This is a genomic window from Micromonospora sp. WMMD987 (assembly GCF_029581435.1).
GTDB lineage: Bacteria > Actinomycetota > Actinomycetes > Mycobacteriales > Micromonosporaceae > Micromonospora > Micromonospora rifamycinica.
Map to the genome: position 1 here is coordinate 6,435,008 of NZ_CP120861.1, position 230,686 is coordinate 6,665,693.

The 230,686-nt window shown below is 73.5% G+C and carries 197 protein-coding genes, 2 tRNA genes, 4 pseudogenes and 1 riboswitch (2 of these 204 cut by a window edge); of the genes and pseudogenes, 88 read left to right on the forward strand and 115 right to left on the reverse strand.

Features of this window, described 5'->3' with window-relative positions:
- A protein-coding gene (locus tag O7612_RS27445; RefSeq protein WP_282268656.1) for a DUF2993 domain-containing protein crosses the window boundary here: on the reverse strand, window positions 1-128 show its beginning. Its footprint begins 652 nt before the window's first position; 128 of the gene's 780 nt are visible here — the first part of the coding sequence; it begins with the start codon at window positions 126-128; the stop codon falls past the left edge of the window.
- Window positions 129-307: 179 nt separating this feature from the next.
- Complete coding sequence (locus tag O7612_RS27450) at window positions 308-1,345, reverse strand: hypothetical protein (protein WP_282268658.1); 1,038 nt, start codon at window positions 1,343-1,345, stop codon at window positions 308-310.
- A 261-nt stretch (window positions 1,346-1,606) separates the two neighbouring features.
- On the opposite strand from O7612_RS27450, the gene O7612_RS27455 reads away from it, so the two are divergent.
- The 7 genes from O7612_RS27455 to pstB all read left to right on the forward strand — a co-directional run bounded on the left by O7612_RS27455 (window position 1,607) and on the right by pstB (window position 8,813).
- On the forward strand, window positions 1,607-2,323 hold the full coding sequence (locus O7612_RS27455; protein ID WP_282268660.1) for a response regulator transcription factor: 717 nt from the start codon (window positions 1,607-1,609) through the stop codon (window positions 2,321-2,323).
- Window positions 2,324-2,525: 202 nt separating this feature from the next.
- On the forward strand, window positions 2,526-3,395 hold the full coding sequence (locus O7612_RS27460; RefSeq protein ID WP_282268662.1) for a polysaccharide deacetylase family protein: 870 nt from the start codon (window positions 2,526-2,528) through the stop codon (window positions 3,393-3,395).
- 24 nt (window positions 3,396-3,419) lie between these two features.
- A complete protein-coding gene (mshD, locus tag O7612_RS27465; RefSeq protein ID WP_282268665.1) occupies window positions 3,420-4,343 on the forward strand; it encodes a mycothiol synthase in 924 nt (307 codons plus the stop codon).
- Between the two features lie 352 nt (window positions 4,344-4,695).
- Window positions 4,696-5,799, forward strand: coding sequence for a phosphate ABC transporter substrate-binding protein PstS (pstS, locus tag O7612_RS27470; protein WP_282268667.1), 1,104 nt, complete (start codon window positions 4,696-4,698; stop codon window positions 5,797-5,799).
- Window positions 5,800-5,842: 43 nt separating this feature from the next.
- Window positions 5,843-6,934 (forward strand): phosphate ABC transporter permease subunit PstC, encoded by a 1,092-nt coding sequence (gene pstC / locus O7612_RS27475; RefSeq protein ID WP_282268668.1) that lies wholly within the window; start codon window positions 5,843-5,845, stop codon window positions 6,932-6,934.
- Window positions 6,931-8,019 carry a phosphate ABC transporter permease PstA gene (pstA, locus tag O7612_RS27480; RefSeq protein WP_282268670.1) on the forward strand — a complete coding sequence of 363 codons (1,089 nt, stop codon included), beginning with the start codon at window positions 6,931-6,933 and terminating at the stop codon, window positions 8,017-8,019. The genes pstC and pstA overlap by 4 nt, the downstream gene beginning before the upstream one ends.
- Window positions 8,020-8,036: 17 nt before the next feature.
- Window positions 8,037-8,813 (forward strand): phosphate ABC transporter ATP-binding protein PstB, encoded by a 777-nt coding sequence (gene pstB / locus O7612_RS27485; protein ID WP_282268672.1) that lies wholly within the window; start codon window positions 8,037-8,039, stop codon window positions 8,811-8,813.
- 81 nt (window positions 8,814-8,894) lie between these two features.
- On the opposite strand, the gene O7612_RS27490 is transcribed toward pstB, so the two are convergent.
- Complete coding sequence (locus O7612_RS27490; RefSeq protein ID WP_282268674.1) at window positions 8,895-9,728, reverse strand: NUDIX domain-containing protein; 834 nt, start codon at window positions 9,726-9,728, stop codon at window positions 8,895-8,897.
- Window positions 9,729-9,903: 175 nt separating this feature from the next.
- On the opposite strand from O7612_RS27490, the gene O7612_RS27495 reads away from it, so the two are divergent.
- Window positions 9,904-10,872 (forward strand): Gfo/Idh/MocA family oxidoreductase, encoded by a 969-nt coding sequence (locus tag O7612_RS27495; protein ID WP_282268676.1) that lies wholly within the window; start codon window positions 9,904-9,906, stop codon window positions 10,870-10,872.
- Window positions 10,873-11,058: 186 nt separating this feature from the next.
- Here the strand turns inward: O7612_RS27495 and O7612_RS27500 are convergent, their stop codons facing one another.
- From O7612_RS27500 to O7612_RS27510, 3 genes are all read right to left on the reverse strand, one after another.
- Entirely contained in the window at window positions 11,059-12,063 is a 1,005-nt protein-coding gene (locus tag O7612_RS27500; protein ID WP_282268678.1) for an inorganic phosphate transporter, read from the reverse strand.
- A gap of 4 nt (window positions 12,064-12,067) precedes the next feature.
- Window positions 12,068-12,694: a DUF47 family protein gene (locus tag O7612_RS27505; RefSeq protein ID WP_067311399.1), complete on the reverse strand. Its 627-nt coding sequence runs from the start codon at window positions 12,692-12,694 to the stop codon at window positions 12,068-12,070.
- 146 nt (window positions 12,695-12,840) lie between these two features.
- Window positions 12,841-13,809, reverse strand: coding sequence for a PPK2 family polyphosphate kinase (locus O7612_RS27510; RefSeq protein ID WP_282268679.1), 969 nt, complete (start codon window positions 13,807-13,809; stop codon window positions 12,841-12,843).
- Between the two features lie 250 nt (window positions 13,810-14,059).
- On the opposite strand from O7612_RS27510, the gene sigJ reads away from it, so the two are divergent.
- Window positions 14,060-15,034, forward strand: a complete 975-nt coding sequence (gene sigJ, locus O7612_RS27515; RefSeq protein WP_282268680.1) for an RNA polymerase sigma factor SigJ — start codon at window positions 14,060-14,062, stop codon at window positions 15,032-15,034.
- Between the two features lie 27 nt (window positions 15,035-15,061).
- On the opposite strand, the gene O7612_RS27520 is transcribed toward sigJ, so the two are convergent.
- Window positions 15,062-15,568 carry a DUF402 domain-containing protein gene (locus O7612_RS27520; protein WP_282268682.1) on the reverse strand — a complete coding sequence of 169 codons (507 nt, stop codon included), beginning with the start codon at window positions 15,566-15,568 and terminating at the stop codon, window positions 15,062-15,064.
- A gap of 139 nt (window positions 15,569-15,707) precedes the next feature.
- Here O7612_RS27520 and O7612_RS27525 point away from each other — a divergent pair, with 139 nt between their 5' ends.
- Window positions 15,708-17,912: an ATP-dependent DNA helicase gene (locus tag O7612_RS27525; RefSeq protein WP_282268683.1), complete on the forward strand. Its 2,205-nt coding sequence runs from the start codon at window positions 15,708-15,710 to the stop codon at window positions 17,910-17,912.
- Between the two features lie 85 nt (window positions 17,913-17,997).
- Here O7612_RS27525 and O7612_RS27530 read toward each other — a convergent pair whose 3' ends face one another.
- Window positions 17,998-19,347 carry an AI-2E family transporter gene (locus O7612_RS27530; protein WP_348774313.1) on the reverse strand — a complete coding sequence of 450 codons (1,350 nt, stop codon included), beginning with the start codon at window positions 19,345-19,347 and terminating at the stop codon, window positions 17,998-18,000.
- Between the two features lie 110 nt (window positions 19,348-19,457).
- Here O7612_RS27530 and O7612_RS27535 point away from each other — a divergent pair, with 110 nt between their 5' ends.
- Together O7612_RS27535 and O7612_RS27540 are read left to right on the forward strand one after the other, a co-directional pair.
- A complete protein-coding gene (locus O7612_RS27535) occupies window positions 19,458-19,805 on the forward strand; it encodes a co-chaperone GroES (protein WP_067305245.1) in 348 nt (115 codons plus the stop codon).
- Window positions 19,806-20,037: 232 nt separating this feature from the next.
- Window positions 20,038-20,205 carry a hypothetical protein gene (locus O7612_RS27540; protein ID WP_282268688.1) on the forward strand — a complete coding sequence of 56 codons (168 nt, stop codon included), beginning with the start codon at window positions 20,038-20,040 and terminating at the stop codon, window positions 20,203-20,205.
- 134 nt (window positions 20,206-20,339) lie between these two features.
- Here the strand turns inward: O7612_RS27540 and O7612_RS27545 are convergent.
- Window positions 20,340-21,801, reverse strand: a pseudogene (locus O7612_RS27545) (PrsW family intramembrane metalloprotease); the annotation flags it as partial.
- 113 nt (window positions 21,802-21,914) lie between these two features.
- Entirely contained in the window at window positions 21,915-23,084 is a 1,170-nt protein-coding gene (locus O7612_RS27550) for an FUSC family protein (RefSeq protein WP_282274074.1), read from the reverse strand.
- Window positions 23,085-23,238: 154 nt separating this feature from the next.
- Here O7612_RS27550 and O7612_RS27555 point away from each other — a divergent pair, with 154 nt between their 5' ends.
- Window positions 23,239-23,880 carry a metal-dependent phosphohydrolase gene (locus O7612_RS27555; RefSeq protein ID WP_282268690.1) on the forward strand — a complete coding sequence of 214 codons (642 nt, stop codon included), beginning with the start codon at window positions 23,239-23,241 and terminating at the stop codon, window positions 23,878-23,880.
- A 41-nt stretch (window positions 23,881-23,921) separates the two neighbouring features.
- Here O7612_RS27555 and O7612_RS27560 read toward each other — a convergent pair whose 3' ends face one another.
- Window positions 23,922-24,206 (reverse strand): DUF4031 domain-containing protein, encoded by a 285-nt coding sequence (locus O7612_RS27560; RefSeq protein WP_067305251.1) that lies wholly within the window; start codon window positions 24,204-24,206, stop codon window positions 23,922-23,924.
- A 35-nt stretch (window positions 24,207-24,241) separates the two neighbouring features.
- Between O7612_RS27560 and O7612_RS27565 the strand changes: the two genes are divergently transcribed.
- A complete protein-coding gene (locus O7612_RS27565) occupies window positions 24,242-25,642 on the forward strand; it encodes an FAD-linked oxidase C-terminal domain-containing protein (protein ID WP_282268694.1) in 1,401 nt (466 codons plus the stop codon).
- 65 nt (window positions 25,643-25,707) lie between these two features.
- On the opposite strand, the gene O7612_RS27570 is transcribed toward O7612_RS27565, so the two are convergent.
- Together O7612_RS27570 and O7612_RS27575 are read right to left on the reverse strand one after the other, a co-directional pair.
- Complete coding sequence (locus O7612_RS27570) at window positions 25,708-26,214, reverse strand: hypothetical protein (protein WP_282268696.1); 507 nt, start codon at window positions 26,212-26,214, stop codon at window positions 25,708-25,710.
- Window positions 26,215-26,384: 170 nt separating this feature from the next.
- Entirely contained in the window at window positions 26,385-28,211 is a 1,827-nt protein-coding gene (locus O7612_RS27575; RefSeq protein WP_282274075.1) for a glycerol-3-phosphate dehydrogenase/oxidase, read from the reverse strand.
- A 209-nt stretch (window positions 28,212-28,420) separates the two neighbouring features.
- On the opposite strand from O7612_RS27575, the gene O7612_RS27580 reads away from it, so the two are divergent.
- A complete protein-coding gene (locus tag O7612_RS27580; RefSeq protein WP_282268698.1) occupies window positions 28,421-30,991 on the forward strand; it encodes a S8 family serine peptidase in 2,571 nt (856 codons plus the stop codon).
- A gap of 255 nt (window positions 30,992-31,246) precedes the next feature.
- Here O7612_RS27580 and groL read toward each other — a convergent pair whose 3' ends face one another.
- The 3 genes from groL to O7612_RS27595 form a co-directional block, all read right to left on the reverse strand.
- Window positions 31,247-32,869, reverse strand: coding sequence for a chaperonin GroEL (gene groL, locus O7612_RS27585; RefSeq protein WP_067305265.1), 1,623 nt, complete (start codon window positions 32,867-32,869; stop codon window positions 31,247-31,249).
- 278 nt (window positions 32,870-33,147) lie between these two features.
- Window positions 33,148-34,350, reverse strand: coding sequence for a hypothetical protein (locus tag O7612_RS27590; RefSeq protein ID WP_282268701.1), 1,203 nt, complete (start codon window positions 34,348-34,350; stop codon window positions 33,148-33,150).
- 149 nt (window positions 34,351-34,499) lie between these two features.
- Entirely contained in the window at window positions 34,500-34,703 is a 204-nt protein-coding gene (locus tag O7612_RS27595) for a cold-shock protein (RefSeq protein WP_067305333.1), read from the reverse strand.
- A 224-nt stretch (window positions 34,704-34,927) separates the two neighbouring features.
- Between O7612_RS27595 and O7612_RS27600 the strand changes: the two genes are divergently transcribed.
- Window positions 34,928-35,458, forward strand: a complete 531-nt coding sequence (locus tag O7612_RS27600) for a GNAT family N-acetyltransferase (protein ID WP_282268703.1) — start codon at window positions 34,928-34,930, stop codon at window positions 35,456-35,458.
- 118 nt (window positions 35,459-35,576) lie between these two features.
- Here the strand turns inward: O7612_RS27600 and paaN are convergent, their stop codons facing one another.
- Window positions 35,577-37,250 (reverse strand): phenylacetic acid degradation protein PaaN, encoded by a 1,674-nt coding sequence (gene paaN, locus O7612_RS27605; RefSeq protein ID WP_282268705.1) that lies wholly within the window; start codon window positions 37,248-37,250, stop codon window positions 35,577-35,579.
- Between the two features lie 293 nt (window positions 37,251-37,543).
- Window positions 37,544-38,830, reverse strand: a complete 1,287-nt coding sequence (gene thrC / locus O7612_RS27610; protein ID WP_282268707.1) for a threonine synthase — start codon at window positions 38,828-38,830, stop codon at window positions 37,544-37,546.
- A 9-nt stretch (window positions 38,831-38,839) separates the two neighbouring features.
- A riboswitch (SAM riboswitch) is annotated at window positions 38,840-38,975 on the reverse strand.
- 299 nt (window positions 38,976-39,274) lie between these two features.
- On the opposite strand from thrC, the gene O7612_RS27615 reads away from it, so the two are divergent.
- Window positions 39,275-39,991 carry a hypothetical protein gene (locus O7612_RS27615; RefSeq protein ID WP_282268710.1) on the forward strand — a complete coding sequence of 239 codons (717 nt, stop codon included), beginning with the start codon at window positions 39,275-39,277 and terminating at the stop codon, window positions 39,989-39,991.
- Between the two features lie 117 nt (window positions 39,992-40,108).
- Here the strand turns inward: O7612_RS27615 and O7612_RS27620 are convergent, their stop codons facing one another.
- A complete protein-coding gene (locus O7612_RS27620) occupies window positions 40,109-40,564 on the reverse strand; it encodes a DoxX family protein (protein WP_282268712.1) in 456 nt (151 codons plus the stop codon).
- Window positions 40,565-41,794: 1,230 nt separating this feature from the next.
- Here O7612_RS27620 and O7612_RS27625 point away from each other — a divergent pair.
- Complete coding sequence (locus O7612_RS27625; RefSeq protein WP_282268713.1) at window positions 41,795-43,555, forward strand: hypothetical protein; 1,761 nt, start codon at window positions 41,795-41,797, stop codon at window positions 43,553-43,555.
- Between the two features lie 173 nt (window positions 43,556-43,728).
- Here the strand turns inward: O7612_RS27625 and O7612_RS27630 are convergent, their stop codons facing one another.
- The 4 genes from O7612_RS27630 to O7612_RS27645 all read right to left on the reverse strand — a co-directional run bounded on the left by O7612_RS27630 (window position 43,729) and on the right by O7612_RS27645 (window position 47,366).
- The gene (locus O7612_RS27630; RefSeq protein WP_282274076.1) at window positions 43,729-44,904 is read right to left on the reverse strand and encodes an ABC transporter permease; all 1,176 of its coding nucleotides are present in this window, start codon (window positions 44,902-44,904) and stop codon (window positions 43,729-43,731) included.
- A gap of 74 nt (window positions 44,905-44,978) precedes the next feature.
- Window positions 44,979-45,665: an ABC transporter ATP-binding protein gene (locus tag O7612_RS27635; RefSeq protein ID WP_282274077.1), complete on the reverse strand. Its 687-nt coding sequence runs from the start codon at window positions 45,663-45,665 to the stop codon at window positions 44,979-44,981.
- Between the two features lie 28 nt (window positions 45,666-45,693).
- Window positions 45,694-46,827, reverse strand: coding sequence for a peptidoglycan-binding domain-containing protein (locus O7612_RS27640; protein WP_282268715.1), 1,134 nt, complete (start codon window positions 46,825-46,827; stop codon window positions 45,694-45,696).
- Window positions 46,824-47,366: a hypothetical protein gene (locus O7612_RS27645; protein WP_282268717.1), complete on the reverse strand. Its 543-nt coding sequence runs from the start codon at window positions 47,364-47,366 to the stop codon at window positions 46,824-46,826. Before O7612_RS27645 ends, O7612_RS27640 begins: the two co-directional genes overlap by 4 nt.
- A 124-nt stretch (window positions 47,367-47,490) precedes the next feature.
- Between O7612_RS27645 and O7612_RS27650 the strand changes: the two genes are divergently transcribed.
- On the forward strand, window positions 47,491-48,147 hold the full coding sequence (locus O7612_RS27650) for a response regulator transcription factor (protein ID WP_282268718.1): 657 nt from the start codon (window positions 47,491-47,493) through the stop codon (window positions 48,145-48,147).
- On the forward strand, window positions 48,144-49,316 hold the full coding sequence (locus O7612_RS27655; protein ID WP_282268720.1) for a HAMP domain-containing sensor histidine kinase: 1,173 nt from the start codon (window positions 48,144-48,146) through the stop codon (window positions 49,314-49,316). The genes O7612_RS27650 and O7612_RS27655 overlap by 4 nt, the downstream gene beginning before the upstream one ends.
- A gap of 136 nt (window positions 49,317-49,452) precedes the next feature.
- Here the strand turns inward: O7612_RS27655 and O7612_RS27660 are convergent, their stop codons facing one another.
- A complete protein-coding gene (locus O7612_RS27660) occupies window positions 49,453-50,424 on the reverse strand; it encodes an ABC transporter permease subunit (RefSeq protein ID WP_282268722.1) in 972 nt (323 codons plus the stop codon).
- Entirely contained in the window at window positions 50,424-53,294 is a 2,871-nt protein-coding gene (locus tag O7612_RS27665) for an alpha/beta fold hydrolase (protein ID WP_282268724.1), read from the reverse strand. The genes O7612_RS27660 and O7612_RS27665 overlap by 1 nt, the downstream gene beginning before the upstream one ends.
- 369 nt (window positions 53,295-53,663) lie before the next feature.
- Here O7612_RS27665 and O7612_RS27670 point away from each other — a divergent pair, with 369 nt between their 5' ends.
- From O7612_RS27670 to O7612_RS27700, 7 genes are read left to right on the forward strand one after another with little or no spacing between them, the layout of a single operon-like run.
- On the forward strand, window positions 53,664-54,851 hold the full coding sequence (locus O7612_RS27670; RefSeq protein WP_282268726.1) for a hypothetical protein: 1,188 nt from the start codon (window positions 53,664-53,666) through the stop codon (window positions 54,849-54,851).
- The gene (locus O7612_RS27675; RefSeq protein ID WP_282268728.1) at window positions 54,838-57,624 is read left to right on the forward strand and encodes a nitrate- and nitrite sensing domain-containing protein; all 2,787 of its coding nucleotides are present in this window, start codon (window positions 54,838-54,840) and stop codon (window positions 57,622-57,624) included. The genes O7612_RS27670 and O7612_RS27675 overlap by 14 nt, the downstream gene beginning before the upstream one ends.
- Window positions 57,621-58,091 carry a roadblock/LC7 domain-containing protein gene (locus tag O7612_RS27680; RefSeq protein WP_067305308.1) on the forward strand — a complete coding sequence of 157 codons (471 nt, stop codon included), beginning with the start codon at window positions 57,621-57,623 and terminating at the stop codon, window positions 58,089-58,091. The genes O7612_RS27675 and O7612_RS27680 overlap by 4 nt, the downstream gene beginning before the upstream one ends.
- Window positions 58,088-58,552, forward strand: coding sequence for a DUF742 domain-containing protein (locus tag O7612_RS27685; protein ID WP_282268730.1), 465 nt, complete (start codon window positions 58,088-58,090; stop codon window positions 58,550-58,552). The genes O7612_RS27680 and O7612_RS27685 overlap by 4 nt, the downstream gene beginning before the upstream one ends.
- A complete protein-coding gene (locus O7612_RS27690; protein WP_282268732.1) occupies window positions 58,530-59,291 on the forward strand; it encodes an ATP/GTP-binding protein in 762 nt (253 codons plus the stop codon). The genes O7612_RS27685 and O7612_RS27690 overlap by 23 nt, the downstream gene beginning before the upstream one ends.
- A 44-nt stretch (window positions 59,292-59,335) precedes the next feature.
- Window positions 59,336-59,830 carry a hypothetical protein gene (locus tag O7612_RS27695; RefSeq protein ID WP_282268733.1) on the forward strand — a complete coding sequence of 165 codons (495 nt, stop codon included), beginning with the start codon at window positions 59,336-59,338 and terminating at the stop codon, window positions 59,828-59,830.
- A gap of 36 nt (window positions 59,831-59,866) precedes the next feature.
- Complete coding sequence (locus O7612_RS27700) at window positions 59,867-62,227, forward strand: AAA family ATPase (protein ID WP_282268734.1); 2,361 nt, start codon at window positions 59,867-59,869, stop codon at window positions 62,225-62,227.
- A gap of 430 nt (window positions 62,228-62,657) precedes the next feature.
- Here O7612_RS27700 and O7612_RS27705 read toward each other — a convergent pair whose 3' ends face one another.
- From O7612_RS27705 to O7612_RS27725, 5 genes are all read right to left on the reverse strand, one after another.
- Window positions 62,658-63,170, reverse strand: coding sequence for a GNAT family N-acetyltransferase (locus O7612_RS27705; protein ID WP_282268736.1), 513 nt, complete (start codon window positions 63,168-63,170; stop codon window positions 62,658-62,660).
- A 278-nt stretch (window positions 63,171-63,448) separates the two neighbouring features.
- Window positions 63,449-63,937 (reverse strand): DUF3263 domain-containing protein, encoded by a 489-nt coding sequence (locus O7612_RS27710; protein ID WP_282268737.1) that lies wholly within the window; start codon window positions 63,935-63,937, stop codon window positions 63,449-63,451.
- A gap of 173 nt (window positions 63,938-64,110) precedes the next feature.
- On the reverse strand, window positions 64,111-65,124 hold the full coding sequence (locus O7612_RS27715) for an ABC transporter permease subunit (RefSeq protein WP_282268738.1): 1,014 nt from the start codon (window positions 65,122-65,124) through the stop codon (window positions 64,111-64,113).
- Complete coding sequence (locus O7612_RS27720; RefSeq protein WP_282268739.1) at window positions 65,121-66,131, reverse strand: ATP-binding cassette domain-containing protein; 1,011 nt, start codon at window positions 66,129-66,131, stop codon at window positions 65,121-65,123. The genes O7612_RS27715 and O7612_RS27720 overlap by 4 nt, the downstream gene beginning before the upstream one ends.
- Before the next feature lie 118 nt (window positions 66,132-66,249).
- The gene (locus tag O7612_RS27725; RefSeq protein ID WP_282268740.1) at window positions 66,250-67,035 is read right to left on the reverse strand and encodes a DeoR/GlpR family DNA-binding transcription regulator; all 786 of its coding nucleotides are present in this window, start codon (window positions 67,033-67,035) and stop codon (window positions 66,250-66,252) included.
- Window positions 67,036-67,235: 200 nt separating this feature from the next.
- Between O7612_RS27725 and O7612_RS27730 the strand changes: the two genes are divergently transcribed.
- From O7612_RS27730 to nagA, 3 genes are read left to right on the forward strand one after another with little or no spacing between them, the layout of a single operon-like run.
- The gene (locus O7612_RS27730; protein WP_282268741.1) at window positions 67,236-68,165 is read left to right on the forward strand and encodes a sugar isomerase; all 930 of its coding nucleotides are present in this window, start codon (window positions 67,236-67,238) and stop codon (window positions 68,163-68,165) included.
- Entirely contained in the window at window positions 68,162-69,115 is a 954-nt protein-coding gene (locus O7612_RS27735) for an ROK family protein (RefSeq protein WP_282268743.1), read from the forward strand. Before O7612_RS27730 ends, O7612_RS27735 begins: the two co-directional genes overlap by 4 nt.
- Window positions 69,112-70,221, forward strand: a complete 1,110-nt coding sequence (nagA, locus tag O7612_RS27740) for an N-acetylglucosamine-6-phosphate deacetylase (RefSeq protein WP_282268745.1) — start codon at window positions 69,112-69,114, stop codon at window positions 70,219-70,221. Before O7612_RS27735 ends, nagA begins: the two co-directional genes overlap by 4 nt.
- A gap of 136 nt (window positions 70,222-70,357) precedes the next feature.
- Here the strand turns inward: nagA and O7612_RS27745 are convergent, their stop codons facing one another.
- Window positions 70,358-71,566: a DUF4032 domain-containing protein gene (locus O7612_RS27745; protein WP_067304856.1), complete on the reverse strand. Its 1,209-nt coding sequence runs from the start codon at window positions 71,564-71,566 to the stop codon at window positions 70,358-70,360.
- 202 nt (window positions 71,567-71,768) lie between these two features.
- Here O7612_RS27745 and O7612_RS27750 point away from each other — a divergent pair, with 202 nt between their 5' ends.
- Together O7612_RS27750 and O7612_RS27755 are read left to right on the forward strand one after the other, a co-directional pair.
- On the forward strand, window positions 71,769-72,539 hold the full coding sequence (locus O7612_RS27750; RefSeq protein ID WP_282268751.1) for a phosphatase PAP2 family protein: 771 nt from the start codon (window positions 71,769-71,771) through the stop codon (window positions 72,537-72,539).
- A 136-nt stretch (window positions 72,540-72,675) separates the two neighbouring features.
- Window positions 72,676-73,191, forward strand: coding sequence for a peptidoglycan-binding domain-containing protein (locus tag O7612_RS27755; protein ID WP_282268753.1), 516 nt, complete (start codon window positions 72,676-72,678; stop codon window positions 73,189-73,191).
- Between the two features lie 82 nt (window positions 73,192-73,273).
- On the opposite strand, the gene O7612_RS27760 is transcribed toward O7612_RS27755, so the two are convergent.
- Entirely contained in the window at window positions 73,274-75,070 is a 1,797-nt protein-coding gene (locus O7612_RS27760; protein WP_282268755.1) for an NAD-binding protein, read from the reverse strand.
- Between the two features lie 144 nt (window positions 75,071-75,214).
- Here O7612_RS27760 and O7612_RS27765 point away from each other — a divergent pair, with 144 nt between their 5' ends.
- Window positions 75,215-75,721, forward strand: coding sequence for an MSMEG_6728 family protein (locus O7612_RS27765; RefSeq protein ID WP_282274078.1), 507 nt, complete (start codon window positions 75,215-75,217; stop codon window positions 75,719-75,721).
- Between the two features lie 58 nt (window positions 75,722-75,779).
- A complete protein-coding gene (locus O7612_RS27770) occupies window positions 75,780-77,306 on the forward strand; it encodes an FAD-dependent oxidoreductase (protein WP_282268757.1) in 1,527 nt (508 codons plus the stop codon).
- A gap of 161 nt (window positions 77,307-77,467) precedes the next feature.
- On the opposite strand, the gene adhE is transcribed toward O7612_RS27770, so the two are convergent.
- Window positions 77,468-80,041: a bifunctional acetaldehyde-CoA/alcohol dehydrogenase gene (gene adhE, locus O7612_RS27775; RefSeq protein ID WP_282268758.1), complete on the reverse strand. Its 2,574-nt coding sequence runs from the start codon at window positions 80,039-80,041 to the stop codon at window positions 77,468-77,470.
- Between the two features lie 221 nt (window positions 80,042-80,262).
- Here adhE and O7612_RS27780 point away from each other — a divergent pair, with 221 nt between their 5' ends.
- Window positions 80,263-81,228 carry a hypothetical protein gene (locus tag O7612_RS27780; protein ID WP_282268760.1) on the forward strand — a complete coding sequence of 322 codons (966 nt, stop codon included), beginning with the start codon at window positions 80,263-80,265 and terminating at the stop codon, window positions 81,226-81,228.
- Between the two features lie 397 nt (window positions 81,229-81,625).
- Here the strand turns inward: O7612_RS27780 and O7612_RS27785 are convergent, their stop codons facing one another.
- Window positions 81,626-82,393, reverse strand: a complete 768-nt coding sequence (locus tag O7612_RS27785; protein ID WP_282268761.1) for an enoyl-CoA hydratase/isomerase family protein — start codon at window positions 82,391-82,393, stop codon at window positions 81,626-81,628.
- Window positions 82,394-82,510: 117 nt separating this feature from the next.
- The gene (locus tag O7612_RS27790) at window positions 82,511-84,898 is read right to left on the reverse strand and encodes a M4 family metallopeptidase (protein ID WP_282268763.1); all 2,388 of its coding nucleotides are present in this window, start codon (window positions 84,896-84,898) and stop codon (window positions 82,511-82,513) included.
- Between the two features lie 168 nt (window positions 84,899-85,066).
- Here O7612_RS27790 and O7612_RS27795 point away from each other — a divergent pair, with 168 nt between their 5' ends.
- Window positions 85,067-85,624 (forward strand): hypothetical protein, encoded by a 558-nt coding sequence (locus tag O7612_RS27795; RefSeq protein ID WP_282268765.1) that lies wholly within the window; start codon window positions 85,067-85,069, stop codon window positions 85,622-85,624.
- Window positions 85,625-85,812: 188 nt separating this feature from the next.
- Window positions 85,813-86,409 carry a hypothetical protein gene (locus tag O7612_RS27800; RefSeq protein WP_282268767.1) on the forward strand — a complete coding sequence of 199 codons (597 nt, stop codon included), beginning with the start codon at window positions 85,813-85,815 and terminating at the stop codon, window positions 86,407-86,409.
- A gap of 18 nt (window positions 86,410-86,427) precedes the next feature.
- Here O7612_RS27800 and O7612_RS27805 read toward each other — a convergent pair whose 3' ends face one another.
- The 5 genes from O7612_RS27805 to O7612_RS27825 all read right to left on the reverse strand — a co-directional run bounded on the left by O7612_RS27805 (window position 86,428) and on the right by O7612_RS27825 (window position 89,192).
- Window positions 86,428-86,850 carry an ASCH domain-containing protein gene (locus O7612_RS27805; RefSeq protein WP_282268769.1) on the reverse strand — a complete coding sequence of 141 codons (423 nt, stop codon included), beginning with the start codon at window positions 86,848-86,850 and terminating at the stop codon, window positions 86,428-86,430.
- Window positions 86,851-86,904: 54 nt separating this feature from the next.
- Window positions 86,905-87,324 carry a VOC family protein gene (locus tag O7612_RS27810; RefSeq protein ID WP_282268771.1) on the reverse strand — a complete coding sequence of 140 codons (420 nt, stop codon included), beginning with the start codon at window positions 87,322-87,324 and terminating at the stop codon, window positions 86,905-86,907.
- Window positions 87,325-87,359: 35 nt separating this feature from the next.
- Entirely contained in the window at window positions 87,360-87,764 is a 405-nt protein-coding gene (locus O7612_RS27815) for an AraC family transcriptional regulator (RefSeq protein ID WP_282268772.1), read from the reverse strand.
- A 104-nt stretch (window positions 87,765-87,868) separates the two neighbouring features.
- On the reverse strand, window positions 87,869-88,933 hold the full coding sequence (locus O7612_RS27820) for a hypothetical protein (protein ID WP_282268775.1): 1,065 nt from the start codon (window positions 88,931-88,933) through the stop codon (window positions 87,869-87,871).
- A 182-nt stretch (window positions 88,934-89,115) separates the two neighbouring features.
- Window positions 89,116-89,192: transfer RNA gene (locus O7612_RS27825), tRNA-Thr, on the reverse strand.
- A gap of 364 nt (window positions 89,193-89,556) precedes the next feature.
- On the opposite strand from O7612_RS27825, the gene ugpC reads away from it, so the two are divergent.
- Window positions 89,557-90,648: a sn-glycerol-3-phosphate ABC transporter ATP-binding protein UgpC gene (gene ugpC / locus O7612_RS27830; RefSeq protein WP_282268776.1), complete on the forward strand. Its 1,092-nt coding sequence runs from the start codon at window positions 89,557-89,559 to the stop codon at window positions 90,646-90,648.
- 75 nt (window positions 90,649-90,723) lie between these two features.
- Here the strand turns inward: ugpC and rlmB are convergent, their stop codons facing one another.
- Both rlmB and cysS read right to left on the reverse strand, forming a co-directional pair.
- On the reverse strand, window positions 90,724-91,869 hold the full coding sequence (rlmB, locus tag O7612_RS27835) for a 23S rRNA (guanosine(2251)-2'-O)-methyltransferase RlmB (RefSeq protein ID WP_282268777.1): 1,146 nt from the start codon (window positions 91,867-91,869) through the stop codon (window positions 90,724-90,726).
- Window positions 91,869-93,284, reverse strand: a complete 1,416-nt coding sequence (cysS, locus tag O7612_RS27840; RefSeq protein WP_282268778.1) for a cysteine--tRNA ligase — start codon at window positions 93,282-93,284, stop codon at window positions 91,869-91,871. The genes rlmB and cysS overlap by 1 nt, the downstream gene beginning before the upstream one ends.
- A 63-nt stretch (window positions 93,285-93,347) precedes the next feature.
- On the opposite strand from cysS, the gene O7612_RS27845 reads away from it, so the two are divergent.
- Together O7612_RS27845 and O7612_RS27850 are read left to right on the forward strand one after the other, a co-directional pair.
- Window positions 93,348-94,013: a helix-turn-helix domain-containing protein gene (locus tag O7612_RS27845; RefSeq protein ID WP_282268779.1), complete on the forward strand. Its 666-nt coding sequence runs from the start codon at window positions 93,348-93,350 to the stop codon at window positions 94,011-94,013.
- A 188-nt stretch (window positions 94,014-94,201) separates the two neighbouring features.
- The gene (locus O7612_RS27850; protein ID WP_282267338.1) at window positions 94,202-95,587 is read left to right on the forward strand and encodes a hypothetical protein; all 1,386 of its coding nucleotides are present in this window, start codon (window positions 94,202-94,204) and stop codon (window positions 95,585-95,587) included.
- Between the two features lie 173 nt (window positions 95,588-95,760).
- Here O7612_RS27850 and O7612_RS27855 read toward each other — a convergent pair whose 3' ends face one another.
- The 3 genes from O7612_RS27855 to O7612_RS27865 all read right to left on the reverse strand — a co-directional run bounded on the left by O7612_RS27855 (window position 95,761) and on the right by O7612_RS27865 (window position 99,237).
- Window positions 95,761-97,452: a S8 family serine peptidase gene (locus tag O7612_RS27855; protein WP_067304880.1), complete on the reverse strand. Its 1,692-nt coding sequence runs from the start codon at window positions 97,450-97,452 to the stop codon at window positions 95,761-95,763.
- Between the two features lie 89 nt (window positions 97,453-97,541).
- The gene (locus O7612_RS27860) at window positions 97,542-98,231 is read right to left on the reverse strand and encodes an HAD family hydrolase (protein ID WP_282268783.1); all 690 of its coding nucleotides are present in this window, start codon (window positions 98,229-98,231) and stop codon (window positions 97,542-97,544) included.
- A gap of 13 nt (window positions 98,232-98,244) precedes the next feature.
- On the reverse strand, window positions 98,245-99,237 hold the full coding sequence (locus O7612_RS27865) for an EamA family transporter (protein ID WP_282268785.1): 993 nt from the start codon (window positions 99,235-99,237) through the stop codon (window positions 98,245-98,247).
- A 61-nt stretch (window positions 99,238-99,298) separates the two neighbouring features.
- On the opposite strand from O7612_RS27865, the gene O7612_RS27870 reads away from it, so the two are divergent.
- Window positions 99,299-99,859, forward strand: coding sequence for a CGNR zinc finger domain-containing protein (locus O7612_RS27870; protein WP_282268786.1), 561 nt, complete (start codon window positions 99,299-99,301; stop codon window positions 99,857-99,859).
- A 730-nt stretch (window positions 99,860-100,589) separates the two neighbouring features.
- Window positions 100,590-100,871: a hypothetical protein gene (locus O7612_RS27875; RefSeq protein ID WP_282274079.1), complete on the forward strand. Its 282-nt coding sequence runs from the start codon at window positions 100,590-100,592 to the stop codon at window positions 100,869-100,871.
- An 83-nt stretch (window positions 100,872-100,954) separates the two neighbouring features.
- Here the strand turns inward: O7612_RS27875 and O7612_RS27880 are convergent, their stop codons facing one another.
- From O7612_RS27880 to O7612_RS27900, 5 genes are all read right to left on the reverse strand, one after another.
- Window positions 100,955-102,364, reverse strand: coding sequence for a class II fumarate hydratase (locus tag O7612_RS27880; RefSeq protein ID WP_282268788.1), 1,410 nt, complete (start codon window positions 102,362-102,364; stop codon window positions 100,955-100,957).
- Between the two features lie 282 nt (window positions 102,365-102,646).
- Complete coding sequence (locus O7612_RS27885; protein ID WP_282268790.1) at window positions 102,647-103,186, reverse strand: GNAT family N-acetyltransferase; 540 nt, start codon at window positions 103,184-103,186, stop codon at window positions 102,647-102,649.
- Window positions 103,187-103,223: 37 nt separating this feature from the next.
- The gene (locus O7612_RS27890; RefSeq protein WP_282268792.1) at window positions 103,224-104,891 is read right to left on the reverse strand and encodes a fumarate hydratase; all 1,668 of its coding nucleotides are present in this window, start codon (window positions 104,889-104,891) and stop codon (window positions 103,224-103,226) included.
- A gap of 67 nt (window positions 104,892-104,958) precedes the next feature.
- Entirely contained in the window at window positions 104,959-106,371 is a 1,413-nt protein-coding gene (locus tag O7612_RS27895; RefSeq protein WP_282274080.1) for a PQQ-binding-like beta-propeller repeat protein, read from the reverse strand.
- A 204-nt stretch (window positions 106,372-106,575) separates the two neighbouring features.
- Entirely contained in the window at window positions 106,576-107,064 is a 489-nt protein-coding gene (locus tag O7612_RS27900) for an Lrp/AsnC family transcriptional regulator (protein ID WP_282268794.1), read from the reverse strand.
- Between the two features lie 139 nt (window positions 107,065-107,203).
- Between O7612_RS27900 and hppD the strand changes: the two genes are divergently transcribed.
- Genes hppD through hisC form a run of 4 tightly spaced genes read left to right on the forward strand, consistent with a single transcriptional unit; the run spans window position 107,204 to window position 111,330 of the window.
- Window positions 107,204-108,409: a 4-hydroxyphenylpyruvate dioxygenase gene (gene hppD, locus O7612_RS27905; RefSeq protein WP_282268796.1), complete on the forward strand. Its 1,206-nt coding sequence runs from the start codon at window positions 107,204-107,206 to the stop codon at window positions 108,407-108,409.
- 11 nt (window positions 108,410-108,420) lie between these two features.
- Window positions 108,421-109,149 carry an RDD family protein gene (locus tag O7612_RS27910; RefSeq protein WP_282268797.1) on the forward strand — a complete coding sequence of 243 codons (729 nt, stop codon included), beginning with the start codon at window positions 108,421-108,423 and terminating at the stop codon, window positions 109,147-109,149.
- Window positions 109,150-109,189: 40 nt separating this feature from the next.
- Window positions 109,190-110,230: an RDD family protein gene (locus tag O7612_RS27915; RefSeq protein ID WP_282268799.1), complete on the forward strand. Its 1,041-nt coding sequence runs from the start codon at window positions 109,190-109,192 to the stop codon at window positions 110,228-110,230.
- Window positions 110,227-111,330 (forward strand): histidinol-phosphate transaminase, encoded by a 1,104-nt coding sequence (hisC, locus tag O7612_RS27920; RefSeq protein WP_282268801.1) that lies wholly within the window; start codon window positions 110,227-110,229, stop codon window positions 111,328-111,330. Before O7612_RS27915 ends, hisC begins: the two co-directional genes overlap by 4 nt.
- Before the next feature lie 118 nt (window positions 111,331-111,448).
- Here hisC and O7612_RS27925 read toward each other — a convergent pair whose 3' ends face one another.
- The 5 genes from O7612_RS27925 to O7612_RS27945 form a co-directional block, all read right to left on the reverse strand.
- Window positions 111,449-112,696 carry a PQQ-binding-like beta-propeller repeat protein gene (locus O7612_RS27925; RefSeq protein ID WP_282268803.1) on the reverse strand — a complete coding sequence of 416 codons (1,248 nt, stop codon included), beginning with the start codon at window positions 112,694-112,696 and terminating at the stop codon, window positions 111,449-111,451.
- Between the two features lie 161 nt (window positions 112,697-112,857).
- Window positions 112,858-113,340 (reverse strand): SRPBCC family protein, encoded by a 483-nt coding sequence (locus O7612_RS27930; RefSeq protein ID WP_282268804.1) that lies wholly within the window; start codon window positions 113,338-113,340, stop codon window positions 112,858-112,860.
- 108 nt (window positions 113,341-113,448) lie between these two features.
- Complete coding sequence (locus O7612_RS27935; protein ID WP_282268806.1) at window positions 113,449-113,658, reverse strand: DUF397 domain-containing protein; 210 nt, start codon at window positions 113,656-113,658, stop codon at window positions 113,449-113,451.
- A gap of 163 nt (window positions 113,659-113,821) precedes the next feature.
- Window positions 113,822-115,018, reverse strand: coding sequence for a fumarylacetoacetase (gene fahA / locus O7612_RS27940; RefSeq protein ID WP_282268808.1), 1,197 nt, complete (start codon window positions 115,016-115,018; stop codon window positions 113,822-113,824).
- Window positions 115,015-115,872: a hypothetical protein gene (locus O7612_RS27945; RefSeq protein WP_282268810.1), complete on the reverse strand. Its 858-nt coding sequence runs from the start codon at window positions 115,870-115,872 to the stop codon at window positions 115,015-115,017. Before O7612_RS27945 ends, fahA begins: the two co-directional genes overlap by 4 nt.
- A gap of 95 nt (window positions 115,873-115,967) precedes the next feature.
- Between O7612_RS27945 and O7612_RS27950 the strand changes: the two genes are divergently transcribed.
- The gene (locus O7612_RS27950) at window positions 115,968-117,152 is read left to right on the forward strand and encodes a cupin domain-containing protein (protein WP_282268812.1); all 1,185 of its coding nucleotides are present in this window, start codon (window positions 115,968-115,970) and stop codon (window positions 117,150-117,152) included.
- Between the two features lie 59 nt (window positions 117,153-117,211).
- On the opposite strand, the gene O7612_RS29525 is transcribed toward O7612_RS27950, so the two are convergent.
- From O7612_RS29525 to O7612_RS27970, 4 genes are read right to left on the reverse strand one after another with little or no spacing between them, the layout of a single operon-like run.
- Window positions 117,212-118,561, reverse strand: coding sequence for a tetratricopeptide repeat protein (locus O7612_RS29525; RefSeq protein ID WP_348774254.1), 1,350 nt, complete (start codon window positions 118,559-118,561; stop codon window positions 117,212-117,214).
- Window positions 118,562-118,568: 7 nt separating this feature from the next.
- The gene (gene ispF, locus O7612_RS27960) at window positions 118,569-119,051 is read right to left on the reverse strand and encodes a 2-C-methyl-D-erythritol 2,4-cyclodiphosphate synthase (RefSeq protein WP_282268813.1); all 483 of its coding nucleotides are present in this window, start codon (window positions 119,049-119,051) and stop codon (window positions 118,569-118,571) included.
- Window positions 119,052-119,067: 16 nt separating this feature from the next.
- Complete coding sequence (ispD, locus tag O7612_RS27965) at window positions 119,068-119,763, reverse strand: 2-C-methyl-D-erythritol 4-phosphate cytidylyltransferase (protein WP_282268815.1); 696 nt, start codon at window positions 119,761-119,763, stop codon at window positions 119,068-119,070.
- A 54-nt stretch (window positions 119,764-119,817) separates the two neighbouring features.
- Window positions 119,818-120,303: a CarD family transcriptional regulator gene (locus tag O7612_RS27970; protein WP_013288937.1), complete on the reverse strand. Its 486-nt coding sequence runs from the start codon at window positions 120,301-120,303 to the stop codon at window positions 119,818-119,820.
- A gap of 327 nt (window positions 120,304-120,630) precedes the next feature.
- On the opposite strand from O7612_RS27970, the gene O7612_RS27975 reads away from it, so the two are divergent.
- Complete coding sequence (locus tag O7612_RS27975; protein ID WP_282268817.1) at window positions 120,631-121,359, forward strand: hypothetical protein; 729 nt, start codon at window positions 120,631-120,633, stop codon at window positions 121,357-121,359.
- Between the two features lie 26 nt (window positions 121,360-121,385).
- Here the strand turns inward: O7612_RS27975 and O7612_RS27980 are convergent, their stop codons facing one another.
- From O7612_RS27980 to O7612_RS27995, 4 genes are all read right to left on the reverse strand, one after another.
- Complete coding sequence (locus tag O7612_RS27980; protein WP_282268819.1) at window positions 121,386-121,949, reverse strand: hypothetical protein; 564 nt, start codon at window positions 121,947-121,949, stop codon at window positions 121,386-121,388.
- Between the two features lie 197 nt (window positions 121,950-122,146).
- Entirely contained in the window at window positions 122,147-123,208 is a 1,062-nt protein-coding gene (locus O7612_RS27985) for a type III polyketide synthase (RefSeq protein ID WP_282268821.1), read from the reverse strand.
- A 58-nt stretch (window positions 123,209-123,266) separates the two neighbouring features.
- Entirely contained in the window at window positions 123,267-124,433 is a 1,167-nt protein-coding gene (locus O7612_RS27990) for an acyl-CoA dehydrogenase family protein (protein WP_282268825.1), read from the reverse strand.
- Between the two features lie 44 nt (window positions 124,434-124,477).
- Window positions 124,478-125,302: a methyltransferase domain-containing protein gene (locus tag O7612_RS27995; RefSeq protein WP_282268827.1), complete on the reverse strand. Its 825-nt coding sequence runs from the start codon at window positions 125,300-125,302 to the stop codon at window positions 124,478-124,480.
- Window positions 125,303-125,348: 46 nt separating this feature from the next.
- On the opposite strand from O7612_RS27995, the gene O7612_RS28000 reads away from it, so the two are divergent.
- The 4 genes from O7612_RS28000 (at window position 125,349) to disA (ending at window position 130,034) form a co-directional block, all read left to right on the forward strand.
- Window positions 125,349-126,188, forward strand: a complete 840-nt coding sequence (locus tag O7612_RS28000; protein ID WP_282268829.1) for a UbiA family prenyltransferase — start codon at window positions 125,349-125,351, stop codon at window positions 126,186-126,188.
- Between the two features lie 147 nt (window positions 126,189-126,335).
- Window positions 126,336-127,169: a hypothetical protein gene (locus tag O7612_RS28005; RefSeq protein ID WP_282268830.1), complete on the forward strand. Its 834-nt coding sequence runs from the start codon at window positions 126,336-126,338 to the stop codon at window positions 127,167-127,169.
- 89 nt (window positions 127,170-127,258) lie between these two features.
- Window positions 127,259-128,710, forward strand: coding sequence for a DNA repair protein RadA (radA, locus tag O7612_RS28010; RefSeq protein ID WP_282268832.1), 1,452 nt, complete (start codon window positions 127,259-127,261; stop codon window positions 128,708-128,710).
- Between the two features lie 142 nt (window positions 128,711-128,852).
- The gene (disA, locus tag O7612_RS28015; protein ID WP_067302160.1) at window positions 128,853-130,034 is read left to right on the forward strand and encodes a DNA integrity scanning diadenylate cyclase DisA; all 1,182 of its coding nucleotides are present in this window, start codon (window positions 128,853-128,855) and stop codon (window positions 130,032-130,034) included.
- A 35-nt stretch (window positions 130,035-130,069) separates the two neighbouring features.
- On the opposite strand, the gene O7612_RS28020 is transcribed toward disA, so the two are convergent.
- The 3 genes from O7612_RS28020 to O7612_RS28030 all read right to left on the reverse strand — a co-directional run bounded on the left by O7612_RS28020 (window position 130,070) and on the right by O7612_RS28030 (window position 132,255).
- Window positions 130,070-130,789, reverse strand: coding sequence for a hypothetical protein (locus O7612_RS28020; protein WP_282268836.1), 720 nt, complete (start codon window positions 130,787-130,789; stop codon window positions 130,070-130,072).
- A 274-nt stretch (window positions 130,790-131,063) separates the two neighbouring features.
- Entirely contained in the window at window positions 131,064-131,627 is a 564-nt protein-coding gene (locus tag O7612_RS28025) for a peptide deformylase (RefSeq protein ID WP_282268838.1), read from the reverse strand.
- Window positions 131,628-131,742: 115 nt separating this feature from the next.
- On the reverse strand, window positions 131,743-132,255 hold the full coding sequence (locus tag O7612_RS28030; RefSeq protein WP_282268840.1) for an ACT domain-containing protein: 513 nt from the start codon (window positions 132,253-132,255) through the stop codon (window positions 131,743-131,745).
- Window positions 132,256-132,351: 96 nt separating this feature from the next.
- Between O7612_RS28030 and O7612_RS28035 the strand changes: the two genes are divergently transcribed.
- Window positions 132,352-133,257, forward strand: coding sequence for an A/G-specific adenine glycosylase (locus O7612_RS28035; RefSeq protein ID WP_282268841.1), 906 nt, complete (start codon window positions 132,352-132,354; stop codon window positions 133,255-133,257).
- Between the two features lie 168 nt (window positions 133,258-133,425).
- Here O7612_RS28035 and O7612_RS28040 read toward each other — a convergent pair whose 3' ends face one another.
- The 10 genes from O7612_RS28040 to O7612_RS28085 form a co-directional block, all read right to left on the reverse strand.
- The gene (locus tag O7612_RS28040; RefSeq protein WP_067302176.1) at window positions 133,426-135,951 is read right to left on the reverse strand and encodes an ATP-dependent Clp protease ATP-binding subunit; all 2,526 of its coding nucleotides are present in this window, start codon (window positions 135,949-135,951) and stop codon (window positions 133,426-133,428) included.
- A gap of 394 nt (window positions 135,952-136,345) precedes the next feature.
- The gene (locus tag O7612_RS28045) at window positions 136,346-136,690 is read right to left on the reverse strand and encodes an Lsr2 family protein (protein WP_168222573.1); all 345 of its coding nucleotides are present in this window, start codon (window positions 136,688-136,690) and stop codon (window positions 136,346-136,348) included.
- A 111-nt stretch (window positions 136,691-136,801) separates the two neighbouring features.
- Window positions 136,802-138,310, reverse strand: a complete 1,509-nt coding sequence (gene lysS, locus O7612_RS28050) for a lysine--tRNA ligase (protein WP_282268845.1) — start codon at window positions 138,308-138,310, stop codon at window positions 136,802-136,804.
- A gap of 151 nt (window positions 138,311-138,461) precedes the next feature.
- Complete coding sequence (locus O7612_RS28055; protein ID WP_067302186.1) at window positions 138,462-139,220, reverse strand: type III pantothenate kinase; 759 nt, start codon at window positions 139,218-139,220, stop codon at window positions 138,462-138,464.
- Between the two features lie 41 nt (window positions 139,221-139,261).
- On the reverse strand, window positions 139,262-140,158 hold the full coding sequence (gene nadC, locus O7612_RS28060) for a carboxylating nicotinate-nucleotide diphosphorylase (protein ID WP_282268846.1): 897 nt from the start codon (window positions 140,156-140,158) through the stop codon (window positions 139,262-139,264).
- Window positions 140,159-140,271: 113 nt separating this feature from the next.
- On the reverse strand, window positions 140,272-141,969 hold the full coding sequence (locus tag O7612_RS28065) for an L-aspartate oxidase (protein WP_282268847.1): 1,698 nt from the start codon (window positions 141,967-141,969) through the stop codon (window positions 140,272-140,274).
- A 73-nt stretch (window positions 141,970-142,042) separates the two neighbouring features.
- Window positions 142,043-142,927: a septum formation family protein gene (locus O7612_RS28070; RefSeq protein WP_282268849.1), complete on the reverse strand. Its 885-nt coding sequence runs from the start codon at window positions 142,925-142,927 to the stop codon at window positions 142,043-142,045.
- A gap of 118 nt (window positions 142,928-143,045) precedes the next feature.
- Window positions 143,046-143,471, reverse strand: a complete 426-nt coding sequence (panD, locus tag O7612_RS28075) for an aspartate 1-decarboxylase (RefSeq protein WP_282268851.1) — start codon at window positions 143,469-143,471, stop codon at window positions 143,046-143,048.
- 31 nt (window positions 143,472-143,502) lie between these two features.
- Entirely contained in the window at window positions 143,503-144,348 is an 846-nt protein-coding gene (gene panC / locus O7612_RS28080) for a pantoate--beta-alanine ligase (RefSeq protein ID WP_282268853.1), read from the reverse strand.
- A gap of 162 nt (window positions 144,349-144,510) precedes the next feature.
- On the reverse strand, window positions 144,511-145,488 hold the full coding sequence (locus O7612_RS28085) for a Rossmann-like and DUF2520 domain-containing protein (RefSeq protein ID WP_282268855.1): 978 nt from the start codon (window positions 145,486-145,488) through the stop codon (window positions 144,511-144,513).
- Window positions 145,489-145,716: 228 nt separating this feature from the next.
- Between O7612_RS28085 and O7612_RS28090 the strand changes: the two genes are divergently transcribed.
- Complete coding sequence (locus tag O7612_RS28090) at window positions 145,717-146,793, forward strand: SAM-dependent methyltransferase (RefSeq protein WP_282274081.1); 1,077 nt, start codon at window positions 145,717-145,719, stop codon at window positions 146,791-146,793.
- A complete protein-coding gene (locus O7612_RS28095; RefSeq protein WP_282268857.1) occupies window positions 146,790-147,959 on the forward strand; it encodes an NADH-quinone oxidoreductase subunit D in 1,170 nt (389 codons plus the stop codon). Before O7612_RS28090 ends, O7612_RS28095 begins: the two co-directional genes overlap by 4 nt.
- Before the next feature lie 41 nt (window positions 147,960-148,000).
- Here O7612_RS28095 and O7612_RS28100 read toward each other — a convergent pair whose 3' ends face one another.
- From O7612_RS28100 to O7612_RS28115, 4 genes are all read right to left on the reverse strand, one after another.
- On the reverse strand, window positions 148,001-149,983 hold the full coding sequence (locus O7612_RS28100; protein ID WP_282268859.1) for a hypothetical protein: 1,983 nt from the start codon (window positions 149,981-149,983) through the stop codon (window positions 148,001-148,003).
- A gap of 200 nt (window positions 149,984-150,183) precedes the next feature.
- A complete protein-coding gene (locus O7612_RS28105) occupies window positions 150,184-151,188 on the reverse strand; it encodes a glycine betaine ABC transporter substrate-binding protein (RefSeq protein WP_282268861.1) in 1,005 nt (334 codons plus the stop codon).
- A gap of 152 nt (window positions 151,189-151,340) precedes the next feature.
- Window positions 151,341-152,063: an ABC transporter permease subunit gene (locus tag O7612_RS28110; RefSeq protein ID WP_282268863.1), complete on the reverse strand. Its 723-nt coding sequence runs from the start codon at window positions 152,061-152,063 to the stop codon at window positions 151,341-151,343.
- A gap of 28 nt (window positions 152,064-152,091) precedes the next feature.
- Entirely contained in the window at window positions 152,092-152,778 is a 687-nt protein-coding gene (locus tag O7612_RS28115; protein ID WP_282268864.1) for an ABC transporter permease, read from the reverse strand.
- 2 nt (window positions 152,779-152,780) lie between these two features.
- On the opposite strand from O7612_RS28115, the gene O7612_RS28120 reads away from it, so the two are divergent.
- Entirely contained in the window at window positions 152,781-153,776 is a 996-nt protein-coding gene (locus tag O7612_RS28120) for an ATP-binding cassette domain-containing protein (RefSeq protein WP_282268865.1), read from the forward strand.
- A 133-nt stretch (window positions 153,777-153,909) separates the two neighbouring features.
- Here the strand turns inward: O7612_RS28120 and O7612_RS28125 are convergent, their stop codons facing one another.
- From O7612_RS28125 to folP, 7 genes and pseudogenes are all read right to left on the reverse strand, one after another.
- A complete protein-coding gene (locus O7612_RS28125) occupies window positions 153,910-154,410 on the reverse strand; it encodes a hypothetical protein (protein WP_282268866.1) in 501 nt (166 codons plus the stop codon).
- Between the two features lie 65 nt (window positions 154,411-154,475).
- The gene (locus tag O7612_RS28130; protein ID WP_088643875.1) at window positions 154,476-154,781 is read right to left on the reverse strand and encodes a hypothetical protein; all 306 of its coding nucleotides are present in this window, start codon (window positions 154,779-154,781) and stop codon (window positions 154,476-154,478) included.
- Window positions 154,782-154,874: 93 nt separating this feature from the next.
- Window positions 154,875-156,089, reverse strand: coding sequence for an ABC transporter permease (locus tag O7612_RS28135; RefSeq protein ID WP_282268867.1), 1,215 nt, complete (start codon window positions 156,087-156,089; stop codon window positions 154,875-154,877).
- A 101-nt stretch (window positions 156,090-156,190) separates the two neighbouring features.
- Entirely contained in the window at window positions 156,191-156,712 is a 522-nt protein-coding gene (locus tag O7612_RS28140) for a DUF3180 domain-containing protein (RefSeq protein WP_282268868.1), read from the reverse strand.
- Window positions 156,713-156,731: 19 nt separating this feature from the next.
- Entirely contained in the window at window positions 156,732-157,259 is a 528-nt protein-coding gene (folK, locus tag O7612_RS28145; RefSeq protein ID WP_282268869.1) for a 2-amino-4-hydroxy-6-hydroxymethyldihydropteridine diphosphokinase, read from the reverse strand.
- Entirely contained in the window at window positions 157,256-157,615 is a 360-nt protein-coding gene (gene folB / locus O7612_RS28150; RefSeq protein ID WP_282268871.1) for a dihydroneopterin aldolase, read from the reverse strand. The genes folK and folB overlap by 4 nt, the downstream gene beginning before the upstream one ends.
- Before the next feature lie 218 nt (window positions 157,616-157,833).
- Window positions 157,834-158,688: pseudogene (folP, locus tag O7612_RS28155) on the reverse strand (dihydropteroate synthase); the annotation flags it as partial.
- A gap of 356 nt (window positions 158,689-159,044) precedes the next feature.
- Here folP and O7612_RS28160 point away from each other — a divergent pair.
- From O7612_RS28160 to O7612_RS28190, 7 genes are read left to right on the forward strand one after another with little or no spacing between them, the layout of a single operon-like run.
- Window positions 159,045-159,359: a hypothetical protein gene (locus tag O7612_RS28160; RefSeq protein ID WP_067302242.1), complete on the forward strand. Its 315-nt coding sequence runs from the start codon at window positions 159,045-159,047 to the stop codon at window positions 159,357-159,359.
- Between the two features lie 13 nt (window positions 159,360-159,372).
- Window positions 159,373-159,735 carry a hypothetical protein gene (locus O7612_RS28165; RefSeq protein WP_067302246.1) on the forward strand — a complete coding sequence of 121 codons (363 nt, stop codon included), beginning with the start codon at window positions 159,373-159,375 and terminating at the stop codon, window positions 159,733-159,735.
- Between the two features lie 49 nt (window positions 159,736-159,784).
- Entirely contained in the window at window positions 159,785-163,627 is a 3,843-nt protein-coding gene (locus tag O7612_RS28170; RefSeq protein ID WP_282268874.1) for an ATP-binding protein, read from the forward strand.
- Window position 163,628: 1 nt separating this feature from the next.
- Window positions 163,629-165,587: an MFS transporter gene (locus tag O7612_RS28175; RefSeq protein ID WP_282268875.1), complete on the forward strand. Its 1,959-nt coding sequence runs from the start codon at window positions 163,629-163,631 to the stop codon at window positions 165,585-165,587.
- Complete coding sequence (locus tag O7612_RS28180) at window positions 165,584-166,141, forward strand: hypothetical protein (protein WP_282268877.1); 558 nt, start codon at window positions 165,584-165,586, stop codon at window positions 166,139-166,141. The genes O7612_RS28175 and O7612_RS28180 overlap by 4 nt, the downstream gene beginning before the upstream one ends.
- Window positions 166,138-167,316: a M23 family metallopeptidase gene (locus tag O7612_RS28185; protein WP_282268879.1), complete on the forward strand. Its 1,179-nt coding sequence runs from the start codon at window positions 166,138-166,140 to the stop codon at window positions 167,314-167,316. The genes O7612_RS28180 and O7612_RS28185 overlap by 4 nt, the downstream gene beginning before the upstream one ends.
- Before the next feature lie 13 nt (window positions 167,317-167,329).
- The gene (locus O7612_RS28190) at window positions 167,330-167,935 is read left to right on the forward strand and encodes a hypothetical protein (RefSeq protein ID WP_282268881.1); all 606 of its coding nucleotides are present in this window, start codon (window positions 167,330-167,332) and stop codon (window positions 167,933-167,935) included.
- Between the two features lie 4 nt (window positions 167,936-167,939).
- Here the strand turns inward: O7612_RS28190 and O7612_RS28195 are convergent, their stop codons facing one another.
- Window positions 167,940-168,500, reverse strand: a complete 561-nt coding sequence (locus tag O7612_RS28195; protein WP_282274082.1) for a hypothetical protein — start codon at window positions 168,498-168,500, stop codon at window positions 167,940-167,942.
- 203 nt (window positions 168,501-168,703) lie between these two features.
- On the opposite strand from O7612_RS28195, the gene O7612_RS28200 reads away from it, so the two are divergent.
- Both O7612_RS28200 and O7612_RS28205 read left to right on the forward strand, forming a co-directional pair.
- Window positions 168,704-171,553, forward strand: coding sequence for an FtsK/SpoIIIE domain-containing protein (locus O7612_RS28200; protein WP_282268883.1), 2,850 nt, complete (start codon window positions 168,704-168,706; stop codon window positions 171,551-171,553).
- 238 nt (window positions 171,554-171,791) lie between these two features.
- Window positions 171,792-172,496 carry a hypothetical protein gene (locus tag O7612_RS28205; RefSeq protein WP_282268885.1) on the forward strand — a complete coding sequence of 235 codons (705 nt, stop codon included), beginning with the start codon at window positions 171,792-171,794 and terminating at the stop codon, window positions 172,494-172,496.
- Window positions 172,497-172,539: 43 nt separating this feature from the next.
- Here the strand turns inward: O7612_RS28205 and folE are convergent, their stop codons facing one another.
- The 4 genes from folE to O7612_RS28225 form a co-directional block, all read right to left on the reverse strand.
- Window positions 172,540-173,202 carry a GTP cyclohydrolase I FolE gene (folE, locus tag O7612_RS28210; protein WP_067302263.1) on the reverse strand — a complete coding sequence of 221 codons (663 nt, stop codon included), beginning with the start codon at window positions 173,200-173,202 and terminating at the stop codon, window positions 172,540-172,542.
- A gap of 35 nt (window positions 173,203-173,237) precedes the next feature.
- Entirely contained in the window at window positions 173,238-175,244 is a 2,007-nt protein-coding gene (gene ftsH, locus O7612_RS28215; protein ID WP_282268886.1) for an ATP-dependent zinc metalloprotease FtsH, read from the reverse strand.
- Window positions 175,245-175,751: 507 nt separating this feature from the next.
- Window positions 175,752-176,327 carry a hypoxanthine phosphoribosyltransferase gene (gene hpt / locus O7612_RS28220; protein ID WP_067302270.1) on the reverse strand — a complete coding sequence of 192 codons (576 nt, stop codon included), beginning with the start codon at window positions 176,325-176,327 and terminating at the stop codon, window positions 175,752-175,754.
- 100 nt (window positions 176,328-176,427) lie between these two features.
- Window positions 176,428-176,577: a hypothetical protein gene (locus O7612_RS28225; protein ID WP_157517444.1), complete on the reverse strand. Its 150-nt coding sequence runs from the start codon at window positions 176,575-176,577 to the stop codon at window positions 176,428-176,430.
- A gap of 138 nt (window positions 176,578-176,715) precedes the next feature.
- Between O7612_RS28225 and O7612_RS28230 the strand changes: the two genes are divergently transcribed.
- Window positions 176,716-177,678 carry a helix-turn-helix domain-containing protein gene (locus O7612_RS28230; protein ID WP_282268890.1) on the forward strand — a complete coding sequence of 321 codons (963 nt, stop codon included), beginning with the start codon at window positions 176,716-176,718 and terminating at the stop codon, window positions 177,676-177,678.
- 28 nt (window positions 177,679-177,706) lie between these two features.
- Here O7612_RS28230 and O7612_RS28235 read toward each other — a convergent pair whose 3' ends face one another.
- From O7612_RS28235 to dacB, 4 genes are all read right to left on the reverse strand, one after another.
- A complete protein-coding gene (locus O7612_RS28235) occupies window positions 177,707-179,335 on the reverse strand; it encodes a gamma-glutamyltransferase family protein (protein WP_282268891.1) in 1,629 nt (542 codons plus the stop codon).
- 136 nt (window positions 179,336-179,471) lie between these two features.
- Complete coding sequence (gene tilS, locus O7612_RS28240; RefSeq protein ID WP_282268892.1) at window positions 179,472-180,605, reverse strand: tRNA lysidine(34) synthetase TilS; 1,134 nt, start codon at window positions 180,603-180,605, stop codon at window positions 179,472-179,474.
- 36 nt (window positions 180,606-180,641) lie between these two features.
- Complete coding sequence (locus tag O7612_RS28245) at window positions 180,642-181,709, reverse strand: zinc-dependent metalloprotease (RefSeq protein WP_282268893.1); 1,068 nt, start codon at window positions 181,707-181,709, stop codon at window positions 180,642-180,644.
- Between the two features lie 130 nt (window positions 181,710-181,839).
- Complete coding sequence (gene dacB / locus O7612_RS28250; RefSeq protein WP_282274083.1) at window positions 181,840-183,267, reverse strand: D-alanyl-D-alanine carboxypeptidase/D-alanyl-D-alanine-endopeptidase; 1,428 nt, start codon at window positions 183,265-183,267, stop codon at window positions 181,840-181,842.
- Between the two features lie 525 nt (window positions 183,268-183,792).
- Here dacB and O7612_RS28255 point away from each other — a divergent pair.
- The gene (locus O7612_RS28255) at window positions 183,793-184,299 is read left to right on the forward strand and encodes an inorganic diphosphatase (protein WP_067306541.1); all 507 of its coding nucleotides are present in this window, start codon (window positions 183,793-183,795) and stop codon (window positions 184,297-184,299) included.
- 91 nt (window positions 184,300-184,390) lie between these two features.
- On the opposite strand, the gene eccD is transcribed toward O7612_RS28255, so the two are convergent.
- Window positions 184,391-185,791 carry a type VII secretion integral membrane protein EccD gene (gene eccD / locus O7612_RS28260; RefSeq protein ID WP_282268894.1) on the reverse strand — a complete coding sequence of 467 codons (1,401 nt, stop codon included), beginning with the start codon at window positions 185,789-185,791 and terminating at the stop codon, window positions 184,391-184,393.
- A 103-nt stretch (window positions 185,792-185,894) separates the two neighbouring features.
- On the opposite strand from eccD, the gene eccCa reads away from it, so the two are divergent.
- The 4 genes from eccCa (at window position 185,895) to O7612_RS28280 (ending at window position 193,010) form a co-directional block, all read left to right on the forward strand.
- Complete coding sequence (eccCa, locus tag O7612_RS28265; RefSeq protein ID WP_282268895.1) at window positions 185,895-189,863, forward strand: type VII secretion protein EccCa; 3,969 nt, start codon at window positions 185,895-185,897, stop codon at window positions 189,861-189,863.
- A gap of 75 nt (window positions 189,864-189,938) precedes the next feature.
- Window positions 189,939-191,363, forward strand: coding sequence for a type VII secretion-associated serine protease mycosin (gene mycP, locus O7612_RS28270; protein WP_282268896.1), 1,425 nt, complete (start codon window positions 189,939-189,941; stop codon window positions 191,361-191,363).
- A gap of 41 nt (window positions 191,364-191,404) precedes the next feature.
- Window positions 191,405-192,193, forward strand: a complete 789-nt coding sequence (locus O7612_RS28275) for a phosphatase PAP2 family protein (RefSeq protein WP_282268898.1) — start codon at window positions 191,405-191,407, stop codon at window positions 192,191-192,193.
- 88 nt (window positions 192,194-192,281) lie between these two features.
- On the forward strand, window positions 192,282-193,010 hold the full coding sequence (locus O7612_RS28280; protein WP_282268900.1) for a phosphatase PAP2 family protein: 729 nt from the start codon (window positions 192,282-192,284) through the stop codon (window positions 193,008-193,010).
- A gap of 54 nt (window positions 193,011-193,064) precedes the next feature.
- Here O7612_RS28280 and O7612_RS28285 read toward each other — a convergent pair whose 3' ends face one another.
- The 6 genes from O7612_RS28285 to O7612_RS28310 form a co-directional block, all read right to left on the reverse strand.
- Entirely contained in the window at window positions 193,065-194,243 is a 1,179-nt protein-coding gene (locus O7612_RS28285; RefSeq protein ID WP_282268903.1) for a MarP family serine protease, read from the reverse strand.
- Between the two features lie 58 nt (window positions 194,244-194,301).
- Window positions 194,302-195,000, reverse strand: coding sequence for a CoA pyrophosphatase (locus O7612_RS28290; protein WP_282268905.1), 699 nt, complete (start codon window positions 194,998-195,000; stop codon window positions 194,302-194,304).
- A 109-nt stretch (window positions 195,001-195,109) separates the two neighbouring features.
- Window positions 195,110-195,772: a TlpA disulfide reductase family protein gene (locus O7612_RS28295; RefSeq protein WP_282268907.1), complete on the reverse strand. Its 663-nt coding sequence runs from the start codon at window positions 195,770-195,772 to the stop codon at window positions 195,110-195,112.
- Window positions 195,769-196,557 carry an endonuclease III gene (gene nth, locus O7612_RS28300; RefSeq protein WP_282268909.1) on the reverse strand — a complete coding sequence of 263 codons (789 nt, stop codon included), beginning with the start codon at window positions 196,555-196,557 and terminating at the stop codon, window positions 195,769-195,771. The genes O7612_RS28295 and nth overlap by 4 nt, the downstream gene beginning before the upstream one ends.
- Window positions 196,558-196,609: 52 nt before the next feature.
- The gene (locus O7612_RS28305; protein WP_282268911.1) at window positions 196,610-197,764 is read right to left on the reverse strand and encodes a CapA family protein; all 1,155 of its coding nucleotides are present in this window, start codon (window positions 197,762-197,764) and stop codon (window positions 196,610-196,612) included.
- Between the two features lie 56 nt (window positions 197,765-197,820).
- Window positions 197,821-198,612 (reverse strand): adenosylcobinamide amidohydrolase, encoded by a 792-nt coding sequence (locus tag O7612_RS28310; RefSeq protein ID WP_282268913.1) that lies wholly within the window; start codon window positions 198,610-198,612, stop codon window positions 197,821-197,823.
- 220 nt (window positions 198,613-198,832) lie between these two features.
- Between O7612_RS28310 and O7612_RS28315 the strand changes: the two genes are divergently transcribed.
- The 9 genes and pseudogenes from O7612_RS28315 (at window position 198,833) to O7612_RS28355 (ending at window position 209,317) form a co-directional block, all read left to right on the forward strand.
- The gene (locus O7612_RS28315) at window positions 198,833-199,510 is read left to right on the forward strand and encodes a Crp/Fnr family transcriptional regulator (protein WP_067306583.1); all 678 of its coding nucleotides are present in this window, start codon (window positions 198,833-198,835) and stop codon (window positions 199,508-199,510) included.
- Window positions 199,511-199,693: 183 nt separating this feature from the next.
- Window positions 199,694-200,437, forward strand: a complete 744-nt coding sequence (locus O7612_RS28320) for a metallophosphoesterase family protein (RefSeq protein ID WP_282268915.1) — start codon at window positions 199,694-199,696, stop codon at window positions 200,435-200,437.
- 144 nt (window positions 200,438-200,581) lie between these two features.
- Window positions 200,582-201,145 (forward strand): annotated as a pseudogene (locus O7612_RS28325) (TetR/AcrR family transcriptional regulator); the annotation flags it as partial.
- Between the two features lie 178 nt (window positions 201,146-201,323).
- Complete coding sequence (locus O7612_RS28330; protein WP_282268917.1) at window positions 201,324-201,638, forward strand: maleylpyruvate isomerase N-terminal domain-containing protein; 315 nt, start codon at window positions 201,324-201,326, stop codon at window positions 201,636-201,638.
- Window positions 201,635-203,356 carry an acyclic terpene utilization AtuA family protein gene (locus tag O7612_RS28335; RefSeq protein ID WP_282268919.1) on the forward strand — a complete coding sequence of 574 codons (1,722 nt, stop codon included), beginning with the start codon at window positions 201,635-201,637 and terminating at the stop codon, window positions 203,354-203,356. The genes O7612_RS28330 and O7612_RS28335 overlap by 4 nt, the downstream gene beginning before the upstream one ends.
- On the forward strand, window positions 203,353-204,549 hold the full coding sequence (locus O7612_RS28340; protein ID WP_282268921.1) for an acyl-CoA dehydrogenase family protein: 1,197 nt from the start codon (window positions 203,353-203,355) through the stop codon (window positions 204,547-204,549). The genes O7612_RS28335 and O7612_RS28340 overlap by 4 nt, the downstream gene beginning before the upstream one ends.
- On the forward strand, window positions 204,546-206,147 hold the full coding sequence (locus O7612_RS28345) for a carboxyl transferase domain-containing protein (RefSeq protein WP_282268922.1): 1,602 nt from the start codon (window positions 204,546-204,548) through the stop codon (window positions 206,145-206,147). Before O7612_RS28340 ends, O7612_RS28345 begins: the two co-directional genes overlap by 4 nt.
- Window positions 206,148-206,174: 27 nt before the next feature.
- Entirely contained in the window at window positions 206,175-208,157 is a 1,983-nt protein-coding gene (locus O7612_RS28350) for a biotin carboxylase N-terminal domain-containing protein (protein WP_282274084.1), read from the forward strand.
- Window positions 208,154-209,317, forward strand: coding sequence for an acyl-CoA dehydrogenase family protein (locus O7612_RS28355; protein WP_282268923.1), 1,164 nt, complete (start codon window positions 208,154-208,156; stop codon window positions 209,315-209,317). The genes O7612_RS28350 and O7612_RS28355 overlap by 4 nt, the downstream gene beginning before the upstream one ends.
- A gap of 8 nt (window positions 209,318-209,325) precedes the next feature.
- Here the strand turns inward: O7612_RS28355 and O7612_RS28360 are convergent, their stop codons facing one another.
- Together O7612_RS28360 and O7612_RS28365 are read right to left on the reverse strand one after the other, a co-directional pair.
- Window positions 209,326-210,366 (reverse strand): hypothetical protein, encoded by a 1,041-nt coding sequence (locus tag O7612_RS28360; RefSeq protein ID WP_282268924.1) that lies wholly within the window; start codon window positions 210,364-210,366, stop codon window positions 209,326-209,328.
- A complete protein-coding gene (locus O7612_RS28365) occupies window positions 210,363-211,304 on the reverse strand; it encodes a transporter substrate-binding domain-containing protein (protein WP_282268925.1) in 942 nt (313 codons plus the stop codon). Before O7612_RS28365 ends, O7612_RS28360 begins: the two co-directional genes overlap by 4 nt.
- A 179-nt stretch (window positions 211,305-211,483) precedes the next feature.
- Between O7612_RS28365 and O7612_RS28370 the strand changes: the two genes are divergently transcribed.
- Window positions 211,484-211,810: a hypothetical protein gene (locus tag O7612_RS28370; protein WP_282268926.1), complete on the forward strand. Its 327-nt coding sequence runs from the start codon at window positions 211,484-211,486 to the stop codon at window positions 211,808-211,810.
- On the opposite strand, the gene O7612_RS28375 is transcribed toward O7612_RS28370, so the two are convergent.
- The 7 genes and pseudogenes from O7612_RS28375 to O7612_RS28405 all read right to left on the reverse strand — a co-directional run bounded on the left by O7612_RS28375 (window position 211,797) and on the right by O7612_RS28405 (window position 219,979).
- Window positions 211,797-213,356: a serine/threonine-protein kinase gene (locus O7612_RS28375; protein WP_282268928.1), complete on the reverse strand. Its 1,560-nt coding sequence runs from the start codon at window positions 213,354-213,356 to the stop codon at window positions 211,797-211,799. The two genes, O7612_RS28370 and O7612_RS28375, sit on opposite strands and share 14 nt — an antisense overlap.
- A gap of 168 nt (window positions 213,357-213,524) precedes the next feature.
- A pseudogene (locus tag O7612_RS28380) lies at window positions 213,525-213,929 on the reverse strand (hypothetical protein); the annotation flags it as partial.
- A 191-nt stretch (window positions 213,930-214,120) separates the two neighbouring features.
- Window positions 214,121-217,696 (reverse strand): adenylate/guanylate cyclase domain-containing protein, encoded by a 3,576-nt coding sequence (locus O7612_RS28385; protein WP_282268932.1) that lies wholly within the window; start codon window positions 217,694-217,696, stop codon window positions 214,121-214,123.
- Entirely contained in the window at window positions 217,693-218,490 is a 798-nt protein-coding gene (locus tag O7612_RS28390; protein ID WP_282268934.1) for an MBL fold metallo-hydrolase, read from the reverse strand. Before O7612_RS28390 ends, O7612_RS28385 begins: the two co-directional genes overlap by 4 nt.
- Window positions 218,491-218,823: 333 nt before the next feature.
- On the reverse strand, window positions 218,824-219,285 hold the full coding sequence (locus tag O7612_RS28395) for a RidA family protein (RefSeq protein WP_067308201.1): 462 nt from the start codon (window positions 219,283-219,285) through the stop codon (window positions 218,824-218,826).
- Between the two features lie 10 nt (window positions 219,286-219,295).
- Window positions 219,296-219,451 (reverse strand): hypothetical protein, encoded by a 156-nt coding sequence (locus O7612_RS28400; protein ID WP_088959894.1) that lies wholly within the window; start codon window positions 219,449-219,451, stop codon window positions 219,296-219,298.
- Between the two features lie 57 nt (window positions 219,452-219,508).
- Window positions 219,509-219,979, reverse strand: coding sequence for a hypothetical protein (locus O7612_RS28405; RefSeq protein WP_067308198.1), 471 nt, complete (start codon window positions 219,977-219,979; stop codon window positions 219,509-219,511).
- A 327-nt stretch (window positions 219,980-220,306) separates the two neighbouring features.
- On the opposite strand from O7612_RS28405, the gene O7612_RS28410 reads away from it, so the two are divergent.
- The 3 genes from O7612_RS28410 to O7612_RS28420 are packed head-to-tail and all read left to right on the forward strand — an operon-like array spanning window position 220,307 to window position 223,098.
- Window positions 220,307-220,891, forward strand: coding sequence for a hypothetical protein (locus O7612_RS28410; RefSeq protein WP_282268947.1), 585 nt, complete (start codon window positions 220,307-220,309; stop codon window positions 220,889-220,891).
- Window positions 220,892-220,917: 26 nt separating this feature from the next.
- The gene (locus O7612_RS28415) at window positions 220,918-221,895 is read left to right on the forward strand and encodes an ArsA-related P-loop ATPase (RefSeq protein WP_282268949.1); all 978 of its coding nucleotides are present in this window, start codon (window positions 220,918-220,920) and stop codon (window positions 221,893-221,895) included.
- Window positions 221,896-221,949: 54 nt separating this feature from the next.
- Entirely contained in the window at window positions 221,950-223,098 is a 1,149-nt protein-coding gene (locus tag O7612_RS28420) for an ArsA-related P-loop ATPase (protein ID WP_282268951.1), read from the forward strand.
- Between the two features lie 39 nt (window positions 223,099-223,137).
- Here O7612_RS28420 and O7612_RS28425 read toward each other — a convergent pair whose 3' ends face one another.
- Window positions 223,138-223,458, reverse strand: a complete 321-nt coding sequence (locus O7612_RS28425; protein ID WP_089004137.1) for a WhiB family transcriptional regulator — start codon at window positions 223,456-223,458, stop codon at window positions 223,138-223,140.
- Between the two features lie 401 nt (window positions 223,459-223,859).
- Between O7612_RS28425 and O7612_RS28430 the strand changes: the two genes are divergently transcribed.
- The gene (locus tag O7612_RS28430; protein WP_282268956.1) at window positions 223,860-226,271 is read left to right on the forward strand and encodes a transglycosylase domain-containing protein; all 2,412 of its coding nucleotides are present in this window, start codon (window positions 223,860-223,862) and stop codon (window positions 226,269-226,271) included.
- Window positions 226,272-226,493: 222 nt separating this feature from the next.
- On the opposite strand, the gene O7612_RS28435 is transcribed toward O7612_RS28430, so the two are convergent.
- A complete protein-coding gene (locus O7612_RS28435; RefSeq protein WP_282268958.1) occupies window positions 226,494-226,949 on the reverse strand; it encodes a GatB/YqeY domain-containing protein in 456 nt (151 codons plus the stop codon).
- 25 nt (window positions 226,950-226,974) lie between these two features.
- Here O7612_RS28435 and O7612_RS28440 point away from each other — a divergent pair, with 25 nt between their 5' ends.
- Window positions 226,975-227,868 (forward strand): metallophosphoesterase, encoded by an 894-nt coding sequence (locus O7612_RS28440; RefSeq protein WP_282268960.1) that lies wholly within the window; start codon window positions 226,975-226,977, stop codon window positions 227,866-227,868.
- Window positions 227,869-228,130: 262 nt separating this feature from the next.
- Window positions 228,131-228,204: transfer RNA gene (locus tag O7612_RS28445), tRNA-Pro, on the forward strand.
- A 135-nt stretch (window positions 228,205-228,339) separates the two neighbouring features.
- Here the strand turns inward: O7612_RS28445 and O7612_RS28450 are convergent.
- The gene (locus O7612_RS28450; protein WP_282268962.1) at window positions 228,340-229,566 is read right to left on the reverse strand and encodes a hypothetical protein; all 1,227 of its coding nucleotides are present in this window, start codon (window positions 229,564-229,566) and stop codon (window positions 228,340-228,342) included.
- Window positions 229,567-230,120: 554 nt separating this feature from the next.
- On the opposite strand from O7612_RS28450, the gene O7612_RS28455 reads away from it, so the two are divergent.
- Window positions 230,121-230,686: the 5' end (the start) of an ionic transporter y4hA gene (locus O7612_RS28455; RefSeq protein WP_282268964.1), read on the forward strand. The gene runs 625 nt beyond the window's last position; 566 of the gene's 1,191 nt are visible here — the first part of the coding sequence; it begins with the start codon at window positions 230,121-230,123; its stop codon lies beyond the right edge, outside the window.

The window sequence follows — 230,686 nt, forward strand, 5'->3', positions numbered from 1 at the left end:
TCGGCCAGGCCGGTCGCCACCCGGTCGGCCACCACCAGCAGCCCGCCCAGGATCAGCACCAGGACGACCAGTACGACGAGCCACCTGCGCCCGTGCCGCCGGGGCCGCTCCTCGTACGTCTGCGCCACACCCGTCTCCGTCCGTCGTCGCCGTCGCGGTCCGCGACGTACCTGCATCGCCGTCGCGGTCCGCGACCGTACCCGTCATCGATGCCGCCGTCGCGGCGCACCGCTACTACCCGAGCGCCGCCGCGCCCAACCGCCGTCGGCCGGCGCGGGACGGATCGCCGTCCGGCGCGCGGGGCGGATCAGAGGAAGAGCACACACATCGCGTACGCCGCCGGAGCGGACAGGGCGAACCCGCCCAGCGGACCCTGCATGTGCCGGGCGATCCACATGGTGGGTGGCTCACCGGCCATCAGCCGGCCCGCCTCGGCGTAGCCGACGGCGAGGTCGGCCAGGACGGCGGTGGCCGCGGCGACCAGCCCGATCACCGCGGCGCTGGTCGGGGTGAAGCCGACCAGGTAGCTGCCGAGCAGGGCGCTGGTGAGCGTACCGGCCATCGCGCCGACGACCACCCCGGCGGCGCCCCGGGGCACCTGCGGCGCCAGCCTGGGCCAGGCCAGCACGGCGTCGGTGAGCCGGGCCACGGTCAGCGCGACGCCGGTGGCGACCAGGCAGACGGTGATCGCCTGGGTGCCGGCCGGAATCCGGCTCAGCGTGATCAGGGTGGCGAACGCCACCACGCCGACCACGATCAGCAGCGTGGTGCCGAGCGAATCGGTCACCCGGACCCGGTCCACCCGGCGGACGAGCTGACCGACCACGCCGAGCAGGAAACCGCCCAGCGCCACGAAGCCGAGCGGGGCCAGGCCGGCGACGTCGGTCTGCACGGCGGCGACGTCGGCCGCCGCGGCGACCGCGACGCTGGTCAGCGCCACCATCAGCAGGGCGGGCGGGCGCATGGCCATCGTCCAGGCCAGCACGAAGAAGAGCTGGACCGCGAAGACGATCAGGGCGAACGGCAGCCGGTGCCCGGGACCGGCGGTCTGCGCGCCGAGCACCAGGCCGACGCCGAGCAGCGCGGCGAAGCCGGCGATGGTCAGCGAGAGCGGCCGGCGGACCTCGACCGGCTCGATCGGCTCCTCGTCCGGTTCGACGTCGTCGTCCTCGGTGCGACGCGGTGCCCCGCCCTTGCGGAACCGGCGCGGGCCGCGCTCACGTCGGCTCCCGGCGTCGTCGTCCGGGGCCGGGCGCGGCCCGGGTGCGGGACCGCTGGCCGGGCCGTCGGGGGCGTCGTCGGCCCACGGGTCACGGCCGGTCTCGGGCGAGGTGGAGGGAAACACGCCCCGATCGTGCCAGACCGGCGCGCTCCGGCGGGGATCACGTCGGCTCCGGTTTCCACCACGTTAAAACCTGAGCGGTGATCACGGGCAGATCCGACAAACAGGAAAGGACGCCGAGGTGACAGCCGGGCGATCGGTTACGCTCAAGCCGTTACCCGCCCGTCAGCGACGCCGGGACCCACGCAAGTTCTCAGCGCCCCGCCCACGGCCGGGGCCGCTGGTCGCGTGCGGCCGTAGAGCCGCCGGGACGGAGGTGATCGTGTGGAGCTCCTGCTGCTGGTGACCGCGCGTGCAGGTGAGCCCTCGGCGGTGCTGCCGGCACTCGACCTGTTGCCACACTCGGTGCGTACCGCGCCGCGTGACGTCCGCACCCTGGTGTCCGGGCCCAGCCCGGACGCGGTGCTGGTCGACGCCCGTTCGGAGCTGAGCGAGGCCAGGGCCACCTGTCGGATGCTGCACGCCACCGGCCTGGGCGTGCCGCTGGTGGCGGTGGTCACCGAGGCCGGCCTGATCGCCCTCAACGCCGACTGGGGCGTCGACGACGTGATCCTGGCCGGCGCGGGCCCGGCCGAGGTGGAGGCCCGGCTGCGGCTCGCGGTGGGCCGGCTGACCAACGCCACCTCCGGGGCCGGCGGCTCGATCCGGGCCGGCGAGCTGAACATCGACCCGGACACCTACGCGGCGAAGCTCAAGGGTCGGCCGCTCGATCTCACCTACAAGGAGTTCGAGCTGCTGAAGTTCCTCGCCCAGCACCCGGGCCGGGTGTTCACCCGGGACCAGTTGCTCCGCGAGGTCTGGGGCTACGACTACTTCGGCGGCACCCGCACGGTCGACGTGCACGTGCGGCGGCTGCGCGCGAAGCTCGGCTCGGAGTACGAGTCGATGATCGGCACGGTCCGCCAGGTGGGCTACAAGTTCGTGGTCCCGCCGACGTCCCGGTCCCTGCCGGAATCCGAGCACGCGCCGCTGCCGGTCTGACCCCCGCACCGGCCCGCCTCACCCGGCGTCCGGTCGCATCACCGCACCAATACAGGGCTATTTCCGATACGCCCCTTTTGCACCTGTTGACGGTTCTATTCTTAGTGCCGGAATCAGCAGGAGTGAAAGGGGCGACGGTGCGTGCACTGACCACGGGGGCGACGAGAGGGCCGTCCCGCGATCCGGACCGGTGGCGGCGCTGATGCGCGCCCGGTCGACCGGCGGGACCATCGGGACCGTCGGCGTCGTCACCCTGGTGCTGGCCGCCCTGCTCGGGTCCGCGTACGCCCTCGGTCGCAGCATGCTCCCCGACCAGTCCCGGCCCCCCGGCCGGACGTCGGCCCAGGTCGACGGCACCCAGTACGCCGAGCAACCCGCCGAGCCGGCCGCCCCACCCGCCGGCCCGGACGGCGTGGGCACCCCCGGAACCGACCCGGACGCCCCGCAGCCGGCCGGCGGCGGCGACGGACCGTTCGGCAGCCACGCCAGCACCGGCTCCGGCGAGGTCGCGCTGACCTTCGACGACGGGCCGGACCCGACGTACACGCCGCAGGTGCTCGACATCCTCCGCGAGTACGGCGTCAAGGCGACGTTCTGCGTGGTCGGCGAGAACGCCCAGGACCACCCGGACCTGGTACAGGCGATCGTGGCCGACGGACACACCCTCTGCAACCACTCGTGGCACCACGACGTGCTGCTCGGCAAGCGCTCCCCCGCCCTGATCCGGGCCGACCTGATCCGGACCAACGAGGCCATCCACGCCGCCGTGCCGGACGCCCGGATCAGCTACTTCCGGCAGCCCGGCGGGGCCTGGACGTACCCGGTGGTGTCGGTCGCCGAGGGGCTGGGGATGACCCCGCTGCACTGGACCGTCGACCCCAACGACTGGCAGCTCCCCGGGGCCGCCAGGATCACCGCGACGGTCACCGCGGACACCGGACCCGGTGCGATCGTGCTCATGCACGACGCCGGTGGCGACCGGCAGGGCACGGTGGCCGCCCTCCGCCGGATGCTGCCCGACCTGACCAGCCGCTTCCGGCTGGCGGCCCTACCGGTCAACGGGGCCAACTGAGCCGGGGCCGACTACGGTGGCGGGATGAGCAGCGCCGAGCCGACGACCGACCGGGTGGCCAGCACCGACCGACTCACCCCGGCCGAGGTGGCCGAGGTGCTGGCCCTGGCCCGGTCGGCGGGCGACACCGACGGCGCCGACCCGTTCGACGAGCACACCCTGCTGCGGTTACCCGACCCGCAGGCCCCGGCCGTGCACCTGACCGCCCACGCCGCCGACGGCACCCTGACCGGGTACGCCCACCTGGACACCACCGACCCGGCCTCGGGGGTGGGGGTGGAACTGGTGGTCCGACCCGGTTTCCGACGGCGGGGCACCGGGCGGGCGCTGGCCCGGGGCGTCCTCTCGGCGGCCACCGGCCCGGTGCGGGCCTGGGCGCACGGCGACCACCCGTCCGCCGCGGCGCTCGCGGTCGACCTCGGCCTCACCCGGGCCCGGGTGCTCTGGCAGTTCCGCCGGTCGCTGGCCGAGCCGGTGCCGGCCCCCCGCCTGCCCGCCGGGGTGACGCTGCGCTCCTTCCGCCCCGGCGCGGACGACGCCGCCTGGCTCGCGCTCAACGCCCGTGCCTTCGCCACGCACCCCGAGCAGGGCCGGTGGACCACCGACGACCTGCGGGCCCGGCTGGCCGAGCCGTGGTTCGACCCGGACGGTTTCCTGCTCGCCGTCGACCCGGCCGACCGGCTGCTCGGCTTCCACTGGACCAAGGTGCACGAGCGGCCCGGCTCGGCCCGGACCGGTGAGGTCTACGTGGTGGGGGTGGACCCGGCCGCGCACGGCGGCGGCCTGGGCCGGGCGCTCACCACCGCCGGGCTGGCCTACCTGCGGGACCGGCGGGGGCTGGACCGGGTGATGCTCTACGTCGACGAGTCGAACACCGCCGCCGTGGCGCTCTACGAACGGCTCGGCTTCGCCCGCTGGTGCGGGCACGTCAACTACCACCGGGACTGACGCCCCCGTACGCCGCCCCGGCCGGCGACCGGCCGGGGCCGTGACCGGCCGGGGATGTGAACGGCCGGGGACGTGAGCGGCGCAGTCTCCGTGCGGTAACGGTGGGGACACGCACGGATAACGGCCGACCGGATATGTCGCATCAATGCGGATACCAGGACGGCAGTTCACCTAACGGACAACCCTCCCTCAGGCAGCGGTCACCTGCCCGGCCGGGGCTGTTCATGCTCCGTTCACTTCTGACCGGCAAACCGTCTACCTGGCACTTCTAGCTTTCGAGTCAGCCGGTCAGCGCCGGCACTCGGGCCCCATCCGGGCGACCTGAGCAAAGACGTGAAGGGAAACCCCTCAGGTGAAGCTCCAGCGGCACGGCGCCATTGCCTGCCTCGCTCTTACCGCGGTCCTCGGCCTCAGCGCCTGCGGCTCGGACAACAACGAGCCGGCCAGCGCCTCCGCCTCCGGTTCGGCCAGCGCGGCGGACTGCGGCAAGGGCACCCTGAACGCGCAGGGCTCCTCCGCGCAGAAGAACGCCATGGCTGAGTGGATCAAGGCCTACCAGCAGAAGTGCGCCGGCACCACGATCAACTACGAGTCCTCCGGCTCCGGCGCGGGCATCCAGGCGTTCATCGCCGGGACCGCCGACTTCGCCGGCTCCGACTCCGCCCTCAAGCCGGAGGAGCAGCCGCAGGCCGACGCCAAGTGCACCGGTGGCGCGGCGCTCAACCTGCCGATGGTGATCGGCCCGGTCGCGGTCGTCTACAACGTCGGTGGTCTGGACAACCTCCAGCTCAAGCCGGCCACCCTGGCGCAGATCTTCGCCGGCAAGGTCACCAAGTGGAACGACCCGGCCATCAAGGCCGACAACCCGGACGCCACGCTGCCGGCCACCACGATCCAGACGGTGCACCGCTCCGACGAGTCCGGCACCACCGACAACTTCACCAAGTACCTGTCCAAGACCGCCGCGACGGACTGGACCTTCGGCAACAACAAGGCGTGGAAGGCCCCGGGCGGGCTCGGCGCCCCCAAGTCCGACGGCGTCGCCGCCAAGGTCAAGAGCACCGAGGGCACGATCAGCTACGTCGAGTGGTCGTACGCCGAGAACTCCGGCCTCAAGAAGGCCAAGGTGCAGAACGGCGCCGGCGAGTACACCGAGCTGACCGCCGAGTCGGCCGGCAAGACCATCGCCGGGGCCAAGATCGAGGGCCAGGGCGACGACCTCAAGATGTCGATCGACTACGCCACCAAGGAGGCCGGCGCCTACCCGATCGTCCTGGTGACCTACGAGATCGTGTGCAGCAAGGGCCTCGCCGCCGACAAGCTGCCGCTGGTCAAGGGCCTGCTGGGCCACGCCGCCAGCGCCGAGGGCCAGGCCGAGCTGGTGGAGCTGGGCTACGCCCCGCTGCCCGACTCGGTCCGGACCAAGGTCGAGGCCGCGGTCAAGAACCTCGGCTGACCCGTCCCGAGCGACAACCCCTCAAGTCGAAGCGAGCGAGCAGATGGGTGAAACCCCTCACCGCTCGGCACACGCCGGCACCGGCGGGCAACCCGTGACCCAGGGTCACGAGCGGTCCGCCGGTGCCTCGGCGCGTGTTGCCGAGGCACCAGTCAGCACCCGTACCCCCGACGACGACCACGGTCTGGGCGGAGGCGGCGGACTGCCCCGGGCGCAGGCGTTCGGCGCGGAACGGGCCTTCCGCGGCGTGACCCTGGCCGCCGGCGTCACCGTGCTGGTCATCATCGCGGCCATCGCGGTCTTCCTGATCGCCAAGGCCGTCCCGGCGCTACGGGCCAACAGCGCGAACTTCTGGACCTTCGAGGGCTGGTTCCCCAACGACGACCCGCCCACGTTCGGTATCGGCGCGCTCGCCTTCGGCACCGTGCTCACCGCCCTGCTGGCGCTGCTGATCGCGGTGCCGGTGGCGCTGGGTATCGCCCTCTACCTGTCCCACTACGCGCCGCGTCGGCTCGGCACCGGGCTGGGCTTCGTGATCGACCTGCTGGCCGCCGTGCCCAGCGTGGTGTTCGGCCTGTGGGGCCGGGACTACCTTGTCGGCCCGGTCGCCGACCTGTCCGCCTGGCTGAACCGGTACTTCGGCTGGATCCCGATCTTCGGCGACGGCCCGTACGGCAACTCGATCCTGCTCGGCTCGCTCGTCCTGGCGATCATGGTGCTGCCGATCATCACCTCGCTCTCCCGCGAGGTGTTCCTCCAGACCCCGACCGCCAACGAGGAGGCCGCCCTCGCCCTGGGGGCCACCCGCTGGGAGATGCTGCGCACGGCGGTCCTGCCGTACGGCCGGCCGGGCATCATCGCCGCCGTCATGCTCGGCCTCGGCCGGGCGCTCGGCGAGACCATCGCGCTCGCGCTGACCCTCGGCTCGACGTACGCCATCTCGTTCAACATCCTGGCCAACGGCGGTAACAGCATCGCCGCGAACATCGCCAACCGGTTCGCCGAGGCCAACGAGACCGGCCGGGGCGCGCTCATCGCCTCCGGCCTGGTCCTCTTCGCGATCACGCTGATCGTCAACATCACCGCGCGGGCGATCATCTACCGCCGCCGCGAGTTCACGGAGTCGGCCGCATGACCACCACGCTCACCCCCCGTCGTTCCCGCCCGCCGGCCCAGCCGGACAGCCTGCGCGCCCGGCGGCTGCCCGGGTACGCCGTCCCCGCCCTGGCGGTGCTCGCCCTGCTGGTCGCCGTCGGCCTCGTCTACGGCCTCGACCTCGGCGGCCCGGTCCTGGTCGTGGTGCTCGGCGCGCTGCTCTACCTGGCCGGCCTGTTCGCCGCCGCGAACGCGGTGGAGGGCCGCCGGTCGGCCCGCAACCGGGTCTGGAGCGCCCTGATCCACTCCGCCCTGGTGCTGGCCGTGCTGCCGCTGGCGTCGGTGGTCTGGACCCTGCTCAGCAAGGGCACCGCCCGCCTCGACGGCGACTTCTTCGGCAGCTCGATGAACAACATCGGGGCGCGGGACGCCAACGGCGGCGCCTACCACGCCATCGTCGGCACCCTGGAGCAGGTCGGCATCGCCACCGCGATCACCGTCCCGCTCGGCGTGCTCTGCGCGATCTACATCGTCGAGTACGGCCGGGGCCGGTTCGCCTTCACCATCCGGTTCTTCGTCGACGTGATGACCGGCATCCCGTCCATCGTCACCGGCCTGTTCGTGCTGGCCTTCTGGGTGCTGATCGTGTCGCCGTGGTTCAACGACGGCCGCCCCGGCTTCTCCGGTTTCGCCGCCGCGCTGGCGTTGGCCGTGCTGATGCTGCCGACGGTGGTCCGCTCCACCGAGGAGATGCTGCGGCTGGTCCCCGCGCCGCTGCGCGAGGGGGCGTACGCCCTGGGCGTGCCGAAGTGGAAGACCATCCTGCGGGTGGTGCTGCCCACCGCCCTGCCCGGCATCGTCACCGGCATCATGCTCTCCATCGCGCGGGCCGCCGGGGAGACCGCCCCGGTGCTGCTCGTCGCCGGCGGCGGCGCGGCGATCAACTTCAACCCGTTCGAGAACAACCAGTCGTCGCTGGCCCTCTTCGTCTACCAGCAGGCCGGCGAGGCGTCGAAGTACTCGCCGGCACGGGCCTGGACCGCGGCGCTGACCCTGGTCGTCCTCGTGCTCGTCCTGACCGTCGCCGCGAAGCTGCTGGCCCGCCGTAACCGGCTCGGCCGATGAACCCCGGAGGTACCACCATGGCCAAGCGCATCGACGCCACCGACGTGACCGCCTACTACGGCGGTTTCAAGGCGATCGAGAAGATCAACCTGACGGTCGAGCCGAAGACGGTCACCGCCCTGATCGGCCCGTCCGGCTGCGGCAAGTCGACCTTCCTGCGGTCGATCAACCGGATGCACGAGGTGCTGCCGGGTGCCCGGGTCGAGGGCAGCCTGACCATCGACGGCCAGGACGTCTACCACCGGGACGTCGACGTGACCGCCGTCCGCCGCATGATCGGCATGGTGTTCCAGCGGCCCAACCCGTTCCCCACCATGAGCATCTTCGACAACGTGGTGGCCGGGCTGCGGCTCAACGGGGTCCGGAAGAAGTCCATCCTGGACGAGGCGGCCGAGAGGGCGCTCCGCTCGGCGAACCTGTGGGACGAGGTCAAGGACCGGCTCGGCAAGCCCGGCGCGGGCCTGTCCGGCGGCCAGCAGCAGCGGCTGTGCATCGCCCGGACCATCGCCGTCGAGCCGCAGGTGGTGCTGATGGACGAGCCCTGCTCGGCCCTGGACCCGATCTCGACGCTGGCCATCGAGGACCTGATGTTCCAGCTCAAGGACAAGTTCACCATCATCATCGTCACCCACAACATGCAGCAGGCGGCCCGGGTCTCCGACCGCACCGCCTTCTTCTCGATCGAGAAGACCGGCGACCCCGGCCGGCTCATCGAGTACGACAACACCCAGAAGATCTTCAGCAACCCGGGCCAGAAGAAGACCGAGGACTACATCACCGGCCGCTTCGGCTGAGCCCCGCCCCCACGCCCCGACCCACCGGTCACCGGGCCGCCCGCCCAGGCCCCGCCGGGGTGCCGGGGTGGGCGGGCGCCGTCAGGTGAGGGTGAAGTGGGGGGTGCCGTCCTCGGGGAGGTGCAGGCGGGGGATCACCGGCGTGCTGGCGTCCCGGCCAGCCGCGGCGCGGGCCACCCCCGCCAGGTCACCGGCGGCGGCCACCTCGGCCAGCGTGACCAGGGTCGGCGGGAGCATGGTCAGCTCACCGGCCCGCGCCCGGGTCAGCGCGTCCGCCGGGCGGATCCACAGGGTGTGGTCGGCCTCGCCGGAGACGTCCCGGGTCCGCTGCCCCTCGGGCAGCAGGGCCACGAAGAAGTACGTGTCGAAGCGCCGCGGCTCGAACTCCGGGGTGATCCACCGGCTCCACGGCAGCAGCAGGTCGGAGCGGAGGGTGAGCTTCCGCTCGGCGAGCAGCCCGGCGAAGCCCCGCCGGTGCGCCTCCAGCTCCTGCCGGGCGGCCTCCCAGTCGTCGCCGCTGACGTCCCCCACCACCGCGTCGCCGCCGGGACCGGCCAGCAGCACCCCGGCCTCCTCGAAGACCTCCCGCGCGGCGGCACACACCACCGCCCGGGCGTCCCGCGGCGCGACCCCCAGCCGGTCCGCCCAGGCCGCCGGGTCGGGACCGGCCCAGTCCAGGTGCGCCTGCGAGTCCGACGGGTCGACGCCGCCACCGGGGAAGGCGTACATCCCGCCGAAGGCCATCGCGGCGACCCGGCGGACGACGTACACCTCGAAGTCGGTGCCGGCCGGGCGGAGCAGCAGCACGGTGGCCGCGACCCGGGGGGACGCCGGGACGCCGCCCTCGGCGTGGAACCGACGGGCGTGCTCGACCAGGGCCGGCGGGGCGGGGAAGCCGGGACCGTCGATCGTCATGCGCCGAGCCTAGTCCCGCCGCAGTGCCCGCCCGCCGCAGTGGCCCGGCCGGAGGGCACCGGTCCGGCACCGCTCGGGCCAGCCGGCCGGCGGGCAGCAGGCGACGAGCGACGACGGGCTGCCGGCGGCGGGCAGCCCCGGCAGCGGGCGGCAGGCGGCGGGTTAGCGTGGACGCATGACACGTTGGGGGATCTTGTCCACCGGTAACATCGCCGCCCGGTTCGCCGAGGATCTACGCCTGGTGCCGGGGGCCGAGCTGGTCGCGGTCGGCTCGCGGACGACGGAGAGCGCCGAACGGTTCGCCGCCCGGTACGGGGCCACCCGCTCCCACGGCTCGTGGGCCGAGCTGGCCGCCGACGACGAGCTGGACGCCATCTACGTGGCGACCCCGCACGCCGCCCACCACGAGGCCGCCCGGATCTGCCTGGAGGCCGGTCGGGCGGTGCTGCTGGAGAAGCCGTTCACCCTCGACCTGGCCACCAGCACCGAGTTGATCGAGCTGGCCCGGTCCCGGGGGCTGTTCCTGATGGAGGCCATGTGGATGCGGACCAACCCGCTGGTCCTTCGCCTGGTCGAGCTGGTCCGGGCGGGCGCGATCGGCGAGGTGACCAGCGTCCGGGCCGACTTCGGGGTGGCCGGGCCGTTCCCGCCGGAGCACCGGATGCGCAATCCGGCCCTCGGCGGCGGCGCGCTGCTGGACCTGGGCATCTACCCGGTCAGCCTGGCCCACCTGCTGCTCGGCGTCCCGCAGCACGTGCGGGCCTGGGCCAGGCTCAGCCCGGAGGGGGTGGACGAGAACACCGGCATCGTCCTCGGGTACGACTCGGGGGCGGTCGCCACGCTGAGCTGCGGGATGGTGGGGGCGACCCCGATGACCGCCGCGATCACCGGCAGCACCGGTCGGATCGAGCTGCCCGAGCCGTTCATCCGTCCCGGCTCGGCGGTGCTGCACCGGGCCGGGGCCGAGCCCGAGACGCTCACCGGCGACCCGGCCGGCGGCGGGTACCAGTACGAGGCCGCCGAGGTGCAGCGCTGCCTGGCCGCCGGGCTGACCGAGAGCCCCCTGGTGCCGCACGCGGTGACCCTGGAGGTGATGGCCCTGCTGGACGGCATCCGGGCGCTGATCGGCGTCGACTACTCCTGAGCTGCTGGAAGGGCACCGCGGTGCCCGTGAGCTGCCGGGCGGGCACCGCGGTGCCCGTGAGCTGCTGGAAGGGCACCGCGGTGCCCGTGAGCTGCCGGGCGGGCACCGCGGTGCCCGTGAGCTGCTGGAAGGGCACCGCGGTGCCCGCGCGAGGCGGGTTACCGCGGTGCCCTTCCCCGGCACGGCTCAGAACAGCGGGCGGACCACCAGGTAGGTCAGGCAGGCGATCAGCGCGGCGGCCGGGAAGGTGATGATCCAGGCGAGCACGATGTTGCCGGCCACGTTCCAGCGGACCGCGGAGAGCCGCTTGGTGGCGCCCACCCCCATGATCGCCGAGGTGATCGTGTGGGTGGTGGAGATCGGGGCCTTCAGCACCAGCGCGTTGAAGTAGAGCACCGCGCTGGCCACCGTCTCGGCGGCGAAGCCCTCCGGCGGACCCAGGTCGATGATCTTGCGGCCGAGGGTCCGGATGATCCGCCAACCACCGGCGTACGTGCCGAGCGCCAGCATGGTCGCCGAGGTCCAGAAGACCCAGCCCGGGATGTGCGTCTTGTCGTCCTGGAAGCCACCGGTGTAGAGGGCCAGCACCACGATGCCCATGGTCTTGGCGGCGTCCTGCATGCCGTGGCCGACCGACATGGCCGCCGCCGAGGCGGTCTGCGCCCAGCGGAAGCCCCGGTTGAGCTTGCCCGGCTGCCCCTTGCGGAACGCCCACAGGATGGCCAGCATCAGCAGGTAGCCGAGGGTGAGGCCGATGATCGGCGAGAGCACCATCGGCAGGATGACCTTCTCGCCGATGGTCACCCACTGGACGACACCGCCGGTGGAGAGCAGGGTCGCCCCGACCAGCCCGCCGAACAGGGCGTGCGAGGACGACGACGGCAGGCCGAAGTACCAGGTGATCAGGTTCCAGGCGATCGCGCCGAGCACCCCGGCGAAGACCACCCCGAGACTGCCCACGCCGGTGGGAAGGGTGACCAGGCCGTCGCCGACGGTCTTGGCCACGCCGGCGCCGAAGTGCGCGCCGACGAAGTTGCCCACCGCGGCGAGCCCGAGGGCGAACCGGGGTGTCAGGGCGCGGGTCGAGACGCTTGTCGCGATCGCGTTGGCGGCGTCGTGGAAGCCGTTGGTGTAGTCGAACGCCAGGGCCACCGCGATCACCGCCAGCACGGCGATGAGTTCGGGACTCACAGGATCAGGACTCCTTGACCGCGATGGTCTCGACCGTGTTCGCCACGTGCTCGAAGGCGTCGCAGGCGGCCTCCAACTCGTCGGCGACCTCCTTCATCTTCAGCACGGTCAGCGCGTCGTACTCGCCCGAGAAGAGCCGGACCAGCAGCATCCGGTACGCCTGGTCGCCGTCGTTCTCCAGCCGGTTGCACTCGATCCAGTAGTCCTCCAGGTCCTTCATCGACTTCAGCCGGGGCATCGCCTCGGCGGTCAGCTTGGCCTGGAGGTCGAGCACGTTGACCAGCTCGTGCAGTTCGCGCGGCAGCGACGGGAGCTTGGTGAGGCCGTACAGGTAGAGCAGGTTGCCGACCGCCTCCAGGTGGTCCATCACGTCGTCGAGCAGCGAGCCCAACCGGTAGATGTCCTCCCGGTCGAACGGCGTGATGAAGGTGGAGTTGATCTTCTTGTAGAGATCGTGGGTGATCTGGTCGCTGTCGTGCTCGACCTCGGTCAGCCGTTCGCTGACCGACTGCACGTCGACGCCGGGCAGGGCCAGCTCGTTCAGCAGCTCGGTGCCCTTCACCAGATTCTGCGCGGCCCTGGTGAAGAGCTCGTAGAAAGCGCCCTCGGTAGGACGGAAGGAAAACTTCACAGCACGGACCTCGTCGTGTCGGTGGAAGGGTGGCCGCCGCCCCAGGGGGCGCCCGCTGAAGCATGCTAGGTACCCCACCGGGGCGGGTCGTCGCCGGCCTACCCCCGGTCAGACCCGATTCACCGCTCGTTCACCTGCCGTTCACCTCAGCCACCCCCGCTGCCACTCGCCAACCGCTGGAGCTCCCGTTCCACGTCGAAACCGGCAGCCGGATACCCCAGATCAAGACCCTCGAACGTCTCCCGCAGCAGGTGCGCCACCGCCCAGTCCCGGTACCACTTGCGGTCCGCCGGCACCACGAACCAGGGCGCGGCGTCCGTGTCGCACCGCCCCAGCGCCTCCGCGTACGCCGCCTGGTAGTCGTCCCACCGCGCCCGGGAGTCGAGATCGCTCGGCTGGTACTTCCAGTGCTTCGTCGGGTCGGTCAGCCGCTGCGCCAACCGCCGCGCCTGCTCGTCCCGGGAGATGTGCAGCATCACCTTCACCACGGTCACGCCCCCGTCGACCAGCTCCCGCTCGAAGGCGTTGATCTGGTCGTACCGGGACCGCCAGGTGCGCTCCGGCACCAGGGCGTCGACCCGGGCCACCAGCACGTCCTCGTAGTGCGAACGGTTGAAGACGCCGACGTAGCCCGGCGGGGGCAACGCCCGGCGGATCCGCCACAGGAAGTCGTGCCGCAACTCCTGCCGGGTCGGCGGGCCGAACGACCGGATGTGCAGGCCGAGCGGGTTCATCGCCCCGGCCACCCGCTTGACGGTGCCGTCCTTGCCCCCGCAGTCCATCGCCTGGAGCACCAGCAGCACCCGCCCCGGCCGCCCCCGGCCCAGCCGCGCCCCGCCCCGGCTCGGGGTCGAGGCGGGCGCGGCGGGCGCACCGGCCGCCGCCATGGCGAAGAGCATCTCCTGCTGCCGGCCCAGCCCGGCACCGATCAGCTCGACCTGCCGCCGGGCCCAGACCTTGCGTCCCCTGCCGTCACCCGCCGCCGGCAGGCCCGGAGTGGACCGCGGATCGACCGCGCCGAGGTCGACCGGTCCACCGTCCGACGACACCCGCAACAACTGCCGCACCGACCCACCAGCGGGTACGACGATCTCCGTCTCCTCGTCTGCACGCATCCCCCGATCCTCGCCCACCCCCGCACCCCCCGCCTCCCGGGCACCGGTTCCGCATACCCGACCACCGGCCGGGTCGGGCCGCGCCGGCCGCGGTGCCGGACCGGGAGCGGTGCCGGACCGGCACGCCGGGGGGATTCCCGGCACCGGCCGGGGCGGGCCGGAACCCGGCTGTCACGTTTCGGGGCGCCCCGACGTCCGGTGGGCGGGGAGGATCCTGTTCCGTCGGGGTCCGGTCGAACGGGGAGGGATCGTGGTGACGGTGGACCTGGTGGCGGAGTTCGAAGCCGAACGCGGACGGTTGACCGCGCTGGCCCACCGGATGCTGGGCAGCCGCAGCGAGGCGGAGGACGCCGTCCAGGAGACCTGGCTGCGGTACGCCGGGGCGCTCGCCGACCCGCGGAGCCGGGCCGAGATCCGGCACCTGGGCGGCTGGCTCACCACCACCTGCGCCCGGATCTGCCTCGACGTGCTGCGCTCGGCCCGGGTCCGCCGGGAGACGTACCCGGGTCAGTGGCTGCCCGAGCCGGTGGTCACACCGTGGAGCGCCGGCGGGCCGGAGCCGGACGGCTTCGCCCCCGACCCGGCCGACCGGGCGGTCCGGCGCGACCGGCTCGGCACCGCCCTGCTGGTCGTCCTGGAACGGCTCAGCCCCGAGCAGCGGGTCGCCTTCGTCCTGCACGACGTCTTCGCGGTGCCGTTCGCCCGGGTCGCCGAGGTGCTGGCGAGCACCCCCGAGGCGGCCCGCCAGCTCGCCTCCCGGGCCCGCCGGGCGGTCACCGCCACCGACGCGCCCCGGCACACCGCCGGCCCGGCCGAGCAGCGCGAGGTGCTCGCCGCGTTCGCCGCCGCGACCGAGTCGGGCGACCTGGACGCGCTGGTCCGGATACTCGCCCCGGACGTGGTGCTGATCGGCGACGGCGGGGGGCACTTTCCGGCGGCCCGCCGACCGGTCGTCGGGGCCGACCCGGTGGCCCGGTTCCTGCTCGGTCTCTTCACCCGGGCCGGCCGCTACGGTCAGCGGCTCCGGGCCGAGCCGGTGCTGGTGGACGGGGTGCTCGGGCTGTACCTGGAGACGGTCACGCCCGACGGCCGCCCGCTACGGATGGTCACCGGCTTCGCCGTACACGACGGCCGGATCAGCGGCCTGTTCAACCAGCTCAACCCGGACAAGCTGCACCGGCTGCCCGCCCTCGACCCGGCCGCCACCTGGCCGCCACGCTGGTGACCCCGGCCGCGCCCCACCCGGACCGGGTCAGACCACCAGGGCCAGCCACTTGCGGTACGTCGAGGCGAACGGTTCGGTGCCGTCGCCGAGCGCGGTGAGCAGCCGGGTCGCCGCCGCCCGGGCCTGCGCCACCGCCTCGTCCGGATAGCCGAACCGCACCCGGTGCTCGGCGAACTCGTCCTCGTCGCGCAACTCCACCAGGCCGGTGGCCCGGCGACGCACCACGTCCAGGTCGAGATCGATCAGGTGGACCGTGTCGTCGCCCTCCCAGCGGGCCGGGGTGGTGATGTCGCAGTAGACCTCGCTGGTCCTCGGCGGTGGGTTGAACATGCCCGTCCACCAGGCCTGGTGCGGCACCAGCAGGACGAAGGGGATCTGCTCCACCGAGGGCCGGCCGTGGTAGACCGACTCGGTGCCGGCGGTCACCCCGAGCCACACCCCGAGGTCGTCCTCGGTCAGCCGGCGGGCCGGGTAGTCACGGTGGGCGCTGCCGTCGTACTTGCGGTAGATCACGCGGACCGTGTCGCTCGGCATGAGTCGCACACTAGCCGATTCCGCCCACCCGTCGCCGCAGGGAGGTGACCGGTCAGCAGTGGCGACAATCCGCACGGTGACCGCGCCACGCGGGGGCAGCGGCGGGTGGCGTGTCGGCGGCGACGGGTACCGTCGCACGGTGACTGCGTCCCGTACCGCCGCCGGCCCCAGCACCCCCCCGGCCCGCTCCGGACGGCGGCGCGGCGGCCGCCCGAGCGGCACCGAACTGCTCGCGGCGGCGGTCGGCGCGGTGCCCGGCGGCGCGGCCCGGCCGGGCCAGCAGCAGATGACCGAGGCGATCGAGCGCAGCGTGGCCGCCCGGGAGCACCTGCTGGTGCAGGCCGGCACCGGCACCGGCAAGTCGCTGGCCTACCTGGCCCCGGCACTGACCGTGGACGGCCCGGTGGTGGTCTCCACCGCCACCCTGGCGTTGCAGTCCCAGCTCGTCGAGCACGACCTGCCCCGGCTCGCCGACGCGGTCGAGCCGCTGCTCGGCCGCCGCCCCACCTTCGCCGTGCTCAAGGGCCGGCACCACTACCTGTGCCTGGCCCGGTTGGACAACTCCACCGAGGACGAACCGGAGGACACCCTCTTCGACGCCCCCGCCGGCCGGCCCGGAGGCGGGACGAAGTGGCTCGGCGAGGCCGGTCGGATGGGCAAGCAGATCCAGCGGCTGCGCGACTGGGCCGAGAAGACCGACACCGGCGACCGGGACGAGCTGGACCCGGGCGTCGACGACCAGGCGTGGCGGCTGGCCTCGATGCCGGCCCGGGAGTGCGTGGGCGCGTCGCGCTGCCCGTTCGGCCAGGAGTGTTTCGCCGAGGCCTCCCGCGCCCGCGCCCGGGAGGCCGACATCGTGGTCACCAACCACAGCCTGCTCGCGGTGGACATGCTGGCCGGTCGGCACATCGTCCCGCCGCACAAGCTGCTGATCGTCGACGAGGCGCACGAGCTGGCCGACCGGGTCTCCTCGGCGGCCCAGGCCGAGCTGGTGCCGGAGCTGATCGACCGGTCCGCCCGCCGCGCCCGGCCGTTGCTGCGGCCGGACGTCGCCGACCGGCTCACCGAGGCCGGCGACGCGCTCGCCGTCGGGCTGGCCGAGGCCCCGGCCGGCCGGCTCACCGGCGGCCTGCCCGGCCCGTTGCGGGAGGCCTGCACCCTGCTCGACGCGGCCACCCGGGCCGCCCTCGACGCGATCGGCGACGTCAAGGCCGACGACCCGGACCCGGTCCGCAAGCAGCAGGCCAAGTCGGTGCTCGACGAGCTGTCGACCACCGCGCAGCGGCTGCTGGAGGAGGCCGACCACGACGTGGCCTGGGTGGAGAAGCCGGACAACGGCAGCCGGCGGGCGCTGGTGGTCGCGCCGCTGTCGGTCGCCGGCACCCTCGCCACCCACCTGTACGACGAGCGCACGGTGGTCGCCACCTCGGCGACGCTGGCGCTGGGCGGCCGGTTCGACACGGTGGCGCGGGCGCTCGGGCTGGACGCGCCGCCGCCCGCCCCGCCGTCCCCGGCCGCCGCCGCGCTGGCCACCGCCGCCGCCGGCCGGTCCACCGGGGTGCCCGGCGACGGGGCGACAGCCGGCACCACCGCCCCCGACCCGGGTGCCGGCGGGGTGGCCGCCACCCCGGGCAGCCGACCCGCCACCGGCGTGGTGCCGGCCACCTCGGGGCCGGGCTGGTCGTCGCTGGACGTCGGCTCACCCTTCGACTACGCCCGCCAGGGCATCCTGTACGTCGCCGCGCACCTGCCCCGGCCCAGCGTCTCCGGCCTGCCCGAGGCGGCCGGCGAGGAGCTGCTGCGGCTGGTCGGCGCGCTCGGTGGCCGTACCCTCGGGCTGTTCTCCTCCCGGCGGGCCGCGCAGCAGGCCGCCGAGCTGCTCCGGGCGCGCACCGACCTGCCGGTGCTGCTCCAGGGCGAGGAGGCGTTGCCATTGCTGGTGCGCCGGTTCCGGGAGGAGCGGTCGAGCTGCCTGTTCGGGGTGATGTCGCTCTGGCAGGGGGTGGACGTGCCCGGCGACTCGTGCCAGCTCGTGGTGATCGACAGGTTGCCCTTCCCGCGCCCCGACGAGCCACTGGCGGCGGCCCGCGCGGCGGCGGTGGACGCGGGCGGCGGCTCCGGCTTCTCGGCGGTCAGCGTGCCGATCGCGGCGGTCCGGCTGGCCCAGGGGGTGGGCCGGCTGATCCGGGCCACCGGTGACCGGGGGGTGGTGGCGGTGCTCGACTCGCGGCTGGAGACGGCGCGCGGCTACGGGCCGTTCCTGCGCCGTTCGCTGCCCCCGTTCTGGTACACCACCCGCCCCGAGGTGGCCCAGGGCGCGTTGGAGCGTCTGGCCAAGGCGTGACCTGTCCGGAAGCCGCCCGCCCCCGAGGGGGAACGGGCGGCTTCCGGGTGTCGTGGGGTGACCGGGCGGGCCGGTCCTGCCGTGGTCAGGGGGCTTGGGAGGCGACCACCACGGCGTCCGGTGGGGTGTCCGGCACGCTGCGGGCCGACAGCCGGCGGACGGCGGTGTTGAGCACCGCGATCAGCGGCACCGCGACCAGCGCGCCGGTGATGCCGGCGAGCACCACGCCGGCCGCGATCCCGATGATCACCGCCAGCGGGTGGATGGCCACCGCCCGACCCATGATCAACGGTTGCAGCAGGTGCCCCTCGACCTGCTGCACCCCGATCACCACGCCGAGGATGATCAGGGCGGTCACCGGGCCGCTGTCGACCAGCGCCACCAGCACCGCCACCACCCCGGAGAGGAACGCGCCGACGATCGGGATGAACGCGCCGAGGAAGACCAGCGCGGCCAGCGGAAAGGCGAACGGGATGTCGAAGACGACCAGGAAGATGCCGATCCCCACCGCGTCGATGAACGCCACCAGCACGGTCGCCCGGACGTAGGCGCCGAGCGTCGCCCAGGACGCACGGCCGGCGTCGTCGACCTTCCACCGGGCGGCGACCGGCAGCAGGCGGACCAGGAAACGCCAGATCCGGTTGCCGTCGCGCAGGAAGAAGAAGGTGGCGAAGAGCACCAGGACCGCGCCGGTCAGCACCTCGGCCAGGGTGGCGGCGGTGGCGAGCGCCCCGCTGGTGAACTTCTCGGTGTTGCCGTTGATCCAGCCCTGCGCCTCTTCGATGTAGCGGTTGAGCTGGCTGTCGGACAGGTGCAGCGGGCCGGTCTTGAGCCAGTCCTGGATCTGCCGCACGCCCTGCGACGACTTCGCGCTCAGCTCCGGCACCCCCTGGATGAACTCGTTGACCACCAGGGTCAGCGTGCCGAAGACCGCGACCAGGCCGCCGACCATCACCACGCCCGTCGCCAGCGACCGGGGGAACCGCACCCGCAGCAGCCAACCCACCGCCGGGGCGAGCAGCGCGGAGAGCAGCAGCGCCACCGCCAGCGGGATGATCACGATGCTGATCGTCCCGACGATCCGGAGCAACGCCCAGGTGACCACACCGATCACGATCAGCCGCCACGACCACGCGGCGGCGATCCGCAGGGCGTGCGGCACGTCCGCGTCGTCCCGGCTGGAGGTGGAGTTGTGCATGGCCGCCGGCGGCTCCACACCGACCACCGTCGCCGACGGCGCCGCCGCCGGGCCGGGTGACGCCGGCGTGGCCACGCCGGCCCCCTCCGGGGCGTCGGCCGGATCGGCACGCCCCGCCCGGACCGACTCCCGTCCGGACTCGTACGCGCGGCGGAGCCGGCCGCGTACCCGCTCGAAGCGGCTCAAGCGCACCTCCTGAGAACGACACCGGGCCGCCCACGACGACGGTCCGGACAGGGTACGTCCATGTGCCCGCCACCGTAGGGCAGTTCCGCCACACAGTGCCCCGGGCAGCACCGGCTCAACCACCGGGTGGACGCCCCCGGGCCACACGGTAGCGTCGTGGCGTGACCGTCGACCCGAACCTCGACACCGGCCTGCCGATCCGCCTACTGCACGACCGGGTGCTGGTGAAGGTGGACGGCAGCGAGGGCGAACGCCGTTCCACCGCAGGCATCGTCATCCCCGCCACCGCCGCCGTCGGCAAACGGCTGGCCTGGGCCACCGCCGTGGGGGTGGGGCCACACGTCCGCGCCGTCGTGGCCGGCGACCGGGTGCTCTTCGACCCCGACGACCGTTCCGAGGTCGAACTGCACGGCCGGGGGTACGTCCTGCTGCGCGAACGGGACGTGCACGCCGTCGCCGCCGAGCGGGTGGAGCACGAGCCCACCGGCAACACCGGCCTCTACCTGTAGCCCCGCCGGCTCCACCGCGTCCGGCCGGCTCCCTCCCGCATCCCGCGCACGCGGCCGAGCGGCTGCTCTGCGCGCACGCGGCCGACCGGCCGTTCCCCACGCACCCGCTCGGCCGGCCGCTCTCCGCGCACGCGGCCGACCGGCTGCCCGGCCCGTCCGCGTACCCGGCTTTCCGGTTTGCCCCGCTTCCCGGCGGGAAGCCAGGGGCGTCCGGACGCCCTGGGGAGGGACGATGCCGATTCTCGTGAAGAAGGTGCTGCTCTGGGGCAGCGTCGCCTTCCTGATCTACTTCATGGCGTTCCGCCCGGACGGGGCGGCGCAGCTGTTCAAGGGGATCGGGGCGGCCCTGATGGCGATGGCCCAGGGCCTCGGCGACTTCCTCACCACCCTGATGAGCTGACCCGGGCGGGCACCCGGGCGCACCGCCACCGGGCACGCCGCGCCACCGGCCGGCGGTCGGTGCCGGCCGGGCGATCCCGGGGCGGCCGGGCGATCCCGGGGCGGCCGGGCGATCCCGGGGCGGCCGGGCGACGGTCAGTACGGGCCGGGCGGCCACGGGGCGGCGGGGCGGTGGCCGTACCAGCCGGGCGGACCGTAGCCGACCGGGGCCGGCGGGGGCGGTGGGGCCAGCACCACCGGGATCGGCACCACCGGGGAGTCCGGGGCCTCGACGACGCGCTGCGTGCCGTCCGGGAACCGCAGGTGGTAGCGCTGCCCGTCCCAGACCCCCACCGGCGTCTGCGGATCCCGGCCGACGAAGAACGACCGGTAGGCCGCGATCGTCTCCAGCAACTGCCGTTCCTCCCGCAGCGTGCGGTCCCGCTCGGCGGGCTTACGGTCCAGGCCACGCCGCATCCCGTCACGCAGCAACGCCAACCGGGTGGCGGCGAACTGGTAGCCGCGCATCGCCCGCAACCCGGCGTCCCCACCGACCCGCCGTGCCCAGGTCCGGGCGGCGTGCCGGCGGCCCAGGCTGCCCAGGGCGGCCACCTCGGGCGGGCTCAACCAGCCCGCCCGCACGTAGTCGGGCAGGGTGCGCTCGGTGAGCCGCCCCTCCCAGGCCCGCAACCAGACCGCGAAGCCGACCATGCCGAAGAAGATCGGCACCATCACCGCGACCATGCCGTAGAAGAAGATCACCGCCTGGCCGGTGGCCTGCACCAGCGTCGGGATCAGGTTCCAGGTGCCGTGCAGCATCATCGCCAGCAGCAGGCCGGCGACCGGGGCGAACACCCGGACCCGCCGGTCGGCGGTCCGGGCGGCGATGCCCAGCCCCACCCCGGTCATCGAGGTGAACAACGGGTGGGCGAAGCCGAAGAAGAGGATCCGCGAGATGAAGATGACGATCACGTTGCGGACACCGGTCGCCGGCCCCCACTGGTCGACACCCGAGGCGTACCCGAGGCCGCCCAGGTAGAGGATGTTCTCCACCATGGCGAACCCGACCGCGGAGAGCCCGCAGTAGACCAGGCCGTCGGTGATCCCGGACCACTCCCGGCGACGGAAGATCAGCAGCAGGATCGGGCCGAGCGCCTTGGTCAGCTCCTCGATGAACGGGGCCACCAGCACCCCGGTCAGCGACGACGAGACCCCCCAGTCCTTGAACAGGGCGGCGAAGCTGTTGTTGACGGTCAGCGAGGCGGCGGTCGAGACGAACGCGCCCCAGGCGAAACAGAAGATCAGGTACTTCAGCGGCTCGGGCTCGTACCGGTCGAGCCAGAGGAAGCAGGCGACCAGGACCGGCACCGGCAGGATCGCCGCGGTCACCCCCACCAGCAGCGCGTCCAGGCCCAGGTTGGAGCCGAGCGTGTAGAGCATGTAGACCGCGCAGGCCGCGATGAGCAACACCACCCCGGCCAGTGCCAGGACCCGCCGCCAGCCGACGCGGCGCGGCGGCATCCCGGGCGCGGCGGCCTCCGGCGAGGGTACGGCGGGCGCGGGCGGCGGGGTGTCGGCCATGCGGATCAGCGTAGTCATCCCCGGCCCGTTCGGCCGGGCTCTCCCACCTGCGGGCCGCACCGTCGGATCAGCGGCCCCGACCGGACCGGGCCAGACGCCGGACCGGGCCAGATCGGGCCAGCCCAGACCCCGGGCCGGGCCGGCGGAGGGTCAGCCGACCGGCGGCGGGTTCGGGGCCTTCGGGGCGGGCTCCGGGCCGGCCGGTCCCCCGTCCGGTACACCCTGCCCGCCGAAGGCCTGCCGGATCAGCCGGTTGGCCTCCTCCTGGTCGATGCCGGAGGCCACCAGCAGGTCGCTCGCGGTGGTCCGCACCTGGGCCACCACCACGCTGCCGGAGAACCCGACCCCCTGGTCGTACGCCCGACCCGCCTCGCTGACCGCGCGCAGGGACCGTTCCCGGGCCTTCTCCGGGTCCTCCCCGGCGGCGAACTCGTGCCGCAACAGGCGAACCGCCTCGGCCAGGTGGGCCACCGCGTCCGGCATCGGCTCCGGCACCGCCTCCCCGTCCTCGATCATCGTGACCGACCGCCGGATCAGGGTGCCGCTGTTGCGCATCGCCCGGTCGATCGGGTCGGCCGCCTCGGCGTAGTGGGTCAGTTCGCTGCGCCGGTGCCACCGGGCCGGGGAGAGTGTGCTGGTCTCCTTCGCCCCCTCGATCGCCTCGGCCAGGGTGGCCATCTCCTCCTTGTTCTCCCGGAGCCGGTCCAACGCCCGCTGGGCGGCGGCCCGGTCCCGCTCGCGCAGCGCCTGGGCACAGGCGTCGAGCTGACCGGCGAGCAGGTCCAACGCCGGCCGGGCCGCCCGGTTGACCACCCGGAGCGGGTTGAGCGGCAACAGGATCGCCGTGACCAGCAGGGCGATGCCGCCGCCGACGAACGCGTCCACGAAGCGGGGCAGTTCCAGATCCTCGGTGGACGGGCTGAGGGTGACGATCAGCACGGCGGTGGCGGCGGCCTGGATCACCACCGCCACGCTCGCCCCGAAGAAGGTGGTGAGCAGGATGGCCGCCGTCACCACCAGTCCGAGTTGCCAGCCGCCGGTGCCCAGGAAGTAGATCAGGACGTCACCGAGGAACACCCCGACCGCCACCCCCACGATCAGCTCCACGGTCCGCCGCAGCCGCTGGCCGACCGAGGCGGCCAGGGTGCCCACCGCCGAGATCGGCGCGAAGACCGGCTGCGGGTTGCCCAGCAGGTGGTGCGACACGGTCCAGGCCAGAGCGGCGGCGAGCCCCGCCTGCACGGCCAGGCCCAGCGCCATCCGGACCTGGTGCAACCGGTCGTGCAGGGTCGCCCGGCCCCGGTGACGCAGATAGGTCATCGCGCCGGCGATCCGCGCGGTGTCGACGTCGTCCCCGTCGTCGCCCAGCCCGACACGACGCCTCAGCGACGGTCCTCGGTCCCGGGCCACGGCCATGGCGGGGACTACCCGCGCGGGGCCGGTCCAACCCGTCCGGTGCGGCAGAATCGTCCCGGTGACCGAGCTGATCGACCGCTGGCGGGTGGCAGCCCGGGCCGCCGGGGCCGACGACGACGGGGCGCTGGCCGCCACCGGGACGGCCCTGCTGGCCCGCTGGCGGGAGCCGCACCGGCGGTACCACACCACCGCCCACCTGCGGGCGGTGCTGGACCTGGTGGACCGGCACGCCGACCTCGCCGACCGGCCGGAACGGGTGGCGCTCGCCGCCTGGACGCACGATGCCGTCTACGACCCGCGCGCGACCGGGGACGCCAACGAGCGGGCCAGCGCGGAGCTGGCCGGCGTCCTGCTCACCGGCCTCGGGGTGCCGGCCGCCACGGTGGTCGAGGTCCGCCGGCTGGTGCTGCTCACCGCCGGGCACGCGGTCGCCCCCGACGACCGCGACGGCGCCCTGCTCTGCGACGCCGACCTGGCGATCCTGGCCACACCCCCGGAGGTCTACGACGGGTACGCCGCCGCGATCCGCGCCGAGTACGCCCACGTGCCCGAGCCGGACTTCCGCGCCGGCCGGGCGAGGGTCCTCGACGGGCTGCTCGCGTTGCCCGCCCTCTTCCGGCTGCCCCCGTTGGCGGACCGGTGGGAGGCACCCGCCCGCGCGAACCTGCGCCGTGAGCTGGTGGCCCTGCGCCGGGGGTGAGGCTGCCCGCCGACCCGCCCGCCCCGCGTCCCGGGCCGGCGTCAGGGACGGATGAGGTCCCCGGAGCCGGCGAGGTGTTTCGGGCGACGCAGGCCGGCGGCGTACAGCAGGCGGACGATCTCCCGGCTGGGCACCACCCGGGCGCCGAGCCACACCGCCACCGCGAACCGGTCGGCGGGGATGTCGTAGTGGTCCCGGTCGAAACCCCGCCGGGGCGCCCCGAGCATCTCGGCGAAGGCATGCAGCTCCGCCGGGGAGACATCGCTGATCAGGTGCGACCAGAGCCGACCACGCCACGGCCAGGCGGGCCGGTCCAGGTAGAGCATGGCGGCCAATCTAGCCGCCGGTTAGCCTCGGCCGCATGGCTGGCTCCCCCCTCCTCGACGACCTGCGGGCGGCCCTCGGCGACGAGGCCGTCCTCACCGACCCGGACCTGCTCCGGCTGCACCGACGCGACGAGGCGGACCTCTGCGCCGCCGGCACCCCGCTGGTGGTCGTCCGGCCCCGGGACACCGCACAGGTGGCGGCGGTGGTCCGGGCGGCGGCCCGGCACGGCGTACCGGTGGTGCCGCAGGGGGCGCGGACCGGCCTGGCCGGCGCGGCGAACGCGGTGGACGGCGCGGTCGTGTTGAGCACCGTCGCGATGACCGCGATCCGGGAGATCGACCCGGTGGCCCGGATCGCCGTGGTGCAGCCGGGCGTGGTGAACGCCACGCTGGCCGGTGCGGTCCGCGGGCACGGGCTGTACTACCCGCCGGACCCGGGCTCCTGGGAGTCCTCCACCATCGGCGGCAACGTCTCCACCAACGCCGGCGGCATGTGCTGCGTGAAGTACGGGGTGACCGCCGAGTACGTGCTGGGGCTGGAGGTCGTGCTCGCCTCCGGCGAGGTGCTGCGCACCGGCCGGCGTACCGCCAAGGGGGTCGCCGGGTACGACCTCACCCGGCTCTTCGTCGGCGCGGAGGGCACCCTCGGCGTGATCACCGAGGTCACCGTGGCACTACGGCCCACACCCGAGGAGTCGCTGACCATGGTCGCGGTCTTCGGCTCGACCGCCGGGGCGGGGACGGCGGTGGCCGGGGTCGCCGCGCAGGGGCTCACCCCGAGCCTGCTGGAGCTGCTCGACCGGACGCACCTGCGGGCGATCGAGGCGTACCGGCCGATGGGGTTGCGGACCGATGCCCGTGCGCTGCTGCTCGCCGCCGTCGACACCGGCCCCCGGGCGGCGGCGGACCTCGCCCGGATCGCCGAGGTCTGCACGGCGGCCGGCGCCGAGGAGGTCTACACGGCCACCGACGCGGTGGAGGCGGCGGCGCTGCTCCAGGCCCGTCGGCTGGCCCACCCGGCGATGGAGAGGTTCGCCACCGACACCTACCCGGACGGCAACGGTGGTCTGATCATCGACGACGTGGCGGTGCCCCGGGGCGCGCTCGCCACGCTGCTGGACGGGGTGGACCGGATCGCCGCCGAGTGCGCGGTGCCGATCGGTGTGGTCGGCCATGCCGGGGACGGCAACCTGCACCCGAACATCGTGGTGGACCGGGCCGACCCGGCGAGCCTGGCGCGGGGCCGGCGGGCCTTCGACGAGATCATCCGGCTCGGCCTGGAGCTGGGCGGCACCTGCACCGGCGAGCACGGCGTCGGGCTGCTCAAGCGGGACTGGCTGGCCCGGGAGGTCGGCCCGGTCGGCATGCGGGTGCACCAGGCGATCAAGGCGGCACTCGACCCGGCCGGCCTGCTCAACCCGGGCAAGGTGCTCTGAACCCGCCCGCCCGCCCGCCGTCGCGCGGGTGGCCCGGCGGGCGCGGACCGGGTCAGCGGGCCGGGTCAGCGGGTGGGTTCGGCCGGGGTGGCCTGGGTGAGCAGGAGCAGGATCTCCCCGGCCACCGCCGGCCGCTCCTCACCCGGGCAGTCCTGCGAGGTGATCAGTCCGGCCGCGGTGACCAGGCTGGACGTCAGCGCGTCGATGCAGCTCGCCCGGTACCGACGCGCCTGGTCGGTCTCCCGGGCCAGTCGCGGGTCGGCGAGCAGCCCGTGCAACCGCTGCACCTGCTCGGCGTCCAGGGAACCGGTCGAGGTGACCCCGTCCCCGGCACAGTCGTCACACTCCCACCGGCCGTCCGGCTCGATGGTCAGCGACCGCAGTGGACCGTCGTCGCCGAGCTTCTGCACCAGGCTGACCCGGTTGGCGGTCGCCACCGGCGACGGTGTCCCCCGGCCGCCCTCCGCTGTGGAGCCGCCGTCCCGGTCGTCCATCGCGCAGCCGGCCAGGGCAACCGTCAGCACGGCGAGGGCGGGGACGACGGACGCGCGTGACCACTGGGGGGGAACCACGCGCCGGAACCTATCCCACCGCAATGCCGTCCGGAACCCACCGACCGGCCCGGCACCGGCACGGGGGCCGGCCCGGCACGGGTGGGCCGGGGCACCTCCGACCGGCACGGCGGCGAAGGGGACGCCTCCGACCGGCACGGCGGCGGTGAGCGGGGGCCGCCCCGGACCGGTCAGCGCAGGGGCGTCGGCAGCTCGATCGGGCCGCCCGCGCCGCCGTCCACCCCCCGGTCGGCGGCGAAACCCCGGACGTCGGGCGCACCCAGCCGGGCCGCGTCGGCGGTCGCGTCGTCCGGCATGAGCTGGGACTCCCGCTCCGCCTCGACCCGGGCGCGGTAGTGCGCGACCTCCCGCTCCCGGGTGGCCGCGTCCCAACCGAGGACCGCGCCCATCAGCTCCGCCGTGTGCCCGGCCGAGTCGAGCCCCCGGTGGCTCGTCTCGAAGGAGATCCGGGTACGCCGGGTCAGCACGTCCTCCAGGTGCAGCGCCCCCTCCGCGCGGGCGGCGTAGGTCACCTCGGCGGCCAGGTACTCGGGTGCGCCGGCCAGCGGCGAGGCGAGCAGCGGATCCGCGGCGATCAGCGCCAGCAGTTCCAGGGTGAGCGTGCCGTACCGCTCCAGCAGGTGCTCGACCACACCCACCGGCACCCCGTGCCGGCGGGCCAGGTCGGCGCGGTCCCGCCACATGGCGGCGTACCCGTCCGCACCGAGCAGCGGCAGGTCGGCGGTGCGCGAGGGTCGTACGCCACCGAGCCGGTGGGCGGCCCGGTCCACCACGTCGGCGGCCATCACCCGGTAGGTCGTGTACTTGCCGCCGGCCACCAGCAGCAGCCCGAGCATCGGCTCGAAGACCGCGTGCTCCCGGGAGAGCTTGGAGGTGGAGTCGGCCTCGCCGGCCAGCAGCGGGCGCAGCCCGGCGTAGACGCCCTCGATGTCGGCGCTGGACAACGGCCGGTCCAGCACCGTGTTGACCTGGTCCAGCAGGTACCGGATGTCGCGGGCGGAGGCGGCCGGGTGGGAACGGTCCAGCCGCCAGTCGGTGTCGGTGGTCCCGATGATCCAGTGCCCGCCCCAGGGGATGACGAAGAGCACACTCGTCGCGGTACGCACGATCAGCCCGGTCTCACCGGTGATCGCCGAGCGGGGCACCACCAGGTGCACCCCCTTGGAGGCCCGGACCCGGATGCCGGGGCGCAGCCCGACGTCGTTGAGCATCCGGGACATGTCGTCGCTCCACACTCCGGTGGCGGCGATGACGGTGCGGGCGCGTACCTCGAACTCGGCGTCCGGGGAGCCGGCGGGGGCCTCCAGGTCGCGGACCCGGACCCCGGTGACCTCCCGGGCCTGCCGCACCAGCCCGACGGCGCGGGCGCTGCTCACCACCGTGGCGCCCAGGCTGGCGGCGGTACGGGCCAGGGTCACCACCAGCCGGGCGTCGTCGACCTGGCCGTCGTAGTAGCGGATCGCCCCGGCCAGCGCGTCGGCGCGCAGGCTGGGGAAGACCCGGCGGGCGCCCTCGCGGCTCAGGTGCCGGTGCAGCGGCATTCCCCGACCGGTGCCGAAGATCCCGGCGAACGCGTCGTAGGCGGCCACCCCGACCCCGTAGTAGGAGCGGCGGAACAGCCGGGCCGGCAGGTCGCGCAGGCCCCTACCGGCGGGGAGCGGGATCAGGAACGGGACCGGCCGGACCAGGTGCGGGGCGAGCCGGGTGGCGAGCAGCCCCCGCTCGGTCAACGCCTCGTGGACCAGGTGGAACTCGAGCTGCTCCAGGTAGCGCAGGCCGCCGTGGATCAGCTTGCTGGACCGGCTGGACGTGCCGGCGGCGAAGTCGCGGGCCTCGACCAGGGCGACCTTGAGCCCCCGGGAGGCGGCATCGAGCGCGGCACCCGCGCCGGTCGCCCCACCGCCGATGACCAGCACGTCGAACCGCTCGGCCCGGAGCCGGCGCAGGTCCGCGGCGCGGCGCACCGGAGAGAGCTGGCCGGCGGCGACTCGGGTCACGTTGGGGTCACGCACCCGTCCACCGTATCCGCCCGCACCCGCGGACAGCAGGCCCGGAGGCCGCCGGGTTCCGGCCCACCGCCGCGACGCCACCGGGCGACGGGACGGCCGGACGACGGGACGGGAGTCCCCGGGGCCGCCGCTGACCTGTGGCGGGACCGGATCGGACCGACGCCAGCGCGGGGCGGGTCGCGTCGTACTGTTTCCGGATGTTGGCCGACGCACCTCCTCCGCCGGGTCACGGGTTTCCGCCGGGCACCGGCCGTCCGCCCGGCCCGTGGCCGGTGGTGGCCGCCGCGTTCGCCGGTGGCTGGGCGGTGGCCCTCGCCGCGCTGCTCCAGGTGGTCGGGTGGTCGGTCGAACAGTTGCAGGTGGCCGCCGGGTGGGACCGGTGGGGGTGGCTCTGGCCGGTACTCAGCCTGGCCACCGCCCTGCTGGTGGGCCTGCCCGCGGTGCTGCTGGCCCTGCTGCCCCGCTCGGCCGGGGTACGCGCCGCCGGACGCGGTTGGCTCAGCGCCGGGCTCGCCCTGGTCGCCCTCGGATCCCTGCGGGCACTTCCGCCGGTGCACCACGAGCTGTACCTGGCGGCACTGGCCGCGACGGCGGCCCTGCTCGCGGCGCTGGCCACCCGCCTACCCGACCGGGCCACCGGTGCCCGGTACCCCGCACCGGCTCGGCAACCCGGGCAGCCCGCGCCGGCCGGGCAGCCGACGCCGGACCAGCAGTCCGCTCCAGCCTGGCTGGCCGTCCCGGCCCGGCAGCAGCCCGTGCCGGACCCGCAGCCCGGAGGCGGCCAGCAGGTCGGGCACGGCCGGACCGGGGCGGCCGGCGGTGCCGACCGGACCCGGGCGGTCACCCTGCTGGCGGTGGCGGCCGGACTGGCCCTGCTGGTGCCGTGGGTCTGGTTCGGCGCGCTCGGTGGGCTGCTGGAGACGCTGCTCGCCGGGGTCGCCGCGACGGCGCTCGGCCTGCTGGCCGGGGCGCTGCTGGGCGACCGGTTCTGGTCCCCCTTCACCGGCGACGGGCCGCCCCGGGCCGCCCGCACCGTGCTGGTCGGTGGCCTGGTCGCCGGGGTCGTCCTGCTGCTGCTCGTCGCCGGCACCGGCCAGTCCGGTGCCCAGCTTCCGGCGCTGCTGTACGTGCCGCCGCTCGGCTTCGTGCTCGGCGCGTGCCAGGTGGCGGCCCGGCGGGCCGGCGCACCTGCCGGGGCCGCGCCGGTCCGCTGGCTGGTCGGCCTGGCGGTGTTCGGCCCGCTGGCCCTCACCGACCCGGAGGAGATCTCGATCCTGCTGGCCACCACCCGCGACGTGCCGTACTGGGTCGCGGTGGCGACCGGCGTCGGGCTCGCCGTCGCGGTCGTCCTGGCCATCGGGTACGGGGTGCTGCTCGCCCGGCCGCACGGGCGTGCCCCCGGCCGGCTGGTCGCCGCCTCGAGCGCGGCCGTCCTGCTCCTCACCGTCGGCGTGGTGGAGGTGACCGTCGGTCGACCCGGCCTGTACGGCGAGCGGCTGCTGGTGGTGCTCCGCGAGCAGGCCGACCTCTCCGACCTCCCCGCCGGGACGCCCGGTCGGCCCGGCCGGCAGGCGCGGACCGCCGAGGTCCACCGCCGGCTGGTGTCCACCGCCGAACGCACCCAGGGGGCGCTGCGCCGGGACCTCACCCGGCTGCGCCTCGACCCGACGCCGTACTACCTGGTCAACGCGATCGAGACCGACGGTGGACCGGCGGTGCGGGCCTGGCTGTCCACCCGGCCCGAGGTGGCCCGGGTGCTGGTCAGCCAGCGGCTCCGGCCGTTGCCCGCGCCGGCCCCGGCCAGCCGGGGTGACCAGCCCGCACCGACCGGCCCGGAGTGGAACATCCGGATGCTCGGTGCCGACCGGGTCTGGTCGGAGCTGGGTGTCACCGGCACCGGGGTGGTGATCGGCAGTTCGGACTCCGGGATCGACGGCGCCCATCCGGCGCTGGCCGCCGGCTTCCGGGGCGGCGACGACTCCTGGTACGACCCGTGGGACCACACCCGCACCCCGACCGACACCGGCGGTCACGGCACCCACACCACGGGCAGCGCGGTGGGGCGCGACGGTATCGGGGTGGCCCCCGGCGCGCAGTGGGTGGGCTGCGTCAACCTCGACCGCAACCTGGGCAGCCCGGCGCGTTACCTGGACTGCCTCCAGTTCATGCTGGCCCCGTTCCCGGCCGGTGGTGACCCGTTCACCGACGGCCGGCCGGACCGGGCACCGGACGTGCTCACCAACTCGTGGGGATGCCCACCGGTGGAGGGCTGCGACCCGGGCGCGCTGCGTCCGGCGACCGCCGCGCTGGAGGCCGCCGGCATCCTGGTGGTGGCCGCCGCCGGGAACACCGGGCCGGACTGCGGGTCGATCGTCGACCCGCCCGCGCCGTACCCGGACGTGCTGACGGTGGGTGCGGTGGGTCGCGACCGGGCGGTGACCGAGTTCTCCAGCCGTGGTCCCGCCGCCGGTGGGGCGGGCAAACCCGACCTGGTGGCCCCCGGGGCGGGGATCCTGTCCGCGATGCCCGGCGGCGGCTACGCCACCCTGGACGGCACCTCGATGGCCACCCCGCAGGTGGCGGGGGTGGTGGCCCTGATGTGGTCGGCGAACCCGGCGCTCGTGGGTGACCTGGCCCGGACCCGGAGCATCCTGCGGGACACCGCACAGCCGGCCGGACCCGCCGACCTCAGTTGCGGCCCGGCGGCGTCGTCGACCGGGGCCGGCCTGGTCGACGCGTTCGCGGCGGTACGGGCGGTCCGACGCTGACCGCTCCGCGCTCCCGGCGTGGACTGCCGGGGCGCTGACCGCTCCGCGCTCCCGGCGTGGACTCCGGGCACCGGCCGCTCCGTGCTCCCGGCGTGGCCCCCAGGGCACCGGCCGCTCAGCGCTCCCGGCGTGGACTGCCGGGGCGTTGACCGCTTCCCCGGCACCGGGCAGGAAGCCGGGGCGGGGAAGCAGGGCCACGGACGGAGAGGGGCGGACCGCTTGCGCGGTCCGCCCCTCTCGGCGTTGGAGCTGGACTCAGAAGTCCATGTCCCCGCCACCCGGGCCAGCCGGGGCGGCCGGGGTCTTCTCCGGCTTGTCCGCCACGACGGCCTCGGTGGTGAGGAAGAGCGCCGCGATCGAAGCGGCGTTCTGCAGCGCCGACCGGGTCACCTTGGCCGGGTCGATGATGCCCGCGGCCAGCAGGTCGACGTACTCACCGCTGGCGGCGTTGAGGCCGTGACCGGCGTCCAGGTTGCGGACGCGCTCGACGACCACGCCACCCTCGAGGCCGGCGTTGACGGCGATCTGCCGCAGCGGGGCGTCCAGCGCGATCTTGACGATCTGCGCGCCGGTCGCCTCGTCGCCGGTCAGGTCCAGCTTGTCGAAGGCGGTCTTGCCGGCCTGCACCAGCGCGACGCCACCACCCGGGACGATGCCCTCCTCGACGGCGGCCTTCGCGTTGCGGACGGCGTCCTCGATGCGGTGCTTGCGCTCCTTCAGCTCGACCTCGGTGGCCGCGCCGACCTTGATCACCGCGACGCCACCGGCCAGCTTGGCCAGCCGCTCCTGCAGCTTCTCGCGGTCGTAGTCGGAGTCGCTCTTGTCGATCTCGGCCCGGATCTGGTTGACCCGACCCTGGATCTGGTCGGCGTCGCCGGCACCGTCGACGATGGTGGTCTCGTCCTTGGTGACCACGACCTTGCGGGCGCGGCCCAGCATGTCGAGGCTGGCGGCGTCGAGCTTGAGGCCGACCTCCTCGCTGATGACCTGGCCACCGGTGAGGATGGCGATGTCGGTCAGCATGGCCTTGCGACGGTCACCGAAGCCCGGCGCCTTGACGGCGACCGACTTGAAGGTGCCCCGGACCTTGTTGACGACCAGGGTGGCGAGGGCCTCGCCCTCCAGGTCCTCGGCGATGATCAGCAGCGGCTTGCCCGACTGCATGACCTTCTCCAGGATCGGGAGCAGGTCCTTCACCGACGAGATCTTGCTGTTGGCGATCAGGAGGTACGGGTCGTCGAAGACGGCCTCCATACGCTCCGGGTCGGTCATGAAGTACGCGGAGATGTAACCCTTGTCGAAGCGCATGCCCTCGGTGAGCTCGAGCTCCAGGCCGAAGGTGTTGCTCTCCTCGACGGTGATGACGCCTTCCTTGCCGACCTTGTCCATCGCCTCGGCGATGATCTCGCCGACGGTGCTGTCACCGGCGGAGATGGAGGCGGTGGAGGCGATCTGCTCCTTGGTCTCGACGTCCTTGGCGAGCTTGGACAGCTCCTCCGAGACGCTGGCCACGGCAGTCTCGATGCCCCGCTTCAGGGCCATCGGGTTGGCACCGGCGGCCACGTTGCGCAGACCCTCGCGCACCAGGGCCTGGGCCAGGACGGTCGCCGTCGTCGTGCCGTCACCGGCAACGTCGTCGGTCTTCTTGGCGACCTCCTTGACCAGCTCGGCGCCGATCTTCTCGTACGGGTCCTCGAGTTCGATCTCCTTGGCGATGCTCACACCATCGTTGGTGATGGTGGGGGCACCCCACTTCTTCTCGAGCACCACGTTGCGGCCCTTGGGGCCGAGGGTCACCTTCACGGCGTCGGCGAGCTGGTTCATGCCCCGCTCGAGGCCGCGGCGAGCCTCTTCGTCGAACGCGATCATCTTGGCCATACGGCGTTGTCCTCCTGGACACTCACGGGCCACCCGGGTGTTGTGCCCCGGACGGGCCGCCTGGTGTACGCACCTTGGGGACGTCGCCACCTGGCGACGACGACGTCCTCCTCGGTCGGGCCGGACAGCCCGCGACGACCGGCCCCGTGCCACCCGACGCCATCGAAACGTCGGTGTGACCGTGGCCCTACCGCCCCGACCATTGGCACTCATCGTATGCGAGTGCCAATGACTTGTTTAGCACTCTCCCCTGCCGAGTGCAAGCACGATGGGGCCGGTCAGCCGAGTTCCGCCACCAGTAGCGCGGCGTTCACCGGCCCCGCCTGTGCCCGCTGCTCGGCGTACGTCACCACCAGACCGACGAGCTGCACCAGGTAGACCGGGACCACCAGCACCGCGCTCACCAGGATCACCGCCACCGCGCCCACGGCGGTGCCGGGGGCGGTGAACGGGTCGGTGCCGAACGGCAGGGTGCCGACCGACTCCACCACCGAGCCGAGCGCGCTGCCGAGAAGCACCGCGAGTGCGACCAACGACACCCGGCCGAGCACCATGCCCAACCGGTCGTGGAACATCCGGAACGAACGCCCGATCGGGCCCTGCCCCTCGAACAGGTAGACCGGGCCGGCGAGGGCGAGCGCGAAGGCGAGGTAGATGCCGGGCAGCAGGCAGAAGCAGAAGCCGATCCCGATGAGCACGCCCATGACCACCATCCAGCCCCACAGCCCGAGGCAGCGGCGGGCGCCGTAGCGCAGCGCGCCGGGCAGGTCGGTCGGCTGGCCGGCGGCCTGCCGGGTCACCACCCAGGTGCCACCCGCCCAGCCGATGCCCTGCACCACCCCGAACGCCAGGGCGATCAGCGCCACCGAGGCGCCGTAGACCGCCAGGTCGGTGAGGTAGCCCTCGGGCAGCGAGCCGTCGGCGGGCAGCTCCGTGGCGTCCGGTCCGGTGCCGAACGAGAGGAGCGACACCGCCACCGCCGGTACGGCCTGGGTGAGCAGCATCAGCGGCAGCAGGATCCGCCAGCCCCGGCGCAGCGCCCCGGTGCACCGGGTGAACCAGCCGTCCAGCCCGGCGTACGGCGGGTTGACCAGCGGGTCCTGCGGACCCCAGGCACCACCCCCGGCGTACGGCGGAAAGCCGCCCCCACCCGGCGGGTGGCTCCCACCCGGCGGAAAGCCCCCACCCGGCGGGAGGCCGGCGGCACCCGGCGGCCAGTAGCCACCACCCGGCGGAAAACCACCACCTTGCGGGTAGCCACCGCCCGGCGGGAAGCCGGCGCCCCCCGGCGGGTAGCCCGGGTAGGGGCCTGCGGCAGGCGGCGGGTTACCCGGGTCCGGGTAGCCCCGGCCCGGCGGACCGGTCGCGGCCGGCCCCCACGGTGGCGGCCCCGAGGGCGGCAGCCCCGACGGCGGCCCCCACGGTCCACCCGAGGACCCGGCAGCGGGGTCGGGCGGACCCGAAGGTGACTGGTCGGACATGAACCCTCCTCAGCGAGGACGCCTGGACGGTTCACGATCTTTCCCGGCACGCACCCCCACCGCCATCCGTCCTGCGGACGCCCCGACAGGTGGGACCGGACGGTCCACCGACAGGACCGGACGTCCGGGCGATGGGACCGCCGAGGCGGTCAGGCGATGACGCGGACCCGTTCGGCCTGCGGACCCTTCTGGCCCTGGGCGATCTCGAACTCCACCCGCTGACCGTCGTCCAGCGCCTTGTAGCCGTCCATCTCGATGGCGGAGAAGTGGACGAAGACGTCCTGCCCGCCGTCGACGGCGATGAAGCCGTAACCCTTTTCGGAGTTGAACCACTTGACGGTGCCCTGTGCCACGGTGCACTTCCTCACTCTGCGCGGCGTTCCACAACCCCGGGATGCCGGCTGGCCGACAGCGGAGAACCACCCGTTTCAGCGACCGGTGAAGGCCGCTGAATCGGTGACCGAAATCGCACGCTACACGAGGAGTGACGACTGCGCACGACCACAAATAGGGCTAAATCAGACGGGTATCGACCCGGCCACCCATCGTCAACCATCACTGCGCTATGCATGCCTGCATGACCTCTGCCCCGGCCCCTCCGGCGATCCGGACGGCCCCCGTGCGCCGGGTGCGCCCGGACGACACGGCCCGGATGCGGGCGCTGCGGCTGGAGATGCTCGCGGACGCGCCGCTGGCCTTCCTGGAAACCGTGGCCGAGGCCGCCGCCCGCCCGCACGCCCAGTACGCGGCCCGGATCGCGTACGTCGCGCAGGGCTGTCACACGGCCCAGTTCATCGCCGACCCCGGAGGCCGGCTGGTCGGCCACGCGGGCGGGACCGCCTCCCCCGACGAGCCGGGGCTGACCGTGGTCTACGCGGTCTACGTGGCCCCCGCGTGGCGTGGCACCGGCCTGGTCGGCGCGCTGATCGACGAGGTGGCCACCTGGTCCCGTGCCTGCGGCCGACCGCAGCTGCTGCTGGAGGTGGTGGTCGGCAACGACCGGGCCTGCCGGGCCTACCGACGGCTGGGCTTCACCGACACCGGGGTCCGGGTACCCCATCCCAAACTCCCGGCGCTGCGCGAACTCCAGATGCGTCGGCCCGCCTGACCAGACCCGACCCGTCCACCCCGGCCCGCCCCGGCGAGCACGAGGTTCAGGTCAGCCCGGGGCCGGGCCTTGGCGTGAACCTCGTGCTCACCGGAGAGTCCACCCCCGCGCCAGGGGGTCAGGCGGGGCGGCGGGACTGGACGATGCGGAACCGGTTCGCCACGTAGGCGCCGTCGGTGAGGGCGGCGTTGGCGGCCGCGTTCGCGCCGCTGCCGTGGAAGTCCGAGAAGGCGGCGGACTGGTTGACGAAGACCCCGCCGGTGAGGTTGGCCGACAGGTGCACCCCGACGTCGATCGCGGCGGCCTCGACGGCGTCCAGCACCGTCTCGTCGGTGGAGTAGACGGCGGCGGTCAGCGCGCCGGACTCCCCCACGGTCGTCCGCATGATCTCGATGCTGTGCGCGGTCGAGTCGGTGGCGATGACGAAGGAGATCGGCCCGAACCACTCCCGACCGTAGACCTCGGTGTCGGTGGCGGCGAGCTTGACGACGGTCGGCGTCCGGACCACCGCGTCGGGCAGCGAGGGGTGCGCGACGGTACGCGACTCCAGCACCGGCTGGCCGACCTTGGTCACCTCGTCGAGCCGCTCCAGCACCCCGTCGTTGACGATCGCACCGGTCAGCTCGACGCCCCGGGCCGGGTCGGCGGTGAGCTTGCCGATGGTGGCGGCGATGCCGGCGGCCACCTCGTCGAAGCTCTTGTGCCCCTGGTCGGTGTCGATACCGGCGGCGGGGATCAGGATGTTCTGCGAGGTGGTGCACATCTGACCGCTGTACAGAGTCAGCGTGAAGCCCAGGTTGCGGCACATCCCGGCGAAGTCGTCGGTGGAGTCGATCACGACGGTGTTGAGGCCGGCCTTCTCGGTGTAGACCGTCGCCTGCCGGGCGTTGGCCTCCAGCCAGTCGCCGTACCCGGTGGAGCCGGTGAAGTCGACGATCTTCACGGCCGGGTGCAGGGCCAGGGTCGAGGCCAGCTTCTCGCCGGGGGCGTCGGGGGCGAGCAGCACCAGGTCGGGGTCGAAGCCGGCCTCGGCGAGCACCTCCCGGGCGTACTTCACGGTGATCGCCAGCGGCAGCACCGCGCGCGGGTGCGGCTTGACGATCACCGGGTTGCCGGTGACCAGCGAGGCGAACAGCCCGGGGTACGAGTTCCAGGTCGGGAAGGTGTTGCAGCCGATCACCAGCGCCACGCCGCGCGGAACCACGTGGAACGTCTTGGCCATCCGGAGCGGGTCGCCCTTGCCGGCGGCCTTCTCCCAGCCCGCCGTCGCGGGGTGCCGGGTCATCTCCGCGTACCCGTAGGCGAGCGCCTCCAGCGCCCGGTCCAGCGCGTGCGCGCCGCCGGCCTGGAAGGCCATCACGAACGCCTGGCCGCTGGTGAACTGCACCGCGTTGGCCAGCTCGAAGATGTGCCTGTGCAGCCGGTCGAGGATCTCCAAGCAGACCCCCACCCGGGCCTGCGGGCCGGCGTCGCGCCAGGCCGGCAGGGCGGCGGAGGCGGCGGCGACCGCCTCGTCCGCGCCCGGGTGCGGGTACCGCACGTCCAGGGCCACCCCGAACGGGCTCGTCTCGGTGGCCACCCGGTCGGCCGCGCCGGGCTGGTCGAGCGGGAAGTCACCACCGAGGTACGCCTCGAAGGCGGCCTTCCCGTCGGCGGCGGCGGTCTCGCCGTACACCCGGGGGCTGGGCGATTCGGGGTAGGCGGACCAGTACCCGCGTTCCGCGATCGCGGTCAGCGCGCGGTGCAGGGTGTCGGCGTGCCTGTCGTACAGCGGGTGCGGGGTCTCCGTCATGCCCGCCATCATGCAACAGATGACGACCAGATCAGTAGGGGCGTGTCACAGTCCGGCCGGTGCTGACGAGCGAAGGGGGCCAGCGGATTTCCGCTGGCCCCCTTCGGAGGTTGGTCGGGAGGGACGTTCGCACAACGCCTCCGGCGTTGGGTCGCAAGGCTTGAAAAGTCTCCGGCGAAAGCCCTCCCGCACGGAGCATCTTGCGCCGTCCGGTTCCTGCCGTCAAGTCCTTCCCGGCGGGTTTTCGCCACGCACCGCGAAAACCCGGTCACTCAAAGATCAACTCCATGGGGTCAGGAGAGCAGACCGGCGTCGCGGGCGGCCCGCAGGGAAGGCTTGATCCGGTGGGTGGGGCCGACCTGACCGGCGACCGCGTCGATGGTCTTCAGGCCCTCGCCGGTGTTGAAGACGACCGTCTCGGCGGTCGGGTCGAGCCGGCCGGACTCGACGAGCTTGCGCAGCACCGCCACGGTCACCCCGCCGGCCGTCTCGGCGAAGACACCGGTGGTCCGGGCCAGCAGCCGGATGCCCGCGCGGATCTCGTCGTCGTCGACGTACTCCATCCAGCCGCCGGTCCGCCGGACCGCCTCCAGGGCGTACAGGCCGGCGGCCGGGTCACCGATGTTGAGCGACTTGGCGATGCCGGTCGGCCGGACCGGGGTGATGACGTCGGTGTCGGCGTGCAGGGCGGTGGCGATCGGGTTGCAGCCGGCCGACTGGGCGCCGAACACCTTCCAGCCCCCGGCCGGCGCTTCGACCAGGCCGATCTCGACCAGCTCGGTGAACGCCTTGTCGATCTTGGTGAGCAGCTCGCCGGAGGCCATCGGGATGACCACCTGGGCCGGGATCCGCCAGCCGAGCTGTTCGGCCACCTCGTACCCGAGGGTCTTGGAACCCTCCGCGTAGTACGGCCGGACGTTGACGTTGACGAAGGCGGTGTCCTCGAACTCGTCGGTCTCCACCAGCTCGCCGCAGAGCCGGTTCACGTCGTCGTACGAGCCGTCGATGGCGACCAGGTCGCCGCCGTAGACGGCCGTGGTGATCACCTTGCCCTGCTCCAGGTCACCGGGGATGAAGACCACCGAGGGCGCTCCGGCGCGGGCGGCGTGGGCGGCCACCGAGTTGGCCAGGTTGCCGGTCGAGGCACAGGCGAACCGGCGGAAGCCGAGCGCCTGCGCGGCGGTCAACGCCACCGAGACCACCCGGTCCTTGAACGAGTGGGTCGGGTTGGCGCTGTCGTCCTTGACCCAGAGCGGGGCGCTGATGCCCAGCTCGGCGGCGAGGTGCGGGGCCGCGACCAGTGGGGTGAGCCCGGGGTCGAGGGTGACCCGGGTGGCCGGGTCCTGGCCGGCGGGCAGGAGGGCGGCGTACCGCCAGATGTTCTGCGGACCGGCCTCGATCTGCTCCCGGGTGACGGTGGCCAGCGCGGCGGTGTCGTAGTCGACCTCCAGCGGGCCGAAACACTCGTAACAGGCGTGCTGCGCGGCGAGCGGGTAGCGGGCGGAACAGGCGCGGCAGACCAGGGCGCGGGCGGGGCTGGCGGTGGTGTCGATACCGGGGGCGGCGAGCGTCGACGTCATGTCGGGTTCCTCTCATCTTTCCCCACATCGCACCCTGCGGCGGGGACGGAATTGGCACCTGCCCCACGGGACGCTCAGCGATGAGCGCGCGGGGTGGTTGCCGGGGCGTCGTCGGGCCGTATCCCTCAGCCCCTCTGGATGAGGTATGCAGTTGTGAGGTCGAGTCTAGGCAGCTTCGCCGCCGTCGCCCAGTCCGCTCCCACGGTGTGAGCCAACCCTCGGCCCACCCGGCCCCGGCCGCGGCGACCACGGCCGATGTTTCGGGCAGGTTTCCAGCTCAGCACGGTGGTGCCCGCCGGCCCCGGACCCCCGTGCACCGGCTCGCCGGTCGGCCCCTGACACCGCCCCGACAGGCCGGTCCGGCCCGACCGTCGAGCCGATGACCGGTATTGCCATCGATCAGTACGGTGCGGGCATCTGACGTCGAGAGAGGACCCCCCGACCATGCGACGGATTCCGTCCGGCCTCACGGCCCTCACCGTGCTCTGTCTGCTCACCGCCTGCGGGGGTGGACAGGCAGGGCAGAGCGGGACGGCTCCCACGGTCGGCCCGTCCACCGAGCCCTCCACCGCCTCGGTGCTGAACGCGCCCACGCCCGGGGCGAGTCCCACCAGCGCGACGCCGACACCCCAGCCGAAGAGCGCCGCCACCACCGCACCGGCGGTCAGCGCCACCACCGCCGCCCCGGTCAAGGCCCCACTGACCTGTGCCCACCTCGCGGAGGCCCGGCTGGGCAGCAGCAAGGTGCCCTACAACGGCTACCCGGACTACCTGCCGCTGGCCGACGGACAGTGGTCGGGCGAGGACGGCGCCACCGTGACGCTGCAGAAGCCGTGCGGCATCGGTGACCTCGACGGGGACGGCGCGGAGGACGCGGTGGGTGCGGTGGCGATCAAGTCCGGGGGGACCGGCACCTTCTACACGCTGGCCGCGTGGCGCAACAGCGGCGGCGTGCCGGTGTTCCGGGCGTTGGCCGACCTCGGCGACCGGACCCCGGTCGTGTCGATCACCGTGGCCGACGGCCGGGCCACCGTGGTCTGGTTGACCCGTGGCCCCGGCCGGGGGATGGCCGAGTTGAACATCAAGCGGACGTCGGTCTACCAGCTCTCCGGCTCCAAGCTCACCGAGGCGGGCCACACCGACGCCCCCTACAACCCCTGACGGGAGTAGCGCCCGACCGCGCCGACGGAACGGACGCCACCCTCGTGGTCCACCACCCCTGACCGGGTGCGCCGCCGGGGCCGCCTCGTCGAGGCTCCGGCGGCGCGGACCGGTCGGTCAGGCCGGCACGGAGTTGCGCTCGTGCGCGGCCACCGGGGCCGGCGGGGCGTCGGCACGCCGCCGGGTGAGCAGCGTGTCGAGCGCCCAGGAACCCGGGCCGAGCACCGCGATCAGCAGGAACGACCAGCAGAAGAGCGCCGACAGCTCGCCACCGTTGCGCAGCGGCAGCAGGCCGTCCGGCTGGTGCACCACGAAGTAGGCGTACGCCATCGAGCCGGACGCGAGCAGCGCGGCCGGTCGGGTGAACAGGCCGGCCAGCACCAGCGCGCCACAGACCAGTTGGATCAGCGCCGCCCACCAGCCCGGCCAGGTGCCGAACGGGATGGCCTTGCCGGTCATCGGGTTGCCGCCGAACAGCCCGAAGACAGAGGACAGGCCGTGCAGCATGAACAGCAGGCCGATGACGATGCGGTACAGCGACAGTGTCGGCCCGCCGAGCCGAGACACGTTCATGGGGAAACCTCCATTGACGGGGATCTATCTCCCCATCATGAGGCATCAACCCATAGAAGTAGATGAAAATCTTGTAACTGGGAACATCCCTCTTGAAAACTTTACCTCACGCCGGCCCCGGCAGACCGCCCCGCCCACCCTTCGACACCGGGGCGGGGGGCGTCCGCGACGGGCGCACCCTGCCGCCCCACCGCACCGGCTGAGGCTTCGAGCCGTCGCGGACCACCGGGCACCACCCCGGTGACGCACCGACGCCGGGCGGTTCGCCGGCAGTGGCCCGCGCCGCCCTCCGCCCGATACGGACGGCACCGACCGGCCCCACCCGGACCACCCACCCGAACCACCCCGGCGGCGGGGGTCAGGGCCGTCGCGCGCGACGACCAACCAGCGTCACGCACCGGGCGCACCGACGCACGACGGCACCGGAAGGGCCGCACGGCACAGCGGTTCAGCCTAATTGTGAACTTCGCTTTAACTGTCATCAAGTTCATAGCCCATGTTTATGGAAAATAAACATGCACACAATTCGCTGGGATGATCGGGTAACCCGTCGGGATGGTCGGGTCGAGCCACCGGGTGGACCGGTGCGGGTGGCCTGTCGACGTCGATGTCGGCCGCCCGGCCCCGCATTCCGCGTCACCCCCCGGCACGCCACCACCACGACACCTGAACGCGACCCGAATTCCCGCTGCTCGCAGGGATGATGGCCGGTCGCCGGCAGGTACCGGCCCGGGGCCGCCGGCAGCCGGTCGGGAGCGGCTCCCGCCCACCCGTGTCACGGCGAATTCCGGCGACAGTGACCAGTTGGCACGATATGCCCTGGACACCCTCAAGCGCCCCACGCATCATCAATTCCCATTATGCCCGCCGGGAGTCGCCCGACGCGCATTCCAGGGCGCGGCGACCCCGGCCGGGTAGCGATCTTGGCGGTTCATTAATCCTTAACAAGTATAAGCGCAATGAGTGGCATCGAAATGCGTTAACCTCGTCGTCAGGTCACCCCGGACTGCGGCGCCATTCTCCGGATTCCTGCCTCGCACACCACACCACACCACCGCGCCGGCCCGCCCCCGTGCCGGCAATTCCCATTCCGGTCAGCCGACGCGTGTCATCGGCCTGACCTGCTTTTCCGTGCCCGACGTCGATCGTCCACCCGCTGTTCGGGAGCGGTCCGGCCCCGCTCGTCCCGGCCGCCGCCACACCGACCGGCCATTCCCGGAAAGGACCACCGTGCTGCGTCGAAACCCGCTGCCCCGACGACTACTACCCGCATTGGCCGCCCTGATTCTGTTGCCCGCCTTCCCCGCACCGGCCAATGCCGACGTCCCACCGGAGACGGTGCGCCTGCTGGCCAAGGCCGCCGCCGACGAGTGCTTCGCCGGGGTCGGCGTCGACTACCCGCCCGGCCCGCCCTGCGCCGTGGGGCAGCCCAAGGTCAACCAGTCCTACGTCTGGGGTCTCGCCCAGGCCGGCCGCCGGCTCTGGTTCGGTACCGGGGCCAACGTGCTCTGCCTGAAGCCCAAGGGATACCAGGTCCGGGAACCGACCCTCAACGACGACTACGTCTGCGAGTTCAACCAGAGCCAGCCGGCCCGGAACAATCCGGCCTGGCCGGCCACCCTCGGCGACCACCGCGCCCCCGAGGTCTACACCTACGACCTCGCCACCGAACGGCTCACCGAGCGCACCGCCGACATCACGTCGGCCTCCCCGGCGGACGCCAACCTGTTGAACACGACGGCCGGGCTGCGCAGCGCCGCCTCCCACCAGGGGGTCGTGCTGCTCGCCGGCCCGAGCGTGATCGGCGGGGTGAACGTGTTCGCCTTCGACGGCATCACCGGCCGGTACCTCGGCTCGACCAACCTCTCCGCGTACGAGAACATCCGGCACTGGGTGGTGGCCGGCGGCGTGCTCTACGCCGGGGTCGGCGTGGGCATCAACGGCGGCGAGGCGGGCAAGGTGCTGCGCTGGACCGGTGACCGCACCACCCCGTTCACCTTCACCGAGGTCGCCGACCTGCCCACCCAGGTCGCCGACCTGACCGAACACCAGGGCCGGCTCTACGTCTCCACCTGGCCGAAGGCGATCGTCGAGGGCTCGGTCGCCCAGTCCCCGGTCAGCACGGTGGCCCCGGCCCCCGGCGGCAGCGGCAGCCCACTGGCACCGCCACCGGCCGACGACCCCAGGGACCTGGCCAGCATCTGGATGAGCCCGCTGCTCGCCGTCGGCGCACCCGGTCTCAACCCGGAGGACACCGGGAACTGGAAGCAGGTCTGGTCGGCCGCCGAGTACGAGCCGGACCCGGTGGTCCGCCGGGCGTACGCCCTCGGCGGTCTCGCCTCCTTCGGCGGCCGGCTCTACTGGGGCACCATGCACGTGCCGCTGCAGGCGACCGCGCTGCACGTCTCGGTGTACCCGCCGCGTAGCCAGGCCCAGCTCCAGGCCACCGTGCAGAACACCCAGCGGGCGTTCGCCGTCTTCCAGGGCCAGCACCTCGGCGGGTCGCACGAACGGATCGAGACGCTCTACGGCGAGTCGACCCTGCCGGCCTTCGACCCGACCGCGAACAACGGCGTCGGCGCCTGGGCGCCGGCACCCACCGGCGTGACCCCGCTCCACGGCGGTTCCGGCTTCGGCGACCCGTTCAACCTGTACGCCTGGAAGATGGCGGTGGCCGGCGGCCGGCTCTACATCGGCACCATGGACTTCGCCTACATCTCGCTGGAGGGCCAGATGCCGACGCCGCCGGCCGGTGCCACCACGCCGCCCACCTTCGGCTCCGACCTCTGGGCGTTCGACGCACCGGGCCGACCCGCCCGCGCGGTCGACACCGGAGGCTTCGGAAACCCCCTCAACCAGGGGGTACGCACGATGATCGTGGACGGTTCCACGCTCTACGTCGGGATGGCGAACCCCATGAACCTGCGCACCGACCCGACGCCCGGCGTCCCCAAGGGGGGTTGGGAGCTGATCCGGGTCAGCCGCCGCTGACCCCGGCCGGCTGACCGTGGCCCGGCGGCCGAGGTGGTCCCCACCGGCCGCCGGGCCACACCGGCCCGCACGTGACCCCCGTCGCCGGAGGTCACGTGCGGGCCGGGGCACGTCGCCGGCCCGGCACGACCGGGCCGGGGGCACGGCCGACCGGGTCGAGCCGGACCGGGCGGTCACGGGGCGGCCAGCGCCTCGGTGGGCGAGAGCCGACTGGCCCGGATCGCCGGGTAGAGCCCGGCCAGCGCGCCGATCGCGATGGTCGCCCCGATGCCGCCGGCCACCACCCACAGCGGCACCACCGTCGGCCACCCCTGCGAGCTGGCGTAACCGGCGGTGACCAACCCGCCGAGCAGCACCCCGCCGACGCCGCCCAGGGCGGACAGCAGCAGCGACTCGGCGAGGAACTGGGTCCGGATCTGCCCCCGGGTGGCGCCCAGCGACCGCCGTAGCCCGATCTCGGCCCGCCGCTCGATCACCGAGATGACCATGGTGTTGGCCACCCCCACCCCACCGACCAGCAACGCCACCGCGCCCAGCCCGAGCAGCAGGCCGGTGAACGCCTCGTCGGTGGCCTGCTGGGCGGCGAGCGCGTCCGACGGCCGGGAGACCTGGATCTCGTTGGACTGCTCCGGGTTGGCCGTCGCCGCCAGCACCGCCCGGACCGCCTCGACGTGCTGCTCGGCCGAGCGGGTGTAGATCCTGGTCGGATGCCCGTCCAGGCCGAGGTAGGTGGTCGCGGCCGACCAGCCGACCAGCGCCGACGAGTCGAGTTCCGGGGCGAGCGGGACCGGCCGCAGGATGCCGATCACGGTGAACCACCGCCCGTCGACGTACACCTGGATGTCCGGCCCGGCCGCGCCGAGGCCGAGCCGCTCGGCGGCGACCGACCCGAGCACCGTGGCCGGATACTTCGCGGTCGCCTCGTTGAGCCAGGTCCCGCTGGCCAGCGAGCCGCCGACGGTGTCGAGGAGGTCCAGTTCCACCGCCTGGGTGCCCAGGCCACCGGTCTCCGCCACCGGAATCCGGTCCGACCGGTAGACCGGGGTGTCCGCCAGTTGCGCGGTGGCCGACACCTGGCGTACCGGGCCGATCCGGCTGATCATGCCGACCGCCTCGACCGGCAACTGGGCGTCCGCCCCGAAGAGGGTGCTGCCCGGCGCGACGGTGAGCAGGTTGGTGCCGAGGGCGGCCAGCGTCCGGTCCAGGTCGGCCCGGGACGACGACGAGATGCCGACCACACTGATCATCGCCGCGATGCCGATGGCGATGCCCAGGGCGGACAGGAACGCTCGCAGCGGCCGGGTGCGCAGCCCCACGCCGCCGACCCGCAGCACGTCCCGTGGGCTCATCCGGGCCGGTCGCAGCCGCTCGGGCCGCCCGGCACCGACCCGGCGGGGGCCGGTCGACCGCACCGGTGTCGTGGTCATCGGAGCACCCCTCCGGTCGGCGCGGCGGAGTCCGCCACGATCAGCCCGTCGCGCATCTGCACCTGCCGGGGCAGGCTCGCCGCGATCTCCCGGTCGTGGGTGATGACCACGACGGTGGTACCGGCCGCGTGCAGTTCGTGCAGCAGCTCCATCACCCCCGCGCCGGAGCTGGAGTCGAGGTTGCCGGTCGGCTCGTCGGCCAGCAGCAACGGCGGTTCACCGACCACCGCCCGCGCGATCGCCGCCCGCTGCCGCTCCCCACCGGAGAGCTGGTGCGGCCGGTGGTCCAGCCGGTGTCCCAGGCCGACCCGCCGCAGCGCCGTCTCGGCCCGCCGCCGCCGCTCCCCCCTGGGCACGCCGGCATAGAGCAGGCCGTCCGCCACGTTCTCCACCAGGGGTACGCCGGCAGCCAGGTGGAACTGCTGGAACACGAAGCCGATCCGGCTGGCCCGCAGCGCGGACAGTTCCCGGTCGGACAACCGCGCCGCGTCGTACCCGTCGATGTGGACCGCGCCCGAGCTGGGCCGGTCCAGGGTGCCGATCACGTTGAGCATGGTGGACTTCCCCGACCCGGACGGGCCGACGATGGCCACCAGGGCACCCCGGTCGACGGTCATCGACACCCCGCCGAGGGCGGCGACCGTGTCGCCGTACCGTTTCGTGACGTCGCGCAGCTCGACCACGTGGTCGGGGCCGGCGACCCGGACCGGCTCAGTCACCGGGCATCCCCACGGTCAGCCCCGCGGTGACCCCCTCGCCGGAGACCTCCACCCGACCGGCCGCGAAGAGGCCGGTACGCACCGCGACGATCCGGGTGCCGGTCTCCTCCACGACCTGGAGCCCGTAACCGCCCTCGGCGAGGGTGAGCAGCGCCGCGACCGGTACGGAGAGCACGTCGGGGCGTTCCGAGGCGATCAGCCCGAGATCCACCGCCGCCTTGTCGTAGCCGGCCAGCACCTTGGGGTCGTCCCCGGTGACGGTGACCTCGATCTTGGTTTCGGTCTCCGGGTCCTTACCGGACGCCGCCGACGTCTGCACCACGGTCTCGACCGTGTCGACCCGGCCCGTGCTGCGGGTGCCGTCCGGCAGGGTGATGGTCACCTCCGCGCCCTTGCGGGCCAGCCGCTGGTCCTCGACGTCCAGGGTGCAGGTGACCAGCCGGGCCGTCCCGGTGGTGGACAGCACCACCTTGCCCGCGCCGACCGTGTCGCCCACCTCCACGCCGTGGCTCTCCACCCGGACCTCGCCGGGGGCGTAGACGATCCGGGCCGGCTCGACCTGGCCGGTCTCCGGCAGGCCCAGGTCCTCCTGCCAGTCGCGGACCGCATCGGCGGTCGCCGAGGTGAAGTCTTCGTCGACGTCGAAGCCGGTGTGCCCGAGCGCGGCGAGGTTCTGCTCGAACTGCTTGACGTCGGTGCCGCTGACCCCGGAGCGGAGCATCCGGTACGCCGGCAGGCCGCCGTAGAGCAGCACCACCGGCTCGTCGTCGATCCGGTAGAGCGCCTTGCCCCGCTTGACCGTCGCGCCACCCGGGGCGAGCCAGGTGACCGTCCCGGCCAGCCGGCTCTCCCGGGCGCGCGGGGTGCCGTACCCCAGCTCGCCGTTCTTGGTCTCCCGGTCGACCAGGGTCTGCCGGGTCACGGTGGCGGTCGACGGCGGCCGGTCGACGGCGGCGGACCGGTCGGCCCGGCCGTCGGAGGCGGAGGTGACCGCGACGACCGCCACCGCCACGACGGGCAACGCCACCGCGCCGAGGAGGACCCCGACCCGTGGGCGTCGCCGCCGGGCCGGTGGTCCGTCGGGTGCGGCGGCGGTCGACTCGGCGGGGCGGGCCGTGGTGCTCATGACGTCCTCCGGCGTTCACCGAGGTTGGGCATGATCTCCCGGCACTTGTCGAAGGCGGCCCGCACCTTCGGGTCCTTCAGGTCGATGTTGGCCCGGCCGGGCTGGATGCGCCCGTCGGCGGCCGGGTCCGGGAAGTCCGGCACGCCGTTCTCCCGCATGCAGCCGGCCAGCTTGCGGACCTGCTCGGTCTGGTCGGCGTCGAGCTGCCGGGGCTGCCCGCCGTTGGGGGCGTACTCGCGGCACTGCTGCAGCGCCGCCTGCACCTTGCCCAGGTCGATGTCCGAGCCCGTGTCGAACCGGGGCCCCTTCTGCCCCGGCTGCGGATCCGGCACGTCGAGGCCCTGTTCCCGCAGGCACGCGGTGAACTTGAGCTGGCGTTGCTCGTCGGTCAGCCCGGCGGCGGAGAGCGAGGGCTCCGCGCCACCGCCACCGGCGGTGGCCACCCCGGGGTCGTCGTCGCCGTCGGCCTGACAGCCGCTCAGGGCCAGGGCCGCCACCACGGGCAGGGCCAGCAGCAGGCTCAGCGGATTTCGTCGCATCGTCGGTCTCCCTTCGGCCGGCAGAGAGCCGGCATTAGGGATAACTCAACTCCTGAGGCGGTATCCAGGGCATAAGCGGTGGCGTTAACGCGGTGGTTATCCCGGCGTGGGCGAGGATGTAACGGTGCGCGTACTGGTGTGCGAGGACGAGAAACTGCTCGCGGACGCGATCGCCGAGTGGCTCCGGCGGGAGTCGTTCGCGGTCGACGTCGCGTACGACGGCGACGCGGCCCTGGAACGGATCGGCGTCAACGGCTACGACGTGGTCGTGCTCGACCGGGACCTGCCGGTGGTGCACGGCGACGACGTGTGCCGGGCGCTGGTCCGGGCCGAGCGGGACACCCGGATCCTGATGCTGACCGCCGCCGCCGCCGTCCGGGAACGGGTCGCCGGCCTGGCCATCGGCGCCGACGACTACCTCACCAAGCCGTTCGCGTTCGTCGAGCTGAGCGCCCGGGTGCACGCGCTGACCCGGCGCACCCGGCCGGCGGCCCCGCCGCAGCTCACCCGGGCCGGGATCGTCCTGGACCCGTCCCGGTTGCAGGTCACCCGGGACGGCACCTTCGTGCCGCTGTCCCGCAAGGAGTTCGGCGTGCTGGCCGAGCTGCTGCGCGCCGACGGCGCGGTGGTCTCCGCCGAGGACCTGCTCGAACGGGCCTGGGACGAGCACATCGACCCGATGACCAACGTGCTGCGGGTCACCGTGATGAAGCTGCGGCGCAAGCTCGGCGACCCGCCGGTCATCGAGACGGTGCCCGGAGTGGGGTACCAGATCCGATGAGGAAACCGACCATCCGGGCCAGGCTGACCCTCATCTACGGCGGGCTGTTCCTGCTCGCCGGCACGGTGCTGCTCGCCGTGACGTACGTGCTGGTCGACCAGCGGCTCGCCCACGGCCTCGGGTTCAACCTGCGCGGCAGCGGTGGCAAGGAGTCGATCTCACTGCCGCAGGGCACCCAGATCAGCACCAGCCAGGCCGAACACCTGCGCACCATCGTCCGGCAGGTGCAGGACGACGCCCGCCGGGACGCCCTGGACTCGCTGCTCACCCAGGGTGGGGTGGCGCTGGCCGTGGTGACCATCGCCGCGGTCGCCTTCGGCTGGCTGGTCGCCGGCCGGGCGTTGCAGCCGTTGCAGCAGATCACCGGCACCGCCCGCCGGATCGCCGGGGCCGACGGTGCCGGCCGGGGGCTGCACGAGCGGATCGCCCTGGTGGGGCCGACCGACGAGGTGAAGGAGCTGGCCGACACGTTCGACCTGATGCTCGAACGGCTCGACCGGTCCTTCGACGGGCAACGGCGCTTCGTCGCCAACGCCTCGCACGAACTGCGTACCCCGCTGGCGATCAACCGGTCCCTGGTCGAGCTGGCGATCACCCGGCCGGACGCCCCGCCCGAGCTGCGGCAGCTCGGCGAGACCCTGCTGGCGGTCAACGAACGTCACGAGCGGCTGATCGACGGGCTGCTCACCCTCGCCGACTCGGAGAACGAACTCGCCGAACGCACCGACGTGGACCTCGCCGAGGTCGCCGGGCACGTCGCGGAGCAGACCGCCCGGTCCACCACGCTGCGCGTCACCCGCGAGCTGGCCACGGCCCCCACCGTCGGTGATCCGGTCCTGCTGGAACGGCTCACCCAGAACCTGGTGGAGAACGCCGTCCGGCACAACGTCGACGAGGGCGGCTGGCTCGCCGTCGCCACCGCCGTGGTCGACGGTCGGGCCACCCTGACGGTCCGCAACAGCGGGCCGGTGGTGCCCGGCTACGAGATCGAGACGATGTTCCTGCCGTTCCGCCGGCTCAACCGGGAGCGGGTCGCCGGTCAACGGGGCTTCGGCCTGGGGTTGTCCATCGTCCGGGCGGTGGCCCGCGCGCACGGCGGGACGGTGCGGGCGACCCCCCGCCCCGACGGCGGCCTGGTGGTCACCGTCTCCCTCCCCACCACCGGCTGACCGGCAACCCACGCCCAGCGCAGACATGGCGGGAGACGATGGGGAACGCGACGAACGCCCATGATCGTCTACGTTCCACGGACGGCCGACACGGCGTGTCGTGTCGCTCAGGCGCAGACGATCATGGAAACCCGGGTCAGCTGGTGATGTCCTTGCGGGTGAAGCGCCAGAAGGCCAGACCCCAGAACAGGGTGGCGTAGCAGATCGCCGAGATCGCGCCCCGGACCACGTCGTCGGTCTGCATCGGGGTGGAGAGCAGGCCCAGCCAGGCACTGCTGTAGTGGGTCGGCAGGAAGTCGCGCAGCACCCCGAGCGCGGTGATCTGGTCCAGGATGCTGGACAGGATCCACAGCAGCACCGCGCCCCCGACCGCGCCCAGCGCGGCATCCGTGGTCACCGAGAGCAGGAACGCCAGCCCGGCCACCACCAGCAGCACCACCGCCAGGTAACCGAGCACCGCCAGCAGCCGGACCAGCCCCTCGGTCGGGGTCAGCTCGGCGGCGACCTGGCTGGTCAGCGGCGACCAGCCGTAGCGCAGGGTACCGGCGAGCAGGGCCGTGCCGGCGAGCAGCAGCAGGGCCAGCCCCGAGTACGCCAGCGCCACCAGCAGCTTCACCGTCAGCAGCCGGGCCCGCGGCACCGGCACCGCCAGCAGGTACCGCAGGCTGCCCCAGCTCGCTTCGCTGGCCACCGTGTCACCGCAGAACAGCGCCACCACCACGACCAGCAGGAACGACGCCGACACCAGGATCGAGAAGAGGGTGAAGTTGAGCCCGCCCGAGGTGGCCAGGTCGGCGAGACTGGCGAACTCGCCGCGTCCACCGCCGTCGTCGTCCCCGGAATCGAACTGGAACGCCACCAGGATGATCAACGGCAGCAGCACCATGAACCCGAGCGCCAACTGGGTACGCCGCCGCGACGCCTGCCGGCGGAACTCCGCACCGAACGGCAGGGTTCCCGCCGGCCGGTACCCGGCCGCCGCCCCACCCGGCCCGGACGCCCTGGTCGCACTCCCGTCCGGGGCCGCGCCGCCCGACGCCGCACCGGACGGAACCGCACCGCCGTTCGGGCCAGCGCCCGACGCCGAAGCCGCCGCAGAACCCGTCATCACCGGTCACCGCTTCCCCGAGAGTTCTCGCCCACCAGGGCGAGGAACGCGTCCTCCAGGCGACGCCGTGGCACCACCCGGTCCACCCCGATCCCGGCCCGGACCAGCTCGGCCACCACCTCGCTGCGGGCCGTCCCGTTGGTGTCCACCACCAACCCGCCACTGTCGTCGGCGGCCACCACCCGCACCGTGTCGAGCCGGTCCAGCACCGCCCGCGCGGCGGCCCGGTCGGTCACCTCGAACAGGGTGCTCGGCGACTCGCCGACGATCTCCTCGACCGGCCCCGAGGCGACGATCCGGCCCTTGTTCACCACCACCGCGTGCGTGCAGGTCTGCTCCACCTCGGCCAGCAGGTGACTGGAGACCAGCACCGCCCGGCCGTCGGTGGCGTACCGCTGGAGCACCCGGCGCATCTCGGCGATCTGCGGCGGGTCCAGCCCGTCCGTCGGCTCGTCGAGCACCAGCAGTTCCGGCAGACCCAGCATGGCCTGCGCGATGGCCAGCCGCTGCCGCATGCCGTGGCTGTACTTCCTGGTCCGCCGGTGCACCGAGTCACCCAGGCCGGCGATCTCCAACGCCTCCTCGAAGTGCGCGTCCGCCCACGGCCGCCCGGTGGCCCGCCAGTACGCCTTGAGGTTGTCCAGGCCGGACAGGTGCGGCAGGAAACCGGGCCCCTCCACCAGCGCGCCGATCCGCGACAGCACCGGTGAGCCGGGCACCAGGCGGTGCCCGAAGACGTAGATCTCCCCGGCCGTCGGCTGGGTCAGCCCCATCAGCACCCGCAGGGTGGTGGTCTTGCCGGCGCCGTTCGGGCCGAGCAGCCCCATCACCTGACCGGGGTGCACCTCGAAGTCCACCCGGGACACCGCGACGAAGCCGTCCGCGTACTCCTTGCGCAGGTCGCGGACGGCCAGCGGGATGCCCGCGTACTCGGGATGGACGGAGTCGTCCTGGCGACGGTGCCGGCGGCGGACCACGGCGACGACCACGACGAGCCCGACCACGATCGCGGCCAGCAGGCCGACCAGCACCCAACGCCACACGGTGGCGGTGGTCGGGATCGGCGTGGCGGTCACCGTCGGCAGGCTCACCGCGCCGTCGACCGCCACGGTGTGGACGGCCGGCGCGGCCGGGGTGGTGTACGCCTGGTCGGCGGTGGCCAGCACCACCCGCAGCCGGTGCCCGGCCTCGACCCGCCGGACGATCGCCGGCAGGGTGACCTGTACCGGCTGCGCCGCGTCGATCGTGGCCGGCAGCCCGGTCAACCGGATCGGGGCGACGAGCCCGTCCGGCAGCGTCGCCGCGCCGGCCGGGTCGACGTCGTAGAGCTTGGCGAACAGCACCGCCTCGCCGGTCGCGGACGCGGCCCGCACGGTGACGGTGGGCGCACCCACCACGTCCACCGCCTCGGCCAGCGGCGCGGACTCGAACCGGGCGTGCTGGCCGGGCACGTCGCCGGCCACCCCGTCGAGCAGGGAGCCGAGCGACCCGGCGAACGGGATCGCCGAGATCGCCGCCGGGTTGCCGTTGGGCGGGTTGGCCACCGGCTGCGCCGGCCCGTCGACCGGCACCTCCCGCCGGGCGTCCCCGGTCACCCCGGGATAGTCGCCGGTGCGGTAACCGGTGGCGACCAGGCCCCGGTCGAGGGCGTCGAAGCCGGCGATCCGGGAGAACGTGAAGTCGTCGCCGGGGGCCGCGCCGGTGCCCTTGACATAGTGGTCCAGCCACTGCACGGTCAGGTACTTCACCCGGTCGGAGTCGCTGGTCGGCCCGGAGCCGCCGTCGTGGCCGCCGGTGAACCAGGCCACCCGGACCGGGGTGCCGGCGGCGGCGATGCCGCGCGCGTTGGCGTCCGCCTCGGTGAGCGGGAAGAGGGTGTCCGCCTCGCCCTGCACCAGCAGGGTGGGGGCCTTGATCCGGCCCAGCACGTCGGCCGGGGAGGAGCGCCGCAGCAGGTCCACCGCCGCCTGGTCGGCCCGACCGGTGGTGGCGATCCGCAGGTACGCGGCACAGACGTCGGCGGCGAACCGGCCGCAGGACGGGTCGGCGGCGGCCCCCGGGACACGCGGCGACCGGCTGCCCGGCCCGTCGCCCGGCTGCGGGCTGGGCGCACCGGCCGACGCGGGAGCGCCCTCCGGCTGGACGGCGGCGGTGTTGCCGGAGAGCCCGGCCGGTCCGGAACCGGCGCTGCCGCCGCCCCCGAAGAAGATGCCGGCCCAGCCCTTCTTGAACACGCCCTCGGTGGCCGGCTTGCCGGTGCTCTCCGGCAGGAAGGCCCGGGACAGGTCGTTCCAGGTGATCATGGGGACGATCGCGTCGACCCGGGGGTCCTGCGCGGCCAGCAGCAGGGCCAGGCCACCGCCGTACGAGCCACCGACCACTCCGACCCGGGGATCACCGGCGGCGTCGGTACGCACCTCGGGGCGGGCGGCCAGCCAGTCCAACAGCCGTTGGGCGTCGCGCACCTCGTGGTCGGGGCTGTCCAGGTGGATCTGGCCACCGCTGCGGCCGAAGCCCCGGGCCGTCCAGGTCAGCACCGCGTAGCCCTGGCCCACCAGGTCCTCGGCGTCGGCGCGGACCGAGTCCTTGGTGCCACCGAAGCCGTGGGCCAGCAGCACGGCCGGGACCTTCCGGCCGGTCGAGGCGTCCCTCGGCAGGTAGAGGGTGGTGTCCAGGTCGACGGGCTCGTCGCCGGTCGGCCCGGAGCGCACGGTCAGCATCGTGGACTCGGTGCGGAAGCCCGGCCGGTCCGGCCAGACCGCCCAGCCGACGAGCGCCGCCACCAGGACGACGACCACCGACGCGGCGACCGCCCGGCGGCCGGTGGGCAGGGCACGACGGATCCGCGCGGCCGACAACGACGATGTCATTCGGATCACGGTACGGCCCGGAAGCTGAGCGTTGGCTGAGATCCGCCGTACGTCCGTCCCGGTCAGCCGATCGTCGGCCCGACAGGGCAAACCGCACAGGGTCACCCGGCGTTCACCCAGGCCGAATTCGGAATTCGTGAATTCACACTAAAGGCGCGATACCGCTATGGAAACGAGCATGTCACCGCGACAACAGTACGCAGCGTGGCGAGCGGGTCGATGTCGCGTCACATCACTCGAAGTGACGCAAAACTGACGGGCGCAGAGCTCCGGCCAGGCATCGACCTTCGATTAGGTTCCGGTCCGACGCACGGGACCGAAGTTTCCCGCCATTCCCGAACCCCTGCGCCGCCGCCGGAGGAGACAACCATGACCGTTCCCGCCTCGCGGGTCCGTCGACGGCCCAGGACACCGGGCCGCCTGTTGCCGCTGCTACTCGCCACCGCGCTGCTGCTGCCGGTGGCGTTCCTCGTCGTACGGGGCCACCGGCTGGTGGACGCCGACCGCGAGCTGGCCGCACGGGAACGCCTCGGCGTCGAGTACCTGCGCGCCCTCGGCCCGGTCACCGAGGCACTGGTGGACGCGCAGACCGCCGCCGTCGCCGGCCGACCGGTCTCCCGGGACGCCCTGGACCGGGCGGTGGAGCAGGCCGCGGCGGTCGACAACCGGATCGGCGGCGAGCTGCGCAGCACCGAACGGTGGGCCGGGCTCCGGGCGAAACTGGAGGGCCTGCCCAGCCGGTCGCTCACCGACCCGGAGGCGGCCTTCACCGCGTACGGCGAGGTCACCGACCTGCTGCTCGCGCTGCACGGCAAGGTGCGGGAGACCTCCGGCCTGATCCGCGACCCGGGTTCCGACTCGTACTTCCTCCAGGACGGCGTCGGCGAGGAGATGCCCGAGGCGATGGTCGCCACCGGACGGCTGGTCGACCTGGCCGTCCTGGCCCAGCGGCGACCCGCCGCCGCACAGGCCCGCACCGTGGGGGAACTGGCCGCCCTCCGGTTCGCCGCCCTGCAACCCGCGGGCGACCTGGTCGGCGACCTCCAGACGGTGGTCGACACCTCGGAGAGCGCCGCGATCGGCGCGGAGGTGCTCACCCCGCTGGACAACTACCAGCGGGCGGTCGAGGCGCTGGCCGCGCTGTCCCGGCCCACCGGCCGCACCCAGGAGCTGGACCTGACCAGGCTCGCCGGTGCGCGCACCCAGGCCCAGACCGCGGTCCGGGAACTCCAGCCGGTCATCCTCGACGAGTTGGACCGGGTACTCCGGCAGCGGATCGACCAGCTCGACCGTGACGGCCTGCTGATCCTCGGTGCCGGCGGGCTGGCCGGGCTGCTCCTGGTCGCGTTCGCCGCCAGCGGCTGGCTGTCCCGCCGGAGTGACACCCCGGGCGGTCGGGGGACCGCCCCGGGCGGGCCGACCGAAGCGACCGAGGCCGTCCCGTGGGAGCCACAAGCCCGGCCCGATCGCCGACCGGACGCGGCGGTCCCGGTGCTCCAGCCGGCGGGCCAGAGCGCCGGACCCGAGCGGTGGAGGCCCTTCGATGCTGCTCGGTAGGCTGCGGATCCGGGGCAAGCTGGCCCTGCTGGTCCTGGTCCCCCTGCTCTGCATGACCGGGCTCACGGTGCCGGTGGTCTGGGACCGGGCGACCGTGGCCCAGCGGGCCGGCGACCTCGCCGACCGGGTCCGGATCGCCAGCCGGGTCGGCACGATCCTCCAACACCTCCAGCAGGAACGCCTGCTCGCCATCGGTCTGCTGCTCGGCCAGGTCGGGCGCACCGACCTGGTGCAGAAGATCGCCGAGGTGGACGACCGGGTCGCCGACCTGCGCGCCGACGCCGGGGACGACCTGCCGGCAGAGGTCGACACCGCCCTCGACGGGGTACGGCAACTGGCCGCCCTCCGCACGGCCGCGGTGGCCGGGCAGACCGGTCCGGACCAGGTCATGGCCGGGTACGGGCCGGTGAACACCACCCTGATCGACTCGCTCCGGCTGCGGCTCAACGCCGACACCCGTACCCCCGCCGGGCGGCAGGTGCTGGCCCTGGACGGTCTGCTGCGCACCGGCGAGAGCCTCAGCACCGGCGCCACCCTGATCGTGCTGGTCGCCGCCCGACCCAACGCCCAGACCGTCACCGCCTACGTGGCCAACTTCGCCGTCCTCTCCGAGGAGAGCGCCCGGCTCCAGGCCCTGGTCACCCCCGAACAGCTCGACCTGCTCACCCTCGAGGAAGTCGCGGTGGCCAACCGCACCGGCCCGGACTTCATCAACCAGAGCGCGCTGGACCCGACCACGGCGCTCGGCTCGCTGGACGTGGCGACCCTCTTCCCCACCGTCTCCTCGATGATCACCCTGGGTCAGTTCGTGGAGAAGAAACTGGCCGCCGACGTCACCGCCGAGGTGCGCGCCGACCGGCAGGGTGCGCTCGCCGGGGCGTACTGGGTGACGTTGCTGATCGTGACGATCCTGATCGCGGTCATCCTGCTCACCGTGGCCGTCGGCCGGGCGGTGGCCCGGCCGCTCACCCGGCTCACCCGCTCCGCCGACCGGGTCGCCCGGGTCGCCGAGTCCGAGCTGGTCCGGGTCGCCGACGACGAGGCGGAAACCACCCCACCGGTACGCCTCGACCCCGTCGACGTGGGTGCCCGGGACGAGATCGGCGACCTGGCCCGCGCCTTCGAACGGGTGCAGAGCACAGCCGCCCGGCTGGTGGAACGGCAGGTGGCGAGCCGGCGCAACGTGGCCCAGATGTTCGGCCACGTCGGCCGGCGTACCCAGAACCTGGTCGGCCGGCAGATCGCCCTGATCGACCGGCTGGAGCAGCAGGAGACCGAACCGGGCCGGCTGGAGCACCTGTACCGGCTCGACCACATCTCCAGCCGGTTGCGCCGCAACGCGGGCAGCCTGGTGGTGCTCTCCGGCGCGACTGGCGACGACGCGCACGTGGCACCGGTCCCGGTGGCCGACGTGGTCCGGCTGGCACTCGGCGAGATCGAGGACTACACCCGGGTGGACGTACAGGTCCCACCCGAGGTGGTCGCCGTCCCGGCGATCATCGGCGACCTGGTGCTGGCCCTGGCCGAGCTGATGGAGAACGCCACCATCTTCTCCCCGCCGCACACCCGGGTCGTCGTGGCCGGCGAACCGACCGACGACGGCGCGCGGCTGGCCGTGATCGACCAGGGCATCGGCATGAGCGCGCAGCGGCTGGCCGAGGAGAACGCCCGGTTCACCCGCCGGGAACGGCTGGACCTGGCCCCGTCCGAGGTGCTCGGGCTCTTCGTGGTGGGCCGGCTGGCCCGTCGGCACGGCTGGACGGTGGAACTCGCCGCGACCCCCGGCGGCGGGGTGACCGCCACCCTGACCCTCCCCGGCTCCGCCCTGGTCCAGGCCACGAGCGGCCGGCACGGCGCACCCGTCCCCCGCGCCGCGCTGCCGTCGCGGGACCGGCCCGGAACCACCGCCCCCGCCGTACTCCCGTCGCGGGACCGGCCCGGGGTCGGCATCCCGGTCAGGACGGGCGAACCCGACAGCCCCCTGCGGACCGGTCGGACACCGGTCACGGTCGACGCCGGCCCGGGCCGGCCGCTGGTCGACGCCGGCCCGGGCCGGCCGCTGGTGGACGCCGGCCCGGCCCGGCCCCTGGTCGGTCCTGCGGCGTTGCCCGGGTTCGACCCGACGCTGGTCGGCAAGGCGACCCGGAGCATGGCGGCCACCGGCCCCTGGGACGCCTTCGGCACCGTACCCGCCGCGCCGGAGCCGAGCCTGCCGGACGGTCTTCCGGTCCGGCCCGTCGGGCAGCCGGCCGACGCGCCCGTCCTGCCGGCCCGGGGAACCGCCACGGTGGCCCCGGTCGACGCGGACCCGAGCCGGCCGGCCGCCCCGCCGGCCGACACCGTCCCGGCCGGCCGGGCCGCCCCGCCGACCGCCACCGCCCCGGCCGCTCCCCCGGCCCCGCTGACCGGTATCCGGCAGCGGGTACCCGGCGCGAGCCTGCCCCGCACCGCCCCGGTCCTCGGCCCGGTGGACGCCACCCACGCGGACCCGGCCGCCGCCCGTGCCCTCGTCGAGCAGTTCCAGTCCGGGGTACAACGGGCCGAACAGGCCGCACCGGCCGTCGACCACCCCGCCGAACCGGCGACGCCCCGACTGACCCGGCGGATCCCGGGTGCCAACCTGACCGTCTCACCACCCCGGCAACCACCCAGCCAGCACCCGGGAGATCCGGGCGAGGTCCGCGATCTCATCAACGCGTTCGAGACGGGCGTCGCCCGTGCTCTGCGCGAAGTCCGCACCGACCGCCGCACTGAAGAAGGAACGACACGGTGACCAGCCCGCACGTACACGAGAACGTCGACTACCAGAACCACCCGGCCGGTGATCTCAGCCCGGAGGCGCGCACCTTCAACTGGCTGTTGGACTCGTTCACCTCCAGCACGGCCGGTGTCCTGGAGGCCATCGCGGTCTCCTCCGACGGGCTGCTGATGGCCATGTCGTCGATCAAGGACCGGTCCAACGCGGAACGCCTCGCCGCCGTCGTCTCCGGCATGACCAGCCTGGCCGGCGGCGCGGCGAGCTGGTACGCCCTCGGCGGGCTCAACCGGGTGATCGTGGACATGGCCGACGGCTACCTGCTGATCACCGCCATCAGCAGCGGTTCGGTGCTCGGCGTGATCGCCGACCGGTCGGCCAACCTGGGCACCGTCGCGTACGAGATGACGCTCTTCGCCGGGCGGGCCGGCGGCGCGCTGACACCCCGACTGATCGCCGAGCTGAAGAACGCCGTTCAGCAATGACCCGGGACGCCGCCGGCGAGGAGTCGGAACCCGAACCGTCGGTCCGGGTCCGCCCCTACCTGCGGACCCCGCCGGGGGGCGGGACGGCGACGCCCGCTCCCGAGCCGGAGACCGACCGGCCGACCAGTCCCCGCCCGTTCGTGCTGACGGCCGGGCGGGTGGCCGGCGCGGACCCGGCGATCGGCCTGGAGACCCAGGTCACCGCCCGGCCGGAGCCGGGCCGGGCGGCCGTCGTGGCCCTGCTCGCACCCGAGTTGCAGGCGATCGTCGCCCTGTGCGGCGAACCGATCTCGGTCGCGGAGATCTCCGCCCGGATGCGGCTGCAACTCGGTGTGACCCGGGTGCTGGTCGGTGACCTGCGGGCCGCCGGCCACCTCGACGTGCACGTCGGCGCCGTCGACGACGCATTTGACCCCGACCTCATCCTGCGAGTGATTGATGGACTCCGTGCGATCTCCTGAATGGCCGGTCGCCCCGCTCGGCGGGCTCGCCGCGAACAGCGCCTCCACCCGTTACGGCCAACCGGTGGCCGGCCCGCCGACCCCGGGTCAGCACCCGCCCGTGCCACCGCCGTACCGGCCGCCGGCGGTCCCGGCGACCACCGCACCGGTCCCCACCACCCGGACCGGCCCGGCCGCCGCCCCGCCCATCCCGGTCAAACTCCTCATCGCCGGTGGTTTCGGAGTGGGCAAGACGACCACGGTCGGGGCGATCTCCGAGATCGCCCCGCTGACCACCGAGGCCGAGATGACCAGCGCCGGCATCGGGGTGGACGATCCCGGCCTGGGCAGCGCCAAGACCACCACCACGGTGGCGATGGACTTCGGCTGCGTCACCATCGACCGGAGCCTGAAGCTGTACCTGTTCGGCACGCCCGGTCAGCACCGCTTCGGCTTCATGTGGGACGACCTGGCCCGGGGGGCGCTCGGCGCGCTGGTGGTGGTGGACAGCTCCCGGCTGGACGACTGCTACCCGGCGATCGACTTCTTCGAGCGGGCCGGCCTGCCCTTCGTGGTCGGGGTGAACACCTTCGACGGCCGGCTCACCCACGAGCTGGGGGCGATCCGGTGGGCGCTGGCGATCGGCGACCACGTGCCGCTGGTGCAGTTCGACGCCCGCGACCGGCTGTCGGTGCGGGACGCCCTGCTGGTCGTCCTGGACCGGGCGCTGGACCGGGCGGTGCGGGAGAAGGGCGTCTGAACCGATCGGCGCCCGGGACCGTTCCATCGGAGAGGGGGGACGTGATGAGGGGTGGTCTGGACGAGACACTGGCCCGACTGGCACGCCGTGAGGAGGCCCGTCGTCGCCGGACGGTCGACCAGGGCGCGGAGGTCGACGACGGCACGCCGACCGTGGCCTTCGAGGCCACCGGCCCGGCGGCTCCGGCACCCGGGGGGTCGGTGGCCGTGCCGGCCGACGTCGACCCGGTGGAGGCGGTGGCCGAGGCGGTCCGCCGGGTCGTCGCCGGGTGGCCGGGCCTGTCGGTGGGGCTGCGGGTGGAGTACGCCGGGCGGACGTACCCGTTGCGTGTCGAGCGCGCGGACACCACCGCCGGGCGGACCGGGGCCGCGGTACGGGCCGCCCCCGAACCTCCGGCCGCACCGCCGCCGGCCTGGCCCCCGGCGAGCAGGACGCCACCGGCCTGGACGCCGGCCCGGGAGATGCCCGGCGTCGACCCGGCGGCCCGGCTGGCCGAGCTGATCCGACGCGACCCGACGCTGCTCGACAACAACGACTGACGGGTGTCGGCGGCAACGGGCGGCTACTGTCGGGCGATGCCCGCACCGGACCTCACCCTGACCGCCAGCCTGCGCCCGGCCGCACTGGACGCCCGACGCGGCATCGTCCGGCTGCACCCGGAGGTGCTGACCGCCCTGGCGCTGCGCCCCGGTGACCCGGTGCGGCTGGCCGGGCGACGGGTCACCGCCGGGATCGTCGCGCCCGCCGAGCCGACCGCCAGCGTCGCGCTGCTCTACGCCGACGACCTCACGCTGGGTAATCTCGGGGTCCGCGACGGTGGCCAGGTGACGGTCGGACCGGTCCCGCTGACCCCGGCCCGACGGGTGACCCTGACCGGCCCGGTGCCGGTGCTCGCCGCGGTCTCCCCGGAGATGCTCCGGCTCGCCCTGCTCGGCAAGGTGGTCACCGAGGGGGACGACGTCTCCCTGCTCCCCCAGGACGTCCTCCCCGACGCGTCGGTACGCGGCCTGGTCGAGGCCGCCCGACGCAGCCTCGCCAACACCGTCGGGTACGCCTGGACGAGCACCCTGCTCACCGTGGTCGCCGCCGAGCCGGCCACCGGTGCCCTGGTGACCATGGACACGGTGGTCGGCTGGGAACACGGCCAGGTCACCCACGGCTCCTCCGGCCCGGCCCGGCCCCACCGGGGGACGACCGCTGGTGCCGACGGTCCCCGGTCCGGCGACCGGAGCACCGACGCCCCGACGCCGGGGACCTCGACGGATCCGGGTCGGGTGGAAGGTGACCCGCCGGCCACCGGTGCCGCCGTGGCACAGGTGGCTGTTGACGACGACCACGGTGCCGGAGCGGACGGCGGACCCACGGACGACGATGTACCGCACGTGGACGAGCTGCCCGGGTTGCGCGGCCAGGCCGAGGAGCTGACCGAGCTGCTGGACCTGGGCTTCCACCACCGCGAGGTGCTGGGCCGGCTGGGCACCACGGTCTCGCTCGGCGTGCTGCTCAGCGGCCCGGCCGGCTCGGGCAAGTCGGCGCTGGTGCGGGCGGTGGCCAAGGCGGTCGGTGCCCGGGTACGCCCGCTGTGGGCGCCGGAACTCGCCGCGCTGACCAACGACGCGGCGGCCCGGCGGCTCCGCGAGGCCGCCGCCGGGCTGGCCGACGGCGGGCCGGCGGTGCTGCTGGTGACCGACGTGGAGGCGCTGGCCCCGGCCGAGGACGCCGGGCCGCTGGCCACCGTGTTCCGGCAGGTGGTCGCCGGGGCCGTCCGGTCGGGTACGGCGGTGGTGTGCACCACCTCGCGCCCGGAGTCGGTCGACCCGGGGTTACGCGCACCCGACCTGCTGTCGTTAAGGATCACGGTGCCGCTGCCCGATCCGGCGCTGCGCCGCGAGCAGTTGACCGTGCTGACCCGGCAGGTGCCGCTGGCCCCGGACGTCCGGCTGGACGAGGTGGCCGGCCGTACCCCCGGGTTCGTCGCCGCCGACCTGGCCGCGCTGGTCCGGGAGGCCGGGGTACGGGCGGCCCTGCGGCAGAAGACGGCCGAACGGCCGACCGTGGCGATGGCCGACTTCTCGGCGGCGCTGGAGGTGGTCCGGCCGACCACGATGGCGGCCTCCACCCTGGAGTTGGCCACGGTCACCCTCGACGACGTGGGCGGTCTCGGTGAGGTGAAGCAGACCCTCACCGAGTCGGTGCTCTGGCCGCTGACCTACCCGGACACCTTCGCCCGGCTCGGGGTGCAGCCGCCCCGGGGGGTACTGCTGTACGGGCCGCCGGGGTGCGGCAAGACCTACCTGGTGACCGCCCTGGCCGGGACCGGGCGGGCGAACGTGCTGTCGGTGAAGGGCGCCGAACTGCTCTCCAAGTGGGTGGGCGAGAGCGAACGGGCGGTCCGGGAACTGTTCCGCCGGGCCCGCGAGGCAGCGCCGACACTGGTGTTCCTCGACGAGATGGACGCGCTGGCCCCGGTGCGCGGCCAGGCCACCGACGGCGGCACCACCGACCGGGTGGTCGCCGCCCTGCTGACCGAGTTGGACGGGGTGGAGGCGCTACGCAACGTGGTGGTGATCGGCGCGACCAACCGACCGGACCTGGTCGACCCGGCGCTGCTGCGCCCCGGCCGGCTGGAGCGGCTGGTGTACGTGCCACCGCCGGACGGCCCGGCCCGCACGGAGATCCTGCGCGCCGCGTCCCGCGCCGTGCCACTCGCCGAGGATGTGGACCTGTCGGCCCTCGGTGAGGAGCTGACCGGCTTCTCGGCGGCGGACTGCGCGGCGCTGGTGCGGGAGGCGGCGCTGGCCGCGATGCGGGAGTCCCTGTCCGCCGCCACGGTCACCGCCGCCCACGTCGCCACCGCCCGCCGCCGTGTCCGCCCGTCCCTGGACCCCACGCAGGTCACCTGGCTCGCCGCGTACGCCGACAAGCACGCGGGCTGACCAGCACGGGGTCGGGCTGACCAGCACGTGTTCCAGGGCGGGAGGCGACAGGTCCACCGCTGGGCGGGCGACGTCGCTGCCGGTCGGCAGAACCAGCGGGGTGATCGTGAGTCGCCGGGAGCAGGGGACTCGGCCGGCCCGTCCGGCGTGTCGGCGCGGATCAGTAGTCAGGCAGTGAGCGTTATGCCTGAGGAGCATAAACATGACTGCTCGGCATACCACTCATCGCGGGAAGTACAGATTTTCGCGACACGCCGGCCCGCCCACATGCCCGCGCCGCGACCGCCACTGACGCCGCCCGCACCGCATCCGCCGCCGCCGCGCTGACCCACCCCGTCACGCTGACGCACACCACTCCTTCAAAGGTGGCAGGCGACGAGTGTGCCGGACAGACCAGGTGCGACGATCACCCTGACGGGGTCGGAGCGGATCAGGCGACGGCGGGTGGGGTCGCGTCGAGGGAGATCTCCGCGTGCACTTTTCCGTCCTCTTCGCGTAGTTTCGCGCCGCAGTTGCGGAGCACCGAGACGGCGCCCACGTTGTCGGGGGTGGTCTCCGCGACGACGGAGTGCATACCGGCTGCGGCGGCGGTGTTCAGCAGTTCCCGCAGGGCCGCGGCGCCGAGCCCTTGTCCCCGGGCCGACCGGCCGAGCCACATGCCCGTCTCCACCACGCCGGGGGCGTCACAGCGGGTCATCCTGACCATGCCGACCACCTCGCCCCCGACACACACAGCGAACATCAGCGTGCGGGTCGGGCCGTCCAGACCCTCGAAGCTGGCCCGGTGGAACTCCCGGAACGCCTCCCGGCGGGCGTGCGACCAGCCGGCGGGGGCCTCCACCGGGGGCATGACGTCACTCGGCTCCGCCTCAGCCGCCGCTACGGAGAGCAACGACTCCAGGTTCGCCTCGTCCACCGGCTCCAGCCGTACCGTGCCTGCCACGTGCCGCAGTCTGCCGCCCGCACCGACGGCCGTCCACCCCTTTGGGCGGCGACTGGCGGTCTGGCCGGAGGTCTCGGCCGCTCGGCCCGGAATCGCCATGGTGCCGGCCGCGGGCTCAAGCAACCGGCCACGTCAGTGGAGGCCCGGACAGCCAGGCGAGCGTCAGCGGAGGGGTCGGGGACAGCAGGCGACGTCAGTAGCGGGGCCGGGGACAGCAGGCGACGTCAGTAGTGGGGTCGGGGACAAACCAGGACGGCGGCAGCCGGCTCGGGAGACGCTCAGCGACGCCGGTTGCGGGCGCGGGAGGCGCGCAGGCGACGGAGCCGGCCGATCAGCAGCGGCTCGGCGGCCAACGCGGCGGGGCGGTCCAGTAGACCGTTGAGTAGCTGGTAGTAGCGGGTCGCCGAGAGCCCGAAGGTGTCCCGAACGGCCTGTTCCTTGGCCCCGGCGTGCCGCCACCACTGCTGTTCGAAGGCGAGGATCCGTCGTTCCCGTTCGGTCAGCTCGTCGGCACCGGCCGGGGCCGCCCGCTCACCGGTCGGCTCGTCATCCCGGGCCACCCGCCTACCGGTCCGCTCGTCGTCCGGGGCCGATCGGGGCGACGGCACCTGCTGCGGCGCGGCGGGCGGCTCCGGCGACGCCTCGGACCGGGACGGGACCTCGGACCGGGACGGCTCGACATCGGCCGACGGCATGGCCGCCGTAGTCGGCGGCACGTCGGCGGGCGGCTCGGCACTGGCGGGCGGCATGGCGTCGGCGGGCGGCATGGCGCTCCTCGGCAGGGTGGACGACCGGGCGGACCGGACGGGGAAACCCAGCTTAACCAGGGTGGGCGACGCTTCGGCCGGACGACCGCCGGCCGCCACGGACGACGCACGGCGGGTCCGGCTCGACCGTCGGTCGAGCCGGACCCGCCGCATCCGGTGCCGGGTGGGCCGGCTCAGGTGATGTCGCGTCGACGCATCAACCAGAACGCGGCAGCCACCACCACCACGGTGCCGAGGCCGAAGACCAACGCCGAGTCCTGCCAGGTCACCAGCATCTCCTTCGGCGTGCACTCGCCCTGGACGAGCTCGCAGGAACGGTAGTCGATCAGCGTCCACTGCTTCTGGAACCAGGCCAGCGCGTAGGTGGAGAGCACCCAACGGTCCCCGAACCGGACCCCGGCGATGCTCGTGGCGATCCGGATGCCGATCTCGCTGATCACCCCGAGACCGACGGCGACGCCGAGCGCCATCGAGGTGTGCCGGCCCAGGGAGGCGAGCGCAAAGGCCACCCCGCCGACGGCGAGGATGAGCGCCAGCGCCCGCAGGCCGCTGATCCCGGTGGACTGCCAGACCCCGGAGGTGACCTTCGCGGTGGTCCCCCGGTAGGTGCCGATCAGCCAGAAGGCCAGCGTCCACAGTGCGCCGAGCACCACGGTCACCCCGGTCAGCACGGTCGTCACGGCGGCCAGCTTGGTACCGAGCACGGCGAGCCGTTTCGGCCGCCACAGCAGCAGGTTCATCATCCCGCCGCTGCTCCACTCGGCACCCACGAAGGACGCGCCGATCAGGAAGGCGAAGAGCGCCACCGCCCCGGCGAAGACGGCGATGAAGACCTCGAACTCGGCCCGGAAGTCGAACTGGTAGGGCAGGTTCCACTTCGGGTCGAACATCTCCGCGGTGGGCTGCCAGTCCCGACCGCAGTTCGGGCCGTACCGGTCCTCGGTCTGCTCACCGCGGGCCTTGGCCGCGTCGCACTCGGCGATCGAACGCTCCCAGTCCCGGACCGCCTGCCGGAAGTTCGCGTCCGACTCGGCCTGGGCCTCGGCGATCACGGCCGGGGAGAGCTTGTGGCTGGAGAATCCGAAGGCGGTGACGATCCCGGCCAGGCCCAGCACCAGCAGCACCAGCATGACCCGGGTGAGCCGACGTTTGGTCAGCCGACGCAGTTCGGTGACGTACAGGCTCATGCGCCCCACCCTCCCGTGGTGCCGCCGGTGCGACCCGGCTCGCCGACCTTCAAGGACTCGTCGACCTGGCGGTGCTGGCCGGGGACCGGCGCGGTGGCGGTGATCTCCAGGAAGACGCTCTCCAGGTCCACCGAGACCGGGGCCAGCTCACTGACGTACAGGTGCTGTTCGGCCAGCAGCCGGCTGACCGCGGCCGGCTTGTCGACGCCGGCCAGCATCAGGTGGTCGGGGTGCCGGGTGACCGCGATCCCGGCCCGGCCGAGCAGGTCGGCCGCGGCGGCGAGGTCCTCGGCGGCGTCCAGCCGTACCCGTACCCCGCCGTGCGAGTGCTGGGCGAGCACCTGCTCCACCGGGCCGGCGGCGACCCGACGGCCCAGCGAGATGATGGTGACCTCGTCGCAGATGAGCTGGATCTCGCCGAGGATGTGGCTGGAGAGCACCACCGTCATCCCGGATTCGGCGAGGGTGCGCATCAGGGTGCGCATCTCCCGGATGCCGCCCGGGTCGAGGCCGTTGGCCGGCTCGTCCAGGATGAGCAGCTTCGGGTTCTTGAGCAGGGCGGACGCGACGGCGAGCCGCTGCTTCATGCCGAGCGAGTACGTCTTGACCCGCTCACCGGCCCGGTCCCGCAGCCCGACCAGCTCCAGCACCTCGTCGACCCGGACGGCGGGCACGTCGCCGGCCCCGGCCAGCAGGGACAGCGTGTCCCGGGCGGAGAAGTGCGGGAAGAACTGCGGGCTCTCCACGATCGCGCCGACCTGACCGGCGACGGTGGGCAGCGCGGCGGGCACCTCCTGACCGAGTATCGCCATCCGTCCGCCGTCCGGCCGGATCAGCCCGAGCAGGGTGCGCAGCGTGGTGGTCTTCCCCGACCCGTTGGGGCCGAGGAAGCCGTGCACCTGACCGGCCTCCACCCGCATGTCGAAGCCGTCCAGCGCGTTGCGGACCCCACGCCGGCGGCTCTTGTACGTCTTACGTAGACCTTCGATCTCCAGGACAGCCGACAAGCTGCGCCTCCCCCGATGGTGGCTGATGACAGCGGTCACCATACTCGGTATACCCAGGAGGGCAATACCCGGTATGCATCGGCGCGCGATTACTACCGACGGTGCACCGGAGGGTCACTCAGGCGCAGATGACGGCCACTCCGGCGGCACGGAACGCATCGACCAGTCCGGGGGCCGCCCCGGAGTCGGTCACCAGGGTCTCCACCCGCTCCACCGGGCAGATCCGGGCGAACGCGTGACCGCCGAGCTTCGACGAGTCCGCGATGATCACGACCCGCTTGGCCCGTGCCACCATCAGGTTGTTCATGGCCGCCTCCCCCTCGTGATGGGCGGCGGCACCCAACTGGGGATCGAGCGCGTCCACACCCAACAGGGCGACGTCCAGGGTGACCTCACGCAGCAGCGCCCCGCCGAGCGGCCCGACCAGCTCGAACGACTTCGGCCGTACCACACCCCCGGCGACGACCACCTTCATCCGGGAGCGGACCAGCAGCTCGTTGGCGATGTTCAGGGCGTTGGTGACCACGGTGAGCTGGGCACCCTCGGCGTTGGTGTTCAGATCCGGCCGGACAGCCAGCGCCCGGGCCACCTCGGTGCTGGTGGTGCCGCCGTTGAGGCCGACCACGGTGCCCGGGGAGACGAGCGCGGCGGCGGCCGCGCCGATCCGCTGCTTCTCCGCCGAGTGCTTGGCCGTCTTGTACCGCAGCGGCAGGTCGTACGAGACGCCGTTGGCGACCGCGCCACCCCGGGTACGGGTGATCATCTGCTGCTGGGCGAGCTGGTCGAAGTCGCGTCGGATGGTGGCCTGGGAGACGTCCAGCCGGTCGGCGGCCTCCTCGACGCTGACCCGGCCACTGCCGGTGAGCATCTCGAGCAGAGCGTTCCACCTGGCGTACCGGTCCACGAGGGGCCTCCGATGACTCTGCCCGAACGGTGATTGATGGCGTGCACAGTAGTGCGCGAAACTGACGGTGCGCAAAACCCTGCTCTGCGCGATCCGGGGGCAGGTTGCCACACGCACCCCGTTTCGCGCAGAATAACGCGCGAAAGACGGTGGTAATGAGCCGTATTGCGCACCTCCCTCCCCTGTGCGAGGAGTTCCCCATGGCGTACGTCGACGCGGAGATCGCCAGCCAGCCCGACTGCTGGCGGGAGGCGGCCCGGCTGTCCGGCACCGTCGCCACCGTCCTCCCCCGGCCCGGCGAGCGGGTCGCCGTCGTCGGCTGCGGCACCTCGTGGTTCATGGCCACGGCGTACGCCGGGCTGCGCGAGCGGGCCGGCCACGGCGAGACCGACGCCTTCCAGGCCAGCGAGTTCCCCCTCGACCGCCGCTACGACCGGCTGATCGCGGTCACCCGCTCCGGCACCACCACCGAGGTCCTCGACCTGCTCGCCGCGCTGCACGGCCGGACACCCACCACCGTCCTGGTCGGTGACCCCGGCTCGCCCGCCGTCACGTACGCCGACACGGCCGTGCCGATGCCCTTCGCCGACGAGCGCTCGGTGGTGCAGACCCGGTTCGCCACCAGCGCCCTCGCCCTGCTCCGCGCCCACCTCAGCGACAACGTCGAGGCGCTGGCCGCCGACGCCGAGGTGGCCGTGCGGGCCCCGCTGCCGCTCGACCCGGCCCGCGTCGACCAGGCCACCTTCCTCGGTCGCGGCTGGACGGTCGGGCTGGCCCAGGAGGCCGCGCTGAAGTGCCGCGAGGCGGCCACCTTCTGGGCCGAGGCGTACCCGGCGATGGACTACCGGCACGGTCCCATCTCGATCGCCGCGCCCGGCCGGCTGGTCTGGGCGTTCGGGGAGCTGCCCGACGGCCTGCCCGAGGACGTGGCGGCCACCGGGGCGGCGTTCGTGCACAGCCGGCACCACGGAGGCCACACCGTGCTGGGCAGTTGGGCCGCCGGCCGCACCCCGCTCGACCCGATGGCCGACCTGATCCTGGCCCAGCGCTTCGCGGTGGCCCTGGCGACCAGCCGTGGCCTCGACCCGGACGCGCCCCGGCACCTGACCCGTTCCGTGGTGCTGGCATGACCGACGGGCCGGGCGACGGCGAACGTCTCGTCGTCGCGCTGGACGTCGGCGGCACCGGGATGAAGTGCGCCCTGGTCCACCCGGACGGCCGGGTGGCGCACGCCGAACGCCACCCGACCGACGCCGGGCGCGGCCCGGACGCCGTGGTGGAGACCGTCCTGGCGGTCGCCGGGGGCCTGGCCGACCGGGCGCGTGCCGCCGGATCGACCCCGGTGGCCTGTGGCGTCGCCGTGCCCGGGGTGGTCGACGAGGCCGCCGGGGTGGCGGTCTGGTCGGCGAACGTCGGCTTCCGGGACGTACCGCTGCGGGACCTGGTGGCGGCGCGGCTCGGACTGCCGGCGGTGCTCGGCCACGACGTGCGGGTGGGCGGGATCGCCGAGGCCCGGCTCGGCGCCGGCCGGGACGCCCGGCACGTGCTCTTCGTCGCGATCGGCACCGGCATCGCCGCCGCCCACGTGGTCGCCGGCTCGGCCGCCGTCGGCGCGCACGGCGCGGCCGGCGAGATCGGCCACATCCTGGTACGCCCCGACGGGCCACGCTGCGGCTGCGGCCGACCCGGCTGCCTGGAGGCCCTCTCGTCCGCCTCGGCCGTCGCCCGCCGCTACACCGCGCTCGCCGACCCGTCCGGGGTCGACCCGGCGGTGAGCGCCGCCGAGGTGGCCGGTCGGGCGGCGGCCGGTGAGGAGCTGGCCCGTCGGGTGTGGCGGGAGGCGGTCGAGGCGCTGGCCGACGGGCTCGCCACCGGGCAGGCGCTGTTCGACGTGGACACCATGGTGATCGGCGGCGGCCTGGCCCGGGCCGGCGAGCAACTGCTCGGCCCGCTCCGGGCCGCCCTGCACGAACGGATGACCTTCCATCGCCAGCCGCGCCTGGTCGCGGCGGCCATGGGCGACGAGGCCGGTTGCCTCGGTGCGGCCCTGCTCGCCCTCGACAGTCTGGAGAGACGATGACCCAGCGGGTGACCGGCAAGGTGGTGACCCCGACCGGCGTGATCCGGCAGGGGTGCGTGGAACTGGACGGCGAGCGGATCACCGCCGTCGCCGAGTACCCCGCCAAGCGCGACGGGCACTGGATCGTGCCGGGCTTCGTGGACATGCACACCCACGGCGGGGGCGGCCACACCTTCACCACCGGCGACGCCGCCGCCGCCCGGGAGGCCGCCGCGTTCCACCTGCGCCACGGCACCACCACCCTGCTGGCCAGCCTGGTCAGCTCCCCGTTCGACCTGATGCGTACGGCGACCGCCGCGTTCGCGCCGCTGGTCCGCGAGGGCGTGCTGGCCGGTGTCCACTTCGAGGGGCCGTACCTGTCGGCGGCCCGGTGCGGCGCGCAGAACCCGGAGTTCCTCCGCGACCCGTCCACCGACGAACTGGGCCGGCTCGTCGCCGACGGCGGCGGGACGGTACGCATGGTCACCCTGGCCCCCGAGCGCCCGGGCGCGCTGGACGCCATCAAGCTGCTCACCTCGCACGGGGTGGTGGTCGCCGTCGGCCACACCGACGCCACCTGGGAGCAGACCCGGGCCGCCGTCTCGGCGGGAGCGAGCGTCGGCACCCACCTGTTCAACGGGATGCGCCCGCTGCACCACCGCGAGCCCGGCCCGGTGGTGGCCCTGCTGGAGGCCCCGAACGTGGTCTGTGAGCTGGTCGCCGACGGGGTGCACCTGCACGACGGGATGCTCACCTTCGTCACCGCCGTGGCCGGTCCGGAACGGGTCGCGCTGGTCACCGACGCGATGGCCGCCGCCGGCATGCCCGACGGTGACTACGAGCTGGGCGGTCAGCCGGTCACCGTGGCCGACGGGGTGGCCCGGTTGGCCGGGAACGGGGCGATCGCCGGCAGCACCCTCACCATGGACGCGGCGCTGCGGCACGCCGTCACCGCCGGCGTCCCGATCACCGACGCGGTACGGATGGTCGCCACCACCCCGGCCCGGGCCATCGGCCTCGGCGACCGGGTCGGGGCGCTCCAGACCGGCCGCCGCGCCGACCTGGTGGTGCTCGACGACGAGCTGACCGTGGTCCGGGTCATGCGCGCCGGCACCTGGCTCGACTGACACCCGTCCCGGCTGACCCGTCCCGCCCGGCCCGGAGTTCCGCCCACCGGCCGGGAGTCCCCGCCCGGCCGGTGGGGACGGGTCAGCCGGTGGGGACGGGTCAGCCGGTGGGGACGGGTCAGCCGGTGGGGACGGGTCAGCCGGTGGGGACCTCGACGCCCAGCACCGCCTGCTCGTCGGGGCGGTGCACCAGCACCTCGGACAGGTAGGACTGCACCGCCGGCCCCATCCCCACGTCCCGGCGGGCACGCTCGGAGAGCAGCCACTTGTGCTCGATGATCTGCGCGAAGATCTCCTGCGGTTCCAGCTTGTGCCGCAGGTGGGCGGGGACCGCCCGGACGACCGGCTCGAAGACCTCGGTCAGCCAGCGGTGGGCCGCCTGCTGCTCGTCGGTCAGGTCGCTCTCCACCCGGTAGGCGTCCAGGTCGTTGAGGAGCCGGCGGGCCTGGTTCTCCTCGGCGTCCAGGCCGGTGAGCCGGATCAGCCGCCGGGTGTGGTAGCCGGCGTCGACGACCTTGGGACGCACCAGGTAACGCCCGTCGTCGACCGTCGACAGGGCCACCTCGGCCACGTCGAAGCCCAGCTCGTTGAGGCGACGGATCCGGCCCTCGATGTCGTGCCGGGCCTCCCGCTCGACCTGCTGCTCGTAGGTGATCTCGTGCCAGAGCCGTTCGTAGCGCTGCACGACCTCCTCGCAGACCACCTCCGGGTCGATCGACTCGTGCAGCAGCCCGGCCGCCTGGAGGTCCAGCGCCTCGCCGAAGATGTTGACCCGGGCGATCTCCAGGTCCTCCCCGCGCTGCCCGTTGGACAGCGAACGGTGCAGCGCGCCGGTCTCGGCGTCGACCAGGTAGGCGGCGAACGCCCCGGCGTCCCGCCGGAACAGCGTGTTGGACAGCGAGCAGTCGCCCCAGAAGAAGCCGGTCAGGTGCATCCGGACCAGCAGCACGGCGAGGGCGTCGAGCAGCCGGCCCATCGTCTCCGGACGCAGCGTGCGGGAGAACAGCGCCCGGTAGGGCAGCGAGAACTGGAGGTGCCGGGTGATCAGTACCGGGTCCAGCGGGGTGCCGTCGTCGGCCTGCCGGTCGGCCACGATCGCGATCGCCTCCACCGACGGGAAGTCGATCCGTTCCAGCGCCCGCAGCAGGTCGTACTCGCGTTCGGCGACCCGTTCCCCGGTCTCCTTGACGGCGTACACGTAGTCACCGAGGCGGACGAACCGGACGATGTGCCGGGAGATGCCCTGCGGCAACGCCACCAGGTGCCGGGCAGGCCACTGCTCCAGCGGGGTCGACCAGGGAAGGTCGAGCAGCGCCGGGTCGACGAGGGCAGAGGTGATCCGCACGGGGACAAGTGTGCCGGCTGCTCCCCCGCGTGCGCCCCCCTTCGTGGTTCGACACACATCGACCGGGGCCGCGCCACCACCCGCCCGGGGGCCGCGCCACCGGCCCCCGCCGGCCACGCCACCGACGCCTGCGGGCCACGCCAGGGCCGGCCGCGCCCCTCGCCACCACGGCCCCCATGGTCGGCCGGGGTAGCGTGATCGCGTGCGACAGACCACCACGACGGTACGCCGCCGGGTACGGCTCAGGCCGGTCCACCCGGCCGGCTGGTGGTACGACCTGCTGCTGCTCACCGCCCTGGTCGGCCTGACCGTGGCCCTCGCCACCGGCCACCTGTTCGGCGTCGACCGGGCGGTCGTCGACTGGGCGGACGCGCACCGGCCGACCGCGGCGTACTGGATCGCCCGGGTGCTCAACCTGCTCGGCCAGGGCAGCCCGCTGACCCTGTTGGCCGCCGCCCTGGGGGTGCTGCTGGCCGTCCGGCTCCGCTCGGTGCGTCCGCTGCTGCCCCCGGTGGTCGCCTTCGGGCTCACCCTGCTGACCATCGGCCCGCTCAAGGTGTGGACGGCCCGCCCGGCCCCCACCGCCAGCGTCAAGGAGCCGTTCCTGCCGCCGGAGCGGACCCTGCCGCTGTTCCAGCACGACCTGCCGGTCGGCTACGCCCAGTCGTACCCGTCGGGGCACGTGGCCAACGCGATCGTCTGGTACGGGGTGCTCGCCCTGCTGCTCGCCCCGCTGCTGCGCACCGTCGGCCGACGGATGCCCCGGCCGCTGGTCACCGCCGTCCGGGTGGTGCCGCCGCTGGTGGTCCTCGGCACCACCACCTACCTGGGCTGGCACTGGTTGACCGACTCGGTGGCCGGGCTGCTGCTGGGCCTGCTGCTGGACCGGCTGCTGCGCCGCGTCCCCTGGGACGACCTGCCGTTGCCGGCCCGGCTGCACGGCCGGGACCGCCCGTTCACCTCCGACGCCTAGCCGGGCCGCGCCCACCCTGCCCTGGGCCGGCTGTCCGCTTTCCGCCTTCCTGGCGACGGAAGGCTGCCTGACGGGGGACGAGAAATCGTCGAGCCTGTGTCCAGCGGAGCCCGTCCGGCAGTCAGAGGGGATGCCCATGTTCCTGCGCATCAGGGTTGTCGCGACGGCGGTGGCCGTCGCCGTGCTCGGCGCTCCCGCCATGCCCGCAGCGCCCGCGTCGGCTTCCGTCAGCCAGGGGTACATCGCGGGTGCGGGGGCCTGGACGGACGACTGGGCAGACGAGGGCCCCGTCTCCGCCTCGACCCGCCCGCACAGCAACGTCGTCGCCATGTGGCAGATGATCCTGTGGGCCGACGGCTATCTCGACCGCTCCGGAATCGACTGTCGGTTCGGACCGGTCACGACCGCCGCCACGACGAGGTGGCAGAGTGACCGGGGCCTACGCGGCGACGGTGTCGTCGGCTCCGCCACCCTGACCAAGGCGGCGACCCGCCTCAGCGTGTACGAGTCGTGGTTCTCCTACGACGGTGCCGGCACCAACCTCATCTATTTCGGTCGCCGCGCCGACGGCAGGTGGGACATGAGCCTCGGCCCCGACCTGGAGTGGCAACTCCTCTCGTACACCTACGCGAACTTCAGCATCTGCTCCTGACGCCGCCGCGGCCGCCCGTGTCCTGGCCGGTTTCGGCGTGCCCGCCCTCGGCACGCGCTGGTACGCCCCGCGTCGCCGCCGGTCAGTCCTGCGGGTCACGTGAGGCCGGGACGCCGGTGGACGCCGGTGGGGCGGCCGGCGGCGGGGGCGGGGTGGTCTCGCGGAGCAGGGCGCTCAGCCCGGCCCGGCGGGCCACCACGGTCAGCCGGTCCCCCGCGCTGATCACCATCCGGGGGTCGGCCGTCCAGTCGGTCTTCTGACCGGCCCGCGAGTGGGCCAGCAGGCGCACCTCGCCGGGCCGGGCCACCGCGGCGAGCGGACGCCCGTCCAGTGCGGCACCGGCCACCACCGGCACCTCGACCACCAGCAGGGCGTGCCGGTCGACCGGGATGGTGGCGATCACCGCCCGGTCCAGCAGGGCGGCGGCGAACGACGGTGCGGCCAGGTAGGACACGCTGCGCGAGATGCCGATGCCGAACGCCCGCTGGATCCGCTCGGCGAAGTCACCGTCGAACAGCCGCAGCACCACCCGCAGCTCCGGGTTGAGCGCCCGACCGTTCAACGCGGCCCGCAGGTTCACCCCGTCGTCGGTGGAGACCACCACCAGCGCCTGGCAGTGCTCCACCGAGGCCGAACGCAGCGTCTCCTCGCGGGCCGCGTCCCCGACGATCAGGGGCACGTCCAGCCGCCGGGCCAGCGCCGCGCCGCGGGCCTCCGCCGTCCGGTCGATCGCCACCACCTCGACGCCGAAGTCGCGCAGTTGGGCCATCACCCGGGTGCCGATGTTGCCCAGCCCGACGACCACCACGTGCCCGCTGCGTTCCGGCTGGATCCGGCCGGCGTGCAGGGCCAGCCGGGCGTTGACGATGCCGTCCACCACCACGGCGGTGATCAGCGGGATCAGCGCCAGCCCGGCCAGGTTGAGCACCACCTGCATGATCTGGGCGGCGGCCGGTTTGGCGACGTCCGGATCCTGACCGCTCAGCGTGGTCACCAGGGTCAGGTAGAGCGCCTCCGTCCAGCTCACCTCGACCGCGCGGGCGTTCAGCCAGCCGAGCAGCGCGATCACCGCGAGCAGGGTGAGCACCGCGATACCGATCTTGCGGGTGGCGAAGCTGCGGACCGTCCGGAGCAGCACCGCCAGCGGCTGCCGACGACGCCGGGCACGGACCAGCCGACGGGCCGCCAGCTCGGTGCCGGCCGGCTGGCCGGTCGCCTCGGCGAGCACCACGTCGGCGGCGGACTCGTCGGCGGGCAGCACCCGGACCAGCTCCGGGTCGGTGGTGACGGCCAGCCCGCAGACCACGTCGGCGGGGCGGACGTCGTCGCGGCGGGCCACGTAGAGGGTACGACCTCCGTGCCGGAAGTGGGTCGGGGCGACCTCGCCCAGGGCGGCGGCGACGAACGCCGGGGCGGCCATCGAGGCGTCGGAGAGCACCGCCGAGTCGGGGAAGAGCTGCCGCAGGCCGTTGGCGAGACTGGTGTTGAACATCCGGACCACCAGGCGCAGCTGCGGTTCGACCTCCTGCGCGCAGAGCGCGGCGTGCATGTTGCCCACGTCGTCCTGGTGCAGCAGGGCCAGCCCGTCCGCCCCGGCCAGCCCGGCCCGGCGGAAGGTGGCCTCGTCGAGCCGGTCGGCCCGGACCACCTGCACCCCGTCGACGTCCCGGCCGTCGGGGCCGTCGGAGCGGCGACGCTCCGGCACGACCAGGGTGATCCGGACCCGGCCGTGGGCCAGCTCGGTGCCGAGCAACGCCCGGACCACCCAGTACGTCAACGGGTCGTCGCCACACACCACGTAGTGCGGACGGGGGTCGCCGTTCATCCGCAGCCGCCAGCCGGTCGCGCGCCGGGCCCGGTCCCGCAGGGGTTCGGCCATGCCCGGATGGTAGTCAGCCGGTCGCCACCGGCGCAGCCCTGGTCACCGCGCCGCGACGGCGTCGGGGTGGTGCGGGTGACCGCGCCGGGGGGTGCGGGCGGTCGGTCCGGCATGGTGCGCGTGCCGGCGGGTAGAGCGGTGGGCGTGCAGACGTTCCTGCCGTACCCGGACTTCCTGGCCAGCGCCCGGGTCCTCGACCAGCGGCGGCTGGGCAAACAGCGGGTGGAGGCGCTCCAGGTGCTGCGCGGGCTGACCCGGCCGGGCTACGGCTGGCGGCACCACCCGGCGGTGAAGATGTGGGCCGGCTACGAGGAGGCGTTGACCCGGTACGGGCTGGACGTGTGCGCGGTCTGGTCGGCGTCGGGCCGGGCGGACACCTGCGCGTCGACCCTGGTCACCGACCTGACCGCCGCCCGGGGCACGGGCCGGGTACGCACCCAGGCCGAGCTGGCCGCCGCCGGTGAGCTACCGCCCTGGTTGGGCCGGGACGACCTGCACCGCAGCCACCGGTCGGCGCTGCTGCGCAAGGACCCGGAGCACTACCGTCCACGGTTCGGTGACGTGCCGTCCGACCTGGAGTACGTCTGGCCACCGTCCGACCGTCCACCACTGGCCGCGGGACACCCCACCGGTGGCGACGCGGCTTCCTGACCGGGCCGGACTCCGCCTCGTCGGGCAGACTGAAGGCCCCTCGGGTCGGAAGGTGCACATGGCGCTGTCGCAGAAGCTGGGTCGGCTCATCGGCGTACGCGAGCACGAGGTGGACCCGGGCGGTGGTGGCGCCCCCCGGGTGACCCGGCCGACCACGGCCGTGGTGGTGGGCGGCGGGATCGCCGGCATGTCGGCGGCGGTGGTGCTCGCCGAACGCGGGGTGGACGTCACCGTGCTGGAGGCCGCGCCGACGCTGGGCGGCCGGCTCGGCGCGTGGCCGGAGGCGCTGGCCGACGGCAGCCAGGTCAACGAGCACGGCTTCCACGCGTTCTTCCGGCAGTACTACAACTGGCGGTCGATCCTGCGGCGGGTCGACCCGACGCTCGGTTTCCTCAAGCCGATCCCCGGCTATCCGATCCTGTCCGCGCAGTGGCCCACCGAGGAGTTCGGCAGGCTGCCCCCGGCCCCGCCGGCCAACCTGCTCGCGCTCCTGCTGCGCAGCCCCAGCCTGCGCCTGACCGACCTGCGCACGATGGACCGGGACGCCGCGCTGCCGCTGCTCAGCTACGACCCGGTGCGCACCTACGCCGAGTTCGACGACACCACCGCCGACGCGCTGCTCGCCTCGCTGAAGCTGCCGGACCGGGCGCGGGCGATGCTGTTCGAGGTCTTCTCACACTCGTTCTTCAACCACGAGACCGAGATGTCGGCCGCCGAGATGATCGCCCAGTTCCACTTCTACCTGCTGGGCAACCCGGAGGGGTTGGCGTTCGACTGCCCCGACGAGGACTACGCCACGGCGATCTGGCAGCCGCTGACCCGACACGTGGAGCAGCACGGCGGCCGGGTGCGCACCGGGGCCGCCGTCACCCGGCTGGACCGGGAGCCGGACGGCTGGCGGGTGACCACCGCCGACGGCACGGTCCACCCCGCCGGACAGGTGGTGCTGGCCGTCGACCCGCCCGCGCTGGCCGCGCTGGTCGCCGCCTCCCCCGGCCTGGTCACGGCGGCACCGGAGCTGGTGGCACGGATGCCCGCGTTCGGTCGACCCGGTCCGCCGTACGCGGTGGCACGGTACTGGCTCGACGGGGACGTCCGGGCCGACCGGGCGGTGTTCAGCGGGGTGTCCCGCCAGCCCACCCTGGACTCGGTGACCCTCTACCACCGGCTGGAGAACGAGTCCCGCCGCTGGGCGCAGCGCACCGGCGGCGCGGTGGTGGAGCTGCACGCGTACGCCTGCGACGAGGGGGTGCCGGCCGGGGAGCTGGCCGAACGGATGCGCACCGAGCTGGTCGCGCTCTGGCCGGAGGTCGCCGGGCTGGAGGTCCGTGAGCTGCGCGCCCGGGTCGAGGCGCAGGCCCCGGCGTTCACCCCGGGCAGCCACGCCGGCCGTCCCGGGGTACGCACCGACGCCGACGGCCTCTTCCTGGCCGGGGACGGCATCGGCACCGACTTCCCCAGCGCGTTGATGGAACGGTCGGCGGCGACCGGGATCATCGCCGCCAACCACATCCTGAGCGCCGCGGGGGCGGCCACCGAGCCGGTCCGTTCCATCCGTCCCCGGGGACTGCTCGCCGGGAAGTGAGCGGCCTGCCCGCCCCACCCGGCCAGTCGGGTCGGGCGGGCCGGGTGGGTCGGCCGGGCTGTCGAGCCGGGCGGCCTGTCGAGCCGGGCGGCCTGTCGGGCCGGGCGGGTCTCGGGCCGGGCGGCCTGTCCGGCCGGGCGGGTCTCGGGCGGGTCGGCCGGTCAGCGCGGGGTGCCGTGGTAGGCGTCCCGCATGAGCTGTTGCATGTCGTCCAGCATCGGCATCCGGGGGTTCGCCGGGGCGCACTGGTCCTCGTAGGCGTTGAGGGCCTGCTGCGGCAGCGCCGCCTCGAACGCCGCCCGGTCGACGCCGATCGCGGCGAACGACGGTTCGATGCCGACCGCGTCACGCAACCGTTCCACCGCGTCGGCCAGCGACGCCACCCCTTCGGCCGGGGTGCCCGCCGGCAGGCCGAGCTGGGCGGCGATCTCGGCGAACCGTTCCGGTGCCCGGTAGCTCTCGTACCGCGGCCAGCCGGACAGCTTCGCCGGGACGGTGCCGTTGTAGCGGATCACGTGCGGCAGCAGCACCGCGTTGGTCCGGCCGTGGGCGATGTGGAACGTCGCGCCGAGGGTGTGCGACATGGCGTGCACGATGCCGAGGAAGGCGCTGCCGAACGCCATCCCGGCGATGGTGCCCGCGTTGTGCATCCGTTCCCGCGCCTCGGGGTCGGCGTCGACCACCGCCCGTTCCAGGTTGCCGAAGATCAGCCGGATGGCGTGCAGGGCCAGCCCGTCGGTGAAGTCGTTCGCGTACACCGACACGTACGCCTCGATGGCGTGGGTGAGCGCGTCGAAGCCGCTGTCGGCGGCGATGGTGGCCGGCATGCTGGCGGTCAGCACCGGGTCGACGATCGCCACGGTCGGGGTGAGCGCGTAGTCGGCCAGTGGGTACTTCTTGCCGGTCCGGTGGTCGGTGATCACCGCGAACGGGGTCACCTCCGCGCCCGTGCCCGACGTGGTCGGTACGCAGACCAGCCGGGCCAGCGCGCCGAGGGTGGGGAAGGTGAAGGCGCGCTTGCGGATGTCGAAGAACTTCTCCCGCATGTCGTCGAAGACCACGTCCGGGTGCTCGTAGCGCAGCCACATCACCTTGGCGGCGTCCATCGCCGAGCCGCCGCCGAGGGCGACGATGGTGTCGGGTCGGAAGGCCCGCATCAGCGCCGCCCCCCGGTCGACGGTCTCGACGCTCGGCTCGGGTTCCACGTCGTCGATGATCTGGAGGGCGATCCGCTCGGTGCGGCGTTGCAGCACCCGGTTGATCCGGTCGACGAAGCCGAGCCGGGTCATGGTGGCGTCGGTGACCACGGTGACCCGGTGCACGTCGGGCATCTCGGCCAGGTAGCGGATCGCGTTGGCCTCGAAGAAGATCTTCGACGGGACCTTGAACCACTGCATGTTGTTGTTCCGCCGGCCGATCCGCTTGATGTTGAGCAGGTTCACCGCCGAGACGTTGTCCGACACCGAGGTACGGCCGTAGCTGCCGCAGCCCAGCGTCAGCGACGGCAGGAACGCGTTGTACATGTCGCCGATGCCGCCCTGCGAGGCCGGCGAGTTCCAGATGATCCGGACGGCCTTGACCCGGCGGCCGAACTCCTCCACCAGGTCCTCGTCGGCGGTGTGGATGACCGCGCTGTGCCCGAGCCCGTGGAACTCGACCATCTGCTCGGCGTACCGCAGGCCCTGCTCGCGGCTGTCGGCGCGCAGCACGGCCAGCACCGGACAGAGCTTCTCCCGGGTCAGCGGCTCGTCGGGGCCGACCCGGTCGACGCCGACCAGGATGATCGAGGTGTCCGGGGCGACGGCGATGCCGGCGGCGTCGGCGATCCAGGCGGCGGTCCGACCCACCACGTCCGGGTTGAGCTTGCCGGCGGGGAACAGCAGCGCCTCCAGCTTCGCCTTCTCGGCCGGGGTGGCCAGGTGGGCGTGCAGGGTGCGGAACTCCGCGAGGGCGGCGTCGTGGATCGCCGCGTCGAGGATGACGGCCTGCTCGGAGGCGCAGATCATGCCGTTGTCGAACGACTTGGACAGCACGACGTCGTTGACCGCGCGCTTGAGCTTGGCGGTCGCCTCGATCCAGGCCGGCACGTTGCCCGCGCCCACGCCGAGCGCCGGCTTGCCCGCCGAGTACGCCGCCCGAACCATGGCGTTGCCGCCGGTGGCGAGGATGGTCGACACCCCCGGGTGGTGCATCAGCGCGGTGGTCGCCTCGACCGACGGCTCCTCGATCCACTGGACGCAGTGCTCCGGCGCTCCGGCGGCGACGGCCGCGTCGCGTACCGTGCGGGCGGCCTCGACGCTGCACCGCTGCGCCGCCGGGTGGAAGGCGAAGATGATCGGGTTGCGGGTCTTGAGCGCCAGCAGCGCCTTGAAGATGGTGGTCGAGGTGGGGTTGGTGACCGGGGTGATCCCGGCGACCACGCCCACCGGGTCGGCGATCTCGACGATGCCGCTGATCTCGTCCCGGGCGATCACCCCGACGGTACGGGTCTTCGCCATGCTGTGCGTGACGTGCTCACAGGCGAAGATGTTCTTCACCGCCTTGTCCTCGAACACCCCCCGACCGGTCTCGGCGACCGCGAGCCGGGCGAGGGCGGCGTGCCGGTCCAGCGCGGCCACCGACGCCTTCCGGACGATGTGGTCGATCTGCTCCTGGTCGTACCGGTCGTAGTCGGCCAGGGCCTTGAGGCCGTCGGCGACCAGGGCGTCGATCGTGGTGGCGAGGGCGGTCGACATGCTTTCACCTCGGCGGTTGGCGGCGTCTCGGACACCCTCAGCATCCATCGACGGTCGTCGCGGCGGTGGGGCGCAAGGACCCGTCCGACGGTGGCCAAAGGTCCCGTCGTCACGCCGTCCGGGGTGCCTCCGGTCGGCCGAAAGTCCCGATGTCGCGCGGCGGCCGGGCCGGGTCGCCTACCCGACACCGCGTCCCACCGCCCCCGGCCACCATGATGCGCATGACGGGACCGCGAAAGGCCTACACGTTGCTCGCCGTGGCCGCCATCGGGGTGGCGGTGCTGGCCTGGCGGCTCGGGGTCGACAAGGCCAACGCCCTGGTGGGCCTGGCCGGCGTCTTCGCCGCGAGCGCGCTCGGGCTGCTGTCCCTGTTCAGCGCGATCGACCCACGGCTGTCCCGGGCGGCGACGGACGCCGCCCTGCCGCCGGGGGCGACCCCGGCCGCACCCGACGCACCACCCGCAGCCGCCGGCACCGGGGCGACCCCCGGGCCGCGCCGCCACTGGCGACGCTGGTGGCTGCCGGCCGGCATCGCGGTCCTGCTGCTGGTGATCGTCGGTACGGTGACCGTGCTCTCCTGGCCCACGGACCGCACGCCGGACGCGCGGGGCTCCTCCCCCACCACCTCCGTCGACGCCGCGTCGGCCGACCCCGGCGGCACGTCGACCCCGGCCGGATCGACACCCACCACCGAACCGTCCGGCGCGACGCCCACCACTCCTCCGGCGACCCCGGCCCCCGGTCCGGACGGGCCGACGACCGGCCCCGTGCCCACCCCCACGGCCGGACCGACGCCGACCAGGGGGCCGGTCGGGCCGGACTGGGTGCCGCCGGCGGGCGCACCGCACTGGACCCTGCACGCCGACGACGCGGTCTACTTCCTGCCGAAGCCCCGGCTGGCCAGGGGCACCGGCGCGGGCACCCTGATCTTCCAGGCGCAGCACCACCAGCTCGCCCTCTACGACTGGACCGACGACCCGACCGATCTCAGCTACGAGGGCTGCCGGAACCCGAAGGCGCAGCGGTATCCGAGCATCGACCTCGAACAGCTCGAACCCACCCCGGTCACCTACTGCCAGCCCGACCCGGGCGACCCGACGGTGGTCAACTACGTCCGGATCGACCACAACCGCTACCAGGCGACGCCGGCCTCGGTCGACGTCACCGTCTGGTCGGTCCGCCGGTAACCCGGCGCGATCCACCCGGCACCACCGCCAGAGCCGCAGCCCAGCAGCCCACCCGCGCCAGAGCGGCAGCCCAGCAGCACCTGCGCCGGAGCGGCAGTTCCGGCCCACCTGCGCCAGAGCGGCAGTTCGCGGCCCCCACCCCGCCCCTGCCCCCGCCCCGGTCCTGCCCCGGTCCTGCCTCCGCCGGCGCCCCGGCCCCCGCCCCCGGCCCCGGCTCCCGGCCCCGGCCCCGACCCCGGGTAGATCTTGGAAGATTTCGGCCCCCAGGGGGGCCATTTGCCACCAAGATCGCCAAGGGGAGCGGGAGGGCGGCGAGGGCGGGAACCGGCGGGAGGGTGGAGCGGGGCAGGAGGAATGTGAGGCAGCCGAAATGTGGGGTGGGGTCGGTGGGGGGTGGTTATTGAGGGGCGGACGGGGACCAGGGGAAGGCGGGGGGACGGCGTTCGTGGTGGGCCGCGACGCCCTCGCGGGCCTCACCGCTGTCCCGCGCCTTGCGGTGCCACCAGGCGATCCGGGCGGGGCCGGCCCGGTCGTCGACGATCTCCTTGGCGGCGGCGACGGTGAGCTGGGAGCGGGCCGCGATGGCGGCGGTCAGCGCGGCGACCCGGCCGGTCAGGTCCTCGGCCACCTCGTCGGCCAGGCCGACCCGCAGCGCCCGGTCGGCGTCGATCAACTCGGCGGTGAAGAGCAGGAACTTGGCCGTGGACGGGCCGACGAGACGGACCAACCGCCGGGTGGAGGGTGCCGGGTAGACCAGGCCGAGGCGGGCCGGCGGCACCCCGAACCGGGCGTTCGGCGCGACGATCCGCAGGTCGCAGGCGACCGCGAGCAGGCAACCACCGCCGACGCTGGGTCCGTCGACCGCCGCGACGGTGGGCTTGGCGAAGGCGGCCAGCCGTTCCTCGGCGGCGACCGCGACGCTCGCGTCACCGGCTTCCAGCAACTCGTCCAGGTCACCGAGGTCGGCACCGGCGCAGAACGCCCCGTCGGCACCGGTCAGCACCAGGGCACGGACGGCTGGATCGGCCTCCAGTCCGTCCAGCAGCACCGGCAACCGTCGCCACATGGCCGGGGTCATCGCGTTGCGCCGGGCCGGGTTCCGGATCGTCACCGTCGCCACCGCGCCGGTCACCTCGACGGTCAACTCCGCGTCCGACACCGCCACCACCCCTCTCGTCGCGCCGCCACCGGCACGTGCCCGCGTCGGTGCGGCGACCATAACGGCGCGGCCCGGCGACCACCCACGAGGGGTGGCCGCCGGGCCGCCGACGCAGGGGTCAGGTCAGGAGACGTCGAGCGCGGTGTCGTCGACCACGAAGGACGTCCGCAGCGAGGCGTCCTCGGTGCCGGTGAACTTCAGGGTCACGCTCTGGCCGGCGTACGCGGCCAGCGAGAAGGAGCGCTGGGTGTACCCGGTGGCCTTGTTCAGGTTCGAGTAGGTCGCCAGGGTCGCCAGCACGGTGCCGGAGGAGTTGAGCACCTGCACGGTGAGCTTGTCGTACGCGGTCGTGGTGCTGACCTCCCGCGTGTCGATGTGCAGCCAGAAGCTGAAGTTGTACGTCGAGCAGCCGGCCGGCAGGCTCACCGTCTGGGAGAGCGTCTCGGTCAGGGTGCCACCGGTGCCGCCCAGCCAGGCGTTCCAGGTGCCACCGTGGGTGGGCTGGCTGGCGCCGTTCTGCCCGATGACGCCCGTGCTGGCCGCCCAGACCGTGTTGCCGGACTCGAAGCCGGGGTTGCCCAGCTTCTGGCCGGCGGTGCAGGTGCCACCTACGCTGCTCACGACCAGCGTGTAGCTGGCCGAGTGGGCCACCGCACCGGTGCCGGTGACCGTCACCGGGTAGCTGCCGGCCGGGGTGCTGGCCGAGGTGGCGATGGTCAGGGTCGACGACGCGCCCGAGGTCACCGAGGCCGGGCTGAACGTCGCGGTCGCGCCGGTCGGCAGGCCGGACGCGGAGAACGTCACGGTCTGCGCGGTGCCGCTGGTGGTCGCGGTGGCGACGGTGGTGGCGACCGAACCGCCCGCGGTCACCGAACCGGAGGTCGGGGAGAGCGAGACGGAGAAGTCGTTACCGGTCGAGGAGCAGGGGGCGTCGCTGCCGGCCACGTTGACCGCGGTCCACGCCGCCTGGACGGCCTTGTACTCGGTGGAGCAGCTGCCGTACAGGTCGGTCGCCGCCTTGAGGCTGTACGCCCGGGCGGTGTTGGCCGGGGTGCTGGTGTTGACGTACGACGTGTTGGAGGTGAAGTACACGTCCAGGGCGCGGAACCAGATCTTCTCGGCCTTCTCCCGGCCGATACCGGTGACCGCCGGGGCGGAGCCGCAGACCGGCGAGGTGCCGTACGACGTGGCGCCGGTGCCCTCGGCGAGGTTGAAGAAGAAGTGGTTGCCGACACCGGAGGAGTAGTGCACGTCCTTGTTCTTGGTGCTGGTGCTCCAGCACGAGTCGGACGAGCCGTCCAGCGACGGGTTGTACATGTAGCGCAGCGGGGTGCCGTTGCCGTTGATGTTGATCTTCTCGCCGACCTGGTAGTCGCCCGGGTCGCTCGGCGCGGCGGCGTAGAACTCGACCATGTTGCCGAAGATGTCGCTGGTGGCCTCGTTGAGGCCGCCCGACTCGCCGGAGTAGACCAGGCCGGAGACGGCCTCGGTGACACCGTGGCTCATCTCGTGGCCGGCCACGTCGAGGGAGACCAACGGCCGGGAGTTGCTGGCGCCGTCGCCGTAGGTCATCTGGGCGCCGTCCCAGAAGGCGTTGATGTAGTTGCGGCCGTAGTGGACCCGGCTCGGCACGCCCGCGCCGTTGCCGAAGATGCCGTTGCGGCCGTGCACGTTCTTGAAGTAGTCGAACGTCTTGGCCGCGCCGAAGTGGGCGTCGACGCCGGCGGACTGCCGGTTGGCGTTGGTGCCGTCGCCCCAGGCGTTGTCGGCGTCGGTGAACGTGGTGCAGGTGCTGGTGCCGTTGTTCATGTCGCAGGTACGGCCGTTGCCGTGCGACGGGTCGATCATCTGGTAGGTGCTGCCGGAGAGCGTGGTGTCGATGCTGACCGAGCCGGTGTAGATGCCCTGGCCGCTGCCGACCACCGACTCGATCTCGTCGTGCGCGCCGATGACGCGGCCGGTGGCGGCGTCGGTGATCACGTGCAGCTTCGACGGGGTCTGCTGGTCGGGCTTCCAACCGGACAGCACGGTCTCCCAGGCGAGCCGCCCCTTGCCGGAGGTGGCGTCGACGAAGAGTTCCGGCGTACCCACCTCGGTGATCTTGCCGGAGAACGCCTTGCGGGCCGTCGCGGCGGCCGCCGCCGGGCTGATCTTGGCGGTGGTGCCGAGGGTCAGCGGGGCGGCCAGGCCGACGGAGGTGCCGGCGAGGGTGCCGTTGGGCGCGGTGTGGATGACGAAGTCACCGCCGTACACCCGCAGCCCCTGGTAGGTACGGGTGTAGCGGGTGTGCGCCGCACCGTTGGCGTCGACCTTGGTACGGACGGCCTGGTAGGCCTCTCCGCTGGCGCCCTGCACGGCACCGGGGTTGCTCCGCAGCAGGCTCTCGGCACGGGCGGCAGGGGCGGTGTCGGGGGCAGGGGCGGCCGGAGCCGCCTGCGCTGCGGTGGTGACGCAGGTCAGCAATCCGCTGGTGAGCAGAGCTGCGCTGACGGCGGCGAGGGGTCTTTTCACGTGCCCTCCTGGCAAGGGAAAGATGTGACGGGGGTGGTCACGCATGTAGATATAGCGATACATCGAAGAAAAGAGAAGGGGTGGAGCGGTTCCATGACACGACACTGCCCGAACGGGGGATGGGTGCTACTGAGGGAACCGAACGGCGTCGATACGCGTCCCAGAGGGATGAGAGCCCTGAACCCGATCTTCGTCACGATCGTCGTCGCCGTCGGTCTGCTGACCGGCTGCTCAGCCGAAGACCCGGGCTCACCTGCGCCTGGACCGGCCGCGACCACCGGCACAGCCGGCACCGGCACCCCCACCCCGGGCGGCGGCACCGCCCCCACCGCCGGTGGCCCGACCGCGGACGGCACCACCCCCACCGCCGCGGCACCCGCCCCCGCCGCCGCGACGGTCACCCTGACCCGTTCCGGGGGTTTCGCCGGCACCCGCGACACGGTGACCGTCGGACCCGACGGTCACTGGACCACGACCGACCGGGCCGGCACGACGCGCAGCGGCCGGCTGGAGCCGACGCAACTCGACCGGCTCCGGACCCTCGCCGGCCCGGCCACCCGGGAGGGCGACAGCCCGCCCGACGCCCGGTGCGCCGACACCTTCGCCTACCGGCTCACCATCGGCGCCCACAGCGTCGACTGGACCGACTGCCCGGGCGGCCCGCCGCCGCCGGCCGCCGCGCGCGACCTGGCCACCCTCCTGCTGAGGGCCACCACGACCGGCTGAGAGCGACGACAGCCGGCGGGCAGCCGGCCACCGGCCGAGAGCAGGCAGCCGGCCGACGGGACCGACAGAGAGCGGGCGGCCGGCGACGGGCAGGGCCACGACCGGCGGAGAGCGGCGGCGGCCGGCGGTGGACCTCGGGGCGACGGCGATCGGATAACCTACCCGCTCCGATTCCCGCGAGGAGCGTCGTGCCGAACAGTCGATCCGCCGGTCCGCACCGCCCGGTCAGCCTGGCCGGTGTGCTGTCGGCGATGGTCGCCACCGTCCTGGCCACCGGCTGCGCGGCGATCGACGACGAACGGCCGGCGGCCCCCGTCCCGTCCCCGCCGGCCCGTACGCTGCGGACCCCGGACACCCTGCTGACGCTCCCCCGCTCGGGTGCCCGCCTGCCGGCCGGGCTGCCCCGGTTCCGGCTCAACGAGCTGACCCGGGAGGCCACCCCCGCCACCAGCACCGTCGAGGCGACGTACGGGCACAGCCGCCCCACGGTCGAGACGATCATTGTGAGCGCCGTCTCGGGCACGGTCGCCGATCCGCAGGCCACCCTGGACCGGCTACTCAAGCCGTACCGGATCCCCAAGCCGAGGACGGTGGAGTTCGGCCGGTTCGGCGGCGAGGCCCGGTGCGGGCGGGGACGCACCGCGGACGAGGGTCACCTCACCGCCTGCGCCTGGGCCGACCCGGAGGTAGCCGGCGTGGTGGTCTTCCTCACCGCGACCAGACAACCCGACCGCAAGGAGGACTTCCTCACCATCCGGGACGAGCTGGAACGGCCCGCCGGCTGACCGCCGTGTCCCGCATCCTCACCCGACCAGACGGAAGCGCTCGGTGACGGCGAGCGTGTCGTCGTCCACCCGGAACCCGGGGTCGTCGACCCAGCCGAGGTAGTCCGGCCCGTGCCAGTACTCCTCGTGCCCGGCCCGCCAGGCCGCCACCGAGTCGTACCCCTCCCCCTCGTCCCGGGCATGGTCGAGGTCGACGTCACCGAGCCGGACCACCCGGACCCCGGTCACCTCGATCACCCCGACCGGACGGTCGGCGGAGTCGACCACCACGCTCCGGTCACCCACCTCCGGCAGCGGCTCACCGGCACGCTCGTAGTCCCGGAGCAGGCCGGTGGTGGCGGTCTTCGCCCCGCTGAGCACGGCGGCCACGAGCCGGTCGCGTAACGGCCCGGGAAAGGCGAACTCGCACGTCGGCAGGTCGGGGAAGCTCGGTGTGGTCACCGGGCGACGATAGCCCGGCGACCAGACCAGGCCCCCGGGACGACGGCGACGCGGTCAGTCCCGGGGGAACATCTGGCCGATCCGGATCCGGTTGCCGAACGGGTCGCGGATGCCGAAGTCGATGCCGTACGGGCGCTCGGTCGGCTCGTCGGTGATGTCGACCCCCTTGCCGAGGAGATCCTCGTACGTCTTGCGGGCGTCGTCGGTGGTGATGCTCAGCCAGCCGCCGATCGCACCCTTGGTCAGCAGCTCCCGGACCTGCTCGGCGGTCGCCGGATCCAGGGCCGGCGGGCCGGGCTTCTCCAGCAGCACCTCGCGCCCCGGGTCGCCGGGCACGTTGACCGTCAGCCACCGCATGAAGCCCAGGTCCTGGTCGGTGGTGACCTCGAAACCCAGCTTGCCGACGTAGAAGTCGAGCGCCTCGTCCTGGTCGAGGACGTAGAGCTGGGAGCGGGTGATCGCGTTCATCGTCATGCCACGAACGCTATGCCAGGCCGCTGACCTGCCGCTTATCCAAAACTGCTGGGTCTTCTCCAGGCCTTGGCGAAGCAGCTCGGCACCGACGGGTCACCGGCCGACCGGCGGCTGCGGTACCCGCTGGGCGACTCGCCGACGATCTGCCGGAAGGTACGGCTGAACGAGCCGAGACTGCTGAACCCGACGGCGAAACAGATCCCGGTGACGTCCCGGTCGGTCTCCACCAGCATCGACATCGCCCGCTCCACCCGACGTCGTTGCAGGTAGCGGTGCGGCGTCTCGCCGAAGGTCGCCCGGAAGGTACGGATGAAGTGCGCCTCGGAGACCAGCGCGATCCGGGCCAACGCCGGGATGTCCAACGGCTCGGCGTAGGCCCGGTCCATCGCGTCCCGGGCGCGCAACATGGCCCGGTTCGACTGCTCCACCGCACGACTCATCGGCCCCCACCCGTCGTCCTGCCGCCGCGCCGGTCAGGTTACCGAGCCGGACCGCACCGGGGAGCCCCGCGACCGGTAGAGGTGGCCGCGGGATCCGCCGACGCTCAGCAGCCGCTCCACCGGACCGGGAAGGAGACCTCCGGGCCGGCGGCTATGCCGACGACGAGGCCGTTGTCGGCGATGGCCCCGCTGGCGACGCGGGTCACCGGGTCCGCGGTGGCACCGCGCAACGGAACCCGGTGGTCCAGGTGATCGACCACCGGGCCGGCGAGCAGGCTGCCGGCGGCGTTGACGTCCGTCATGTACTCCAGACCCGGCCTGACCGGGGTCGCCACGCCGGTGCGGAGGTCCCAGCGCACCATCTGTCGGTACTCACCGTCCGCCGTGCCGGCGACCTGGCCGACCGCCCAGTTTCCCCGGGCCCCGCGCACGGTCGACTTCACGGCTCCGGGAGCGGTGAGCCGGTCCACCCGCCCGTCGGGCCGACGCACCCAGGCGACGGGCGGCGGGGCGACCTGACGCCCGCCGGCACCGCGTACCCCGGCGTCGTGCGACGAACGGTCCTCCTCTGCGGGGACCTCGCCGACGATGGTGCCGTCGTCGAGGATCGCCACCGGGATGCCGGCGGGCTCGATCACCTCGACGGTGCCCGGCCGGTCGACCGGCCAGAGCAGGGTCACCGGTTCCTCCAGCAGCCCGCCGGCGCCGACGATGTCCCCTCGGCTGTTGATGGCCGTGACGTAGCCGCCGATGCCGTCCGGCGGCAGGGGCAGCCACTCCACCACGCCGTCCCGGTAGCGCCACGGCCGGTTGCCGCTGGCGGTGCTGTTGTCGCCGATCAGGACGCCGTGCCGGTTGACCGCCACCAGCAGGCCGGGTGATCTCGTCAACACGGTGACGCGTGGGCCGTCCCAGCGCAGCAGCAGTGACTCCTGCCCCTGGTCGGTGGCTCGCCTGCCGGTGCCGACGGTGAACCGGCCCGCCGGATCGACGAACATCGCGTCCCAGGCCAGGGGGCCACCGGCCGGCAGGGGCAGTGGACGCATCAGGCAGGCCGGGACGCTGTCCGTCCTCGGCGCGGCCATGGCGACGCCGGGCGCGATCAGCGTCGCCGCCAGCAGGCCGGCGGTGAGACCGACCCGGACTCGACGCGGGGCAACGGGGATCATGGGGAAGCCTGTTCCGTCAGTGGGGTGGGCCTCCCACTCAACCAGCTCGATTCGTGTACCGGAAGTAACCATTCGGTCACGCACGCCGCGGGCGGCCCGGGGTGCGGCGGCGCAAGCCGTACGCCCGGCCGCCGTCGACGCATCGACATGCGGCAACGCCAGTGGCGGCCGTGCCGTGGAACTGGAGCCCCCGGCCGGGATCGAACCGGCGACATCTCGCTTACAAGGCGAGTGCTCTGGCCAGCTGAGCTACAGGGGCGCGTGGTGCGAGGTCAGCATAGCGACTGACGTCGGGAAATCCCGGCCGGCAGGGGCCCCGAGCATGGAAAACGTCAATTTCACGCCCGCACCACCGACGAATCGGTGAGCCGGACCCCCCTCAGCCGAGGGGATTGATGCCCGGCCGTGCCCGCCTGACCGAAATGCGTATGCCGTCCGTCCCATTCGGTGCATCCCACCTTGGCAGTGGTGGAAATCCCGTTTACCGTGCAGTGACACGGATGACACCCGGGTCGGCAACGGCCGTCCCCGGATGCGGTCCGTGGGTCGACGCCGAAGGCGTCGACAGCTCCTTCACTCGGATCGTCCGGCACGTTCCTGCCGGTGAAAGGAAGCGCACCACCATGGCTACGGTCACGTACGCGAAGGCCTCCCGGATATATCCGGGCACCGAGCGCCCCGCGGTCAACCAGCTCGACCTCCAGATCGGCGACGGGGAGTTCCTCGTCCTGGTCGGCCCGTCGGGCTGCGGCAAGTCCACCAGCCTCCGGATGCTCGCCGGCCTGGAGGACGTCGACGACGGCGCGATCTACATCGACGACCGGGACGTCACCCACCTCCCGCCGAAGGCCCGCGACATCGCGATGGTCTTCCAGAACTACGCCCTCTACCCGCACATGTCGGTGTACGAGAACATGGCGTTCGCCCTCAAGCTGCGCAAGACCCCCAAGGCCGAGATCGACCGGCGGGTCAAGGAGGCGGCCGGTCTGCTCCAGCTGGAGGAGTACCTCAGCCGCAAGCCGAAGGCGCTCTCCGGTGGTCAGCGCCAGCGGGTCGCGATGGGGCGGGCGATCGTCCGCGAGCCGCAGGTCTTCCTCATGGACGAGCCGCTGTCGAACCTCGACGCCAAGCTCCGCGTGCAGACCCGTACCCAGATCGCCTCCCTCCAGGCGAAGCTCGGCATCACCACGGTCTACGTCACCCACGACCAGGTCGAGGCCATGACCATGGGTCACCGGGTGGCGGTCATGCTCGACGGCGTCCTCCAGCAGGTGGACACCCCGCGGGCGCTCTACGACACCCCGGCCAACGTGTTCGTCGCCGGCTTCATGGGCTCCCCCGCCATGAACATCAAGACCGTCCCGCTGAACGAGCGGGGGGCGGCCTTCGCCGAGATGCACATCCCGCTGACCCGCGAGCAGGTCGAGGCGGCCCGCAGCGAGGGTGGCGACAACCGGGTCACCGTGGGCTTCCGCCCGGAGGACTGCGACCTGGTCAGCCCCACCGAGGGCGGCATGCCGGTCGTGGTCGAACTGGTCGAGGACCTCGGCTCGGACGCCAACGTCTACGGGCACGCCGCGCTGGACGGCCACGAGGAGCGTTTCGTGGTCCGCACCGACCGGCGGAACATGCCGAACATGGGTGACACCGTGTTCGTCAAGCCGCGCGCCGGCCGCAGCCACGTGTTCAACGCGGCCACCGGTCACCGGATCTGATCCACCCGTCCGCAAAGGGGCGGTCCGCTTCGGCGGACCGCCCCTTTCGGCTTCGTCGTCGACCGCGCGGGCCGGTCAGCCCGCCGCGGCGCGGCGGCGGGCCACCTCGGCGAGGGTGACCGCGGCGGCCACGCTGGCGTTCAGCGACTCCACCTCCGAGATCATCGGGATGCTCACGGTCAGGTCGCAGGTCTCCCCGACCAGCCGGGACAGCCCGCGCCCCTCGGAGCCGACCACCACGACCAGCGGACCGACGGCCGCCTCCAGGTCGTACAGGTCGGTGTCGCCGTCGGCGTCCAGGCCGACCACCATGAAGCCGGCGTCCTGACACGCCTTGAGCGACCGGGTCAGGTTGGTGACCTGGGCGACCGGCACCCGCGCCGCCGCACCGGCGCTGGTCCGCCAGGCGGTCGCGGTGATCCCGGCGGCCCTGCGCTCCGGTACGAACACACCCTGCGCGCCGAACGCGGCAGCCGAGCGGATCACCGCGCCCAGGTTGCGCGGGTCGGTGACGCCGTCCAGCGCGACCAGCAGCGGGGCCGTGTGCTCCGACGCGGCGGCCAGCAGGTCCTCGAAGGGCTGGTAGGCGAACGGCGGCACCTGGAGGCCGACGCCCTGGTGCAGCACGCCGCCGGTCATCCGGTCCAACTCGGCCCGGCTGACCTCCAGGATGGCGATGCCCCGGTCGGCGGCCGTCCGGGTGATCTCGTTGATCCGGTCGTCGGCGTCGATGCCCTGCGCGGTGTAGAGCGCGGTCGCCGGCACCTGGGCACGCAGCGCCTCCAGCACCGGGTTCCGGCCGACCAGCAGCTCCGGGGTGTCCCGGGACGGGTTGGACTTGCGCCCCGGAGCGACCCGGGGACCACCCCGGCCGGCATTCGCACCGGCCCGGCCGCCCGCGCCACCCCGGCCACCGCCGCCGGCCCGGACGGGGGCCGCACCCCGGGTGCCCCGGCCCCAGGTGGTGTCCTTGGTGCCCGGCTGGCCGATCTTGGGAGCCCGGCCCTCCTCGGCCGCCGCCCGGCGTTCCTTGTCCTGCTTCCAGGCGGTGCGCTGGGGCAGCTTCTCGGTGCCCGAGTACGCCTTGTGCCAGGGCCGCTCGTCGGCGGGCAGGGTCTTGCCCCGACCCGCGAGGGAGTCCCGGTTCTTGCCGCCGGAGCCCTTGGGGGCACCTGCCTTCGACGTCAGTCGCCGGCCACGGCGCTGCGAGTTGCCGGCCATCAGTCCTGCTCTCCAATAGTCCAACGGGGGCCCTGGGGGGTGTCCTCGACCACGACACCGGCCTGCTTGAGCTGGTCGCGTACGGCGTCCGCGGCGGCCCAGTCCCGGCGGCTGCGGGCCTGCGCGCGCTGCTCCAGGGCCAACGCGACCAGGGAGTCCACCACGCCGCGCAGGTCGTCGACGTGACCACCACCGGTCCAGGCCGGGTCGAGGGGGTCCACCCCGAGGATATCCAGCATCGCCCGGGTGGCGGCGAGGGTGGTGCGGACGGTCACATCGTCGCCGCCGGCCAGGGCCGTGTTGCCGTCCCGCAGGATGCCCTGGAGGACGGCCAGCGCGGCGGAGGTGTTGAGGTCGTCGTCCATCGCGGCGACGAACGCGGTCGGCAACTCCCCGAGCTGCCCGCCGCCGACCCGCTCGGCGGCCCGCTGGACGAACCCCTCGATCCGCCGGTACGCCACCGCCGCCTCGCGCAGCGCGTCCTCCGAGTAGTCGATCCGGGACCGGTAGTGCGCCGCGGCGTAGTAGTAGCGCAGCTCCACCGGACGCACCCCGAGCGAGTCGACGTACCCCAGGTCGAGGGCGTTGCCCAGCGACTTGCCCATCTTGGTGCCGTCGATGCTGAGCAGCCCGTGGTGCACCCACCAGCGGGCGAACGGCAGCCCGGCGGCCCGCGACTGGGCGATCTCGTTCTCGTGGTGCGGGAAGGTCAGGTCGAGCCCGCCGCCGTGGATGTCGAACTCCGGGCCGAGGTAGCGCAGGCACATCGCCGAGCACTCGATGTGCCAGCCCGGGCGGCCCCGACCCCACGGGGACGGCCAGTAGGCGTCCGCCGGCTCGTCCGGCTTGACGCCCTTCCAGAGCGCGAAGTCGCGGGGATCCCGCTTGCCCCGCTCGGGGGCGTCCCCGGCGGACTGCATGTCGTCCGGCGACTGCCCGGACAGCGACCCGTACGCCGGCCAGGAGGCCACGTCGAAGTAGACGTCACCGGACCCGTCGGTGGCCGGGTAGGCGTGACCGGTCTCGATCAGCCGGGCGATCAGCTCGTGCATCTCCGGGATGTGCCCGGTGGCCCTCGGCTCGTAGGTCGGCGGCAGCACGTTCAACGCCCGGTAGGACCGGGCCAGCACCAGCTCGTTGGCGTACGCGATCGACCAGAACGGGCGACCCAGCTCCTGCGCCTTGACCAGCACCTTGTCGTCGATGTCGGTCACGTTACGGATGAAGGTGACCTCGAAGCCGACGGCCGACAGCCAGCGCCGCAACACGTCGTAGTTGACCCCGGAGCGAAGATGGCCGATATGTGGCGGCGCCTGGAGGGTGAGACCACACAGGTAGATCCCCACCTTGCCGGCTTCCCGCGGGACGAAGTCCCGCACCGATCGGGTGGCGGTGTCATACAAGCGTAGCGTCACCTCACCAGGGTAGCTGTCCGCGCCGCACCGGGTCGGCCCGAGCCGGGCCGTACGCTGCCTGCTGTGAAGGCGACAGCGGCGGGTGAGCCGGCACCCACGGGCGGGGAGACCGCGCAGACCCTGGACCGGGGGCTGCGCCTGCTGCACCTGGTGGCCGACGCGCCGACCGGGTTGACCGTCACCGAGGCCGCCCACCGGCTCGGCATCGGCCGGGCCGCCGTCTACCGGCTGGTCGGCGCGTTGACCGGGCACGGGATGCTGCGGCGGGGCGACGACGGCCGGCTGCGCCTCGGCGTCGGCGTGCTGCACCTGGCCCGGCGGGCCCAGCCGCTGCTGGCCGAGGGCGCGCTGCCCGCGCTGCGCCGCCTTGCGGAGAAGACCGGGGCGACCGCGCACCTGACCGTGGTGGAGGGCGACGAGGGGGTCGCGCTGGCGGTGGTCGAGCCGAGTTGGACGTCGTTCCACGTCGCGTACCGGCCGGGAACCCGGCACCCGCTGGAACGCGGAGCCGCCGGGCGGGCCGTCCTCGCCGGCCGGGCCGGCGTCGCCGGGCCGGTGAGCACCGCCGGGGAACTCCAGGCCGGCGCGTACGGGGTGGCCGCGCCGGTGCTCGGGGTGCCCGGCCTGGAGGCCAGTGTCGGGGTGATCTCGCTGGCCCCGCTCCCGGTCGACACGGTCGGCCCGCAGGTCGCCGCCGCCGCCGCGACGATCGCCGCCGCCCTGTCCTGACCGGCCGGGTGTCGGGGGGCCGGTACGGAAGACGCGGAGAGGCCCGGACGACCAGGGGTCGTCCGGGCCTCTCCCCTCGTGTTTTGACCATCGTGGGGATTTGTGGTGGTCGAGGTCTAGCGAAACAGGGAGAACCCTGTCCATGATCTGAGTTCTCACACAAAGATCATCAATGGGCAGGGTTCTCGATGAGGAGCGTAGCGGCTACCGGTGCCGGTGACAGCGAGCTGGGCCGGATCTTGTTGGATGCGTGGCGGCGGGAGTTGTACGAGGGTGTCCTCGTGTCGCGGTCGAGGACGTTGTTCTCGCTGGTCGATGAGCTGGCCGCGGACCAGGGACGGTGTGGCTGCCCGGCGCATCTGTCGCTGGGCACGGTCACCGGGCACGCCGCGGCGTACCGGGCGTTACGCGACGGCGAGATCGATACCGGCCGGGCGTTGCGGGCGGCGTGCCGGATCGCCGCTCGGTCCGGTCTGCCCCGGGTGTATGCCGTCGATACCACCGCGTGGCCCCGGCCGAACGCAGCCACCAGCCCGGACCGGCAACCGCAGTACACCCCAGGCGGCCCGCGTGGTGCGGCGCTGATCAAGACCGGGTGGCGGTATCAGCACGTCGTCCGGTTGACGCTGACCCCGGACTCGTGGGTCGTGCCGGTCCTGGCCGACCGCATCACCTCCGACGACGACCTGGTCGAGGTCACCGTCGGCCACATCGCACAGATCTGCGCAGCCGACGGCGCCCGCCCGGGCGACCCGTCGCTGTTCCTCCTCGATTCCGGCTATCCCGCGGCCCGGATCACCCACCTGATCCGCGAACGCAGGATTCCCGCGGACGTCCTGGTCAGACTCGCGACCTCGCAGACCATGTGGACCAGACCCGAACACCGGGCCGCCCACCCACTCGGAGGCCGGCCCCGCCGACACGGATTCCGGCTGACCCTGCGCGAACCCGACCTGACCCCGGACGCCGGTGTCAGCGGACCACTCGACATCTACGGCACCGTCACCGTCCGGGCCTGGCACCAGGTCCACCCCAAACTCACCCGCGCCAGCCGCGGATTCACCGGCCAGACCACCCTCCCGATCGTGGAAGGCACCGTGCTCCTCGCCCGGGTCCAGCACCTACGCCCCAGCCGCCGCGCCGGCGACCTCGCACTCTGGTACTCCGGCACCCGCCGCGACCTACTCACCCTTGTCATGACCTACCTGACCCGCTACGACATCGAGCACTACTTCCGCCACCTGAAGACCACCGCCCACGCCCCGGACTTCCACCCCCGCCAACCCGACACCCTGACCACCTGGCTCCGCCTACACGCCTACGCCTACCTCCACCTGTTCTGCACCCGCACCCACCTCACCCACCACCGGCTGCCCTGGGAACCCACCACCACCACAACCCCCACCCCCGGCCAGACCCGCCGACAGGTTTCGCCCGCTCTCCGCAACGCCTGGCAACCACCAGGCCACCCGAAACCCGGACACCCCGGACCCGGACGCCCCGCCGGAAAACGCCGCAAACGCCGAACCCGCTACCCCGTCATCCGCCGCAACGCCATCCACAAGGGCAAATAACACCCCACCCCCACACCACCACGAACACCCACACCACACCACCACGAACACCCACACCACACCGCCAGACCACCCTGCCCACACAACGGTCAAAACACGAGCGGAGAGGCCCGGACGACCAGGGGTCGTCCGGGCCTCTCCCGTTGTCGGGCGTCAGCCCGGGGTGCCGGGTGTCAGGGAGTGACGTTCGGCTTGAGCGGGCTGCGGACCGCGGCGTTCGCGTCCACGATGCCGTAGCCGTAGAAGCCGTTGAAGTTCAGCGACCCGGCGCAGTACGCGTCGAACTCGGCCGACCGGCCCTCGTTGGCGTAGCTCTGCAGGCGCGGCTCCGGGCAGGCGTGCTCGGCAGCCGTCCGGTAGAGGTGCTGCTCCACCTTGGCCGGTGCCAGGCCGTAGCCGTCCTTACCCTCCTTCTTGCCCCACTTGCTGACGATCAGCGCGGCGACCCCGCTGACGTGCGGCGACGCCATCGAGGTGCCCTGGAGGTAGGTGTAGTAGCCGCACTCACCGGCGGTGGTGCACTGCTTGAGCACCGAGTTCTCGAAGCCCGGCACGACGTTGCCGTTCTCGTCGACCGAGCCCTCCTCCTGGAGCACCTTCTTCGGGTACGTGGAGAGGATCATGTTGCCGTCGGTGCGGTGGGTGTCGGTGCCGAAGCCGTCCCGGAACCAGCCACCCGGCGCGGCGACCGAGATCTGCTCGGTGCCGTAGTTGGAGTAGTCGGCCTTCTTGCCGGACGGGCCGACGGCGGACACACCGATCACGTGCGGACCCTCCACCGGGAGATCCCAGCAGCTGTCGTTGTCGATCGGGCGCGGGTACGGGTCGGCGCCGTAGTCCGGGCTGGACACGTCGGTGCGGGGTGCGCCGAGGTCCTCGTGGTTGTTGCCGAGCGAGCCGACCAGGGTGACGCCCTTGTTGTGGGCGAAGTTCAGGGCCCGCTTCATCGCCTTGATGACCGCCCGCTGCTCGGCCTGCGACTCGGGCGAGTCGGCCGGGTTGGCGGTGCAGTTGTAGAGCCACGGGTCGACGTAGAACGACATGTTGACCACGTCGAGGCCGGACTTGCCGGCGTGCACCAGGGCGTTGACGACCGGGTTGAGGAAGAAGTACCCGGAGTCCTGGCCGCCCTTGAGCTCCACCAGCGAGACGTTCGGGGCCACACCGGACAGGCCGAAGCCGTTGGCCGCGGCGCCGATCGTGCCGGCGACGTGGGTGCCGTGTCCGCCGTCGTCGGTGCCGACCGGGTCGAGGCAGCTCGCGACCTCGCAGGGGCCGTCGATGTCGGCGATGTCCGGGGCGAAGTTGCGCGAGAGAGCCCAGTTGAAGTTGGGCGCGAGGTCGGGCTGGCTGGCGTCGACGCCGGTATCCAGGATGCCGACGGTGACCCGCTTGTCGCCCGGCATGACCTTGCGGGCCTTGTCGGCGCCGATCATGCCGAGGCCCCAGAGCTTGTCGTCGAGCGGGTCCAGCTTCTTGCCGTTGGCGTTGCCCTTGGCCTTGACGGCCTGCTTGGTCCGGTTCAGCAGGTTCTCCTGCTCCACCCGGTCCAGCTTGGGCTTGCGGCCGATGGCCCGCTGCTCGGCCGCGCCGACCAGCGCGGAGGCGGCGGTGACCCGGCCGGCGAAGTCGGCCCGGTCGCTGGTGACCTGGTACAGACCGACGTCGTCCGTACGGGACACGACGGTGCCACCGGCGGCGCGGATCGCGGCGATCGCCGCGTCCGCCGAGACGCCGTCCTCGGCCACCACGGTGAACGTCCGGCTGGTGGTCGGCCCGGCGTTCGCCGGGACGGTCAGGCCGGTCACCGTAAGTGCCAGGGCCGCCGCGGTCGCGACGGCTCCGGCGGTGAAGCGCTTGCTCACCACATCAGATCCTCTCGTTGAGGGACGTGGCAGCCATCCCATAGCACCGGCGGCGATTCCGCCAGATACAAGTCGGATTTAGTCCCGCATCAGGCATTCGTCGGGTGCAGGCTGTGCAGCGCCGCAGGTAGATCGGTGAGTGTCGCGACCTCGGCGTCGGGGCGTACCCCGGGTGGGAGGGGCAGGCCGTGCCGGTTGAGCCAGATGCCGCGCAGCCCGGCCTGCCGGGGGCCGAGCACGTCGTGGGCGATCGAGTCGCCGACGTACGCGATCCGCTCCGCCGGCACCCCGGCGGCATCGACGATCGCGGCGTAGAACGCCGGGTCGGGCTTCTTGGGCAGGCCGCCCTCGTGGGCGTACAGCGCGAAGGCGAACACGTCGGGCAGGCCGCAGCGCTCGACCCGGCTGTTGCCGTTGGTGGCGTAGCCGAGGGTGAAGTCGGCGCGCAACGCGGCCAGCGCCGGCAGGACGTCAGGGTACGGGTGGCTGAGCGCGTACCGCCGGGCGAAGAAGAGTTCGGCGAACTCGTCGAGCTGGCCGACCAGCCCGGCCCGGTCCAGCGACCGGGCCAGGGCGGCCCGGCGGATCTCCATCACCGGTGCGGCGGTCATCGACCCGAAGACCGCCTGCCAGTCGGACTCCACCTCGGCGAGGGTCACCCCGGCCGCCACCGGGGTGCGGCGACGCATCTCGTCGAGGACGGCCACCAGGGCGCCGGTGACCGCGGGGCGCAGGTCGATCAGGGTCTCGTCGGCGTCGAACACCACCACGCTGAGCATGTCCGACACCTTCTCACGTCGGCTTTCCCGACCCCGCCGAGCATGCCGCGAGCGCCGGGTCGTCTACCCGGGCCGGCGTCGGCCCGGTGCGGCCCTCGCGCAGTTCGTCGAGGCGGACCAGGGACACCCCGGCGACGATCAGCGCGCCCCCGGCGAGCTGCACCGGCACCGGCAGCTCACCCAGCACCAGCCAGGCGATGAGCACCGCGAACATCACCTCGGTCAGCCCGATGAACGACGACAGCCGGGCACCCAGGACACGGGTCGCGGCGATTCCGGCCAGGTACGCCACCACGGCGGCGACCAGCGACAGCCCGGCGATCGGGACGAGCCAGCTGGTCCGCTGCCCGGCGAAGTCGACGGCACCGAAGGTGGCCCGCAGCGGCAGCACCCCGACCAGGCCGAGCAGCGCCAGCACGGCCGCGCCGACGGCCATCCCGCCGCTGGCCATGGTGACCGAGGGCAGTTCGGGGTCGACCCGACCGGCGAGGACGAAGTAGCCGGCCAGCCCGACGGCCGCGCCGAGCCCCCAGAGCACGCCGACCGGGTCGAGCCGGCCGGTGCCGGTCAGGTCGAGCACCAGGCCGAGCCCGCTCAGGGCGGCCAGCGAACCGGCCACGGTGAGCCGGCGGGGTCGCTGCCCGTGCACCAGCCACATCCAGCCCACCACGAGGACGATGCCGAGATATTCCAGCAGCAGGGCCACCCCGACCGGCAGGTAACGGACGGCGTTGAAGAAGCATGCCTGGGCGGTCGCGACGCCGAGCAGGCCGAAGACGGTGACCGGGCCGAGGTTGCGGCGCAGCACCGTCGCCCGGCCCCGCAGCGCGAGCGCCGCGGGCAGGGCCAGCACCAGGGCGGCGAGACCGACCCGGGCCACCACGACAGCCTCGGCGGACCAACCGGCCTCGATCAGGGAGCGGGCGAAGGTGCCGGAGGTGGCGAAGGTGACGGCGGAGAGCAGGGCGAGGGCCAGGCCGACGCCGGTGGTGGAGCGGTGCGGCATCGGGATTCCTCCGTACGACATCAGCAAAGTAGCATTACGCCGGTGACGCTAGCGGCCGACGATGACAGGGGTCAAGTTGCTTTTCACTCATGACACCGAGTGTGGACTGACTGCTGCGTCCGCCCTGGTCAACACCGACGGCGCGACCGGCGACGGGCTACCCGACATCACCGCGCTGGACCGGTTCGTCGTCACCCACCGGTTCACCGGTCGGCACGAACACACCGAGGTCGAGCTGCGGGCCGTCCGGGCGCTGCGCCCGCGCCTGCGCCGCCTCTGGGACGACGACCTGGACACCGTCGTGGCCGTGGTCAACGACCTGCTCCAGGAGTACCGGGCGCTGCCGCAACTGATCCGGCACGACGACCAGCCGTACCACGTGCACGCCGTGCCCCGGGACGCCCCGCTGGCCACCCGGATGGCCGTGGAGGCGGCGATGGCCGTCGCCGACCTGGTCCGCGGTGACGAGTTGGACCGGCTGCGGCACTGCGCCCGGCCCGAATGCGCCAACGTGCTGGTCGACCTCTCCAAGAACCGGTCCCGGCGGTTCTGCGAGGCGGGCTGCGGCAACCGGGTCGCGGTCAGCGCCTACCGGGCCCGCAAGGCGGCCCGCCGCCCCTGAGCCGGAGCGCTCCACACCCGGGGACGCCCGCCGCCTCCACCACATCGGACCACACCGGAAGCCGACACGAGCCTTCACACGGTAGTGGTCCCGTCAGCAGACTGTGCAGTGCGACATCGACCGCCCCACCCCTCCGGGCGCGACGGTGTCGTGGTGGGACCGCTCGCCTTTCGGCCGGTGGTCCCGTCGCCGGGGGAGACGACCAGCCGACCCCTCATGGAGGCGACGCGATGCCCCGGCCCACCTGGCGACACCGGCTTGCCCTGATGTTCCGGCCCACCGGACGACGCCGAGCACCCGCACCCGACCGGCCCGACCCGACCGACCGGCCCGACTCGGCTGGTCGGGGCGACCGGCCGGCCGCCGGAGCCACCCGTGGACCGGATCGTCGAGCAGCCGGCGGACCCGACGTCGCACCGGCACCAGCCACCGCCACACACCCCAGGGCACCAGGACCGGCCACCGGCGCTAGCCCCGACATGCCGGCTCCCGGGTGGGAGGACACCACCGTGTCGTTCCCCCGGGTCGGTCGCACCGGGTGGCTGACCCGGGCACAGGAGTGGCGGGCCAACGGAGGTCGCTGGTGAACGCGCCGACCGACGCGGGCAACCCGGACGGGCTTAGCAGCCCGGACGGGCCGGACGGGCCGACAACTCTGGCCGGGCCGGACGGGACGACCAGCCCGACCAGCCCGGACGGGCCGCCAGCCCTGGCCGATCCGGACGGGCCGGTGGGTGGTGCCGGGCAGCCGCGCCGGCACCTGCCGCTGCGTCCGCTCTGGCTGTGCCGGGTGTGCGCCGGGCCCTGGCCCTGCGGGACCGCGCGCCTCGCCCTCGTCGCCGAGTACGCCCACGACCGCGCCGCCCTGCACGTCCACCTCTGCGCCGTGCTGCACGACGCCGCCGCCGACCTGTACCGGCTGCACCCGGACACCGGCCCCGATCCGGCGGCCCTGTTCACCCGGTTCCTCGCCTGGGTGCCCCGCACCCGTCCGCCCACCGGGCAGCGGTGACCCGACGGCCACAACCGGGTGGGGCCGGTGGCGGTGTCGTACCCGTCCGACACCGCCACGCCGGCCCGGTCACCGCACGACGGTCAGGGGTGGGTCATCCGGAGCAGGTCGAGGGCCTCGTCGAGCTGGGTCTCGGTCAGCTTGCCGGAGTCGACGTGCCCCCGGGAGAGCACCACCTCACGGATGGAGACCTGCTTCGCCAGCGCCTCCTTGGCGATCGAGGCGGCCTCGTCGTACCCGAGGTGGCGGTTGAGCGGGGTGACGATCGACGGCGACCCTTCCGCGTACGCCAGGCAGACCTCGGCGTCCGCGACCAGGCCGGCCACCAGGCGGTCGGCGAAGAGCCGGCTGGACGCCGAGAGCAGCTTGATCGATTCGAGCAGGTTGCGGCCCATCACCGGGAGCATCACGTTCAGCTCGAAGTCGCCCTGCGAACCGGCGAACGCGACCGCCGCGTCGTTGCCGACCACCTGCGCGCAGACCTGCCGCACCGCCTCGGCGACCACCGGGTTGACCTTGCCCGGCATGATCGACGAGCCGGGCTGGAGGTCGGGGATGCGCAGCTCCCGCAGGCCCGCCCGGGGGCCGGACCCCATCCAGCGTACGTCGTTGGCGATCTTGTAGAGCCCGACCGCGACGGTACGCAGCTGGCCGGACGTCTCGACCAACGCGTCCCGCGCCCCCTGCGCCTCGAAGTGGTTGCGGGCCTCGGTCAACGGCAGCCCGGTCGAGGCGCGCAGCCTCTCGATCACCTTGCCGGCGAAGCCCAGCGGGGTGTTGATGCCGGTGCCCACGGCGGTGCCGCCCAACGGCAGCTCGGCCAGCCGGGGCAGCGCCGACTCCAACCGCTCGACGCCGTAGCGGACCTGCGCGGCGTACCCGCCGAACTCCTGTCCCAGGGTGACCGGGGTGGCGTCCATCAGGTGGGTACGCCCCGCCTTGACCACCGTTTCGAACTCGGCCGCCTTCGCCTCCAACGCCTCCGCCAGGTGCCGCAGCGACGGCAGCAGGTCCTCCACCACGAACTGGGTGGCGGCCAGGTGGATCGAGGACGGGAAGACGTCGTTGCTGGACTGCGAGGCGTTCACGTCGTCGTTCGGGTGCACGTCCCGGCCCAGCTCCCGGGTGGCCAGGGTGGCGATCACCTCGTTGGTGTTCATGTTCGACGAGGTGCCCGAGCCGGTCTGGAACACGTCGATCGGGAACTGGTCGTCATAACCGCCGTCGGCCACGTGCGCGGCGGCGGTGGCGATCGCCCCGGCGACGTCCGCGTCGATCACCCCCAGCTCGCCGTTGACCAGGGCGGCGGCCCCCTTGATCTGGGCCAGTGCCTTGATCTGGGCCGGCTCGATGCCGCGCCCCGAGATCGGGAAGTTCTGCACCGCGCGCTGGGTCTGCGCCCGCCACAACGCCTCGGCGGGCACCTCCACCTCGCCCATCGAGTCGCGTTCGATCCGGTAGCCCGCTGCCTCTGGAGTCGTCACCCGTCCCATCCTGCCCCGGCCGGCTGCCACCTGCAGGAATGCCCGCCAGAAAACGGCCGGGCGGGCACGATCGCGCTCGATCAGCGGCCGAACGGGCAAGATCGCGCTCGATCAGGGAAAGAGTGGTGTCACCCGCCGCCGGAGGCCACTCTTTCCAGGATCGAGCACGATCTTCGAACTGCGCCTCCGCCGTCGGCATAGGCGAACGGCCCCGGCAGGCGTGGTAGCGCCAACCGGGCCTCGATGCGGAGAGGCCGCCGGGATCCATCAACCCCGTAGCGCTCGTAGGCTCTACTCGCTGGCCAGGATGGCGTAGACGAGCTGGTCGGCCCACTCTCCTCGGAACAGGTAGCTTTCGACGTGGTGCGCCTCCTGACGCATGCCGAGCCGGGCCATCAGCCGGGCGGACGCAGCATTGCGCCCGTGACACCGGGCGTAGACCCGGTGCAGCCCGAACCCGGTGAACCCCCAGTTCACCAACGCCGCGGCGGCCTCCGTGGCCAACCCGCGACCGCCGTGGCCGGGATGGAAGACGTACCCGAGTTCGGCCGTCCGGTCGGTCCGGCTGCGCCAGACCAGCTCCACCGTGCCGATGACCCCGGCGTCGGTGACCACGGCCAACGTCAGGCAGTCCCCCTCGGCGCGGAGCGCGTCCTCGCCCGCCATGGCGAGCACCGACGACCGCGACTCCTCGCGGGTACGCGGCTCGCCGAGCGTCCAGCGGAAGACGTCCGGTCGACGTTGCCATGAGTAGACGTCATCGAGATCGTCCAGCGTGACCGGGCGCAGGGTGAGCCGCGCCGTACGAATCGGGTACGTCGGCCGGAACATCCGGCGATGTTAAGCGTGTACGTGGCGAACCGGGTCGTCAGCGGCGGCCCACGGTCAGCACCGGCTTGGTGACCTCGGCGAAGAAGTCGTTGCCCTTGTCGTCGACCACGATGAACGCCGGGAAGTCCTCCACCTCGATCTTCCAGACCGCCTCCATGCCCAGCTCGGCGTACTCCAGCACCTCGACGTGCTTGATGCAGTCCTGGGCGAGCCGGGCCGCCGGGCCGCCGATCGAGCCGAGGTAGAAGCCGCCGTGCTGCTGGCAGGAGCGGGTCACCTGGCCGGAGCGGTTGCCCTTGGCCAGCATCACCTGGGATCCGCCGGCCGCCTGGAACTTCGCCACGTACGCGTCCATCCGGCCGGCGGTGGTCGGGCCGAACGATCCGGAGGCGTACCCCTCGGGGGTCTTGGCCGGGCCGGCGTAGTAGACGGCGTGGTCGCGCAGGTACTGCGGCATCGGCTCGCCCGCGTCGAGCCGCTCGGCGATCTTGGCGTGGGCGATGTCCCGGGCGACGACCAGCGGGCCGGTCAGCGACAGCCGGGTCTTCACCGGGTACCTCGACAGCTCGGCCCGGATGGAGTCCATCGGCCGGTTGAGGTCGACGCGTACCACGTCGGAGGCGTCGAGGGTCTCGTCGGTGACGTCCGGCAGGAAGCGCGCCGGGTCGGTCTCCAGGCGCTCCAACCACACCCCGGACGGGGTGATCTTGGCAACCGCCTGCCGGTCGGCCGAGCAGGAGACCGCGATCGCCACCGGACAGGACGCGCCGTGCCGGGGCAGCCGGACCACCCGCACGTCGTGGCAGAAGTACCGGCCGCCGAACTGCGCGCCGATGCCGAAGTTGCGGGTCAGCTCCAGCACCTCGGCCTCCAGCTCCAGGTCCCGGAAGCCGTGCGCGGTCATCGAGCCGGAGGTGGGCAACGTGTCGAGGTACTTCGCCGAGGCGTACTTGGCGGTCTTGAGGGCGTACTCGGCGGAGGTGCCGCCGATCACGACCGCCAGATGGTACGGCGGACAGGCCGAGGTGCCGATCAGCCGCAGCTTCTCCTCCAGGAACTGCATCATCCGGGTCGGATTGAGCAGCGCCTTCGTCTCCTGGTAGAGGTAGGACTTGTTGGCCGAGCCGCCGCCCTTGGCCATGAACAGGAACTTGTACGCGTCCGGGTGCCCGTCCGGGTCCTCGGCGTACAGGTCGACCTGGGCGGGCAGGTTGCTGCCGGTGTTCCGCTCGTCCCACATGGTCAGCGGGGCGAGCTGCGAGTACCGCAGGTTCAGCCTCGTGTACGCCTGGTAGACCCCGCGCGAGATCGCCTCGGCGTCGCCGCCGTCGGTCAGCACGTGCCGGCCCCGCTTGCCCATCACGATCGCGGTGCCGGTGTCCTGGCACATCGGCAGCACCCCACCGGCGGCGATGTTGGCGTTGCGCAGCAGGTCCAGCGCGACGAACCGGTCGTTCGGCGAGGCCGCCGGGTCGTCGATGATCGACCGGAGCTGGGCCAGGTGCGCCGGCCGCAGGAAGTGGGCGATGTCGTGCATCGCCTCGGCGGTCAGCGCGGTCAGCGCCGCCGGCTCCACGGTCAGGAAACGGCGGCCCCCCGGCCCGTGGACGACGTCGACGCCCTCGTCGGTGACCAGGCGGTACTCCGTCTGGTCGGGACCGGTCGGCAGCAAGGGGGCGTACGAGAACGCGGCGGCACTGCTCATGTCGGAAAAGCCTAGGGCAGACCGGTCGATCGGTGACACCCGCCGGGTGGGTCGTGGGACGCCGCTCTCACCCGTCGCCGTCGGGGCAGAGTTCCCGCTTCGGCCCGCAACTGTCCTCGACCTCTCCGGCGCCACCGGTACGCCCCGGTCCGGGACCGCCACCACCGTCCGAGCCGGCCGGTGGCGCGGCGGGCGGCGGTGCACCGGCGCCCGCGCCGAACCGGACGTACCCGATCTCCCGGCCCTCGCCGACGACCATGCCGTGCGGCCCCACGGCGAGCGCGTTGGCGCTGGTCCGCAACACCACCAGTTCCCGCCCGGTGCGCGGGTCCACGGCGACCAGCCGGCTCGGCTTGTCCCCGGTCAGCACCGCCGCGTACGGGGTGAGCGCCGCGCCCGCCTTCGCGCCGGCCGGTCGGGTCCAGCGGGCCTTGCCGGTGCCCAGTTCCCGGGCGACGACCGACTCCTTGTCGGCGCTGCGCACCAGGGCGTACCGGTCGTCCACGGCGAGCAGCCGCTCCCCCTCCGCGTCCACCAGCAGCAGCCGGCCGTCGTACCCGTCGAGGACCGTCTCCCGCCCGTCCGGGGCCACCCCGATCAGCACGTTGCGGGCACCCTGCGGGTCCTCCCGCTGCACGCACCCGGCACTGTCGGCGGTGCGCAGGTTGAGCCCGGCCCGCCGCCACGCCTCCTGCCCGGTGGCCGGATCCCGGCCCGAGACGGCGTACTGGCAGCTGCCGTCGACGGAGACGGCGGTGATCCGCAGCATCCGGCCGCCGGTCACGGACAGCCGCTCGTCGCGGCCCGGTTCGACGTTCTGCACCACCCGCCCGGTGGCGGTGTCCACCACGTGCACCCGGCCGTCCACCGGGAAGCCGAGCAGCGGTGGCACCGCCTCCGGCCCGGCCACCGCCTCGTCGATCCGCTGCGCGGTGAGCCGCCGGGTGCCGAGCAGGCCCGGGTTGTCGGCGAAGAGCCCGCTGCTGACGCCGGGCAGGAAGGCCGTCCACAGTGGGCGGGTGCCACGGGGATCCCAGGCGCTCAGCGTGCAGTCAGTGGCGGCCACGCACCGGGCGTCCAGCAGCAGGTTCCGGTACGTCCAGACGGCCACCGCGTCGCTGTCGCGCCGCCGTACCGCCCCGGTCACGGGGTCGATCAGCTCGTACCCCTTGACCAGCAGCTTGCCCACGGCGACGACGGCGTCCCGGTCGCCGCCGGCCACCGCCGACCAGTCCGCCTTGCGCTCCCAGAGCGCGGCCCCGGTGGCCAGGCTGCGGGCCTCGGTGCGGGTACGTTGCTCGACGACGACGGTGTCGCCGACGATCGTGACGCTCTTCGGGGTGCCGCCGATCCGCTGCTGCCAGAGCACGTCCGGTTCGGAGATCGGTTCGCTGCGGTCGACCCAGTCCCACACCCCGGGGAAGGGGTTCCACACCCCGGTGACGGCGAGCGCGATCACGACGACGAGCCCGAGCAGCAGCCCTCCCCGCACCCCCCCAAGGCCCTTCACACCGCACACCGTAGCGACGTTCACCAGCCCACCCCGTCCCCGCGCCGGAGTGTCGCCCCGCTTTCTCCCCGCCCGCGCCCGGACCGGCCGGGCAGTTCAGATGTACCGCGACATCACCGTGATAGCGGTATCAGAGCATGCGGATACCGCGATACCAGGGCAAAAAGGAGCCGGTCAGGAGCCGGCGGCGGAACGCAGCAGCGGCAGGGTGCGGTAGGGGATCTGCTCGGCCAGCGCGATGATCGTGGAGGCCCGGCGGATCGCCTCGGACGAGACGATCTGGTCGATCACCCGCTGGAGGTCGGTGTTGGAGCGGGCCACGATCCGGCAGAGCAGGTCGCTCGCCCCGGTGATGGTGTGCGCCTCCAGCACCTCCGGGATCGCCGCCAGGTGGGCGGTCACCGTGTCGTGGCCGTGCCGCTGGCTGATCTCCAGGGTGACGAAGCTGGTCACCGCGAACCCGATCGCCGCCGGGTTGATCTCCGGGCCGAAGCCGCCGATCACCCCCCGGTCGACGAGCTTGTCCAGCCGGGCCTGGACGGTGCCCCGGGCCACCCCGAGCCGGCGGGAGCATTCCAGCACCCCGATCCGGGGTTCCTCGGCGAGCAGTTGGACCAACCTGCCGTCCAGCGCGTCGAGCTGTACACCCTGTCCAGCGCTCATGACTGAACACCCTACCGATTGCGCAACATGACCAGGCAAAAGGGTGACAGTTGCCCAGCCGACGCGGCCCCGCGATGCTTCCCAGAAGAGCTGTCGGACCACCGGCCCACGAAGCCGGCCGCAACCGAGGGAGGCCACCGTGACCCAGGCGATCGACCGACCCCAGTCGACCGAGGACATCGACGTCGACACGCTCGTCGGCGCAGTCGACCACGACATCACCCGTGACCCGTTCCCGGTCAGGGGCCTCGACCACGTGCACTTCCTGGTCGGCAACGCCAAGCAGGCCGCGCACTACTACTCCACCGCGTTCGGCATGACCTGCGTGGCGTACCGGGGGCCGGAGCAGGGCTACCGCGACCACGCCGAGTACGTGCTGACCAGCGGTTCGGCCCGGTTCGTGCTGACCGGCGCGGTCCGCCCCGACGCGGCCGGCACCGAGCACGTCGCGAAGCACTCCGACGGGGTCTGCGACATCGCGCTGGAGGTTCCGGACGTCGACGCCGCCTACGCGCACGCGGTGGCCCAGGGCGCGACCGGCCTGATCGGGCCGCACGACGTGACCGACGCGCACGGCACCGTCCGGCTGGCCACCATCGCCGCGTACGGCGACACCCGGCACAGCCTGGTCGACCGGTCCCGCTACACCGGCCCGTTCCTGCCCGGCTTCGTGGCCCGGGGACCGATCGTCGACCGGCAGCCGATGATCGCCGCCGGTCTCCAGCCGAAGCGCTTCTTCCAGGCCGTCGACCACGTGGTCGGCAACGTCGAACTCGGCCGGATGGACGAGTGGGTGGAGTTCTACAAGCGGGTGATGGGCTTCTCCAACATGGCGGAGTTCATCGGCGACGACATCGCCACCGACTACTCGGCGCTGATGAGCAAGGTCGTCGCCAGCGGCACCCGGAAGGTGAAGTTCCCGCTCAACGAGCCGGCGGTGGCCCGCAAGAAGTCGCAGATCGACGAGTACCTGGAGTTCTACCAGGGCCCCGGCGCGCAGCACATCGCCGTCGCCACCAACGACATCCTGGCCAGCGTCGACGCGATGCGGGCGGCCGGCGTCGAGTTCCTCGACACCCCCGACTCGTACTACGACGACCCGGAGCTGCGCGCCCGGATCGGCAACGTCCGGGTGCCGATCGAGGAGCTGAAGTCCCGCAAGATCCTGGTCGACCGGGACGAGGACGGCTACCTGCTCCAGATCTTCACCAAGCCGGTGCAGGACCGGCCGACGGTCTTCTTCGAGCTGATCGAGCGGCACGGCTCGCTCGGTTTCGGCAAGGGCAACTTCAAGGCGCTGTTCGAAGCCATCGAGCGTGAGCAGGAAGCGCGCGGCAATTTGTAACACTGTCTCGCGTGACGCAACCTCCGAGCTACCCGACACCGCCGGCCGGTGGGTACCCGCCCGCCGCCGGCGGCTTCGCCCCGCCCGCCGGCCCACACCCCCAGGGGTACGCCGTGCCGCCGCAACCCGGCCCCTACGCCGCCCCGCCCGGCGGGTACCCGCGCCCCGGCCCGTACGCCGGGAGGCCCGGGTACCCGCCGCCGGCACCCGGCATGCCGCCGCCCGGGATGTCGCCGCGCGGGCTGCCGCTGGCCAGCTTCGGTGACCGGCTGCTCGCCCTGCTCATCGACGGGGCGGTGCTCGGCGCGGCCAGCATGGTCTTCATCGTGCCGGCCCTCATCGTCTTCTTCCGGATGGTCCTGCCCGACCTGACCACCACGGCCGACGGCCGGCCCACCTCCGACCCGTTCACCAACTTCCTGATTCCGATGCTGGTGTTGCAGGGCGTGATCTTCGTGGTGGCGTTCGCCCTGAGCTACGTCTACCAGGTCGAGATGATGTACAAGACCGGGCAGACCATCGGCAAGCGGGTGATGAAGATCCAGGTGGTGCCGCTCGACCCGGCCGCCACGCTGACCCGTACGGTGGCGGCCAAGCGGTGGGCCGCCGCCCAGATCGGCGGGGCGGTCATTCCCGTCTTCAGCTACCTCGACGGGCTGTGGCAGCTCTGGGACAAGCCGTGGCAGCAGTGCCTCCACGACAAGTTCGCCGGCACCATCGTCGTTAAGGTTGCCGGGTGAGCGAGCAGAGCGACCGTACCGGACAGCGCAGGGCGCGACCGTGAGCGTGCAACCAGGGTGGCACGTCGACCCGGCCGAGCCGACCACCCGACGGTGGTGGGACGGCGAGGGCTGGATCGGTGCCCCGATCCCGGTCGACGCCACCCCGCCCGACGGCCCGCCGCCGCCCGAGCCGGAACCCGCCGCCGAGCCGCCCGCCCCGACCTCCCCCGCCGCCGGTGACCCGACGACGGCCGGTGGACCGCCGGCCACTGCCGGCGCACCGCCGGGCACCCCCGGCCAGCCCTGGACCGGCCAGCCCTCCGGGCAGCCGGGATCCGGGCAGCCCTGGGCAGGGCAGCCGGGAGCGGGACAACCCTGGGCGGGACAGCCGGAATCCGGGCAGCCGGGAGCAGGGCAGCCGGGGTACCCGGGCCACGGGGTCGGACAGGCCGGCGGGCCGCCGCCCGGTTGGCCGTACCCGACCTGGCCGGGGCGTCCGCCCGAGCCGCGTCCGCACGGCGTGCCGCTGGCCGGCTACGGTGCCCGGCTGCTCGCCCGGCTGGTCGACTTCGGGATCGTTCTCGCGCTCAACGCGGTGGTCAACGGCTGGTTCGTCTGGCGGTACTTCGAGGAGACCGCGCCCTACCTGCGGGAGGCGTTCCGCCGGGCGATGGCCGGCGACTCCTCCCGGGAGGGGCTGCCCGCCATCGGTGAGCAGGCCGGCGGCCTCCAGATCGCCATCCTGGTCATCGCGACCGCGCTCTGGTTCGCCTACGAGGTGCCGACGACGGCCTCCGGCGGGCAGACCCCGGGCAAGCGCCTGCTGCGCATCCGGGCCGTGCCGGTCGACGCCGACCAGCCGCTCGGCTTCGGCCGGGCCACCCGGCGGTGGAGCACCATGGGCATGCCCACCCTGCTCTGGTTCTGCTGCGGTTTCGGCCTGCTGCTCCAGTTCGTCGACGCGGTCTCCGCGCTCTTCGACCACCCGCTGCGCCAGGCGCTGCACGACAAGCGGGCCCAGACGGTCGTGGTGCGGGTGCCGCGCACCGACCACCCCGACACCCCCTCCGACCCCGAACCCCCGGGAGACACCGCATGACCGACACCGGACGTCACCAGCCTGCGCTGCGGTTGACCCGCGCCGACCTGGACGCCCTGCCGAGCTACGTGCCCGGGCGCAGCCCGGCCGATCTGGCCCGCGAACTGGGCCTGGCCGAGGCGATCAAGCTGGCCAGCAACGAGGTGCCGTACGGGCCGCTGCCCGGGGTGGTCGAGGCGGTCACCGAGGCGGTCACCGGGTCGCACCGCTACCCGGACATGGGCGTGGTGGCGCTGCGCACCGCGCTCGCCGAGCGGTACGGCGTGGACCCCGAGCGGGTCGCCACCGGCTGCGGGTCGGTGGCGCTGGCCGAGCACCTGGTCCGGGCCACCTGCCTGCCCGGCGACGAGCTGCTCTACTCGTGGCGCTCGTTCGAGGCGTACCCGATCATCGCGGCGACCAGCGGCGCGAGCAGCGTGCGGGTGCCCAACGACGCCGGCCACGGGCACGACCTGGCGGCGATGGCCGCGGCGGTGACCGACCGGACCCGGATGGTGCTGGTCTGCAACCCCAACAACCCCACCGGTACGGCGGTGCGCAAGCCGGAGCTGGACCGGTTCCTCGACGCCGTGGGCGAGGACGTGCTGGTCGTCATCGACGAGGCGTACCGGGAGTTCGTCACCGACCCGGCGGTGCCGGACGGCCTGACCTATCTGGACCGGCCCAACGTGGTGGTGCTGCGCACCCTGTCCAAGGCGTGGGGGCTGGCCGGGCTGCGGATCGGCTGGCTGGTCGGTGCCCCCGAGGTGGCCGCCGCCGTGCGCAAGGTGGTCACCCCGTTCTCCACCAGCACCGCCGCCCAGGCCGGGGCGCTGGCCGCGCTGGCCCAGGCCGACGAGGTCGAGCGACGCTGCGCGCTGGTCGTCGCCGAACGGGACCGGGTCACCGAGGCGTTGCGCAAGCTCGTCCCCGACGTGCCGTCCAGCCAGGCCAACTTCGTCTGGCTGCCGCTGGGTGAGCGGGCCGTGGCGTTCGGCCGGACGTGCGAGACGCGGGGCGTGATCGTGCGGCCCTTCGCCGGGGACGGGGTGCGGGTCACCATCGGCACGCCGACCGAGAACGACGCCTTCCTGGCCGCGGCCGAGGCCGCGCTGTCCTGAGCCGCCGGTCAGGTCCCGGCCAGGCCACCCGTGGGCCGGTGCCCGCCGGATCCGGGGGCCGGTCGGTGGCCGGTCGGGCCGGTGTCCGCCGGGTCCGGCTGCCGGCGGGTGCCCGGGCTCAGGTCGCGGCGAGCACCACCGGCTCGGCCATCAGGAAGTACGCCTGGTCGTCGTCGTCCGGGTCGGCGCGCTCGCGCAGCCGCTCCACCGCGACGTAACCGCCGGCCGCGTACGCCCGGCCGGGTTTCCACCCGATGCCGTCCCGGCCGGGGGTCATCGGGAACCGGGACCGCTGGGCGCCGGTGACCGGGTCGAGGGTGATCAGCTCCCGCCGTTCGGTCAGCACGTAGAGCCGTCCGGCCTCGGTGGCGAGGACCCGGACCGGACCCAGGTCGCCGCGCTGCCAGCGTTCCTTGCCGCTGCGCGCCTCCCACCCCTTGAGCACCCCGCCGTCGTCGCCGACGGCCAGCTCGCCGACCAGGGTGGTGTCGGCCGCGTCCAGCGCGGGGGCGGCCATCGGCGCACCCGGTCCGACCTGCCAGCCCCGGCCACCCGAGCCGTCGTCGGTACGCAGCCCCCGGCACTGCGACCGGGGGGTGAGGCAGCCGACCGGGGTGACGGTGAACCGGTCCGGGGCGTCCGGCGGTCGCCAGCGGGTGGCGACCGTGCCGGTGGACCCGTCCCGGAACTCGACCGCCGTCCGCCCGTCGCAGGAGTCGACGGAGAAGACCTGCCCGGCGGCGGTGGTGCCCAGGTCGGTGCGGCAGTCCCGGTCGCCGTCGACCCGCCAGAGCGCCCGCCCGTCGGCCAGGTCGTAGCCGCGCGGACCACCCGAACCGGAGACCACCAGGACCGTCCGGCCCGCCGGGGCGGGGGTCACGGAGATCCCGCGCGGATCCCAGACGGTGGCAGCCCCGGTGCGCCGGGCGGACGGGGTGTCGACCGGCGTCGGCCCGTCGGCCCGCCAGGCGACCCGGCCGGTGAGCGCGTCCAGCGCCACCAGTTTCCCGTCCGACCAGCGGCTGAGCACCGTCGTGCCGGTCGCCAGCACCCCGTCGAGCGAGGCGGGCCAGCGCCGGTACGACCAGAACGGGGTGACTCGGTTACGGTCGTCGGCGGGCTGGTCGGCGTAGAGCTGACGCTCGGCGGCGTAGACCCGGAGCCGTCCCGCGACCACCAACGGCGCGACCGGCAGCCGGCCCACCACCCCGATCTCCGGGGTGCCCGCCGGTGGAGGCGCACCCCGGGCGGGCGTGCTGACCTCGGCGGGAGCGAGCACCCGGTAACCGACGCCGCCGACCACCACGAGGGTGAGCAGCACGGCGACCGCGACCACGAGTCGCCGCCGCCCCTCTGGGATTCCCATGCCCACCTCCGCCCGGCACCCTACCCAGGCTTCTCTCCCGGGGACCGGTCAGGTCACACCGCGTCGCGCGAACGACTGTCGCGTATCTCCGGCCGCAGCGGTGGCCACCACCGGTCAGGGAAGCGGCCGCTGGTCGCGGCGCCTCCCACCGGCCCCGGACATCAGGCGGCGGTGGCCCGACCGGCGCTGTGCACGGTGCCGGCCAGGGCGGTCAGGTCCCGCCGGATCGCGCCCTCCACCGTCCGGGCCGCCAGGCCGCCGAAGAGCAGCGCCACCATCCGGCCGTACGGGGCGGTCGGCACCGCCCGGTGCTCGACGGTGACGGCGGTACAGCCCCGGCGACGCCGCTGGACGGCACGCAGGGTCCAGGTGATCCGGTAGTCCACCCCGATGCCCGGAGAGCTGAGCACCAGCCGGTGCGGTGGCTCGGCGGCCAGCACCACGAACTCCTCCGGCTGGTCGCCGCCGTCCGGCCGGGTGCGGGTCTCCCGCCAGGCGGTGCCCGGGGCGAGCCGCCCGGGGGTGAGCAGCTCGACGGCGCTGACCGTGCAGAGCCAGTCGACGCGGACCGGCAGGTCGGTCAGGAGCGCCCACACGTCGACGGCCGACGCCTCGACGAACTCGGTGACCGCAACCGTCGACATGACACCTCCCGTGTCGTCCACCGTACGGGGGGTGAGCGGTCCACGGGGGGCCGGACGACGAAATTTCCGTCACCGGTGCCCCGGGCGGGGGCACCGGTGACGGGTCGCTCAGGGGCGGAACAGCCCCTCCCGTACGGCGTCGACGAACGCCGTCCAGCCCGGCGGGCCGATGACCAGGGCCGGACCCGACGGGTCCTTGGAGTCGCGTACCCCGACCACCGCCCGGGTACGGACGAGATTGTCCGCCACCTCCACGCAGAGCCCCTGGTCGTTCGAGCGGCTACTGGTGCGCCACACCGCGCCGACGAGATCGTTCATGCTCGTACCTCCTGTCCACTGGGTCGTGCCACGCCGGCACACCCCACGTCGCCATCGGGAGGCGGGGACGCGGGGTGTGCCGACGGAATCGGTGGAACAAACGCGGCAGGCGACGCGGACGGTCGGACAGCCGGTGCGACCGGCGCGAACCGGTACCGGCCGGTCAGCGGGCGGGCAGGATCCGCCCGGTGACCTCACCGAGGGCGACGGTGGTGCCGTCCGGGCCGGGGGCGGTGGCCCGCAGGGTGACCGTGTCCCCGTCGGCCAGGAAGGTGCGGGCCTCGCCGCCGACGGTGACCGGTTCGGCGCCGCCCCAGGTCAGCTCCAGGAACGAGCCGACCTGCCCACGCTCCGGACCGGACACCGTGCCCGAGGCGTACAGGTCTCCGGTGCGCAGGGACGCCCCGTTGACGGTCAGGTGGGCCAACTGCTGGGCGGGGGTCCAGTACATGCCGGCGAACGGCGGTTCGGTGACCAGCTCGCCGTTCCACTCGACCGCCAGTCGCAGGTCGAGCCCCAGGTGCGGGGTCTGTCGCAGGTAGTCCCGCACCGGCGGCTCCTGGGCCGGGGCCGGCACGAAAGCGTCGGCCAGGGCGTCCAGCGGGGTCACCCAGGCGGAGACGGAGGTGGCGAAGGACTTGCCGAGGAACGGCCCGAGCGGCTGGTACTCCCAGGCCTGGATGTCCCGGGCCGACCAGTCGTTGACCAGCACCACCCCGAAGACATGGTCGGCGAAGTCGGCGGTGGACACCCGGTCGCCCAGCGCGCTCGGCACCCCGACCACGAAGCCCACCTCGGCCTCGATGTCCAGGCGTGCCGACGGGCCGACGGTCGGCCCCTCGCCGCCGGCGCGCTGCCCGGTCGGGCGGACGACCGGGGTGCCGGAGACGACCACCGTGCCGGCCCGGCCGTGGTAGCCGATCGGCAGGTGCCGCCAGTTCGGCAGCAGCGGCGGCTGGCCGGGACGGAAGATCCGCCCGACGTTGCCGGCGTGGTGTTCCGAGGAGTAGAAGTCGACGTAGTCCGCCACCGCGAACGGCAGCACCATCTCGACCTCGGCCAGCGGCACCAGCAGCGGCGCGACGGCGGGCCGGTGCGCCGGGTCGGTGAGCAGCTCGACGAGGCGCTGCCGGACCGAGGTCCACTGCGGGCGGCCCAGCGCCATGAAGTCGTTGAGGGAGGACCCCCCGAACGCCCCGGCGGCGAGCACCAGCCCGGCCGCCTCCGCACCGGCCAGGTCGAACACCAGATCGGCGACGCGTACCCCGACCCGGGGCGGTCGCCCGTCGTGCCGGAACACCCCGTACGGCAGGTTGGTCACCCCGTACGACGAACCGTCCACGCCCGGCACCCAGCTCATCGGTCGAATCCCCCGTTCACCAGCCCCAGCCGGATCAGATCGGTCAGTGGTTCCCGCACGCTGCACGAGCCGAACCCGACCCACAGCGGCCGGTCGGCGTCGCCGGCAGCCCGGACCGGCTCGGCCAGCCGCGCCGCGTCGGTGGCGGCGAGCAGCACGGCCACCGCGTCCACCTCGGCACCGTCGACGGCGGCGAGGGTGGCGGCCAGCACGTTACCGAAGCCGTGGTGGGTGAAGCCGGTCTCCGGGTCGAGGTGGCGCACCGCGTGGTGCAGCCCGGCGGTCAGCTTGAACGGCAGGTTCCGGTCCCGGCAGGCGCAGATCACCGCGGCCAGTTCGACCGGGGTGGGGAAGAGTTCGGCGGCCAGTCCCCCGGTGCGGAACTTCGCGGCGATCGGCAGGCCGCTCGCGCGGGCCTCGGCGAGGGTGTCCAGCGCGCTGGTCAGCCCGAAGGTCAGCGGTAGTTCGGCGTACCAGTCGAGGTCGTCTGGCCCGGTGACGAGGTCGCGCAGCGCGGTCAGGCCGGGCCGGGGGTCCTCGCCGCGGCGGGCGACGGCCACCTCGACCTGCCGGACGGTGCTGCCGGCGGCGTCGAGGCGGGCCAGCGCGGCGGGCAGCCGGCCGATGCCGGTGTCCCCGATCAGCCCGGTCACCACGCCCCCGGCCAGGCCGTCCAGCTCGCCGGCGACGACGGCGGAGGCGGGCACCAACAGCGGGCCTACCAGCTCGGCGTACCAGGAGGCGCGGTGTTCGTGGTGCGCGGCGACCGCGTCGGGCAGCGACGCGCTGCCGGGCGGGAAGACGGCGGCGTCGTCGACGAGTCCGGCGAGGAGGCGGGGGACCTGCGTTGACACGAGACAAGAATCTACGGGACGCTGTCAAGGAACGGACAGTGGCGTCCGGTTATCGGACGCCGCCGGCCGGATATCGGGACAATACGGGAGGCGACATGCCGTACTACCGCAGCGTCGGCGAGGTGCCCCGCAAACGGCACACCCAGTTCCGCCAGCCCGACGGCAGCCTCTACACCGAGGAGTTGATGGGCCAGGAGGGCTTCTCCGCCGACTCGTCCCTGCTCTACCACCGGTACCCGCCGACCGCGATCGTCGCCGCCGAGGAGTTCGCCCCACCCGGGTACACCCGGCTGCCGAACCATCCACTCAAGCCGCGCCACCTGCGCACCCACAAGCTCGACGGCGCGGGGGCCGACCCGGTGCTCGGCCGGCGTCACCTGCTCGCCAACGACGACGTCCGGATCGGGTACGCGCTGGCCGACCGGCCCTCCCCCCTCTACCGCAACGCCACCGGCGACGAGTGCCTCTACGTCGAGGCCGGCACGCTGCGGCTGGAGTCCAGCTTCGGCCCGCTCGACCTGGCCGCCGGCGACTACGTGGTGATCCCCACCTCGACCGTGCACCGGCTGGTCCCCACCGGCGACACCCCGGTCCGGCTGCTGACCATCGAGGCCACCGGACACATCGGCCCACCCAAGCGCTACCTGTCGGCGCGCGGCCAGTTCCTCGAACACTCGCCGTACTGCGAGCGGGACGTCCGGGGGCCGGACACGCCCCTGCTGGTCGACGGCACCGACGTCGAGGTGCTGGTCCGCCACCGGGCCCGGACGGCCACCGGCACCGCCTGGACCCGGCACGTCTACGCCCACCATCCGTTCGACGTGGTCGGCTGGGACGGGCACCAGTACCCGTGGGCGTTCTCCATCCACGACTTCGAGCCGATCACCGGTCGCCTCCACCAGCCGCCGCCGGTGCACCAGACCTTCCAGGGCCCCAACTTCGTGATCTGCTCGTTCGTGCCCCGCAAGGTCGACTACCACCCGGACGCCGTCCCGGTGCCGTACCACCACCACAACGTCGACTCCGACGAGATGCTCTTCTACACCGGCGGCAACTACGAGGCCCGGCGCGGCTCCGGCATCGAGCAGGGCTCGATCTCCCTGCACCCGTCCGGTTACACCCACGGCCCGCAGCCGGGGGCGGCCGAACGGTCCATCGGCGTCGACTTCTTCGACGAGTTGGCCGTCATGGTCGACACCTTCCGCCCGCTCGACCTCTGCGACGCCGCCGTGGAGTGCGAGGACCCCGGCTACGCCTGGACCTGGAACCGCCGCCCCTGACCGGACCGGCACCCTGACCAACCCGGTGACCCGCGCCGCCCCGGTCGGCGGGTGCCGTGCTAGGAGACGCCCGCGCGGGTGGCGGCGACCAGGGTGGCCGGCACCGCGACGGCGATCGCGGCCACCAGCGGCCAGGGGCTGCCCACCAGGGCGAAGAGCAGGAGCAGGGCCGGGCCGGCCGGCACCGCGTACACCGCGAACGCCAGCGGCCGGTCCTCCCGGCGCAGCACCGGCAGCACCACCCGGCCCAGCCCGGGGACCTGCCGGGCCAGCCGCCAGGCCAGCAGACCGCCCCCGGCCGCCGCCAGCACCGCCACCAGCCGGCTCGCCCCCGCCCCGCCGGCGGCCAGGACAGCGAGCAGCAGACTGGCCACCAGCGACCAGCCGCTGCCGATCAGGACGAGCCGGCGCAGCCCGGCCCACACCGGCACCTTCTCCGCCCGGGTCGGGTGCACCGGCGCCAACGCGGCGACCTGTTCCAGTGCCAGCACCCAGCGACGCCGTTCCAGCCGGAGCACCCCCGGGTCGTCCCGCGCCCCGGCCAGCTCCGGGTCGAGCCGCAACGCCTCCCGGTAGGCCCGCTCGGCGAGGTCGAACAGCTCCAGCCGGCCGGCGACCAGGGCCAGCACCAGGTGCGCCTGTGGCTCGTCGGGGGCCAGTTCCACCCCACGCCAGGCCGCGTCCAGCGCCGGCTGGCCGTTGCGCGCCTCGGCCAGGATCGCCGCCGCGCTCCGCTGGGCGTACGCGTCGGACGGCCCGGCCGCCAGGATCCGATCGGCGGTACGCGCCGACTCGGCGTACTCCCCCAGATCGGCCAGGGCGATCGCCCGGACCACCAGCGCGGCGGTCGGCACCACCGCAGCGTCGTCCCCGGGCGGGCCGGAACCGACCGGGGGCGGGCCGGGCGTGCCCACCGGCTGCGGTCCTCCCGACGAGCCTGACGGCTCCGACGGGGACACCGGTCGCGGTGCGGCCGGCGATCCCGGCAGATCCGGCGAGCCGGTCGAATCCGACGGCACCGGCGTTCCCGGCGCTGCGGAAGGCAGCGATGGTCCGGGCGGTGCCGATGGTCCAAGCGGTGCCGGGTGTCCCGGCGGGGCAGACGAATCCGGCGGTGCCGGGTATCCCGGCGGGGCAGGTGGCGCCGATGAGGCCGGTGGGGCCGACGGTGTCGTTGATCCCGGCGGAACCGGCGGGCCGTCGATCGCCGCGTCGGCGGCGGCGACCGCCGCACCGGGCCGACCGGCGGCGAGGTGCAGCCGGGCCAGCAGCGTCAACGCGGACGGGTCGGCCGGGGCCAGCGCGAGCGCGAAGCCCAGTTCCTCGGCGGCCTCGTCGTAACGGCCCAGCTCGGCCAGCAGTTGGGACCGCTGCCGGTAGCCGTCGAGCGTCGATTCGTCGTCGGTCATCGCGGCCCTACCCGGCCGCCGCGTCGTAGACCAGGGCCACCGCGATGCCGGCCAGGCCCTCGCCGCGCCCGGTGAAGCCGAGGCCGTCGCTGGTGGCCGCGGTGACGGTGACCGGTGCGCCGACCGCAGCCGAGAGCACCTGCTGCGCCTCGTCGCGTCGGGGCCCGATCCGGGGCCGGTTGCCGACCACCTGCACCGAGACGTTGCCGATGGCGAACCCGGCCGCGCGGACCCGACGGGCGGACTCGGTGAGCAGCGCCACCCCGGAGGCGGCGGCCCACTCCGGCTCGTCGACCCCGAAGTTCGCCCCGAGGTCGCCGAGCCCCGCGGCGGCGAGCAGTGCGTTGCAGGCGGCGTGCGCGACCACGTCGGCGTCGGAGTGCCCGGCCAGGCCGTCCTCACCGGGCCAGTGCAGGCCGGCCAGCCAGCACGGCCGGCCGGTGGCGAAGGCGTGGATGTCGGTGCCGACGGCGACCCTGGGAACGATCATGAATCGAGGGTACGCGTCAATGCCCCGCGGCCAGCAGCTGCTCGGCCAGGGTCAGATCGAACGGGCGGGTGACCTTCAACGCGTACTCGGAGCCGGGGACGCAGAACACCGGCACGCCCTGCTGCTCGACCAGGCCGGCGTCGTCGGTGAGCGGATCGCCGGCGGCGGCGTGCGCGGCGGTCAGCACCTCCCGACGGAACCCCTGCGGGGTCTGCACGGCCCGCAGGGCCGACCGGTCGACGGTGCCGAGGACGACGCCGTCGGCGTCCACCTGCTTGATCGTGTCGATCACCGGCAGCACCGGGATGACCGCCCGGTGACCGGCCCGGACCGCCGCCGCCACCGCCTCCACCAGAGCGGGTGGGGTGAGCGCGCGGGCCGCGTCGTGCACCAGCACGATGGCCGGACCGGGGGGCACCGCGGCCAGGGCGTTCGCCACCGACGCCTGCCGTTCGACGCCACCGGCCACGACCAGGACCGGGGCGACCGGGTCCAGCAGCCGCCGGACCGCGTCGACCTCGGCGGCCGGCGCGGCCACCACCACGGTGTGCACCGACGGCGCGGCGGCGATCCGGCGTACCGCGTGCACCAGCAGGGGCTCGCCACCGAGCAGCCGCAGCGCCTTGGGGCCACCCGGACCGAGGCGTACCCCGGCACCGGCCGCAGGAACGAGGACCGCGACGTCACCGCGCGGATTGAGCTGCGCGGTCACGTCGCGGTCCTCGGGAATCTTCGCTACAGGGTCGGGTACGACGATGCGGTCGGATCAGGCCTCGGTGAGGACCTTGTCGAGCAGCGTCTCCGCCTCGTCCTTGGTGCTCTTCTCCGCCAGCGCGACCTCGCCGACGAGAATGTCGCGGGCCTTGGCGAGCATGCGCTTCTCACCCGCGGAAAGGCCCCGCTCCCGCTCCCGACGCCACAGGTCGCGCACGACCTCGGCGACCTTCAGCGGGTTGCCGGAGGCCAACTTCTCCAGATTCGCCTTGTAACGCCGCGACCAGTTGGTCGGCTCCTCGGTGTGCGGTGCGCGGAGCACGTCGAAGACCTTGCCCAGGCCCTCTTCGCCGACCACCTCACGCACACCCACGATCTCGGCGTTCTCGGCGGGCACCCGAACCGTCAGGTCACCCTGCGCGACCCTCAAGACCAGGTACTCCCTGGGCTCGCCCTTGATGACCCGAGTCTCGATTGCCTCGATGAGTGCGGCCCCGTGGTGGGGGTAAACAACGGTCTCGCCGACGCTGAAAACCATAGGTTCGAAACCCCTTTCGCTGTGTCTAGGGTAACACGCTCAGGCACCAATGTCCCGCTGCCGTCCTGACCGTTGGCGCAGCTCAGGGGCCCTGTGAGAGGTCTTTCTTCAGCTTGACAGGCGGCCAAACCGATGGTTCAAACACGCTCCGTGAGCAACGGATGACACCCCGGCACGGGTGATCGGAGCGTGGATTTCTCGGGCTATGCGCTCCTCCCATGGTAGCCCGGCGGCGTCCCGGCCGCCCAGGTCTGGCGGCAGGAGGGTACGTGCGGGACGCTGGAGGGGCACCGCACACCGCTCGCCGCACCACTCACCGGGGGTCCGATGGGCATGCCTGACGCAGAGGGCCACGGCCCGCCCGACGGCCTGCCCGGCCTACCGCCGGAGTGGGGCCGGGTGGTCGTGCCGGACGACGCGTCCGCGCTCGCCGAGGAGGCCGCCCAGCTCCGACGCGAGCTGCGCCGCCGCAGCTCGGCCGCCCGGTGGCGACGGCTGGGGCTGGCCGGGCGCACGGACGGCCGGCCGCCGCTCGGGCTGCCCCTGCTGATCCTCCTGGTGGCGGTGCTCGCCACCGCCGCCGGTCTGGTCACCGTCACCTGGCCCCGGTCGTCCCGGGGCACCGACCGGCCCACCGTGCTGCCGCAGTCGACCACGCCGGTCCCGCTGGTCGGGCGGTCGCTCCCCGCGCTCGACCTGGTCGACGCCGACCAGACACCGGTGCCCCTGCGTGGCCTGCTACCCGCGATGATCATCCTGGTGGACAGCTGTGCCTGCGCCGCGCAGGTGGCCGCCGCCGCCGGCACCGCACCCGGGGGCGTCCGGGTGGTCAGCGTGGCCGGCGGACGCGAGGTCACCGGCGCCCCACCGGCCGGTGGCCCGGTACACGCCCTCGCCGACCCCACCGGCGAACTCCGCGCCGCGGTGCGCCTGCCCGCCCGACCCGGTGCCGCCCCGGCGTTGCTGGTGGACCGCGCCGGCACGGTGGTCCGGGTCCTGCCCGAGCTGGGTGACACCGCCGACTACCGGGACGACCTGGCCCGGCTCGCCGGCTGACCCGGCCGGCCCCACCAGGGCCTCGCTCAGGGCACCGCGACGACCTGCGCCTCCAGCTCCACCGGCCCCGGCCCCACCGCCGAGAACTCCAACCGGGTGCGTCCGGCCGGCCCGGTCAGTTCCCACGCGACCAGCTCGCCGTCGCAGTCGGCCTGTCGTCGCCGTGGGGGGTCGTCGTGCAGGACCGAGACCAGCAGTGTCCCGTCGCCCGAGCAGCGGTACTGGAGGAGGTGCCGCGCGCCGTCGGCCGCCGACTCCCGGCGGACCGGCGCACCACCGGACGCCAGGGTCATCCGTTCCCGCCACTGGGTGTCGGTGAACGTCGGCAGACCCACGTCCGGGTCACCCGACCCACCGGGCAGCTCCGTCGACTCCAGCACCCGCCCGGTGCGGACGTCGACCACCACCACCCGTCGGGTCGCCTCCGCACCGGCCGACGGTCTCGGCGTCACCGCCCGCACCGACCCGCCGGGGGCGGTCGTCGGAGCGGTGGCCGACCACCACCAACCGCCGGCGACCAGCGCGACCAGGGCCGCGCCGGCCAGCACCGCACCGCGCAGCCGGTCCCCGCCGCCCACCTCGACCCCCACCCGGCGAGGGTAACCAGGAGCCGGCGGCGACGCGCGACGAAGCGCCGACCCCGGCAGCCCCGACCAGGCACTCCACCCCGCCCCGGGGTGCCGGCGCGTAGTCCGGGGAGCCCCGCACGGTCCCGGCGGGACCGCACGGGTCGGGCCGCCCCCGCGGGTCGCGGCAGGACACGGACCGGCCAAGGCCGGGCGGCGGATCAGGTCCGGCGTTCGAGCAGGGCGGCGTAGAGGGTGAGCCCGGGGCCGAAGGCGAGCAGCACGATCCGGCGGGGTGGCACCGCCGCCCGGAACAACCGGTCCAGGATCAGCAGCACCGTCGGCGACGAACAGTTGCCGTGCTCGTCGAGGACCCTCCGGGACGTCGCCAGCGCGTCGGCCGGCAGCGCCAGCTCCCGTTCCACCACCTGGAGGATGCGCGGTCCACCCGGGTGCACCGCCCAGCCGTCCACCTCGGCGATCGTCGTGCCGTGCCGGGCCAGCAGGTCGGCGGTCAGCCCCCGGACGTGCGTCGAGAGCACCTGTGGCACCTTCGGCGACAGGCCCATCCGGAAACCGGTGTCGGTGACGTCCCAGGTCATGTGGTCGGCGGTCGAGGTGTCGGTGACCGAGGCGACCTCGCGCAGCGCGTACCCCGCCGTGCCCGTCCCCGCCTCCGGGAGCACTACGGCGGCCACCGCGGCGTCGGAGAAGAGCGCGTGCGAGATGATCTGCTGGGTGTCCATCCGGGCCGACGCCGGCTGGAGGTGCAGGCTGGTCAGTTCGGCGCAGAGCAGCAGCGCCGGCCGGCCCCGCGCGGCCACGAAGTCGCTCGCCGCCCCCAACCCCGGCAGGGCGGCGTAACAGCCCATGTGCCCGACGAACATCCGTTGGGTGTCCGGGGCCATGCCCAGGTCCCGGGCGAGCAGGATGTCCAGCCCCGGGGTGGCGTAGCCGGTGCAGGAGCAGACCACGAACAGCCCCAGGTCACTCGCCGCGAGCCCGGCGGCGGTCAACGCCCGGCCCACCGCCTCCTTGCCCAGCGGCAGCGCCTCCACCTGGTACCGCCGCATCCGTCGCTCGGTCGGCCAGTCGGAGACGTCCTCGAGCAGCGGGTTGACCGCCGCCTGCCGACGGGACACCCCCGAGTTGGCGAAGATCCGCTCGGCCAGCGCGTGGGTGGTGCCCGAGAAGTGCTTCGCGAAGTAGCCCGTCCACAACTCGTCCTGGGTGGCTCCGGGCGGGTGGGCCGTCCCCAACCCCGCGATCAACGGCACGGCCATCCGTCCCCACCTCTCGTCCACACTGCCCGTCCGGCGGTCGCCCCGACCTCCGTCACCCTCACCAACGAGGGGCCGTTCCGTCGCGGTCCGGGTCACCCCCGAGCACCGCCACCCCGAGCCAGTCGGCGCACACGTCCGAGGTCGCCGGGTGCAGCGAGCCGCAGCGGGCGTCCCGGTAGAGCCGTTCCAACGGATGCCCCCGACGGGTCGCCGAGGTCCCGGCCGCCTCCAGCATGGACGCCGCCACCTCCGCCGCCGTGCTGCCGGCGAGCAGCTTCGCCCGCCACACCCACCGGTTCGTCTCGGCGTCGCCGGGGGCGTCGCCGACCCGGCGGGCCGCCTCGGCCACCACGAGTTCCGCCGCCGCCACCGCCGCGTCCGCCCGGCCGAGCCGGGCCCGTACCGCCGGCAGGCCACCCAGGTCCCGGGCGTTGAGGTGCTCGGCGGCGGCGTCCACCGCCGACCGGGCCACCCCCACGTAGACGGCGGCATAGCTGGCCACCAGCCAGTGCGGCATCAGCTGGGCGACCACCAGCGCCAGCCCCTCCACGCCGCCGAGCAGCCGGTCCGCCGGCACGGTCACGTCCAGGTGCAGGTCGTGGGAGGAGGTGGCCCGCATGCCCAGGGCGTCCCAGGTCGGTTCCACCCTCACCCCCTCCCCGGCGGGCACCAGGAACTGGGAGACCACCGACGGGTCGGCGGCGCTGCGGGCGGCCACCAGGTAACCGTCGGCATGACCGGCGCCGGAGCAGAACGTCTTGCTCCCCTTGATCCGGAAGCCGCCGTCGACCGGCTCGTAGACCGTGCTGAGCCGGGACAGCCGGGCACCCGCGCCACGTTCGCTCATCGCCACCGCGTACCAGGCGCCCTCGGCCGCCGCCCGGAGCAGCCGGTCCCGGGCGGCCAGCGCCTCGTCCGGTACGCCCAACGCCTCGGCCAGTTCCTCGGTGACCGCCCCGAGCGCGCCGGTGACCGAGGCGTGCATGTTGAACACCAGCGCGGTCGCGCCGTTGCCCCGGGCCAGCTCGGTGGCGACGGCCGCGTACCCGGCGAAGGTGGCGTCCGCGCCACCCAGCCCGGCCGGGACCATCAGCCCGAAGAGTCCGGATGCCCGCAGGTCGGCGAAGTCGTCGACCGGAAACGTGCCGTCCCGGTCGTGTCCGGCCGCCCGCGCGGCGAACCTCGGCGCCAACCGGCGGGCCGCCGCCACTGCGTCCACAGTCATACGGTCCCCTTCCTGGGACTTCCTGGTACCCCGAAGCTGGCCGGCTACCCGCGCCGGTCCTCACGGCCCTGGTCCGGCCACCCGCGCCGGACCCCACGGCCCCGATCCGGCTGCCCCAGCCGGACCCCACGGCCCTGGTAGAGCACCGCGGTCGACCAGGTCGGCCGGATCCCGGGTACCCACCCGCGCCGGCCGGGGCCGACACCACCGGTGGCGCGTCGCACCAGCCAGCCCAGTGTCGCCGGCAGCGACGGCCGGATCCCCCGCACCCGCAGGGCGACACCGTGCCGGGCGCACTCGGCGACCAACTCCCGGTCGTCCACGAACAACCGTGCGTCGTGGATGCCCCGGGGCACGGTGGGCAGCCGCTCGCCCAACTCCACCGCGACCAGCCGGGCCAGCACGGTGTCGTTCAGGGTGTCCAGCACCAGCAGTCCACCCGGGCGCAGCAGGCGGCACGCCTCGGCGACCGCGGTACGCCAGTCGGGCACGTGTTCCAGCAGCTCACCGGCCGCGACCACGTCGGCACAACCGTCCGCGAGCGGCACCGCTGTCGCGTCCCCGGCGAGCACCGTCACCCCGTGCGCCGCCGCCTGCACCAGGGCGGACCGGGTGAGGTCCACCCCGACGTGGCGGTAGCCCTTTCCAGCCAGGTGCGGGGCCATCAGGCCGGCGCCGCAGCCCAGGTCGACCAGCACCGCGTCGGGCCGGGCCGCCGGCGGCACCAGGGCGGCGCGGGCGCGGGCCAGCCAGTGCAGCATCGCGAACGCGCCGTCGGGCCGCCACCACTCACCGGCCAGGTCGTCGTACTGGCGGGGATCGTTGGGGGGCAGCACCCGGACACCGCTGGAGACCGCACCGTCACGCATGGCACCGAGCGTGGCACGACCGGCCGGTAACGACCAGACTTCCCATATGTCGCGGAGGGTGTTAGGGCTGGTCAGGGCGAGTCATCCGGAACCCGGCCTGGCGGTGACCACGGTGGCCGGGCTGCTCGCCGTCGGGGTCGGCCACCGTCCGGGCGGGACGGTGGCCGTGGTGCTCACCGTGCTGGCCAGCCAGCTCGCCGTGGGGTGGACCAACGACGCGGTGGACTCCGGGCGGGACGCCACGGTGGGGCGTGCCGACAAGCCGGTCGCCGCCGGGGTCGTGGGTCGCCGCACGGTGGCGGTGGCCGCCGGGCTGGCCGCGCTCGCCACCCCGCTGCTGGCGCTGACCACCAACGCGGTCGCCGCCTTCTGGTACACCGTCGGTCTGGTCTCGGCGCTGCTCTACGACTGGCCGTTGAAGTCCACCCCGGCCTCGGTGCTGCCGTACGCGGTCTCCTTCGGCGCGCTGCCCGCCTTCGTGGTGCTCGCCCTGCCGGGGGCGCCCGCGCCACCGGTCTGGCTGGTCGTCGCGGGGGCCTGCCTGGGTGCGGGCGCGCACTTCGCCAACGTGCTGCCCGACCTGGCCGACGACGCCCGGACCGGGGTGCGCGGGCTGCCGCACCTGCTCGGTGCCACCGGCAGCCGGCTGGCCGCCGCCGGGCTGCTGCTCGCCGCCACCGTCGCCCTGGTCGTCGGCCCGCCCGGGCCACCGTCGTGGGTCGGCTGGTCGGCCCTCACGGCGGCCGTCGTGGTGCCGGTCGTCGGCTGGTACGCGGGACGCGCCGCCACCCGGGCCGGGGGACGCTCGGTGGCCGCCTTCCGGGCGGTGCTGGTGGTGGCTCTGATCGATGTGGTCCTGCTGGTGGCGAGCGGTCGGGTGGTCTGACCGGCACCCGCCCGGGTGGCGGCACCGGGTCCGTGTGCGGCCCTCGATCAGCTCCAACTACCCTGGAGCGCGGTCTGCGCGGGTATGACCACCCCGTGCCCGGGGGATGATCCGCACCGGGTGGGGATCGTGACGAGGAGGACCGACGTGACGCGCTCGATCAGGGGTTCCCGGCGGGCCGCCCTGCTGTTGTCCGGCCTGGCGGCGACCGCCCTGCTGGCGACGGGCTGCGGGGCTGGCCAGGTGTCCGAGACCGCCAACAAGCAGCCGTCGGTCCAGGGTGTCAACGTCCAGACGCCGGACAACGCGTACAAGGTGCGCGGCCTCTACGTCGAGTACCCCGGGGAGGACGGCTTCGCCGCCGGTGGGAACGCCGCGATCAACACGGTGATCTACAACGACACCCGGGATCCGGTCACCGTCACCGTCACCACCGACAGCGCCCGGCAGATCCTGCTCACCGGTACGACCGGTCCGTCGACCTCCGCGTCACCGTCGGAGAGCGGGAGCGCCTCCCCGTCGGGCAGCGCGTCCCCGTCGGAAGGAGCCTCCCCGTCGGGTAGCGCCTCGCCGTCCGAGGGCGCTTCGCCGTCCGGCAGCGCCTCGCCGTCCGAGGGCGCTTCGCCGTCCGGCAGCGCGTCGCCGTCCGAGGGCGCTTCCCCGTCGGGCAGCGCGTCGCCGTCCGAGGGTGCTTCGCCGTCCGCACCGGCCGGCGAGCCGGCCCGGATCGAGATCCCGGCGCTCGGCTTCGTCCTGCTCAACGTGCAGAGCGGGCGACACCTCCAGCTCGTCGGGTTGAACGAGGAACTGCGCAGCGGCCAGCAGGTCGACCTGACCTTCGACTTCGGTGGCGGTCGTACCGTCAGCACCCCGGTCCCGGTCGGCGTGCCGCTGAGCCCGGGCGCCCCGGCCTCCCCGATCGTGCACCGCGAGGGCGGCGAGGAGAGCGGCCAGGAGGGCACCTCCGGCCACGGCGGCTGAACCGACGGCATCCTGTGCACCGACACCGTCGGCGTGGTGACCACCACGCCGACGGTGTTTTCGTCACCGGTGGGGGTTAGCGTCCTGGGGTGACCACCTCCCGATCCACGCCCGCCCGCGGCGCGTCCGGCGTCTCCCGGGGCCGGGCCGCCCGTGAGCCCCGTCCCGCCTACGAGTGCGACGCCTGCGGCCACCAGCCACCCAAGTGGGTGGGGCGCTGCCCGGAGTGCGGCGAGTGGGGTTCCGTGGTCGAGTCCACGGTCACCGGGCCGGTCGTCTCCGGCCGGGTGGTCAGCTCCCGGATGCCGGCCGAGCCGGCCCGGCCGATCGCCACCATCAGCGCCGCGCCGGCCCGGGCCCGACCCACCGGGGTCAGCGAACTCGACCGGGTCCTCGGCGGCGGGCTGGTCCCCGGCGCGGTGGTCCTGCTGGCCGGGGAGCCGGGCGTGGGCAAGTCGACCCTGCTGCTCGACGTGGCACAGCAGTGGGCGGCCACCGCCGGCAGCCCGTCGCTGGTGGTCAGCGGCGAGGAGTCGGTCAGCCAGGTCCGGCTGCGCGCCGAACGGATGGGCGCCCTGCACGAGCAGCTCTGGCTGGCCGCCGAGAGCGACCTGAGCGCCGTGCTGGGCCACCTCGACGCGGTCAAGCCGGGCCTGCTGGTCCTCGACTCGGTGCAGACCATCTCCACCACCGGCACCGAGGGGGTGCAGGGTGGGGTGACCCAGGTCCGGGCCGTCACCGCCGCCCTGGTCGCGGTCGCCAAGGAACGCGGCATCGCCACCGTGCTGGTCGGCCACGTCACCAAGGACGGCCAGGTGGCCGGTCCCCGGGTGCTGGAGCACCTGGTCGACGTGGTGCTGCACTTCGAGGGCGACAAGCACTCCTCGCTACGGATGGTGCGGGGGGTCAAGAACCGGTTCGGCGCGGCCGACGAGGTGGGTTGCTTCGAGATGCACGAGGGGGGCATCACCAGCCTGGCCGACCCCTCCGGGCTCTTCCTCACCCGCTACTCCGAGCCGGTGCCGGGCACCTGCGTCACGGTGGCGATGGAGGGGCGGCGGGCGTTGCTGACCGAGGTGCAGGCGCTGATCGGGGCGACGGTGGCCGGCTCGCCCCGGCGTACCGTGTCCGGGCTCGACGGTGCCCGGCTGGCCATGGTGCTGGCGGTGCTCCAGCGCCGCACGGAGCGGCTCACCCTGCACGACCGGGAGGTCTTCGCGGCCACCGTCGGCGGGATCCGGGTGGTCGAGCCGGCCGCCGACCTCGCGGTCGCCCTGGCGGTCGCCTCCGGCGGACTCAACCTGGCCATCGCGCCGCACCTGGTGGCGATCGGCGAGGTCGGGCTGACCGGTGAGGTACGCCGGGTCGGCGCGGTCCCCCGCCGGCTGGCCGAGGCGGCCCGGCTCGGCTTCCGGATGGCCCTGGTGCCACCCGGCTGCGGTCCCGACAGCACCGGTGCCGGCCCGGACAGGATGCAGGTGACCGAGGTCACGGACGTGCGATCCGCGCTCCAGGCGGTCGCCCGCGCCTCCGCGGAGTGAATCCGGGTGGCGGAGGCCACGGACCGATCGGGCCATACCGAACAAAGTCCGTCATGGCCGGCGGGTAGGAGTAATCCGACGCCGCGACACATCACAGTAACCACGGGAGCACCCACCGCAGGGCAGTCCGTAGACTGTGCACGTGCCGACCGACCGCGACGCCGCCAAGCCTGCCGGCGCGACGCCCCACACCCGCGCCGCAGCCGTGGGCTCGCCCGCCCGTCCGATCAGTGTGAGCGTGACCGGAGCGACCGGCAGCGCCGGTGACCCGCTGCGGGCCAATCTCGCCCTGATGGCACCAGGCACCGCGCTACGCGACGGGCTCGAACGCATCCTGCGCGGTCGTACGGGTGCGCTGATCGTCCTCGGCTACGACAAGGTCGTGGACGGGATCTGCACCGGCGGCTTCCCGATGGACGTCGAGTTCTCCGCCACCCGGGTCCGGGAGCTGTGCAAGATGGACGGCGCGGTGGTGCTCTCCAGCGACGGCACCCGGATCGTCCAGGCCGGCGTGCACCTGATGCCCGACCCCTCCATCCCCACCGAGGAGTCCGGCACCCGGCACCGCACCGCCGAGCGGGTGGCCCGGCAGACCGGCTATCCGGTCATCTCGGTCAGCCAGTCGATGCGGATCATCAGCCTCTACGTCAACGGGCAGCGACACGTGCTGGACGATTCGGCGGCGATCCTCTCCCGGGCCAACCAGGCCCTGGCCACGCTGGAGCGCTACAAGCTCCGCCTCGACGAGGTCTCCGGCACCCTCTCCGCGCTGGAGATCGAGGACCTGGTCACCGTCCGGGACGCGGTCGCGGTGGTGCAGCGGCTGGAGATGGTCCGCCGGATCGCCGACGAGATCGCCGGTTACGTGGTCGAGCTGGGCACCGACGGTCGGCTGCTCGCCCTCCAGCTCGACGAGTTGATGGCCGGCGTCGATGCCGACCGTACCCTGGTCATCCGGGACTACCTGCCCACCGGCCGCAAGTCGCGCACCCTCGACGAGGCCCTGGTCGAGCTGGACCTGCTCGGCGCGACCGAGCTGATCGACCTGGTCGCGGTCGCCAAGGCCATCGGCTACCCGGCCGCCTCCGACGCGCTCGACGCGGCGGTCAGCCCGCGCGGGTTCCGGCTGCTGGCCAAGGTGCCCCGGCTGCCGGCGGCGATCGTCGACCGGCTGGTGCTGCACTTCGGCAGCCTCCAGCGGCTGCTCGGCGCCACCGTGGAGGATCTCCAGGCCGTCGAGGGGGTCGGGGACGCGCGGGCCCGGGGCGTCCGGGAAGGGCTCTCCCGGCTGGCCGAGGCATCCATCCTGGAACGCTACGTCTGACCGGGACGGGTCGGCCCGAGCGGGACGGGATCAGCTCAGCCGACGACGACCAGCTTGACCGGCTCGCTCAGCTTGGTGCCCACCCGGGCGAAGACCTGGTAGTTGCCGGCCGGCGGCTGCGGACCCGAGGCGACACCCTGGCTGCACCGGCTGGCATCCATACCGTTCCAGGTGAGCTGGTAGGAGCGTTCGAAGCCGGGGGTGAAGGACTGCACGTCGGAGCCCTTGCCGGTGCCGCAGGTGTCCGACGACCAGACCTTCTCCGCGCCGGACTTGATGAACAGCTCCTGCACGTCGGCACCGACGTCCCGGCTGCAGGTCCGCCCGGACTTGTTCCGGATCTTGAGGCTGAGGTCGACCGGGGCACCCCGCCGGACCTCGGCCGGGAGCGCCACCGGGGTCACCGCGATCTCGCTGTCGGTGCAGGTGCCGTCGTCCACCCGGGCCGGGTTGACCGGCGCGGCGGGCGGATCGGCCGGCGGCGTGGTGCTCGTACCCGACTCGGCGCCCGGCCCGGCCGACGAGGCCGGCGCGTCGGACGGACCCGACGGCGACGCGGACCCGGAGGCTGTCGGTGACGGGCTACCCGCCGCGGGAGCCGACGACGAGGCACCGGCACCCGGTGTGGTGCTGGTGTCCCCCGACCGGGTGCACGAGTAGAGCAGGACAATCAAGAAGAGAAGCCCCGCTCCGAGTACGACGGCGCGACGCCGCCAGTACACGGCGGATGGCAGGGGACCGACCGTCAGACGCATGATGCCCCCACCGTAGCGGCGCGACGCACGAGGACCGACCACGACTCGCCGGATGTGGACCGTCGGGCCGGAAACGACACTCCACAGACGACGGTCGACCGGAACCCGGCCCGGTCGGCCCGCCACCGCCCACCGCGACGCGGACCCGGCGCAGCCGCCGCACCGCGCCCCCGCCGGCCGTCCGTCCCCGCCGCACCGCGCCCCCGCCAGCCGTCCGTCCCGGCCGGACCGGGCCGCCCCCGCGCCTCGGGCGTCACCGTCGGGGCCGGGTCGTTCACAGGTAGACCTTGCGCTGGTACACCGCGTGCGCACCGGCCACCCGGTCGAGGAAGAGCAGCCCGGCGCAGTGGTCGATCTCGTGTTGCAGGGCACGGGCCTCGAAACCGTCGGTGACCAGCCGGACCGGCGCACCGCTACCGGGCAGCGCCCCCTCGACCACCAGCCGGCTGGCCCGCTTCACGTCGCCGGTCAGGTCGGGCACCGACATGCAGCCCTCCCGGCCCGGCTTCCACCGGCTCGCCTCCACCACCCGGGCGTTGCAGAGCACGAACGTGCCGTGCACCGTCACCGCCTTCGGATGGCCGGTCACGTCCACCGCGAACACCTGCGCACCCACCCCCACCTGCGGTGCCGCCAGACCCACACACCCGGGCGAGACCCGCATGGTGGCGACCAGGTCGGCGGCGAGCCGGACGGTCTCCTCGGCCGTCGGATCCACCTCCGGCCCCGGCCGGCTCAACACCGGCTCCGGGGCACAGACCACCGGGCGCACCTCCCCCGGCACGCCCAGCGCCGCCGGGGTCCAGCCGCCGAGCCCCACGGACGGCACCCCGCTCACGGATTTCCCCCCGTCCGCGACTGCGGGGCTCGCAAGACCGGCTCACTCCTCGCGCTCCGCAAGTCACCCCTGGCTCGCGACTGCGGGGCTCGCAAGACCGGCTCACTCCTCGCACTCACAGCAGCTCCGGGTCCGCGGGGCGCAGGGACACCCCGACGCCCAGGTCGGTGGCGACCTCGGAGAGCCGGCCGGTCAGCTCGGCGGCGCTGCCGGAAGGCAGGTCCACCTCGGCCACCACCACGTAGAGCGCGCCGGCCAACCGGGTGCTCAGGTCCGTCACGTTGCCGCCGGCCTCGGCGATCACCCGGGTCATCGCCGCCACGATGCCCATCCGGTCCGCGCCGTGCACCGCCAGCACGTACGGCTCACCCGTCGGGGCCGAGGTGCCGTCCGGGGTGACCGCGCGTACGGTGGCCAGCAGTTGACCGTCGGCGGCCAGCGGCGTCAGGGCGGCCTCGACCTCGGCGGCGGCCGGCCCCACGCAGATCAACGTCATGGCGAAGTGACCGCGCAGCCGGGTCATGGTGGAGTCGGTGAGGTTCGCGCCGAGCCCGGCGAGCACCTCGGCGACGTCGGCCACGATGCCGGGCCGGTCCCGGCCGATGACGGTGATCGCGAGCTCGCTCATCCGGGCATTCTGCCCGATCCACCCGTCGGCCCGGCGACGCCCCGCCCGGCCCGCCCACCCAGCGGGAAGTCGCCGCGTGACATCATCGTCGACGCGATGACTGAACAGACCTTCACCACCCTGGTCAGCCGGTGGTACGTGCAGAACGCCCGTGACCTGCCCTGGCGGGTGCCGGGGATCGGGGCCTGGCCGATCCTGGTCAGCGAGGTCATGCTCCAGCAGACCCCGGTGGTGCGGGTCCTGCCCGCCTGGCACGCCTGGCTCGCCCGCTGGCCCGACCCCGCCGCCCTCGCCGCCGACACCCAGGCCGAGGCGATCAGGATGTGGGGCCGGCTGGGCTACCCCCGGCGGGCGGTACGGCTGCGCGACTGCGCGGTGGCGATCGTGGAACGGCACGGCGGGCAGGTGCCCGACCAGTTGGAGCAGCTGCTGGCGCTGCCCGGGGTCGGGACGTACACGGCACGGGCGGTCGCCGCGTTCGCGTACGGTCAGCGGCACCCGGTGGTCGACACGAACGTCCGGCGGGTCGTCTCCCGGGCCGTCGCCGGGGAACCGGACGCCGGGCCGGCCACCACCCCGGCCGACCTGGTCGCCTGCGCGGAACTGCTACCCACCGAGCCGAGTGCCGCCGCGCTGGCCAGCGCCGCCTTCATGGAACTCGGCGCGATCGTCTGCACCGCCCGTTCCCCGCGCTGTCCGGCCTGCCCGGTCGAGTCGGTCTGCGCCTGGCGGGCCTCCGGTCAGGTCGCTCCGGCCGGCCCGACCCGCAAGACCCAGCGGTACGCCGGCACTGACCGTCAGGTGCGGGGGCTGCTGCTCGGGGTGCTCCGGGACACCACCGGCCCGGTGCCGCACCAGCGGCTCGACCAGGTGTGGCACGACGACGTGCAGCGGGCGCGGGCGCTGGCCGGGCTGGTGAAGGACGGTCTGGTCGAACCGGTCGGCGAGGAGAACTTCCGGCTCGTCGGCGACGGTCCCGCCGTTCAGCCGCTCCCCGGCTGATCCGCAGGCACCGGCGGCGGGTGCCGTTGACGCGATCGGGCGTGCCCGCCGGACCACCGGCGCGACCGACCACCGGCTCGGCACGGTCCGCACGGCACACGGCATAAACGAACGGGCGACGGCCCGGTGGCTCGCGCCACCGGGCCGTCGCCCGGTGCTCTGTCCTGCCTACTCGCCTGCGGCGGCGGTGCCACCCAGGTCGGCGGGAACCGCGTCCGGCACCGCGGCCGGGCGGTCGGAGCCGTGGAAGACCAGCTTCGACTTGTCGATGTCCTCCGGGTCTCCCTCGCAGTCCACCACCACGATCTGACCCGGGGTCAGATCGTTGAACAGGATCCGCTCGGAGAGGTTGTCCTCGATGTCGCGCTGGATCGTCCGACGCAGCGGACGGGCGCCCAGCACCGGGTCGAAGCCCTTCTTGGACAGGTACTTCTTGGCGTTCTCGGTCAGCTCCAGACCCATGTCCTTGTTGCGGAGCTGGCCCTCGATCCGCTGGATCATGATGTCCACGATCGAGAGGATCTCGTTCTGGCGGAGCTGGTGGAAGACGATGGTGTCGTCGATCCGGTTCAGGAACTCGGGCCGGAAGTGCTGCTTCAGCTCGTCGTTGACCTTCTGCTTCATCCGGTCGTAGGTGGACTCGGAGTCCTCCGACTGCTGGAAGCCCAGCGACACCGCCTTGGCCACGTCCCGGGTACCCAGGTTGGTGGTCAGGATGATGACCGTGTTCTTGAAGTCCACGATCCGGCCCTGACCGTCGGTCAACCGGCCGTCCTCCAGGATCTGGAGCAGGGTGTTGAACACGTCCGGGTGGGCCTTCTCGATCTCGTCGAAGAGCACCACCGAGAACGGACGACGACGGACCTTCTCGGTCAGCTGCCCGCCCTCGTCGTAACCGACGTAGCCGGGAGGGGCACCGACCAGGCGGGACACCGTGTACCGGTCGTGGAACTCGGACATGTCCAGCTGGATCAGCGCGTCCTCGCTGCCGAACAGGAACTCGGCGAGCGCCTTGGACAGCTCGGTCTTACCGACACCGGACGGGCCGGCGAAGATGAACGAGCCGGACGGCCGCTTCGGGTCCTTCAGGCCGGCCCGGGTACGCCGGATCGCCTTCGAGACCGCCTTGACCGCGTCCTCCTGGCCGATGACGCGCTTGTGCAGCTCGTCTTCCATCCGAAGCAGCCGGGAGGTCTCCTCCTCGGTCAGCTTGTAGACCGGGATACCGGTCCAGTTGCCGAGCACCTCGGCGATCTGCTCGTCGTCGACCTCGCTGACGACGTCCAGGTCACCGGCCTTCCACTCCTTCTCCCGCTGCGCCTTCTGCCCGAGGAGCTGCTTCTCCTTGTCCCGGAGCTGGGCGGCCCGCTCGAAGTCCTGCGCGTCGATCGCGGACTCCTTGTCCCGGCGCACCTGGGCGATCCGCTCGTCGAAGTCGCGCAGGTCCGGCGGCGCGGTCATCCGGCGGATACGCATCCGTGCCCCGGCCTCGTCGATCAGGTCGATCGCCTTGTCCGGCAGGAACCGGTCGGAGATGTACCGGTCGGCCAGGGTTGCGGCTGCCACCAGGGCCGCATCCGTGATCGAGACCCGGTGGTGGGCCTCGTAGCGGTCCCGCAGGCCCTTGAGGATCTCGATGGTGTGCGCCAGCGACGGCTCACCCACCTGGATCGGCTGGAACCGGCGCTCCAGCGCGGCGTCCTTCTCCAGGTGCTTGCGGTACTCGTCGAGGGTGGTCGCGCCGATGGTCTGCAACTCGCCCCGGGCCAGCATCGGCTTGAGGATGCTCGCCGCGTCGATCGCGCCCTCGGCGGCGCCCGCGCCGACCAGGGTGTGGATCTCGTCGATGAACAGGATGATGTCGCCCCGGGTGCGGATCTCCTTGAGCACCTTCTTGAGGCGCTCCTCGAAGTCACCCCGGTAGCGGGAGCCGGCGACCAGGGCACCGAGGTCGAGGGTGTAGAGCTGCTTGTCCTTCAGCGTCTCGGGCACCTCGCCCTTGATGATCTTCTGGGACAGGCCCTCCACCACGGCGGTCTTGCCGACACCGGGCTCACCGATCAGGACCGGGTTGTTCTTGGTGCGGCGGGACAGCACCTGCATGACCCGCTCGATCTCCTTCTCCCGCCCGATGACCGGGTCGAGCTTGCCCTCGCGGGCAGCCTGGGTCAGGTTACGACCGAACTGGTCCAGCACGAGGCTGGTCGACGGAGCGGCCTCACCCGGCGCGGTGCCGGCGGCGGCCGGTTCCTTGCCCTGGTAGCCGGAGAGGAGCTGGATCACCTGCTGGCGGACCCGGTTGAGGTCGGCGCCCAGCTTCACCAGCACCTGGGCGGCGACGCCCTCGCCCTCGCGGATCAGCCCGAGCAGGATGTGCTCCGTGCCGATGTAGTTGTGGCCGAGCTGTAGCGCCTCGCGCAGGGACAGCTCCAGCACCTTCTTGGCCCGCGGCGTGAACGGGATGTGCCCGCTCGGCGCCTGCTGGCCCTGGCCGATGATCTCCTCGACCTGCTGACGGACGCCCTCCAGGGAGATGCCGAGGCTCTCCAGGGCCTTGGCGGCGACGCCCTCACCCTCGTGGATCAGGCCCAGCAGGATGTGCTCCGTACCGATGTAGTTGTGGTTGAGCATCCGGGCCTCTTCTTGGGCCAGGACGACAACCCGTCGCGCTCGGTCGGTGAACCGCTCGAACATGCCCTCGTGCTCCTCACGTGCCGTGCGCCTCGACTGCGAGATCTCGGCGGGGCCGGTGCGCGGACGTCCGGGACGGGCGTCCGCACCTCCTTACTCTATCGCCGCTGACCGACTCCGCTGAGGTCGTGTCTCCTCGTACCGGGCCGTTCCGACGTCGTTTTGACCAACCATCCGCGCTCAGGAGGTGTTCCGGCACCCCAGCCTGTACGCGCAGAGCGAAATTCACCCGGGGCGCAGACCGTCCTCCGGACCCCCCGCGGGTCGTCCACAGGCTGTGGACGACCTCTCCACCGGCTGTGGACGACGCCTCCGGAGCGGGAGACCTTCCCGTCCGGAGACGGCGACGCCGGCCCGGAGGGATGCTCCGGTCCGGCGTCGGTTCGCCGCTGACGACTCAGCGGGTCGCGTGGTACTCGTCGACGATCTCCTGCGGGATGCGCCCCCGGTCGGAGATGTCCTTGCCGTTCTTCTTGGCCCAGGACCGGATCGCCTTGTTCTGCTCGCGGTCGGCGGTCGCCCCGCCCCGGCCCCGGGCGGCCCGGCCGCCCACGACCACGCCGCCCCGGCCGACCCGGGTGCCGGCGGCCACGTAGGGCGCGAAAACGTCCCGCAATTTGTCGGCGTTGGAGTTCGACAGGTCGATCTCGTACTGAACGCCGTCGAGCGCGAACTTGACGGTCTCGTCCGCGTCCCCGCCGTCCAGGTCATCGACCAGCTTGTGAATGATCTGCTTGGCCACGTCCCACATTCCTTTCGAGCAGGGTGCTCCTGCAATAGGAGCACGATAACCCGCCCGATGCTTGCCACGTCAATAGGATGCCGTAACGACCCGGCAAAGGTCCCCCGACGGCTACTCGGCGCGGACCAAGGGGAAGAGGATGGTTTCCCGAATTCCCAGGCCGGTCAGCGCCATCAGGAGCCGGTCGATTCCCATTCCCATACCCCCGGCCGGCGGCATTCCGTACTCCATCGCCCGGAGAAAGTCCTCGTCCAGCCGCATGGCCTCGTCGTCCCCCCGGGCGGCGAGCTGCGCCTGGGCCACCAGCCGCTCGCGCTGCACCACCGGGTCCACCAGCTCGGAGTACGCGGTGCCCAGCTCGAAACCGAGCACGTAGAGGTCCCACTTCTCGGCCAGGCCCGGCTCGCTGCGGTGGGCGCGGGTCAGCGGGCTGGTCTCCTCCGGGTAGTCGCGCACGAAGGTCGGCGCCTGGAGGCCCGGCACCACCAGTTCCTCGAACAGTTCCTCGGCCAGCTTGCCCGGACCCCACTTCGGGTCGACCGCGAGCCCCACCTTGTCGGCGTACTCCACCAGGCGCTTCCGGTCGGTGCGGACGGTGACCTCCTCGCCGAGCGCCTCGGAAAGCACCCCGAAGAGAGTGACCGAGCGCCACTCGCCGCCCAGGTCGAACTCCCGGCCGTCGGCATGGGTCACCGTGGTCGAGCCGCTGACCGCCACCGCCGCCTGCTGCACCAGATTACGGGTCAGCGTGGCCATGGTGTCGTAGTCGCCGTACGCCTGGTAGGTCTCCAGCATCGCGAACTCCGGCGAGTGCGACGAGTCGACTCCCTCATTGCGGAAGTTGCGGTTGATCTCGAACACCCGATCGACCCCGCCGACCACGGCGCGCTTGAGAAACAGTTCAGGCGCGATTCGAAGATACAGATCCGTACCCAGTGCATTGCTGTGGGTCACGAATGGGCGGGCCGCCGCCCCGCCGTGCAGCAACTGGAGCATCGGCGTCTCGACCTCGATGAATCCCTGGCCGTGCAACGAATCACGCAGGCTGCGTACCGCCGCGGCCCGGGTCCGGACCATCTGCCGGGCCTGCGGACGGACGATCAGGTCCACGTAACGCTGCCGGACCCTCGCCTCCTCGCTCAGTGGCTTGTGCGCCACCGGCAACGGCCGCAGCGCCTTGGCGGTCACCGCCCACTCGTCGGCGAGCACGGACAGCTCGCCCCGCCGGCTGGTGATCACCTCGCCGGTGACACCCACGTGGTCACCCAGGTCGACCAGGCGCTTCCAGTCGTCGAGCCGCTGCACGCCCACCCGGTCCAGGGAGAGCATCGCCTGGAGTTCGGTGCCGTCGCCGTCGCGCAGGGTCGCGAAACAGAGCTTGCCGGTGTTCCGTACGAAGATCACCCGCCCGGTGACCGCGACCCGGTCCCCCGTCGCGGTGTCGATGGGCAGGTCGGCGTACCGCTCGCGGACCTCGATCAGGGTGGTGGTCCGGGGGAAGCCGACGGGGTACGGCTCGACGCCCTCGGCGAGCATCCGGTCCCGCTTCTCCCGGCGGACCTTCATCTGCTCGGGAAGGTCGTCGGCGGGATCCACTGGCACGGCGCTCTGCTCGGTCACGGCACGCTTCCTCGGCTAAGGGAGTTTTCGGCGGGGTCAGCCCATGAGCGTACTCACGCACCCGGCCGGCCGTTACGGGATAACCCGCCCACCGTGGTCCAGCACACCCCGGCCCGGGCCGACCGGCATCCGGGGCGGCCCGGGCGGCCGCTCAGGTGTTGCGCTCGTAGACCATCCGGAGGCCGATCAGGGTGATCATCGGCTCGTGGTGGGTGATGGTCCGGCACTCACCGATCACCACCGAGGCCAGTCCACCGGTGGCGATCACCGCCCGCACCTCGCCCAGTTCCTCGGTCATCCGCTCGACGATCCGGTCGACCTGCCCGGCGAAGCCGAAGTAGAGGCCCGACTGGAGGCACTCCACGGTGTTCTTGCCGATCACCGAGCGCGGCTTGTTCGCCTCCACCTTGCGCAACTGGGCGGCGCGGGCCGCCAACGCGTCGAAGGAGATCTCGATGCCCGGCGCGAACGCCCCGCCGAGGAACTCCCCCCGGCCGCTGATCACGTCGAAGTTGGTGGTGGTGCCGAAGTCCACCACGATCGACGGCCCGCCGTAGAGGGTGTACGCGGCCAGCGTGTTGACCACCCGGTCCGCGCCGACCTCCTTCGGGTTGTCGATCGCCAGCTGCACGCCGGTGCGGACCCCCGGCTCGACGACCACGCTCGGCAGGTCGGCGTAGTAGCGGGCCAGCATGGTCCGCAGCGAGCGCAGCGCCGCCGGCACCGTCGAGCAGGCGGCCACCCCGGTGATCTCCACCGCGTCGCCGGCCAGCAGCCCCCGGAACATCAGACCCAGCTCGTCCGCGGTCGATCGGGCGTCGGTCTTGATCCGCCACGAGTGCACCAGCTTGTCGCCGTCGAAGGTCGCCAGCACGGTGTTGGTGTTTCCGATGTCGATGCAGAGCAGCACGCTCGCAGCCTAGACGCCGACCCGCCCGGTCGACGTTCCGCTCACCGCTCGCGCAGGTCCAGGGCGATGTCCAGGATCGGCGACGAGTGGGTCAGCGCGCCCACCGAGAGGTAGTCCACCCCGGTCGCCCCGTACTCGGCGGCCACCTCCAGGGTCAGCCCGCCGGTCGCCTCCAGCTCGGCCCGGTCGCCGACCGCCGCGACCACCTCGCGCAGGGTCGCCGGGGACATGTTGTCCAGCAGCAGGAAGTCGGCTCCGGCCTCGACCGCCTCCACCGCCTCGGCCGGGGTGTCCACCTCCACCTGCACCGGCACCTCGGGGAAGCTCTGCCGGACCCGCCGGAAGGCCGCCCCGACGCCCCCGGCGGCCAGCTTGTGGTTGTCCTTGATCATCGCGACGTCGTACAGGCCCATCCGTTTGTTGGTGCCGCCGCCGGCCCGGACCGCGTACTTCTCCAGCATCCGCAGGCCGGGTGTGGTCTTGCGGGTGTCCAGCACGGTCGCCTTGGTGCCGGCCAGGGCGTCCGCCCAGGCCCGGGTGTGGGTGGCCACCCCGGACATCCGGGAGAGCAGGTTCAGCGCGGTGCGCTCGGCGGTGAGCAGCAACCGGGTCGGGCCGGTCACCGTGGCCAGCACCTCGCCGCGGGCCACCCGCGCGCCGTCGCGGGCCACCACCGACACCTCGACGGTACGCTCCGCGGCGGTCACCGCACCGACCAGCTCGAAGACCGCCGCGGCCACCGCCAGCCCGGCCACCACCCCGTCGGCCCGCGCCACCAGATCGGCGGTGTCGGTCTGCCCGGCCCCGATGGTGGCGACGCTGGTGACGTCGAGGAAGTCCGCCCCGAGGTCCTCGGTCAGCGCGTCGACGATCACCCGCCGTACCCGCTCCGGGTCCAGCCCACCGGCCGTCAGCGCCTGCCGCGTCGATTCCCGCACTGTGATCCTCTCTTTCGCCACTGCGGGGCTCGCAAACCCGGCTCACTCCTCGGGCTCACCATCCCCCTCTATTCGCCACTGCGGGGCTCGCAAACCCGGCCCGCTCCGGGTGGTCAGGGCAGGGCCTCCCACCGTTCGGTCAGTTCGCCCCGGGCACCGACGGCCGCGACGAGATGGCCGCGCCACCGCTCGTCGGCGGTCGGGAAGTCCTCCCGCCAGTGACAGCCCCGGGTCTCCTGCCGGGCGTACGCGGCGGCGACCAGGGTCGACGCCACGGTGACCAGGTTCGTCGCCTCCCAGCCGGCGGTACCCGGCCGGCCCTGGCCCTGGCCCAGCTCGGTCAGGGTGGCGGCGGTCGCGGCCAGGGTCGACGCCGACCGCAGCACCCCCGCGCCCCGGGTCATCGCCCGTTGCAGCGCCGGCACCCCCTCGGCGGGCAGCACCCCGCCCCCGCCGCCCACCCAGGCGCCGGTCTCGGCCGGCTGCGCCTGCTCGGGCAGCCCGCCCGCGATGTCCTCGGCGATCCGGCGGGAGAAGACCAGCCCCTCCAGCAGCGAGTTGCTGGCCAGCCGGTTCGCGCCGTGCACGCCCGTGCAGGCGACCTCGCCGCAGGCGTACAGGCCGGGGATGGAGGTCCGGCCGCGCAGGTCGGTGCGGACGCCGCCGGACGCGTAGTGGGCGGCCGGGGCGACCGGGATCAGGTCGGTCGCCGGGTCGACGCCGATGGCCAGGCAGGACGCGACGATGGTCGGGAACCGTCCGGCCAGGAAGTCGCCGCCGAGGTGCCGGGCGTCGAGAAACACGTGGTCCGCGCCGGTGGCCAGCAGCACCCGGTGGATGCCCTTGGCCACCACGTCGCGGGGGGCCAGCTCGGCCAACTCGTGCTGGCCGAGCATGAACCGCTTGCCGTCGGCGTCGACCAGGTGGGCGCCCTCGCCGCGCAGCGCCTCCGAGACCAGCGGTTGCTGGGCCAGGCCCGCGCCCGGCACCCGGGCCTGCTCCGGCACGATGAGCGCGGTCGGATGGAACTGGACGAACTCGACGTCGGTGACCGCCGCGCCGGCCCGCATCGCCAACGCCACACCGTCCCCGGTGGAGACCGCCGGGTTGGTGGTGGCCGAGAAGACCTGCCCCATCCCGCCGGTGGCCAGCACCACCGCACGGGCCAGCAGCGCGCCGACCCCGTCCTCGCTGCCCTCGCCCAGCACGTGCAGGGTGATGCCGCAGGCCCGGCCGGGCGAGTCCGGGCCGTCACCGGGGGCGCGCAGCAGATCCAGCACCAGGGCGTGCTCGACCAGCCGGATCCACGGATCCCGGCGGACCGCCGCGTGCAGGGCCCGCTGCACCTCCGCGCCGGTGGCGTCACCACCCGCGTGCACGATCCGGTCGGCCCGGTGCCCGCCCTCCCGGGTGAGCATCAGCGAACCGTCGGGGTTGCGGTCGAACTCCGCGCCGATGCGCATCAGCTCCCGCAGCCGCAGCGGCCCCTCCTCCACCAGCAGCCGGACGGCCGCCGGATCGCAGAGCCCGACCCCGGCGACCTCGGTGTCCCGGGCGTGCGCGGCGGGCGAGTCGGCCGGATCGAGCACGGCGGCGATCCCGCCCTGCGCCCAGCGGGTCGAACCGTCGTCGATGTTGACCTTGGTGACCACGGTGACGTGCAGGCCCGCCTCGCGCAGGTGCAGTGCGGCGGTCAGCCCGGCCACCCCGGAGCCGACCACGATCACGTCGGTGGTCTCCACCCAACCGGGCGCGGGAGCAGCCAGCAGGCTGGGCAGGGCCGGCAACTCGACGGTCGACGGAAGTTCCATACCCACAGTCAACCCGAACGATTCTCACCACGGGCGGCGGGGGCGGGACGAGTGGTTTCGGCTACCCCCTCCGCTACTTCGTCCGCACCGGCAGGGCGGCCGGTCCGCGCCCCTTCAGCGAGGCGGTCACCGTCCGGTCGCTCAGCCACAGGTAGCAGCGGACGCCCCGGTCACCGACCCGCCACCGGCCCGGACCGGGGGGACGCACCACCACACCGCTGCGGAACCGCAGGTCGGCGTCGTCCGGCACCCCCACGTAGCGGCCCAGCACGGTACGGCAGCCGGCATACAGCGGCAGCCAGTCGCCGTCCTTCACCGGGTACGGCCGGTCGGGGGCCTTCCAGACGCCCACGAACTCCGCCTCGTGCACGGCCGAACACGCCACCGGCACCAGCACCTGCACCCCGGCGCCCCGGCCGCTCTTCGCCCGCTGGCAGCCCAACCGCAGCGGGGACGGCCCCTTCAACGCGTCCCGCAGACTGCCCGTACGGGTGACCACGGTGGCCGCCGCCTCGACCGTGTTCACCTCGCTCAGGTCGCACCGGAACCAGCGTGCCCCGGCCGCCCAGCCGGGCGTCGTCGGCAACGCCACCGCCAACCGCAGCCGACCCGCCCGCCAGTCGTCGCCCAGGTACCCGGCGGCCCGGGTGTCGCACTCGGCGAACGCCCCCCGCAACTCGGGCGAACCGGAGGCCGGGGCGGTGGCCCGTTCCCCCGGCAAAACGCCCACGTGCACCGTCTCCACCCGGTGCGGCACCGTGCAGTCCACCGGCGCGTACGCCGCCAGCGCGACCGTGTCGGTGAAGTCGGCGACCTGGCACACCCCCGCCCCGGGGGTGAACGGCCCGGCCGTCGGCAGGGCCGCCCAGTCGTCGGTGAGATCGCCGTCGAGGCCACCCGGGGCACCACAGGCCGCCAGGACCGCTCCCGCCGCCACGGCGGCGACCACGAGCGTCATCGCTCGGCGGACCCTCATCGCACGGCGCAACGCGGCCTCCCCCAGCCGACGACCGTCAATCCGACGGTCAGCCCAGGGTAACCAAAAATGACCTTCCGGTAACAGACCGGAATTCTGGTCAGCCGACGACCGCGAGCGGACTCGGCACCGGGTCGCCGGCCGTCCCGACGGCCGCCGCAGCCGGATCGCCGCCCAGCTCAACCACCCTGTTATCGGCGTCCACGTGGACCACCCGGGGCCGGTACGTCCGGGCCTCCACGTCGTCCATCTGACCGTACGAGATCAGGATCACCAGATCCCGGGGGTGCACCAGATGCGCCGCCGCGCCGTTGATGCCGATCACGCCGCTGCCCCGCTCCCCCGGGATCACGTACGTCTCCAGCCGGGCCCCGTTGGTCACGTCCACGATCGCCACCTGCTCGCCCGGGAGAAGGTCGGCGGCGTCGAGCAGATCCTGGTCCACCGTCACCGAACCGACATAGTGCAGATCGGCCTGGGTCACCGTCGCCCGGTGGATCTTCGACTTGAGCATGGTCCGGAACATCGGCGTGCCTCTCGAATGGTGGTGTGCGTGGTCAGGATCGGGGGGCCAGCTGGATGGCCAGGTTGTCGATCAGGCGGGTACCGCCCACCCAGGCCGCGATCAGCAGCCGGGCCGGCCCGGTGACCGGCCCCGGCTCCAGGTCCGGATCGGTGAGCACCAGATAGTCCAGCTCCACACCCGGCACCTCGGCGAGCACCACGTGCGCGGCCGCCAGCACGTCACCGGCGTCGGCCCCCCGCCCGGCGGCGGCCGCCCCGGCCCGCAACGCGCCGGACAGGCTCAGCGCCACCCGCCGCTCGTCCGCCGACAGGTAGCGGTTACGGCTCGACAGCGCCAGGCCGTCCGGCTCCCGTACGGTCGGCACCCCGACCACCTCGACCGGCACGTCCAGGTCCCGGGCCATCCGGCGGACCAGGGTGAGCTGCTGGTAGTCCTTCTCCCCGAAGAAGGTGAGATCGGGCCGGGTGAGCTGGAGCAGCTTCAGCACCACGGTCAGCACCCCGTGGAAGAAACCGGGCCGGCTCTGCCCCTCCAGCTCCGCACCGAGCCGCCCCGGGTCGATCCGGACCAGGGGTTGCCCGCCCGGGTACATGTCCGTCACGGCCGGGGCGAACACCAGGTCCGCGCCGGCCCGCCGGCACACCGCGAGATCGGCGTCCAGGGTGCGCGGATACCGGTCGAAGTCCTCGTTCGGGCCGAACTGCAACGGGTTGACGAAGATCGTCACCAGGACGTGGTCCGCCCGCTCCCGGGCCGCCCGGATCAGCGTCTCGTGCCCCGGGTGCAGCGCACCCATCGTCATCACCACGGCGACCGTGCCGGTCAGCCCCGTCCGGGCCTTCGCCAGCTCCGCCCGCGTGTGCACCAACTCCGTCACCGGTCCACCTTCCGTTCGCGCTGCGGGGCTCGCAAACCCGGCTCACTCCTCACGCTCACCGGTCCGCCCTCCGTTCGCGACTGCGGGGCTCGCAAACCCGGCTCACTCCTCACGCTCACCGGTCCGCCCTCCGTCCGCGACTGCGGGAACTGCCGACCCGGGTCACGCCGCCACCTCGCGGTGGACGCCCGCCAGGACGTCCAGCAGCGACCCCGCGTCCACCGGGCGCAGCCGCCCCGCCGCCATCGCCCGGTCCGCGCTCCGTCGGGCCAACGCCAGGTAGGGGGCGACGGATTCCGGGGCGGTCTCCGCCAGCCGGTCCAGGTGCCGCCGGACGGTGCCCGCGTCACCGCGCGACACCGGGCCGGTGAGCGCGTCGTCGCCCAGCCGCAGCACGTTCTCCAACGCCGCCCGCAGCAGCGGCGCGAGGACCTTCTCCGGCTGCGTCACGCCGGCGTCCCGCAGCCGGTCGGCCGCCTCGTTGACCAGGGTCACCAGGTGGTTCGCGCCGTGGGCCAACGCCGCGTGGTAGAGCACCCGGTCGGCCTCGCCCACCCACTCCGGCACCCCGCCCAGGTCGGCCACCAGCCGGGCCGCCGCCGGCCGCAGCTCCGCCGGGGCGGTCACCCCGTACGAGATCCCGGCCAGCCGGGACAGGTCGTCCGGCGTACCGGTGAAGGTCATCGCGGGGTGCAGGGCCAGCGGCCGGGCACCCACGGCCACGGCCGGGGCCAGCACGGCCAGCCCGTGCGCGCCGGAGGTGTGCGCGACCACCTGACCGGGGTGCAGCGCCCCGGTGTCGGCCAGCCCGGCGACCACCCCGGCCAGCGCGTCGTCCGGCACGGCGACCAGCAGCAGGTCGGTGGCGTCCCGGGCGACCGCGATGGCCGACCGGTTCACGGCCTCCGGCAGCAGCAGGGCGATCCGGGCCGTCGCGGCTCCGGAGACACCGGAGGCGGCGACCACCCGGTGCCCGGCGGCGACCAGTGCCGCCCCCAGCACGGCACCCACCCGCCCGGCGCCGACGACGCCCACGGTGAGACGCCGGGGAAGGACGAACGGGACACCGGGTACGACAGGGGCCGGCGGTACGGCGGCCCCGGTGGGGGCGGCCGGACGCGGGCGCAGCGGTGCGCTCATGGCAACGATCCAGTCCTCGGAAAGGGGGTACCGGTCGATGGCAAGTATGCGCCGGGAGCAGGGAACCCGAACAAGGATGTGTGAAAACCTTCACCGACCGCGATCACCCGGCCGCCCGGTGGCGCACCGCCGCACGGTGTGCGGGTCGACGGCCCCGACGCCACCCGTCCCCCGCCCGCAGACCGTAGGGTCGACCCGGTGACCGACCCTCGACCCGGGACGCACCCGATGCGCTGGCGGGACGCCATGGCCGCCGCCCTCTACGGGCCGGGCGGCTTCTTCGTCTCCGGCGCGGGGCCGGCCGACCACTTCCGGACCAGCGTGCACGCCACCCCCGCGTTCGCGGCGGCGGTGTTCCGGCTGGTGTCACGCCTGGACGCCACCCTCGGCTTCCCCACCCCGTTCGACGTGGTCGACGTCGGGGCCGGCCGGGGCGAACTGCTCCACACCCTGACCACCCTGGCCCACACCGGCCCGGCCGGACCGGCTCCGGTGCCGCTGGCCCGGCGGCTGCGTCTCACCGCCGTCGAACTGGCCCCCCGCCCCCCGGCCCTCCCTGCGCACATCGCCTGGACGACGACGCTCCCGGACGCGGTGACCGGTCTGCTCGTCGCCACCGAGTGGCTCGACAACGTCCCCCTGGACCTCGCCGCGCCCGCCCCCACGTCGCCCGGTGCCACCACGTCCAACCACCGCTACCTCCTGGTGGACCCCGGCACCGGCGTCGAATCCGCCGGCCCCCCGCTCACCGTCGAGGACGCCACCTGGCTGACCCGCTGGTGGCCCGACCCACCAGGGCACCCGTCGGCCGCCGGGACGCCGGACGACGCCGACCTCCCGGTCGGCCGGATCGAGATCGGGCGGAGCCGGGACGAGGCGTGGGCGCAGGCCGTCCGGCGGGTGGCACGGGGGGTGGCGCTGGCCGTGGACTACGGGCACCTGCGGCAGGCGCGGCCGTTCGACGGCACGTTGACCGGGTACCGGGGTGGGCGACAGGTGCCGCCGGTGCCGGACGGCTCGTGTGACATCACCGCGCACGTCGCCGTCGACTCGGTCGCCGCCGCCGGTGCCGGGGTCGCCGGGTGTGCGTACACCCTGGTCTCGCAGCGGGAGGCGCTGCGGGCGCTCGGGGCCGACGGCGGCCGACCGCCGCTGGGCCTGGCCGGCACCGACCCGGCCGGATACCTGCGGGCGCTGGCCGCCGCGTCGGCGGTGGCCGAGCTGACCGACCCGGCCGGGCTCGGTGGGCACCACTGGCTGCTCCAGCCGGTCGGCGTCGCCGTCGACCCGCTCATGGCACGATGACCGGCATGACCACGGACACCGGTGAACTGCGCGAGCTGACCGTCGGCACCGGGGCCGGCGGGGAGCAGCTCGGCACCGACATGGTGCTCAACATCGGTCCGCAGCACCCCTCGACGCACGGCGTGCTGCGGCTGAAGCTGGTGCTCGACGGGGAACGGGTGGTCGCCGCCGAGCCGATCGTCGGGTACATGCACCGGGGCGCGGAGAAACTGTTCGAGGTCCGCGACTACCGCCAGATCATCGTGCTGGCGAACCGGCACGACTGGCTGTCGGCGTTCTCCAACGAGCTGGGCGTGGTCCTCGCCGTCGAACGGCTGATGGGCATGGAGGTGCCCGAGCGGGCCACCTGGCTGCGGATGGCGCTGGCCGAGCTGAACCGGGTACTCAACCACCTGATGTTCCTCGGCTCGTACCCGCTGGAGATCGGCGCGATCACCCCGGTCTTCTACGCGTTCCGGGAACGGGAGACCATCCAGGCGGTCATGGAGGAGGTCTCCGGCGGCCGGATCCACTACATGTTCAACCGGGTCGGCGGGCTCAAGGAGGAGGTCCCCGCCGGCTGGACCGGCCGGGCCCGCGCCGCCGTCGCCGAGGTCCGCCGCCGGATGCCCGACCTGGACAGGCTGATCCGCCGCAACGAGATCTTCCTGGCCCGGACCGTCGGGGTGGGGGTGCTGTCAGCCGCCGACGCCGCCGCGTTCGGGGCGTCCGGGCCGGTCGCCCGCGCCTCCGGGCTCGACCTGGACCTGCGCCGCGACGAGCCCTACCTGGCGTACGACCAGCTCGACGTGCCGGTGGTCACCCGCACCGCCGGGGACTGCCACGCCCGCTTCGAGGTGCTCCTCGACCAGGTGTACGCCTCCCTCGACCTGGCCGAGCAGTGCCTGGACCGGGTCGACCGGCTCACCGGCCCGGTGAACACCCGACTGCCCAAGGTGGTCAAGGCCCCCGAGGGACACACCTACGCCTGGACGGAGAACCCGCTCGGGATCAACGGCTACTACCTGGTGTCGCGGGGCGAGAAGACCCCGTGGCGGCTCAAGCTGCGCACCGCGTCGTACGCCAACGTGCAGGCGCTGGCCACCCTGCTTCCCGGCTGCCTGGTGCCCGACCTGATCGCCATTCTCGGCTCGATGTTCTTCGTGGTGGGCGACATCGACAAGTGAACCGGTCGGCGACCGGCCGGGGCGGGACGGCAACCGAGCGGTCAGCGCCAGTGGCCGCCGGCGCGCGGGGCGTCGTCCTGTGGCGGATAGCCGTACCGTTGCTCGCCGTCCCACTGCCGCCGGTCACCCGGTTCCGGTTCCGAGGTACGCCAGGACACCACCGGTGCCCGGTCCCGCCGCTGCTCCGCCGGTTGCCCGTCCCACCGCTGACCGTCGGACTGCGCGGGCCAGTCCGACGCCGTACGGGGAATCCGGGTAGACCCCTCCGATGCCGGCTCGCCGGTCGGGGCCGACCAGTCCTGGATCGGCTGGCCCCCGGCCCGGGCCGACCGGTGCGGGGCGGTGCGGGCCGGCCACTCCTCGGCGGGCGGGGCGGACCACTCGCCGCTGGACCGGGCGGACCACTCCTCGGCGGGCCGGGCGGACCGTTCCTCGGCGGGCCGCTGGCCGCGGAACGACTCGCGCCACTGCGGCGGCACCGGAACGCCGCCGGCCGGCAGCGCCGGACGGTCGTCGGGCGCGGAACGGCCCGCACCCCACGGCTCACCGCCCCGCTCCGGCTCGGCGCGGTACGGCGCGTCCCGGTGCGGATCCTCCTGGCGGACCGAGGCCCACCGGTCGGCGTAGTGGTAGCCGGCACCGTCGGCGTGCACCTCCGCCTGCCGTTCTCCGACCCGCAGCTCCCGGGCGTGCCCGTCGTCGCGGACCTCGGCCCACCGGTCACCGGCACGGACCGTACGCGGGGCCGGCTCGGCGCGGTCCCCGGCCCACCCCGTACGCGAGGGTGGCTCGCCGCTCACGGTCCGTCCGGTACGGCCTCCCGGCCGACCGTCGGGCTCCCCGCCGACCGGGAACCGCTCCGACGGGACCGGCTCGGGCCGGTCGTCATCCCACCCGCCCCAGGACGGGCCGGCGTCTGCCGAACCACTCCGGGAGGGACCGGTCGCGGCCGACGACCGCCAGGAGGACTCGGCGGCCGACGACGACCACGAGGGATCGGCGGCCGACGACCGCCACGACGCGTCAGCGGCCGGTGGTCGCCAGGACGCGTCAGCGGCCGGCCAGGCCCGCTCGTCACGGGACGCCGGGTGGGCCGGCCGGGAACGCTCGTCCGGCGGCGTCGACCAACCCCGGTCGTCCGAGTCCGTCCGGCCCGACCAGGCACGCTCGGGCTCCCCGCCGGTCCAGGAGGGTTCTCCCGATCCGGTCGCCCAACGGTCGGCGTACCCGCCGTAGCCGCCGCCCGCCGGATCGGCCCCGTCGACGACGGTGTGCCGGGTGGTGACGTGCACGGTCTCGGTGTGCCGCACCACCCCGAGGGGACGCGACCCCGAACCGGCCGCCGACGGCACCGCGCCACGTTCCCGGGCGGACGCGCCGTACACGCCGGTCCGGCCGGTCGCCGGGCGCTCCGGAACCTGCCGACGGGCGGCCGGCGCGACGGCCTCCGGGTCGGCTTCGGCCCGGCCCCGGCCCACCGCGACCGGCTCGGTGGTCTCCGGTCGTTCCCAGTCCGCCGGGGCCTGTTCGGGGGCCGCCCGGCGACGGCCGACCGGGGCCTCCGGCTCCGGTTCGAGGGCCGCAACCCTGGCCCGCCCCGTCCCACCGGCCCGTTCGTCGGCGACCGGCGGGCCACCGCCGGCAGCGGCGGACCCGGCCGCGGCCGCGTCCAGCCGCCGCCGCAACGCGGTGACCTGTTCCTCGGCCCGCTGGGACTGGTCCAACGCCTGGTTGCCCCGCTGGGCGGCGGCGACGATCTCACTGCGCAGTTCGCGTCGGAGCTGCGCCAACTCCTCGTGCACCTCGGCGTCGGACGACCGGGCACCGCCGTCGGCCCGCAGGGCGATGGACAGACCGATCAGCACCACCGCGGCGATGGCCAGGACCGCGGCGAACCGGAGCGGACCGTTGCCGTCGGCGAACAACAGGATCAGGGCGGCCACCGGCGCGAACGCCACACCGACCCAGAACAGCACGGTCAGTAGCTGCGGACTGCGCTTCTCGGAGACCACCGGGGAGGGCATGGCTGTGCAGCCTACCGAGAAGTAAGCGGACTGGAAACGGTCCCACGGCAGAAATGCCCCGATCTCGGCCGGTACGACGTGGCCGGGGCGGCGTGTCGGCGGCCCACCACGCCGCTGCCCGGCAGCGGGCGACCGGCGGAACCCGGACCCGCCCCGGTCGCGGTCGGTAGGCAACGCCCCGACCGCGACCGGGCTCAGGCTCAGCCGGTGGCGAGCGCGCCGTCGGACGAGAAGACCAGGCCGACGCTGGCGGTACCGGTCTTCAGCGCGTTCTTGGTCTGCGGACCACCGGCGTCCAGCGAACTGAAGGAACCGGCCTTGAAGTCGTAGACCTCGACCAGACCGGCCTGGCACTTCGGCCGCTGCGGGCACTCCGGCGGGCCGGCCAGCACGGTCTCCTTGCCGGAGCACTTGGCAGCCAGGTCGGAGAGGGTCTTCAGGGAGTACTTGTCGGCGAACGCCTTGGTCACCGCGAAGGCGTTCTGGTCCTGGGCGGCGGACGGGGTGCCGAAGGCCAGGCCCACCTTGTCGCCCTCGGACTTCAGCGCGCTGACCGTCTTGTCCAGCTCCGGCGAGGAGACCGGGGTGGCGTCCTTGCCGTTGGCCTTGGTGTTCAGGAACTCGGCCATGGTCGCCGCGTACTCCGGGACGACCTGGATCTCGCCCTTCTCCAGGCTCGGCCCGTACAGCTCGCGGTTGCCGATCTGCTGCACCTTGACCTGGTAGCCGGCCGCGGTCAGGGCGATGCTGTACAGCTCGGCCAGGGTCTGGCTCTCGGAGAAGTTGCCCGCCCCGACGACGATCGGCCCGCCCGGCCCCTTGGCGATGCCGGTGGTCAGACCCGTGGTGGCGGCGAACTCCTCGGCCGCCGACTTCGGCGTCTTGCGGTCCACGTCGACCGCCTTGTTGAGGGCGATCAGCTTCGGCGTGTCCAGCGCGGCGGAGACCTTGTCCAGCGCAGCGAGGAGCTGCGGGTTCGCCACCTTGGCGTTGACCGCCGGGATGATGTTGTCGGTGTTCTGGAGCTTCTTGTCGTCGTCGAGGACGACCAGCTGCTCACCGGCGACCGGGGCACAGCCCGCGCCGCTCGCCCCCTGCTCCGGGGCGTCGGTGCCGGACGAACCGGCATCCCCGCACCCGGTCAACAGACCCGCCATGGTCAGGGCGCCCACCGCGCCTACCGCCAGCCGTGTCCGTGCGCGCATCGCGCCCGCCTTCCGTGTCCCGGCGCGGCCCGAACCGGACCGGCCGCGTGTCCGACGGGCGACGGTCGCCGCCCGCGCGTTCCAGCCAATATCCTCCAGGACCGACCGACAAACTCTGCGGGACTTTCGTCACCTGATCGTCACGCGGCAGATCAATTTCCCGCCGTGGCGTCCGCCGCCCGGCGGTCGGCCACCCGGCGGGTCCGCCGCAGCGGTCGCGGCGTCACCGCCCGCTCGACCAGCGCCAACACCCCCTCCGCCGCCAACGCCAGCCCGGCCACCAGCACCCCACCGGCGATGATCTGCCCGCCACCGGCCGCGATGTCCAGCCCGAAGCCGGCCCGGATGATCTGCCCCAGTCCGCCGCCGTTGACGAACGAGGCGAGTGCCGCCGTCGCCACCACCTGGACGGCAGCCGTCCGGAACCCGGCGGCCAGGTACGGCACCGCCAACGGCAGCTCCACCCGGCGCAGCACCTGCCACCCGGACAACCCCATCCCGCGCGCCGCGTCCCGGGCCTCCGGATCGGCCTGCCGCACCCCGGTGTACGCGTTGGCCAGCAGCGGTGGCACGGCGAAGACGGCCAGCGCGACCACCACCGAGGGACGGCCGAAGCCGAGGAAGGTCAGCGGCAGGATGGTCAACAGCGCCAGGGTGGGGATGGACAGGGTCAGGTTGGAGATCAGCACGACCGCGCCGCCACCGCGCCCCGAGTGTCCCAGCCAGAGGCCGACCGGCCAGGCCACCAGGCAACCCAGCAGCACCGCCGCGGCGGACATGCTCAGGTGCTCCCCGATCCGGTCCAGCACACCACCCGGATTGGTCCAGTTCAGCGGGTCGTTGAGCCAGACCACCGCCTGCTGCACCGGGTTCAACGGACCGTTCCGTTCGTGACTGCGGGGGTCATCGGGGTCGGCTCCTTAGCCAGGGGGTGAGTAGGCGACCCACACCGGCCAGGATCAGGTCCAGCACCAGTGCCAGCAGGACGCAGAGCACCGTACCCGTCATGATCTGGGCCTTGTAGAAGTTGTTCTGGAACCCGGCGAAGATCAACTGACCCAGGCCACCCCGACCGATCACCACCCCGACGGTGACCAGCGCCACGGTGGAGACGGTGGCCAGTCGTACGCCGGTGAGGATGCCGGGCAGGGCCAGCGGCAGGTCGATCCGGAACAACCGGGCCCAGCGGCCGTACCCCATGCCCTCGGCCGCGTCGCGGACCTCCGGGGGCACCTGGTTCAGCCCGGCCACCGCGTTGCGGACGATCACCAGCAGGGCGTACAGCACCACCACGGTCAGCACGGTCACCGCACCGATGCCCAGGTAGGGGGCGATGAACGCGAACAGGGCCAGGGAGGGGATCGTGTACAGCACCCCCGCCAGTGCGAGAATCGGACCGGTCAGCCGCCGGTACCAGTAGGCCAGCACCGCCAGCGGCAGGGCGACCAGCGCGGCGAGCAGCACCGCCCGACCGGTCAACGAGGCGTGCTCGCGCACCGCGGCGAGAATGGTGTCAGAGTTGTCCCGCACGTACTGCCAGGAGAACCACGGATTACCCGGCTCGGCCCGGTAACTCAGGTGGAAGGACACACGTGGACGTTACCCCCGGGGGCACCGGCGACGCAGGACACAGCGCCGCCTCGATCAGGTTGGACGGCATCCGCAAGCGGTACCCGGACGGCACCGAGGCGGTCCGCGAACTGAGCCTGGAGGTGACCGCCGGCGAGCTGGTGGTGCTGATCGGACCGTCCGGCTGCGGCAAGTCGACGGTGCTCCGGATGGTCAACCGGCTGATCGAGCCGACCGGCGGTCGGATCCTGCTCGGCGACGAGGACATCACCCGGGTCGACCCGGTGAAACTGCGTCGGCGCATCGGCTACGTGATCCAGAACGTGGGGCTCTTCCCGCACCAGACGGTGATCACCAATGTCGGCACCGTACCCCGGTTGCTCGGCTGGCCGAAGGAGCGGATCCGGCGGCGCAGCGGCGAGCTGCTGGAACTCGTCGGGCTGGACCCGGCCCAGTTCGGACGCCGCTATCCGCACGAACTCTCCGGCGGGCAGCGGCAGCGGGTGGGGGTGGCCCGGGCGTTGGCCGCCGACCCGGTGGTGCTGCTGATGGACGAGCCGTTCTCCGCCGTCGACCCGATCGTGCGGACCCGGTTGCAGGAGGAGTTCCTCCGGCTCCAGGCCGAGGTCCGCAAGACCATCGTGCTGGTCACCCACGACCTGGACGAGGCGGTCCGGTTGGGTGACCGGATCGCGGTGCTCTCCGAAGGGGGGCGACTGGAGCAGTACGACACTCCGGCGGCCCTGCTCGGCACGCCCGCCTCGCCGTTCGTCCGGGAGTTCGTCGGCGCGGACCGGGGCATCCGTCGACTGGCGGTCACCCCGGTCACCCGTGAGGTGCTCGACGGGGAGGCCACCGACACCACCCTGCCGGAACTGCCGCTGGGCCGGTCGGCGTACGACGCGCTGGCCGCCATGCTGACCGCCGGCACGGACGCGGTCGTGGTCACCGCCGACGGTCGCCCCGCCGGCACGCTCAGCCGGGCCAGGGTGCTCGACCTCGGGCAGACCGGCAGCTAGCCGACCGGGTGCGGGCCGGCGAGCCGGCCAGGTCCGGTGCCCGGCCGGGCCGCGGGCAGGGCCAGCACGGACTGGCCCCGCCACGGCGGATCGGATCTGGCGGATCAGGCTCCGGCGGCCCGGGTACGGCGGATCAGGCCCGGCCGCCCAGGCTGGCCAGGCCGATGATCCAGCCCGCGAAGAAGCCGTAGCCGGCACCGGTGGTGGTGGTCTCGAACGCGGCCTGTAGCGGGCCGTCCGCGGTGAGCAGCGCCGCCAGCAGGGTGGCCGCCGCCCCGGCCAGGGTGTACGCCGCCCAGCCGGAGAAGAACTGGCTGGCCGAACCCGGCACCCGGGCCACCTGACCGGCCGGCAGCAGGTAGAGCAGCACCGCGGCGAACACCAGCAACAGGATGGCCCGCAGGTCGGTGGCGAGCACGCCGTGGTCCGGGTCCGCCGGGTCGACCCGCCAGGCCGGCCAGGAGAGCAACCGCAGGTACCAGCCACCGGCGGAGTCGGGGGCGGTGTGGTCCTCGGCCCAGCCGACGTACCAGGGACTGCCGCAGACACCGACGAGGATGAGCGCGGCGACGGTGCCGGTGCCGGCGGCGGTGCCGTAGCCCCGCACGGTCCGGGGGCGTTGGGTGAGGGCCATGCGGCGGGAGGTTCCCGACCCGCCACGGCCGGCAAACCTCTCCCGCCAACCGGCGGCGCGGCCGGTCAGTGCTTCATCAGGTAGTCGATGAACGCCGCCCGCAGCAGCGGCGCGGACTCCTCGTAACCGTGGCCGGTCAGCTCCCGCCACAACGCCGCCGCCTCGTCGATGGTGGGTCCGACCGAGTTCGGTGCCCCGTCCAGGGCGGCGGCCTCGTCGGCGTTCGGCAGGTGCCGCAGCACCGACCAGAAGAACCCGACGTCGCGCCGCTCCCGCGCCCGCGCGAAGGCCCGCTCCCGCAACTCCTCGGTGGAGAGTGCGTCGAGCTGGTCGAAGGTGTGGCCGGTGCCGGCGGAAGGAGTCTCGGTCATGCCCGCGAGCCTAACCGGCGAGATCCTTCCCGGCCCGTCGTCCGCGCGTACCGCGTCCCTGCCGCCCGCTCACCGGTGTCCCAGCGGGGCGGATCACCGGTCGCCGGTGTCCCACCGGGGCGGGTCACGCTGCCACCGGGGGGCCTCCCAGGGGTCGGGCGGGGTGTCGGTGTCGGCCGTCCGTTCCGGCAGCGCCGGGGTCCAGTTGCGCGCCTCGCCCGCCGGGGGCATCGACCAGCCGGAGCTGATCGCCCCGTCCCGCACCGGCGGTAGTTCGACCGGCTCGCCCCGGGCGGTACGCGGACGACCGTAGGTCTCGACCATCCGGGTGACCAGCAGGCCGGCGGCCAGCGCCGCCCCGCCGACGGCCCAGCGGTCGGTGGCGGCACCGGACTCGGCCGCCCAGGCCAGATAGGTCACCACCAGCGCCACCGCGAGCAGGGCACCGAAGACGCCACCACGCCGGCCGTACGCGCTGGTGCCGCCGAGCATGGACACACCCACCGCGAGCACCGTCCAGTCCAGTCCCGACCCCGGTGTCACCGGGCCGGTCCCGTTGGCGGCGACGAGCACCCCGGCGAGCATGGCGAGCACGGTGGAGGTGGTCAACGCGGCAGCGGTCACCAGGGCGGCGGCCATCCCGCGCCGCCGGGCCGGATCGGCCACCGGACGGAACCGGCCGACCAGCCGGCGCACCGCCCGGATCGCGCCGAACGCTCCGAGGAGGACGGCCACCGCCGCAAAACCGGCGAAGAGGTAGTAGGCGTTGCGCCGGGGGTCGTAGTCGGCCTGCACCGCGACCGGCAGTTTCCACCGTTCGATCCAGACGATCATCCCGGCGGCGGCGGCGAGGCTGGCCGCCCAGCCGGGGACGTGCAGCACCACCACCGCCCAGGCCAGGGCCAGCCCGCCCAGGGCGGCGGCGACCAGGGCCGGGACGAGCGCCGTCGACACGCCCCGGTCGCCCTGCTCGGCGAAGTGCAGCGCGGCAGCCAGGGCGACCGGACCGATGGCCAGGTTCACCGCGGCCGTACGCAGACTCAGCCCGGCGGCCACGACGAGCAGACCCAGCGCGACCGCGTCGACGAGCAGCCGCCGCAGGCCCTCGCCGCGCAGCGCGTCGGGGTCCTCCCGCCAGAGCAGGTACGCCAGCGCCGCGACAGCCACCAGCAGGACCACTTCCCAGGCCACGTGCACACCGAGCCGGTCCCGGCCCGGCTCGCCCTGCGCCGGATCGTCGAAGACGTTCTCCGCCGTGGCCCCGGGCACCTCTGCCGACGCGGCCCGGCCCGGTTCGTCGTACACCATGCGGTGCGCCTCCCAGGTGACCGGCCGTCCCCGGCGACGGCTGACTGTTCTCCGGTCGCCAGGCACCGTACCTGCGCGCAGGGCCGGACGTAACCCCTCGGTCAGCGTCCGGGGCGGTCCTGCCGGTCGTCGATGTCGTCGTCGGACTCGGGAACCCGGCAGGAGCGTTCGAGCCAGAGCGCGGCGGCGACCAGTGCCAGGGAGGCGAGCGCGCCGGCCCCGGCGGCCGGCCGGTCCTCGATCGCGGCGTTGGTCGGCTCGGCGAAGAGCCAGCCGGTCAGCCCGGCGTAGAAACCGAGGAAGATCGCCCCGGCCAGCGCGGACGCCTTGGCCAGCACCACGAACCGGGCGACCAGCAACGGGTTGACCGGTTCCCGGCCGGGCCGGCGCTCGATCCGGCCCCGGGTGTTGACCGCCGCGTACGCCTCCAGCACGGCGAGCGCGACCAGGGTGACCACCGGCAGCCAGGGCAGCCGGGGCGTGCCGCTGTAGTAGAAGCTGCTGATCAGCAGCCAGGCCACCGCGGCGGCGGCGAGCGCGGCGACCAGCAGGGTCGAGAACCGGGTGGGCCCCATCCTCGACCCGTCCGGCTCCTGGTCACGGGGCGGTCGGGACTGCGTCATGCCGGCCGGCTCCACTGGTTCATGCGTCCGACTCTAACGAAAGATCGGGACGCGGGGTCAGTTCGAGGGCGTCCCCGGCGACCGGGTCGGCGTTGAGCAGGTCGGTGAGCCAGCCGTGCCCGGCCAGCCGGCCGTGCGGGTCGATGTCGATCCACGGGCGGAGCACGAAGGCGCGCTGGTGGGCACGGGGGTGCGGCAGGACCAGCTCGGGCTCGTCGCTGAGCACCGGTCGACCGGCGTCGTCCCAGACGGCCACCACGTCCACGTCGAGGGTACGCGGGCCAAACCGGCGGGCCGGGTCACGCGTCCGGCCGGCGGACCGCTCGGCGGCGTGGGCGCGGGCCAGCCAGTCGCGCGGCGTCGCGGCCGGGTCGGTGACCATGACCGCCGCGTTCAGGTACGCCGGCTGCTCGGCGTCCCCCCAGGGGGGCGTCTCGTAGACGCCGGAGACGACCAGCACCGTGTCGCCGAGGCCGGTCACCGCGGCGCGCAGGTGGCCCAGCCGGTCGCCCAGGTTGCTGCCGATCGACAGCACCGCCCTGGTCACCGGGTACGTCGCAGGGTGACCGCCACGTCGGCGAAGGTGTGCGGAATCGGGGCCTCGGGCTTGTGCACCGTGATCGTGGCCGCGGCGACCAGCGGTTCGGCGAGGCAGACCGCGAGCAGCCGGTCGGCGAGCGTCTCGATCAGGTTGACCGGCTCGCCGGTGAGCACCGCGACCAGCCGCTCCGCCAGTTCGCCGTAGTGCACGGTGTCGGTCACCTCGTCGGAACGGGCGGCCGGGGCGAGGTCGAGCTCCAGGACGGCGTCGACCACGAACTCCTGGCCCTGCGCCCGCTCGAAGTCGTAGACCCCGTGCCGGCCCCGGGCCCGCAGCCCGGTCAGGGTGATCTGGTCGGTCATCGCCCCGCCCTCCCTCGGCCGGCCCGGTCCGGGTCGTCCCCGCCGCCGGGCCGGGGTAGCCCGGCGCCGCCCGGAGATCCGACGCTGCCCGGCGACCCGGCGCTGCCCGGGAATCCGGTGCCGCCCGGGAATCCGACGCCGCCCGGCGACCCGGCGCTGCCCGGGAATCCGGCGGCCCGGCCGGCCTGCCGTGGCCCGGCGGTCGGGCCGGTCGGATCCGTTCCGGCGGCGTCGGCGACGAGCCGGGGGCGGCCGGTGGCCGACCAGACGGCGAGCGCGTCGACGGTGCCCCGGACGTCGTGCACGCGTACCCCCCAGGCACCGGCGGCGACGGCCAGCACGCTGGTGGCGACGGTGGCGGCCGCCCGGCCGTCGGTGTCCCGTGGGGTGCCGTCCGGGTCGGCCAGCAGCCGACCCAGGTAGGACTTCCGACTGGCGCCGAAGAGCAGGGGCAGCCCGAGGGTGAGCAGCTCCGGCAGGCGGGCGCTGAGTTCCCAGTTGTGCGCGGCGGTCTTGGCGAAGCCGAGCCCGGGGTCGATCACGAGCCGGTCGACGGCCACCCCGGCGGCCAACGCGTCGTCGATCCGCTGGGCGAGTTCGGCCCGGACGTCGGCGACCACGTCGGTGTAGCCGGCCAGCTCCCGCATCCCGCGCGAGTGTCCCCGCCAGTGCATCAGCACCCAGGGACAGCCGGCGTCGCGGACCACCCGGGCCATGTCGGGATCGGCCAGTCCACCGGAGACGTCGTTGACCACGACGGCACCGGCGGCGACGGCCGCCCCGGCCACCGACGCCCGGGTGGTGTCGATGCTGACCGGCACCCCGGCGGCGGCGAGTTCCCGGATCACCGGCAGCACCCGACCCGCCTCGGTCCGTGGGTCCACCCGGTCGGCACCCGGTCGGGTGGACTCGCCGCCCACGTCCACCAGGTGCGCGCCCTCGCCGCGCAGTCGCACCCCGTGTGCGACGGCGGCATCGAGGTCGGCGTACCGACCACCGTCGGAGAAGGAGTCGGGCGTGACGTTGAGGACGCCCATCACCACCGGATTCCGCGTCCGTACCAGATCGGTCACGACTAGACGGTACCGGTCGCGTCGCTCCGCCCCGCGCACCCCCGCCGGCCGCTCCACGTCGGCACTGACGTGCGCATTGGAACAGGTGTACTATCGGTCGCCGGGGCCGAATCGGGTCGAGTCTTCGCGGCTTGTCGCAAAGGGGGGCGGCCCGTACGCTGTGGAATTGCCCAGCATCAAGAGTCGGCGAAGCATGGAGGGAGGGCCAAAGCGGGAGAAAAACCCCCAAATCTCGCCACGCTGCGTGGCGAGAGAGCAGCAGGGCGTCATTCGCGCTGCCCGGATCCAACACATTCCCGCCAGGCTTACCTACTGCACCACCGCGGCACCGCCGGCCGCGTTATGGGGAGGTTCCAGTGATCGCCTACCAGCTCGTGGAGACGACGTCGTCCGGCGTCGCGCAGGTGCTGCACACCCTGGCGACGGCGCCACTCGCCGAACCGGCCCCCAAGGGCATCGACACCAACGGTGTCGTCACCTTCTTCGCCAGCAAGATCGCACCCATCCTGCTCGCCGTGCTCGGGGTCATCTTCATCGGCCGGGCCAGCCGGGGCGAGATCTCCAAGGTGCTCACCAGCTCCGCCATCGCGATCGTCGGGCTGGCCTTCATCGCCGGCGCGGCCACACTCTTCTTCATCGGTGACTACCTGATCGACCTGATCTTCGAATAGGCGCGGGCGAGACATGCGGCTGCGCACCGACGACGACATCTACCGGGCACGCCTGGTCTACCTCGGGCCGCCCGGCTACACCCTTCCGGTCCACCTGCCGTACGCCCAGTACGGACTGTTCATGCTGCTCGTGCCCCTCTACATGTTCATCCACTGGCTGTTCACGTTGCAGGTCGAACTCTTCCCCGCCTGGGAGATCGCCCTCGCCATCGTGAGCACCTCGTTCATCTTCCGGTACGTCGACCCGGACCGGCCGGCGCGGATGGTCATCCGCACCGCCCTCACCGACTGGCGACGCACCCGGGAACCGGCCGCCGAACTGCGCGATCCCCGCCTGGTCGGCAGCCGGATCAGGATCCGGGAGGAACTGGCATGACCGGGCGTACCCGAATCGGGCAGTCGGACCAGATGGGTGAGGCGGTCGAATGAGTCGCTCTTCCACGCCGGGTTTCCCGGCCGGACGACACAGCGCCCCGCACGGTAACCGTGCGCGGTCGTTCGACTACCCCCAGGAGGAGCTGCCGGACGACGAGCCGTACGACCCGGCCCTGCTCACCGGCCCGGGTCAGGGCGGCGTGGGCGTCTTCCAGCCGCCCCGACCCACCCCCGGTCGTGGCACCCCCCCGGTCGAGCCGGTCCCCACCCCGCCGATGCTGGTCGGTGACGGCACCGACATCGACTCGCCCTTCCTCGACCTCTTCGGTGGCGGTCCGCGCCCCGGCGGCACCCCGACGCCGGGCACCCCGGCGCGGCGCGGCAGCGGACGGGAGCACCCGCCCGTACCGCACCAGCCAGCCGGGCCGACCCCACCGGCGGCCATCGAGGCGCAGGCCCCCGCGGCGGCCATCGAGGCGGCCCCGTCGACCGACCGGTCCGCCCGTACCCGGGTTCCCCACCAGCAGGGGGACCGACGGGCCACGGCGGCGAGCACCGACCGGAGCACCGGGGCACCGCAGCGGGCGCCCCGCCGCATCGTCCCGGCCGAGGTGTTCCCCCGGGACGCCGGTGAGCCGCTGACCGCCCGGGAGGCGGCCGAGCGGGCCCGCCGGGAGGCCACCGAGCGGGCCAGGGAGGCCGCCGACCGCAGCCGACGCGAGGCCGCCGAACAGGCCCGCCACGAGGCCGCTGAAACGGCCCGGCGCGACGCCGCCGAGGCGGCGCGACGTGCGGCGATCGAGCAGACCCGGCGGGAAGCCGCCGAACAGGAGGCCACCGAACAGGCCCGCCGCGACGCGGCCGAAACGGCCCGCCGTGAGGCGGCCGAACAGGCCCGCCGGGAGGCCGCCGAAGCCGCCCGACGCGAGGCGATCGAAGCGGCCCGGCGCGACGCCATCGAAGCCGCCCGGCGCGACGCCGACGAGCGTGACCGGCGGGAGGCCGAGGCGGCCCGGCGGACAAGTGCCGAACAGGCCCGCCCGGACGGGATGCTGACCGCCCGGCCCCGGCCCGGCGCGGTGGAGCCCGCGCCGGCCGCCTGGCCGGAGCACGTCGAACCGGCCTGGCCGGAGACCGACGAACCGATCCGGGTGGAGGCCGTGGCCGGTCCGACGGGCGCGCTGGCCGCCGAGCCCGCCCCGCGCGAACTCGTCGAGCCCGAGCGGACCGGGCGCACCGACCCCGGATCCCGGGACCTGGTCGCGCCACGGGAGCGCGCGGCGAGCCGTCGCAACGCCCCGACCAAACCGGTCCGGGTACGCCCGCCGAAGATCAAGTTCGGTGACCGGGATCCCTCGATCGAACTGGCGATCACCGAGATCGCCGGTCACCTGACCTTCACCCCCAACACGGTGACCGCCTGGTACTGGCTCCCCGAGGTCCGGTGGGCCTTCCGCCCCGACGCCGAACGTGAGGCACTCCTCTCGGCGATCTCCGAGCAGTACGCCGGCCTGGCCGGTTTCCGGTTGCACCTGCGCCGCACCACCCGACCGTTCCCCGCCGACGAGTGGGCCCGCACCATCGACGCGCACACCGCGTCGCCGCTGCCCGACGTCCCCGGCACGCACGGCTGGGCCGACCACCTGGTCGCCGCCCAGCAGCACCTGATGGCGGTCAACCACGCCGAGGGTCAGACCTACCTCGGAGTCACCTTCGCCCGCCGTTCCCTCGGCGACTCCCTCACCGAACGGCTGCTGCGGGCCTTCGGCAAGGGCACCGCCGACGGGGAGCGCCGCAAACTGGGCCGCACCGTCGAGCAGTTCGACGAGGTGCTGGGCAGCTTCGGCATGCGCGGCCGACGGGTCACCGCCCAGGAGCTGGAATGGCTGCTCTACCGCTCGGTCGCCCTCTGCATGGCCCCGCCCGGCACGCTCTCCCCGGTGACCAACGGCCGGTGGGAACGCGGTGACCTGCTCGCGCTCACCGAACAGGTGGAGCGGTACCGCACCCCGTACGGCACGACGGTCAAGCTGGTCAACCGGATGACCGGCGAGGAACGGCACGTCGCCGTGCTCGCGGTCGGCCGGATGGAGCCCTTGGAGATCCCCGAACGACACGAGCCCTGGCTGCACTTCCACGAGCGGTTGCCCTGGCCGATGGAGATCTCCACCCGGGTCGACATCCTGGGCTCGGGAGACTCCTTCCGCAACCTCGAACACCGGCTACGAATGATCAGGTCGCAGCAGCTCGACTACGCCGAGCACGGCATCGACGCTCCCCCGGAGCTGGAAAGACTCGCCAAGCGGGCGCTGGTGATCGGCGACGAGATGACCACCGGCCTGCCGGTGGACTCCGCGCGGGCGCACGGCTGGCACCGGATCGCCGTCGGTGGCCGGACCCGCGAGGAGTGCATGGAACGCGCCCGCCGGCTGATCCAGCTCTACTCCCGGGAACTGCGGATCTCTCTGCAACACCCCAAGAACCAGGACTGGCTGGCCCGGGAGTTCATCCCCGGCGAGCCGATCGCCAACACCGGCTACGTCCGGCGGATGCCCGTCCCGTTGCTCGCCGCCGCGCTCCCCCAGGCGGCGTCGACCGTCGGCGACCGTCGGGGTGACCTGATCGGGCGTACCGCCGGGACCTGCCGCCGGCCGGTCTTCCTCGACCTGCACTTCCCGATGGAGGTACGCGAGCGCTCCGGGCTCGCCGTGTTCGTCGCCGAACCCGGCGGTGGCAAGTCGACGCTGCTCGGCGCGCTCGGTTACCTGGCGGCCCGCCGGGGCGTGCAGGTCACCCTGCTGGACCCGTCCGGCCCGTTGGCCCGGCTCTGCGCCATGCCCGAGCTCAAGCCCTATGCCCGGGTGCTCAACCTGACCGGCTCAGAACCGGGGACGCTGGCGCCGTACGCACTCATCCCCACCCCGCTGCGCAGCGAGTTCAGCACCGGAGCGGCGGGCGACCGGGAGTTCGAGATCGCCGTCTCCAACGCCCGGGCCGAGCGACGCATGCTGGTGCAGGACATCTGCATGATGCTGGTGCCGCCGCAGGTGGCCCGGGAGGCGTCCACCGCCACCCTGTTCCGGCACGCGGTACGCCAGGTGCCGGCCGAGGAGACCTCCACCCTGGACGACGTGGTCACCTGCCTCCAGGGGCTCGACGACGACGCCGGGCGGGAACTGGCCCACCTGCTGCTCGACACCGCCGAGATGCCCCTGGCGATGCTCTTCTTCGGCCGCCCACCGGAGGGACTGCTCGGCGCGGGCGCAGCCCTCACCGTAATCACCATGGCCGGCCTCCGGCTACCCGACCTCAAGATCGAACGTGAGTACTGGTCGGCCGAGGAGGCGCTGGCCCTGCCGATGCTGCACACCGCGCACCGGCTGGCCGTACGACGCTGCTACGGCGGGTCGATGTCGTCCCGGAAACTCGTCGGCCTGGACGAGGCGCACTTCATGGAGGGTTGGCGCTCCGGCCGGTCCTTCCTGGTCCGCCTCGCCCGCGACTCCCGCAAGTGGAACCTGGCCGCCCTGGTCGCCTCGCAGAACCCGAAGGACATCCTCGGCCTCGACGTCCAGAACCTCGTCTCCACCGTCTTCGTCGGCCGGATCGCCGAGGACACCGAGATCGCCTCCGAGGCACTCCGGCTGCTCCGTGTTCCAGTCGACGACGGTTACGAAGCCACCCTGGCCTCCCTGTCCGCCGTCGACACCACCTCCGCCACCCGGCTCGGCTTCCGCGAGTTCGTCATGCGCGACGTGGACGGCCGGGTGCAGAAGGTCCGGGTCGACGTGTCGTACGTCGAGGGGCTGCTGGATCACCTCGACACCACCCCCGCCGCGGTCGCCCAGGCCGCCGGGATACTGCCGACCGTCCTGGCTGATCTGGAGGCGTGACATGGCGAGGACCCGGGCACGGATCACGGCGCTCCTCCTCGCACTCGGCGTACTCGCCGGTGCCACGATCGCCTGGCCGGTGATCGGGGCCACACCGGCGTACGCCGGCCCGCCCGCGACGGCACAGGCCGCCGCAGACCTCTGTACGACCAAGGAGTGGCAGGCCGACTTCCGCGCCTGCGTCAAGGACCTCAAGCAGGTCAGTGAGAGCGAGGTGGACTGCCGCAAGCCACCGGTGCCCTCCGCCCCCGATTCCGGCCTGGCCGGCTGGTTCTCCTCCCGGCCCGATGCGTCGAAGCTCCCCGGCCCCAAAGGCCTCTACAGCGACTACGGCTACGGCGGCTACAGCTTCAACACCTACGACGTGGACGGCGGCTGCGCCTCCACCCTGCTGCATCCGGACTACAAGTTCACCACGACCGTTGCCAACGGTGAGCTGATGATGGCCACCGCAGTCATCGGTGCCTCGAACGCGCTGCGCGAACGTGCCTGGGATCCGCGGTCGATGTGGAACTGGGCCGACCCGTTGGTGGAGAAAGCGACGAAGGCCGTCTACCAGAAGGTGTTCAGCGTCTTCGGTATCGTCACCCTCTGCGTGGTGGGCCTCTATCTACTCTGGCGTTCCCGCCAGTCGGACATGAGCAACGCCATGACCACCGCGGGCTGGGCGCTGCTGGTGATGGTCGCAGTGACCGCACTGGCGGCCTGGCCAGTGAAGTCCGCCAACATCGCCGACGGCACACTCATCACCTCCCTGGGTGTCGTCCACGACGCAATCGGCCCAGCTGCGCGTGACACGCCGGCAGATCAGTGCGACGATCCAAATCCGGGCGCATGCAAGGACAGCCGCCCACCTGCCGTCCGTGCCAGCGACACCGCTACCGAGTCGATGCTGTACCGAAACTGGCTGCGTGGCGTTCTCGGTTCGGCGGACAGCGAAACTGCGAAGAAGTACGGGGCAGCCCTCTACGACGCCAAGTCACTCTCCTGGGAAGAGGCGGAAAAGCTACGGCAGAACCCCGCCACCCGGGACGGGACCATCAAGGCGAAGCAGAAGCAGTGGATGACCGTCGCCGAGCAGATCAAGGTCGAAGATCCGGAAGCCTACGAATATCTGCAAGGCAAGAGGGACATGGACCGGATCGGTGCCGGGTTCATCGCGGTCCTCGCCTCGTTGCTCTTCGCCATGTTCGACCTCACCGCCTCGCTGCTCGTCCTGCTCGGTTTCATGATCTTCCGATGGGCGGTCATCGCGGCTCCGATCCTGGGCACGATCGGGTTGCTCCGGCCGGCCAGTGCCGGGTTGCGACGGCTGGCGAACGCCGTGGTCGCCGCCGTCTTCAACATCGCCATCTTCGGTACGGGAGCGGCGATCTACCTGTTCGCCGTCGACCTGATCATGAGCACCCCAACCCTGCCCGGTTGGCTTCAGGTGGTCCTGGTATGGCTGTGTGGTGTGGTCGGTTGGCTCCTGCTCCGGCCGTATCGCCGGATCACCCAGTTGGGAGGCAAGGACAGCAGCGAGGCGGTGGGCTCCGCCGGATCATGGCACCGCCGGTTCTTCCGGGACATGCGGGTCGCCGCCCGGCTCGACGTCGCCGAGCCCGGCGGCACGGCCGAGCCGAAGAGCGCGCGGCGGCGGGGCGCGGCCCTGGAACCGGCAACTCTGCGACCCGAAGCCCGACGGGAGGATCCGAGCCACTCCTCCGTCAGTCCACCAGCCCAGCAGGAAAGGCCGGACGGCCGGGAACACACCGACGAGACCGAGCCGACCCCGTCGCCGCGTGAGAACCGTCGCCCCACGGTCGCACCCCGCCCCCGTCGACGGTCGTCGGCGACCTGGACCGAGCCGGATGTGCCGGAAGAAGCCCCGTCGTTCGTCATCTACCGGCCCGACTCCGCCGCGCGCGCGCCCGCGCCGGCGAAGCCCACCCCCCGGATACGCTCCGAGGCCAGGTGATGACGATGAGACGAGCGGTGGAGTTGCTCTTCACACGGTTGGTCCGTTCCCGCCTCGGCGTGGCGCTGATGATCGCCGTGCTGGTGCTCGCTGTGATCGGAACAGGCCGTCTGGTTTCTGGTCCGCGCGACCTCACGGCAGGACTGAGCAACCGCCCCCGTGAGCCGATAACCACCATCGACCCCGAACAGGGCGACGATGGTGTCATCGCGACCCCGGTTCCGGAGTCGCCCCGTACCCGGCCCGGCGAACTGACCCCTGAACAGACCGCGACCCGGTTCACCACAGCCTGGCTCGACGGGTCAACAGCCTCTGCGGAGCAGTGGCAGTCGGGCCTTCGACCGATGTCGACACCCGCGCTCACCGAGAAGCTGGCAGGTGTCGACCCGGCCGGTGTGCCGGCCGGAAAGGTCACGGGCACCCCGACGCTCCGGCCCCGGACGGCGGTGTTCGCAGAGGTGTTGGTTCCGTTGGAGAGCGGACGGCTGCGGCTTGAGTTGGTTGCACCCGAAGGCCGTTGGTTGGTAGATGCGGTGGACTGGGAGCGGGAATGACTGCCGAGACGCCGACACCTGGGAAGAAACCACGCCGCCGACTCCGGACCGGTGCCGTCGCAGTCGTGGTCACGGGCACCCTCGCGCTGCTCTGCTGTGGCGGTGGCAGTGCGGCTTTCTTCCTGACGAACCTCGGCGGCGACCCGGAAACCCTGGTGTCGAACGAACAGCAGTGCGAGGAGGACCGTCGGGTCAACGTGACCGGCAAAATGCCTCGGATGTCCCAGTACGGACAGAGTCAACTACGTAACGCGGCGATCATTATCAAGGTCGGTCAGGATATGAGGGTGCCCCCTCGGGGATGGGTGATCGCGGTGGCCACGGCGATGCAGGAGTCGGCCCTACGCAATCTGTCCAACAGCACCGTCGCCGGCTCCCGCGGAATACCGAATGAGGGTGTCGGTTCGGATCACGACTCGGTCGGCCTGTTCCAGCAGCGCGCCGGCTGGGGCAGTGTCGCGCAACGGATGTCCCCCGACTACGCCGCACGCAAGTTCTACGAGAAGCTACTGAAGGTCGACGGCTGGGATCGAATGTCCCTCACCCGGGCAGCCCAGAAGGTACAGATCAGCGCCTATCCGGATGCTTACGCGAAGCACGAGGACATCGCCAGTCAGATCGTCAACGCGCTGGCTGGTGGTGCCGCGCGGACTGTCCAGATCGCCGACCGCTCGGTATGCGACCGGGCCTCGGCGCGGGCCATCGCCGCCTCCGGGTGGACTGCTCCAATCGACGGTGGGGTCGGCTCCGGGTTCCGTACCGCCAGCCGACCGCGGCACAACGGCGTGGACATCGGTGCGCGCAAGCGAACCGAGATCCACGCTGCGGCCACCGGCCGGGTGCTCGTGGCGCGCTGCGACCCGGACCACAACGGACGCCGTGACTGCGATGTCGACGGCCACCCTGGAAAGGGTGGATGTGGCTGGTTTGTCGATATCCTGCACGCCGGTGGTTACATCAGCCGCTACTGCCACATGATCGAGAAGCCCCGGGTGGTCCCTGGACAGCTCGTCAAGGCCGGAGAGGTGATCGGATTGGTGGGCAGCAGCGGGAACTCCTCCGGCCCACATCTGCACTTCGAGGTACACGTCGACAGTGACCGTAGTTTCGCAGGCGGAATCAACCCGGTGCCCTTCATGCGCCAGCGCGGGGCACCGCTGAACGGATCGGCATGAGGCCCTCGGGACGATGACTGGACCGCTGCCGGACCCCTTCGCCGGTCAGCCCGACTGGGCACCCCTACCACCACGACCGATCGAGATCATTCCCGCCACCGGTCGGGTCGAGTTACGCGGCCGTCGCGTCCTCGTCGGGCTGCCCGGCCTCGGTTGGCGGGGGGACCTACGTGCTGACGAACGGGTGGTACAGGGCAGTCGCACCTACGTGCCGATCATCCCCGAACACGAGTGGTACCGCGCAGAGTCCGATCAGGTGGAGGTCTTCGCGCCGCTCGTCCCGGTGGAAAGGGTATGGGTGGAGACTCTGGCCGACCGGCCCGCCACCGCCGGCACCCCCGCGCGGGAGCAGGCCATCCGGCTGGTCTCCCTGGACGGACCCACACACCGACCCCCCACTCCGGCCTTCGAGACGGACGCCGTCAGCGGCCGGCGAGTGGTGCATGTCGAGGACGCCGTCGAACATCGTGACCTTCGCGCGGTGACCGAGTCCTACTCGGGTGCGGACGGCGACATCTGTGTCCGGGTCACGCCGGAACTAGAGTGGTACCGGTGGGCCTGGCGCGGGCAACCCCCCACAACACTGGAGGTGCCGGTCCATCTGTTGTGGATCGAGTGATCAATCAAGCGCCCTTATATGCTCGGCATACGCGCCAACCATCTTGGACATCTCTGACATCGAACGTCCAGTTCTCCCGGCGGCTGCTCCGCTGCTGGCCGTTAGCCGAACCTGCGATGGTCAGCGTTGTGGTAACGGACTCGCCCTCCGAAGTCTTGATCGTGGCCAATGGCCCCCAGCTCACCCTAACTACCACATCAAACCTGATCTGCCGTTGTTTCAGCTCATCACGAAGTGCTTCCACTGCTACAAGGTCTGCATTTTTGCATGCAAGGAGTCCTGCGCGGGTGTCGTTCTCGTTGACGAGGAACTCGCGGAGGTAGCTGTCCACCACCACATCGGGGGCGCTGCGGTCAGGGGTGGTGGCTCGGTCGTACAGCACGTAGCCGGCCACCCCGCCCCCCACGCAGAGCAAGGCCAGCACCCCGGCGACGACGGTGAGGACGGTCCGGAGTCGACGGGGTGGACGCTGCGGCTCCGGTAGCGGCGCAGGAGGTGTCGACTGGTCCGGGGGGGTCCGCTGCGCCGGTACTCGGGACACCTGGGAACCGGCGGGGGGCTGCACTGATTCCACCCCCTGAGGCTATCGGCTGGGCGCCTCGCGCCCAATGCCCCGGAAGCTGCGGATCGTGACAGGACGACCTCGCGAGGTGAGAATTCAACGCCATGTGCGACAAGCCCGACGCATCGCCGTCGTGCTTCCCGGGACACCGGCCCCGGCTGGGATACGGTCTGCAGTCGGGGAGGTTTCCAACCTCGGAAAGAGGGGTGGACTCGGTGGCCGGTCCGAGGGCTCGAACCAACCGCGCCGCTGCCCTGCACCGCCGCGCCGCAGCCAGCGCCACCGCTGCCGCCGGGGTTCTCGACGAGATCCGCCCCGCCCCCGCCGACCAGCGTCGCCAGTACGAGTTGGCGGACCGGCTGCGCTCCGCTGCCGCGCTCCTCGCTCCTGGTTGGGCCGGTACTGACCTGGAGAGCCTGGCGGCGGACGCCCTGTGTGGGGAGGAGACTCCGCCCTTCGTCCGGATCGGCACCGGGGCAGCGCTGGAGAACGCCTGCTTCCCGGCGCTGGTGCCGCTGCTCGGCTCGGGACATCTGACGATCGACGCCGACGTCCGGGACCTCCGGGTGGCCGGCGTACTGCGGGCCGTGCTGCTGCGCCTGCTGGCGGCCACCCCGGCGGGCTGCCTCCTGGTGCGCGCCGTCGACGGCACCCCCGTCGAATTCCGCACGCGCGGCACCGGCACCACCGTCGAACCCCGCACGCGCGGCACCGGCACCACCGTCGAACCCCGGACAGGCGGCACCGGCACCACCGCCGAACCTCACGCACACGGCACCGGCATCCTCGCCGAACCGGACCGCCCAGGCACCGGCCTCACCACCCCACCGGACTCCCGGGGCACCGGTGTCACCGCCGAGCCGGACACCGCCGACACCGGCGGTACGTTCGCGCCGTTCGCCGCGCTGGCCGATGCCGGCCTGCTGCCGCCACCGGCGACCGACGTCACCGGGTTGCGGGCGGTGCTCACCGAGGCCGAGCAGTGGGTCTCTCCGGGGACCGGGCGGCCCCGCCGACACGACCGGACGCTGCTGTTGGTGATCGCCGGACTGCCCGAGTCGACCGGCGCGAGCGATCTGGACCGGATCGTGGCCCTGGCCGAGCGGGGGCGGGATGCCGGCCTGCATCTGGTGGTCGCCGGCTGGCCGGTGGCCGGCCGGCCGCCACTGCCGCAGGCCACGTCGGTCCGACTACGCACCTCGTACGCGCTGCTGGGTGACCCGCCGGGCAGTTCGTTCAGCGGGCCGGGCACCGATGCGCCGGGGGGTCTGAACTGTCCCGTCCTGGTGGACGACGATCCCGGTCCGGAGTTGATCGGGGCGGTCTGCCGTCGGCTGGCCGCTCAGGTGGAGGCGGGCTCCCGGTTGGGTCTCGCCGAGCTTCTGCCACCCGACGACGCACAGCTGTGGACGACGACGTCGGTCGACGGCCTGTCCACCACCGTCGGGGACGCCGGCGGCCGGCCGGTCACCGTGGGGTTCACCGAGTTGACCCCGCACTGGCTGGTCAGTGGCCGGTCGGATGCGGACCGGTCGGCTTTCCTGACCAACGCCCTGCTCGGCCTCACCGCCCGCTACGGCCCGGACGAGCTGGCGCTGTACCTGGTGGACCTGGGCGACGGCGAGTCGTTCGTGGAGTTCCTCCAGACCGAGCGGGACCGGTCCTGGCTGCCGCAGGTCCGCGCGGCCGGGATGGCCGCCGACCCGGAGTACGTCCGGGACCTGTTCGACCAGTTGACGGCGGAGATCCACCGGCGGGAGGAGGCGGCGGCCCGGGGCGGCGGTCAGCGTTTCGCGGAGCTGCGCGACCATCAGGTGCTGCCCCGCGTGGTCTGCGTCGTCGACAATTTTCCGCTGCTGCTGTCGGACCGCGATCCGGTGGCCGCCGAGGTGCTGGCCCGGTTGGACGGGCTGGCCCGGTCGGGGCGCGGGTACGGCGTCCATCTGGTCCTGGCCGGAGCGGGTGACCTGGGCGTCGGCGCGGGGCCGGCGCCCCGGGACTCGGTGCTGGGGCAGTTCCCGGTGCGGGTGGCGCTCGCCGGTGGCAGCCCCGTGTTGATGCCGACCAACGACGCCGCCGCCGGCCTGGCGGTGGGCAGTGCGGTGGTGAACACCGCCGGCGGGCTCGGTGGGCCGCGCGGCGCGACGCGTGGGCACGAGCGGCTGGTCCGGTTCCCCGACCCGCACGATGCTCCGGAGGTCGTCGAGCGACTGCGGCACCGGCTGTTCGCGGCCCGGCCGGAGGATGCCGTACCGCCGGTGGTGTTCGCCGGTTGGGCCCGACCGTTGCTCCGCAACGATCCACGGATGCGGGCGGCGGTGGCTGGCCGCTCCGGTGCCCCGGCGGCTCTGCTGGGGCGGGCGGTGGACGTGGCCCGGACGACCGTCGCGGTGCCGCTGGGTCCGGTGGCGGGGCGGAACCTGGCCGTCCTCGGCCCGGGCCGGGCGGCGGCCTCGCTGTTGGCGACGGCGGCGCGGAGCACCGCCGCGCACCACCTGCCGGGCACCGTGGAGTTCGTGATCGCCCCGCTGGACGAGGGGTCGACCCCGCTGGCGGCCGCGCTCGCCGCCGAGCTGGCCGGCTGCCAGCGGGTGTCGATGGTCGACGGTCCGGGGTTGCCGGCTGTGGTCGACGGTGCCGGCCCCGCCTACCTGGTGGTGTTCGGGGTGGACGCGCCGTCGGCGGCCGAGCTGCCAGCGGACCGGTTGCGGGCGCTGTTGCGGGAGGGGCCGGCGGCGGGCCGGCACCTGCTGGGCTGGTGGCGGACGGTGCCACCGTTCGCCGGGTTGGTGGAGCCGGACGGCGAGGTCGGGAAGCTGGCCGCGGTGGCCGCGGTCGACGTACCGGGTGCCCAACTCGCCCCGGTCTTCGGCCGACCGGTGCAGTGGCGTCCCCGGCCGGACCGGGTGGTCCTCTGGGACGGCCCCGACGATCGGGGCACCGTGCTGGTGCCGTTCGCCGACGAGGCGGACCAGGGGCGTGCCACGGTCGGCGAGCCCGAACCCGGGCCGCAGGCCGACCCGGACCCGGTCGCCCGGCTCCAGGACCGGCCGTGACCGCCGGCGACGAGGGTCTGCCGGGATGGAGGTCGGCCGTACCCGACGGCGGGGAGAACCTGCCGGGGCCGGGGCGGGCCAGGCCCGACGGCGGGGAGAGCCGACCGGGACCGGGACCGACCAGGCCCGACGGCGGGGAGAGCCGACCGGGACCGGGACCGGCCGGGAGCGCCGGGGGGAGAAACCGGCCGGGTCCAACGCCGGGAACGTGCCGGGTCGGCCGTGGGGAGGACCGGGGATGAGCATCGACGACGCCGTGAGGGCGGTGCCGGTCCGGCAGCGCGGCGGTGGCGGGCCGGCTCCGTCGGTGGCCGCCGCCTGGACCGACTACCTGGCCGCCGCCCGCCAGCTCGACGGGGTACGGCGGGGGGCGGCGACGGCCGCCGCCGCACAGTCCCACGCCGTGGAGACGGCCCGCACGGAGTTGACCGGGGTACGCGCCCGGCTGGCGTCGCAGCACGCCCGGCTGCGGGACCTGGGCGTACCGGCGATCTCGTTGGTCCCCACGCCACCGGAGGTGACCGAGGCCGCCCGGTCGATGGGGGGTGGCCCGGCCGCGGTGCTGACCGGTCTTCGGGCGGCGCAGGGCTGGGTGGCGGGTGCCGACGCGGCGTTGGCGGCCCGCGGTCCGCGGCGTCCCGCGGGCTGGCCGCCCCGGCTGCGTAACCTGCTGGTCTACGGGCCGCTGGCGCTGGTCGTACCGGTGGTGCAGCTGCTGGTGTTCCTGGCCGCCGGCACCGGACCGGTGAGTGTGGCGGCGCTGCTGGTGGGCCTGCCGATGCCGGCGGTGGCGTTCGCGGCGGGCTGGGTGGGGGTGGGGCGGCTGTTCCCGCCGGAAACGGACGGCCGGTGGGACCGCACTCCCCGACTGGGGTTGCTGACCTGTCTGGTGCCGGCGGTGGTGACCGCCGCCGGGCTCATGCTGGCGCTGCTGGCCGGCTGAACCGGCGCGCTGGCCGCCTACCGCGTCGGCATCGGGCGGTGGATCAGCGGGGGATTATCAACGACATCGCCTCGGCGCGGGACTTCGCGTCGTGCTGGAGCACACCGCGGACCGCCGAGGTGATGGTCTTCGCGCCGCTCTTCTGGATGCCGCGCATCGCCATGCACATGTGCTCGCAGTCCAGTATCACGATGACGCCGCGTGGTTGCAGCTTGCTCATCAGCAGGTCGGCGATCTGTGCGGTGAGCCGCTCCTGCACCTGCGGACGGCGGGCGAAGACCTCGACCAGCCGGGCCAGCTTGGACAGGCCGGTGATCCGGCCGTCCGGGCCGGGGATGTAGCCGATGTGCGCGCTGCCCCGGAACGGGAGCAGGTGGTGCTCGCAGAGGCTCATCACGTCGATGTCCCGAACGAGCACCAGTTCCTCGTGGTTGGCCTCGAAGGTGGTGCTGAGCACCTGGGCCGGGTCGACCCGGAGGCCGGCGAAGAGTTCGGCGTACGCCCGGGCGACCCGGGCCGGGGTCTGCTGGAGGCCGTCCCGGTCGGGGTCCTCCCCGACCGCGATGAGGATCTCGCGGACCGCCTTCTCGATCCGGCCGAGGTCCATGGTGTCCTCGATCGGGCGGCCGTTGAGCTTTCCGCTGATCAGGCGGGCGGCGACGTAGTCGAGCGCCTCGTCACCGGGCTCGGTGGACGAGGCGGCCAGCCCCGAGTGGTCGGGGCTGGCCGCGGCGTCGGTGTTCAGTGCAGACCGTCCGAGTTGTTCGAGGACCCGCCGACGGAGATGCCGTCGGCCGTCGCCTGCGCCGTGAGCTTCTCCTTCTCGGCCGGGGTGAGCACCGGCGGCTCGGTGGAGGGCAGACGCTTGCCGAAGCCGTTGTAGGGGGCCATCGGCGGGCGCTTCACCACCCGGGAGCAGATCCGGGCCATGTCGGCGGTGGAGAGGGTTTCCTTCTCCATCAGCTCCAGGACCATGTTGTCCAGGACGTCCCGGTACTCCACCAGGATCTCCCAGGCCTCGTCGTGGGCCAGCTCGATCAGCGCCCGCATCTCGCCGTCGATCTCGGCGGCCACCGAGTCGGAGTAGTCCCGTTCGTGGCCCATGTTGCGGCCGAGGAACGGCTCGTCCCCGCTGGTGCCGTACTTGATCGCGCCGAGCTTCGAGCTCATGCCGTACTGGGTGATCATCGCGCGGGCCAGCTGGGTGGCCTTCTCGATGTCGTTGCCGGCCCCGGTGGTGGGCTCGTGGAAGACGAGTTCCTCGGCGGCCCGGCCGCCCAGCGCGTACGCCAGGGTGTCGATCATCTCGGCCCGGGTCTGGGTGTACTTGTCCTCGGTCGGCAGGACCAGGGTGTGCCCCAGCGAACGGCCCCGGGACAGGATCGTCACCTTGTGCACCGGCGCGGCGTGCGGCAGCGCCCAGGCCACCAGCGCGTGCCCACCCTCGTGGTACGCGGTGATCTTCTTTTCCTGGTCGCTCATCACCCGGGTGCGACGCTGCGGCCCGGCGATCACCCGGTCGATCGACTCCTCCAGCGAGTCGTTGGTGATCGCCCGCTGCTCCCGGCGGGCGGTGAGCAGCGCGGACTCGTTGATCACGTTGGCCAGGTCGGCACCGGAGAAGCCGGGGGTACGCCGGGCGACCGCGTCGAGATCGACGTCGGGCGTGAACGGCTTGCCCTTGGCGTGCACCCGCAGGATCGCCTTGCGGCCCTCCATGTCGGGGGCGTCGACCGGGATCTGCCGGTCGAACCGGCCCGGACGCAGCAGCGCCGGGTCGAGGATGTCCGGCCGGTTGGTGGCGGCGATCAGGATGACCCCGCCCTTGGTGTCGAAGCCGTCCATCTCGACGAGCAGCTGGTTGAGGGTCTGCTCGCGCTCGTCGTGACCGCCGCCCATGCCGGCGCCACGGTGCCGGCCGACGGCGTCGATCTCGTCGACGAAGACGATCGCCGGGGCGTTCGCCTTGGCCTGCTCGAAGAGGTCGCGGACCCGGCTGGCGCCGACACCGACGAACATCTCGACGAAGTCGGAACCGGAGATCGAGTAGAACGGCACCCCGGCCTCGCCGGCGACGGCGCGGGCCAGCAGCGTCTTACCGGTTCCGGGCGGCCCGAAGAGCAGCACACCCTTCGGGATCTTGGCGCCCAGCGCCTGGTACTTCGCGGGGTTCTGGAGGAAGTCCTTGATCTCGTGGAGTTCCTCCACCGCCTCCTCGGCCCCGGCCACGTCCGCGAAGGTCGTCTTCGGGGTGTCCTTGGTGATCATCTTCGCCTTGGACTTGCCGAAGTTGAGCACCCGGGAGCCGCCGCCCTGCATCTGCGACATGAAGAACAGCAGCAGGAGCACCAGCAGCGCGATGGGCAGCAGGTTGACCAGCAGGCTCACCCAGATGCTGTCGGACGACACCTTGGCGTCGGCCGGGCCGGTGACCCGGTTGGCCGCCTTGGCCTCGAGGACCTCGTTCCAGACCTGCTCGCCGGCCTGGTACGGGAACTGGGCCTCGATCCGGTCGGTCGTGGTGTCGCCGAACTTGGTCTTCTCGGCCAGGTTGAGCTGGAGCGTCTGCTCCTTGTCCTGGAAGACGACCTTGTTGATCTTGGCGGTGTGCAGTTGGTCGAGCGCAACGGAAGTGTCCACCCGGTGGTAACTGGGACCAGCGGTGAACAGCTGACTGAGCACAACGGCGCCGAGGATGACCAGGATGATCCAGACCACCGGTCGGCGGAAGAAACGCGTACGTTCCATGCTGTTGTCGAGCGCCGAGGCGCCCGCATCCTCCTGATCGACGTCCTGACCGTCTGAATGGTGTCGCCGCCGGGGGCGGCGTCGAGCCGCCGTGCGGGCCGGCCTCGACCCCGAGGCGCGCAAACTGCCGCACCGCGGTCATTCGACGGTACACCGTGCGCGCGAGGAGCGAGCTTGCGAGCCCCGCAGTCGGGCACATTCGTGACCTCATGCGCGCGAGGAGCGAGCTTGCGAGCCCCGCAGTCGGGCACATTCGTGACCTCATGCGCGCGAGGAGCGGACTCGCGAGCCCCGGGAACTGCGGGGCCCGGCGTCCCTCACGGACGGCGTACCGGGGTTCAGCCGGCGTGACGGGGAACTGCGCACCGACCCCGCCGACCGCCCGGTCGTGCGGGTCGGGGTGCCGGACGCGGAATGCTCCACGTCACCGGACCCCACGGTAGCCGAGTCGGCTGGGAGCCCGCTGTACGTCGGCTCGATGACCGGTCGGGCCGACGTACAGCGGGGTCAGGCCCGGGCGTAGACCTCGGGCTTGAGCACGCCCACGTACGGCAGTTCGCGGTAGCGCTCGCCAAAGTCGAGGCCGTAGCCGACCACGAACTCGGTGGGGATGTCGAAGCCCACGTACTTCACCGGGACGGTGACCTTCACCGCGTCCGGCTTGCGGAACAGGGCCACCACCTCGACGCTGGCGGCCGACCGGGACTCCAGGTAGCGCAGCAGCCAGGACAGGGTCAGGCCGGAGTCGACGATGTCCTCGACCACCACCACGTGCCGGCCGGCGATGTCCCGGTCCAGGTCCTTGAGGATGCGGACCACCCCGGAGGAGGTGGTGCCCTGGCCGTACGAGGAGATGGCCATGAAGTCCAGCTCGACGGGTGGACCCTGGCGGCCCAGCGCGCGGGCGAAGTCGGCCATGAACATGACCGCACCCTTGAGCACGCAGACGAGCAGTAGTCCGTCGGTGACTCCGGCGTAGTCCGCCGAGACCTGCTTGGCCAGCTCCGCGGTCTTCTCGCGGATCTGGGCCTCGGAGATGATCACGTGATCGATGTCGGCGTCGTACCAGGAGCCGTCAGCCATGCTCCTAGCCTGCCGTACGCCGGCCGGCTCTCGTCGGCGGGGCCGCACCTTTCGGCGCGGCCCCGCCACGGGTTTTTCCGACAGACCGGGAGCAATCACGTCAGCAGACCCGGGATCGCCAGCGGCGCCCCTCGTCAGTGGGCTTCCAGTCGGCGGAGTCGCGGGTGTCGGCGGTCAGGCCGGACGCCGGGGCGGCGGCCAGCACGGCGAGGAGGAGCAGAAGCAGCAGGAACTCCATGGCGGCGCTCACTTTCTGATCATCTGAGTGGTTTTCGCCGCCGGTGCGCACCGGACTGACTCCAGTTTCCGCCGCCCACAGGCACCGCAACAGTGGCAGAAATGCCATCCCCCCTCGATTTTCTGCCAGCACCGCGGTTACCCTCGTCACATGATTCGATCGGTAGCCGTCATCGCGTTGGACCGGGTGGCCGTCTTCGAACTCGGCGTACTCACCGAGGTGTTCGGCACCGACCGCACCGAGGACGGCTTCCCCGGCTACCGGTTCACCGTCTGCACCGCCGACGGCGGTCCGGTCCGTACCGCGTCCGGCTTCGGCCTCACCCCGCAGGCGGACCTCGCCCCCGTCGACGACGCCGACCTGGTCGCCGTCCCCGCCTACACCCGGGGCGGCGAGATCCCCGAGGCGGTGCTGGCCGCGCTGCGGCGGGCCGCCGACCGCGGGGCCTACGTGTTCAGTGTCTGCTCCGCGGCCTTCGTGCTCGGCGCGGCCGGCCTGCTCGACGGCCGGGAGTGCACCACCCACTGGAAGTACGCCGACGAGCTGCAACGCCGGCACCCGTCGGCCCGGGTCCGGTGCAACAGTCTCTACGTGGCCGACGGGCCGGTGCTGACCAGCGCCGGCACCGCCGCCGGCATCGACGCCTGCCTGCACCTGGTCCGGCAGGAACACGGCTCGGGCACCGCCACCCGGCTGGCCCGCCGGATGGTGGTCCCCCCGCACCGCGACGGCGGCCAGTCCCAGTACGTCGAGGCGCCGATCCCGGCCACCCCCGACGCGCCCACCCTCGAACCGGTGCTGAGCTGGCTGGTGGGGCACCTGGACCGGCCGACCACGGTGGACGAGCTGGCCGCCCGCGCCGGCATGTCCCCGCGCACCTTCGCCCGCCGGTTCCGGGCCGAGACCGGCACCACCCCGCACGACTGGCTGACCAACCAGCGGGTGCTGCTGGCCCGCCGGCTGCTGGAGGAGACCCACCTCAGCGTGGAGAGCGTCGCCGACCACGCGGGCTTCCCCGACGCCGCCGCCCTGCGCCACCACTTCGCCCGCCGGGTGGGCACCACCCCGCAGGGCTACCGCACCACCTTCCGCGAGCGCGTCCCCGCCGGCTGACCCCCCGCGCCGCGCCCCCGGTCGGAGGTCAGTAGCCCACCGCCGCGCCGTCGACCCGGGGCTCCGTGCCGACCACCCAACCGCCGGCCGGAGCCCGCCGCAGCGCCTGCCCGTACCCGAAGACCGACGGCTCGGCCGCGACGGTGACCTCGTGGCCCCGGGCGCGCAACCCGGCGACCAGACCGGGCACGGCCGCCAGGGCCGGCTCGACCAGCAGCGTCCGGCCGGCGTGCCAGTACCAGCGGGGGGCGTCGAGGGCGGCCTGCGGGTCGAGGCCGCCGTCCACGGTCGCGGCCACCCACTGGAGGTGGCCCTGCGGCTGCATGTGCCCACCCATCACCCCGAACGGGCCGACCGGTGCGCCGTCGCGGGTCAGGAAGCCCGGGATGATCGTGTGGAAGGGCCGCTTGGCCGGTCCGACCACGTTGGGGTGACCCGGATCGAGCCGGAACCCGGTACCCCGGTTCTGCAGGGCGAAGCCGTACCCGGGCAGCACCACCCGGGAGCCGAACCCCAGGTAGGTGGACTGGATCAGGCTGACCATCAGGCCACCGGCGTCGGCCGTGCAGAGATAGACCGTGCCGCCCCGCTCCGGGTCGCCGGCCACCGGGTCACCGGCCCGGTCGGTGAGCAGCGCCCGCCGGGCCGCCAGGTAGCCCGGATCGAGCAGGCCGGCCGTCGGTACGTCGACACGCTCCGGGTCGGCCACGTGCGCGTGCGCGTCGGCGAAGCCGAGCTTGACCGCCTCCACCTGCCGGTGCACCCGCTCAACCGGGTCACCGGACGGGTCGAGGCCGTCCAGGATGCCCAGCGCCGACAGCGCGGCGAGCCCCTGCCCGGGCGGCGGCAGCTCCCACACCTCGTGGTCCCGGTAGCGGACGCTGACCGGCTCGACCCAGGTCGAGGTGTGGGCCGCCAGGTCGGCGGCGGTGAGGAAGCCACCGGTACGGGCGGCGTGCCGGTCCAGCGCTCCGGCGATGGCGCCCCGGTAGAAGTCGTCCGCGCCGGTCCGGGCGATCAACCGCAGCGTGCGGGCCGCCGCCGGGTTGCGCCAGTGCTCACCGGGGCGCGGCGCCCGGCCCGCCACCGTGAAGACCCGGTCGAACTCGGCGTACTCGACGTCGGCGGGCGTGGGCTGCGCCACGGCCCGCGCCCAGGTGGCGGCGGTGCCGGCGGAGACCGGGTGGCCGTCGTCGGCGTACCCGACCGCGTCGGTGAACAGGTCGGCGAAGGGCAGCACACCGAACCGGTCGTGCAGGTCTCGCCAGCCCGCCGGAGCGCCGGGCACGGTCACCGGCAGCCAGCCCCGGGCGGGCATCGCCGGACCGGCCGCCTGCGCGCCGCCGAGCGCGTCCACCGCCGCCACCGGCACCCCACCGGTGGCGGTCAGCACCAGCTCCCGGGTCAGCGCGGCGGGTGACCGACCGGCGGCGACGAGGCCGTGCAGCCGGTCGCCGTCCCAGACGATGGCGAACAGATCACCGCCGATGTCGTTGGACGGCGGTTGCACCACCGTCAACGTGATCGCGGTGGCCAGCGCCGCGTCGACGGCGTTGCCGCCGCGCCGCAGCACGGCCAGGCCCGCGGCCGCCGCGAGCGGGTGGCTGGTCGAGACGGCACCGTGCGGGGCGAACAGGGCACGCCGGGGGTACGTCACCCGCCATGTCTACCGCACCGGACCGGCCACCCACCCGGACCGGTCGACCTCCCGCACGGACGGACCACGACGATGTGCCTCCTCGAACGCCCCCGCACCGCCCGGGAGCCCCGCCGGCGGGGCCGGTCGACGGTGGTCAGTCGACGGGCAGGAGGCGGCCGTCGCGGCGACCGACCCGGCGGCCACCCGGCAGGGCGGTCGGCCCCTGGCCGTGCCAGGCGGTGACCAGCGCGTCCAGCGCGTCGACGTGCCGGTGGGACAGCGCACCGGGGGTGGCCCCCAGTTCCCGCGCCCAGGCGTGCAGCACCCGGCCGCGTACCGCGCCCGGCAGCCCGGCCAGCGCCGCGACCGACAGCCCGGCCCCCGCCCGCACCCCGGACCCGTCCGGCGCGGAACGGTCGCGCACCGGACCGCCCCGTGCGGACCCGTCGAGCGCGGACCCGTCCGGCGGACGGTCGCGTGGCGCGGAAGCGGCGGACGCGGACCCGTCGGATCCGGACCCGGGGGTGGCGAGGGCGGCGGCGGCCAGGTCGTCCAGCGCGGCGGTGTCGGCGGCCAGCAGCCGGGCCGTCCGGGCCAGGTTGTCCCGCACCCCCGTGCCGAGCGCCGCGACCAGCGCCGGCAGCGCGTCGGCACGGACCCGCGCCCGCGCGTACGACGGGTCGGTGTTGTGCGGGTCCTGCCAGGGGACCAGGCCCAGCGCCGCACACGCGTCACGGGTCTGCTCGCGGGTGACGTCGAGCAGCGGACGCAGCAGCGGCACCCCGGCCACGTCCCGCCGGACGGGCATCCCGGCCAGCCCACGCGGGCCGGCGCCCCGGGCGAGCGCCAGCAGCACCGTCTCGGCCTGGTCGTCGCGGGTGTGCCCGAGCAGGACGGCGACGGCCCGGTGCCGTCGGGCGGCGTCCGTCAACGCCTGGTAACGGGCCTGCCGGGCCGCCGCCTCGGGGCCACCGGGACGCCCGGCCACCGTCACCGGCACCGCCTCGACCGGATCGAACCCGACCCGCCCGGCCCACCCGGCGACGGCAGCGGCCCGCTCGACCGACCCGGCCTGCAGCCCGTGGTCGACGGTCACCAGTCCGGCCGACCGGCCGAGGCGGGACGTCACGAAGGCGGTGGCCACGGCGAGGGCCAGCGAGTCCGCCCCGCCCGAGCAGGCCACCAGGACCGGTCCGTCGGCGGGAAGTCCGGCCAGCGCGCGGCGCACCGCGACCCGGACGGAGGCCACCGAGGGGGCGAGCGCCGCCCCGGGCCGCCCGTCGGCCACCTCGGAGACTGCGGGGGTACGCCGACCGCCCACCGCTCAGCCGGCGGCCGGGGTGGCGCCGGTCGGCCCGTGCACCCGGGCCACCCAGGCCGCCGGGTCGCCCAACTCGTCCAGCCGGGGCAGGGTCAGCGGCGAACCGAAGATCTTGTTGAAGCCGGCCATCCCGACCTGCTCGACCACGCCGTGCACGAACTTGCGTCCCTCGGCGTACTGGCGCATCTTGACGTCCACACCGAGCAGCCGGCGGATCGCCTTCTCCAGCGGATTGCCCGCCTCCCGACGTCGGTCGAACCCGGCACGGATCCGCTCCACGCTGGGGATGACCTGTGGGCCGACGCCGTCCATCACGAACTCGGCGTGCCCTTCCAGCAGGGTCATCAGCGCGGTGAGCCGGTCCAGCACGGCCCGCTGCGCCGGGGTCTGGACGATGTCCAGCACGCTGGTGCGGCTGTCCGGGTCCTTCACCGCGTCGGAGAGGGTGGACACCCCCCGGCGCAGCCGTTCGACCAGGTGCTCGGTGCCCTGTGAGGCGTCCACGAACGCCTGCACCTCGCCGAGGAAGTACGCCCGCATCCACGGTACGGCGGTGAACTGGGTGCGGTGGGTGACCTCGTGCAGGCAGACCCAGAGCCGGAAGTCCCGGGGGTCGGCCCCCAGCTTCCGTTCCACCTCGACGATGTTCGGCGCGACCAGCAGCAGTTGCCCGGGGTCGGCCGAGAAGACCTCGTACTGGCCGAGCACCCGGCCGGACAGGTACGCCAGCACGGTGCCGGCCTGTACCCCGGTGAGCCGGGAGCCGACGGCCTCGGTGAGCACGCCGGGCGGCTTGTCCCCGGAGAGCCGGCTGACCAGCGGGGTGATCACCTCACGCAGGCCGGCGATGTTGGTGGCCGCCCAGTCCCGCCGGTCCACCACCCGCACCGGCGGATGACCCACCTGCGGGCGCAGCCCCGTGTAGTCGGCGACGTGCCCGGCCGCCTCGTCGGTGAGCCGGCGCAGTTCGCCGACCACCTCGGTGGCCTCCGCGTACGACACGCGGGGGCCCGACTTGCTCAGCGCCCCCGCGGTGGCGGCGGCCAGATCCCAGTCCACGAACTGCGCCATGCCACCCACCGTACCCGCGCCGCGACACCCCGGCCGGTCGCGCGGCCCGGGGCCGCCGGTGCCCGCGCCGCCGGGCGGGCGTTCCAGCGGCCGGGCCGACCGGATGCGGACCGCGGGGGACACCGCCCGGTCAGCGGCAGCCGCAGCCGGCCAGCGCGCCGGCGATCCGGTCCAGTGCCGCCCGGGTGACGTCCGGCTCGCCCGCCGGGGCCTGGTCGGTGAGCACGGCGAAGGTGAGCAGCCGGCCGTCGCGGGTGGTCACCAGGCCGGCGATGGCGTGCACCCCGGTCAGCGTGCCGGTCTTGGCCCGGACCACGCCGGCCCCGGCGGCGGTGGCCGTCGACTCGTACCGGGTGCCGAGAGTGCCCGACCAGGCGGCCACCGGGAGGCCACCGAAGATCGCGGTGAGTTCCGGATGGGTGCCGTTGCCGGCCACCGCGATCAGGTCGGTGAGCAGCGAGGGGCTGATCCGGTTGGTGCGGGACAGCCCGCTGCCGTCGGCCAGGCTGATCTCGTCGGCCGGCAGCCCCAGCTCGCCGATCACCTCGTCCATCGCCGCCGCCCCGCCGGCGAACGAGGCCTGCTGGTTGCGGGCCAGGGCGACCTGCCGCGCCAGGGCCTCGGCGACCACGTTGTCGCTGTCGCTGATCATGATGTCGACCAGGCGGACCATCGGCAGCGATTCGACCTTGCCCAGCTCGGTGCCGGGCGCGGGCGCACCGGCCGCCGCCGTGCCACCGGCCGCCGGCGCGGTGCCCCGGACCACCCCGCCCTGGGGCAGGCCCAGCAGCCGGGCGAACGAGCGGCCGGCGGCCAGGTCCGGTTCGGCGTACCGCTCGGCCGCGCCGTGGGAGTCGGCGAAGGTCTTGCGGGCCCGCGCCGGATCCCGGCGCGCACCGTCGGTCATCAGCGCGGTGATCGACGCGCCGAACCCGCCGGTCGGGATGTCCGCGTCCCAGCCCGGACCGTGGACCGGGCCGGGGAAGAGCGTGGAGTCGACCACCACCCTGGTCGGGGCGGTGCCGCCGAGGGCCTGCTTGACCTGCGCGGCGAGGGTGTCGAGCCGGGCCGCGCCGGGGTAGAAGCCGTTCTTGTCGACGGCCAGCGTCGGGTCGCCACCGCCGACCAGCACCACCTCGCCCGGGTTCGCCCCGGCGAGGGCGCGGGTCGCGATCCGGTGGCCGGGGCCGCGGGCCTTCAACACCGTCACCCCGGTCGCGAGCTTGGTGACCGACGCGGGGACGGTCGCTTCGTCGCCCCCCTTGGCGTACAGCGACTCACCGGTGACCACGTCGGCCACCGACAGGTGGACCCGGCTGCCCAGGGCGGCGGCGCTGGTCAGCGGCTCCACCGCGGCGCGTACCCCGGCGGCGGTCGGCTGCGGCGCGGCGGCGTCGGGGCCGGCGAGCACCGGGGCGGGGGCGGGCTCGGGGGGTGGGGCGGCGGTCGACGGGGTGTCGGCCCCCGCTTCCAGCCAGCCGGCGACCGGACCCGGGCGCAGGACCACCGCCGCCCCGACGAGACCGACCAGCAGCACGGCGACCAGCAGGACCGGCAGCCACCGCCGACGTCGGCGCGGCGGCGCGGCGGGCGGGGGTGCGGCGGACGGGGGTGCGGGGGGTGGGGGCGGACCCCCACCGTTCGGCGGCGCGGCGACCGGGGCGGACCCGACGGCCGCCCGACCGGCGGTGGCCGAGGACGGCGCCCGCCAGGCCGGCGGCGGCCCGGAGGCCGGCGACCCGGGGGCCGGACCGACGAGCGGCGGCCCCGAGGCCGGACCGGCGGACGGCGACCCGGGAGCCGGGTCGGGGCGACGGGGGACGCTCGCGTCGGGCACCGAGACCCGACCGGTGGCACCGCCGGTCACGGACCGGCCCGATCCCCGGCCGTCAACCCCCTCCGGGCGGTAGTGTGAATCTTCCCTCCCCACGACCCCCTCCTCCCGCCGCCGAACTCGCCTGGGTGACACTACTTCGGTCCGAAGACTATGCGGCGTCCGGAGCCGGCGGGTGGGCATTCATCCGTCCCCGGGGGCGTCAGTGGTTCCGTTCAGCCAGCGTGGGCAGACGAGGGAGCGTGCGAGATGGATTTCGACGTCACGGTTGAGATCCCGAAGGGTCACCGCAACAAGTACGAGGTGGACCACGCGACCGGCCGGATCCGGCTGGACCGCACCCTGTTCACGTCGACCCAGTACCCGGCCGACTACGGCTTCATCGAGGGCACCCTCGGCGAGGACGGCGACCCGCTGGACGCCCTGGTGCTGGTCCCCGAACCGACCTTCCCGGGCTGCCTGATCCGCTGCCGCACGATCGGCATGTTCCGGATGACCGACGAGAAGGGCGGCGACGACAAGGTCCTCTGCGTGCCCTACGAGGACCCCCGCCAGGAGCACCTGCGCGACATCCACCACCTGGGCGAGTTCGACCGGCTGGAGATCCAGCACTTCTTCGAGGTCTACAAGGACCTCGAACCGGGCAAGTCGGTCGAGGGCGCGACCTGGGTCGGCCGGGTCGAGGCCGAGGCCGAGGTCCGGGCGTCCTACCAGCGTGCCCGCGACGCCGAGGCGCAGGGCGGCACCGGACACTGAACCACCGGTTCCACCGGGCGGCCCGGACCGTCGGTCCGGGCCGCCCGGCCACCCGGCCGCCGCGCCCGGCCGACCGGCCGGGCGCGGCGGGTCAACCCAGCAGTCCCCGGGCCGCGTCGTAGAGGTCCAGCACCGCGCAGGCCACCGGCACCACCGACACCACCAGCGCGGTGTCGGTCAGGTCGGCCGTCCGACCGAGGTACGGCGAGACCGGTCGCCGGGCGTACACCGTGCCGGCGGTGACGGTGACCAGCGCGAGGAGCAGTCCGCCCCCGCTCAGCGCCAGCAGTCCCGCCGTCCCGGACCGGCCGGCGAGCGTCGCGCCGAGCACCGCGAACCCGGCCAGCCCGGCCGCCACCGGGGGCACCCGGTGCCGGACGGCCACGAACAGCCGGGAGCGCAGCACCAGCACCGCCGAGCCGACCGCCACCAGCACCAGCCCGGCGACCCCGCCGCTCGCGGCGAGCACCAGCACCGCGGCGACGACCAGCACGGCGTGCCCGATCAGCATCCCGGTCAGCATCTCCTCGCTGCGGGCCACCGCCGCGTGCACCCGCTCCCGGTCCGGAAGGTCCCGTACGCCGTCCGGTCCGCCCGTCGGGCCGTCGGGCAGGGTGATCGGGGGCAGCGGCACCTTGCCCAGCCGGATCGCCAGCAGCGGCACCGCCCCGAGGGCGAAGACCAGCACGCAGAGCAGGACGGCGGCGGTACCGGCCGGGGCGAGCAGCAGCCCGGCCAGGCCGGCGGGCACGCCCACCGCACCGGCCGTCGCGCCGGCCACGAAGACCCGGAGCCGGGTGGCCACGCCGAACAGGCCCAGCACGGCGGCCAGGAGCAGCCCCACCGCACCGGCGAGCAGTTCCGGCGCACCCAGCCAGGGCAGCGGCCGGAACGCGCCGACCGGGTCGCCGGAGCTGACCGCGAGGGCGGCCGCCGTCGCGGCGTACGGCAGGGCGTAGCCGCCGAGGGTGGCCCCGGTCGGGCCGTCGCCGTACGCCCGGGAGGCGATCGTGCCGGCGAGGGTGAGCAGCAGCGCGACCGTGCCCGCGGCGGGCCAGCCGGCGGTCTCCCCCGGCCCGGCCACCAGCACGGCGAGCAGCCCCACAGCGAGCGGCACGGCGGCCCCGGCCAGCGCGGCGGCCCGGGTGGCCGGCGGCGACCAGGGGGCGCCCCGCCGACGGGCGCCGTCGGCGATGGCCTCGACCACGTCGTCGTACTCCAGCTCGGGCCACTGGTCGTGGGCGGGCACCAGGTGCAGCACCTCACCGTCGCGCACCCCCTGCGGCAGCAGCGGCTGGGCGGTCAGCAGCACCGCGCCGTCGGTACGCCGCAGCACCCAGCCGCCGTGTCGCTCGCCGTCGTCGGCCAGTCCCTCCCCGGCGTGCCGCAGCACCTCGGGCAGCAGTTCGGCCAGCGGGACCTGCTCCGGCAGGGCCACGTCGACGCGTCGCCCCGGGGCGCTGATGGTGACCCTGGCCAGCCCGGTGGTCATCGACTGGACTCCATATCGATCGGGAGCGGTGGCTGACGGACGACGCGCACTTTACCTACGATGAGCCAGGTTCGGGTTACCGAGCGCCACCCGGAGGTGCTTTTTGTCCACTGTCGTCATCAAGCGGCCACCGCGCCGGCCCGCGCCGGAGATCCCGGTCGGCGAGCTGCCCGTGGAAGGCCCGCCGGAGATCCCGGCGGTCACCGGCGGGCGCTGGCAGCAGGCGCTGATGGTGCTGCCGATGCTGGGCGGCACGGTGGCGATGGCGATGATGTTCGGCCGGGGCGGCGGCGCCTACTCGTACGTGGTCGGCGGGATGTTCGGGCTCTCCTCGGTGGCGATGCTGATGACCTCCTGGGGCAGCGCCTCCGGCACTCCGAGGAAGTCGGAGATGATGGCCGCCCGCCGGGAGTACCTGCGGCACCTGGCCGCGCTGCGGCGACGGGTCCGGCAGACCGCCCGGCGGCAGCGGGCCGGACTGTACTACCGGCATCCCGACCCGGAGCGGCTCTGGTCGACGGTGGACAGCCACCGGGTCTGGGAACGCCGCCCCGGTGACCCCGACTTCGGCGTGGTCCGGATCGCCGTCGGGCCGCAGACGCTGGCCACCCCGCTGGTCCCGCCGGTCACCCGTCCCCTGGAGGAGCTGGAGCCGATGACCGCCGGGGCGCTGCGGCGCTTCCTCGACGCGTACTCGGTGGTGCCGGACCTGCCGGTGGCGCTGTCGCTGCGCAGCTTCGCCCGGGTCTTCGTCCGGGGCGGGCCGTCGGGCGGCACCGGCGGGGCGGCGCAGGGCGGCGGCACCGGTTCGCCCGACGCCCAGGCGTTGGCCCGCGCCATGGTCACCCAGCTCGCCGTCTTCCACGCCCCCGACGAGTTGCTCCTCGCCGTCTGCGCCGGCCCGGAACGGCGTCGGCACTGGGAGTGGGTGAAGTGGCTGCCGCACGCCCACCACCCGAGCAGGGTCGACGCGCTCGGCCCGGTCCGGCTGGTCACCAGCTCCGCCGTCGAGCTGGAACGGCTCCTCGACGAGGTGCTGGCCAGCCGCTCCCGGTTCAGCCCGGCCGGGCCGGCCACCGACGGTCCGCACGTGGTGGTGCTCCTCGACGGCGGTGACCTGACCGACGCCACCGAGCTGACCGGCGACGGCGGCATCGACGCGGTGACCGTGCTCGACCTGGACACCCCGCCGCCGCGCCTGCTGGACCGCTTCGCCCTGCTGCTGGAGGTCCGCGCCGGCCGGCTGCATTCCTGGTCGGCCGAGGGGCACGCCGAGGTGGGCACCGCCGACCGGCTGGCCGTCGCCGACGCCGAGGCGGTCGCCCGGCGGCTCGCCCCGCTGCGGCTCGCCGCCGCCGCGCGGGGCACCGAGGCCGCCCCGGGGACCGAACCCGGCCTGCCCGAACTGCTGGGGCTGGGCGACCCGGAGGGGTTCACCGCCGACCAGGGCTGGCTGCCCCGCTCGCCCCGGGACCGGCTACGGGTGCCGATCGGCGTCGGCGCGGACGGCGGCGCGGTCGAGCTGGACCTCAAGGAGTCGGCGCAGGACGGGATGGGCCCGCACGGGCTGCTGATCGGGGCGACCGGTTCCGGCAAGTCGGAGCTGCTGCGCACCCTGGTGCTGGCGTTGGCCGCCACCCACAGCTCGGAGCAGCTCAACTTCGTCCTGGTCGACTTCAAGGGCGGGGCCACCTTCGCCTCCTTCGACCGGCTGCCGCACACCGCCGCCGTGATCACCAACCTGGTCGACGCGCTGCCGCTGGTCGACCGGATGGTGGACGCCGTCAACGGCGAGCTGATGCGCCGCCAGGAGCTGCTGCGCCGGGCCGGCAACTACGCCAGCCTGCGGGACTACGAACGGGCCCGGACGGCCGGTGCCCCGCTCGCCCCGCTCCCGTCGCTGCTGCTGGTCTGTGACGAGTTCTCCGAACTGCTGTCGGCCAAGCCCGACTTCATCGACCTGTTCGTGCAGATCGGCCGGCTGGGCCGCTCACTCGGCGTGCACCTGCTGCTGGCCAGCCAGCGGCTGGAGGAGGGGCGGCTGCGCGGGTTGGACACCCACCTGTCGTACCGGATCGGGTTGCGCACCTTCTCGGCGCTGGAGTCCCGCACGGTGCTCGGGGTGCCGGACGCCCACGAGCTGCCACGGTCCCCGGGGCACGGTTACCTGCGCGCCGGCACCGACCCACTGGTCCGGTTCCGGGCCGCGTACGTCTCCGGGCCGGTCCGCCGCCGGGGTGCGACGGCCACCGGTGGGGCCGGCGGCACGGCCCGGCTGCTCGCCTTCTCCACCCATGTCGTGCCGGTGCCGGAGCCGGCCGTCGCGGTGCCCCCACCGGCCGTCGAGGAGGAGGCCGAGAGTCTGCTCGACGCGCTGGTCGGCCGGCTGGCCGGGCAGGGACCGCCGGCCCATCAGGTGTGGCTGCCGCCGTTGGAGCACGCGCCCACCCTGGACGAGCTGCTCGGTCCACCCGTCGTCGACCCGCGGCGTGGCCTGTGCTTCGCCAATCCGGAGCTGCACGGCGGTCTCCAGGTGCCGGTGGCGGTCGTCGACAAGCCGTACGAGCAGCGACGCGACCTGCTGTGGTTGGCGCTCGGCGGCGCGGCCGGTCACGTGGCCGTGGTCGGCGCTCCGCAGAGCGGCAAGTCGCACGCGTTGCGGACCCTGGTCTGCGCGCTGGCGCTCACCCACACCCCGGCCGAGGTGCAGGTCTACTGCCTGGACTTCGGCGGCGGTGGGCTGACCGCGCTGCGGGAACTGCCGCACGTGGGCGGGGTCGCCGGTCGGGCCGACCCGACGGTGGTCCGCCGTACCGTGGGGGAGGTCGCCACCCTGCTGGCCGAGCGGGAACGCCGCTTCACCGAGCTGGGGGTGGAGTCGACGGCGGCGTGGCGTGAGCGGAGTCGGGCGCTCGCCGCCGCCGGTCAGCCCACCGGCGACCCGTTCGGTGACGTGTTCCTCGTCGTGGACGGCTGGGCCACCCTGCGGGGCGAGTACGACGACCTGGAACCCCTGATCACCGACCTGGCCACCCGGGGCCTTTCGTACGGGGTGCACGTGGTGGCGAGCGCGGTGCGCTGGCTGGACTTCCGCCCCGGCATCCGGGACCTGTTCGGTTCCCGGGTGGAGCTGCGCCTGGGTGACCCGTCCGACTCGGTGGTGAAGCGGGCCGCGGCGGCCGGTGTCCCGGAGCAGCCGGGGCGGGGGATCACCGCGCAGAGTCTGCACTTCCTGACCGCCCTGCCGCAGCTCAGCGGCGGGGACACGGCGGAGCTGGTGAAGGCGGTCGGGGGTGCCTGGTCGGGGCCGGCCGCGCCCCGGGTCCGGTTGCTCCCGCCGGTGCTGCCGTACGCCGAGCTGGACCGCACCGGCACCGGCCTGGCGTTCCCGGTCGGGATCGCCGAGGCGGACCTGCGGCCGGTGCTGCTCGACTTCGCCACCGAGCCGCACTTCGTGGTCTTCGGCGACGCCGAGTGCGGCAAGTCGTCGTTCCTGCGGGCGCTGGCCACCTCGATCGTGGAACGGTTCACCCCGGAGCAGGCCCGGGTGATCCTCGTCGACTACCGGCGCAGTCTGCTCGGGACCGTCGAGACCGACCACCTGATCGGGTACGGCACGGCGGCGGCGCACACCACCGAGCTGATCGAGTCGGTCGCGGGCTACATGCGGGACCGGCTGCCCGGAGCGGGGGTCACCCCGGCTCAGTTGCGGGACCGTTCCTGGTGGTCCGGCCCGGAGCTGTTCATCCTGGTCGACGACTACGACCTGGTGGCCAGTGGTCCGGCGAACCCGCTGCACGGGCTGGAGGAGCACCTGCCCCAGGCGCGCGACGTCGGCCTGCACCTGGTGCTGGCCCGCCGCTGCGGTGGCGCCGGGCGGTCCCAGTACGAGCCGATCGTGCAGCGGCTGCGGGAGCTGTCCACCGCCGGTCTGGTGATGAGCGGCAGCCCGGACGAGGGGCAGTTGGTCGGCGCGGTGCGGCCGGGACCGTTGCCGGCGGGGCGTGGTCGGTTGGTCACCCGCCGCGAGGGCGTACGCCTCGTGCAGCTCGCCCACCTGCCGCCGCCGTGATCCGGGTGTGTCGGAACGTGCCGTGTCGGCAGGGAGAACCGGTAATCTCCGAGCAGCAGGTGTCCCGCGCGATGAATGGCTGACGATGTGACCAGGGTTCGGCAGGGCTCTCCGACCACGCTGCACCGGTTCGCCGGGCGGGCGCTGCTCGGTGTCGCGGCGACCACCGTCGGTGTGCTCGGCGCGGCCCCGCCCCCGGCTGCCGTGGCGGCCCCGCCGTCGGTCGTCCCGGAGCACCGGCCGTGGGTCGCCGGGGCGTCGGCCCGACCGGCCGTGCTCGCCGGCCAACCGGCCACGGTGGTCGCGCCGCGCGCCGCCGGACCACTGTCCGAGCCCGACTTCGCCCCGGTGGAGGCCCGCGCCGACCGGGTCCGCGACGACCAGTTCCAGCTCGACACGTTGAACGCGGCGACCGCGTGGCGCACCTCGACCGGCCGCGGCGTCACGGTGGCGGTGATCGACTCCGGGGTGGACGGTGGTCATCCCGACCTGGTCGGCCAGGTGCTGCCGGGGATGGACCTGGTCTCCCCCGGCGGCGCCGCCGAGCCGGACCCGGTGGGGCACGGCACCACGGTGGCCAGTCTGATCGCCGGGCGTGGCGACGACCGGCGGGGCGTGGTCGGGCTCGCCCCGGACGCCCGGATCCTGCCGGTCCGGGTGCTCGACGACGAGAACCGCTACGACGACGCGATGATCGTCGCCCGGGGGGTGCGCTGGGCGGTGGACAACGGCGCCCGCGTGATCAACCTGTCGCTGGGCGGCAGCGGTGACAGTCCGGCCCTGGCCGCCGCGCTGGACTACGCCTTCGCCCGGGACGTGGTGGTGGTCGCCTGCACGGGTAACGTCGCCACGTCCACCACCTCGAAGGTCTGGTACCCGGCGCGGGAGCCCGGGGTGATCGCGGTGGCCGGCCTGGAACGCGACAGCGAGAACCTCTGGTCCGGTTCGATCACCGGCCACGCGACCACGCTGACCGCCCCGGCGACCGGCCTGGTCGGGGCCCGCCCGCCGAGCAACTACTGGGGGGTGCAGGGCACCAGCTTCGCCGCGCCGCTGGTCGCGGCGACCGCCGCCCTGGTCCGCTCCCGCTACCCCGACATGTCCGCCGGTGACGTGGTCAACCGGTTGCTGAGCACCGCGAAGGACATCGGCCCCACCGGCCGGGACGACCGCTTCGGGTACGGCATGGTCGACCCGGTCGCCGCGCTCACCGCCGACCTGCCGCTGATCAACCGCAACCCGTTGGATGACAACGACTCCCCCGGGGTGGCCGGGTTCGGCCCGGCCCCCGGTTCCGTCGCCGACAACCGGGCCGGCGGCACCGGCAGCGACCCGCTCGGGTTCACCGCCCCGCGGCAGCACACCCGGTGGACGGCCCAGCCGGCCGGCGGTGCGGACGACGCCGCCCCGCGCCGGTTGTGGACCGGGGTCGCCGTGACGGTCGCCCTGGTCATCGGGGTGGCGTTGATGGTCCGCCGGTTCCGGCTGTGGGGTCGTTGAAGCGGGTCTGATTCCGGGTACGGGTGGGTAGAGCAGAGCGCATGAGTTCCCCCGGTCCCCGTTCCCCGGTGTCCCCGTCGGGCCGGTCCTGGCGGGACCGTCGCCTGGACCGGGACCGTTCGCTCGGGCTGCGGTTGACCCTGGCGGCGGTGGCGGCGTTCCTGGTGCTGGTCCCCTTCGCGCTGCTGGCGGTGCTGGTGGTCGGGGCGTGGACCCCGCTGCACGACCTGGACGCGGCGGTCACCGCGGCCCTGCACCGGTTCGCCGCCGACCATCCGGGCTGGGTACGGGTGATGACGGCGTGGACGCACCTCTTCTCGCCGGGTCCGCTGCGGGTCGCCGCACTGGTCGTGGTGGTGTGGGCGTGGCGTCGCGGCTCGCGGCGGCTGGCGCTCTGGGTGGTCACCACGATGGCCGTCGGCGGGGCGCTCGGCGCGCTGTTGAAGCTGCTGGTCGGGCGGGACCGGCCGGAGTTGCTCGACCCGGTGGCCCGGGCCGCCGGGTTCTCCTTCCCCTCCGGGCACGCGCTCAACGCGATCCTCGCGGCAGGGGTGCTGCTGCTGGTGTTCCTGCCGTTCGCGCGGGGCCGCCCCGGGGTCCGGCCGCTGCTCTGGGCGGTCGCCGTGCTGCTCGTCGGGGTGACCGGGCTGAGCCGGGTGGCGCTGGGCGTGCACTGGGCTAGCGACGTGCTCGGCGGCTGGCTGCTGGGCGCGGCGGTGGTGGCGGCCACCGCGGCGGCGTTCCGGACCTGGCGGGAGCAGGCCGGGCTGCCCGCCGGCCGGACCACCGTCGACGGGGTCGCGCCGGAGCTGGTCGACCCGCGCACGTAGCGGACCGCTGTCCCAGGGCACGTGGCGCTGGGCAGGACCGTGCCCGACCCGCGCGTAGTCGGCCGCCGCCCGGGGTACATGGCGGCCCATGTCCGCCATCGCCGCGCAGGTCGCCAAGCGGGTCCTCCTTCCGGTCCTCCTGCTGCTCTCCGTCATGGTCCTGCTGGGGCTGCTGGTGACCCGGGTGCTCCCGGACGTCTGGCCGTTCACCGTGGAGGACGCGGTCAACCGCGAGCTGGCCGCCGACCGTACCAGCGGTTGGAACGACGTCTCGCTGGTGTTCAGCACGCTGGCCAGCACCCAGTTGATCGTCACGGTCACCGTGCTGGTGGCCCTGGTGCTCCGGCTGGTGCTGCACCGGTGGCGGGAGCCGCTGTTCCTGTGCGCGGCGGTGACCGCCCAGGCGCTGGTCTTCCTGCTCACCACGCTGGCCATCGACCGGCGTCGGCCGGCCGTGGAGCACATGGACGTCTCCCCGCCGACGTCGAGCTTCCCGTCCGGCCACACCTCGGCGGCGGTCGCCCTCTACGTCGGCATCGCCCTGCTGTTGGCCCTGCGGGCGAAGAGCACCGCCGGCAAGGTCACCTGGTGGAGCCTGCTGGTGCTGGTACCGCTCGGGGTGGCGCTGACCCGGATGTACCGGGGCATGCATCACCCGAGCGACGTGGTGGCGTCCTTCGTCAACGGCGGCACCTGTGTGGCGATCATGGCGCGGGCGGTGCTCGACCGCTCCCTGACCTGGGGTCGGGCCACGCTGCCGGGCCTCACCCCGGCGGGCGGGGACGCCCCGGCCGCGCACGCTCCGGCCGCCGGCTGAGCCGGCTCCCGCACCCCGCCGGCTGAGCCCGGCTCCCGCACCCGTCGGCCGGGCTCAGGTGCAGTCGCCGGTGCCCACCCCACGGGTACGCTCCGCGCCGGCCAGCGCCACCGGTCGGGCCTCCTCGGCGGTCACCGCGAACCCGGTGTTCGGGTCGTCCGCCGCCGCCGCGAAGATCACTCCGAGCACCAGGCCGTTGGAGGAGACCAGCGGGCCACCGGAGTTCCCGCTGCGGACCAGCGCCCGGATGGTGTAGATCTCCCGGTTCACCTTGCTGGCGTTGTAGATGTCCGGGCCCTCGATCCGGTCGACGTCCCGGATCCGGGCCGGTCGGGCGTCGTACGGGCCGTCGAGGGGGAAGCCCAGCACGATCGCGTCCGCGCCGCTGCCGGCCTGCCCGGCGGCGAAGCGCAGGGACGGGCCGGGTAGCCCCGGCACGTACAGCACGGCCAGGTCGCGGTCCGGGTCGTAGACGACCACCTCGCCGTCGTACCGCTCGCCGCGCAGCTCGACCGCGACCGAGCGGGTGCCGGCCACCACGTGCGCGTTGGTCATCACCCGGTCGTCGGCGTAGACGAAGCCGGAACCCTCGATCCGGCGCGAGCAGCTCGGCGCGGAACCCAGCACCTTCACCACCGCCCGCTGGCTGTTCGCCACGACCTGGGAGCCGGCCAGCGCCGGGTCCGGTGGGGCGACCTGTCGCGCCGAGGTACGGCCGAGGCCGTTGAAGACGTCGGGGAACCCGTTGGTGTCGACGGTGTCCCGCAGCGCGGTGGACAACTCCTGTGCCTGGTCCGGTAGGACCCGGTCGACCACGGTCAGCAGGGCGCTGTTCTTGACCGAGGCGGCCAGCCAGGGCAGCGACGACGAGCCCAGCGGTACGGCGACCAGCCAGGCCACCAGCATCACCGCGAGGATCGAGACGAACGCGCCGCCGATGTCGTCGGCCCGTTTGGCGGTGTCGTTGGTGATCGTGCGGCGCAGGTGGGAGCCGAGCCAGCCGGCCAGCGCCTGACCGAGGACGGCGAGCCCGAAGACCGCGACCAGGGAGACCAGCACCCTCGTCCCGCTGTCGATGAACTGGCGGGCCAGCATCGGCCCGACCTGGAGCCCGATGAGCGCACCCAGGAAGAACCCGGAGAACGACAGCGCCCCGATGACGAAGCCCTGACGGTATCCGCTGATCGCGAACACGAGCATGAGCAGGAGCAGAACGAGATCCACGGCCGACACCGGTCAAGGGTACGTGCACCGGACACCGGTGCGGCGCCGCGGCTGCGGAACGTGACGGTCAGGTTCGTGGACCGGCCAGTTCGTCGACCTCGTCGGTGCCGGCCGAGGGGGCCGGGGTGGCCCCGGCCGGCGGCAGCTCGACCACCCGTGACCAGGGCCACGGGCGGGCCCAGCCGCCCATCTCCAGCAGCGCGTCCAGCACCCCGGCGGTGAACCCCCAGACCAGCATGCCGCGGACGGAGAAGGCCGGGCCGATCCAGCCGCTGGAGTGCCGGACCCGCATCCGGTTGGCCGGGTCGACCAGCTCCGCGACGGGCAGCCGGGCGACGTGCGCGACCTCGGCCGGCTCCCGGGGGTGCACCGGGTGCGGGCTGTGCCACCAGGCCAGCACCGGGGTGACCACGAAGGCGCTGACCGGGATCCACAGCCTGGGCAGCTCGGCGAGGACGGTCACGCTGGTCGGGTCGAGGTCGACCTCCTCGTTCGCCTCGCGCAGCGCGGTGGCCCGGGCGTCGGCGTCCCCCGGGTCGGCCGCGCCGCCGGGGAAGGCCGGTTGGCCGGCGTGGTTGCGCAACGTGGCGGCCCGCTGGAGGACCAGCACGTCGGGGCCCGAACCGGGCTGCTCACCGAGCAGCACCAGCACCGCGCTCTCCCGGCCACCCTCCTCGGGGGTGGTCAGTCGGGTGAAGTCCTCGGCCCGCGCGGTGCCGAGCCGGTCCACCAGCGGGTCGAGCCAGGACGGCGGACGGGGATTCACCGGCCCGGCTCCGGCCGGACGACAGGAGCCGGGGCATCCGTCGCGCGGCGGGTGAGGGCCGGAGCCGACGTCGCATGACGGGTGCCGGGGGCCGCCCGGGGGTGGGAGGTCACGCGGGCACCGTCAGGCCGAGGTGACGGCGGACCAGGTCGGCGAGGCGGGCGTCGTCGAGTGCGCCGGAGGTGTCGGTGTGCCGGACCCGCCCCTGCGCGTCGACCAGCAGGGTCAGCGGGACGGCCGTGCGGCGCAGCTCCCGTTGCAGGGCCTCGCCCTGGTCGAACAGCACCGGGAAACGGATGCCGAAGTCCTCGCCGATGGCCTGCGCGCCGTCCCGGCTGTCCCGGCTGTTCACCCCGACCACCTGGAGCTGGCCGGCGGCGCGGACGCTGAGCCGCTGGAAGGCGGGCAGTTCCTTGCGGCAGGGCGGGCACCAGGAGGCCCACACGTTGATCACGGCCGGGCCGCGGATGTCGCGCAACGCCACCGGGGAACCGCCGGTGAAGCAGGAGAGCACCAGTTCGGGCAGGAGGTCGCCGCCGGCCGGGGCCGGGCTGCCGGTCGTACCCCCGCCGTCACCGGCCCCGGCGGACCCGGACGGCACGGGGGTGGTGGCCGGCGGGCCGGTGAGGGTGGCGCAGTCGGCGAACGGCGACGGGCGGGCGGGCCGCCCCCGGTCAGGGCCGGTGGCGGCGTCCTGCGGCCCGGTGGTGGCGGTGCAGCCGGCGAGGACCAACAGCACCGGGACGACCAGCGCGGCGAGCCGACGCCTCACGGTGCCTCCGCGACGGTGGCCTGGGCGGGCACCAGCTCCGGGTCGACCCCGGCGGCGACCGCCAACTCCCGGGCACGGGGACCTTTGAGCAGCTTGGCGGCGGCGGCCGGCTCGGTCGGCCCGAGCCCGTACGACGGGCAGAGCCGGGTCAGGGTGCACGCCCCGCAGGCGGGCTTGCGGGCGTGGCAGACCCGCCGGCCGTGGAAGATGATCCGGTGCGAGAGCATGGTCCACTCCCGCTTCGGGAAGAGCGCCCCGATCTCGTGTTCGATCTTGACCGGATCGGTCTGGACGGTCAGCCCCCAGCGCTGCACCAGCCGCTGGAAGTGGGTGTCGACGGTGATCCCCGGCACGTCGAAGGCGTTGCCCAGGATGACGTTGGCCGTCTTGCGGCCGATCCCGGGCAGCGTCACCAGATCCGCCAGCCGGCCCGGAACCCGGCCGTCGTACCGCTCGGTCAGGGCCTGACCCAGCTTGATCAACGAGTCGGTCTTGTTGCGGTAGAAACCGGTCGGCCGGATCAGCTCCTCCAGCTCGGCCCGGTCCGCCGCGGCGTAGTCGGCCGCCGTCGGGTAGCGGGCGAACAGCTTGGGGGTGACCTCGTTGACCTTCTTGTCGGTGCACTGCGCGGAGAGGATCGTGGCGACGGCCAGCTCCAACGCGGTGGAGTGATCGAGTTCGCAGTGGGCGTCGGGGTGCGCCTCGGTCAACGCCCGACCGATCCGCCGGGCACGCCGGGTACGGCCGAGGTCCGTCTCGCCCCGGCCGGGAGAGCTGATGGTCACGCCGGCCAGCCTACGTCGCCGCTGCGACGCGCCGCCGGGCCACGCCGCCCGGTCAGCCGGCGTCGGGTGGGCTGATCTTCCCCTTGCCGTCGAACCGCGCCCCGGTACGCGGGAAGTCGTTGCCGCTGAGCTGCTTGACCAGTCCGAGCCCCTGGCCGGCGGAGTCCATCCCCGGCCTGCCCACCGAACTCATCCGGGTGGAGGTGAAGGAACCGCCGGCGAAGCTGCCGTCCGGCTTCAGGGAGACCTTCAGCACCCCGCCCCAGCCGAGCCGGCCGGTCGGGTTGAGCGAGCGGGCGCCCCCGGCGAAGTTGCCCAGGCTGTACGCGATCAGCCGGCCCTGGTAGAACTCCATCCCGCGCAGCACGTGCGGGCCGTGTCCGACGATCAGGTCGGCCCCCGCGTCGATCATGGCGTGGGAGAACTTCACCGGGTCGCCCCGGTTCTCGCCGAGGAACATCTCGGTGCCGGGGCGGACCCGGGTCTTGTCCGACCCCTCGCCGCCCATGTGCACCTGCACCACCACCAGGTCGGCCATGGTGGCGGCCTTCTCGACGACCCCCTTGGCGGCGTCGATGTCGACCAGGCTGTTGGACCAGGGGTACGACGAGAAGCCGGCCACCGCGACCTTCACCCCGCCCACCTCGACCACGGTGATCTGGTCCGGTGCTCCGGTGTGCTTCAGGCCGTGCTTCTCCAAAGCCTGCCGGGTGTTCTCGTAGCCCTGCGGGCCGAAGTCGTAGCCGTGGTTGTTGGCCTGGTTGAGCAGCTGGAACCCGGCATCCTTGAGATGGGCGGCGTACTCCGGCGGGACGCGGAACTGGTAGCAGTTGCTGGCGTTCGCGCCGCACTTGCCGGTGCCGGTGTCGGTGGTGAGCGGCTCCTCCAGGTTGCCCATCACCAGGTCGGCCTTGAGCGCGTCCCGCACCTCGTCGAAGAAGCCCTTGCCGCCGTTGGCGGGCAGCCGGGACGGGGCCATGCCCATCACGATGTCCCCGGTGGCCGACAGGGTGACCGCCTCGTCCTTGCCGGCCGCCCCGGTGGTCGGCACCGGGGAGCCGCTGGCACCACCGCCACCGCCCGGTCGCCAGACCGGGTCCGGGGCGTCGTGTTGGGCACAGCCGGCGAGGAGCACGGCGAGCAGCGCACCGGAGGCGAGCACGGCGCGGCGGCGGGGACGGGGCTGGGGTGAGGCGGCAGAATACATCGCCCGAGACGCTACCGGGCGGGTAATCGACCGACGACGGCCGATCGGACGGAAGTTCAGCACGTCCGCCGCTGCGACCACGGGACGCAGGGCACCGACCCACCGGCCCGGACCGCCGCGTGGACCGCGCGGGCGAGCGGGGCGCCCCAGGCGGACCGGGGACCGCCGTAGGGCTGGGCCGGACCGGCGGCCGGGCAGAGCACGGTCACCGAGTCGGTGGGGGTGCCGGTGCCCGGCAGGCCCAGCTCCCGGATCGCCTGGCACTTCGCCTCGGTCGCGGTGGCGACGGCGTTCACCAGGGCGGCGTCCCCGAGCGTCACCGGCACGTAGACGACGATGTTGACCGTCCCGACCCGCACGACCGGTCCGGCCTCCGACGCCCCGGCAGCATCCGGCACCACGTCCCGTACCGGGCCGGTGGGCTGGGTCGGGGTGTCGGGCGCCCGGCCCGGGGTGGTGTCCTGGGCCGGGGTGGTGTCCTGGGTCGGGGTGTCGGGCGGCTGCGCCGGGGCGGCGGCCCAGAGGGGGGTGCCGAGGCCGACGGTGGCCCAGACCCGTACCCCGGTGTCCGCGCGGGCGGCCACCTCGGCGACGTCCACGCCGGTGAGCAGGCCGACCCCCGGCCCGTCGAGGCCGAGCCGGTCGGCGAGCGCGGTCAGGTGGGCCGCCGGGTCGTCCCGGTGGTACGACATCGGCACGGTCGCGTTGACCACCCAGTGACGGACGCCCACACCGCCGCCGAGTGGGCCGGAGCTGACCGCCCGCAGCGGCGGGTGCGCCCGCCACACGAGGAGCGGGATGTCCTGTCCGTCCTCGGGGCGGTGGGTCAGCACCGGGTCGCTCAGCACCCGGACACCCTACGACCAGCGGCGGCGACTACCGGTGACCAGGTGGTTCGGGCGGGGGATCGTAGTGGCCGATCGGGTCGGCGAGGTTACGCCCAACGATCAAGTTTCCAGGGGTGCAGCTCTGATTCGTCCTCACATGCGCCTAGACTTGGCGGCGCGCGAGGGATCAGCGGACGGCGGACCCGGCCGAGGGACGGCAACGCGCAACCGGAGGTGCGCGATGGATGAGGTACTGGCTCGCAGCGGGATCTTCCAGGGTGTCGACCCGGAGGCTGCCGAGGCGCTCGCCAAGGAGATGGAGACGATCGACGTCCGCAAGGGCGAGATCGTCTTCAACGAGGGCGAGCCCGGCGACAGTCTCTACATCCTCCTGTCAGGCAAGATCAAGGTCGGGCGGCGGGCGGCCGACGGCCGGCAGAACCTGATCGCCGTGATGGGTCCGTCGGACATGGTCGGTGAGCTGTCGCTCTTCGATCCCGGACCGCGTACGGCCACCGCCACCGCGGTCACCGACACCCGGCTGGTGCGGCTGCGCAAGCAGGCCCTGCGCCCGTGGCTCAACAACCGGCCCGAGATCGCCGAGCAGCTGCTCCGGGTGCTCGCCCGTAGGCTGCGCCGGACGAACGACTCGCTGGCCGACCTGATCTTCACCGACGTGCCGGGCCGGGTCGCCAAGAACCTGCTCCAGATGGCCGGTCGGTTCGGCACCCGCGACGGTGGCGTGCTGCGGGTGACCCACGACCTGACCCAGGAGGAGATCGCCCAGCTCGTCGGCGCCTCCCGCGAGACGGTCAACAAGGCGCTCGCCGACTTCGCCTCCCGTGGCTGGCTGCGACTGGACGGCAAGAGCATCATCATCCTCGACCCGGAGCGTCTCGCCCGCCGCGCCCGGGTCTGACCCGGCACCCCACGTACAGACACCGGCCCGGGTCTGACCCGGTACGCGTGCAGACACCGGCCCGAGGCCGCCGCGACCGGCGGTCCCGGGCCGGTGCGCGTACCGGCCGGGTCGCCGGTGGCCCGGTGTCTGCCCGGCGCAGAATGTCTCGACAACGCGCCGCCGCCGGGCGACCGTGGACGGATGCTGGAACGGGTCGCGGTGCTCTCCGACGTCCACGGTGCGTTGCCCGCGCTGGAGGCGGTACTGGCCGAGCCGGAGGTGACCACGGCCGACCTGATCGTGGTGACCGGTGACGTGGCGGCCGGCCCACAGCCGGTCGAGGTGCTGGACCTGCTGGTCGGGTTGGGTGACCGGGTCCGCTGGGTACGCGGCAACGCCGACCGGGAGCTGGTCCAGGCCCGCGCCGGCCGACCGTCGGAGCACGACGTGTCGAACTGGGCGGCGGACCAGCTCCGCGCCGACCAGGTGGCCCTGCTGGCCGGACTGCCGCTGACGCTCACCCTCCCCGTCGTCGGCCTCGGCCCGGTGCTCTTCTGCCATGCCACGCCCCGGGACGACGCGGAGGTGGTGCTGGTCGACTCCCGGCCGACCCGCTGGGCGGAGGTGTTCGCCGGCCTGTCGGCGCAGGTGCGCACCGTGGTCTGCGGGCACACCCACATGCCGTTCACCCGGCTGGTCGACCGCCGCCTGGTGGTCAATCCGGGCAGCGTGGGCATGCCGTACGGCGGGCCGGGGGCGTACTGGGCGTTGCTCGGCCCGGGGGTACAGCTGCGCCGGACGACGTTCGACGTCGACGCGGCGTGCGCCCGGGTCGCCACCGGGTCGGCCTATCCGGAGGCCGCCGCCTGGGCCGACGAGTACCTGCGCTCCCGGCACGGTGACCTCGACGCGCTGACCGCCTTCGCCCCCCGCGACGGCCGCTGACCGACGACCGGACGGGCCGAGGGGGCCAGCGGGCCGAAGGGGCCAGGCAGAGCACCGGGCAGAGCACCGGCAGACCGCCGGGACGGGAGCCGGGCAGAAAAAGTCAGGCTTGACTGTTTGTTTCGACGGCGGCACGCTGTCCCCGTGGCCCCCGCATCGACCCGCGTCCCCCAGCAGGAACGCAGCCGCGCGACCCGCGCCCGGCTGTTGGAGGCGACGGTCGACTGCCTGGTGCGCTACGGCTGGTCGGGCACCACCACCACGGTGATCGCCACCCACGCCGGAGTCTCCCGTGGCGCCCAGCTGCACCACTATCCGACCAAGGCGGCGCTGGTGACCGCCGCCGTCGCCCACCTCGCCGAGCGACGGGCCGAGGAGCTGCGTGTCGAGGCCGAGGCGTTGCCGGTCGGGCCGCAGCGACTCGACCGTGTCGTCGACCTGCTCGGCGTCGCCTTCACCGGGCCGCTCTTCGTGGCCGCGCTGGAGCTGTGGGTGGCCGCCCGGACCGACCCGGAGCTGCGCGACGCGTTGGTGCCGCTGGAGGCCCGGGTGGGGCGGGAGATGCACCGGCTCACCGTCGCGCTGCTCGACGTTGACGAGCGTCGGCCCGGGGTCCGGGAGGCGGTGCAGGCCACCCTCGACCTGCTCCGCGGGCTCGGCGTGGCCAATCTGCTCAACGACGACTCGGCCCGCCGGACCGCCCTGCTACACACCTGGAAGCGCCAGCTCGCCACCCTGCTCACCCCGGAAACCGCCGGCCGCCACCCCGGAAACCCCCGGCGACCGGACCCGTCCGCTTCCGCCGGCCACACCGGCCCGACCGGTCACCCCGGATCCACCGACCCGACCTGAGCCGCGCTCATCGGCCCACCCGCCCGGAGGCACCATGGTCGACCCGACCGCCCTGCTCGCCGACCCGACCGAGTCCGGGCAGCTCGACGCGCTCGTCACTGTGCTGCCCCCCGGGGCGTGGACGCGACCGGCACCCGCCCCCGGCCGGACGGTCGCCCACCGGATCGCCCGTCTCGCGTGGGTCGACCACGTGGCAAGGGCGACCGCTGTCGACCCGGCCGCGTACCACGGCCCGGTCATTCCGGCCACCGACCCGGGCCGGCTGGTCGAGGACGCGGCCGCCGGGTTCCTGGCCCCGCCGCGCGTCGCCCGCGCCCGCCGCGTCGACCGCGAGGGGGCAGCCGCGTGACCGGCGTCCTGCGGGTCGGCAACGCCTCCGGCTTCTACGGCGACCGGTTCACCGCCTGGCAGGAGATGCTCGACGGCGGTGAGCTGGACGTGCTGACCGGCGACTACCTGGCCGAGCTGACCATGCTGATCCTCGGTCGGGACCGGCTGCGCGACCCGGGTCTCGGTTACGCGAAGACCTTCCTCCGTCAGCTCGAGGGCTGCCTCGGCACCGCCCTGGACCGGGGCGTGCGGATCGTCACCAACGCGGGTGGGTTGCACCCCGCCGGGCTGGCCGCCGCGATCGGCGTACTCGCCGACCGGCTCGGCCTCACCGTCCGGGTCGGCCACGTCGAGGGCGACACCCTGCCCCGGCCGGACGCGCTGACCGCCAACGCCTATCTCGGCGCGTTCGGCATCGCCGCCTGCCTGGACGCGGGAGCCGACGTGGTGGTCACCGGGCGGGTCACCGACGCCTCGCTGGCGGTCGGGCCGGCCATCGCCAGGTTCGGCTGGCGGCCCGGCGACCTGGACCGGCTGGCCGGAGCCACCGTCGCCGGGCACCTGATCGAGTGCGGGGCGCAGGTCACCGGCGGCAACTTCAGCTTCTTCACCGAGCTGCCCGACGGCGGGCACCGGCCCGGCTTCCCGATCGCCGAGATCCATCCCGACGGCTCGTCGGTGCTCACCAAGCACCCCGGCACCGGCGGCGCGGTCACCGTCGAGACGGTCACCGCGCAACTGTTGTACGAGGTGGCCGGCCCCGACTATCTCGGCCCGGACGTGGTGAGCCGGCTGGACACGGTACGGCTGCGGCAGGACGGACCGGACCGGGTCCGGGTGGACGGGGTGCGGGGCACCCCGCCGCCGGCCACCCTCAAGGTGGGCGTCAACAACCTGGGCGGCTTCCGCAACACGATGACCTTCGTGCTCTGCGGGCTGGACATCCCGGCCAAGGCCGCGCTGGTACGGGGGCAGGTCGAGGCGGCCGTCGGCGCGGACGGGCTGGAGTTCAGCCTGGCCCGTACCGACCATCCGGACGCGGCCGACACCGAGACGGCGAGCGCGCTGCTGCACGTACACCTGCGCGACGGTGACCGGGCGCGGGCCGGGCGGGCGTTCTCGGCGGCGGCGGTGGAACTGGCCCTGGCCTCCTACCCCGGCTGCACGCTGACCACCCTGCCGGGTGACGCCACCCCCTACGGCGTGTTCACCGCCGACGCCGTGCCGCAGGCCGACGTGCCCCACGTGGCCGTCCTGCCGGACGGCACCCGGCTGCCGGTCCCCCCGCCGTCGCGGACCGGGGCACCGGCCACGGAACGCACCCCGGTTCCGCCGGAGCCCGCGCGGGCGGCACCGGCACGGGCGGTCGGGCCGACCCGGCGGGGGCCGCTGGGCGAGCTGGTCGGGGCACGGTCGGGCGACAAGGGCGGCGACGCCAACCTCGGCGTCTGGGCGCGCAGCGACGCCACCTGGGGGTGGCTGCGGGAGTGGCTGACCGTCGCCCGGCTGGCCGAACTGCTGCCGGAGACGGCCGCGTCGACCGTCGAACGGTACGAGCTGCCGAACCTGCGGGCGGTCAACTTCGTCATCCGGGGCCTGCTCGGGCCGGGGGTGGCCGCCTCCACCCGGTTCGACCCGCAGGCCAAGGCGCTCGGCGAACTGCTCCGCTCCCGGGTCGTCGACCTGCCTGCCGCTCTCACCCCCGGCCCGCCCGCAGCCGGGGAGGCGGACCGGTGACCATCGTGGACACGCCCGAGCGGCGGCAGTTGCGGGAGCTGACCCGGGCCTTCGTGACCCGGGAGGTGCTGCCGTACCTGGCCGACTGGGAGCGGGCCGGCGAGGTCCCCCGGGCGCTGCACGCCACCGCCGCGAAGATCGGCCTGCTCGGTATCGGCTTCCCCGAGTCGGTCGGCGGCAGCGGCGGCGACCTGCTCGACACGATCGTGGTCACCGAGGAGATCATCCGGTCCGGTGGCTCGTCCGGGCTGGTCGCCGCCCTGTTCACGCACGGCATCGCGCTGCCGCACATCGTCGCGGCGGCCGGGGCGCGCACCGGCGGCACGCTCGGCGGCCGGCTCTCGGCGCACCGGTCCGCCGCCGACGACCCCCTGGTCACCCGGTACGTCCGACCGACGCTGGCGGGTGAGCTGATCGGCGCGCTGGCGATCACCGAACCGGACGGCGGCTCGGACGTCGCCTCGATCCGCACCACCGCCCGCCGCGACGGCGACCACTACCTGGTCAACGGGTCGAAGACGTACGTCACCAGCGGGGTACGCGCCGACTTCGTCACCACGGCGGTCTGCGGCGACTTCCCCGGCAGCGGGTCGCTGCACCTGCTGGTGGTCGACCGGGGCACCCCCGGGTTCACCGTGGGTCGGAGGCTGGACAAGCTCGGCTGGCACTGCTCGGACACCGCCGAGCTGTCCTTCGTCGACGTGCGGGTGCCGGTGGCCAACCGGATCGGCGAGGAGGACACCGGCTTCCTGGCGATCATGCAGAACTTCGCCACCGAGCGGCTCTCCCTGGCCACCCAGGCGTACGCGACCGCGCAGCGCTGCGTGGAGCTGGCGACCCGCTGGTGCCGGGACCGGTCAACGTTCGGCCGTCCGCTGGTCAGCCGGCAACTGGTCCGGCACCGGCTGGCCGAGATGCACACCCGCGCCGAGGCGGCCCGCGCGTACGTGCACCAGGTGGCCGCCCGGGTGGCGGCGGGCGAGCCGGTGGTGACCGAGGTGGCGATGGCGAAGAACGTCGCGGTGGCCGCCTGCGACCAGGTGGTGGACCAGGCGCTGCAACTGCACGGCGGGTTCGGCTACCTGCGTGACGCCGAGGTCGAGCGGCACTACCGGGACGCCCGGATCCTCAGCATCGGCGGCGGCACCACCGAGATCATGAACGAGATCATCGCGAAGGGTCTGGGTCTATGACGACACTGGAGAGTGCGGTCGACCCGGCCGCGCCGGCCTTCGTGGCCAACCGGGAAGCGCTTCGGGAACGTCTCGCCGAGTTGGACGCCGCGCTCGACCAGGCACGGGCCGGCGGCGGGGAGAAGTACGTGGCCCGGCACCACGGTCGCGACAAGCTGCTGCCCCGGGAGCGGATCGAGCTGCTGCTGGACCGGGACAGCCCGTTCCTGGAGTTGTCACCTGTCGCCGCGTACGGCACCGACTTCCCCGTCGGGGCGAGCGTGGTCACCGGCATCGGCGTGGTCGAGGGCGTCGAGTGCCTGGTCGTCGCCAACGATCCGACCGTACGCGGCGGCGCGGTGAACCCGTGGTCGCTGGCGAAGACCCGACGGGCCGGTGAGATCGCCCTGGCCAACCGGCTGCCGATGGTCAACCTGGTGGAGAGCGCCGGGGCGGACCTGCCCACCCAGGCGGAGATCTTCATCCCGGGCGGCCGGGTGTTCCGCGACCTGACCCGGCTCTCCGCCGCCGGGATCCCCACGGTCAGCGTGGTCTTCGGCAACGCCACCGCCGGTGGCGCGTACGTGCCGGGGATGTCCGACCACGTGATCATGATCCGGGACCGGTCGCAGGTCTACCTGGCCGGGCCGCCGCTGGTGAAGATGGCCACCGGCGAGGTCACCGACGACGAGTCGCTGGGCGGCGCGGCGATGCACGCCGGCACGTCCGGGCTGGCGGACCATCTGGCCGAGGACGAGCGGGACGGCATCCGGCTGGCCCGGCGGTGCGTCCGCCGGTTCAACTGGCGCAAGCAGGGTCCACCGCCGCGCGACCTCGACCCCCGGCCACCGAGATACGACCCGGAGGAGTTGCTGGGCATCGTCAGCGCCGACCTGAAGGTGCCGTTCGACCCGCGTGAGGTGCTGGCCCGGGTGCTCGACGGCAGCGAGTTCGACGAGTTCAAGCCGGCGTACGGCACCGCGCTGGTCACCGGCTGGGGAGAGCTGCACGGCTACCCGGTCGGCGTGCTGGCGAACGCCCGGGGGGTGCTGTTCAGCGCGGAGGCGCAGAAGGCGGCCCAGTTCATCCAGCTCGCCAACGCCACCGACACCCCGCTGGTCTTCCTCCAGAACACCACCGGCTACATGGTCGGCACCTCCTACGAGCAGCGCGGCATCATCAAGCACGGCGCTTTGATGATCAACGCGGTGGCGAACTCGACGGTGCCGCACCTGACGGTCAACCTGGGCGCCTCGTACGGGGCCGGCAACTACGGCATGTGCGGCCGGGCGTACGAGCCGAGGTTCCTGTTCACCTGGCCGAACGCCAAGTCGGCGGTGATGGGGCCGACGCAGTTGGCCGGGGTGCTGTCGATCGTCGCCCGGCAGGCCGCCGCCGCCCGGGGCCGGGACTACGACGAGGACTCCGACGCGGCGATGCGGATGATGGTCGAGCAGCAGATCGAGTCGCAGTCCGGGGCGCTGTTCCTCTCCGGCCGGCTCTACGACGACGGGGTGATCGACCCCCGGGACACCCGTACCGTCCTCGGGCTCTGCCTGTCGGCGATCCACAACGCACCGGTGAAGGGCGCCGACGGCTTCGGCGTCTTCCGGATGTGAACCCGTGAGCGAGGGGGCGTGACCATGGTGGTGCGGAAACTGCTGGTGGCCAACCGGGGGGAGATCGCCCGGCGGGTCTTCGCCACCTGCCGGGCGCTGGGGGTGGCGACGGTCGCCGTGCACTCCGACGCCGACGCGGACGCGCCGTACGTGGCCGAGGCGGACGAGGCGGTCCACCTGCCGGGGAACACGCCTGTCGAGACGTACCTGCGGATCGAGCTGATCCTGGACGCGGCCCGGCGCACCGGCGCGGACGCGGTCCACCCGGGTTACGGCTTCCTCGCCGAGGACGCCGGGTTCGCGGCGGCGGTGGTCGACGCCGGCCTGACCTGGGTCGGTCCGCCCGCCGCGGCGATCGCGGCGATGGGCGACAAGCTGGCGGCCAAGGCGCTGCTCACCGGGGCGGGCGTGCCGATGCTGCCCTCCTGGACCGACGGCGACGAGATCACCGACTTCCCGGTGCTGGTCAAGGCCGCCGCCGGGGGCGGGGGGCGGGGGATGCGCGTCGTCCGCGACCCCGCCGACCTGCCGGCGGCCGTGGAGTCCGCGCGCCGCGAGGCCGCCGCCGCGTTCGGCGACGGCACGGTCTTCGTCGAGCGGTACGTCGAGGGCGGCCGGCACGTCGAGGTGCAGATCTTCGGCGACGCCGCCGGTACGGTCGTGGCGCTCGGTGAGCGGGACTGCTCGATCCAGCGTCGGCACCAGAAGCTCGTCGAGGAGGCCCCGGCGGTGCTGCCCGACGGGGTCCGGGAGCGGTTGCACGCGGCGGCGGTGGCGGCCGGGCGGACGGTCGGCTACGTCGGGGCGGGGACGGTGGAGTTCCTGCTCGCCCCGACGGGTGAGTTCTTCTTCCTGGAGATGAACACCCGGCTCCAGGTGGAGCACCCGGTCACCGAGGCGGTCACCGGGCTGGACCTGGTGCGGCTGCAACTGCTGGTCGCCGAGGGCGGCACGCTGCCGGTGCCGGCGACCCCGCCCACCGACGGGCACGCCATCGAGGTGCGGCTCTGCGCGGAGGATCCGGCGCAGGGGTTCCGCCCGGCCACCGGCACCCTGCACCGGTTCGCGGTCCCCGGGGTGGTCGGCGAGTTCACCCCGACCCGGGGCCTGCGGCTCGACTCGGGGGTGCACACCGGGTCGACGGTGGGCGTGCACTACGACTCGATGCTGGCCAAGCTGATCGCCTGGGCACCGACCCGGGCCGAGGCGGCCCGGCTGCTCGCCGGCGCGCTGGCCCGCGCCGAGTTGCACGGGGTGGCCACCAACCGGGACCTGCTGGTCCGGGTGCTGCGCAGTGCGGAGTTCGGTGCGGCGCAGGTGGACACCGGCTTCCTGGACGCGCATCCCGAGGTGTTCGCGCCGCTGCTGCCGGCCGATCGGCTCCCGGTCGCCGCGCTGGCCGCCGCGCTCGCCGGGGCCGCCGCGCGACGGGCCGCCGCCCCGGTGCTCGCCGGTCTCCCGTCGGGCTGGCGCAACGTGCCGGCCCTCCCCCAGGTCGTCCGGTTCGCCACCGCGACCGGGGACGGGATCGAGGTGCGCTACCGGCTGGACCGCTCCGGCGCGCTCGCCGACTGGTCAACCGACCCGCCCACCACGCAGGCAGAGCCGGTGGTGACGCTGGTGACGGCGGCACCGGACCGGGTGCTGCTCGACGTGGCGGGGGTGCGGCGGGTGTTCCGCGTACACCGGGCGGGGTCGGCGGTCTTCGTGGACGGCCCGGACGGGGCGACGGAGCTGACCGGGCTGCCCCGCTTCCCGCTGCCCCGCGCGGCGTTGGCGGTCGGGTCGCTGCTCGCGCCGCTGCCCGGCACGGTGACCCGGGTGCACGTCGGGGTTGGTCAGCGGGTCGCCGCCGGTGACCTGCTGCTGACCCTGGAGGCGATGAAGCTGGAACACCCCGTGCTCGCCCCGACCGACGGCGTGGTCGCCGACCTGCCGGTGCCCGCCGGTGGGCAGGTCGAGACGGGCGCGGTGCTGGCCGTGGTCGATCCCGAGGAGGCACCCCGATGAACTTCGATCTGACACCGGAGCAGGACCAGCTCCGGGACGCCGTCCGCGCGCTGGGCCGCCGGTACGGCCACTCCTACTTCGTCGAGAAGGCGAAATCCGGCGGGCACACCACCGAGTTGTGGGAAGAGGCCGGTCGGTTGGGCTACCTGGGCGTCAACGTCCCCACCGAGTACGGCGGCGGCGGTGGCGGCCTCACCGAGCTGGCCATCGTCTGCGAGGAGCTGGCCGCCGCCGGTTGCCCGCTGCTGCTGCTGGTGGTGTCGCCGGCCATCGCCGCTACGGTGATCAACCGGCACGGCACCGAGGAGCAGCGCAAGCGCTTCCTGCCCGGGTTCGCCGACGGTTCGTTGAAGGTGGTCTTCGCGATCACCGAGCCGGACGCCGGGTCGAACTTCCACCGGCTCGCCACGGTGGCCCGCCGCGACGGCGACGACTGGTTGCTCTCCGGCCGCAAGTGCTACATCTCCGGCGTGGACGAGGCGCAGTACGTGCTGGTGGTCGCCCGTACCGAGGACGCGGCGACGGGGAAGCTGAAGCCCGCGCTGTTCCTGGTGCCGACCGACGCGGCCGGGTTGACCCGGTCCAGGCTGGACATGGAGATCGTCTCCCCGGAGAACCAGTTCCTGCTCTATCTGGACGACGTCCGGCTGCCCGCCGACGCGCTGGTCGGCGGGTCGTTGGACGCCGGCCTGCCGGCGCTGTTCGCCGGGCTGAACCCGGAGCGGATCACGGTCGCCGCGATGGGCGTCGGCACCGGCCGGTACGCCATCGAGCGGGCCAGCGACTACACCGCCACCCGCACGGTCTGGGGTGGCCGCAGCATCGGCGCGCACCAGGGGGTGTCCCATCCGTTGGCGCACGCGGCGGTGCAGGTGGAACTGGCCCGGCTCATGATCGCTAAGGCGGCCACCCTGTACGACGCGGGCCGCGACCTGGAGGCCGGGGTGTCCGGCAACATGGCCAAGTACGCCGCCGGGGAGGCCGCCGCACTGGCCGTGGACACCGCCGTGCAGGCCCTCGGCGGGGCCGGCATGACCACCGAGTACGGCGTGGCGACGCTGCTCGGCGCGGTCCGGGCCGGTCGGATCGCCCCGGTCAGCCGGGAGATGATCCTCAACTTCGTCGCCCAGCACGTCCTGGGTCAGGAGAAGTCCTACTGACCCCGGGGTCAGTTCACCGCGCGGCAGGCAGCGTCGGTGCGGTGGACCGGCCGCACCCGCCGACCCAGCCCCTCCAGCAGCGAGTCCTCGACGTGGTAGTCCCGGATCCGCAGCCGGTGCCGGGGCAGCTCCTCCTCACTGGGGCAGAGCACCTGCGCGCGGACGTCGTCCACCGGCACGTAGCGGACGCCGCCCCGCTCCTGGAGCAGCACCATGTTGACGTCGTCCACCGTGACCACGTGCCCCCGGACGTCCTCGGTGACACCGGGGCTCGACTCCACGGTGGTCACGGTGAGCGGCAGCACCGGTGTGGTGATCACCGGCAGCGCCGCCCAGACCAGCATGGCCAGCACCGCCGCCTCGGTGACCGAGGCGAGCGGCCGGATCACCGCCCCGGGCAGCGGGCCGGTCACCGTGAGCGCGAGCAGCGGCGGGACGACGAGCAGCGTCAGGGCGAGCAGTTCCCGTTGCTGCCACGCGTCGACCAGGGTGGGGGCGAGCAGCCAGCCGTAGCCGGTGAGCAGCGCCACCACGATCAGCACCCGGGGCAGCGGGTGCTCGTGCAGTCGCGCCGGGGTGAGCTGGAAGGCGGCCACGAACGCCGGCAGCAGCAGGGGCAGGTAGAGCAGTTGCCAGGTGACCAGGGCGGTGAGGAAGCTGGCCAGCACGAACCAGGCCGGGGTGAGGTCCGCCCAGCGGACGAAGAGCGGGCGACGGACGGTGGGCGGCATCCGTTCGACGCTGACCCGCAGCACCGCGCCGAGCGCGAAGACCGCGACCAGGCCGGTGGAGAGCAGCCGGGCGGCGGTGGTCAGGAAGCCGGCCAGCAGGTTCACCGGCCCGACGTTCGCCACCAGCAGCAACGTGGTCTGGAGTTCGCCGCCCGCCTCGACGCCGAGGCGCAGCACCGAGAAGATGGCGGGCACCCCCACCACGGCCGTCCAGAACGACTGGCTGGCCCGGGCCCGACGTTCCACCGCCGGATCCCAGCCGTCGCGCACCGCGACGGTGGTGGCGCCCGGATCCTGCGGTACGGCCGGGGCGGTCACCGGGTCGGCGCCTTGTCGTCGAAGTCGACCAGCTCCGGCACGTTGAGCGGCTGCGGCTGGGCCTTCTCCGCCTTCAACCACGGCCCGAGGGTCCGGTTGTAGGCGGTGAGCCACGGGCTGCTGATCCCGCTGCGTCCCGCCAGGTAGCTCTTCTGGAGGGCGAAGGCGACCAGGTCGCGCAGGGCGGGGTCACCGATCGGCACGCCGATGCCGAGCAGTTCACTGGTGCCGAAGGGCATGTCGACGATCTCGAACTCGGTCGGGTAGAGGGACAGGAAACCGGCGAGGATCGTCTCGTCGGAGCTGACCGCGTCGTAGCGGCCCTCCCGGATGCCCTTGACGCAGTCGCCGACCTCCTTGACCACCAGCGCTTTCACGTCGTGCTTGGCCAGCTCGGCCTCGGTGGTGGAGCCGCCGCTGGTGCACACCTTGTACGCCGGCTCACGGAGGTCCTCGATGGTGCGGATCTTGTCCTTGAGCCGGGTCGGCACCATCACCTCCTGGGTGGTGACGAAGTACGGTCCGGCGAAGCTGACCAGTTTCTCCCGCTCCTCGGTGATCGAGAAGCTGGAGACCACCAGGTCGACCACGCCACCCTGGAGGGCGGGGATCCGGTCCTCGGTGGTCACCGAGACCCACTCGATGCGCTGGTCGCCCTCGTAGCCCAGGTAGGAGGCGACGTAGCGGGCGATCTCCACGTCGAAGCCGACGTGCGCGCCGTTGCGCAGCTCGCCCATCAGCGGCTCGGTGGTGGCCACCCCGATCTTGATCTTCGACTGACCGTCGATGTGCGACTCCCGCAGCTTGTCGCGCACCGAGGGCAGCGACGGCTCGCGGCGGTTGTCGCAACCCGCGGCGGCGGCCAGGGTGAGGGTCAGGGCCACCGCCAGGGTGGTGGCGACCGAGCGGACCCGGTGGCGGGCGGACGTGTCGTTCATCGGCGCACCTCGCTGACGGACAGCCTGGGGGACACCGAGAGTAGCCGTCCGCATCCATCCCCGTCCCGCCGCCCGGCCGGCCGGCGTCGCCGCCCCGGCGGGTGTCACTGTCAGCAGAACGGTCAACCACACCCAGCCGTACGGATTGACACCGCGCCCATCCGGGCCATGCTTGTCGGGTGAGGCGAATCCTGAGACCGGGTGCGCGGACCGTGGCGACGGTCGGCGCGCTGGCGACCGGCGCGGTGCTGGTGGCACTGGCCTTCCGGCACCCGGCCGGCATCCTGACCGTGGGGCTGGCCCTGCTCGGTGTCCTGTTCGCGACAGTGACCGGCACCGCGCTGGCCGCGCTACGCGAGCGCGACCACGGGGAGGCGCCGCCCGCAGCACCCGCCCCCGGTCCCCTGGCGGCGGGCTCGTTCCTCGACGCGGACACCCTGGACGCGTTGGACAGCGCCGCGGTGCTGAGCCGGCTGCACCGGATGCGCGAGGTCAGCGACCAGTGAGGGTCGGCGCGACCAGCGCGTCCACCCCCCGCCCGGCAAGGCAGCGGTAGGTCCGGTCGGGATCCGCACCGTCGGGCGGCAACACCTCCAGCCGCCATCCGTTGGTGTAGTCGATCCCGCTGGTCAGCCGGAACGTCCGCGCGTTGCACACCGACCGGACCGTCGGGTCGGCGCTGATCGCGGCATGCCCGGCTCCGGCCAGCGCGGCCGGTAACTGCCCCTCGACGTACGTCTCCCAGGTGTGCCGCCCCTCGCAGGAGAGCTGCGGGGCCTCCGCCCGGTCGGCACGCAGCCGCACCGGGCCGAAGCACTCCAGCACCGGGGCGCACCGGGCGCCCGGCGGCAGGGTCGCGGCCGTGCCGTCGGCCGCGCAGCCGGGCAGGGTGCCCCAGCGGGCGGCCGGGCTGGACGAGCCGACCGTCGTCGGGGAGGCGGTGGGCCCCGCCACCGGTGGCGCACCACCGGCGACCCAGGCTCCGGCGCTCGCCGACGCGGCCAGCGCGAGCACCCCGGCCCCGCCGAGGAACCAGCGCCGCCGCCGGCGCTCGCCGTGCGCCACCGTCGGCTGGTCGTCCTGGGCGGGTGGGCGCGGTGCGGGCTGACCGGTGGTCCGCCCCGGCTGGCCGGTGGTCCAGCCGGGGGAGTACGGCCCACCACCACCCGAGCCGCCGGCGGACGGCCCGCCGGAGACCGGGGCACCGCTGACCGGGGCGGGGGCCGGGTCGAGCGGCAGCGCGGTGAGCAGGTCGCGCAGTTCGAGCGCGGAGGGGCGGGCGTCGGGGTCGTTGGACATCCCGGCGCGGAGCACGTCGACGAGTTCGTTCGGCACCCCGGGCAGGTCGGGGATCGGCTGGTGGAACATCTCCAACACGGTGACCAGGCTCGGGTTGCGCTCGGTCTGCCAGCGCGGGGGGCGGCCGGTCATCACCGCGTAGAGGGTGGCGCAGAGGGCGTACACGTCGACGGCCGGCGACGGCGGGCTGTGGTTGAACATCTCCGGCGGCGCGTAGGCCGGGGTGAGCACCTCCAGGGTGACCGAGGCGTCCCGCGCCTCGGCCAGCACCGCCAGCCCGAAGTCGGCCAGCACCGCCGAGTTGAAGTGCGAGTGGAGGATGTTGGCCGGCTTGACGTCGCGGTGCAGCACCCCGGCCGCGTGCGAGTGGGCCAACGCATCCGCGATCTTGATGCCGAGGTCACGGGTCTCGGACGCGTCGAGCGGCGAGGTCCGCATCCGTTCGGCGTACGACCCGTCGCACAGCTCCATGATCAGGTACGGGTGCCGGTCGACGGTCACCCCGACGTCGAAGAGGTCGACCACGTGCGGGTGCGACGACATCCGACCGGCCGCCCGCGCCTCACGCAGGAACCGGGCCTGGTCGCGCTCGTTGTCCAGGGTGCGGTTCTCCACCTTGACGGCGACCTCCCGCCCGACGGAGATCTGGGTGGCCCGGTAGACGGTGGCGTACCCACCCCGGGCAAAGACCTGCAAGTCGGTCAGACCGGGCACAATGGGCAGCCTGGCGGCGCCGGGCGGGGTCTCGGTCACGGCTCGAAAATACCTGTTCCGCCGGGCCGCTCAGCGGTCCGTACCGGCGGGAGCGGCCGGGCCGGCAGCGGCCGACCCGATCCGCGCATCGCCGGAAACGCCGCCTACCTGGCTCTTCGTCGATCCCCCCGGAGAGGTGGGAGCGCTACCGTCCACGTCGGCGACGACGGCCGCCGATCGACGGGCGTCCCACCGCAGACCGAGCGCGGTCGCCACCGCGCCCGCCCCCTCCCAGAGCGCCACCCCGATGAACCGGTCCGGAGCCACGTCGGCCAGCACGGTCAACGTGAAGACGGTGAAGGTGACCAACCGGAAGACCACCGTGAACCGGTAGAACGCCCGCCACTCGGTCGCCACCGCCAGCAGGTAGTAGACCCCCATGTTGAACGAGGCCATCGAGGACGCGGTGAGGAACGTGGCGGTGTAGTCGCCGGCCGTTCGGGTCTGCGGCACCGTGAAGCCGAGCATCCGCAGCTGCGCCTCCGGCCAGACCAGGCCGAGCGCGCCGAGCAGCACCGCCAGCACCCCGAAGACCGCGATCGTCCAGCCGGCACCCGAACGCGGCAACCTCATCTGTCCCCCCACCCCGACGGCACGACCGGCACCGAGGGGCGGTCGCGTGAAGTGACACGCTAACCGTCCCCGCCGACGCGCACATCACCGGAACCGACAGACCTGCCCTCCGGCGTCGACCGGCCGCCCCGACCAGCCCGCGCGGACCACGGCACGGACCCGCGCCCGCCCGACGGCGGCCCCGACCCCGGTCAGACCCCGGCCGCCAGCCGGTCCCGCAGGGCGTCGGCGCTGGCCCGTTCGCTGCGCTGCTCGGTCGCGTAGGCCAACCGCACCGCCTCCTGCGCGCTGGCCAGCGCCTCGACCGGACGACCGCCGGCAGCCAGCGCCTCGGCCAGCACACCCGCCCCGATCACCTGGCTGCGGACGTCCTCCGCCGGGGCGGCGACCGCCCGCCGGGCCCAGTCCAACGCCTGCTCCGGCTGACCGTGCGCGAGCAGCGCGGACGCGTAGCGGGCCAGCGTCTGCCGGCGGGAGAACAGCAGCGTCGCCGTCTTCGCGGCGGTCGTCGCCACCGGCGCGAGCAACCCGACCGCGGTGGCCGGATCCCCGGCGGCGAGCCGGGCGGTGGCCAGCAGCACCCGGGGCGCGGCCTGCGCCGGGGCCTGCGGGTTGTGCGGTTCGACGGCGGTCAGCACCGCACGGGCGTCCCGCTCGGCGGTCTCGCAGTCGCCCATGTCCAACGCCACGAAGCCGCGCAGCGTGCCGGCCATCCCGGTGAGCAGCGGGTGCGACGTCCGGCCGGCGTACGCCAGGGCATCGGTGAACAGGTCGGCGGCGTGCTCCGGCTCGCCCAGTCCGCGCGCCACCACCCCCCGGACGACCAGCGCGAACCCACGTCCCCAGTCGTCGGAGACCGCCGCGAAGTCCCGGTACGCCCGGCGGGCCGCCCGGTCCGCCTCGGCCACCTCGCCCAGCTCGGCCGCGGCGAACGCCTCGACCGCACGCAACGTGCCCACCGCCCACGCCTCGCCGACCCGCTCCCCGAACGGCAGGAAGATCCCGGCCAGCCGGCAGGCCTCCCCCAGCCGCCCGGCCAGCAACCGGGCGAAGGCCGTGGTGCCGCGCAGCCAGGCCCGCCCGTACGGGTCCTTCAACTCGGCGAAGAGCCGGGCGGCCCGGCCGAGCACCGCGTCGGTGCCGGCGAAGTCGCCCCGGGTGGTGGTGACCCAGGCGAGGTTCTGCAACGCCCAGGCCTGCCCGCGCAGGTCCTTCGCGGCCAGGCTGATCTGGTAGGAGGCGGCGAGCCGGCTGCTGGCCTGCCCGAGCCGGCCGGCGACGAAGTCGGCCATCCCGAGCCGGCGCATCGCCGAGGCGCGCAGGTTGGTCACCTCGCCGGTGGTGGCCACCTGCAACGCCTCCTGCCAGCAGGCCACCGCCCGGCCCTGGTCGCCCAGGGTCTGGTGGGCCTGGCCGGCGAGCAGCAGGGCGCTGGCCCGGGTACCGGCGTCGTCACCGGCGTTGGCGGCGATCTTCTCGGCGAAGGCGAGCGCGTCACCGACCCGGCCGACCTGGAGCAGGGCGCGGGCGTACGCCACCCGGTCGGCCGGGGGCACCCCCTCGCGGGCCAACTCGGCGGCGCGTTCGGCGTACTCGACGGCCAGCGTCGGCTCACCGACCTGCAGGGACCGGCGGGCGGCCCGGCCCAGCGCGGCCACCCCCAGCGGGGCGACCGTGCGGGCCGGCGAGTCCGGGCGGAGCTTCACCGCGTCGGCGAGGGCGACGGCCCGCTCGACCTGCTCGGCCACGAATTCGTCCCGGGCCGGGTCGGTGAACCCGCCCGGCGGGGCGACCGACGAGTCGGGCGTTCCGGTGGCCCAGCGGGCCAGCGCGGCGTGCCGTTCGGCCAGCTCGGCCTTGCTCACCCCGGTGTAGGCGGCCTCGCGCATCAGCGGGGTGGCGAACGCGAAACCGCTGCGGGTGCGGTGCAGCATCCGGCGTTGCAGCAGTTCCTCCACGGCCCGTTCCAGCTCGACCGCGGCCACCGCGGCGGGTCGACCGTCCCGCCCGGCCCGTTGCTCCCGCAACGCCTCCAACGCGCCGGCCGGCACCACGTCGCCGACCACGGCGGCGTCCCGCAGCGCCGAACGGGCCTCCGGCGGGAGGGCGTCGATCCGGGCGGCCAGCACGGCGGCGAGGTCGCGGGAGAGCAGCCGGCTGCCCAGCGAGCCGGGCACCAGTCGCCAGCCGCCGTCCGGGCCGGCGGTCAGCGCTCCCCGCTCCCGCAGCAGGGTGACCAGTTCGGCCAGGTAGAAGGCGTTGCCCTGGGCGGTGGCGAGCAACCGGTCGGCGTCGGCCTGGGGCAGCCGGCCGCCGTTGAGGTAGCTGGTGAGCAGGCGGGAGGCGTCCGCGCCGCGCAGCGGCGGCAGCGGTTGCACCTCGGCGTCGGCGATCCAGGTCAACCCCCCCGCGGTCCGGACCAGCTCCGGACGGCCCAGCAGCATCACCAGCACCGGCCCGGTGAGCCGGGACAGGGTGGCCCCGAGCGCGTCGATGGTCTCGGCGGTGGCGTCGTGCAGGTCGTCGACGACGATCACCAGCGGCGCCTCGGCGGCCAGCGCGCTGAGCAGCCCGGCCACCGCCGCCGGCACCGCCTCGGCGTCGGCGGCCGGCGGGACGGCACCCCATCCACCCTGTTCGCCGGGGTTGCCGGCGGGCAGTTCGGCGTAGCCGAGCAGGGCCAGCAACTGGTCGGCACCGATCGGCGGCGCGTCGGCGCGCAACCGGCCGAGGCGCTGGCCGAGCCGGCGCAACCGTTCCTCCACGGCCGGCCGGGTGAGCGCGGTGGAGGTGTCGTTGGGCAGCCCGACGGCGGCCCGGACCAGGTCGGCCAGCGGGGCCAGCCGGCGTCGCTCACCGAAGGCGGCGCAGCGGACCGAGAGCACCCGGGCCCCGCTGTGGGCGGCGTACCGGCCCGCGCCGACGTCGTAGCCGGCGGCGAGGCGTTCCACCTCGGCGGCGAACCGGGACTTGCCGATCCCCGCCTCGGCGGTCATCAGCAGCACCCGGGGCTCGCCCCGGTCGATCACCTCGGCGAGCCGGCCGGCGACCCGGCCGATCTCGGTCTCCCGCCCGACGAAGGGCGCCTCGTCGCCGAGCCCCGACCGGGTGCCCGGGGCGTCCAGCAGGCCCAGCAGCTCGAACGCCTCGACCGGCTCGCGCTTGCCCTTGAGCCGCAGCGGGCGCAGCACCCGCCAGGAGGCGACGTGCCGGGTGGCCGACGAGGTCCGGGCACCGGCGTAGATCGCGCCGACGGCGGCGGCGTCGGCCAGCCGGGCGGCGGTGTTCACGGTGTCCCCGATGACCGTGTACTCGATGGCGGCCTGGATGCCGGCGATCACGTCACCGGTGTTCAGCCCGACCCGCAGCCCGAGCGGCGCCCCGCCGCCGCGCTCGTCGTCGAGCACCCGGCGGACCGCCCGCTGCATCGACAGGGCGGCCCGGACGGCCCGCTCGGCGTCGTCCTCGTGGGCCACCGGGGCACCGAAGACCGCCATGATCCCGTCGCCGGTGAGCTTGTCCACGTGCCCGCCGAACGTCTTGACCGCACCGGCGAGCGCGGCGAGCACCCGGTCGGTGACCGCGCCGACCCGCTCCGGGTCGAGATCCTCCGACCACGAGGTGAACTCGGACAGGTCACCGAAGAGCACGGTGACCACCCGGCGCTCGGCGGTCGGCAGGGTGGCGGCGGCCGGCAACGCCGCCCCGCAGTTGTGGCAGAACCGCGCACCGGGGACGGCGAGCGTGCCGCACACCGGGCAGGTCACGGCTGCTCCACTCCCAGGTACTCCAGTTGGGCGCGGACCGACCACTCGGCGGCCCACCACAGCGACCGGTCGACGTCCGCGTAGACCGTCGCCACCACCTCGGGCGCGGTGCGGGCGCCCGCGGCGACGGCGGCCCGGACCTGGTCGAGCCGGGCCCGGCGGTGGGCCAGGTAGAAGTCGGCCGCCGCGCCGCAGTCGGCCAGCGCCGGGCCGTGCCCGGGCAGCGCCGCGATCCCCCGGTACGCGCCGAGCCGTTCCAGGCTGGCCAGGTAGTCGCCGAGGTCGCCGTCGGGGTGGGCGACGACGGTGGTGCCCCGGCCGAGGATGGTGTCCCCGGTCAGCACCACCCGCTCGGTGCCGTGCGACACCAGGAAGCAGACCGAGTCGGCGGTGTGCCCGGGGGTCGGCACCAGGTCGACCGTCAGGCCGGACGCGTCGAGCTGCGCCGCCCCGGCCAGCGGGGCACCGCCGATGGTGTGCGCCGGGTCGACGGCACGTACCGGTGCCCCGCCGAGCAGCTCGCTCAACCGGGGGGCGCCCTCGGTGTGGTCCGGGTGCCCGTGGGTGATCAGCACCAGCCCGACCGGCCCGGACGCCGCGACGGCGGCCAGGTGCGCCTCGTCCGCCGGCCCCGGGTCGACCACGACGGTGTGCTCCGCGCCGGGGGCACGCAGCAGCCAGGTGTTGGTCCCCTCCAGGGTCATCGGCCCAGGGTTGGGGGCACGCAGCAACGTCACCCAGTCAGGCAGCCGGTCGGCCAGCGCGGCCGGCGGTGCCGTCACATGCCCGGTCATGGCTGCGATCGTACGACCCCGCCCGCCACTCCCCGCGATCTTGTCGAACCGGCGCATCCGGTTCGTGGTTGTTCGCGGCTTTCCGCCGGCCGACCGGCCCGGGGGTCGTGATGCCCGCCGGGCCGGCGGACGATGGAGCGACGCACCGCGAACGACCCCGGCGCGGTGCGGGTGCGGTGCGATGCGCGTGTCGCGCAGTGGTCGTGCCACACGGCACGGTGGAACGCGACGGCAGTGCCGCGCGGTGCCGGTGCCGGGCGGTGGTGGCGGTACCGGTCGGTGCCGGGTGGTGGCGGTACCGGTCGGTGCCGGGTGGTGGCGGCGGGCGGTGGGTCAGCCGACCTCGACGATCAGTTCGACCTCGACCGGGGCGTCCAGGGGCAGCTCGGCCACCCCGACGGCGGACCGGGCGTGCCGCCCCGCCTCCCCGAAGACCGCGCCGAGCAGGTCGGACGCGCCGTTGATCACGGCCGGCTGGCCGTGGAAGCCCGGGGCGGACGCCACGAAACCGGTCAGCTTCACGATCTTGACGATGTTCTCCAGGCCGACCAGCGAGTCGACCGCGGCGAGCGCGTTCAGCGCGCACCGCTCGGCGAGATCCTTGGCCTGCTCGGGCGAGACACCCGCGCCGACCTGGCCGGTGGCGAGGAGCTTGCCCTCGGCCACCGGCAGCTGGCCGGAGACGTAGACGTGCTGGCCGGACTGCACGGCCGGGACGTAGCTGGCCACCGGTGGCACCACGTCGGGCAGGGTCAGGCCGAGCTCGGCGAGCTTGGCGTGGGGTCCGTTGCTCATCGTCGGACCCTCAGCCCTTGGGGCGCTTGAGGTAGGCGACCAACTGGTCCGGGTTCGGGCCGGGGACCACGGCGACGAGTTCCCAGCCGTCCTCGCCCCAGTTGTCGAGGATCTGCTTGGTCGCGTGGACCAGCAGCGGGACCGTGGCGTATTCCCACTTCTGCATCGGTGGAGGGCTCCCTTGCCTGACGAGGACTGTTCCACCGACAGCCTACGGTCCGGGCTACGACCGGGGCGCGGGACGCTGCTCCGGGGTGGTCGGCAGCTCGCCACACTGCCCGGCGTGGTCGTACGGCTGGGGGCAGCGGGACCGGTCGGGCAGCAGCAGGTCGCAGAAGACCCGGTGCCGGTTGTTCTGGTCGTCGACCGTGGAGACGGTGGTCTCGCCGGCGTCCAGCTCGACCAGGAAGCCGAGCGAGGTGGCCACGGTGCCGGCCAACGCGGTCGCCGCCGTCAGGTCGGCCACCCTGATCGGCAGGTGGATGACGTAGCCGGGGTCGTCGTCGTCGCGGCCCCGCTCGGCGGAGCGGCCGAGCAGCCGCAGCACCTCGGCGGGTTCGGCACAACGCCGGTAGGACCGCTCGTTCACCGGCAGTCCACCACCCAGCCCGTCCGCGTCGCCGGTCGAACCGGCCCGCCTCCCCCGGTCCCCCGGTGAGAACTGGGCTCGGGCGATGTTCTCCGCGTCGCGCATGTACCTGCCTCCGGCCTCGTACCGTGATTGACCGCCGACCGGACCGGGCGCCGACCCGATCCGCTCCCCCACACCCGGACGAACGTAGGACCCCGCCGGTGCGGGGGACAACGGGACGCGCACGACCGAACACCGGAAGTCACATATGCGACACTCGCGTGGTCCGGAAGCTGACCGCGCTCCCTCGCACGTCGTGAACAGTCCGCCACGGGCCGCCCATCGACCGATACCCTTGCGCCTCGGACGGGCGATCAGGGGTCGCCCGCCGCACCCGTACCCGCGTCGTCGCCAGGGGCGGTGACGGCGCCCCATCCCCCGGGGGACCACATGACCCAACCACCGTTCGGTGGCCCGAGCGGATCGCCAGGCGTCCCGGCGTCGCGGCACGACCAGTCAGACCCGGGTGGCAGGGCCACCCCCGGCGGCTCCGCCTCCGCCAGCCCGCCTGGCTACCCGACGTACCGGGCACCGGCACGGCGACGCGGCGCGCTGGTCGCCTCGCTCGCGGTGGCCGCCGCCGTGGTGCTCTGCGGCGGCGGGACACTCGCCTTCCTGGCCCTGCGTGACCGCGAGAGCGGAGCGGGCGCCAAGGAGCCGACGGTGGCGGTGGACGGCTTCCTCACCGCCGTCTACCAGGACCGGGACGCCGGCAAGGCGGCCGACTTCGTCTGCGCGGAGGCACGCGACCAGCAGAAGCTCGACGCGAAGGTGGCCGAGGTGCAGAAGTACGCGACCACCTACACCAGCCCGCGGTTCCGCTGGTCCACCCCGACGGTCGACAACCAGAACGGCGACCGTGCCACGGTCTCCACCAAGCTGACCATGACCACCGCCGACGAGAAGATCGCCGAGCAGCAACTGCGGTTCACCGTGGTACGGAAGACGGGTTGGTGGGTCTGCGAGGTCGGCTGACCCCGGCGGGTGGATAGGCTCGACCGGTGCGAGCAGCTGAGCGGCCGGCCGACCCGGCCGGCACCGGGTGGCCGTCCCGCCTGCACGTGGTGACCGGCAAGGGCGGCACGGGCAAGACGAGCGTGGCGGCGGCGCTGGCGCTGACGCTGGCCACCGACGGCCGGCGCACCCTGCTGGTCGAGGTGGAGGGGCGACAGGGCATCGCCCAGCTCTTCGGGGTCGAGCCCCTCCCGTACGCCGAGCGCCACCTCGCCGACGCCCCGGGCGGCGGCGAGGTGCGCGCCCTGGCCGTCGACGCCGAGGAGGCGTTGCTGGAGTACCTCGACATGTTCTACAAGCTCGGCGCGGCCGGCCGGGCGCTGCGCAAGCTCGGCGCGATCGACTTCGCCACCACCATCGCGCCCGGCCTGCGGGACGTGCTGCTCACCGGCAAGGTCAAGGAGGCCACCACCCGCACCGTCGGCCAGCGCCGGGTGTACGACGCGGTGGTGCTGGACGCGCCGCCGACCGGCCGGATCGGCCGCTTCCTCAACGTCACCGCGGAGACCGCCCGGCTGGCGAAGGTCGGCCCGATCAAGACCCAGAGCGACGGGGTGTCGGCGCTGCTGCGTTCCCCGATGACCGCGGTGCACGTGGTGACCCTGCTGGAGGAGATGCCGGTCCAGGAGACGGTGGACGCCATCGCCGAGCTGACCCAGCTCGGCTTCCCGGTGGGCCGGGTGATCGTCAACGCCGCCCGTCCGCCGTTGACCACCGGCCGGGAGGTGACCCGGGCGGAGCTGAAGCGCGGACTGGCCGCCGCCGGGCTGCCGACGGACCCGGCGACCGTGGCCGGGCTGGCCGGCGAGGCCCGGGACCAGCGGGTACGACGGGAGCTGGAGGATTCCCTGCGGACCGACCTGGCGGACCTCGGACGGCCGTTGACCGAGCTGCCGTTGCTGCCCGACGGGGTGGACTCCGCCGGGTTGACAGCATTCGCCGAGATCCTCCGCCGGGCGGATTGACGTACACCTCACGTCGGCACGGACGCACGGACCCCACCGGCCCGATACGCTCGTTTGGTGCCTTCCGAAGACGCGGCGCCCGTGCTGGACGTCGACCAGATCCTCGCCGACCCCGGCGTGCGGATCGTGGTCTGCTGTGGCGCCGGCGGGGTGGGCAAGACGACCACCGCGGCGGCGTTGGCGCTGCGGGCGGCCGAGCGGCACGGCCGGCGCACGGTGGTGCTCACCATCGACCCGGCCCGCCGGTTGGCCCAGTCGCTCGGCCTGACCGAGCTGGACAACACCCCCCGCCGGGTCAAGGGGATCGACGTCGAGGTCGGCGGCGGTGAGCTGCACGCCATGATGCTGGACATGAAGCGCACCTTCGACGACGTGGTGCTCCAGCACACCGATCCGGCGAAGGCGGCGGAGATCTTCGCCAACCCGTTCTACCAGGCCATGAGTTCGACCTTCGCCGGCACGCAGGAGTACATGGCGATGGAGAAGCTGGGCCAGTTGCACGCCCGGGGCGAGTGGGACCTGATCGTGGTGGACACCCCGCCGTCCCGGTCGGCGCTGGACTTCCTGGACGCGCCGGCCCGGCTCTCCCGCTTCCTCGACGGCCGGATGCTGCGGCTGCTGCTCGCCCCGGCCCGCACCGGGGGGAGGAGCATGTTCAGCTTCGTCACCGCCAGTTTCGGGATGTTCTCCCGGGTGGTGCAGAAGGTGCTCGGGGCGCAGTTGTTGACCGATCTCTCCGGCTTCGTCGCCGCCCTGGACTCGATGTTTGGCGGCTTCCGGCAGCGGTCCGAGCAGACGTACCGGATCCTGCAGGCGCGGGAGACGGCGTTCCTGCTGGTGGCGACGCCCGAGCCGGACGCGGTCCGGGAGGCGGCCTACTTCGCCGGGCGGTTGGGCGCGGAGCGGATGCCGCTGGCCGGGCTGGTGCTCAACCGGGTGCACCGGCCGGCGGTCGCCCTGGACGCGGCGGCCAGCCGGGCGGCGGCCGACCGGCTGGCCGGGCTGGGCGGGCACGACGCCACGGTCGACGTGCTGCGGGCGCACGCGGCCCTGGCCCAGCAGGCGGCCCGCGAGGAGCAGGTGGCCCGGCGGTTCACCGAGGCGTTCCCGGCGGTGCCGACGGTGTCGGTGACCGCGCAGCCCGCCGACGTGCACGACGTCGACGGGCTGCGGACGATCGGCGCGGCGATCAGCCGGCCCTGACCGGTGAGCGGCCCTCCGGGCGGTCGCCCGGGACGGGCCTCAGCCGGCGGCGGTGACCAGGATCTTGTCCTTGCCGGGCTTGTCCTTGGCGTTCTTCTTCATCGCCGCCTCGAACATCTTGCGCCAGCTCGCCACCTGCGGGTGCCGACGCAGCAGCGCGCGACGTTCCCGCTCGGTCATGCCGCCCCACACGCCGAACTCGATGCGGTTGTCGAGCGCGTCGGCCAGGCACTCGTACCGCACCGGGCAGCTGCGGCAGATCCGTTTCGCCACGTTCTGCTCGGCACCCTGCACGAACAACGCGTCCGGATCCCCGTTCTGACACGCCGCCAGCGACGGCCAGTCAGTGATCATCCCCATCTGTTCCCGTCCCCCCTTGCAGTACCTACCGACCTCGTGCGACCAGCCGTCGATCCCCCGGTCGTCCGGCCCTTCCTTCCCCAAGGAGGCACGGACGACGTGTGGCCCTGTCGCCGCCACCATCATGCTCTGTAGTCACACGATTACGCAACGTTGTCGGCCAAATCTAGCATTCCGGACAGTCCCGGCGTCCCGGGCGTTCGATCGCCGCTTACCCCGCCGAAGTACGTGAAAACGCTGCGCGGGCTCCACCGATCGGTGGAGACTCGGCGCGGGTCACACGCAACCACGCACCGGGGGTCGTGCGTTTAGCACAACGAGGTCGGCGCACGCAGGAAATGGGGAAAGAACGCCCCGGCGCCCCTCGTTCCCTACTCGCGTACCCTGTCGAGGTGACCTGGATGCGGAAACGTGACCACAATGTCTTCACCAACGCCGCATCGCTACTGATCTGCGGCCTGCTGGCCGGTGTGGTGGTGGCGGCGGCGGCCTTCCCCGCGGTGGCGATGTCCGGCCTGGCGGCCAAGGCCGGCGCCGAGACGTTCGGCGCGCTACCCAAGGAGCTGACCGTGGCCCGCGCGCCGCAGATCAGCTACCTGCTCGCCAACGACAGCAAGACGCCGCTGGCGACCCTCTACGACGAGAACCGGCGCGACGTCAAGCTGGCGGACATCTCCCCGTTCATGCAGAAGGCGATCATCGCCGCCGAGGACCACGACTTCTACAAGCACAACGGCGTGGACCTGAACGGCATCGCGCGGGCCTTCGTCAACAACCAGTCCGGCGCCAACTCCCAGCAGGGCGCGTCCACGCTGACCATGCAGTACGTCCGGCTGGCCATCGCCTACTCGGCCACCCACCCGGCGGACGTGGTCGCCGCGACCGAGGACACCAGCGAGCGCAAGCTGCGCGAGATGAAGCTGGCCCTCCAGGTCGACAAGGAGTTCTCGAAGGACGAGATCCTCACCCGCTACCTGAACCTCGCCTCCTTCGGCAACGGCGCGTACGGCATCTTCGCCGCCAGCCAGGTCTACTTCGGCAAGTCCCCCAAGAACCTCAAGATCGAGGAGGCGGCGCTGCTGGCCGGCATGGTCAAGGCGCCGACCACCAACGACCCGACCACCCGCAGCGGCTACCCGCTGGCGCTCGACCGACGCAACTACGTCATCGACAACATGGTCAAGACGAACGCCATCACCCAGCAGGAGGCGGACGCCGCCAAGGCGGTCAAGCTGGTGGTGAAGGACAAGCGCACCCCGAACGGCTGCGTCGCCACCAACCAGAAGGACTGGGGCTTCTTCTGCGACTACTTCTACCGCTGGTGGCTCGGGCAGGAGACGTTCGGCTCCACCACGTACGACCGGGAGCGGCGGCTCAAGAGCGGTGGCTACACCATCACCACCACGCTCGACGTGCAGGCGCAGAACGGCGCGGACCGGGCCGTCCGTAAGAACCTCGGGGTGAACAGCAAGGCCGCCCGGATGGTCGCCGCGATCGAGCCGGGCACCGGTCGGGTACGCGCGCTGTCGGTCAACCGGAACTTCAAGATCGATGACCCGAAGAAGCCGCAGAACAAGCTCTCCAGCGACCCCAAGAAGGCCAAGAAGAAGATCCGGGGCAACTACCCCAACACGGTGAACCCGCTGCTCAGCGGCGGTCAGGGCATCACCGGCTACCAGGCCGGCTCGACGTTCAAGATGTTCACCATGGTGGCCGCGCTGGAGAAGGGCGTCCCGCTCGCCTACTCGATCAACTCGCCGCCGGTGTTCAAGTCGGAGTACATCGTCGAGCAGGGCTCACCGGCCGCCTGCCCGGGAACGCACTTCTACTGCCCCAAGAACGCCTCGGCGAGCATGGCCGGCGTGCACAACATGTGGACCGCCTTCGGCAGCTCGGTCAACACCTACTTCGTCCCGCTGGAGCAGCAGGTCGGCGCGGAGAACGTGATCAAGGCGGCGCAGAAGCTCGGCATCACGTTCCGCAGCAGCGACGACGCCCGCCGGGCCACCAAGGAGGGCGGCGCCAACCAGTGGGGTGCCTTCACCCTGGGCGTCTCCCAGACCACCCCGCTGGAGCTGGCGAACGCCTACGCCACCCTGGCGGCCGACGGGAAGTACTGCGAGCCGATCCCGGTGCAGCAGATCAAGGACCCGGAGGGCAACAAGCTCGACGTCGCCAACCCGCGTTGCGAGCAGCGGATCTCCACCGAGGTGGCCCGGGCCGCCGTGGACGCGGCCCGCTGCCCGGTCGGTGACCGGTCGTCGGTCTCCAAGTGCTCCGGGGCGACCGCCCGCAACGTCCGGGGCATCGTCGGCAAGCCGGTGGCCGGCAAGTCCGGAACCACCGACAGCGAGAAGACCTCCTCGCTGGTGGTGATGACCAAGCAGTTCGCGGTCGCCGGCATCATGGCCGACCCGGACTGGGCGCAGACCAACCAGCAGATGGGTCACGACACGCCCACCGGCATCAACCCGGCGGTCTACCAGACGCTCCGGGACGCCATGAAGGGCAAGCCCGGCATCGAGTTCACCCCGCCCAACGGCAAGATCATAAATGGCGACCAACGTTCCATCCCGAACGTCAAGTGCCAGTCGGTGGACAGCGCCCGGGGCGAACTCAAGGAGGCCGGCTTCTCGGTGGTCGTCTCCGACAACAAGGTCAGCTCGGACTGCCCGGCCGGCACCGCCGCCGGCACCAGCCCCGAAGGCCGCACCATCAAGGGCGGCGTGGTCACCATCGAGGTGAGCAGCGGGGGCGGCAGCACCCCCGGGAACACGCCCGGCAACCCACCGGGCCGCCCACCGGGCAACTGACCCGGCACCGACGCCGACGGGCGGGTACCCCACCGGGGGTGCCCGCCCGTCGCACGTCCGCCGCACCCGACCGACAGGACCCACCGGCGGTACGGGTGTCCGAGCCGCCGAGCTGTCGACTGTCAGCGGCCGGGTCGGACCAGCCGGGTGATCCGCTCCTACATCCCCGCTGTCAGCGGCCGAGTCAGGCCAGCCGGGTGATCCGCTCCTACATCCCCGCTGTCAGAGGCCGAGCTGTCGGCGTACCTCGGCGGCGACCCGACCACCCTCGGCCCGACCGGCCACCGCGGCCTGGGCCGCCTTCATCGCCGGGCCCATCTGGGACTTGTCGGTGAAGCCGCCGGTGGTCAGCGCCCCCGCGACCAGCTCCGTCAGCTCCTGCCCGGAGAGCTGCTTCGGCAGGTAACGATCGAGCACCACACCCTCGGCGGTCTCCTTGTCGGCCTGCTCGGCGCGGCCGGCGTCGGCGAAGGCGGCAGCCGCCTCCCGACGCTTCTTCGCCTCCTTGGTCAGCACCGCGAGCACCTCGTCGTCGGAGAGCTCGCGCTTGGCCTTGCCGGCGACCTCGGCGTTGCCGACGGCGGCCAGGGCCATCCGCAACGTGGAGGTGGTCAGCTCGTCGCGCGCCTTGAGAGCGGCGCGCATGTCTGCGGTCAGGCGGTCCTTCAGCGTGCTCATGGACGGTCAAACTACCCTGGTCGGCATGCGAAAGCGCACACTATTCGGCCTCGCCGCCGGGACCGTCGCCGCCGGAGCGGCCACCCTGGCGTACGCGTCCCTCGTCGAACGCAACATGTTCACCCTGCGCCGGTTCGACGTGCCGGTGCTCCCGGCCGACGCCGAGCCGCTGCGCGTGCTGCACCTGTCGGACCTGCACATGATGCCCGACCAGCGGCGCAAGCAGCAGTGGGTGGCGTCGCTGGCCGCCCTCGACCCGGACCTGGTGGTGGTCACCGGGGACAACATGGCCCACCCCGACGCGGTGCCCGGCGTGCTGCGCGCCCTGCAACCCCTGCTCGACTATCCCGGCGCGTTCGTCTTCGGCTCCAACGACTACACCGGGCCGGTCTGGAAGAACCCGTTCACCTACTTCCTGCCCGACCGGGAGTACGCCGAGGGCGCGGCCCTGCCGTACGAGGAACTGCGCGACGTCCTCACCGGCGCCGGCTGGGCGGACCTCAACAACGCCCGGACCTCGATCAAGGCCGGTGGCCGGGTCGTCGAGCTGGTCGGCGTGGACGACCCGCACATCGGGCAGGACGACTACCCGGCGGTCGCCGGCCCGGTCCCGTCCACCGCCGACCTGTCCATCGCGCTCGCCCACGCCCCGGAACCGGCCCTGCTCGACCAGATGGCCGCCGACGGCTTCGGCCTGCTGCTCGCCGGGCACACCCACGGCGGCCAGGTCTGTGTGCCCGGCTACGGGGCGCTGGTCACCAACTGCGGGCTGCCCCGGTCGATGGCGAAGGGCCTGCACCGCTGGCCCGGCTCGGACGCCTGGCTGCACGTCTCGGCGGGCCTCGGCACCCACCCCACCGCCCCGGTCCGCTTCGCCTGCCCCCCCGAGGCCAGCATCCTCACCCTCACCCCCCGCTGATCCCCGCTCTGCTGCCCACACCCGGCACCCCACCGACCCGTGCCCACCGCCCTGTCCCGCCCGGCCCTGCTCCACCCGCCTCCATGATCAGATTGCCGAAACGAGGACGACACGCCGTCGCCGCTGCGAGAGACCGCAATCTGATCATGGAGGAGGCGGGCCGGAGCTGGGCACGGGCGGGACGCCGGGCTTCCCCTCGGCAACGCCGGGGGTACCGAGTTTGATCGGCGGAGCGGGTGGGCTACTATTTCACCGCACGCCTCGGGGTGTGGCGCAGCTTGGTAGCGCGCTTCGTTCGGGACGAAGAGGTCGTCGGTTCGAATCCGGCCACCCCGACAGAGGTCAGGGGCCACTCTCCATCGATGAGAGTGGCCCCTGGTGCATTGGTGCGGCGATCGAGGACGACAGCACCCGGTCACCCACCCCCGGCAGGTCGCCGGACTCGGGGCCGCCGCACCCGGTGCTGTCGGCTCAGGACGGGTTCAGTTTGATGGAGAATCCGTTGAAGATCGACCACACGTCGACCCAGCCCAGTCCGGTGGTGCATCCGGACGCGCCGCACCCGTAGCCGACGCTGACGATGCCGTTCAGCTGGCGGGAGTTGGGGTCGTTGAGGTAGATGACCGGTCCGCCACTGTCGCCACCGCGACCGACGACGCCACCACCATTCGGTACGCCGTAGCTGCCCCAGACGGTGGTGCCGTTCACGTTCCAGCTGGCATTGCCCGCGTAGACAGTCCTGATGTTGCAGACGACCTTCGAGTTGTACCCGAGCTGGCAGGTGAAGTCGCCGACGGCCACATTGCGTACCCCGTTGAGGTAGCGGGCGTAGCCGGTCGCGTCGACGCCGTCCCACGTGTAGCGGTACGTCGGTGCCTCGATGAAGACCGAGTCGATGTCGGGTCGCTTGTACTTGACCTGGCCGATGTAGTTACCGCCGGCCGCATAGACGTTGTTTCCGACGTTGTAGCAGTGGCCGGCGGTGACCAGCCATTGACGGCCGTCCCAGGTGCTGACCGCGGGGATACCGCTGGTGCACCAGGACTCGACCCCGACGGCCGGTCCGAGCGCGGCGCCGGCATAGAACGGGGACGTGTCGTTCCACCGGCTCAGCGGCTTGGACGGCGGCGCCTGCCTGACCCGGATCTCGGTGGCGTCGGTGGCGGAACGCCGCTGCGCGACGGCCGGTGAGGCGAGGTAGGCGTGTGCGGCCTGGGCGTTGTCCACGGCGAGTTCGATGACGCTGCCGTCGACCGAGCTGCCCGCCAGGCTCACCGTGAAGGGCAGGTCCGCGCGGTCGGTGATGGCGGTGATCTCCTGCCGGAGCTGCTGCCGGGACTTCCTGCTCTGGACCACGTTGATCAGCCGGGTGTCCACCCTGGGGTTGACCCTGCGCACCGCGGCGATGAAGGCCCGCTTCTGTCGTACGTCGGTCAGATAGACGTTGACCGACCGGTAGTCGGCGGCCATCTCGACCTGCGTGTAGATGTCCGCCCGTGCGCCCTGACCCACCTGGGCTGCGGCGTCCGCCGCCAGTCGCAGCGGTTCCAGTACCGTGGCCTGCCGTTCCGGCGTCATGGCCGCCACCGTGTCGACGGTGAGCGGCCCGGACGACTCCGCTCGCGCCGGAACGGCCAGGAACGGCAGGACGACACTGACTCCCACCAGTGCGAAGATTCTTCGGAGCGAATTCTTCATCTGCATCCTCTCGACAATGGCAACCGCGTCATGAGCAGAAGCATCATCCAACAATTCAACTTGGGCAATATGCATTCCTGTCGAATCAAGGACTGACCACCGCAGACCCCGGACCAGCTCCGACAGCGGGGCAAGCCCGGACGAAACCCCGCCCGCCCGACTCACTGCCGATGGCGGACGAATCGTTTCTTGTTCCGATTCAGCCCGCGACAATCAGCCACACATCCGGCCCGACACGGTCCACCCCTTGATCAGCTACGTCCGGGTGACTCGACACGCCGGGACAGCTGTCGCTGCGACGTAGGTGATCACGAAGTGCGTCGCCTTGGCGCGGGTGGCGGCACCCGGGTGAGCCGTCGGTCGGGGTAACCGGGGTTGTCCCCGGCACGGTGGAGACGGTCGAGCCGCAGCGGTGACCGGGCCGGTCACCAACTGCGGCGGGTCGGACCACACGGTGACCGGGCCGGGCACCACCCGAGGCGGGCCGGATCACGCGGTGGCGTCTGCCGCCCGGCGCGGCGCGACGGCCCGGTTTTCCTGGCAAGGTGTACGCCATGCCCGCGCTGCTCCGCCCCCGGATGTCCGACTGGACGGTGGTGGTACCCGTCCTGGCGGTGCTGCTGCTCCTGCTCACCTGGAACCGTGAGTTGCCGGGCCTGCTGGTCGCGGTGGTCGCCGCCTTCCTGGCCGGCGCGGTACTGGCGGCCGTGCACCACGCCGAGGTGGTCGCCCACAAGGTCGGTGAGCCGTACGGCTCGCTGGTGCTCGCGGTGGCGGTCACGGTCATCGAGGTCGCGCTGATCGTCACCCTGATGATCAGCGGTGGGGACAAGACCCAGGCGCTGGCCCGGGACACCGTCTTCGCCGCCGTGATGATCACCTGCAACGGCATCCTCGGGCTCTCCCTGCTGCTCGGCGCGCTCCGGCGTCGGGTGGCGGTGTTCAACCCGGAGGGCACCGGCGGGGCGCTGGCCACGGTGGCGACCCTGGCCACCCTGAGCCTGGTGGTGCCGACCTTCACCACCAGCAAGACCGGCCCGGAGTTCTCCCCCGCCCAGCTCGCCTTCGCCGCCGTGGCGTCACTGGCGCTGTACGGGCTGTTCGTGATGGTGCAGACCGG

Bases quoted from the DNA above. Each gene is read 5' to 3' on its own strand.
- O7612_RS27460 (WP_282268662.1), top strand. From the start codon at position 2,526: ATGCGCGCCCGGTCGACCGGCGGGACCATCGGGACCGTCGGCGTCGTC.
- mshD (WP_282268665.1), top strand. From the start codon at position 3,420: ATGAGCAGCGCCGAGCCGACGACCGACCGGGTGGCCAGCACCGACCGA.
- pstC (WP_282268668.1), top strand. From the start codon at position 5,843: ATGGGTGAAACCCCTCACCGCTCGGCACACGCCGGCACCGGCGGGCAA.
- pstA (WP_282268670.1), top strand. From the start codon at position 6,931: ATGACCACCACGCTCACCCCCCGTCGTTCCCGCCCGCCGGCCCAGCCG.
- pstB (WP_282268672.1), top strand. From the start codon at position 8,037: ATGGCCAAGCGCATCGACGCCACCGACGTGACCGCCTACTACGGCGGT.
- O7612_RS27490 (WP_282268674.1), bottom strand. From the start codon at position 9,728: ATGACGATCGACGGTCCCGGCTTCCCCGCCCCGCCGGCCCTGGTCGAG.
- O7612_RS27495 (WP_282268676.1), top strand. From the start codon at position 9,904: ATGACACGTTGGGGGATCTTGTCCACCGGTAACATCGCCGCCCGGTTC.
- O7612_RS27510 (WP_282268679.1), bottom strand. From the start codon at position 13,809: ATGCGTGCAGACGAGGAGACGGAGATCGTCGTACCCGCTGGTGGGTCG.
- O7612_RS27520 (WP_282268682.1), bottom strand. From the start codon at position 15,568: ATGCCGAGCGACACGGTCCGCGTGATCTACCGCAAGTACGACGGCAGC.
- O7612_RS27540 (WP_282268688.1), top strand. From the start codon at position 20,038: ATGCCGATTCTCGTGAAGAAGGTGCTGCTCTGGGGCAGCGTCGCCTTC.
- O7612_RS27550 (WP_282274074.1), bottom strand. From the start codon at position 23,084: ATGACCTATCTGCGTCACCGGGGCCGGGCGACCCTGCACGACCGGTTG.
- O7612_RS27560 (WP_067305251.1), bottom strand. From the start codon at position 24,206: ATGCTCTACCTGGACCGGCCCGCCTGGCCGTGGCGTGGTCGGCTCTGG.
- O7612_RS27565 (WP_282268694.1), top strand. From the start codon at position 24,242: ATGGCTGGCTCCCCCCTCCTCGACGACCTGCGGGCGGCCCTCGGCGAC.
- O7612_RS27580 (WP_282268698.1), top strand. From the start codon at position 28,421: ATGTTGGCCGACGCACCTCCTCCGCCGGGTCACGGGTTTCCGCCGGGC.
- groL (WP_067305265.1), bottom strand. From the start codon at position 32,869: ATGGCCAAGATGATCGCGTTCGACGAAGAGGCTCGCCGCGGCCTCGAG.
- O7612_RS27590 (WP_282268701.1), bottom strand. From the start codon at position 34,350: ATGTCCGACCAGTCACCTTCGGGTCCGCCCGACCCCGCTGCCGGGTCC.
- O7612_RS27600 (WP_282268703.1), top strand. From the start codon at position 34,928: ATGACCTCTGCCCCGGCCCCTCCGGCGATCCGGACGGCCCCCGTGCGC.
- paaN (WP_282268705.1), bottom strand. From the start codon at position 37,250: ATGACGGAGACCCCGCACCCGCTGTACGACAGGCACGCCGACACCCTG.
- thrC (WP_282268707.1), bottom strand. From the start codon at position 38,830: ATGACGTCGACGCTCGCCGCCCCCGGTATCGACACCACCGCCAGCCCC.
- O7612_RS27615 (WP_282268710.1), top strand. From the start codon at position 39,275: ATGCGACGGATTCCGTCCGGCCTCACGGCCCTCACCGTGCTCTGTCTG.
- O7612_RS27620 (WP_282268712.1), bottom strand. From the start codon at position 40,564: ATGAACGTGTCTCGGCTCGGCGGGCCGACACTGTCGCTGTACCGCATC.
- O7612_RS27630 (WP_282274076.1), bottom strand. From the start codon at position 44,904: ATGAGCCCACGGGACGTGCTGCGGGTCGGCGGCGTGGGGCTGCGCACC.
- O7612_RS27640 (WP_282268715.1), bottom strand. From the start codon at position 46,827: ATGAGCACCACGGCCCGCCCCGCCGAGTCGACCGCCGCCGCACCCGAC.
- O7612_RS27645 (WP_282268717.1), bottom strand. From the start codon at position 47,366: ATGCGACGAAATCCGCTGAGCCTGCTGCTGGCCCTGCCCGTGGTGGCG.
- O7612_RS27655 (WP_282268720.1), top strand. From the start codon at position 48,144: ATGAGGAAACCGACCATCCGGGCCAGGCTGACCCTCATCTACGGCGGG.
- O7612_RS27660 (WP_282268722.1), bottom strand. From the start codon at position 50,424: ATGACGGGTTCTGCGGCGGCTTCGGCGTCGGGCGCTGGCCCGAACGGC.
- O7612_RS27665 (WP_282268724.1), bottom strand. From the start codon at position 53,294: ATGACATCGTCGTTGTCGGCCGCGCGGATCCGTCGTGCCCTGCCCACC.
- O7612_RS27670 (WP_282268726.1), top strand. From the start codon at position 53,664: ATGACCGTTCCCGCCTCGCGGGTCCGTCGACGGCCCAGGACACCGGGC.
- O7612_RS27675 (WP_282268728.1), top strand. From the start codon at position 54,838: ATGCTGCTCGGTAGGCTGCGGATCCGGGGCAAGCTGGCCCTGCTGGTC.
- O7612_RS27685 (WP_282268730.1), top strand. From the start codon at position 58,088: ATGACCCGGGACGCCGCCGGCGAGGAGTCGGAACCCGAACCGTCGGTC.
- O7612_RS27690 (WP_282268732.1), top strand. From the start codon at position 58,530: ATGGACTCCGTGCGATCTCCTGAATGGCCGGTCGCCCCGCTCGGCGGG.
- O7612_RS27695 (WP_282268733.1), top strand. From the start codon at position 59,336: ATGAGGGGTGGTCTGGACGAGACACTGGCCCGACTGGCACGCCGTGAG.
- O7612_RS27700 (WP_282268734.1), top strand. From the start codon at position 59,867: ATGCCCGCACCGGACCTCACCCTGACCGCCAGCCTGCGCCCGGCCGCA.
- O7612_RS27710 (WP_282268737.1), bottom strand. From the start codon at position 63,937: ATGCCGCCCGCCGACGCCATGCCGCCCGCCAGTGCCGAGCCGCCCGCC.
- O7612_RS27715 (WP_282268738.1), bottom strand. From the start codon at position 65,124: ATGAGCCTGTACGTCACCGAACTGCGTCGGCTGACCAAACGTCGGCTC.
- O7612_RS27730 (WP_282268741.1), top strand. From the start codon at position 67,236: ATGGCGTACGTCGACGCGGAGATCGCCAGCCAGCCCGACTGCTGGCGG.
- O7612_RS27735 (WP_282268743.1), top strand. From the start codon at position 68,162: ATGACCGACGGGCCGGGCGACGGCGAACGTCTCGTCGTCGCGCTGGAC.
- nagA (WP_282268745.1), top strand. From the start codon at position 69,112: ATGACCCAGCGGGTGACCGGCAAGGTGGTGACCCCGACCGGCGTGATC.
- O7612_RS27755 (WP_282268753.1), top strand. From the start codon at position 72,676: ATGTTCCTGCGCATCAGGGTTGTCGCGACGGCGGTGGCCGTCGCCGTG.
- O7612_RS27760 (WP_282268755.1), bottom strand. From the start codon at position 75,070: ATGGCCGAACCCCTGCGGGACCGGGCCCGGCGCGCGACCGGCTGGCGG.
- O7612_RS27770 (WP_282268757.1), top strand. From the start codon at position 75,780: ATGGCGCTGTCGCAGAAGCTGGGTCGGCTCATCGGCGTACGCGAGCAC.
- adhE (WP_282268758.1), bottom strand. From the start codon at position 80,041: ATGTCGACCGCCCTCGCCACCACGATCGACGCCCTGGTCGCCGACGGC.
- O7612_RS27780 (WP_282268760.1), top strand. From the start codon at position 80,263: ATGACGGGACCGCGAAAGGCCTACACGTTGCTCGCCGTGGCCGCCATC.
- O7612_RS27795 (WP_282268765.1), top strand. From the start codon at position 85,067: ATGAGAGCCCTGAACCCGATCTTCGTCACGATCGTCGTCGCCGTCGGT.
- O7612_RS27810 (WP_282268771.1), bottom strand. From the start codon at position 87,324: ATGACGATGAACGCGATCACCCGCTCCCAGCTCTACGTCCTCGACCAG.
- O7612_RS27815 (WP_282268772.1), bottom strand. From the start codon at position 87,764: ATGAGTCGTGCGGTGGAGCAGTCGAACCGGGCCATGTTGCGCGCCCGG.
- O7612_RS27820 (WP_282268775.1), bottom strand. From the start codon at position 88,933: ATGATCCCCGTTGCCCCGCGTCGAGTCCGGGTCGGTCTCACCGCCGGC.
- ugpC (WP_282268776.1), top strand. From the start codon at position 89,557: ATGGCTACGGTCACGTACGCGAAGGCCTCCCGGATATATCCGGGCACC.
- rlmB (WP_282268777.1), bottom strand. From the start codon at position 91,869: ATGGCCGGCAACTCGCAGCGCCGTGGCCGGCGACTGACGTCGAAGGCA.
- O7612_RS27850 (WP_282267338.1), top strand. From the start codon at position 94,202: ATGAGGAGCGTAGCGGCTACCGGTGCCGGTGACAGCGAGCTGGGCCGG.
- O7612_RS27860 (WP_282268783.1), bottom strand. From the start codon at position 98,231: ATGCTCAGCGTGGTGGTGTTCGACGCCGACGAGACCCTGATCGACCTG.
- O7612_RS27865 (WP_282268785.1), bottom strand. From the start codon at position 99,237: ATGCCGCACCGCTCCACCACCGGCGTCGGCCTGGCCCTCGCCCTGCTC.
- O7612_RS27870 (WP_282268786.1), top strand. From the start codon at position 99,299: ATGACAGGGGTCAAGTTGCTTTTCACTCATGACACCGAGTGTGGACTG.
- O7612_RS27880 (WP_282268788.1), bottom strand. From the start codon at position 102,364: ATGGGACGGGTGACGACTCCAGAGGCAGCGGGCTACCGGATCGAACGC.
- O7612_RS27885 (WP_282268790.1), bottom strand. From the start codon at position 103,186: ATGTTCCGGCCGACGTACCCGATTCGTACGGCGCGGCTCACCCTGCGC.
- O7612_RS27890 (WP_282268792.1), bottom strand. From the start codon at position 104,891: ATGAGCAGTGCCGCCGCGTTCTCGTACGCCCCCTTGCTGCCGACCGGT.
- O7612_RS27900 (WP_282268794.1), bottom strand. From the start codon at position 107,064: ATGAGCGCTGGACAGGGTGTACAGCTCGACGCGCTGGACGGCAGGTTG.
- hisC (WP_282268801.1), top strand. From the start codon at position 110,227: ATGACCGACACCGGACGTCACCAGCCTGCGCTGCGGTTGACCCGCGCC.
- O7612_RS27925 (WP_282268803.1), bottom strand. From the start codon at position 112,696: ATGGGAATCCCAGAGGGGCGGCGGCGACTCGTGGTCGCGGTCGCCGTG.
- O7612_RS27930 (WP_282268804.1), bottom strand. From the start codon at position 113,340: ATGTCGACGGTTGCGGTCACCGAGTTCGTCGAGGCGTCGGCCGTCGAC.
- O7612_RS27935 (WP_282268806.1), bottom strand. From the start codon at position 113,658: ATGAACGATCTCGTCGGCGCGGTGTGGCGCACCAGTAGCCGCTCGAAC.
- fahA (WP_282268808.1), bottom strand. From the start codon at position 115,018: ATGAGCTGGGTGCCGGGCGTGGACGGTTCGTCGTACGGGGTGACCAAC.
- O7612_RS27950 (WP_282268812.1), top strand. From the start codon at position 115,968: ATGCCGTACTACCGCAGCGTCGGCGAGGTGCCCCGCAAACGGCACACC.
- O7612_RS29525 (WP_348774254.1), bottom strand. From the start codon at position 118,561: ATGACCGACGACGAATCGACGCTCGACGGCTACCGGCAGCGGTCCCAA.
- ispF (WP_282268813.1), bottom strand. From the start codon at position 119,051: ATGATCGTTCCCAGGGTCGCCGTCGGCACCGACATCCACGCCTTCGCC.
- O7612_RS27970 (WP_013288937.1), bottom strand. From the start codon at position 120,303: ATGGTTTTCAGCGTCGGCGAGACCGTTGTTTACCCCCACCACGGGGCC.
- O7612_RS27975 (WP_282268817.1), top strand. From the start codon at position 120,631: ATGGGCATGCCTGACGCAGAGGGCCACGGCCCGCCCGACGGCCTGCCC.
- O7612_RS27985 (WP_282268821.1), bottom strand. From the start codon at position 123,208: ATGGCCGTGCCGTTGATCGCGGGGTTGGGGACGGCCCACCCGCCCGGA.
- O7612_RS27990 (WP_282268825.1), bottom strand. From the start codon at position 124,433: ATGACTGTGGACGCAGTGGCGGCGGCCCGCCGGTTGGCGCCGAGGTTC.
- O7612_RS27995 (WP_282268827.1), bottom strand. From the start codon at position 125,302: ATGCGTGACGGTGCGGTCTCCAGCGGTGTCCGGGTGCTGCCCCCCAAC.
- O7612_RS28000 (WP_282268829.1), top strand. From the start codon at position 125,349: ATGTCGCGGAGGGTGTTAGGGCTGGTCAGGGCGAGTCATCCGGAACCC.
- O7612_RS28020 (WP_282268836.1), bottom strand. From the start codon at position 130,789: ATGCGTCTGACGGTCGGTCCCCTGCCATCCGCCGTGTACTGGCGGCGT.
- O7612_RS28030 (WP_282268840.1), bottom strand. From the start codon at position 132,255: ATGAGCGAGCTCGCGATCACCGTCATCGGCCGGGACCGGCCCGGCATC.
- O7612_RS28035 (WP_282268841.1), top strand. From the start codon at position 132,352: ATGACTGAACAGACCTTCACCACCCTGGTCAGCCGGTGGTACGTGCAG.
- O7612_RS28040 (WP_067302176.1), bottom strand. From the start codon at position 135,951: ATGTTCGAGCGGTTCACCGACCGAGCGCGACGGGTTGTCGTCCTGGCC.
- O7612_RS28065 (WP_282268847.1), bottom strand. From the start codon at position 141,969: ATGGAACTTCCGTCGACCGTCGAGTTGCCGGCCCTGCCCAGCCTGCTG.
- O7612_RS28070 (WP_282268849.1), bottom strand. From the start codon at position 142,927: ATGACGCTCGTGGTCGCCGCCGTGGCGGCGGGAGCGGTCCTGGCGGCC.
- panD (WP_282268851.1), bottom strand. From the start codon at position 143,471: ATGTTCCGGACCATGCTCAAGTCGAAGATCCACCGGGCGACGGTGACC.
- O7612_RS28085 (WP_282268855.1), bottom strand. From the start codon at position 145,488: ATGAGCGCACCGCTGCGCCCGCGTCCGGCCGCCCCCACCGGGGCCGCC.
- O7612_RS28090 (WP_282274081.1), top strand. From the start codon at position 145,717: ATGCGCTGGCGGGACGCCATGGCCGCCGCCCTCTACGGGCCGGGCGGC.
- O7612_RS28095 (WP_282268857.1), top strand. From the start codon at position 146,790: ATGACCGGCATGACCACGGACACCGGTGAACTGCGCGAGCTGACCGTC.
- O7612_RS28100 (WP_282268859.1), bottom strand. From the start codon at position 149,983: ATGCCCTCCCCGGTGGTCTCCGAGAAGCGCAGTCCGCAGCTACTGACC.
- O7612_RS28105 (WP_282268861.1), bottom strand. From the start codon at position 151,188: ATGCGCGCACGGACACGGCTGGCGGTAGGCGCGGTGGGCGCCCTGACC.
- O7612_RS28125 (WP_282268866.1), bottom strand. From the start codon at position 154,410: ATGGCCCTCACCCAACGCCCCCGGACCGTGCGGGGCTACGGCACCGCC.
- O7612_RS28130 (WP_088643875.1), bottom strand. From the start codon at position 154,781: ATGACCGAGACTCCTTCCGCCGGCACCGGCCACACCTTCGACCAGCTC.
- O7612_RS28135 (WP_282268867.1), bottom strand. From the start codon at position 156,089: ATGGTGTACGACGAACCGGGCCGGGCCGCGTCGGCAGAGGTGCCCGGG.
- O7612_RS28140 (WP_282268868.1), bottom strand. From the start codon at position 156,712: ATGACGCAGTCCCGACCGCCCCGTGACCAGGAGCCGGACGGGTCGAGG.
- folB (WP_282268871.1), bottom strand. From the start codon at position 157,615: ATGACCGACCAGATCACCCTGACCGGGCTGCGGGCCCGGGGCCGGCAC.
- O7612_RS28165 (WP_067302246.1), top strand. From the start codon at position 159,373: ATGCGGCTGCGCACCGACGACGACATCTACCGGGCACGCCTGGTCTAC.
- O7612_RS28170 (WP_282268874.1), top strand. From the start codon at position 159,785: ATGAGTCGCTCTTCCACGCCGGGTTTCCCGGCCGGACGACACAGCGCC.
- O7612_RS28175 (WP_282268875.1), top strand. From the start codon at position 163,629: ATGGCGAGGACCCGGGCACGGATCACGGCGCTCCTCCTCGCACTCGGC.
- O7612_RS28185 (WP_282268879.1), top strand. From the start codon at position 166,138: ATGACTGCCGAGACGCCGACACCTGGGAAGAAACCACGCCGCCGACTC.
- O7612_RS28190 (WP_282268881.1), top strand. From the start codon at position 167,330: ATGACTGGACCGCTGCCGGACCCCTTCGCCGGTCAGCCCGACTGGGCA.
- O7612_RS28205 (WP_282268885.1), top strand. From the start codon at position 171,792: ATGAGCATCGACGACGCCGTGAGGGCGGTGCCGGTCCGGCAGCGCGGC.
- ftsH (WP_282268886.1), bottom strand. From the start codon at position 175,244: ATGGAACGTACGCGTTTCTTCCGCCGACCGGTGGTCTGGATCATCCTG.
- hpt (WP_067302270.1), bottom strand. From the start codon at position 176,327: ATGGCTGACGGCTCCTGGTACGACGCCGACATCGATCACGTGATCATC.
- O7612_RS28230 (WP_282268890.1), top strand. From the start codon at position 176,716: ATGATTCGATCGGTAGCCGTCATCGCGTTGGACCGGGTGGCCGTCTTC.
- O7612_RS28245 (WP_282268893.1), bottom strand. From the start codon at position 181,709: ATGGCGCAGTTCGTGGACTGGGATCTGGCCGCCGCCACCGCGGGGGCG.
- O7612_RS28255 (WP_067306541.1), top strand. From the start codon at position 183,793: ATGGATTTCGACGTCACGGTTGAGATCCCGAAGGGTCACCGCAACAAG.
- eccD (WP_282268894.1), bottom strand. From the start codon at position 185,791: ATGACCACCGGGCTGGCCAGGGTCACCATCAGCGCCCCGGGGCGACGC.
- mycP (WP_282268896.1), top strand. From the start codon at position 189,939: ATGGCTGACGATGTGACCAGGGTTCGGCAGGGCTCTCCGACCACGCTG.
- O7612_RS28275 (WP_282268898.1), top strand. From the start codon at position 191,405: ATGAGTTCCCCCGGTCCCCGTTCCCCGGTGTCCCCGTCGGGCCGGTCC.
- O7612_RS28280 (WP_282268900.1), top strand. From the start codon at position 192,282: ATGTCCGCCATCGCCGCGCAGGTCGCCAAGCGGGTCCTCCTTCCGGTC.
- O7612_RS28305 (WP_282268911.1), bottom strand. From the start codon at position 197,764: ATGTATTCTGCCGCCTCACCCCAGCCCCGTCCCCGCCGCCGCGCCGTG.
- O7612_RS28315 (WP_067306583.1), top strand. From the start codon at position 198,833: ATGGATGAGGTACTGGCTCGCAGCGGGATCTTCCAGGGTGTCGACCCG.
- O7612_RS28320 (WP_282268915.1), top strand. From the start codon at position 199,694: ATGCTGGAACGGGTCGCGGTGCTCTCCGACGTCCACGGTGCGTTGCCC.
- O7612_RS28330 (WP_282268917.1), top strand. From the start codon at position 201,324: ATGGTCGACCCGACCGCCCTGCTCGCCGACCCGACCGAGTCCGGGCAG.
- O7612_RS28345 (WP_282268922.1), top strand. From the start codon at position 204,546: ATGACGACACTGGAGAGTGCGGTCGACCCGGCCGCGCCGGCCTTCGTG.
- O7612_RS28355 (WP_282268923.1), top strand. From the start codon at position 208,154: ATGAACTTCGATCTGACACCGGAGCAGGACCAGCTCCGGGACGCCGTC.
- O7612_RS28365 (WP_282268925.1), bottom strand. From the start codon at position 211,304: ATGAACGACACGTCCGCCCGCCACCGGGTCCGCTCGGTCGCCACCACC.
- O7612_RS28390 (WP_282268934.1), bottom strand. From the start codon at position 218,490: ATGACCGGGCATGTGACGGCACCGCCGGCCGCGCTGGCCGACCGGCTG.
- O7612_RS28395 (WP_067308201.1), bottom strand. From the start codon at position 219,285: ATGAGCAACGGACCCCACGCCAAGCTCGCCGAGCTCGGCCTGACCCTG.
- O7612_RS28400 (WP_088959894.1), bottom strand. From the start codon at position 219,451: ATGCAGAAGTGGGAATACGCCACGGTCCCGCTGCTGGTCCACGCGACC.
- O7612_RS28405 (WP_067308198.1), bottom strand. From the start codon at position 219,979: ATGCGCGACGCGGAGAACATCGCCCGAGCCCAGTTCTCACCGGGGGAC.
- O7612_RS28410 (WP_282268947.1), top strand. From the start codon at position 220,307: ATGACCCAACCACCGTTCGGTGGCCCGAGCGGATCGCCAGGCGTCCCG.
- O7612_RS28425 (WP_089004137.1), bottom strand. From the start codon at position 223,458: ATGGGGATGATCACTGACTGGCCGTCGCTGGCGGCGTGTCAGAACGGG.
- O7612_RS28430 (WP_282268956.1), top strand. From the start codon at position 223,860: ATGCGGAAACGTGACCACAATGTCTTCACCAACGCCGCATCGCTACTG.
- O7612_RS28435 (WP_282268958.1), bottom strand. From the start codon at position 226,949: ATGAGCACGCTGAAGGACCGCCTGACCGCAGACATGCGCGCCGCTCTC.
- O7612_RS28440 (WP_282268960.1), top strand. From the start codon at position 226,975: ATGCGAAAGCGCACACTATTCGGCCTCGCCGCCGGGACCGTCGCCGCC.
- O7612_RS28450 (WP_282268962.1), bottom strand. From the start codon at position 229,566: ATGAAGAATTCGCTCCGAAGAATCTTCGCACTGGTGGGAGTCAGTGTC.